At 70.9% G+C, this 213,046-nt stretch carries 194 protein-coding genes, 2 tRNA genes and 2 pseudogenes (1 of these 198 running past the window's edge); 85 read left to right on the plus strand and 113 right to left on the minus strand.

Annotation, left to right across the window (positions count from 1 at the left end; translation table 11 throughout):
* The 5 genes in view from EER30_RS24240 to EER30_RS24260 are tightly spaced (at most 3 nt apart) and all read left to right on the plus strand, a layout consistent with a single transcriptional unit that may run on beyond the window.
* Positions 1–279 carry the final stretch of a carbohydrate ABC transporter permease gene (locus EER30_RS24240; RefSeq protein WP_205650393.1) on the plus strand. It extends 597 nt beyond the left edge of the window, so only the last 279 of its 876 coding nucleotides appear in the window; its start codon lies off the left edge, out of view; the stop codon is at positions 277–279.
* Positions 276–1,088, plus strand: coding sequence for a carbohydrate ABC transporter permease (locus EER30_RS24245; RefSeq protein ID WP_205650394.1), 813 nt, complete (start codon positions 276–278; stop codon positions 1,086–1,088). Before EER30_RS24240 ends, EER30_RS24245 begins: the two co-directional genes overlap by 4 nt.
* Positions 1,085–2,887, plus strand: coding sequence for a DUF8034 domain-containing protein (locus tag EER30_RS24250; protein WP_127502828.1), 1,803 nt, complete (start codon positions 1,085–1,087; stop codon positions 2,885–2,887). Before EER30_RS24245 ends, EER30_RS24250 begins: the two co-directional genes overlap by 4 nt.
* A 3-nt stretch (positions 2,888–2,890) precedes the next feature.
* Complete coding sequence (locus EER30_RS24255; RefSeq protein ID WP_127502830.1) at positions 2,891–3,661, plus strand: RraA family protein; 771 nt, start codon at positions 2,891–2,893, stop codon at positions 3,659–3,661.
* Complete coding sequence (locus EER30_RS24260) at positions 3,654–4,517, plus strand: aldo/keto reductase (protein WP_127502831.1); 864 nt, start codon at positions 3,654–3,656, stop codon at positions 4,515–4,517. The genes EER30_RS24255 and EER30_RS24260 overlap by 8 nt, the downstream gene beginning before the upstream one ends.
* Here the strand turns inward: EER30_RS24260 and EER30_RS24265 are convergent.
* Genes EER30_RS24265 through EER30_RS24275 form a run of 3 tightly spaced genes read right to left on the minus strand, consistent with a single transcriptional unit; the run spans position 4,469 to position 10,702 of the window.
* The gene (locus EER30_RS24265; RefSeq protein ID WP_127502832.1) at positions 4,469–5,278 is read right to left on the minus strand and encodes an amidohydrolase family protein; all 810 of its coding nucleotides are present in this window, start codon (positions 5,276–5,278) and stop codon (positions 4,469–4,471) included. The genes EER30_RS24260 and EER30_RS24265 overlap by 49 nt on opposite strands.
* A gap of 4 nt (positions 5,279–5,282) precedes the next feature.
* Positions 5,283–7,961 (minus strand): helix-turn-helix transcriptional regulator, encoded by a 2,679-nt coding sequence (locus EER30_RS24270; RefSeq protein WP_127502833.1) that lies wholly within the window; start codon positions 7,959–7,961, stop codon positions 5,283–5,285.
* Entirely contained in the window at positions 7,958–10,702 is a 2,745-nt protein-coding gene (locus EER30_RS24275) for a helix-turn-helix transcriptional regulator (RefSeq protein ID WP_164842465.1), read from the minus strand. Before EER30_RS24275 ends, EER30_RS24270 begins: the two co-directional genes overlap by 4 nt.
* Before the next feature lie 250 nt (positions 10,703–10,952).
* On the opposite strand from EER30_RS24275, the gene EER30_RS24280 reads away from it, so the two are divergent.
* From EER30_RS24280 to EER30_RS24295, 4 genes are read left to right on the plus strand one after another with little or no spacing between them, the layout of a single operon-like run.
* Positions 10,953–11,660, plus strand: coding sequence for an SDR family NAD(P)-dependent oxidoreductase (locus EER30_RS24280; RefSeq protein WP_127502837.1), 708 nt, complete (start codon positions 10,953–10,955; stop codon positions 11,658–11,660).
* Positions 11,661–11,678: 18 nt separating this feature from the next.
* Positions 11,679–12,287, plus strand: coding sequence for a TetR/AcrR family transcriptional regulator (locus EER30_RS24285; protein WP_127502839.1), 609 nt, complete (start codon positions 11,679–11,681; stop codon positions 12,285–12,287).
* Between the two features lie 20 nt (positions 12,288–12,307).
* Positions 12,308–13,135: an NAD(P)-dependent oxidoreductase gene (locus EER30_RS24290; protein ID WP_127502841.1), complete on the plus strand. Its 828-nt coding sequence runs from the start codon at positions 12,308–12,310 to the stop codon at positions 13,133–13,135.
* Between the two features lie 4 nt (positions 13,136–13,139).
* Positions 13,140–13,928: an NAD(P)-dependent oxidoreductase gene (locus EER30_RS24295; RefSeq protein ID WP_127502843.1), complete on the plus strand. Its 789-nt coding sequence runs from the start codon at positions 13,140–13,142 to the stop codon at positions 13,926–13,928.
* Between the two features lie 203 nt (positions 13,929–14,131).
* On the opposite strand, the gene EER30_RS24300 is transcribed toward EER30_RS24295, so the two are convergent.
* Positions 14,132–14,734 carry a short chain dehydrogenase gene (locus EER30_RS24300; RefSeq protein WP_127502845.1) on the minus strand — a complete coding sequence of 201 codons (603 nt, stop codon included), beginning with the start codon at positions 14,732–14,734 and terminating at the stop codon, positions 14,132–14,134.
* 107 nt (positions 14,735–14,841) lie between these two features.
* Here EER30_RS24300 and EER30_RS24305 point away from each other — a divergent pair, with 107 nt between their 5' ends.
* The 8 genes from EER30_RS24305 (at position 14,842) to EER30_RS24340 (ending at position 23,214) form a co-directional block, all read left to right on the plus strand.
* Complete coding sequence (locus EER30_RS24305) at positions 14,842–16,827, plus strand: hypothetical protein (protein ID WP_127502846.1); 1,986 nt, start codon at positions 14,842–14,844, stop codon at positions 16,825–16,827.
* The gene (locus EER30_RS24310; protein WP_127502847.1) at positions 16,803–17,027 is read left to right on the plus strand and encodes a hypothetical protein; all 225 of its coding nucleotides are present in this window, start codon (positions 16,803–16,805) and stop codon (positions 17,025–17,027) included. The genes EER30_RS24305 and EER30_RS24310 overlap by 25 nt, the downstream gene beginning before the upstream one ends.
* Positions 17,024–18,631 (plus strand): CocE/NonD family hydrolase, encoded by a 1,608-nt coding sequence (locus tag EER30_RS24315; protein ID WP_127502849.1) that lies wholly within the window; start codon positions 17,024–17,026, stop codon positions 18,629–18,631. The genes EER30_RS24310 and EER30_RS24315 overlap by 4 nt, the downstream gene beginning before the upstream one ends.
* A gap of 36 nt (positions 18,632–18,667) precedes the next feature.
* A complete protein-coding gene (locus tag EER30_RS24320) occupies positions 18,668–19,618 on the plus strand; it encodes a helix-turn-helix domain-containing protein (RefSeq protein WP_127502851.1) in 951 nt (316 codons plus the stop codon).
* Positions 19,619–19,774: 156 nt separating this feature from the next.
* Positions 19,775–20,560, plus strand: a complete 786-nt coding sequence (locus EER30_RS24325) for an alpha/beta fold hydrolase (RefSeq protein WP_127502853.1) — start codon at positions 19,775–19,777, stop codon at positions 20,558–20,560.
* Complete coding sequence (locus tag EER30_RS24330; protein ID WP_127502854.1) at positions 20,557–21,351, plus strand: alpha/beta hydrolase; 795 nt, start codon at positions 20,557–20,559, stop codon at positions 21,349–21,351. The genes EER30_RS24325 and EER30_RS24330 overlap by 4 nt, the downstream gene beginning before the upstream one ends.
* 70 nt (positions 21,352–21,421) lie before the next feature.
* Entirely contained in the window at positions 21,422–22,291 is an 870-nt protein-coding gene (locus EER30_RS24335; RefSeq protein ID WP_127502855.1) for a PhzF family phenazine biosynthesis protein, read from the plus strand.
* Positions 22,292–22,326: 35 nt separating this feature from the next.
* Positions 22,327–23,214 carry a fructose bisphosphate aldolase gene (locus tag EER30_RS24340; protein ID WP_127502856.1) on the plus strand — a complete coding sequence of 296 codons (888 nt, stop codon included), beginning with the start codon at positions 22,327–22,329 and terminating at the stop codon, positions 23,212–23,214.
* A 146-nt stretch (positions 23,215–23,360) separates the two neighbouring features.
* Here EER30_RS24340 and EER30_RS24345 read toward each other — a convergent pair whose 3' ends face one another.
* A complete protein-coding gene (locus EER30_RS24345) occupies positions 23,361–24,320 on the minus strand; it encodes a phosphotransferase (RefSeq protein ID WP_127502858.1) in 960 nt (319 codons plus the stop codon).
* A 128-nt stretch (positions 24,321–24,448) separates the two neighbouring features.
* On the opposite strand from EER30_RS24345, the gene EER30_RS24350 reads away from it, so the two are divergent.
* Positions 24,449–24,706, plus strand: coding sequence for a hypothetical protein (locus EER30_RS24350; protein ID WP_127502860.1), 258 nt, complete (start codon positions 24,449–24,451; stop codon positions 24,704–24,706).
* Here the strand turns inward: EER30_RS24350 and EER30_RS24355 are convergent.
* The 8 genes from EER30_RS24355 to hpnC all read right to left on the minus strand — a co-directional run bounded on the left by EER30_RS24355 (position 24,703) and on the right by hpnC (position 34,756).
* Positions 24,703–26,424 carry a 1-deoxy-D-xylulose-5-phosphate synthase gene (locus tag EER30_RS24355; RefSeq protein WP_127502861.1) on the minus strand — a complete coding sequence of 574 codons (1,722 nt, stop codon included), beginning with the start codon at positions 26,422–26,424 and terminating at the stop codon, positions 24,703–24,705. The two genes, EER30_RS24350 and EER30_RS24355, sit on opposite strands and share 4 nt — an antisense overlap.
* 2 nt (positions 26,425–26,426) lie before the next feature.
* Positions 26,427–27,431 carry an adenosyl-hopene transferase HpnH gene (hpnH, locus tag EER30_RS24360; protein WP_127502863.1) on the minus strand — a complete coding sequence of 335 codons (1,005 nt, stop codon included), beginning with the start codon at positions 27,429–27,431 and terminating at the stop codon, positions 26,427–26,429.
* Positions 27,432–27,433: 2 nt separating this feature from the next.
* A complete protein-coding gene (gene ispH / locus EER30_RS24365; RefSeq protein ID WP_240670286.1) occupies positions 27,434–28,384 on the minus strand; it encodes a 4-hydroxy-3-methylbut-2-enyl diphosphate reductase in 951 nt (316 codons plus the stop codon).
* A 464-nt stretch (positions 28,385–28,848) separates the two neighbouring features.
* A complete protein-coding gene (gene shc, locus EER30_RS24370; RefSeq protein WP_127502864.1) occupies positions 28,849–30,735 on the minus strand; it encodes a squalene--hopene cyclase in 1,887 nt (628 codons plus the stop codon).
* Position 30,736: 1 nt separating this feature from the next.
* Positions 30,737–31,714, minus strand: a complete 978-nt coding sequence (locus EER30_RS24375) for a polyprenyl synthetase family protein (RefSeq protein ID WP_127502865.1) — start codon at positions 31,712–31,714, stop codon at positions 30,737–30,739.
* On the minus strand, positions 31,711–33,063 hold the full coding sequence (gene hpnE, locus EER30_RS24380) for a hydroxysqualene dehydroxylase HpnE (protein WP_127502867.1): 1,353 nt from the start codon (positions 33,061–33,063) through the stop codon (positions 31,711–31,713). The genes EER30_RS24375 and hpnE overlap by 4 nt, the downstream gene beginning before the upstream one ends.
* Positions 33,060–33,917: a presqualene diphosphate synthase HpnD gene (gene hpnD / locus EER30_RS24385; protein ID WP_127502869.1), complete on the minus strand. Its 858-nt coding sequence runs from the start codon at positions 33,915–33,917 to the stop codon at positions 33,060–33,062. Before hpnD ends, hpnE begins: the two co-directional genes overlap by 4 nt.
* Positions 33,914–34,756, minus strand: a complete 843-nt coding sequence (gene hpnC / locus EER30_RS24390; RefSeq protein ID WP_127502870.1) for a squalene synthase HpnC — start codon at positions 34,754–34,756, stop codon at positions 33,914–33,916. The genes hpnD and hpnC overlap by 4 nt, the downstream gene beginning before the upstream one ends.
* A gap of 105 nt (positions 34,757–34,861) precedes the next feature.
* On the opposite strand from hpnC, the gene EER30_RS24395 reads away from it, so the two are divergent.
* Positions 34,862–36,151 carry a PucR family transcriptional regulator gene (locus EER30_RS24395; protein WP_205650395.1) on the plus strand — a complete coding sequence of 430 codons (1,290 nt, stop codon included), beginning with the start codon at positions 34,862–34,864 and terminating at the stop codon, positions 36,149–36,151.
* A gap of 542 nt (positions 36,152–36,693) precedes the next feature.
* On the opposite strand, the gene EER30_RS24400 is transcribed toward EER30_RS24395, so the two are convergent.
* From EER30_RS24400 to EER30_RS50000, 6 genes and pseudogenes are all read right to left on the minus strand, one after another.
* The gene (locus EER30_RS24400) at positions 36,694–38,646 is read right to left on the minus strand and encodes a bifunctional phosphatase PAP2/O-acyltransferase family protein (RefSeq protein ID WP_127502871.1); all 1,953 of its coding nucleotides are present in this window, start codon (positions 38,644–38,646) and stop codon (positions 36,694–36,696) included.
* 231 nt (positions 38,647–38,877) lie between these two features.
* Positions 38,878–39,564, minus strand: a complete 687-nt coding sequence (locus EER30_RS24405; protein WP_127502872.1) for a DUF3159 domain-containing protein — start codon at positions 39,562–39,564, stop codon at positions 38,878–38,880.
* A gap of 72 nt (positions 39,565–39,636) precedes the next feature.
* Positions 39,637–40,548, minus strand: a complete 912-nt coding sequence (locus EER30_RS24410; protein ID WP_127502874.1) for a DMT family transporter — start codon at positions 40,546–40,548, stop codon at positions 39,637–39,639.
* A 19-nt stretch (positions 40,549–40,567) separates the two neighbouring features.
* A complete protein-coding gene (locus EER30_RS24415) occupies positions 40,568–41,317 on the minus strand; it encodes an SDR family NAD(P)-dependent oxidoreductase (RefSeq protein WP_127502876.1) in 750 nt (249 codons plus the stop codon).
* 46 nt (positions 41,318–41,363) lie between these two features.
* The gene (locus tag EER30_RS24420) at positions 41,364–42,614 is read right to left on the minus strand and encodes a carboxylesterase family protein (protein WP_127502878.1); all 1,251 of its coding nucleotides are present in this window, start codon (positions 42,612–42,614) and stop codon (positions 41,364–41,366) included.
* A 247-nt stretch (positions 42,615–42,861) separates the two neighbouring features.
* Positions 42,862–43,188: pseudogene (locus EER30_RS50000) on the minus strand (LysR substrate-binding domain-containing protein); the annotation flags it as partial.
* Between the two features lie 8 nt (positions 43,189–43,196).
* On the opposite strand from EER30_RS50000, the gene EER30_RS24430 reads away from it, so the two are divergent.
* The gene (locus EER30_RS24430) at positions 43,197–43,673 is read left to right on the plus strand and encodes a hypothetical protein (RefSeq protein WP_127502880.1); all 477 of its coding nucleotides are present in this window, start codon (positions 43,197–43,199) and stop codon (positions 43,671–43,673) included.
* On the opposite strand, the gene EER30_RS24435 is transcribed toward EER30_RS24430, so the two are convergent.
* The 5 genes from EER30_RS24435 to EER30_RS24455 form a co-directional block, all read right to left on the minus strand.
* A complete protein-coding gene (locus tag EER30_RS24435; protein WP_127502881.1) occupies positions 43,666–44,184 on the minus strand; it encodes a helix-turn-helix transcriptional regulator in 519 nt (172 codons plus the stop codon). The two genes, EER30_RS24430 and EER30_RS24435, sit on opposite strands and share 8 nt — an antisense overlap.
* Before the next feature lie 42 nt (positions 44,185–44,226).
* Positions 44,227–44,460 (minus strand): hypothetical protein, encoded by a 234-nt coding sequence (locus EER30_RS24440; protein WP_127502883.1) that lies wholly within the window; start codon positions 44,458–44,460, stop codon positions 44,227–44,229.
* A gap of 70 nt (positions 44,461–44,530) precedes the next feature.
* Positions 44,531–45,298: an SDR family NAD(P)-dependent oxidoreductase gene (locus EER30_RS24445; protein WP_127502885.1), complete on the minus strand. Its 768-nt coding sequence runs from the start codon at positions 45,296–45,298 to the stop codon at positions 44,531–44,533.
* Positions 45,299–45,415: 117 nt separating this feature from the next.
* The gene (locus EER30_RS24450) at positions 45,416–46,135 is read right to left on the minus strand and encodes an ABC transporter permease (protein WP_127502886.1); all 720 of its coding nucleotides are present in this window, start codon (positions 46,133–46,135) and stop codon (positions 45,416–45,418) included.
* A 5-nt stretch (positions 46,136–46,140) separates the two neighbouring features.
* The gene (locus EER30_RS24455; RefSeq protein ID WP_127502887.1) at positions 46,141–47,025 is read right to left on the minus strand and encodes an ABC transporter ATP-binding protein; all 885 of its coding nucleotides are present in this window, start codon (positions 47,023–47,025) and stop codon (positions 46,141–46,143) included.
* A gap of 107 nt (positions 47,026–47,132) precedes the next feature.
* Between EER30_RS24455 and EER30_RS24460 the strand changes: the two genes are divergently transcribed.
* Positions 47,133–48,245 carry a sensor histidine kinase gene (locus tag EER30_RS24460; RefSeq protein ID WP_205650396.1) on the plus strand — a complete coding sequence of 371 codons (1,113 nt, stop codon included), beginning with the start codon at positions 47,133–47,135 and terminating at the stop codon, positions 48,243–48,245.
* Positions 48,242–48,844, plus strand: coding sequence for a response regulator transcription factor (locus tag EER30_RS24465; protein ID WP_127502888.1), 603 nt, complete (start codon positions 48,242–48,244; stop codon positions 48,842–48,844). The genes EER30_RS24460 and EER30_RS24465 overlap by 4 nt, the downstream gene beginning before the upstream one ends.
* Before the next feature lie 16 nt (positions 48,845–48,860).
* On the opposite strand, the gene EER30_RS24470 is transcribed toward EER30_RS24465, so the two are convergent.
* From EER30_RS24470 to EER30_RS24495, 6 genes are read right to left on the minus strand one after another with little or no spacing between them, the layout of a single operon-like run.
* A complete protein-coding gene (locus EER30_RS24470) occupies positions 48,861–51,749 on the minus strand; it encodes an NACHT domain-containing protein (RefSeq protein ID WP_127502890.1) in 2,889 nt (962 codons plus the stop codon).
* A 9-nt stretch (positions 51,750–51,758) separates the two neighbouring features.
* A complete protein-coding gene (locus EER30_RS24475) occupies positions 51,759–52,778 on the minus strand; it encodes a DNA topoisomerase IB (protein WP_127502892.1) in 1,020 nt (339 codons plus the stop codon).
* Positions 52,771–53,709: a hypothetical protein gene (locus EER30_RS24480; protein ID WP_127502894.1), complete on the minus strand. Its 939-nt coding sequence runs from the start codon at positions 53,707–53,709 to the stop codon at positions 52,771–52,773. The genes EER30_RS24475 and EER30_RS24480 overlap by 8 nt, the downstream gene beginning before the upstream one ends.
* The gene (locus tag EER30_RS24485; protein ID WP_127502895.1) at positions 53,706–54,197 is read right to left on the minus strand and encodes a hypothetical protein; all 492 of its coding nucleotides are present in this window, start codon (positions 54,195–54,197) and stop codon (positions 53,706–53,708) included. The genes EER30_RS24480 and EER30_RS24485 overlap by 4 nt, the downstream gene beginning before the upstream one ends.
* Before the next feature lie 3 nt (positions 54,198–54,200).
* A complete protein-coding gene (locus EER30_RS24490) occupies positions 54,201–55,421 on the minus strand; it encodes a macrolide family glycosyltransferase (RefSeq protein WP_127502897.1) in 1,221 nt (406 codons plus the stop codon).
* Positions 55,418–56,290 carry a patatin-like phospholipase family protein gene (locus EER30_RS24495; RefSeq protein ID WP_127502899.1) on the minus strand — a complete coding sequence of 291 codons (873 nt, stop codon included), beginning with the start codon at positions 56,288–56,290 and terminating at the stop codon, positions 55,418–55,420. Before EER30_RS24495 ends, EER30_RS24490 begins: the two co-directional genes overlap by 4 nt.
* Before the next feature lie 165 nt (positions 56,291–56,455).
* Here EER30_RS24495 and EER30_RS24500 point away from each other — a divergent pair, with 165 nt between their 5' ends.
* Positions 56,456–57,274: an alpha/beta fold hydrolase gene (locus EER30_RS24500; protein WP_127502901.1), complete on the plus strand. Its 819-nt coding sequence runs from the start codon at positions 56,456–56,458 to the stop codon at positions 57,272–57,274.
* On the opposite strand, the gene EER30_RS24505 is transcribed toward EER30_RS24500, so the two are convergent.
* The 4 genes from EER30_RS24505 to EER30_RS24520 form a co-directional block, all read right to left on the minus strand.
* Positions 57,268–60,000: a helix-turn-helix transcriptional regulator gene (locus EER30_RS24505; protein ID WP_127502903.1), complete on the minus strand. Its 2,733-nt coding sequence runs from the start codon at positions 59,998–60,000 to the stop codon at positions 57,268–57,270. The two genes, EER30_RS24500 and EER30_RS24505, sit on opposite strands and share 7 nt — an antisense overlap.
* A gap of 86 nt (positions 60,001–60,086) precedes the next feature.
* Positions 60,087–60,917, minus strand: a complete 831-nt coding sequence (locus EER30_RS24510) for a bifunctional diaminohydroxyphosphoribosylaminopyrimidine deaminase/5-amino-6-(5-phosphoribosylamino)uracil reductase RibD (RefSeq protein WP_240670287.1) — start codon at positions 60,915–60,917, stop codon at positions 60,087–60,089.
* A 269-nt stretch (positions 60,918–61,186) separates the two neighbouring features.
* The gene (locus EER30_RS24515) at positions 61,187–62,686 is read right to left on the minus strand and encodes a flotillin family protein (protein WP_127502906.1); all 1,500 of its coding nucleotides are present in this window, start codon (positions 62,684–62,686) and stop codon (positions 61,187–61,189) included.
* Positions 62,687–63,190, minus strand: a complete 504-nt coding sequence (locus EER30_RS24520; RefSeq protein ID WP_127502908.1) for a hypothetical protein — start codon at positions 63,188–63,190, stop codon at positions 62,687–62,689.
* Positions 63,191–63,299: 109 nt separating this feature from the next.
* On the opposite strand from EER30_RS24520, the gene EER30_RS24525 reads away from it, so the two are divergent.
* A complete protein-coding gene (locus tag EER30_RS24525) occupies positions 63,300–64,154 on the plus strand; it encodes an aldo/keto reductase (RefSeq protein WP_127502909.1) in 855 nt (284 codons plus the stop codon).
* Here the strand turns inward: EER30_RS24525 and EER30_RS24530 are convergent.
* From EER30_RS24530 to EER30_RS24540, 3 genes are all read right to left on the minus strand, one after another.
* Positions 64,151–65,119: an ADP-ribosylglycohydrolase family protein gene (locus EER30_RS24530; RefSeq protein WP_127502911.1), complete on the minus strand. Its 969-nt coding sequence runs from the start codon at positions 65,117–65,119 to the stop codon at positions 64,151–64,153. The two genes, EER30_RS24525 and EER30_RS24530, sit on opposite strands and share 4 nt — an antisense overlap.
* A 234-nt stretch (positions 65,120–65,353) precedes the next feature.
* Positions 65,354–65,884 carry an SMI1/KNR4 family protein gene (locus EER30_RS24535; protein ID WP_127502913.1) on the minus strand — a complete coding sequence of 177 codons (531 nt, stop codon included), beginning with the start codon at positions 65,882–65,884 and terminating at the stop codon, positions 65,354–65,356.
* Positions 65,885–65,980: 96 nt separating this feature from the next.
* A complete protein-coding gene (locus EER30_RS24540; RefSeq protein WP_127502915.1) occupies positions 65,981–66,649 on the minus strand; it encodes a GntR family transcriptional regulator in 669 nt (222 codons plus the stop codon).
* Between the two features lie 119 nt (positions 66,650–66,768).
* Here EER30_RS24540 and EER30_RS24545 point away from each other — a divergent pair, with 119 nt between their 5' ends.
* Genes EER30_RS24545 through EER30_RS24585 form a run of 9 tightly spaced genes read left to right on the plus strand, consistent with a single transcriptional unit; the run spans position 66,769 to position 77,038 of the window.
* Complete coding sequence (locus tag EER30_RS24545) at positions 66,769–67,821, plus strand: sugar ABC transporter substrate-binding protein (protein ID WP_127502917.1); 1,053 nt, start codon at positions 66,769–66,771, stop codon at positions 67,819–67,821.
* Between the two features lie 8 nt (positions 67,822–67,829).
* A complete protein-coding gene (locus EER30_RS24550) occupies positions 67,830–68,915 on the plus strand; it encodes a mandelate racemase/muconate lactonizing enzyme family protein (protein ID WP_127502919.1) in 1,086 nt (361 codons plus the stop codon).
* Complete coding sequence (locus EER30_RS24555; protein ID WP_127502921.1) at positions 68,912–69,970, plus strand: ABC transporter permease; 1,059 nt, start codon at positions 68,912–68,914, stop codon at positions 69,968–69,970. Before EER30_RS24550 ends, EER30_RS24555 begins: the two co-directional genes overlap by 4 nt.
* Positions 69,967–70,938, plus strand: a complete 972-nt coding sequence (locus EER30_RS24560) for an ABC transporter permease (RefSeq protein ID WP_127502922.1) — start codon at positions 69,967–69,969, stop codon at positions 70,936–70,938. Before EER30_RS24555 ends, EER30_RS24560 begins: the two co-directional genes overlap by 4 nt.
* Positions 70,938–72,467: a sugar ABC transporter ATP-binding protein gene (locus tag EER30_RS24565; RefSeq protein WP_127502924.1), complete on the plus strand. Its 1,530-nt coding sequence runs from the start codon at positions 70,938–70,940 to the stop codon at positions 72,465–72,467. The genes EER30_RS24560 and EER30_RS24565 overlap by 1 nt, the downstream gene beginning before the upstream one ends.
* Before the next feature lie 8 nt (positions 72,468–72,475).
* On the plus strand, positions 72,476–73,426 hold the full coding sequence (locus tag EER30_RS24570) for an aldo/keto reductase (RefSeq protein ID WP_127502926.1): 951 nt from the start codon (positions 72,476–72,478) through the stop codon (positions 73,424–73,426).
* Positions 73,423–74,250 carry an amidohydrolase family protein gene (locus tag EER30_RS24575; RefSeq protein ID WP_240670272.1) on the plus strand — a complete coding sequence of 276 codons (828 nt, stop codon included), beginning with the start codon at positions 73,423–73,425 and terminating at the stop codon, positions 74,248–74,250. The genes EER30_RS24570 and EER30_RS24575 overlap by 4 nt, the downstream gene beginning before the upstream one ends.
* Entirely contained in the window at positions 74,247–75,545 is a 1,299-nt protein-coding gene (locus EER30_RS24580) for an enolase C-terminal domain-like protein (protein ID WP_240670273.1), read from the plus strand. Before EER30_RS24575 ends, EER30_RS24580 begins: the two co-directional genes overlap by 4 nt.
* Positions 75,536–77,038 (plus strand): aldehyde ferredoxin oxidoreductase N-terminal domain-containing protein, encoded by a 1,503-nt coding sequence (locus EER30_RS24585; RefSeq protein ID WP_127502928.1) that lies wholly within the window; start codon positions 75,536–75,538, stop codon positions 77,036–77,038. Before EER30_RS24580 ends, EER30_RS24585 begins: the two co-directional genes overlap by 10 nt.
* An 86-nt stretch (positions 77,039–77,124) precedes the next feature.
* On the opposite strand, the gene EER30_RS24590 is transcribed toward EER30_RS24585, so the two are convergent.
* A complete protein-coding gene (locus tag EER30_RS24590) occupies positions 77,125–77,535 on the minus strand; it encodes a hypothetical protein (protein WP_127502930.1) in 411 nt (136 codons plus the stop codon).
* Between EER30_RS24590 and EER30_RS24595 the strand changes: the two genes are divergently transcribed.
* Positions 77,534–77,782: a hypothetical protein gene (locus tag EER30_RS24595; RefSeq protein WP_127502932.1), complete on the plus strand. Its 249-nt coding sequence runs from the start codon at positions 77,534–77,536 to the stop codon at positions 77,780–77,782. The two genes, EER30_RS24590 and EER30_RS24595, sit on opposite strands and share 2 nt — an antisense overlap.
* Here EER30_RS24595 and EER30_RS24600 read toward each other — a convergent pair.
* Positions 77,704–78,519: a hypothetical protein gene (locus EER30_RS24600; protein ID WP_127502934.1), complete on the minus strand. Its 816-nt coding sequence runs from the start codon at positions 78,517–78,519 to the stop codon at positions 77,704–77,706. The genes EER30_RS24595 and EER30_RS24600 overlap by 79 nt on opposite strands.
* A gap of 56 nt (positions 78,520–78,575) precedes the next feature.
* On the opposite strand from EER30_RS24600, the gene EER30_RS24605 reads away from it, so the two are divergent.
* The 3 genes from EER30_RS24605 to EER30_RS24615 are packed head-to-tail and all read left to right on the plus strand — an operon-like array spanning position 78,576 to position 81,082.
* Positions 78,576–79,355, plus strand: a complete 780-nt coding sequence (locus EER30_RS24605; protein WP_127502936.1) for an inositol monophosphatase family protein — start codon at positions 78,576–78,578, stop codon at positions 79,353–79,355.
* A gap of 48 nt (positions 79,356–79,403) precedes the next feature.
* Positions 79,404–80,339, plus strand: coding sequence for an ATP-binding cassette domain-containing protein (locus tag EER30_RS24610; RefSeq protein ID WP_127502938.1), 936 nt, complete (start codon positions 79,404–79,406; stop codon positions 80,337–80,339).
* A complete protein-coding gene (locus tag EER30_RS24615; protein ID WP_127502940.1) occupies positions 80,339–81,082 on the plus strand; it encodes an ABC transporter permease in 744 nt (247 codons plus the stop codon). The genes EER30_RS24610 and EER30_RS24615 overlap by 1 nt, the downstream gene beginning before the upstream one ends.
* Here the strand turns inward: EER30_RS24615 and EER30_RS24620 are convergent.
* From EER30_RS24620 to EER30_RS24640, 5 genes are all read right to left on the minus strand, one after another.
* On the minus strand, positions 81,066–84,074 hold the full coding sequence (locus tag EER30_RS24620; protein WP_127502941.1) for an ATP-binding protein: 3,009 nt from the start codon (positions 84,072–84,074) through the stop codon (positions 81,066–81,068). The genes EER30_RS24615 and EER30_RS24620 overlap by 17 nt on opposite strands.
* 102 nt (positions 84,075–84,176) lie before the next feature.
* The gene (locus EER30_RS24625; RefSeq protein ID WP_127502943.1) at positions 84,177–84,533 is read right to left on the minus strand and encodes a nuclear transport factor 2 family protein; all 357 of its coding nucleotides are present in this window, start codon (positions 84,531–84,533) and stop codon (positions 84,177–84,179) included.
* Positions 84,534–84,554: 21 nt separating this feature from the next.
* Entirely contained in the window at positions 84,555–84,989 is a 435-nt protein-coding gene (locus tag EER30_RS24630) for an SRPBCC family protein (RefSeq protein ID WP_240670274.1), read from the minus strand.
* Positions 84,986–85,330 carry an ArsR/SmtB family transcription factor gene (locus EER30_RS24635; protein WP_127502945.1) on the minus strand — a complete coding sequence of 115 codons (345 nt, stop codon included), beginning with the start codon at positions 85,328–85,330 and terminating at the stop codon, positions 84,986–84,988. Before EER30_RS24635 ends, EER30_RS24630 begins: the two co-directional genes overlap by 4 nt.
* Positions 85,331–85,413: 83 nt before the next feature.
* Positions 85,414–88,626 (minus strand): ATP-binding protein, encoded by a 3,213-nt coding sequence (locus tag EER30_RS24640; RefSeq protein WP_127502946.1) that lies wholly within the window; start codon positions 88,624–88,626, stop codon positions 85,414–85,416.
* A 74-nt stretch (positions 88,627–88,700) separates the two neighbouring features.
* On the opposite strand from EER30_RS24640, the gene EER30_RS24645 reads away from it, so the two are divergent.
* Entirely contained in the window at positions 88,701–89,387 is a 687-nt protein-coding gene (locus EER30_RS24645; RefSeq protein ID WP_127502948.1) for a hemerythrin domain-containing protein, read from the plus strand.
* 262 nt (positions 89,388–89,649) lie between these two features.
* Here the strand turns inward: EER30_RS24645 and EER30_RS24650 are convergent, their stop codons facing one another.
* On the minus strand, positions 89,650–90,534 hold the full coding sequence (locus EER30_RS24650; RefSeq protein ID WP_127502950.1) for a YwqG family protein: 885 nt from the start codon (positions 90,532–90,534) through the stop codon (positions 89,650–89,652).
* Positions 90,535–90,779: 245 nt separating this feature from the next.
* Here EER30_RS24650 and EER30_RS24655 point away from each other — a divergent pair, with 245 nt between their 5' ends.
* Positions 90,780–91,007 carry a hypothetical protein gene (locus EER30_RS24655; RefSeq protein ID WP_127502951.1) on the plus strand — a complete coding sequence of 76 codons (228 nt, stop codon included), beginning with the start codon at positions 90,780–90,782 and terminating at the stop codon, positions 91,005–91,007.
* 341 nt (positions 91,008–91,348) lie between these two features.
* Here EER30_RS24655 and EER30_RS24660 read toward each other — a convergent pair whose 3' ends face one another.
* Positions 91,349–91,813 carry a DIP1984 family protein gene (locus tag EER30_RS24660; RefSeq protein ID WP_127502953.1) on the minus strand — a complete coding sequence of 155 codons (465 nt, stop codon included), beginning with the start codon at positions 91,811–91,813 and terminating at the stop codon, positions 91,349–91,351.
* A gap of 400 nt (positions 91,814–92,213) precedes the next feature.
* Positions 92,214–93,179, minus strand: coding sequence for a helix-turn-helix transcriptional regulator (locus tag EER30_RS24665; protein ID WP_127502954.1), 966 nt, complete (start codon positions 93,177–93,179; stop codon positions 92,214–92,216).
* Positions 93,180–93,272: 93 nt separating this feature from the next.
* Here EER30_RS24665 and EER30_RS24670 point away from each other — a divergent pair, with 93 nt between their 5' ends.
* On the plus strand, positions 93,273–93,641 hold the full coding sequence (locus tag EER30_RS24670; RefSeq protein WP_127502956.1) for a VOC family protein: 369 nt from the start codon (positions 93,273–93,275) through the stop codon (positions 93,639–93,641).
* A gap of 841 nt (positions 93,642–94,482) precedes the next feature.
* Here the strand turns inward: EER30_RS24670 and EER30_RS24675 are convergent.
* Together EER30_RS24675 and EER30_RS24680 are read right to left on the minus strand one after the other, a co-directional pair.
* A complete protein-coding gene (locus EER30_RS24675) occupies positions 94,483–95,778 on the minus strand; it encodes an FAD-binding oxidoreductase (protein WP_127502958.1) in 1,296 nt (431 codons plus the stop codon).
* Complete coding sequence (locus EER30_RS24680) at positions 95,775–96,605, minus strand: SDR family NAD(P)-dependent oxidoreductase (RefSeq protein ID WP_127502959.1); 831 nt, start codon at positions 96,603–96,605, stop codon at positions 95,775–95,777. Before EER30_RS24680 ends, EER30_RS24675 begins: the two co-directional genes overlap by 4 nt.
* A gap of 108 nt (positions 96,606–96,713) precedes the next feature.
* Between EER30_RS24680 and EER30_RS24685 the strand changes: the two genes are divergently transcribed.
* The gene (locus EER30_RS24685; protein ID WP_127502961.1) at positions 96,714–97,700 is read left to right on the plus strand and encodes a hypothetical protein; all 987 of its coding nucleotides are present in this window, start codon (positions 96,714–96,716) and stop codon (positions 97,698–97,700) included.
* On the opposite strand, the gene EER30_RS24690 is transcribed toward EER30_RS24685, so the two are convergent.
* Positions 97,681–98,025 (minus strand): winged helix-turn-helix transcriptional regulator, encoded by a 345-nt coding sequence (locus tag EER30_RS24690; protein ID WP_127502962.1) that lies wholly within the window; start codon positions 98,023–98,025, stop codon positions 97,681–97,683. The genes EER30_RS24685 and EER30_RS24690 overlap by 20 nt on opposite strands.
* 82 nt (positions 98,026–98,107) lie before the next feature.
* Here EER30_RS24690 and EER30_RS24695 point away from each other — a divergent pair, with 82 nt between their 5' ends.
* Positions 98,108–99,250, plus strand: a complete 1,143-nt coding sequence (locus EER30_RS24695) for an oxidoreductase (protein ID WP_127502963.1) — start codon at positions 98,108–98,110, stop codon at positions 99,248–99,250.
* 36 nt (positions 99,251–99,286) lie between these two features.
* Here the strand turns inward: EER30_RS24695 and EER30_RS24700 are convergent, their stop codons facing one another.
* The 4 genes from EER30_RS24700 to EER30_RS24715 all read right to left on the minus strand — a co-directional run bounded on the left by EER30_RS24700 (position 99,287) and on the right by EER30_RS24715 (position 103,218).
* Positions 99,287–99,961, minus strand: coding sequence for a hemerythrin domain-containing protein (locus EER30_RS24700; protein ID WP_127502965.1), 675 nt, complete (start codon positions 99,959–99,961; stop codon positions 99,287–99,289).
* Between the two features lie 44 nt (positions 99,962–100,005).
* Positions 100,006–100,617 (minus strand): TetR/AcrR family transcriptional regulator, encoded by a 612-nt coding sequence (locus EER30_RS24705; RefSeq protein WP_127502966.1) that lies wholly within the window; start codon positions 100,615–100,617, stop codon positions 100,006–100,008.
* A gap of 75 nt (positions 100,618–100,692) precedes the next feature.
* Positions 100,693–101,733, minus strand: coding sequence for a TerC/Alx family metal homeostasis membrane protein (locus tag EER30_RS24710; protein ID WP_127502967.1), 1,041 nt, complete (start codon positions 101,731–101,733; stop codon positions 100,693–100,695).
* A 318-nt stretch (positions 101,734–102,051) separates the two neighbouring features.
* A complete protein-coding gene (locus EER30_RS24715; RefSeq protein ID WP_127502969.1) occupies positions 102,052–103,218 on the minus strand; it encodes an ROK family transcriptional regulator in 1,167 nt (388 codons plus the stop codon).
* A 45-nt stretch (positions 103,219–103,263) separates the two neighbouring features.
* Between EER30_RS24715 and EER30_RS24720 the strand changes: the two genes are divergently transcribed.
* On the plus strand, positions 103,264–104,514 hold the full coding sequence (locus EER30_RS24720) for a Gfo/Idh/MocA family protein (RefSeq protein WP_127502971.1): 1,251 nt from the start codon (positions 103,264–103,266) through the stop codon (positions 104,512–104,514).
* Here EER30_RS24720 and EER30_RS24725 read toward each other — a convergent pair.
* A complete protein-coding gene (locus EER30_RS24725; RefSeq protein WP_164842467.1) occupies positions 104,457–105,911 on the minus strand; it encodes a GGDEF domain-containing protein in 1,455 nt (484 codons plus the stop codon). The genes EER30_RS24720 and EER30_RS24725 overlap by 58 nt on opposite strands.
* 152 nt (positions 105,912–106,063) lie before the next feature.
* Here EER30_RS24725 and EER30_RS24730 point away from each other — a divergent pair, with 152 nt between their 5' ends.
* Positions 106,064–106,699 carry a YoaK family protein gene (locus tag EER30_RS24730; RefSeq protein WP_127502975.1) on the plus strand — a complete coding sequence of 212 codons (636 nt, stop codon included), beginning with the start codon at positions 106,064–106,066 and terminating at the stop codon, positions 106,697–106,699.
* Here EER30_RS24730 and EER30_RS24735 read toward each other — a convergent pair.
* Entirely contained in the window at positions 106,678–107,427 is a 750-nt protein-coding gene (locus tag EER30_RS24735; protein ID WP_127502976.1) for a hypothetical protein, read from the minus strand. The two genes, EER30_RS24730 and EER30_RS24735, sit on opposite strands and share 22 nt — an antisense overlap.
* A gap of 409 nt (positions 107,428–107,836) precedes the next feature.
* Here EER30_RS24735 and EER30_RS47290 point away from each other — a divergent pair, with 409 nt between their 5' ends.
* Positions 107,837–108,004, plus strand: coding sequence for a hypothetical protein (locus EER30_RS47290; RefSeq protein ID WP_164842468.1), 168 nt, complete (start codon positions 107,837–107,839; stop codon positions 108,002–108,004).
* 518 nt (positions 108,005–108,522) lie between these two features.
* Here the strand turns inward: EER30_RS47290 and EER30_RS24740 are convergent.
* The 7 genes from EER30_RS24740 to EER30_RS24770 all read right to left on the minus strand — a co-directional run bounded on the left by EER30_RS24740 (position 108,523) and on the right by EER30_RS24770 (position 115,527).
* Positions 108,523–109,005 (minus strand): hypothetical protein, encoded by a 483-nt coding sequence (locus EER30_RS24740; protein WP_127502978.1) that lies wholly within the window; start codon positions 109,003–109,005, stop codon positions 108,523–108,525.
* 1,071 nt (positions 109,006–110,076) lie between these two features.
* Entirely contained in the window at positions 110,077–110,361 is a 285-nt protein-coding gene (locus EER30_RS24745; RefSeq protein WP_205650397.1) for a hypothetical protein, read from the minus strand.
* Positions 110,362–110,639: 278 nt separating this feature from the next.
* Positions 110,640–111,776 carry a hypothetical protein gene (locus EER30_RS48865; RefSeq protein ID WP_240670275.1) on the minus strand — a complete coding sequence of 379 codons (1,137 nt, stop codon included), beginning with the start codon at positions 111,774–111,776 and terminating at the stop codon, positions 110,640–110,642.
* A 112-nt stretch (positions 111,777–111,888) separates the two neighbouring features.
* Positions 111,889–113,124, minus strand: coding sequence for a CynX/NimT family MFS transporter (locus EER30_RS24755; RefSeq protein ID WP_240670276.1), 1,236 nt, complete (start codon positions 113,122–113,124; stop codon positions 111,889–111,891).
* On the minus strand, positions 113,111–113,830 hold the full coding sequence (locus EER30_RS24760) for a FadR/GntR family transcriptional regulator (protein WP_127502980.1): 720 nt from the start codon (positions 113,828–113,830) through the stop codon (positions 113,111–113,113). The genes EER30_RS24755 and EER30_RS24760 overlap by 14 nt, the downstream gene beginning before the upstream one ends.
* A gap of 55 nt (positions 113,831–113,885) precedes the next feature.
* Positions 113,886–115,127: a right-handed parallel beta-helix repeat-containing protein gene (locus EER30_RS24765; RefSeq protein WP_127502981.1), complete on the minus strand. Its 1,242-nt coding sequence runs from the start codon at positions 115,125–115,127 to the stop codon at positions 113,886–113,888.
* Between the two features lie 37 nt (positions 115,128–115,164).
* A complete protein-coding gene (locus EER30_RS24770; RefSeq protein ID WP_127502983.1) occupies positions 115,165–115,527 on the minus strand; it encodes an STAS domain-containing protein in 363 nt (120 codons plus the stop codon).
* 215 nt (positions 115,528–115,742) lie between these two features.
* Between EER30_RS24770 and EER30_RS24775 the strand changes: the two genes are divergently transcribed.
* Positions 115,743–116,318 (plus strand): dihydrofolate reductase family protein, encoded by a 576-nt coding sequence (locus EER30_RS24775; RefSeq protein WP_127502985.1) that lies wholly within the window; start codon positions 115,743–115,745, stop codon positions 116,316–116,318.
* Here EER30_RS24775 and EER30_RS24780 read toward each other — a convergent pair.
* Together EER30_RS24780 and EER30_RS24785 are read right to left on the minus strand one after the other, a co-directional pair.
* Positions 116,308–116,916, minus strand: coding sequence for a helix-turn-helix domain-containing protein (locus EER30_RS24780; protein ID WP_205650398.1), 609 nt, complete (start codon positions 116,914–116,916; stop codon positions 116,308–116,310). The genes EER30_RS24775 and EER30_RS24780 overlap by 11 nt on opposite strands.
* A gap of 93 nt (positions 116,917–117,009) precedes the next feature.
* Positions 117,010–117,276 (minus strand): helix-turn-helix domain-containing protein, encoded by a 267-nt coding sequence (locus EER30_RS24785; RefSeq protein ID WP_127502986.1) that lies wholly within the window; start codon positions 117,274–117,276, stop codon positions 117,010–117,012.
* A gap of 65 nt (positions 117,277–117,341) precedes the next feature.
* On the opposite strand from EER30_RS24785, the gene map reads away from it, so the two are divergent.
* Positions 117,342–118,160: a type I methionyl aminopeptidase gene (gene map, locus EER30_RS24790; RefSeq protein WP_127502987.1), complete on the plus strand. Its 819-nt coding sequence runs from the start codon at positions 117,342–117,344 to the stop codon at positions 118,158–118,160.
* A 73-nt stretch (positions 118,161–118,233) separates the two neighbouring features.
* On the opposite strand, the gene abc-f is transcribed toward map, so the two are convergent.
* From abc-f to EER30_RS24805, 4 genes are all read right to left on the minus strand, one after another.
* On the minus strand, positions 118,234–119,853 hold the full coding sequence (gene abc-f, locus EER30_RS24795; protein WP_127502988.1) for a ribosomal protection-like ABC-F family protein: 1,620 nt from the start codon (positions 119,851–119,853) through the stop codon (positions 118,234–118,236).
* Between the two features lie 167 nt (positions 119,854–120,020).
* A complete protein-coding gene (locus EER30_RS24800) occupies positions 120,021–121,046 on the minus strand; it encodes a class I SAM-dependent methyltransferase (protein ID WP_127502989.1) in 1,026 nt (341 codons plus the stop codon).
* Positions 121,047–121,093: 47 nt separating this feature from the next.
* The gene (locus EER30_RS48870; protein ID WP_164842469.1) at positions 121,094–121,324 is read right to left on the minus strand and encodes a helix-turn-helix domain-containing protein; all 231 of its coding nucleotides are present in this window, start codon (positions 121,322–121,324) and stop codon (positions 121,094–121,096) included.
* Positions 121,324–122,169, minus strand: coding sequence for a hypothetical protein (locus EER30_RS24805; protein WP_164842470.1), 846 nt, complete (start codon positions 122,167–122,169; stop codon positions 121,324–121,326). The genes EER30_RS48870 and EER30_RS24805 overlap by 1 nt, the downstream gene beginning before the upstream one ends.
* Positions 122,170–122,395: 226 nt before the next feature.
* On the opposite strand from EER30_RS24805, the gene EER30_RS24810 reads away from it, so the two are divergent.
* Entirely contained in the window at positions 122,396–123,121 is a 726-nt protein-coding gene (locus tag EER30_RS24810; protein ID WP_240670277.1) for a DUF427 domain-containing protein, read from the plus strand.
* An 84-nt stretch (positions 123,122–123,205) separates the two neighbouring features.
* Here the strand turns inward: EER30_RS24810 and EER30_RS24815 are convergent, their stop codons facing one another.
* Entirely contained in the window at positions 123,206–124,615 is a 1,410-nt protein-coding gene (locus EER30_RS24815; RefSeq protein WP_127502991.1) for a pyridoxal phosphate-dependent decarboxylase family protein, read from the minus strand.
* Positions 124,616–124,923: 308 nt separating this feature from the next.
* Between EER30_RS24815 and EER30_RS24820 the strand changes: the two genes are divergently transcribed.
* Both EER30_RS24820 and EER30_RS24825 read left to right on the plus strand, forming a co-directional pair.
* On the plus strand, positions 124,924–125,883 hold the full coding sequence (locus EER30_RS24820; protein WP_127502992.1) for an ROK family transcriptional regulator: 960 nt from the start codon (positions 124,924–124,926) through the stop codon (positions 125,881–125,883).
* 160 nt (positions 125,884–126,043) lie between these two features.
* Entirely contained in the window at positions 126,044–126,952 is a 909-nt protein-coding gene (locus tag EER30_RS24825) for a TIGR03619 family F420-dependent LLM class oxidoreductase (RefSeq protein WP_127502993.1), read from the plus strand.
* 3 nt (positions 126,953–126,955) lie between these two features.
* On the opposite strand, the gene EER30_RS24830 is transcribed toward EER30_RS24825, so the two are convergent.
* From EER30_RS24830 to EER30_RS24850, 5 genes are read right to left on the minus strand one after another with little or no spacing between them, the layout of a single operon-like run.
* Positions 126,956–128,392, minus strand: a complete 1,437-nt coding sequence (locus EER30_RS24830) for a sensor histidine kinase (protein ID WP_127502994.1) — start codon at positions 128,390–128,392, stop codon at positions 126,956–126,958.
* Positions 128,389–129,096 (minus strand): response regulator transcription factor, encoded by a 708-nt coding sequence (locus EER30_RS24835; RefSeq protein WP_127502995.1) that lies wholly within the window; start codon positions 129,094–129,096, stop codon positions 128,389–128,391. The genes EER30_RS24830 and EER30_RS24835 overlap by 4 nt, the downstream gene beginning before the upstream one ends.
* Positions 129,093–130,658, minus strand: coding sequence for a hypothetical protein (locus EER30_RS24840; RefSeq protein WP_127502996.1), 1,566 nt, complete (start codon positions 130,656–130,658; stop codon positions 129,093–129,095). The genes EER30_RS24835 and EER30_RS24840 overlap by 4 nt, the downstream gene beginning before the upstream one ends.
* Complete coding sequence (locus tag EER30_RS24845; RefSeq protein WP_127502997.1) at positions 130,658–131,416, minus strand: ABC transporter permease; 759 nt, start codon at positions 131,414–131,416, stop codon at positions 130,658–130,660. Before EER30_RS24845 ends, EER30_RS24840 begins: the two co-directional genes overlap by 1 nt.
* Positions 131,413–132,321 carry an ABC transporter ATP-binding protein gene (locus EER30_RS24850; RefSeq protein ID WP_127502998.1) on the minus strand — a complete coding sequence of 303 codons (909 nt, stop codon included), beginning with the start codon at positions 132,319–132,321 and terminating at the stop codon, positions 131,413–131,415. The genes EER30_RS24845 and EER30_RS24850 overlap by 4 nt, the downstream gene beginning before the upstream one ends.
* Before the next feature lie 314 nt (positions 132,322–132,635).
* Between EER30_RS24850 and EER30_RS47300 the strand changes: the two genes are divergently transcribed.
* Both EER30_RS47300 and EER30_RS24860 read left to right on the plus strand, forming a co-directional pair.
* Positions 132,636–132,860, plus strand: coding sequence for a hypothetical protein (locus EER30_RS47300; protein WP_164842471.1), 225 nt, complete (start codon positions 132,636–132,638; stop codon positions 132,858–132,860).
* Between the two features lie 86 nt (positions 132,861–132,946).
* On the plus strand, positions 132,947–133,393 hold the full coding sequence (locus EER30_RS24860; protein ID WP_205650399.1) for a MarR family winged helix-turn-helix transcriptional regulator: 447 nt from the start codon (positions 132,947–132,949) through the stop codon (positions 133,391–133,393).
* Here EER30_RS24860 and EER30_RS24865 read toward each other — a convergent pair.
* From EER30_RS24865 to EER30_RS24880, 4 genes are all read right to left on the minus strand, one after another.
* Positions 133,362–133,649: a hypothetical protein gene (locus EER30_RS24865; RefSeq protein WP_127503000.1), complete on the minus strand. Its 288-nt coding sequence runs from the start codon at positions 133,647–133,649 to the stop codon at positions 133,362–133,364. The two genes, EER30_RS24860 and EER30_RS24865, sit on opposite strands and share 32 nt — an antisense overlap.
* Before the next feature lie 60 nt (positions 133,650–133,709).
* A complete protein-coding gene (locus EER30_RS24870) occupies positions 133,710–134,894 on the minus strand; it encodes a hypothetical protein (RefSeq protein ID WP_432417564.1) in 1,185 nt (394 codons plus the stop codon).
* Positions 134,895–134,917: 23 nt separating this feature from the next.
* The gene (locus EER30_RS24875) at positions 134,918–136,528 is read right to left on the minus strand and encodes a methyl-accepting chemotaxis protein (RefSeq protein ID WP_127503001.1); all 1,611 of its coding nucleotides are present in this window, start codon (positions 136,526–136,528) and stop codon (positions 134,918–134,920) included.
* 99 nt (positions 136,529–136,627) lie between these two features.
* Positions 136,628–137,383, minus strand: a complete 756-nt coding sequence (locus EER30_RS24880; protein ID WP_127503002.1) for an SDR family NAD(P)-dependent oxidoreductase — start codon at positions 137,381–137,383, stop codon at positions 136,628–136,630.
* A 45-nt stretch (positions 137,384–137,428) separates the two neighbouring features.
* Here EER30_RS24880 and EER30_RS24885 point away from each other — a divergent pair, with 45 nt between their 5' ends.
* Entirely contained in the window at positions 137,429–137,773 is a 345-nt protein-coding gene (locus tag EER30_RS24885; RefSeq protein WP_127503003.1) for an ArsR/SmtB family transcription factor, read from the plus strand.
* On the opposite strand, the gene EER30_RS24890 is transcribed toward EER30_RS24885, so the two are convergent.
* Genes EER30_RS24890 through EER30_RS24900 form a run of 3 tightly spaced genes read right to left on the minus strand, consistent with a single transcriptional unit; the run spans position 137,770 to position 144,462 of the window.
* Positions 137,770–139,452: an SCO2524 family protein gene (locus EER30_RS24890; protein ID WP_127503004.1), complete on the minus strand. Its 1,683-nt coding sequence runs from the start codon at positions 139,450–139,452 to the stop codon at positions 137,770–137,772. The two genes, EER30_RS24885 and EER30_RS24890, sit on opposite strands and share 4 nt — an antisense overlap.
* A gap of 2 nt (positions 139,453–139,454) precedes the next feature.
* The gene (locus EER30_RS24895) at positions 139,455–142,541 is read right to left on the minus strand and encodes an nSTAND1 domain-containing NTPase (protein WP_127503005.1); all 3,087 of its coding nucleotides are present in this window, start codon (positions 142,539–142,541) and stop codon (positions 139,455–139,457) included.
* Positions 142,542–142,557: 16 nt separating this feature from the next.
* Complete coding sequence (locus EER30_RS24900; RefSeq protein WP_205650400.1) at positions 142,558–144,462, minus strand: potassium transporter Kup; 1,905 nt, start codon at positions 144,460–144,462, stop codon at positions 142,558–142,560.
* A 203-nt stretch (positions 144,463–144,665) separates the two neighbouring features.
* Between EER30_RS24900 and EER30_RS24905 the strand changes: the two genes are divergently transcribed.
* Positions 144,666–145,883 (plus strand): MFS transporter, encoded by a 1,218-nt coding sequence (locus tag EER30_RS24905; RefSeq protein ID WP_127503007.1) that lies wholly within the window; start codon positions 144,666–144,668, stop codon positions 145,881–145,883.
* 128 nt (positions 145,884–146,011) lie between these two features.
* Here EER30_RS24905 and EER30_RS24910 read toward each other — a convergent pair whose 3' ends face one another.
* Together EER30_RS24910 and EER30_RS24915 are read right to left on the minus strand one after the other, a co-directional pair.
* On the minus strand, positions 146,012–147,343 hold the full coding sequence (locus EER30_RS24910; protein WP_127503008.1) for a M1 family metallopeptidase: 1,332 nt from the start codon (positions 147,341–147,343) through the stop codon (positions 146,012–146,014).
* Positions 147,340–151,206, minus strand: a complete 3,867-nt coding sequence (locus tag EER30_RS24915; RefSeq protein WP_127503009.1) for a Pls/PosA family non-ribosomal peptide synthetase — start codon at positions 151,204–151,206, stop codon at positions 147,340–147,342. The genes EER30_RS24910 and EER30_RS24915 overlap by 4 nt, the downstream gene beginning before the upstream one ends.
* 218 nt (positions 151,207–151,424) lie before the next feature.
* On the opposite strand from EER30_RS24915, the gene EER30_RS24920 reads away from it, so the two are divergent.
* Positions 151,425–151,877 carry a hypothetical protein gene (locus tag EER30_RS24920; RefSeq protein ID WP_127503010.1) on the plus strand — a complete coding sequence of 151 codons (453 nt, stop codon included), beginning with the start codon at positions 151,425–151,427 and terminating at the stop codon, positions 151,875–151,877.
* 127 nt (positions 151,878–152,004) lie between these two features.
* On the opposite strand, the gene EER30_RS24925 is transcribed toward EER30_RS24920, so the two are convergent.
* On the minus strand, positions 152,005–154,746 hold the full coding sequence (locus tag EER30_RS24925; RefSeq protein ID WP_240670278.1) for an ATP-binding protein: 2,742 nt from the start codon (positions 154,744–154,746) through the stop codon (positions 152,005–152,007).
* Positions 154,713–154,916 (minus strand): hypothetical protein, encoded by a 204-nt coding sequence (locus EER30_RS24930; protein ID WP_127503011.1) that lies wholly within the window; start codon positions 154,914–154,916, stop codon positions 154,713–154,715. Before EER30_RS24930 ends, EER30_RS24925 begins: the two co-directional genes overlap by 34 nt.
* Before the next feature lie 176 nt (positions 154,917–155,092).
* Here EER30_RS24930 and EER30_RS24935 point away from each other — a divergent pair, with 176 nt between their 5' ends.
* On the plus strand, positions 155,093–155,719 hold the full coding sequence (locus tag EER30_RS24935; RefSeq protein WP_127503012.1) for a ribonuclease FAU-1 family protein: 627 nt from the start codon (positions 155,093–155,095) through the stop codon (positions 155,717–155,719).
* On the opposite strand, the gene EER30_RS24940 is transcribed toward EER30_RS24935, so the two are convergent.
* Genes EER30_RS24940 through EER30_RS24965 form a run of 6 tightly spaced genes read right to left on the minus strand, consistent with a single transcriptional unit; the run spans position 155,704 to position 160,969 of the window.
* A complete protein-coding gene (locus tag EER30_RS24940; RefSeq protein WP_127503013.1) occupies positions 155,704–156,666 on the minus strand; it encodes a class I mannose-6-phosphate isomerase in 963 nt (320 codons plus the stop codon). The two genes, EER30_RS24935 and EER30_RS24940, sit on opposite strands and share 16 nt — an antisense overlap.
* Positions 156,666–157,430 carry an SDR family NAD(P)-dependent oxidoreductase gene (locus tag EER30_RS24945; protein WP_127503014.1) on the minus strand — a complete coding sequence of 255 codons (765 nt, stop codon included), beginning with the start codon at positions 157,428–157,430 and terminating at the stop codon, positions 156,666–156,668. The genes EER30_RS24940 and EER30_RS24945 overlap by 1 nt, the downstream gene beginning before the upstream one ends.
* A complete protein-coding gene (locus EER30_RS24950) occupies positions 157,427–158,077 on the minus strand; it encodes a nucleoside/nucleotide kinase family protein (protein ID WP_127503015.1) in 651 nt (216 codons plus the stop codon). Before EER30_RS24950 ends, EER30_RS24945 begins: the two co-directional genes overlap by 4 nt.
* A 29-nt stretch (positions 158,078–158,106) precedes the next feature.
* Positions 158,107–158,892, minus strand: coding sequence for an ATP-binding cassette domain-containing protein (locus EER30_RS24955; protein WP_127503016.1), 786 nt, complete (start codon positions 158,890–158,892; stop codon positions 158,107–158,109).
* The gene (locus EER30_RS24960; protein WP_127503017.1) at positions 158,889–159,902 is read right to left on the minus strand and encodes an ABC transporter permease; all 1,014 of its coding nucleotides are present in this window, start codon (positions 159,900–159,902) and stop codon (positions 158,889–158,891) included. The genes EER30_RS24955 and EER30_RS24960 overlap by 4 nt, the downstream gene beginning before the upstream one ends.
* Complete coding sequence (locus tag EER30_RS24965) at positions 159,899–160,969, minus strand: substrate-binding domain-containing protein (RefSeq protein ID WP_205650401.1); 1,071 nt, start codon at positions 160,967–160,969, stop codon at positions 159,899–159,901. Before EER30_RS24965 ends, EER30_RS24960 begins: the two co-directional genes overlap by 4 nt.
* 176 nt (positions 160,970–161,145) lie before the next feature.
* Here EER30_RS24965 and EER30_RS24970 point away from each other — a divergent pair, with 176 nt between their 5' ends.
* From EER30_RS24970 to EER30_RS48015, 3 genes and pseudogenes are all read left to right on the plus strand, one after another.
* The gene (locus EER30_RS24970; protein ID WP_127503019.1) at positions 161,146–162,339 is read left to right on the plus strand and encodes an ROK family transcriptional regulator; all 1,194 of its coding nucleotides are present in this window, start codon (positions 161,146–161,148) and stop codon (positions 162,337–162,339) included.
* Between the two features lie 26 nt (positions 162,340–162,365).
* A pseudogene (locus tag EER30_RS50005) lies at positions 162,366–162,482 on the plus strand (glycosyltransferase); the annotation flags it as partial.
* 352 nt (positions 162,483–162,834) lie between these two features.
* On the plus strand, positions 162,835–163,173 hold the full coding sequence (locus EER30_RS48015; RefSeq protein ID WP_205650402.1) for a glycosyltransferase: 339 nt from the start codon (positions 162,835–162,837) through the stop codon (positions 163,171–163,173).
* Between the two features lie 207 nt (positions 163,174–163,380).
* Here the strand turns inward: EER30_RS48015 and EER30_RS24980 are convergent, their stop codons facing one another.
* The 3 genes from EER30_RS24980 to EER30_RS24990 all read right to left on the minus strand — a co-directional run bounded on the left by EER30_RS24980 (position 163,381) and on the right by EER30_RS24990 (position 165,572).
* Complete coding sequence (locus tag EER30_RS24980) at positions 163,381–163,821, minus strand: DUF4259 domain-containing protein (RefSeq protein ID WP_127503020.1); 441 nt, start codon at positions 163,819–163,821, stop codon at positions 163,381–163,383.
* Positions 163,822–164,126: 305 nt separating this feature from the next.
* Positions 164,127–164,426: a hypothetical protein gene (locus EER30_RS24985; RefSeq protein ID WP_127503021.1), complete on the minus strand. Its 300-nt coding sequence runs from the start codon at positions 164,424–164,426 to the stop codon at positions 164,127–164,129.
* Between the two features lie 93 nt (positions 164,427–164,519).
* The gene (locus tag EER30_RS24990; RefSeq protein ID WP_127503022.1) at positions 164,520–165,572 is read right to left on the minus strand and encodes an NAD-dependent epimerase/dehydratase family protein; all 1,053 of its coding nucleotides are present in this window, start codon (positions 165,570–165,572) and stop codon (positions 164,520–164,522) included.
* A gap of 31 nt (positions 165,573–165,603) precedes the next feature.
* On the opposite strand from EER30_RS24990, the gene EER30_RS24995 reads away from it, so the two are divergent.
* The gene (locus EER30_RS24995; RefSeq protein ID WP_127503023.1) at positions 165,604–166,038 is read left to right on the plus strand and encodes a MerR family transcriptional regulator; all 435 of its coding nucleotides are present in this window, start codon (positions 165,604–165,606) and stop codon (positions 166,036–166,038) included.
* 62 nt (positions 166,039–166,100) lie between these two features.
* Here EER30_RS24995 and EER30_RS25000 read toward each other — a convergent pair whose 3' ends face one another.
* A complete protein-coding gene (locus EER30_RS25000; protein WP_127503024.1) occupies positions 166,101–167,123 on the minus strand; it encodes an alpha/beta hydrolase in 1,023 nt (340 codons plus the stop codon).
* A 34-nt stretch (positions 167,124–167,157) separates the two neighbouring features.
* A complete protein-coding gene (locus EER30_RS25005; RefSeq protein ID WP_127503025.1) occupies positions 167,158–167,550 on the minus strand; it encodes a hypothetical protein in 393 nt (130 codons plus the stop codon).
* 254 nt (positions 167,551–167,804) lie between these two features.
* On the opposite strand from EER30_RS25005, the gene EER30_RS25010 reads away from it, so the two are divergent.
* Both EER30_RS25010 and EER30_RS25015 read left to right on the plus strand, forming a co-directional pair.
* Positions 167,805–169,229, plus strand: coding sequence for an MFS transporter (locus EER30_RS25010; RefSeq protein WP_205650403.1), 1,425 nt, complete (start codon positions 167,805–167,807; stop codon positions 169,227–169,229).
* Positions 169,230–169,239: 10 nt separating this feature from the next.
* Positions 169,240–170,682, plus strand: coding sequence for an aldehyde dehydrogenase (locus EER30_RS25015; RefSeq protein ID WP_127503026.1), 1,443 nt, complete (start codon positions 169,240–169,242; stop codon positions 170,680–170,682).
* 43 nt (positions 170,683–170,725) lie between these two features.
* Here EER30_RS25015 and EER30_RS25020 read toward each other — a convergent pair whose 3' ends face one another.
* The 3 genes from EER30_RS25020 to EER30_RS25025 all read right to left on the minus strand — a co-directional run bounded on the left by EER30_RS25020 (position 170,726) and on the right by EER30_RS25025 (position 173,864).
* Positions 170,726–172,756 (minus strand): glycosyl hydrolase, encoded by a 2,031-nt coding sequence (locus EER30_RS25020; protein WP_240670280.1) that lies wholly within the window; start codon positions 172,754–172,756, stop codon positions 170,726–170,728.
* Positions 172,757–172,951: 195 nt separating this feature from the next.
* Positions 172,952–173,500, minus strand: a complete 549-nt coding sequence (locus EER30_RS48880; RefSeq protein ID WP_240670281.1) for a hypothetical protein — start codon at positions 173,498–173,500, stop codon at positions 172,952–172,954.
* Between the two features lie 130 nt (positions 173,501–173,630).
* On the minus strand, positions 173,631–173,864 hold the full coding sequence (locus EER30_RS25025; protein ID WP_127503027.1) for a hypothetical protein: 234 nt from the start codon (positions 173,862–173,864) through the stop codon (positions 173,631–173,633).
* A gap of 100 nt (positions 173,865–173,964) precedes the next feature.
* On the opposite strand from EER30_RS25025, the gene EER30_RS25030 reads away from it, so the two are divergent.
* Positions 173,965–175,446: a purine-cytosine permease family protein gene (locus EER30_RS25030; RefSeq protein WP_127503028.1), complete on the plus strand. Its 1,482-nt coding sequence runs from the start codon at positions 173,965–173,967 to the stop codon at positions 175,444–175,446.
* A 30-nt stretch (positions 175,447–175,476) separates the two neighbouring features.
* Here EER30_RS25030 and EER30_RS25035 read toward each other — a convergent pair whose 3' ends face one another.
* Positions 175,477–176,178: an SDR family oxidoreductase gene (locus EER30_RS25035; protein WP_127503029.1), complete on the minus strand. Its 702-nt coding sequence runs from the start codon at positions 176,176–176,178 to the stop codon at positions 175,477–175,479.
* A 268-nt stretch (positions 176,179–176,446) separates the two neighbouring features.
* Between EER30_RS25035 and EER30_RS25040 the strand changes: the two genes are divergently transcribed.
* Positions 176,447–177,283: a LysR family transcriptional regulator gene (locus tag EER30_RS25040; protein WP_255436858.1), complete on the plus strand. Its 837-nt coding sequence runs from the start codon at positions 176,447–176,449 to the stop codon at positions 177,281–177,283.
* Here EER30_RS25040 and EER30_RS25045 read toward each other — a convergent pair whose 3' ends face one another.
* A complete protein-coding gene (locus EER30_RS25045) occupies positions 177,284–178,768 on the minus strand; it encodes a tetratricopeptide repeat protein (RefSeq protein WP_127503031.1) in 1,485 nt (494 codons plus the stop codon). It lies immediately after the preceding gene.
* Positions 178,769–179,140: 372 nt separating this feature from the next.
* On the opposite strand from EER30_RS25045, the gene EER30_RS25050 reads away from it, so the two are divergent.
* The 3 genes from EER30_RS25050 to EER30_RS25060 all read left to right on the plus strand — a co-directional run bounded on the left by EER30_RS25050 (position 179,141) and on the right by EER30_RS25060 (position 181,948).
* Positions 179,141–179,359: a hypothetical protein gene (locus EER30_RS25050; protein WP_240670283.1), complete on the plus strand. Its 219-nt coding sequence runs from the start codon at positions 179,141–179,143 to the stop codon at positions 179,357–179,359.
* A 169-nt stretch (positions 179,360–179,528) separates the two neighbouring features.
* Positions 179,529–180,944 (plus strand): APC family permease, encoded by a 1,416-nt coding sequence (locus EER30_RS25055; protein ID WP_127503033.1) that lies wholly within the window; start codon positions 179,529–179,531, stop codon positions 180,942–180,944.
* Entirely contained in the window at positions 180,941–181,948 is a 1,008-nt protein-coding gene (locus tag EER30_RS25060) for an acetamidase/formamidase family protein (protein ID WP_127503034.1), read from the plus strand. Before EER30_RS25055 ends, EER30_RS25060 begins: the two co-directional genes overlap by 4 nt.
* Here EER30_RS25060 and EER30_RS25065 read toward each other — a convergent pair.
* Positions 181,930–182,283: a VOC family protein gene (locus EER30_RS25065; protein WP_127503035.1), complete on the minus strand. Its 354-nt coding sequence runs from the start codon at positions 182,281–182,283 to the stop codon at positions 181,930–181,932. The genes EER30_RS25060 and EER30_RS25065 overlap by 19 nt on opposite strands.
* Before the next feature lie 65 nt (positions 182,284–182,348).
* Between EER30_RS25065 and EER30_RS25070 the strand changes: the two genes are divergently transcribed.
* Both EER30_RS25070 and EER30_RS25075 read left to right on the plus strand, forming a co-directional pair.
* Positions 182,349–182,423, plus strand: a tRNA-Glu gene (locus EER30_RS25070).
* A 21-nt stretch (positions 182,424–182,444) separates the two neighbouring features.
* A tRNA-Gln gene (locus EER30_RS25075) sits at positions 182,445–182,517 on the plus strand.
* Between the two features lie 139 nt (positions 182,518–182,656).
* Here the strand turns inward: EER30_RS25075 and EER30_RS25080 are convergent.
* On the minus strand, positions 182,657–182,881 hold the full coding sequence (locus EER30_RS25080; protein WP_127503036.1) for a hypothetical protein: 225 nt from the start codon (positions 182,879–182,881) through the stop codon (positions 182,657–182,659).
* Positions 182,882–182,998: 117 nt separating this feature from the next.
* On the opposite strand from EER30_RS25080, the gene EER30_RS25085 reads away from it, so the two are divergent.
* The 4 genes from EER30_RS25085 to EER30_RS25100 are packed head-to-tail and all read left to right on the plus strand — an operon-like array spanning position 182,999 to position 186,339.
* Entirely contained in the window at positions 182,999–183,676 is a 678-nt protein-coding gene (locus EER30_RS25085) for a response regulator transcription factor (RefSeq protein WP_127503037.1), read from the plus strand.
* Positions 183,669–184,943, plus strand: coding sequence for a sensor histidine kinase (locus tag EER30_RS25090; protein ID WP_127503038.1), 1,275 nt, complete (start codon positions 183,669–183,671; stop codon positions 184,941–184,943). The genes EER30_RS25085 and EER30_RS25090 overlap by 8 nt, the downstream gene beginning before the upstream one ends.
* A gap of 51 nt (positions 184,944–184,994) precedes the next feature.
* A complete protein-coding gene (locus tag EER30_RS25095) occupies positions 184,995–185,531 on the plus strand; it encodes a PepSY domain-containing protein (protein WP_127503039.1) in 537 nt (178 codons plus the stop codon).
* A gap of 43 nt (positions 185,532–185,574) precedes the next feature.
* Positions 185,575–186,339 carry an SAM-dependent methyltransferase gene (locus tag EER30_RS25100; RefSeq protein ID WP_240670284.1) on the plus strand — a complete coding sequence of 255 codons (765 nt, stop codon included), beginning with the start codon at positions 185,575–185,577 and terminating at the stop codon, positions 186,337–186,339.
* On the opposite strand, the gene zwf is transcribed toward EER30_RS25100, so the two are convergent.
* Positions 186,336–187,712: a glucose-6-phosphate dehydrogenase gene (gene zwf, locus EER30_RS25105; protein ID WP_127503041.1), complete on the minus strand. Its 1,377-nt coding sequence runs from the start codon at positions 187,710–187,712 to the stop codon at positions 186,336–186,338. The two genes, EER30_RS25100 and zwf, sit on opposite strands and share 4 nt — an antisense overlap.
* Before the next feature lie 136 nt (positions 187,713–187,848).
* Here zwf and EER30_RS25110 point away from each other — a divergent pair, with 136 nt between their 5' ends.
* The gene (locus EER30_RS25110) at positions 187,849–188,745 is read left to right on the plus strand and encodes a DMT family transporter (protein ID WP_127503042.1); all 897 of its coding nucleotides are present in this window, start codon (positions 187,849–187,851) and stop codon (positions 188,743–188,745) included.
* Between the two features lie 204 nt (positions 188,746–188,949).
* The gene (locus tag EER30_RS25115; RefSeq protein ID WP_164842472.1) at positions 188,950–189,585 is read left to right on the plus strand and encodes a DUF4145 domain-containing protein; all 636 of its coding nucleotides are present in this window, start codon (positions 188,950–188,952) and stop codon (positions 189,583–189,585) included.
* A 45-nt stretch (positions 189,586–189,630) separates the two neighbouring features.
* Here the strand turns inward: EER30_RS25115 and EER30_RS25120 are convergent, their stop codons facing one another.
* Positions 189,631–190,263 carry a DUF7002 family protein gene (locus tag EER30_RS25120; RefSeq protein ID WP_127503044.1) on the minus strand — a complete coding sequence of 211 codons (633 nt, stop codon included), beginning with the start codon at positions 190,261–190,263 and terminating at the stop codon, positions 189,631–189,633.
* 335 nt (positions 190,264–190,598) lie between these two features.
* Here EER30_RS25120 and EER30_RS25125 point away from each other — a divergent pair, with 335 nt between their 5' ends.
* Positions 190,599–191,273 (plus strand): hypothetical protein, encoded by a 675-nt coding sequence (locus EER30_RS25125; protein WP_127503045.1) that lies wholly within the window; start codon positions 190,599–190,601, stop codon positions 191,271–191,273.
* Positions 191,274–191,297: 24 nt separating this feature from the next.
* Here the strand turns inward: EER30_RS25125 and EER30_RS25130 are convergent, their stop codons facing one another.
* Both EER30_RS25130 and EER30_RS25135 read right to left on the minus strand, forming a co-directional pair.
* Entirely contained in the window at positions 191,298–192,491 is a 1,194-nt protein-coding gene (locus EER30_RS25130; RefSeq protein WP_127503046.1) for a serine hydrolase domain-containing protein, read from the minus strand.
* 21 nt (positions 192,492–192,512) lie between these two features.
* A complete protein-coding gene (locus EER30_RS25135; protein WP_127503047.1) occupies positions 192,513–193,175 on the minus strand; it encodes a DUF4097 family beta strand repeat-containing protein in 663 nt (220 codons plus the stop codon).
* A 179-nt stretch (positions 193,176–193,354) separates the two neighbouring features.
* Between EER30_RS25135 and EER30_RS25140 the strand changes: the two genes are divergently transcribed.
* The gene (locus EER30_RS25140) at positions 193,355–194,269 is read left to right on the plus strand and encodes a hypothetical protein (RefSeq protein WP_127503048.1); all 915 of its coding nucleotides are present in this window, start codon (positions 193,355–193,357) and stop codon (positions 194,267–194,269) included.
* A 49-nt stretch (positions 194,270–194,318) separates the two neighbouring features.
* Here the strand turns inward: EER30_RS25140 and EER30_RS25145 are convergent, their stop codons facing one another.
* The gene (locus EER30_RS25145) at positions 194,319–194,594 is read right to left on the minus strand and encodes a hypothetical protein (RefSeq protein ID WP_127503049.1); all 276 of its coding nucleotides are present in this window, start codon (positions 194,592–194,594) and stop codon (positions 194,319–194,321) included.
* A 185-nt stretch (positions 194,595–194,779) separates the two neighbouring features.
* Positions 194,780–197,461 (minus strand): PQQ-dependent sugar dehydrogenase, encoded by a 2,682-nt coding sequence (locus EER30_RS25150; protein ID WP_127503050.1) that lies wholly within the window; start codon positions 197,459–197,461, stop codon positions 194,780–194,782.
* 202 nt (positions 197,462–197,663) lie between these two features.
* Between EER30_RS25150 and EER30_RS25155 the strand changes: the two genes are divergently transcribed.
* The 4 genes from EER30_RS25155 (at position 197,664) to EER30_RS25170 (ending at position 203,080) form a co-directional block, all read left to right on the plus strand.
* On the plus strand, positions 197,664–200,231 hold the full coding sequence (locus EER30_RS25155) for a hypothetical protein (protein WP_127503051.1): 2,568 nt from the start codon (positions 197,664–197,666) through the stop codon (positions 200,229–200,231).
* An 80-nt stretch (positions 200,232–200,311) separates the two neighbouring features.
* On the plus strand, positions 200,312–201,130 hold the full coding sequence (locus EER30_RS25160) for a methionyl-tRNA formyltransferase (RefSeq protein ID WP_127503052.1): 819 nt from the start codon (positions 200,312–200,314) through the stop codon (positions 201,128–201,130).
* Positions 201,131–201,185: 55 nt separating this feature from the next.
* Entirely contained in the window at positions 201,186–201,998 is an 813-nt protein-coding gene (locus EER30_RS25165) for an MBL fold metallo-hydrolase (RefSeq protein ID WP_127503053.1), read from the plus strand.
* A gap of 788 nt (positions 201,999–202,786) precedes the next feature.
* Positions 202,787–203,080, plus strand: coding sequence for a helix-turn-helix domain-containing protein (locus EER30_RS25170; protein ID WP_127503054.1), 294 nt, complete (start codon positions 202,787–202,789; stop codon positions 203,078–203,080).
* Positions 203,081–203,153: 73 nt separating this feature from the next.
* Here EER30_RS25170 and EER30_RS25175 read toward each other — a convergent pair whose 3' ends face one another.
* On the minus strand, positions 203,154–204,632 hold the full coding sequence (locus tag EER30_RS25175) for an MFS transporter (RefSeq protein ID WP_127503055.1): 1,479 nt from the start codon (positions 204,630–204,632) through the stop codon (positions 203,154–203,156).
* A 98-nt stretch (positions 204,633–204,730) separates the two neighbouring features.
* On the opposite strand from EER30_RS25175, the gene EER30_RS25180 reads away from it, so the two are divergent.
* From EER30_RS25180 to EER30_RS25195, 4 genes are all read left to right on the plus strand, one after another.
* Positions 204,731–205,360 (plus strand): TetR/AcrR family transcriptional regulator, encoded by a 630-nt coding sequence (locus EER30_RS25180; RefSeq protein ID WP_127503056.1) that lies wholly within the window; start codon positions 204,731–204,733, stop codon positions 205,358–205,360.
* Positions 205,361–205,620: 260 nt separating this feature from the next.
* Complete coding sequence (locus tag EER30_RS25185) at positions 205,621–205,956, plus strand: hypothetical protein (protein ID WP_127503057.1); 336 nt, start codon at positions 205,621–205,623, stop codon at positions 205,954–205,956.
* Between the two features lie 2 nt (positions 205,957–205,958).
* Positions 205,959–208,541, plus strand: coding sequence for a class III lanthionine synthetase LanKC N-terminal domain-containing protein (locus EER30_RS25190; RefSeq protein ID WP_489884460.1), 2,583 nt, complete (start codon positions 205,959–205,961; stop codon positions 208,539–208,541).
* A gap of 9 nt (positions 208,542–208,550) precedes the next feature.
* Positions 208,551–210,230 (plus strand): M36 family metallopeptidase, encoded by a 1,680-nt coding sequence (locus tag EER30_RS25195; protein ID WP_127503059.1) that lies wholly within the window; start codon positions 208,551–208,553, stop codon positions 210,228–210,230.
* Here EER30_RS25195 and EER30_RS25200 read toward each other — a convergent pair.
* Together EER30_RS25200 and EER30_RS25205 are read right to left on the minus strand one after the other, a co-directional pair.
* Entirely contained in the window at positions 210,212–210,916 is a 705-nt protein-coding gene (locus EER30_RS25200) for a copper homeostasis protein CutC (RefSeq protein WP_127503060.1), read from the minus strand. The two genes, EER30_RS25195 and EER30_RS25200, sit on opposite strands and share 19 nt — an antisense overlap.
* A complete protein-coding gene (locus EER30_RS25205) occupies positions 210,913–212,919 on the minus strand; it encodes an ABC transporter ATP-binding protein (protein ID WP_127503061.1) in 2,007 nt (668 codons plus the stop codon). Before EER30_RS25205 ends, EER30_RS25200 begins: the two co-directional genes overlap by 4 nt.
* Between the last annotated feature and the right edge of the window lie 127 nt (positions 212,920–213,046).

Consider the following 213,046-nt stretch of genomic DNA (forward strand, 5'->3'; position numbering starts at 1 on the left):
TCGGTGACCTGGCCGATGCTCGCGCCCTCGGTCACCGTGAACCTGGTGCTGGTGCTCGTCGGCCTGCTGCGCGTCTACGAGATCGTGCTGGCGCTGACCGGCGGCGGCCCGGCGGGTCGCACCAACACGTTCGCCTTCCTCATTCTCAGCGAGTCGTTCCGCGCCAACCATCTCGGCTACGGCGCCGCCCAGGCGATCACGCTGATGGTCGTCATCGCCGCGCTGGCGCTGGGCCTGACCGCGCTGCGCCGCCGCGCCGAGGATGCGGTGACCGCGTGACGAAGCTGCTGAAAGCCCTCGCCGCTCTGGTCATGCTGGTGCCCGGCTACCTGCTGGTCGTCAACGCGTTCAAGAGCCAGGACGACATCACGCGCAGTCCGTTCGGCATCCCGTTCGACCGGCTGTCGCTCGACCACCTCGGCGCCGCGCTGTCCAATCCGGACTTTGCGATCACCAAGGCGTACGTGGTCACGGCGCTGTTCGCGGTGGCGGTGAACGTGCTCTCGCTGGCCGTCAGCGCCCCCGCCGCGTACGTCATCGCCCGTGGCACCCGCCTGCGACACCGTACGCTGCTGGGTCTTTTCCTGGTCGGTCTGTTCATCCCCAGTCAGGTGCTCGTGATCCCGGTGATCTACGTGCTCAAGTATCTGGGCCTGATGGGCACGGTGACCGGGTTCCTGCTGTATGAGACGACGCTGACCCTGCCCGTGTCGATGTTCCTCTACGTCGCCTACATCAAGACTCTCCCCCGCGAGCTCGACGAGGCCGCGCGGGTCGACGGGGCCGGCCCGATCGTGACGTTCTGGCGGGTCATCCTCCCGTTGATGCGCCCGGCCGTGGCGACCGCGGTCGTGCTGCACACCATCGGCGTCTGGACCGACTTCGTGAACCCGCAGATCATCCTCGGGCCCGGTTCGTCGCTCTACACGGTCACCACCAGCGTCTACGCGGCGATCGGCCGCTACTCGACAGACTTCACCGTCGTCTATCCCAACCTGCTGATGGCGGTCGCCCCGGTGCTGGTCTTCTTCGTCCTGCTGCAACGCAACATCGTCTCCGGGCTCACGGCGGGAGCGACCAAGGGATGACAGACACCGATATTCCGAGGTGGGCGGTGCTGCAACGCCGCCTGTTCGACCTGCTCGACACCGCGTGGCGGCGTTTCGAGGAGCTGTACTGCGCGCCCGACGGCTCGCTGGTCTACGAAGGACGGACCGTCGGCCGCGATGGTGTCGACGACTTCTACGAGCCGTTCTTCAACTGGCCCGCGCTCTACACGCTCGGCGGCGCCGACGACCTGCTCGACGCGAGCAAGCGCCACTTCGAGGGGGTGACCGCCCAGCTCGCCGAGCGGGGGCTGGTCACCGGCGAGTACGAGAACGGCTACGACTGGTTCCATCAGGGCGAGTCGCTGCTGTTCTTCTACAACCTGTGCGCCGCCGATCCCGTCTGGGGCCGGGAGCGGGCGCTGCGGTTCGCCGACCTCTACCTGCCCGATTCGCCGACCGGCAACTACGACGGCGTACGAAGAATGATGCGGGCGCCGCACGTCGGCGCGCTCGGCCCGCGCCCCGGGCTCGGCGAGGACCGGCCGTACGCGGCGAGCAACGAGGGCATGCGCAAGTACGGCCTGCCGCTGCGCGACCTCGACGGCATCAAGACCTGGGACGACCTGGCCGACCCGGGCAACGCGCAGCGGATGGCCGACGCGATGAACACCCGGCTCGGCGTCGGCGACATCCCGCTCAACCTCGCCGTCACGTCGTTGATGACCAACGCCTGGCTGTACGACCACGACGACCGCTACGCCGGTTTCGTGCGCGACTACGTCGGCGTCTGGCAGGACCGCACCCGGCACAACGGCGGCCTGATCCCGGACAACGTCGGGCCCGACGGCCTGGTCGGCGAGGCGCACGAGGGCCGCTGGTATGGCGGTCACTACGGCTGGACGTGGCCGCACGGCCTCTACAGCGTGGTCGCGCCGGCCCTGGTCGCGGCGGTCAACCACGCGCTGATCACCGGTGCGCCGGCCGGTCTGGCGATGCCGCGCGGCACGATCGAGAGAGCCCTGTCCCTGGCTCTGCTCGGCCCGATCGACCCGGAGGACTGCACGTTCTTCGACCACTGGCACGACCGGCTCGGCGCGGGCACCGGTGCGGCTCTCCTGCTCGTCCCCTACCGCCGCGACGAGGACGGCTGGTTCGACTTCCAGCCGCTGCCCCCGGCCTATCCGGCCTGGCTGTGGTGGATCGGCCGGGAGCGCGAGGACCGGCAACGGCTCGACGACCTGGCCGCCCTGTCGGGCTACGACTGGCGGCGGGTGCGCGCCTTCCGCGAGAAGGAGGAGGCCGGTCACGAGCCGCCCTGGCTGCGCTATCTGGCCGGCGACAACCCCGGCTATCCCGAGCGGGCGCTGGAGATGGCCATCGAGCAGGTGCGCGGCCGGCTCGCGGCGATGGAGAGCCGGCCGGGGCCGCCGCCGGGCGACGACATCCACTGGTGGCAGAACCTGAACCCGGTCGTCACCGAGATCCTCACGCAGCTCGTCGCGGGCGCGCCGCAGCAGCTCTACAACGGCGGACTGCCCCTGGCCCAGCTCCGCTGGACGGATGCCGCCCGCAACCGGCCCGGTCTGCCGCCGGACGTCGCCGCGCTCGTCGAGGAGCTGGCCGACGACCGGATCACCGTGCAGATCGTCAACCTGGGCGGCAACGCAGCCGACCTGGAACTGACCGGCGGCGGGTACGGCGAGCACCCGATCCGGACGGCCGACACCGGAGACGTCCACGACGGACGGCTGACGTTGAACGTGCCGCCTCGAACAACAATCCGGCTGCGGCTCACCGTCGAGCGCTTCGGAGCCCCCGCACGTCATCAAGGAGCATGAAAGATGTCCGAGATCAACACCGTCTGGCCCCTGCCGGTACGCGGCCCGTCCTACGAGCGCGCCGACAGCGCCCTGATCGAGGCGATGGCCCCGGTCAGCTCAGCGACGGCCTGCGCCTACCTGCACCAGATGGGCATCAGCCGCAGCTTCGTGGCCGGGCCGCGCCCGCTGACCGCCGGCAGCCGCATCGTCGGGCCGAGCGTGACGCTGCAGTTCATGCCGCAGCGCGAGGACGTGGCCAGCGGCGTCGACCAGGAGTACGTCGAGCGGACCACCGCGCTGTGGGCGGTGCTCGAGACCATCCAGCCCGGCGACGTGCTGGTCGTGCAGGCGTACGGCAGCCAGTTCACCGGGTGCCTCGGCGACATGCTGGTGCGCTACTTCAAGAAGCGCGGCGGGGCGGGCATCGTCGTGGACGGCCGGATCCGGGACGCGCCGCGGGTTCGCGAGCTGGGCGTGCCGATCTGGTGCACGGGCACGACCCCGCACTACGCCTCGCAGTCCGAGCTCTTCCCGTGGGCGTACGACGTGCCGGTGGCCGTGGGGGGAACCCTGTGCCTGCCCGGTGATCTCGTGGTGGCCGACGACGACGGCCCGGTGGTGGTGCCCCGGCGGCGCGCGGCCGAGGTCATCGAACGGTCCCGCGACCACGAGAGCTGGGAGGTGTTCAGCCGCATGCGCATCGACCAGGGCGCTGTGCTCTCCGACTACTACCCGCTGACCTCGAACAGCCGGGCCGAGTACGAGGCCTGGCTGTCAGCGCGACATGGCTGACCTGGTGCTGGGCACGGCCGCGCTCGGTGATCGGCCGGACGCCGGCGAGGGCGTCGCCACCGTGCTGGCCGCGGCCGAGGCGGGTATCACGAGGGTGGACACCAGCCCCTGGTACGGCCGGGGCGCCGCCGAACGCCGTCTCGGCCAGGCCCTCGGGCAGCTGCCGCCGGGGACGTTGACGATCTCGACGAAGGTCGGCTACGTCGTGTCGGACGACGACTGGTCGCGTCGCGAGCAGGACTTCAGTGCCGACGCCACGCTGCGTTCGCTGGAGAGCAGCCTGTCCCGGCTGGGCGTCGCCGAGGTCGACACGGTTCTCATCCACGACCCCGAGGACCACATGCGCGAAGCGCTCGTGGGCGCCTATCCCGCGCTGCACCGGCTGCGGGCCGAGGGGGTGGTGCGGGCGATCGGCGTCGGCATGAACCAGACGGCCGGGCCCGCGCGGTTCGTGCGCGAGACCGACCTCGACGTGGTTCTGGTGGCCGGGCGCTACACGCTGCTCGACCGCAGCGCCGGCGACGAGTTGCTGCCGCTGTGCCTCGAACGCGGCGTGGAGGTGCTCGCCGGGGGCGTGTTCAACACGGGTGTGCTGGCAAACCCCGAGCCGGGCGCGACCTACGACTACGCGCCCGCGCCGGCCGAGATCGTGGCTCGGGCACAGGCGTTGCAGTTCCTGTGTACGGCCTACGGCGTACCCCTGGCCGCAGCGGCCTTGCGGTTCCCGGCCCGGCATCCGGCGGTCGCGGCCGTGCTGCTCGGCCCGGCCGGGCGCGCGCAGCTCGCCGAGAACCTGCGCGACTGGGACTACCCGATCCCCGGCGAGCTCTGGGCCGAGCTGGACGCCAGCCGGTAGACGCGGCGGGCGGTGCCGGCCAGCACGTCGAGGTCGGCCACGCCCGCGACCGTCTCGGCCCACGACGCGTACGAGGGCGACACCGGCCAGTCGCCGCCGAACAGGCAGCGGTCGGCTCCGAAGACGGCGACCGCGTGGGTCAGCCGGTCGTGGATCAGGCCGGGGTCGGCGCCGGTCAGGCCCGAGAGCTTCACGACCACGTTGGGGCGCTCGGCGAGCCGGGCCAGCCGGTCGGCCCACGGCTGGCGTTCGGCCGGCCCGAAGCGAGGGTTGCCCACGTGGTCGAGCACAAAGGTGACCTCGGGAACGATCCGCGCCAGTTCGGTGACCTCGGGCAGCTGCGCCGCGTCGATGGTGAGGTCGGCGCTCAGTCCGAGGCCGGCCAGCAGCCGTACGCCGGTCAGATGCTCCTCGGTGAGCGGCGCCCCCACCCGCGCGCCCTGCAGGTTGTGCCGCACGCCCTTCACGAGCGGACGCGCGGCCAGTTCGCGCAGCACCGGCCCGGCCGCCTCGCCACGGTCGAGCGGGGCCTGCGCGACGATGCCGGCCAGCACCGGCCACTCGCGGGCCAGGGATTCGACCCACGCCACCTCGTCGAGGGCCCGATCGGCCCGTACGCCCGCCTCGATGAACACGGCCGCGGTCAGTTGCCGGCCGCCGGTGTCGAGGTCGGCCGGACGGAACGCGCGGTCGAGCCGGCCGGACAGCCACGGATAGGGCAGCACGGCCGGATCCCACAGGTGCAGGTGCGCGTCGATCACCCCCTCAGCCTAGGAGTGCGTCCCGCAGGGCGGCCCGCGAGGTGATCCCCAGCTTCGGGAAGGCGCGGTAGAGGTGGGCGCCGACCGTGCGGTGCGAGAGGTGCAGCCGTTCGCCGATCTGCTTGTTGGTCAGACCGCCCGCGGCCAGTTCGGCGATGCGGCGTTCCTGGGCCGACAGGGCTTCCGCGCCCTCGGGGTGCGTGTGACCGCGGCCCGCCGCGCGCAGGGCGGTCTCGGTGCGCTCGATCCACGGCCGGGCGCCGAGGCGCTGGAAGATCCGCAGGGCGGCGGCCAGCCGGGCCCGGGCGGCGGCGGTCTCACGGTTACGGCGCAGATGTTCCCCGTACGCGAGCAGGACGCGACCCTGTTCGAACGGCCACCGGTCAGCGCCGGGAACGGCGAGCGCCTTCTCGTACGCCGTGGTGCTCTCGGCGACCATCGCCGCGCAGCCGGCCACGCACAGGGCCAGGCGCGACGACAGGCGATCGACGCGAGCCTTGATCAGCGCCGTGACGTGGGCCCGCGCGGCGTCGTGGTGGCCCGACCCGATCGCGCCCTCGACCAGGTCGAGCAGCACCCACAACGCGTGCGGGACGTGCGGTGCGAGGTTCCCGGCCGGCGTGATCGCGCTCGCCTGCGCGTAGGCCTCGGCGAAGTCGCCGCGGGCGATCGCGGCCAGGGCGTGCACGTGGTGCGCGAACTGCTTGCCGATGCCCGCCCCGCGCCCCGCGAACTCGGCCGTCATGCGCCCGGTCGTCCGCAGGCCGCTTTCGAGGTCACCGCGGGCGACCGCGACCAGGGCCAGGTGGTAGCCGAGGATCGGGCGGTAGCGCGCGTAGCCGAACCGGTCGCAGCGGGCCCGCCCGTCGGCCGCCAGCAGGGTCAGCTCGGTCCACTGACCGGTGTGCCAGAGGTCGTTGCCGGTGCTGATCGTCGCGTGGATGGCCAGCGCCGCCGCGTCGCCGCGCCGGACCCGGGCCAGCGGGTCGAGGATCCGGCCCAGCCGGTCGGTGTAGACGCAGGCGAGCGACGTACGGGTGATCGTGATGGGGTTGTGCTCGTCGGCCAGACCGGTGACGGCGGCGTCGATCTCGTCCAGCAGCGCCGGTTCCAGCCGCACCGGGTCGCCGAACGCCCGCGCGCTCAGGTGCAGCAGCGGCGGAACCCGGGGGCGCAGCCGCGCGAGGGCCCGGTCGAGCGGCTCGTACAGCGCCGGGTCGGCGGCGAACCAGCAGGTCATCACGAGGCTGTGCAGGGCTTCGACGAGCAGTTCGTCGTTCGCGTCCCAGCGGCGCGGATGAGCCTCGACGGCCGCGACGAGCAGCCGGTACGCGACGTCGACGGCGATGCCACTGTTGAGCACGACCTGGGCGGCCGTGACCGCGAAGGGCAGCGAGTCGGCCAGCCCGGCGCTCTCGACGGCGGCCTGTTCGAGCAGGTGGGACGCGTCGGTGAGGTCACCGGCGACGTCGGCGCGGATCAGTGCGGCGGCCAGCAGGCGCCGGGAGCGGGTCACCGGGTCGGCGGTGAGTTCGGCGGCCCGGGTGAGCAGAGTTCCCGCGGCGGTCGCGTCGCCGTGCCGGATCGTCGTCTCGGCCAGGCGCCGCAGCCGGTCGGCCAGCTCGGCGTCGTGACCGACCGCGGCCGCCGCGAGGTGCACGGCCTGGCGATCCGGATCGCGGTCGAGGGCCCGGGCCAGAGCGCGGTGGGCGCGGCGGTGTTCGAGCTCGGTGGCGTTCTCGAGGCAGGCCGCGCGCAGCATCGGGTGGCGGAACAGCAGCCGCCGGGCGTCCGCGTCGACGGTGACGTACTGCCGCTGCTCGGCCGGGGCGGCGGCGTCGCGCACGTCGGTTCCCGGGGTCGCGGCCTGCAGGATCGTCAGGTCGCCGGTCGCTTCGAGGGCGGCCAGCAGTAGCAGGTCGCGGGTGGCGGCGGGCAGGCCGGCGAAGTGGGCGGCGGTCAGGGCCCGTACGCGATCGCCGAGGGGCAGCACGGCGGGCAGCGGGTCGGTGCCGGAGCGCTGGCGGCCGGTGAGGGCCGCCGCGTACTCGACCAGCGACAGCGGAATCCCCTCGCTCTCCGCGATCAGGCGGGCGCGGACGTGCGGGGCCAGCCCGGGGTGCCGCTCGTTCAGCAGCTCGACGGCGGCGAGTTCGTCGAGGCGGGCCAGGCGGTACTCACGCAGGCCCGCGTGCTGCAGCAGGCCGTGCGGCCACGGGCTGCGGCCGGCCAGAATCATCGCGCCCCCGTCGCCGGGCCGCAGCCGCCGGGCGACCACGGCGAAGATCCGGGCGCTGGCGTCGTCGAGGTCCTCGCCCTGGTCGACGACCACGACGGCCGGACGGGTCCGCAGCAGTCGCAGCAGGGCGTGCGCGACGGCGAGCTCGGCCAGGGGCGGCCCGCCGGCCAGGCCAAGGGTGACGTGCAGCGCGCTGCGGTCGGCCGGCGGCAACGCGTCGATCAGGCCGGGCACGGGAGCCAGGAGCCGGTCGAGGGCGGCGTACGGGGTGGCGGTGGCCTCGGATCCGGTGGCCCGCAGCACGTCCGGGCCGGCGAACCGGTCGAGCAGGGCGGACTTGCCCACGCCGGGTTCCCCGGTGACGAGCAGGGCGCCGCCGCCCTCGGCCAGGAAAGCGCTCAGGGCCGCGAGATCGGCGTCGCGGCCGTGCAGGGTGCCGCTCATGGCGCGCCGCCGGGCGTCAGGGCGTCGCGCAGCGTGCTGCGGGACGTGATGGCGAGCTTGCGGTAGACCTGGCGCAGGTGGGCGGCGACGGTCACCGGCGAGATCAGCAGCCGGTCGGCGATCTGGCGGTTGCTGCGGCCCGCCGCGGCGAGATCGGCAACCTCGCGTTCCTGGGCGGTCAGGTGCCGGCCGCGCCGGGAGGCCGCCGCCTCCAGTTCGCGGGCGGCCCGCTCGGCCCACGGAGTCGCACCCAGACGGCGGAAGATCGTCAACGCCGCGGCGAGCTCGTCGCGGGCCTGCGACCTGGAACGGGTGCGGCGCAACAGTTCGCCGTAGGAAAGGTGGAGCCGTGCGGCTTCGAACGGGTAGGCGACGGCGGCGGGCAGGGCGAGCGCGCGCGGGAACAGTTCCAGGGAGGCCGGTTGGGTCATCGCCGCGGCGCCCGCGGCCAGCAGGGCGAGCCGGTCGGAGAGGGGCGCGACCGCCTGCAACGCGGTGGCGTGCGCGAAGGCGTCCGCGGAACGTCCGACGCGGGTCGCCGACTCGATCAGGTCGAGCGCGCAGCGCAGCACGACCGGGTCGCTCGGCAGGGTCCCGGGCGTGGTGGCCGCCGTGGCGTGCTGGAAGGCGTCCTCGAAGTCCCCGGCGGCGAGAGCCGCGGCCGCCCGCACGTGGTGGCCCCACTGCGCCAGCGCGCCAAGTCCGCGCGGGGTCGCCCACGACACGATCCGCCCGGTCTCGGCCTCGATCCGCGCGCCGTCACCGCGTAGCGCCGACACGTGCAGCTGGATCATGCGCGCCAGCCGCGCGGTGAACTCGTCGCCGCGCACCTCGGAGCGCTGCCGCACCTCCTCGGCGGCGCCGACGGCCTGATCCCACCGCCCGGCCGCGAAACCGTCGAAGGCCAGCGCGAACCAGCCGGTCAGGGCGAGCCGGCCGGCCTCTCCCCCGGCGGCGGCGCGCCGCAGCGCCCGGTGGCAGCGCGGACCCCGGTCGGTGACCAGCGCCAGCACCGCGGTGCGATAGATCCGGGCCGGGTCGGTCTCCCGGTCGATCCCGCTGACAAGCTCGTCGAGGGAGGCCCGGTCGGCGGCGGCCGAACCGCGGTGCACGCGGCTCCAGAGCCGGGCCAGCGGCGACAGCTCGCCGAGCCGGGCCAGGACCTCGTCGCACGACTGCCACACCTCGTCGCGGGCGGCCAGCCGGGCCGTCTCGACCAGTTCGACCGCCGCATCGCTCAGCTCGGGATCGTCCGGGCCGAGGACGCGGACGGCGTCGGTGACAGCCGACCGGAGCAGTCGGTGCGCGGAATCGACGTCGCCGTGCCGGCCGATGAGCACGTGCGCTGCGGCCACGGCGGCGGCCAGGGAACGAGCGGCGTCGGGCTCGGCCGTGCGGGCGGCCTCGAGCAACTGGACGGTGAACCGCAGATCGCCGCCGAGCGTGGCTCCCACGTACGCGGCCCGGGCCAGCCGCCGGGAACGGCTCGACGCCTCCGGGCTCTGCTCGGCCGCCTGCATCAGTGCGGTGACGGCCTCGGTCGTCGCCCCGTCCCGCAACGACTGCCGGGCACCCTCCTCGAGCAGTCCGGCGACCGCCTCGTCCGGTTCGAGCGACGCCTCGGCCCGATGCCGCGCCCGCCGCAGCGGATCGCCGGCCAGCTCGGCCAGGGTTCGATGGGCGCGGGCCCGCTCCCCCGCCGTGGCGACCGCGATGACCGCCCCGCGCAGCAGCGCATGCCGGAACCGCGACCCCGTGCCGTCGAGGAGCGGCCGCGCCGGTTCCAGATGCGGCAGCCCGGGCGGCGGCTCCTCGGCCAGCGCCATGATCAGCAGCGAATGCCGGGTGCCGGGCGGCAGATCGACGAGCATTTCCGCGTACGCCCGTCGCAGCGGCCCGGGTGGCAACGGCGGCACCGGGCAGCGCCGGAACCCGGGCGGTGGGACGGCCCCGAAGTCGAGCACGGCCTGCGGATTGCCCGCGGCCGCCGCCACCACCCGCCGCCTCGCGACCGCCGGCAGGCTCAGACGGTCGGCCAGGCGCGAGGCGTCCGCGGCGTCCAGCGGGGGGATCTCGCGTGCGGGCCAGCTCAGCGCGGCCGGCGGGGAGGGGCCGCGCGCGGCGCCGAGCAGCCCGAATCCGCCGCCGTCGCGCGCGCGGCGCCCGAGCATGTCGAGCACCGCCAGGCTGGCCGCGTCGCCCCACTGCAGATCGTCGAACACGACGAGCACGGGGGCGCCGCACGGCATCCGGGTCAGCCGGGCCGCCAAGAACGCCGCATGCGGCTCGTCCGGCGGCGCGTGGTCCGGCTCGCGCCGCTCTTCCAGCAGCGCGATGTCCGGCTCGCGCGGGTCTTCCAGCAGCGCGTGGTCCGGCTCGCCGAGTTCCTCCAGCAGCGCGTGCAGCAGGGCGCGCTCGACGTCGACCTCCAGCGGCCCGGCGGCGACCCGGCGGACGTCGAGGCCGCTCGCTCCGGCGGTGGCGTCGTCGAGCAGCGCCGTCTTGCCGACGCCCGGATCGCCGTGGAGCAGCAGCGCGTCCCCGCCCGCGCGGACGCGATCGAGGAAAGCGTTCAGCTCGGCGCGCTCGGCCGCCCGGCCGATCAGCCGATCGCCGCGGGTGGTGCCGTCCCGGTCGATCAGCCGATCGCCGCTTGTGGCGCCGTCCCGGTCGATCAGCCGATCGCCGCTTGTGGCGCCGTCCCGGCCGATCAGGCCGGTGGCGCGGGTGCTGTCGCTCATGACGACCATCCGCGAGATGACTCAATGCCGGCGACGGACGCGCCCACGGCCCGGGGTCCCGGGGCGGCGACGAAGCCTCGCGGATCGGTGGTCAGCCGGACGATGTGGGCCGCCGCGAGCGGGGCGACTCTGGTGTTGACAGCGATGTCACGGTTGAGGGGGCGGCGAACGGAACGCATCTGTTGGTCGCCCCCTTCCGAAGGCCATCGCATCACTATCCAGTTAGTTACGCTAAACCCGGAGGCCAGAGGTGTCTACAGTCCTGATTACCGGCGCGAACAAGGGTCTCGGCCACGAGGCGGCCCGGCAGTTGATCGCGGCCGGGCACACCGTCTATGTCACCGCCCGGGACACCGGCCGTGGTCGTGCGGCGGCCGACCGGCTGGGCGCCCGTTTTGTCCAGCTCGACGTCACCGACGACGCGTCCGTGACCGCCGCGGCCAAGACGATCGAGACGGAGGGCGGGCTCGACGTGCTCGTCAACAACGCCGGGATCGAACCCCGCCGGCCCGACGGCGGGTTCATCCCGGCCCCCGAGGTGACCGCCGACCTGTTCCGCGAGGTGTTCGAGACCAACGTGTTCGGCCAGGTCCGCATGCTGCACGCGTTCCTGCCGCTGCTGCGGGACTCCCCCGCCCCGGTCGTGGTCAACGTGAGCAGTGGCGCGTCGCTGATGCGCGATCTGATCGACCCGGCGAACCCGGCCCACTTCTACCCGGACGTCGTCTACCCGTCGTCGAAGGCGGCCGTCAACATGCTCACGGTTCAATATTCGAAGGCGTACCCCGGCGTACGCATCAACGCGGTCGACCCGGGTTTCACCGCCACCGACCTCAACTTCCACGCCGGCACCCAGACGGTCGAGGAGGGCGCCGAGATCCTCGTGCGGATGGCCCAGATCGGCCCGGACGGCCCCACCGGCGGGCTGTTCGACGCCAAGGGGACGATCCCCTGGTAAGGACGTTAGGGTGGCGGGATGTCCGCTTCGACGGCTGAGCGGGAACCGCGCCCCCGCGGTTCCGGCAACTCGAAGGCGCTCCTGCTGAGTGCCGCGACCGTCGAGTTCGCCGAGTTCGGCCTGGCCGGCGCCCGCATCGACCGCATCGCCGAGCGCGCCGGGGTCAACAAGCGCCTGATCTACGTCTACTACGGCGACAAGGACAGGCTCTTCGACGCCGTCGTCGACGACCAGGCCCGCATGATGATCAGCGCGGTGCCGCTGACCGACGGCGACCTGGCGAAGTTCGCCGCCACCCGCTTCGACTACGTGCTGGCCAACCCGCAGGCCCGCCGCATCGCCGTCTGGGTCGCCTTCGAGCGGGCCGAGCCGTCCGACGCCGAGGTCGAGCGCTATCGCGACCGGCTGTCAACGGTCACGGCCGCACAGCGCGAGGGCCGCCTGCGCGACGACATCCCGGCGGCCGACCTGTTCGCGATCGTGCTGCGCATGACCGAGAGCTGGCTCAGCGCGCCGTCGGCCCTGCGGGTGGCCGCGGGCGAGGAGAAGACCTCCCCGGCCCGCCTGCGACAGCACCGGGCGGCGCTCATCGCCGCCGTGCGCAGCGTCGCCCAGCCCCAAGCCTGAACTTCTCAGAAGGATCTCTCATGCCCGTCATCGGATTCATCGGGCTCGGCGACCAGGGCGCACCGATCGCCCAGGCCATCGCCGACGCCGGCTACCCACTGCACGTCTGGGCCCGCCGCCCCGAGTCGCTCAAGGTGCTCGACACGTACCCGCACACCGTTCAGCCCACCGTCGCCGCGCTCGCCGCGGCCTGCGACGTCGTCGGGCTCTGCCTGCGCACGGACGCTGACAACGTCGCGATCGCGACCGACGGCGGCCTGCTGGCCGGCATGCGCCGCGGTGCTGTGCTGGTCAATCACGGCACCGGGCTGCCCCAGCAGGCGCGGCACCTGACCGAGCTGGCCGCCCCCTACGGCGTCGATGTGGTCGACGCGCCGGTCAGCGGCGGCCACGCGGTCGCGGTCGCCCGGCAGCTCACCACGATCGTCGGCGGTGACCCGCAGGTCGTCGAGCGGCTCACGCCGCTGTTCGCCACGTTCTCGAAGAAGGTCATCGCGGTCGGGCCGGCCGGTTCGGGCCAGTTCGGCAAGCTGTTCAACAACACCCTGATGATGATGAATCACCAGAACGCGCTCGACGTGTTCCGGCTGGCCGGGTCGCTCGGCCTGCCGATCCCGCCGCTGCTCGAGGTGTTGCTGAGCGGGTCGGCGTCGAGCTTCGCGCTGCAGGCGATCGGACCGTCGGTCACCTCGCAGAACGTGGCTCACCTGCAGACGCTCGAGCTGGTGGACATGAACCTGTTCGCCGGAGCGACCGCCTCGCTCGGCGACGCCGCCAAGCCGGTGGTCGACCGGGCGGTCGCCGGGGCGCGGGGGCTGAACGAGCTCACCGCCCTGCTGGGGGCCTGACCTCATGACGTACACGGTGGGCTTCATCGGTTCCCGCGACGAGGGCGCGCCGATCGCCCGCGCGATCGCCGACAACGGGTATCCGCTGCACGTGGTGGACGAGCCCGCGGGCGCTGACCTGCCCGGGCTCGCGCGGATCAGCGACGTAGTCGGGCTCTTCCTCGACGACGCCGGGAACTCGCGGACCCTCGTCGACGACGGGTTGCTCAAGGCGATGCGGCCCGGCAGCGCGGTCGTGAACTTCGCGAACGGCCTGCCGGAGGAGGCGCGACGGCTCGCGGGGATCAGCACACCGTACGGGGTGACGTTCCTCGATGTTCCGGTGAGCGGCGGGCCGGTCGCCGCGCAGAACAGGCAGCTCACCGCGATCGCCGGGGGCGACACCGCGACCGTGAGCCGGCTGGGCCCGCTCTTCGCGAGCTTTGCCACAACCGTTGTGCACGTCGGACCGTCCGGCTGCGGTCAGCAAGCGAAGCTGGTCAGCGACGCGCTCATGGCGATGAACCACCAGAACGCCCTCGAGGTGCTGCGGCTGGCCGTCGCGCTGGGCGTGCCGGTGCCGGGCCTGCTGGAGGTGTTGCGATCGGGCTCGGCGGGCAGCGTCGCGCTCGCCGCCGTCGGGCCGGTCATCACGACGGGCAACGCCGGGCACTTCCAGGAACTCGAACTGGACGACCTGCGGTTGTTCGGTGAGGCGGTCGAGCATCTGGGCGCGAGCGCGAGCCCGGTGGTCGACCGCGCGGTTGCCGGCGCCCAGAACCTGACCGAGTTGACCGCGCTCGTCACGGGTTGAGGCGCGACAGCTTGCCTCCGCCGTCGACCTCGGTCAGCGGGACCTCAAGGACAGTGGCGACGCGGTGCTGAGCGTGCGCGCGAACTGGATGAACGGCCGCACGGTGCCGTTCGCGTGGGCAGCATCCGAACCAGCGGGTCGGGCAGCACGCTCAGGAACTCGGGGACGCCCCGCGGGTCGGGCAGCCGGGCCGGCATCGCGGCTCACCCGACCCGGTGCAGGCGCACGATCTCGCCGTTGTACGGGTTGCTCATCAGGCGCAGGTAGGCCAATGCCACGTCGCGGGCGGGAACGGGGACGAAGCCGGGGAAGTACGGGTAGTACTGCGGCGACTCGACGAGGACGGTCGGGCTGACGCAGTTGATGCGCAGGCCCCGGGGCAGCTCGGTCGCGGCCGCGCGGACGAACGACTCGACCAGGCCGTTGACGGTCGCGCCGATGGTCATCGCACGGGTCACCTCGTCGCCCAGGATGCCGGAGACGAGGGTGAACGAGCCACCGTCGGCGATGTACGGCAGCGCGCTGCGCACGGCGTCGATCTGGCCCATTCCCTTCGAGCGCAACGAATCCCGCCACTGGTCGTCGGTCGAGTCGACCAGCGGGCCGGGGAAGACGTCGCCGGCCGCGCAGGCGACCGCGTCGAAGGTGCCGATCCGGGTGAACAGGTCGTCGAGGCTGGCCCGGTCGGTGACGTCGGCCTTCTCGTCCCCCGACCGGGAGACCCGGACGACCTCGTGTTCCGCCTCGTAGAGCGCTTCGGCCAGGGCAGAGCCGAGCGTTCCCGTACCGATCACGACAACTCGCATCCCTCCAGGCTCCCGCCCATTCCAGCGCGGCCGCATCGGGGGCCGTCACCACCGCCGGAAGCCGAAGAGGTGTGGACGCCTCACACCTCGGTGATCTAAGAAGAGGCATGCGGCGTCTTCTGGTCGTGGTTCTGCTGCTCGCCCTGGGCGCCGGCGTGGCGTACGGGTTGGACAGTGCGCTGCGCCTCTCGTGGACGCCGGCGACGGTGATGGCCGAGCCGTCGGGCGCGGCCCCGCCGCGCTCCCCCCCCGTCGCCGCGCCGATCGGGTCGGTGACGATGAACCGCCGCTCGCACCGGCTCGACGTCGCGGCAGAGGCGGTCACCGAGGCCGGCGACGGGCCGGGTGTGCTGCGGGTGGTCGTCGCGGGCGACAGCGATGAGGAGAGCTATCGGCTCGACGGCCTCACGCTGACCGCGCCGGGTGAGGCGGGGGCGGCCGCCGGCCTGTACGCGGTGGCCGACCAGCTCCGCTCGGGGCGAGCACTCACCACCGGGGCGGTGACGCCGAGGCTGGGGCTGCGCCTCACCGACGCGGGTTCCGTCGGGCGTGATGACGACCCGGCCGCGTGGCGTGGCGGCTCTGATTATTCGCTCAACACCGACATCGTGACGGGCGCGCTGCTGCCGGAGGCACCCTGGGCCGATCGGGCCGCCGTCGAGCGGATCGCCGTGCAGTTCCGGCAGTTCGTCGACCATGCCGCGGCGCAGGGCTACAACGCTGTGGTCGTGCCGGGGTTTCTTGAATACGTGACGTTCGACGGGCTGGGCGTTTATCGGTCCGGGGACCCGCATGTTGCTCGCGCGCGAGCACTGGTCGACGCGTTCGCGCCCGTGTTCTCGTACGCGGGAACCATGGGTTTCAAGGTTTTCTTTCTGATCGACATGCTGGCGCTCTCGGGGCCGCTCGACGCCTATCTGTCGGGGCGCGACGATCCGTGGCCGGTTTATCAGGCCGGGCTTCGGGAGCTGTTCGCGAGCATGCCGTTCGCGTCGGGGCTGATGGTGCGGATCGGTGAGGGCGGGTCGGCCTATCGCGCGCCGGGATGGGACTACTTCTCGCGGATCGCGGTGACCACGCCGGAACAGGTTCGCGCGATGCTGAAGGGTTTTCTGGCGGTGGCCGGTGAGAGCGGGCGCGACATCATCTTCCGGTCGTGGACGGTCGGGGTCGGGGCGGTCGGCGATCTGCATACGAACCCGGCGTCGTACGAGGAAGTGCTCGGGGGTCTTGATGATCCGCGCCTGATCGTGTCGACGAAGTTCACGCTCGGCGATTTCTACAGTCACCTGCCGCTCAATTCGACGCTCGGGGTGGGCTCGCAGCGGCGGATCGTCGAGTTTCAGGGGCGGCGCGAGTTCGAGGGGTTCGGGGCGCTGCCCAATGACCTGACGGCGCTGCACACCTCGGCACTGCGTGATCTGCTGGCTCGGAACAAGAACATCGAGGGTGTTTGGCTATGGACTCAGGACGGTGGGCCGTTGCGGGCGGGCCCCCGGACGCTGTATCTGCGTACGGGATTCTGGCAGCTCTACGACCTGAACGCGTACGCGATGGGTCGTCTCGCCCGGGCGCCGGACTCGGACCCGGCCGAGGTGACCGCCGACTGGGTACGGCAGACGTTCTCGGCCGATCCCGCGACCGTGGCCACGATGAGCCGGATGTTCGCGGTGTCGCGCGAGGCGGTGACGAAAGGGCTCTATCTGCGGCCCTACGCGGAGAATGCGGTGAAGGCGCTCGGGCTGGAACCGCCGCCGATGATGTGGATCTTCGAATGGGACATCGTCACCGGTGATTCCTCCGTGCTCGACACGATCTACGCCATCGGGCGCGACGAGGTTGAGGCGACCCTCGCGGACGGCGAGCGGGCGATCGCTCTCGCGCACGAGCAGCGAATCGCCGTGGCCGCGGTCGACCCGGCGAAATGGCGTGATCCGGCGCTGCGGCAACAGTTGCTGGACACACTCGAGTTTCAGAGCGATCTGTACGGCACGTTGGGCGCGTATCGCGCGATGGTGCTGCGGCGCGCGCAGTGGCTCGACACCGGCTCGGCGACGGCTCGTGAGCAGTGGCAGGCGGCGGGGGAAGCCTGATCTGGTCGGTCGGCCTGGAACGATCCCTGACCGCGTGGAACGACCAGCTCGCGCTGCTGCCGTGGGGCCTGCACCGCATCCTCGGCATCGTCACGTTCCTGGAGATCCCGCCGTCGCTGCCGATCTGGATCACCGCGACGGGGGTGGTCCTCACGCTGTTCCCGGCGCTTCCGGCTATGTTGCGAACATGGCGATTATGAGCCGATTGACCGGTCTGCTGGCTGACATCGCCCTCGGGCTGCCGAGATCGGCGGTGCCGTACGAGATGCGCGAGGACGTCGCCGTGCCGATGCCGGACGGCGTCACGCTGATGGCCAACCACTACCGGCCCGTCGGCGCGGACAGGCCGATGCCGGTCGTGCTCATCCGGGTGCCGTACGGCCGGGGCGGGGCGTACGGGAACCTGTTCGCGGCGCCCCTCGCGAGGCGCGGGCATCAGGTCTTCGTGCAGGCCACGCGGGGGACGTTCGGGTCGGGGGGCCAGTTCCGGCCGTTCACGACCGAGAAGGACGACGGGCTCGCGACGGTCGCGTGGCTGCGGGAACAACCCTGGTGCGACGGGCGCATCGCGATGGCCGGCGGCAGCTACTTCGGGCACACCCAGTGGGCCGTCGCGCCGTACGCGGATCCGCCCCTGACCTGCGTCGCGCCGCACATCACGTCGGCCAACGTGACCAACCGGCTGTTCTACGAGCAGGGCACGCCGTCGATCCACACGGCGCTGAGCTGGAGCGCGCAGATCGGCCGGCAGGAGCAGCCGGGCCTGCTCGCGGGGATGCCTGACCCGCGGGTGAGGACGCGGGTGCGGCGGGCGCTGGGGCGGTTGCCGTTGCAGGCGGTCGACGTGACGGTGGCGGGCGCGCCGGTGCCGTTCTGGCGCGACTTCGTGGAGCACGCACAGCCGGGTGACGAGTTCTGGTCGCAGGCCGACCACGACGGCGCCGACCTCACGCGCATGCCCCCGGTCAGCATGGTCACCGGCTGGTGGGACCTGTTCCTGCGCGGGAACCTGGCCGACTACACCGCTCTGCGGGCCGCGGGGGTGCCGGCGCGGCTGGTCGTCGGGCCGTGGCTGCACGGCGAACCCGGTGAGCTGCGCACCATCCTGCAGACCGACACGGTGTGGCTCGACCATCACCTGCGCGGCGGTCCGGCGCCGTCGGGGGCCCCGGTGCGCGTCCATCTGCAACGCGCCGATCGATGGCTCGAGTTTCAGGAATGGCCACCTTCGGGCGTACGGGATCAGGTCTGGCATCTCAACGACGAGGGGCGGCTCGGCCTGTCGCCGGACTCGTCGGCCGGCCGGTTCACCTACGACCCGGCGAATCCGACGCCGACCGTGGGCGGGCCGATGCTGCAACCGCCGGGCAAACAGGCCGACAACCGGATCGTCGAGGAGCGTCCCGACGTGCTGGTCTTCACCGGACCGGTGCTTGCCGCTCCGGTGGACGTCGTGGGACCGGTGCGCGCCTCGGTCAACGTGCGCACGTCGATCCCGTACGCCGATGTGTTCGTGCGCCTCTGCGACGTGGACGAGAAGGGCGTTTCGCGCAACGTGGTGGACGGGATCCGGCGGCTCACCGAGTTCGAGGGCGGGACGGTCGGCGTCGAACTGTTCCCGACCGCCTATCGATTCAGGACCGGGCATCGGCTGCGCGTGCAGGTCAGCGGCGGCGCTTTCCCCCGCTATGCCCGCAACATGGGGACCGCCGAGCCGTTCGGGGTGGCCACCGCCGGTCGCCCGTGCGACTTCGAAGTGCTGCACGACGGGTCACACATTGTGCTTCCGGTGCTTACCGACTGATGCGCTCGCCCTGATCACGGTGCGAGGCTGCCCCTCATGGGGTTTGTGCTCGACACCGCCGACCTGCCCGCCGCCGAGCGCGTGGAGGCCGTGCACGCGGCGATGATGTACGCCTCCGCGCCCTGCCACGTGCTGCACGAGGACCCGGACGGGCCGGTGCAAGCGCGCATGGAGGTGTGGGACTTCGGGGCGGCCACCATCTTCACGCAGCGCTCGACGGGGATCCGGCTGCTGCGCACGGCCAAGCTGGCCCGGCAGGACGGGATGCCGGTGGTGGCGCTGGCCGTGCAGCAGCGGGTCGAGGGGCGCATCGAGCAGGGCGGGCGGCAGCGGGTCGTGCCGCCGGGCGAACTGCTCGTCGTCGACCTGTCCGCGCCATACGACTACTCGTGGTCGGGTGACGGCGGGGCCGGGGCGCTGCAGATCCCGTACGACCAATTGGGTCTGCCTCTGGACCTGGTGCGGCGGGCCGCCTCCGAGGTGACCGCCAGCCCCCTCTACGGGCTGGTCGCGGCGCACATCGCTGAGCTGGCCCGCGACCCGGCGGCCATCACGGGCGACTCGGCCTCGGCGGCCGCGGCGGCGGCCAGCGTCGATCTGGCCCGGGCGCTGCTGGTCTCGGCGGCGCGCTCCGGACGGCCGGTCTACGTCGAGACACTGCTGACCCGGATCCGGGCGTTCACCCGGCAGCATCTCGCCGACGCCGCCCTCTCCCCCGGGCTCGTCGCGGCGGCCCACGGGATCTCCGAGCGGCAGCTCTACAAGCTCTGCGCCGAGGCCGGGTTCAGCCTCGAGCAGTGGATCATCAGCGAGCGGTTGCAGCGGGTCCGGCAGGAGCTGACCCTCCCCGACCGGCGACATCTGCCCATCGCCACCATCGCACTGGGCTGGGGTTTTCGCGATCCCACCCATTTCACCCGTCGATTCAAGGCGCGGTACGGGGTGACGCCTCGTCAATGGCGTCGGGATCAACTTCTTGCGGCGTGAGCCGACAACCGTGCGGACAGGGCCGTTTGCGCCGGTCACGATCTCGTTACGGTCAGGCAGTCGTGTCCAGCTGGATCAACCCCGCCCCCGCCCCGCCCCGTCTCGTCCCGCCTGCGCCGCGTCGCGGTGCACCGCCTCGTTGAACGGAGCCTGACCATGTCACCCACCCGCCGAACCGTGCTCGCCGGAGCCGCCGCCACCGGCGCGCTGGCCGCCGGACTGCCCGCCACCGCCGCCTCCGCCTCGCGCGGGCCCCGGCCGACGATCGTGCTGGTCCACGGCGCCTTCGCCGACGCTTCCGGATGGCACGACGTAGCCCGCTCGCTGCAGCGCGACGGCTACACCGTGATCGCCCCGGCCAATCCCTTGCGCAGCGTTCCCGGCGACTCGGCGTACCTGCGCAGCATTCTCGCCACGCTCAAGGGCCCGCTCGTGCTGGTCGGGCACTCGTACGGCGGTTTCGTCATCACCAACGCCTCGACCGGCAACGCCAATGTGAAAGCGCTCGTCTACATCGCGGCCTTCGCGCCGGATCAGGGCGACACGGTCGGTGGGCTGGCCGGCCGCTTCCCGGGCAGCCGGCTCGGCCCGCCCGTGCTCGACATCCGGCCCTACCCCGGCGGCGCCGACGGCTATATCAAGACCGGCGTCTTCCGCGAGATCTTCGCCGGTGACCTGCCCCGCGGCACCGCGGACTTCATGGCCGCCTCCCAGCGCCCCGGCGACCTGGCCACGTTCGACCAGAAATCCGGCGCGCCCGGCTGGAAGACCATCCCGTCGTGGTTCCAGGTCTCCCGCGACGACCAGGTCATCCCGGCCGCCGCCCAACGTTTCATGGCCAAGCGGGCGAAGTCGCACATCAGCGAGGTCGACGCCTCACACGTCGCGATGATCTCGCAGCCCCGCGCGACCACCCGGGTCATCATCCAGGCCGCGCGATGAGCACGATCGTCCTGGTCCACGGATTGTGGGTGACCCCGCGCAGCTGGGAGGCCTGGGTCCCGTACCTCGAGGGCAAAGGCCACACCGTGGTCACGTCGGCCTATCCGGGCTTCGAGGTCGAGGTCGAGGCCCTGCGCGCCGACACGACGCCGATCGCGACGGTCACCGTGCCCGAGACGATCGCCCACCTGGAGAAGGTCATCGCGGCGCTGCCCGAGAAGCCGATCATCATGGGGCACTCGTTCGGCGGCACCCTGACCCAGCTGCTGCTCGACCGCGGCCACGGCGTCGCCGGTGTGGTCATCGACTCGGCCCCGCCCGAGGGCATCCGGGTCAACCCGCCGTCGCAGATCAAGTCGCTGTTCCCGATCCTGAACAACCCGGCGAAACGTCACCAGGCGGCCGGGTTCACGCCCGAGCAGTGGCACTACGCCTTCACGAACACGCTGTCCGAAGAGGACTCGCTGGCGGCCTACAACCGTTACGCGATTCCGGCGCCGGGCAGCTGGGTGTGGTCGTACGGTCTGCTGGCGAACTTCACGCCGGGCAAGCAGGAGACGTGGGTCGACTTCCACAACGAGGAGAGGGCGCCGCTGCTGTTCATCGCCGGGGGCGCCGACCACATCATGCCGCCGTCGGTGAACAAGTCGAACGCCCACCACTACAAGGGCAGGACGACCGTCACCGAGTATTTCGAATTCGACGACCGCTCCCACTGGACCTGCGGCGAGCCCGGCTGGGAACAGGTCGCCGACAAGGCCCTCGACTGGGCGCTGGCCCGCGCCCGCTGATCGGGTCCCCGGGCTGGGGACCCGGTCGATCTGCGCGACCTCGGTTGATCTCGCCGGTTAAGGTCGGTCGATGAAGACCGTTTCGTTCGCGCTGGTGGATGTCTTCTCCGACCGGCCGCTGGCCGGGAACCCCCTGGCGGTGGTGCCGGACGCCGACGACCTCGACGAGGCGGTCCTGCCCCGCATCGCCAAGGAGTTCAACCAGTCCGAGACGACGTTCCTGGTCGCCGCGACCCGGCCCGGCGCCGATCATCAGCTTCGGTCGTTCACGCCGGCCGGGGTCGAGGTGTTCGGCGCCGGTCACAACGCGCTCGGCGCGTGGTGGTGGCTGGCCGCCAACGGCCGCCTCGACCGGTCGGGAGTCTGGCATCAGCAACTGGGCAGCGTGGTGCTGCCCGTCGAGGTCGAGTCGGACCGGATCGCGATGCGTCAGGAACCGGCCCGGTACGGCGACACGGTCGAGGCGGCTCCGCTCGCGAAGGCGCTGGGGGTGCCCGGCGCGGCGATGGGCGCTTCTGCGGCGTTGCCGGTAGCGCAGGTGGTGGACACCGGGGCGGGCCACCTGATGGTCGGCGTGCGTGACCGAGCGACGGTCGACGCGGCGTCACCCGACACGGCGGCCCTGCGCGAGCTGCTGCTGGCCGCCGGTGGTGAGGGCTGCTACGTCTATTCGCTCAACCCGATCGAGGCGGGCGACACCGCGTACGCCCGGTTCTTCAACCCGGTCGCCGGGATCACCGAGGACCCGGCCACCGGCACCGCCGCAGGCCCGCTGGCCAGCCTGCTGCACAAGCACGGCGTGGCCGGCGACACCGTCGCGATCATGCAGGGCCACCTCATCGGCCGCCCGTCCCGGCTCGAGGTGCGGCTCGACGGCACCACCCCGGTACTCTCGGGCGGCGCCACGATCAGTGCCACGGGAACGTTGCACCTGCCCTGAGCATGCGCTCCGGGGAAGCCGGGTACGGGGGAGACATGCGGAACGAGCAGCGGGCAAGGATCGCCGAAGGAGCCGGGTTCCTGGCGGCCCTCGATCAGAGTGGGGGCAGCACGCCGAAGGCGCTGGAGCTTTACGGAATACCGCCATCGTCATATGGCGATAAAACCGAAATGTTCGACCTCATGCAGACGTTCCGTGCGCGGATCATGACGTCGCCGGTGTTCGGCGGGGAGCGTGTCCTGGGGGCGATCCTGTTCGAGCAGACGATGGATCGCGACGTCGACGGCATCCCCTCCCCCGACTATCTGTGGGAACGCAAAGGCGTCGTGCCGTTCGTCAAGGTGGACGAGGGCCTCGCGGACCCGTCGGACGGCGTACGGCTGATGAAGCCCTTCACGAAGCTCGACAGCCTGCTCGCCCGGGCCGTCGAGCGCCGGATGTTCGGGACGAAAATGCGCTCGTTCGTCAGCCGGGCGTCGGCCGGCGGCATCAAGACCGTGCTCGACCAGCAGTTCTACTACGCGCAGGAGATCCTCGACGCCGGGCTGGTGCCGATCCTCGAACCCGAGATCGACATCCGCAGCACCGAGAAGGCGCACGCCGAGGAGTTGCTGAAAGCGGGAATCCTCGACCGTCTTCAGGTGATTCCCGACGGGAGCGCCGTGATGCTCAAGCTCTCGATCCCGACCGTCGACGACTTCTACGCCGAGCTCATCGGCCACCCGAAGGTGCTGCGTGTGGTCGCGCTGTCCGGCGGCTACAGCCAGGAGGAGGCCGACACGCGGCTGGCCCGCGACCACGGCCTGATCGCCAGCTTCTCGCGCGCGCTCGTCCAGGACCTGCGCGCGCAGCAGACCGACGACGAGTTCAACCGGACACTGGACGCCGCGATCACCGCCGTCTACCGCGCCTCGACGACCTGATCCCTGCGGCCGAAATTTCGCGGGCCAGGATCTGCGACGACCTTTTCTGCCCGGAGGACGATCACATATCGACCTACGCCGACGTCGCGTTCACCGCGTCGTTCCGGGCGTGATCAACCACAGCCGCCGCGGCTTGGCCCGTGGCGTCACCGCGGCCGCCGGTGCATAACACTGTCCGGAACGCCGTGGCGAACCCAGAGGCGGATCTGCTCGGCCGCCTGGTCAGCGACGACATGCCCGACCGGGCGAGTCACGAGGTCACTCAACGCGAACGTGTCGAGTACCCGCCCCGCATAGGCCCAACCGTCGATCAGCGGTAGGTCCGCGGGCTGGCGTTCTGCGAATCCCGCCCGGAAACCGTCCAGGAACCCGGCGGGATAATCGGCTCCGAAGCGGGCCATGTTCGCGGCATCACCGTACGAGCAACCCGAGTAGCTGAACTCCCAGTCGAGCAACGCCGCCACCCGCCAACCGCCACCGGCCCGGGAGACCATGATGTTCTTCGGGTTGACGTCGGCGTGCACCAGCCGGCTGTGGCCGTCGACGTCCTTCAGCACCGGTGGGTTGGCCTCGCAGAGCCGCACCCAAGCGCGCCGCACCTCGCCGTCGAGGCGGCTTCCGGGAACCGCGGCCATGCAACTCTCGGCGACCTCGACCAGTTGCTGCGACCACGGCCTCTCTTCCTTGACCGTGAGGTCACCGTCCGTGAAGAAACCCGGACGGTCGAAGGCGACGGCGGCGACACCCGCGACGGCCCGGCCCACCTCGGCCCCGAGCGCACCGGCCTCGGGCCGGGCCAGCCCACCTCGATCGAGCACCTCGCTCAGGACGACGCCGTCCACGTACTCGATGACCATGGCTGGTCGTCCGAGCTCAGTCTTGTCGGGCACGACCAGCAGGACGTCCGGGACCGGCACCTGCCGGCGAGCAGCGGCCATAACCCCGGCCTCGACAACCGGATCCGTCCCTCCGAACCGGACGACAACCGGCCCGTCGGCCAGCGTGAGCAGGCACGTCTCGTGCGAGAAGCCGCCCGCCAGCACGGAGGTCGTCACGATCCTGCTGCCCAGCGCCGCCGCGATGCCCTGAAGTTCCTCGGTCCGCATCGGGCCAGTCAATCAGGACAGCAGGACGTCCGCGCCGGCAGACACAGGCCGATACGGGGTGCGCGGGACACGGGGTTGCCCACCCCGGCGCGACCTAGCACGATGATCGCCGGCCGCGAAGAACGGGGATGACGATGGGCGTGCTGTGCGACTACTTCCGGGCGCCAGGGGTCGATGAGGTTCGTGCGTTCCTGGACAACAACGACGGCGCCTCGCCCGTGGAGGCTTTCGACGGCATCGATCTCAAGTGGATCGATCCGGGCGTGATACTGGGCCGGTTGGTCGGACTCGCGACCGATCAGGAGTGGAGCACCGGTCTTGTCAACGACCACCTGATCTGGCCCGCCGGCGCCGAGCAGGACATGGACTTGCCTCTGATTGCCTAGGCGAGCGCCCTCCTGATCGCGGCGGTGATGCCGGGCTCGTCCAGGCCGTGTTCGGAGAGCAGGGCGCCGCGCGAGCCGTGGTCGAGGAACTCCTGCCGCAGACCGAGCACCTCGACCCGACTGTCGGGGCAAGCGCGTACGACCGCCGCTCCGAACCCCCCGGCCACCCCGCCGTCCTCCGCCGTGACGACCAGACGAGCGCGCGAGGCGGCCTCGGCCAGATCCGGGTCGATCGGCAGGACCCAGCGCGGGTCCACCACCCGTACGTCGATCCCGTCCTGGGAGAGGCGCCGGGCCGCGTTGATGGCCGGGCAGGCCAACGGCCCGGTCGCCAGCAGCAGCACCGGAGCATCGGGCGAGCCGTAGAGGACGTCCGCTTCCCCGATGTGCCCGATGGCCGGCAGCGGCGCCCCGATGTCGGCCTTCGGGAACCGCAGCACCGCCGGCCCTGGCCAGTCGACTGCCTCGGCCAGCAGCCGCCGCAGCGTGTCCCCGTCACGCGGGGCCGCCACCCGCATCCCGGGCACCATCGACAGCAGCGACAGATCCCACATCCCGTTGTGCGAGGGCCCGTCGCTCCCTGTCACGCCCGCCCGGTCGAGCACGAACGTCACCGGCAGCTGATGCAGCGCGACATCCATCAGCACCTGGTCGAACGCGCGGTTGAGGAACGTCGCGTAGAGACACACGACCGGGTGCATGCCGCCCATCGCCAGTCCCGCCGCCGACGTCACCGCGTGCTGTTCGGCGATCCCCACATCAAAGACCCTTGATGGGTACGTCGAGGCGAACTCCCCCAGTCCCGTCGGGTGCAGCATCGCGGCCGTGATCGCCACCAGCTCGGGTCGTGCGGCGGCCAGCGCCGACAGCGCCGACCCGAACACGCTCGTCCACGACACCGAGGCGGGCGCTGACACCGACTTCGACGACGACGGTGGCGGGCTGATCGCGTGCATCCGGTCGTACTTCTCGGCCTCGGCCGCCGGGTACCCCTTGCCCTTGACCGTGCGGCAGTGCACGACAACCGGCCGGCCCAGCGCCCGCGCCGACACGAGCGCGGCCTCGACCGCCCCCACGTCGTGCCCGTCCACCGGCCCGACGTAGGCCAGCCCGAGCGACGACAGAATCGAGGGCAGCGCCGCGTGGGCCGACCCGACCGTCGGCGAGTACGAGCGGTCGTTGTCGTTCAGCACCACGACGACCGGCAGCGGGGACGCGCCGATGTTGTTCAGCGCCTCCCAGCACATCCCACCCGTCATCGCCCCGTCACCGACCACGGCGACCACCGCGCGGTCGAGGAAGCCCTGCAACGCGAACGCCTTGGCCAGCCCGTCGGCGTACGACAGCGCGGTCGAGGCGTGCGAGTTCTCGACCAGATCATGCGAGCTCTCCAGCCGACGTGGATAGCCCGACACCCCGCCGCCCTGCCGCAGCGAGTCGAGACTGCGCCCGGTGAGCAGCTTGTGGACGTACGCCTGATGGCCTGTGTCCCACAGGATCGCGTCGCGGGGCGAGTCGAAGACCCGGTGCAGCGCGATGGTCAGCTCGACCACGCCCAGGTTGGGGCCCAGGTGCCCGCCCGTACGGCTGACCGTGTCGATGAGCCGCCGGCGGATCTGCGCGGCCAGCGCGGGCATGGCGCGAGCGGGCATGGCGCGCAGGTCGGCGGGGCAGGTGACCGTGTCGAGGCGGAACGGGGTGTCGATCTGAAGTGTCATGGCTACACGCTCACGGCGGCACGCAGGGACTGTTTCAGCGAGCCGAGGGTGGCGATGACCGCGGTCGGCTCGTATCCGCAGTGGGCCATGCAGTTGTTGCAGCGCTCGTCCTTGCCCCGGCCGAACTTGTCCCAGTCGGTGGTCTCGATGAGCTCCTTGTACGTCTTGGCGTAGCCGTCGGCCAGCAGGTAGCACGGGCGTTGCCAGCCGAGCAGCGAGTACGACGGGATGCCCCACGGGGTGCAGTCCAGGTCGCGTTTGCCCTCGAGGAAGTCGAGGAAGACCGGCGAGTGGTTGAGCCGCCACTTCTTGCGCCGGCCGCCGGCGAAGGCCTTGGCGAACAGCTCGCGGGTCTCCTCGACGGCCAGGAAGTGTTCCTGGTCGGGTGCCTTCTCATAGGCGTACGCGGGGCTGATCTGCATGTTGTCGACGCCGAGCTCGTCGTTGAGGTAGTCGAGCACGTCGATGATGGTCTGCGGGCTGTCGGTGTTGAAGAACGTGCTGTTCGTCATCACCCGGAAGCCGGCCTCCTTCATCGCCTTGATGGCCTCGACGGCCTGGTCGAAGACACCGTCCTTGGAGACCGACAGGTCGTGGCGTTCGCGCAGGCCGTCGACGTGCACCATCCACGTGAAGTTCTTGTGCGGCTTGAACTTGTGCAGGTGTTTCGGGACCAGCACGGCGTTCGTGCACAGGAAGACGATCTTCTTCTTGTCCAGGAGCTGCTGCACGATCTCGTCGATCTGCGGGTGCATCAGCGGTTCGCCGCCCGCGATGGAGACCATCGGCGCGCCGCTCTCCTCGACCGCGCCGACCGCCTGCTCGACCGGCATGCGCTGCTTGAGCAGCTGGTGCGGCTGCTGGATCTTGCCGCAGCCGATGCACTTGAGGTTGCAGGCGAACAGCGGCTCGAGCTCGACGAGGAGCGGGTAGCGTTCGGTGCCCTTCAGCTTCTGCTGAACGACGTACTGGCCGAGCCGCACGGTCTGCCGGAAAGGCATTCCCATGTCTAGCTCACCTCCTTGGGCAGTGTGAACCGGATGTTCTCGTCGCCGACACTCGTTTCGCGGACCGTGACCGGCCCGAGCCCGGCGAGGCCGGCGACGACCTCGTCGACCAGGTTCGGCGGGGCGGACGCCCCGGCCGTGATGCCCACCGTGCGGGCGTTCTCCAGCCAGGCCAGATCGACCTCGCTCAAGTCTTCGACCAGGTGGGCCTCGGTCCCCTCGCGCTCGGCGACCTCGACGAGGCGCAGCGAGTTGGAGGAGTTGACCGAGCCCACGACCAGCACCAGGTCGCAACCGCGGGCGATGGCCCGTACGGCCTGCTGGCGGTTGGTGGTGGCATAGCAGATGTCCTCGCGGCGCGGCCCGTGCAGCGCCGGGAAACGCTCCCGCAGCACCGAGGCGATCTCTTCGGCCTCGTCCACGGCCAGCGTGGTCTGCATCGCGTACGCCACCCGGCGCGGATCGGGGGCGGTCACCCGGCCCGCCGCGGCGACGTCCTCGACCAGCACGACCTGCGAGGGAGCCTCCCCCAGGGTGCCGACGACCTCCTCGTGGTCGCCGTGCCCGATGAGGAACACCGTGTCGCCGCGTCCCGCGTACCGTTTCACCTCGGTGTGCACCTTGGTGACCAGCGGGCAGGTCGCGTCGATGACATCCAGGGAGCGATCGGAGGCATCGCTGCGCACGATGGGCGCCACACCGTGGGCCGCAAGCACGACGGTCGCGCCGGGCGGCACCTCGTCGACCTCTTCGACGAAGACGGCCCCGAGGTCGCTCAACCGCCGCACGACGTGGGCGTTGTGGACGATCTGCCGCCGCACGTAGACGGGCGCACCCCTGGTCTCCAGCGCCCGCTCGACGACCTCGATCGCCCTCTCGACGCCGGCACAGAACGAGCGCGGAGCGGCCAGCAGAACATCACGCGGTCCGGTCGCCGCCGCCCATTGCCGCAGTGCCGGCGCGGCGTCCTTCAGGACCCCCAGCCCTCGTGCGCCCCGTCGCAGCGTCCCGAACGACCAGAGCGGCGCGCCGACCGAGTCGGTGATGGCGCGAACCGTGGCGAAGGGCCGATCCCCGGCCTGCGCCCGCAGGAGGTCGCTTTCCATGTCGGCTGCAAGCGCGCCGGTGGCGGCCAGGCGAGCACGGCGGGCACCGGTCACAAGACGATCGCTCGTCGCGATTTGCCCGATGTGGACGTTCAGCCCCAGCCGCCGCAGCGCACCCGCCAGCATCGGCGCACTGGGGTCGGGCGCGACGACGAGATCCCCCGGCCGCACCTCAGCCGACAACCCGCCGGCCACCCCGAACACGAGGAAGGCGTCCCCCGCCGGAAGCCGGGCCGCGCGCCCCATGCCGAGCCGCACCGCGCCGAACACCGACCGGCGTTCGACCGCGAGCGGGGCGCCGATGACCGCGCTCACGAGCGGCTCGCCACGTATCGGCCGAGCGCGGTGATCGGGAAGACGATCCGGTACAGGTGGTAGTTGATGTAGAAGTCGCGCGGGAAGCCCGTACCCGTGAATTGCGGTTCGTCCCAACCGCCGTCGGAGCGCTGGGTGGCGAGCAGCCAGGCGACCCCGCGATCGACGGCCTCGTCGGCTCCCCCGGCCGCCAGCAACGCGAGCAGCGCCCACGCCGTCTGCGAGGCCGTCGAGTCACCACGCCCGATCCACGCCGGGTCGCGGTACGACCGCAGGTCCTCACCCCAGCCGCCGTCGGCGTTCTGGTGTTCGACAAGCCAGTCGACCGCCCGCCGGATCGGCCGCGAGCCCGGATGGACCCCCGCCGCGACCAGGGCCGGGACGACCGCGCCGGTGCCGTAGACGTGGTTGGCTCCCCAGCGCCCGAACCACGACCCGTCCGCCTCCTGGTGCTTGAGCAGCCACAGAATGCCGCGCCTGGCCGGTTTTTCATGAGAGAGCCCGACGGCGGCCAGCATCTCCACCACATGCGCGGTCACGTCGGCCGACGGCGGGTCGATGACCGCGCCGAAGTCGCAGAACGGCAGCTTGGTGGCGAGCGTCCGCATGTTGTCGGCGTCGAAGGCGGCCCACCCACCGTCCCGGCTCTGCATGCCGACCGTCCACGCGACCCCACGCGCGACGGCGGCCCGCAACCGAACGGGGTCGTCGTGGTCGATGCGGTGCAGGCCGAGCACGATCTCGGCCGTGTCGTCGGTGTCCGGGTAGTAGTCGTTGTCGAACTCGAACGCCCAGCCGCCGGGTTCGAGGGCGGGCCGGCGCACCGACCAGTCCCCCTTGACCGTGATCTCCTCGTCGAGCAGCCAGTCGGTGGCCCGCAGCAGGTCGGGGTCGTCGGCCGGCACACCCGCGTCGAGCATCGCGATAACGGCCAGCCCGGTGTCCCACACCGGCGACTGGCACGCCTCGAGGCGGCGTACGGGACCATCCGGGGTGGACTCGTGCACGAGGAACCCGTCGAGCCCGGCGAACCCCTTCACCATCGCCGGGTGGTCGGCCGGATAACCCAGCAGGTGCAGGGCGAGCAGCGAATAGACCCACGGGGGCTGGATGCCGCCCCAGCCGCCGTCGTCCTCCTGACGAGCCAGGATCCACTCGGCCGCGCGGTGCATGGCCCGGCGCCGCAGATCCCGGTTCGGCCTCTTCGCGTACGCGTGGAGGCCCTTGTCGAGACGCTGGAAGGCGCCCTTCCATGTCCAGGGGGCGGCCGGTTCCGGCGCGGGCAGCCCGGCCCGCAACTCGTCGGCGCCGAACGGCAACGGACGTACGGGGCGGATCGCGTTGACCACGGTCAGCGGCACCACGGTCTGCCGCGCCCAGCAACCCCAGTCATAGATGTTGAGCGGGAACCACTTCGGCAGGAAGATCAGCTCGGGCGGCATGTCGGGCAGCTCGTCCCACGACCACAGGCCGAACAGCGCCAGCCAGATGCGGGTGAAGACGCGCGTGCTCTCCAGACCGCCGTGCTCGAGCACCCACTGCTGAGCGCGCACCATGTGCGGCTCGTCGACGGCGTCCCCCGCGAGCCGCAACGCGACCCACGCCTCGACCGTCGTCGACAGGTCGGGCGGTCCACCATGGAACGTCGCCCACGTGCCGTCGGCCCGCTGCTGCGAGCGGATCCAGCGTGCCGCCCGCGCGGTCTCCTCGGCCCTCCGCACCCCGAGGAACTCGCGCAGCAGCAGATCCTCGGCGTCCATCGTGACGTTGGTCGCCAGTTCGCCCTTCCACCACCCGGCCTTGTCCTGCAGGCCGCGCAGATGCTCGACGGCCAGGTCGAGCGCCTCGGCCTCCGGGGAGCGCGTTCGCACTTGCGTGGTCACCTCAGACCTCCCGGTCCACGATGAAGTGGCCGAGCGCCACCAGCTCGGTCCGCACCTGTTCGGGCAGCTCGACCGAGGCCAGCGCCGCCTCCCCGAGGTTCATGCGCCGCGCCGCCTCGTCCAGCGCCCATTGCCGTCCGCCGGCCCGTTCGATGGCGTCGGCCCGCTTCTCCAGGTCGTCCGGGTCGATCAGCGCGATCGACGGGTCCTCCGCCAGCGCGAACGTGATCGGCAGCGACTTCTTGCCGGCCCGCAGATCGGAGAAGACCGGCTTGCCCGTGACGGCCGCGTCCCCCCAGATGCCGAGCACGTCGTCCACCAGCTGAAAGGCCAGACCCAATTGCGCCCCGTACGTCTCCAGGGCCGCGATCGTGGGCGCGGGCGCCCCGGCCAGCACCGCCCCGATGGCCGCACTCGCCGCCAGCAGCGAACCGGTCTTGCCGGCCGCCATGTCCAGGCACTCGTCGACGGTGACGCTCTCGCGCTCCTCGAACGCGAGGTCCTGCACCTGTCCCCGGATCAGCTCGCGGGTGGCCCGGGCCAGCAACAGCCCGGCCGGTGCGGCGGTCGGCAGCCCGCTGTCGAGCAGCACCTCCTGGGCCAGCCCGAGCAGCGCGTCCCCGGAGAGGATGGCGCTGGAGCTGCCCCACTGCGCCCACACGGTGACGCGGTGGCGGCGTTCGCGGTCGTGGTCCATCAGGTCGTCGTGCAGCAGCGAGAAGTTGTGCACCAGCTCGACGGCCACCGCCCCGGGCAGCCCGACCTCGCCGGTCCCGCCGGTGGCCCGGGCCGAGAGCAGCGCGAGCGCGGGCCGCACGGCCTTGCCGCCGCCCCGGTCCGGCCGGCCCTCGGCGTCTATCCAGCCGAAGTGGTACGCCGCCTGGAAGCGGGTCGTCGCGTCGAGCCGGTCGATCGCCGCCCGCATGGCCGGGGTGATCGCGTCCCGGCTGCGGTGCAGGCTCTCCAGCATGGTCGTCATGTCGACACACCGTCCAAGGTAGACATGGCGCTGCCGGTTGCAGCGCGCCCCGTTGCGGACAGGTCCAGAGCTCCGGCCGCGGCCGTGTCGCCGCTGCGCACCGCGCCCTCCATCGTCGCGGGCCAGCCGGTGGCGGTCCACGCGCCGGCCAGCCACAGGCCGCGCAGCGCGGTGGTGGCGGACGGGCGCAGCCGGTTGACGCCGGGCGAGGGCCGGAACGTCGCGTGGCGTTCGCGGGTGACGAAGAAGTCGCGGACGACCGCACCCCGCGTGCCGGGCAGCACGTCCTCCAGCGCGGGCAGCATCCACGTACGCAGGGTGGCCACGGGCACGTCGATGAAGGCCTCGGCGGCCGACAGCGACACGGCGAGGTACTGCCCCTCGGTGAGGCCCGACGCGGCGGTGCGGTCGAAGATCCATTGCGCGGGCGAGTCGATAGCGGCCACGAACGGCCGGTCGAGCACCTCGCGGTCGTAGACGACGTGCACGTTGACGATCGGGGACGTGCGTAGCCCGCCGTCGGCCGGCAGCACGCCGGGTGGCAGGATCCGCGCCGCCACGTCCGGCGGCACGGCGCTGATCACCTGGTCGAAGGGCCGCCTGTCGACCAGCCAGCCGGTGCCGGCCGGTCGCACCGCGCTCACCTTGGCCGAGGTCAGCACCTCGACGCCGGCCGCGGTCATCGCGAGTTCCCCGGCCGTGCCGTGCAGCCGGCCCAGCGGCACCCGCGACCAGCCGATGTCGGCCGCGGACGCCTCGGTGAGCAGCCCGGTCTGGAAAACCTTGGCCGCGAGCGCGAGCGAGGCGTCGTCGGCCCTCGCGTTGAGGGTCGCGACGCCGACCAGGTCCCACATCGCGTCGATCGCCCGGCGGCTCTGCCCGTGCGCGGCCAGCCAGGCGCCGAAGCTCTGCGCGTCGGTGGCCGCGGCGTCGACGTCGAGGCGCTTCATGGCCAGCGCGGCGCGGACGAACCGTACGCGTTCGGCCAGGCTCAGCGGCGTGTAGCCGAGCAGGGACCGGGCCAGGTGCAGGGGCGCGGGCAGCGGATCGCGGCCCAGGACGACCGGGGCGCGGCCCGGCGCGACGACCGGGATGGCCAGCCGGCGCTGCACGGTCACGTCGCCGGTGACGCCGAGCCGTTCGATCAGGTCGAGGTAGGCCGTGCAGCAGCGCAGAAACACGTGCTGGCCGTTGTCGACGTCGAGGTCGCCGCGCTTGAACGAGTGGGTCAGCCCGCCCAGCCGTGGGCGGCCCTCGAACAGGGTGACCCGGGTGCCGGCATCAGCGCAGCGCAGCGCCGCGGTGATGCCGGCCAGCCCGCCCCCGATCACGGCCACCGTTCCTGTCATGAGGACCGCCCCGCGAGCGAGCGCACCGCGATCGCGACCTTCTCCTGGCCCGACAGCGAGAGCCGCTGGTCGAACACCAGGCTCGGCCGCGCCTCGATGCGGTTGAGCAACTGCCGGTAGATGCCCGACATCGCCAGGCAGGAGGCCCGGCTGCGCCAATCGAGCAGCGGGGTGAGCCGCAGCCCGTCGCGATACCAGTCGCGGGCCCGCCGGGTGCTGAAGCGGATGAGCGCGGACAGCGCGCCGTCGTCGTCGGCCAGCGCGCCCTGGTCGTCGAGAACGAGCTTGACGCCGAACCGGTCTAGATCCTCCTGCGGCAGGTAGACCCGCCCGTTGATCAGATCCTCGCGGATGTCGCGCAGGATGTTCGTCTGCTGCAACGCGATGCCGAGCTGGTCGGCGTAGAGCGGCGCGTCGCGGTCCGGCCTGCTGCCGAAGACGCCGAGGCAGAGCCGGCCCACCGCCCCGGCCACACAGCGGCAGTACGAGACCAGGTCGTCGAACGTGTCGTAGCGGCGCCCGACGACGTCCATCTCAACGCCGTCGATCAGCTCGTCGAAGGCGCCCAGCGGGATGGGGTGGCGGCGGACCGCGTCGCCCACCGCGATCAGCACCGGGTCGGTGCTGGCGTCCAGCGCCTTGAGCTCGGCGCGCAGCCCGGCCAGCGCGGCCGCCTTGTCGCCGACGGGCAGGTCACCGTCGCCGATGTCGTCCATCCGCCGGGCGAGGGCGTAGACCGCGCAGAGGGTGGTGCGCTTGTCGGCGGGCAGCAGCCGGATGCCGTAGTAGAAGTTGCGCGCCTCGGTCCTGGTGATCTCTTCGCACCGCCGGTAGGCCTCTTCGAGGGTGGTCACCGGGCCACCTCCGCGACCAGGTGGCGCAGCACCCGGGTCTTGCGCGGGCGTGGGGTCGCGGCCAGCACGTCGTAGTCGGCGCGCCGCAACGCGTCCACCGTGGCCAGGCCGCCGGCGAGGAAGCCGCCGACGGCGAGCTTGGCCCAGCCTCTCAGGTCGGCGACGAGCGGCGCCCCGAGGCGGAAGAGTCGGGCCGCTCGGTCGGTCTCGAAGGCGAGCAATTCCCGTACGCGGGAAGGGGTTTCCGATTTGTCCAAATCAGCGGGGACGACGGAGAACCGGGCCATGTCCTCGGCGGGCAGATAAATTCGGCCGGCGCGGCGGTCCTCGGCCACGTCCTGCCAGTGTTCGACCAGCTGGAGGGCCGTGCATATGTCGTCAGAAAAGGCCACCCGTTCGTCGGTCGTGACCGCGAACACGTCGAGAACGATTCGTCCGACCGGGTCGGCCGAAAGGGTGCAGTATTCGCGCAGCTCGGCGTAGGTCGCATAGGTGTGGACGCGCTGATCCTGACGGTTCGCCTCGACCAGCCGGAAGAACGGCTCGGAGGGCAGATGGCACTCCCGGACCGTGATCGCCAGCCGCGACAGAACGGGCGTCCGGGGCGTTTGACCAGCCCAGATTCGCTTCAGGTCGGCAGCGAAGGCAGCAAGGTTCGCCAACCTGTCACCGGTGGACTCGTCGCCTAGATCGTCGACTGTGCGGGCAAATCCGTAAACCGCCTCCAGATGACCCCGCAACCGGCGCGGCAGGACACGCAGCGCGACCGGGAAATTCTCCGCACGCTGCTTTCCCCGCACGCTCAGTCGCCGAACAGTGACGTCCGTCCCCTCCGCCATCCCTTGATGGTGCTCCGCAAAGAGGGCCATGATCTGCGCAGATGGAGGTAGTTGTGGGACCCCCTGTTTGTCACGGACGTACAAAACCTCTTCGGTAGGTGCGGAATGCGTTCATCTGATTCGGTCGATGGTGGCAACGAGCCGGAGACCTGGCCGGGTGCTGGCCAGGAGCTCGACACATACCTGGACGGTTTCGGGCAGCAACCCAAGCTGCACGGCATGCTCACCGTGCTGTTCGGCCGGCTGCCCGAGATGCTCGACGAGGTACGGCAGACGCTGGCCGGCACGTGGCCCGACTACGCCGCCTTCATGGAGGCCGAGCAGGACGAGGTGACCGGCGCGGCCAAAGCGTTCGTCCTCTGGCTCATCGACATGGCCGAGGACGGCGCCGACAGCCGCGAACCGATCGGCAGCTACCTCGAGCTGTTCGAAGAGGTCGGGCGCATCCAGTGGCGCGAGGGCCGCGAGGTCTCCACGCTGCTGTCGGCCTACCAGCTCGGCGCCCGGGTCGCGTGGCGGCACGTGTCGAGCGCCGCCCTCGAGACCGGCGTCGAGCCCGACATGCTGGCCGGCCTGGCCGAGGCCGTGTTCGCCTTCGTCGACCAGCTCTCGTCGGCCTCGGCCCGCGGCTATGTGCAGGAACAGTCACACAGCGTTGCCGAGCGCGAGATCCTGCGTGACCAGTTGGTCGATCTGCTGCTCTCCGACCGCTCGGACAGCAGCGCCGTGCAGGCCGCGGCCACCCGGGTCGGCTGGACCGTCCCCCGGGTCGCGTCGGTGGTGCTGCTCTCGGACGACAACGCGATGGGCCGCGAGGTGCTCAACCGCCTCGACAGCGCCTGCCTGCCGATCCGCCGCCGCACGCTGGTCGGCGCGATCGTCCCCGACCCGGTGCGCCCCGGCCACCGCCAGCGGCTGACGACGGTGCTGGCCGGCACCGGAGCGGTCGTCGGCCACCCGGTGGCCACCGAGCAGTTGCCGGTCAGCATCCAGTTCGCCGAACTGACCGCCCGCCTGCGCGTCAACGGCATCCTCACCGACGACCCGGTCTTCGTCGAGGACCACCTGGACGCCCTGATCGTGCACCGCGACCCCCGCCTGCTGGAGGCGCTGCGCCAGCAGGCCCTGGCCCCCTTGGACCGCATGGCCCCGACGACACGCGATCGCCTGAGCGAGACGCTGGGCGCCTGGCTGAGGCACATGGGCGACCGGCAGGCGGTGGCGGCTGAGCTGCACATCCACCCGCAGACCGTGCGCTATCGCATGACCCAGCTGCAACGGGCGTTCGGGCCGTCACTGTTCGACTCGGCGACCCGAAGCCGGCTGACCCTGGCCCTGGCCTGGGGTCCGGCGGCCGGCTCGGAGACCCGGCCGCCGGGCGGCCCCTCGGCCTGAACCCAGCCCTATCCCGCGGACGACTGGTTCCGGGCGCCGTGGGGCCCACCTACGCGGCTCGTCACATCCCGAGTTCGGCCACGTCGTTTTTCGGCCCCGCGCCGTTCGTCACGGCGTACGCGATCCCCGCATCCTCGACCCGGGCACGTCGTGGCCCTGCGCCGCGCTGCCCGTCACCGCCCCGGCGGTCAGCCCTGGCGTCCCAAGCCCGCCCACGTCGTGGTTCCGCTCCCTGCCGCGCGCCACGGCCGGCTGAGGATCGCGCTGGGCGGAGCCCAATTTCCCGGATCCAGGGCGATCGGGCCAAGACCGATCAGGTTGCAAGGAAGTAGGGGCCTCAATGCCGATCGAGGCCCTGAATCCTTGAACTGAGGAAAGATCCATAAATCCCAGGGCTTTATTTCATGAAAAAGGGGACAGACAGAAGCGGGAAACGCCAGCTCCGCGCGAACCCACTCCCCGCAAAGCTGTCATATCGGGCACGACTTCACTGGCGCTGCGCGTTTTCGAGGGCCGCAGCAGCCGGCCAGCCTGGGCGTTGGTCAATCGCCGGTCTGTAGTTCGTCGTAGACGACCTTCATGGCGTCGGCCAATGACGCGATGTCGGCGACCAGTGCCGGATCGACCGCGATGCTGACTGACAACACGCCGTCCCAGCCGATGGCCCCCACGGCGATCGGCGCGCGCGGTGCCAGCGGCAAAATCGGGTACACCCCGGCCAGCGGTACCCCCGCCAGCGTGAGCGCGATGTCCGGCCCGGGCATGTTCGACACGATCGCCTGGAAGGTTCGCCCGCCGTAGACGGTGCGGGCGAACCACGCATGGCCCGGCATCGGCAGCACGACACCGGCCGCCCGCATCGCGAAGTTCGAGGCCAGCATGCGAGTGCCCGTGTAGAGCCGCCGGCTGCGCCGCGCGATCTCGGTCAGCCGCGCCGGTTCGCCGCCCGCCACCGGCCCGAGCGGTACTTCGGTCATCACCGCCGCGGTCAGGTTGCCCTCGGCCGCGGCGCCCGGCGGCCGCACCATCAGCGGCACCGAGACGCGCAGCAGCCCGTGCGGCACGGTCGGCACCGCTGCCGACAGCCCGCCGGCGACCAGGGTGAGCAGCAGGTCGCTGACCCGCACACCATGCGAGCGGGCCACATCGCGGGCCGCGTCGAGCGGCAGGTCGACGGTGACGAACGCGCGGGCCGAGTTGTCGCCGGTGGCCAACCGAACCTTCGGGAAGCCGTCGGTCGCGAGCTGGGCCAGCCCGACCGTGGTGGCGGCCGCGCGGCGAAGAACCCCGGGCATCCGCTGGGTCGGGAGTTTGGGCTGGTAGCGGGGCTCGAGCAGGATCAGCGACTGGGCGATCGTGCCGACCCCGTCGGCGATCACGTGGTGCACGAGGAAGAACGTGGCCGCCCGGTCCGATTCGACGCCCTGCACGCAGACCCAGCGCCACATCGGGCGGTCGCGCGGCATCGGCTCGCCGGCGATCTTCGCGAGCAGCGCGTGCAGTGCGTCGAAGCCGCCGGGCAGGCCGTCGGGGCGGGTCACGTCGTATTCCGGCACGTGCCAGTCCCAGTCGATCTCGCGATGTTCGACCCAGCGCGGCCGCAGCCACCGGCCCCGCGACTCGAGCCGCTGGTGGAACCGGGGCAGTTCGTGCAGGCAGGTCTTGACCCGGTCGACCATCGCCTCGCGGCGCAGCGGGATGTCCGAGGTGTCGACGACGGTCAGGCCGCCGACGTGCTGGGGTGCGGCCGGCGACTCGACGTGCAGGAAGAACGCGTCGGGGGCTCGTACTTCGTCGGGCACCGGCGTGAAGTGCCGGGCGAGCAGCACGCTCACCCACACGACGATCGCGCCGCCGACCGCGTCGAGCAGGAAGTGGTTGGCCGTGGCCATCACGACGAACAGCGTGACGGCGACGTGGATCAGAGAGACGACCTGCACCGTACGGGTGTGCCTGAGCTCGGCCAGCACGACGCTGACCCACAGCGCCCAGGCGACGTGCAGTGACGGCATGGCGGCGAGCTGGTTGGCGTGGCCGACCAGCGGCGAGCCCCATGATCCCCAGGTCGCGCCCTGCAGCACGGTGTCGACGAACTGCGTGTTCTCGAGGAAGCGCGGGGGTGCCACCGGGTAGGCCCAGAAGCAGGCGATCGCGATCACGTTCAGCAGCAGGAACGAGTTGCGCATCTCGCGATACCGGTCCGGCCGGCGCAGATACAGCCAGACCAGCATGATCCCGGCGGCCACGATGTACGTCGTCGCGTACTCGTAGTTCGACAGCGTGCGCAGCACCTCGCGAGGCGCCAGCCACTGGTTGAGGGCCAGCTCGACGTCGATGTGCAGGAAACGCTCGAGGTCGAAGATGTGCCAGGCGTTCCGGTACGCCGCCGCCTCGCGCGCCGGGCCGTGCAGGGCCTCGACGAAGGTGTAGAACGCGAAGACGATCAGGCCGTAGAGCAGCTCTCGCCACAGACGTGGCTTCCATGCGGCACGCATGTCCTCAGGCCCCGGGGTCACCCTCGACTTCTAGCACTTGATCACCGTGCACGGCGAGAGTTAGGAGCGTCACTGTGCGCTACCCGTTTGGCGCGGAGGGACATCCGTTCGGCGCTTTCGCGGCCGGTTGAGGCACGGCGACCGACGCCGGGACGCAGGCGCAACGTCAGGCAGCGACGCTCGGACGCAGGCGCAACGTCAGGCAGCCGCGCTCCGACGCGGGCACGTAGGTCAGGCCGCGGCGCTGGGGCGCAGGCGCAACGTCACCCCGGGCATCCGGCGCATGGCGCGAATTCCCCAGGCCACGCAGACCGCGATCGTCAGCACGGTCAGGCCGCCGCTGAACAGGCGCGACAGCAGGCCGAGGTCGAGACTGATGTGCAGCATGCCCAGGCTCATGCCGGCGTCGAGCACGCGCGAGACGCCCCAGACGATGGCCACCTGGGTGAAGAGGCGCCGCATGCCCTTGTGGTGGAACAGCTGGGCCGGCAGGGCCACGAAATCGCGGGCCAGCCTCATCGTGACCGGTTTACCGATCGCCGCGCTGCCCAGGAAGAGCAACGCCATCAGGATCGAGCCGAAGACGGGCTGCACGACGTAGACCAGGGCGCTGGAGAGCACGAGGGCCAGCCCGGCTCGTCCGCAGAGCATGCCCGCGCAGAGCAGCAGGGTGCCCGGCAGGGGGTAGCCGCGGATCCACCGGACGCCGATCGTCAGCGCGCACCAGCCGATCACCGAGATCAGGCCCCACATCAAGCCGGCGGTGTGCATCACCGCGAAAAGCAGCAGGGTGGGAACGGCGACGCTCTCGATGAACATCCGCGCGCCGCGCACGATCTGTGGCCGCAGGCGGCCCAGCTCGATCACGACGTTGTCGTGGAGGCGTTCGTGACGCTTGTCATGCACCAGTTCAGTCATCAGCAGTCCGGGGGGTCGGGGGTCAATGAGCTGTTCACGTGTACGAGCGCGCGATGCCCGCGGTTCAAATTTTCAAACCCTCAAGGGGACGATGTCCGGTTTTCTCACGGTTGGTGAGCGGGACAGGACGGCCACCCCGATGATGAGCAACGCACCCGAGCCGGCCAGCGCCGTGAGGGCACCGGGAGTGGTCGGTGGGGTGACGTGGAACACGAGCACCCCTAGAACATAGCTGGCCAGCGGGTTGGTGATGGTCATGGCAGCAACGGCCGCGGAAAGAGATCCCGTGGCGAAAGCGCCCTGTTCAAGCAACAAACCAGTCATAGTGGACAGCGCCAGGCAGTAGCCGGGCCAGTCGAGCGCGGTTGCCACGACGCCGCGGTTCAGCAGGTCGTCGGTGGTCAGTTTTATCAGCACGGCGCTCATCGCGAAGCACAGGCCGGCCGCGATCGAGACGAGCGTGGCGTGCACCAGCGGGGGACGCCCGGCCGCCGCCATCACCAGCAGCGTGACGAGGCCGGCGATGACGAGGCCGGCGATGATCACCCCGCCTCGGAACGGTTCGCCGCTGGTAGCCGGGGACGCCTCTCTTACCAGCACGAACGTCGCGACGGCGCCGCTGATCACGGTGACGCCGAGCCATTCGGTGGGCGTCGGCCAGCGCCGGGCCCACACGGTGGACAGCGGCATCGTGAAGACGAGCTGGGTGACCAGGATGGGCTGGATCAGCGCCACCGATCCGAGATGGAGCGCGATCGCCTGCACGCCGAAGCCGAGCAGGTTGGTGCACCAGCCGATCAACCAGATCGGGTGGCGTACGAGGCGGCGCACGAGGGCGAACAGAGGGCGCAGGACGGACCTACCGACCAGCGCGTTCTCAGTGTGGGTGGCCGTCACCGTGCCCCGCGCGGCGTGCTGTTGCAACGAGGCGGACGCGGCGAACATGAAAGCGGCAAGCAGCCCGAAGCCCACTGCGAGATACAAATCGGCCCCCCTCAGCCGCTCAGCCGCTCTCCGAACCGAAGCGTGCTGCCAACCGACGGTACATACCCGGAAGCGTGCCCCGCACGGCCACGGGAACCCGCAGCCACCTGGGCATGTACACTTCCGCGCCGCTCCGATCGATCATTTTCACTATGCGATCGGCGACGACTCCAGCGGGGATCGGGCGGGGACTGGCCCGGTCGTACGCCCGGCCGCGCCGCTCGAAGAAAGCGGTGTCGACGACGCCCGGCACGAGCACGCCGACGCCGACCGGGCGGTCGCGCAGTTCGAAGCGCAGGCTCTCGGCGAAGCTGTCCAGACCGGCCTTGGTGGCGGAGTAGACGGCCTCGCCCGCGACCCCCATGCGGCCGGCGATCGAGGTGACGTAGAGCAGGTATGCGGGCCGGTCGCCGAAGTGCGGGAGCAGGGCACGGGTCAGGTCGATGGGCGCGGCGAGGTTGACCGCGAGCAGCCGCGCGCAGGTCTGCGGGGGCATCTCGGAGAACGGCCCGGCCCACCCCAGACCCGCGTTGGCGACGACGATGTCGACGCGCCCGGCGACGCCCAGCGCGGTCTCGGCCAGGCGCGCCCCGGCGCCTGGCTCGGCCAGGTCGGCGACCAGCGGGGTGGCGTCGAGTGCGGACAACGCGGACAGGTCGCGGCCGTGCGCGAGCACCCGCGCCCCGGCCGCGGCGAGCCGCCGGGCGACCTCGCGCCCGATGCCCGACGACGCCCCGGTGACAAGGGCCACGCTCCCCGAGATCCGCACTCGCTCACTCTAGGGCCTGATCAAGTCACGCAGCGTGTCACCAACATCACGCCCGGCGGCGGGCCATCCACTGCCAGACGCGGGTGTCGCCGACGCGGGGGTCGTTGCGGGCGACGTAGATCCACGACCAGTGGCCCGGGAAGCGGTAGCCGTTCCAGGTGACCGTGTCGTAGAGCGACATCAGCGAACCTGGGATGAGGTCGTGCGCGTGCACGGTGTTGGGCTCGGGCGGAACAGTGGTGTCGTCGCGGGAGGCGACCAGCCAGGTCGGGGTGTCGATGCCGCGCAACTCGTCGTCGGTGATCATGCGGCCGCCACCGGGCGACAGTGAGGCCACGACGCCGCAGATCGGAACGGACGACGCGAACAGCTCGGGGTAGACGACGGTCATCTTCAGGCTCATGTAGCCGCCGTTGCTGCACCCGACGACGTGGACGCGCTCGCGGTCGATCGGGTGCCGCCGGGCGACCTCCCGGACGATCTCGCGGATCTGCGGGGCGAACCGGTCGCCGTCCTCGAGCCAGAACGACGTGCTCTGCGGGGCCACGACGTAGGCGCCGCCGAAGATGCGCTGCGCCTCCGGGGTGGCGAAGCCGAGCGCGCCGCGGTTGGCCCGCAGCGTGGTCTCGTTGTCGTAGTAGTTGTCGGGCAGCGACGCGCCCTCTCCCCCGCCGTGCAGCCAGACGACCAAGGGACGGCGGCCGTGGCCCGAGCGCCGGGGCTCGTACAGGCGGTATTTCATGCCCGAACCGGAGACCCGGTAGCCGAACGCGTCGACCTCGGGGTTGGCCAGCCGGCCCTGGTGGAAGTCGGTGACCGTGACCGGCCCGCGGCCGCGCACGACGAACGGGGTGAGCTGGGTGATCGTGTAGACGAGGTCGAGGCGTACGTTGCGGCCGCGGTTGACGATGTAGCCGAGCGTGCCGCCACCGGCCTGACCCTCCGCGTGGCTGAGCTCGAGCACGATGTCGCCGCGGTGGTCGAGCCGGGCCGCGGTCACCACGCGGTCCAGGTCGTACTCACTGAAGATCAGTTCGCCCGGCGCGAGCGGGATCGGGCTGGTGGCCTTGGCGTGCACGCGGAACGTGCCCGGGGTGAGACTGGCCGGGTCGACGCGGCCGAGCCGGCTCGTGCCGAGCGTGACGGAGACGACCTGCTCACCGCCGTCCAGGGTCGAGGCGTTGAGGGTGAAACCGACGCGGGAGCCGGCCTGGGCGGCCGACGCGGGCAATGCCGCCGCGACAGCGGCTCCGGCACCGGCGGCAAGAACGGAACGACGGCTGATCGACGCGGCCACAAGACCCCCTTATTTCGATCCTGTTAAATGTCTTACAACGACAACGGTCTATCACAGACCGTTCGGCGCGGGGAAGAGCCGCCGCATCATGGTCGCGAACGCGGCGGCCACCGGGCTGGTCTCGCCGGCCGCCGGCAGGATCAGGTGGAGGTGCCGGCGCAGGTCGACGCCCCCGACGGGCAGGCGACGCAGCGAGGCGCCGGCCGGGAACGAAAGACCGGCCGGGGTGAAGCCGATGCCGGGCCAGGCCGCGGCCGGCGAAGAGCGCGTCGGTCATCAGCCGCGAGGTCCAGCCGGGCGGGACCTCGACGAAGCGCTCACCGTCGAGGTCGGCCACGGTCACCGACGCGCGGGCGGCCAGGGGATGGTCGTCACGGCAGGTCAGGAACAGCGGCTCGGCGGCCAGCGGCGTCACGCGCACCCGGGGGCGTGATTCGAGCACCGGCGCGATCGCGCAGTCGAGGTCACCCGCGACGACCTTGTCGAGCATGGCCAGGGCCGAGGCCACCTCCAGGCGTACGTCGACCCCGGGGTGCTCCCGCAGGAAATCGCCGAGCAGGGCGGCGACCGGCACCAGTGATCGTGCGGGGCGAGCTGCACATCGCGCAGCCCGTCGTGTGGGGCGTCGCCGGGTTCTCCGTGCTGGGCGTCTCGGCGCTCGCGCAGACCCTGCCGGCCGCCCTGCCGCCAGTGCGGCTGCTCGTCGCCGGTCTGAGCGCGACGCCGGTCGGCATGGCGCTCGTCGTCGTCGCGCTCTACCACCCGTCGCTGACCTGGTATCTGCTCGGCTCGGCGCTGGCCGGGGCCGGGGCGGGGCTGCTGTTCAAGGCGGCGCTGGGCGGCGCGGTCGCCACCGCCGACCCGGCCGCGACCGCCGGGGTGCTCGCGGTGTTCTTCGCCGTCGCCTACGTCGGCATGGGCGTGCCGCCGATCCTGCTCGCCGCGGCCACCCACGCCGTCAGCGACCGGGTGGCCGTGCTCGTCTTCGGCGTCGCGGTCCTCGCGGTGTCGGCCGTGGCCGCTCGGTTCCAAGCGGGCGCGCGGGAACGGGTCAGCTGATCCGCATCAGGGCGGTGCGCAGGCCCGCCCGCGCCGGCACCTCGAGCTTGGTGAAGACGCGGGCCAGGTGGGTGCCGACCGTACGGTGCGAGAGGAACAGGCGCTCGCCGATCTGGCGATTGGTCAGGCCGGCCGCGGCCAGCTCGGCCACCGCGCGTTCCTGCGGGGTGAGATCTCGCGACTCGCGCTTGCGGACGCCGCCGGTCGCGGCCGACTCGGCCTCGGCCCGCTGCGCCCACGGCAGCGCGCCGAGCTGCTCGAAGGTCGTGCGGGCGGCCAGCAGCACCCGGCGGGCCTCGCGCGGGCTGCGCCGCCGACGCAGCCCGCGGCCGTAGGCGAGCTCGATGCGGGCGCGGTGGAACGTGCCGGCCTCGGCCTCGGGGTCGGCCAGCAGGGCAGCGAAAAGCGCGGAAGACTCCTCGCCGGGAGCGGCCATCGCGGCCACCCCGGCGTGGATGAACGCGGTGCGCCGCGAGAGCCGGGGCACACCGGCCGCGACGGCCGCCGCCACGTGGTCGCGCGCCTCGTCGGCACGCAGGGTGAGCAGGCACCTCTAGGGAAGCTGGCCGCCGTCGATCCAGCGCCGCAGCAGGATGCTGTTCCCCTCGGGCCACGTCCCGTCGCACGGCATGGTGCCGCGCTGGACGGCTCCGTAGATGCCCTCCGCGTTCGTGCGGACGTCGTCGACCGACCACAGGTCGAACTTCCACAGCATGGCGTTGCGGTCCTTGTCGCGGAACAGCGGTTTGATGTCGGCGGCGAATCCGGGCTGCTCGACGTCGGTCATGGGAACGACCCTCCCGATCGGTGGCACTGGCGTCACTTCGACCGACCACCACCAGGTGTTTGTGACACCCTCAGACCGTAGTGATCATTCCGCCGTCGATCGTGAACTCGGCGCCGGTCACGTTGCCGAGACGCTCGCACCCCAGCATGACGACCAGGTCGGCGACCTCCTCGGGGCGGGTGAAACGACCGGTGACCATGGCCGCCTTCGCGCCCGCCTCGACGTCGCGCGGGTCGGCGCCGGTGGCCGCCCCGACGGTCGCGGCGACCCCGCCCTCGCCCAGCCACAGATCGGTGGCGACCGGCCCCGGCGCGACCGTGTTGACCCGGATGCCGCGCGGCCCGAACTCCTTGGACAGCGACTTGGCCAGGTTGGTCAGCGCGGCCTTGGCCGCCGAATAGTCGATGACCAGCGGATCGGCCAGGCGCGCGTTGACCGAGCCGGTGTTCACGATCGCGCCGCCGTGGTCGAGCATCCGCGGCAGGGCGGCCCGGGTGGCCCGCACAGCCGACATCACGTCGAGGTTCCAGGTGGTCGCCCACATGTCGTCGGTGACCTCGAGGAAACCGCCGGTGCGCGGCGGGGCGACCCCGACGTTGTTGACCAGCACGTCGATCCGTTCCCCGGCCGCCGCGACCAGTGTCTCGGGCCCGTCGGGCTCGGCCAGGTCGACCTCCACCACCGTGACGCCCGGGATCTCCTTCAGCTCGGCACTCGTCCGCCGGCTGCCGGCCACGACGCTCGCCCCCTCGGCCGCGAAGGCCCGCACGACGGCCAGCCCGATCCCCCGCCCAGCGCCGGTCACGACGACGCGCTTGCCAGTCAGTCCCAGGTCCATGTGTCCTCCAACGGCGAGTTCCCGCTGTTCAACCTAGCCCGGCGGGCGCGGCCCGCCGCCCCACGACCTCGACAACGGGACCGACATCGTCTATCTGACCAGCGGCGGCCGCGACGGTCAGCGGCGGGGTTCCCAGCTGAACAGGCGGACGGCGAGCGCGACGGCCACGACGACCCAGGCCAGCGTCGGCGCCAGCAGCAGCAGCGACTCGCTGACGGCCACGCCGCCGTTCCAGGCGCCGACGACCAGTTCGGTGGCGGCGCCGCCGGGGAGCAGGCGCTTGAGCAGGGTCAGTTCCTCGGCGCCGCTGATGCCGACCCAGCTCGCGACGGCGATGACGCCGAGGCTGACCGGCAGCGTGGTCACCTGGGCGTGCTCGGGCGAATTGGTCAGGCCGGCCGTGGCCAGGCCCAGGCCGATCATCATGGCGATCGTGGCGAGCACGGCCACGCCCAGCAGCGCGACGCTGCCAGGGCGGCCGGTCACCGAGCCGAGCACGATCAAAATGGCGGTCACCTGCACCAGCGCGAGGACCGTGACAGGCAGCAGCAGGCCGGCCAAAATCCCGGCGTCGCCGGCTGCGGTCGAGCGCATCCGTTTGAGGAACAGGTTCTGCCGGCGGGAGGCGAGGGTGGTCACCGCGGACGTGTAGAGGCCGAACGCGCCGATGGTGAACAGGATGACGGCCGCGATGTAGCCGAGGCTGCTGAGGGAGGCGAATTCCTCGTGGCGATAGAGGAAGAAGGCGCTGACCGCGACCGGCATGATGAAGCTGGTGACCAGCACGAGCCGGTTGCGGAAGATCTGGATGAGCTCGCTGCGAGCGATCGCAAGCATGGTCGTCACTCCTGGTTGTCGAGGGCGCGGAAGACGTCGTCGAGCCGGGTCGGGCCGGCCGTGAGGTCGCGCAGCTCCACGGCGTGATCGTCGGCCCAGCTCAGCAGGGTGTGCAGGTCTTTCTGCAGGCTGAAGGTCTCGACGAGTACGGCGCCGTCGCCGATCTTTCCCGGCAGGGGCAGCGCATGGGCGGTCGCCGGCGCGGTGAATCGGATGACGGCGGGCAGGGTGCGGGTCAGTTCGGCGACGGTCCCCTCCCGATGCAGCGTGCCGCGGTGCATCAGGCCGATGCGGTCGGCGCGCTGCTGGGCCTCTTCGAGATAGTGGGTGGTCAGCACGATCGTGGCGCCGTTCTCGCGCAGCCGGTCGACCGATGCCCACAGGCCGTCGCGCGACTGGATGTCGAGGCCGGTGGTCGGTTCGTCGAGGAAGATCAGCTCGGGGCTGCCCCAGATCGCGGTGGCGAAGTCGAGCCGCCGTTTCTCGCCACCGGACAGCTGCGCGACCCGGGTGGTGGCCTTGCGCGTGAGCCCGGCGACGTCGAGGACGCGGCCGACGTCATCCGCGCGGCGGGTCAGGCTGCCGATCAGGCCTACGGACTCGCGGACCGTGAGGTCGGGACTGAAGCCGCTCTCCTGCAGCATGACGCCCATCCTGGGCCGCACGGCCTGCCGGTCGCGGGGGCTGCGCCCGAACACCCGTACGGTGCCTGATGTGGGGTTGCGGTGCCCTTCGACGGTTTCGAGGGTGGAGGTCTTGCCGGCCCCGTTCGTGCCGAGCAGCGCGTAGAGCTCGCCCCGGCGCACGTGCAGGGACACGTCGCGGACCGCGTGGAAGTCGTCGTATCTCAGGTTCAGCCGGTCGATCTCGATGACGGGTTCGGTGGACATGCATCGAGAATCCCGGTCGGGAACGACGGCCGTCAGTACCGTTTGTCATCGAAAGACATGACGTGGTGTCACTGGTCGCGAGCCCGGACCGGCCGAATACTGGATGGGTGACCTCAAGATCGCTTCGCATCACCTCGGCCACGCAGGGGAGGCTGCGGCGGCTCAACCTGGTGACGTCGCTGCCCCCGCTGATCGTGGTGGCCGTGGTGCTCGTGACGATCGACACGCACGCCTGGTGGCATGTGCTGATCCTCGTGCCCGGTGTGGTGGCGGCGCTGGTCAGCTTCGAGCGCTGGACGGCGAACGACCTCGCCCGCGTCGTGAAGCCCTGCCTGCTGGTCGCGGGCGCCGTCTGGCCGCTCGGCGCGCTCGTCTCCGGCAGCCCGAGTTCGTGGTGGGCCATGAGCTCCGTCGCGTCGCTGGCTCTGCCGCGGTTGCCGCGCTGGCGGGGCTTGGCCGTCGCGGGTGTCCTCGCCTACATCGCGGCGGTGGGCTCGCTGCGGCTCCTCATCGAGCCCGACGACACCCTGCTGCCCTACGTCATCCTGCCGACCGGGCTGTCCGCCGTAGTGTTCGCGCTGTCGTTCGCCGGCGAGCGGTTCTACGACGTCGTGCAGGAACTCGAGCAGTCCAAGGAGCGCGAGGCCGAGCTGGCCGTGATCCGCGAGCGGGTGCGTTTCGCGGGCGACCTGCACGACATCCAGGGCCACACGCTGCACGTGGTGAAGCTGAAGGCCGCACTCGCCGGCAAGCTGGTGCACGCCGACCCCGATCGGGCCGCCGCCGAGCTGCGCGAGATCCACGCCCTGGTCGGCGACACGATCGAGAAGACCAAAGAGCTGGCGTACGCCCAACGGCGGCTGAACCTCTCGGCCGAGCTCGAGAACGCGAAGAACCTGTTCGAGGCGGCCGGCATCAGGGCCCGCATCACCCGCGAGGCCGAGGTCGACTCGCGCGCGAGCGAGCTGCTGGGCCAGGTGCTGCGCGAGACGACGACCAACATCCTGCGGCACGCCCAGGCCACCGAGGTGCGGGTGACCCTCACCGCCGAGGGCATCACGATCGCGAACGACGGCGCCCGCGGCGACGTCCTGCCCGAGCTGCGGGGGCTGTCCGTGTTGCGGCGGCGGCTGGCCGATGAGGGCGGCGAACTGACCGTGGCGCAGAAAGACGGGCAGTTCGTGACGGCGGCGGCCTACAACCCGACGGCGCGGCCATGACGACTGTGGTGCTGGCCGACGACGAGGCCCTGCTGCGCAAGGCGCTGGCCGCGCTGCTGCCGCTGGAGGGCGACATCACCGTGCTCGCCGAGGCGGAGGACGGGGAGGAGGCCGTGGCCGAGACCCTGCGTCACCGGCCCGACGTGCTCGTCATCGACCTCGAGATGCCGAACGTCGACGGGCTCGGCGCGGTGGCGCAGATCCGGCGCGCGCGGCCCGAGCAGGTGATCCTCATGCTGACCCGGCATGCGCGGCCCGGCGTGCTGCGCAAGGCGCTCAAGCTCGGCGTGCAGGGCTTCGTCAGCAAGGCGGCCGAGCCGGCCCACATCACCGAGGTCATCGCCGCGCTGCACGAGGGCCGCCGCTGGATCGACCCCGACGTCTCCGCGCTGGCCGTCATCGACGACTGCCCGCTCACCGACCGCGAGCTCGACGTGCTGCGCGTGACCGGCGACGGCTACTCGGTCGCCGACATCGCCACGCGGCTCCACCTCGCGCCCGGCACGGTCCGCAACTACCTCTCCAACGCCATGCAGAAGACCCAGACCCAAACCCGCCACGAAGCCGCCCGCTACGCCCGCGAGCACGACTGGCTGTAAGGTGCCGCGCCCGCGTTCACAGTCGCGCCAGGGCCGCTTCGTGCCAGTCCGGCGGCAGGCGGTCGCGGTCGGCGGTCAGCAGGCGGCGCAGGGCGGCGCGGAATTGGGTCAGGGCGGTCGCGTCGGCCTCGCCGGAATCGAGGAAGCCGTGTGCGGCGATGGACAGGCATCGGTCGTACGCGGGAATCAGCTCCTCGTCGGGGCTGGTCAGCACTTCGATCAGCGCGCGGGCCGGGGAGACCACGGGGCCGCCGGGCAGGGCGTGCAGGGTGCCGACGGCCGGTTCGAGGCTGCCGCCGAACGCCTCGGCCACGTGCATCGCGGTGTCGTCGACCCGGTCGCACAGGAAGTAGCTGTGCCGGCGCATGTCCTCGAACCCGTAGTGCCGCCACTTCGCCAGCCCGCCGTCGCGGTCTGCCGTCGCCGCGACCCGGGGATAGGCCCAGTCCAGGTCGATCGGCGGCACCGGGCCGTCGTCGGCGAGTCCGATCCACAGCACGCGCCGGTCGCCGTCCCACTCGCGCGACACCTGCAGGCTGTGCACGAGCCCGTTCCAGCCCTCGGTGGCGAGCTGCCCCCGCCACAGCAGGCCGGTCTGCCGCCACCAGGCCACCCCGTCGGACGCGGCCGGGAAGAGCTCCTTCGCCGTCACCGGCCCGCCGACCAGCACGATGAGCAGCACCAGGTTCGCCGACCACGCGGCATGGCGGCCGGTCACCGTCACGTCGGAGGGGCGATATCCCGCGTACGCCGGGGAGGGCCGCTCGAACAGTGCGCGGTGGAAAATCGTCAGCAGCCGTTCCCTCAGCCTGCTCGCGTCAGCCGCGGGCAGGTCGGCCAGCCCGTCGCGCAGGAACCGCACGACCGTGGCCCGGCTGGTCAGCGCCGCGAACGACAGCAGCGCGAACAGCAGATCGTCGGAGACCAGGTTCGCGAGTTCGCGGCGGACGAGGCGGGCGACCAGGTATTCGCCGAACGTCGCGTGCAGGAACTCGTACGTGCGAAGACGCTTCCCGTCCCGGACGGCCTGGGACTGATGCACGAAGTAGAACCGGCTCACCACCGCGACGTCCTCGTCCCCGTCGAGCAGCGCCGGCAGGTCGGCGTCCAGCTCGGCCTGCGTGGTCCACTGCCGGTTCCGGTTGAAGATCGCGAAGGCCACCGTGGACAGCCGGGTCAGCTCCTCTTCCACGGCGGCCGCATCGCCGCCGCTCTTGCGCACCTCGCGCCGCGCGAAGCTGGTCAGCAGGCTCTCGTAGAGCTCCGACTCGCCGAAGGCCCCGGCCCGCCTCCGCAGCGCGCCGTCGTCGTCCGCGTCGTAGAGGGCTAGCATCAGCAGCAGCAACGGCTGCGCGGCGAGCGACCGGTGCCGCAGCACGGCGTCGGCTTCGAGCGGCGCCGGCGCGGGGTTCAGCCCGTTCCAGATCTCCAGCCACCGCCGGATGCGGCCGTCGTCGAACGGTTCCAGCCGCACCGCGACCATCCCGCCGACCGACCGGGCCCGCGCCGCTACCGTGACCCGGCTGGTGACGATCACGGCGGTGCGGCGGCGCAGCTCGGCCTCGCGGCGCTGGAAGGCGGCGACCTTCTCCAGGTAGTCGGAGTGGGTGAGCCCGCTGGCCTGCAGCAGCTCGTCGAACCCGTCGAGGATCACCACCGGCATCGCGTCGCCGGCGCCGCGCACCAGCTCGGGCCAGGTCACCGACTCGCCCGTGCTCGCGCGGATCGCGTCCTCGATCTGGGTCTGCAGGTCGGCGTCGGCCGGCACCTCGCGCAGGGGTACGACGACGGCGAGGAAGTCGGCGGCGGGGAGGCGCGCGGCCAGCACCCGGCTGAGCGCCGACTTGCCCGAACCGGGCTGGCCGAGCACGAGCAGCGGGGCTTCCGACGCGCCAAGTCCGGTCAGGTAGCCGGCCAGGAACGACGGGAGGTCGTCACGCGGCTGCTCACGGGCCCAGCACTGCTCGGTGGCCAGGTCCTCGGCGTCGGCGCTGTAGCTCACCCGGAAACGCGGGTCGACGTAGAGCTGCTCCAGCGACGGGATCAGCGCTCCGGCGGGTGCCTCGCCGGGATTCAGGACGGGCCGGTTGAGCACGGCCCGGTGGGCTCGCGCGATGGCCCGGCAGCGCTCCCCCGGCTCGGCGCCGATGGCGAGAGCGGCCAGGTCGCGGCCCAGCACGGCCAGGCTCTCCGAGACATGCCGCACCTCGGCCCGGGTGGCTCGGTGATCGGTCAGGTTGGCCCAGAAGCCCACTTCGGGAACCTCGACGGCCAGGCGGCGGAACAGCACCTCGTCGCGGCGGACAGCGGCGGCCGGCAACTCGGCCAGGGCCGCGACGGTGTGGCGACGCCCGGTCTCGTCCAGCCGATCCCAGACCGCGAGGCCTTCAAAATAACGGTTCAATTCGCCCGACAGCTCAATATAAAAGCCATCGACAGCCGCCAAGGTGATCTCGTACGGCCGTTCGGCGGCCGGGCACGGGACCGAACTGCGCAGCAGAGCACGGCCCAGGTCGGCAACGCGGGCGCCGGACGGGGAGGCGCCGGTGGCCAGCCGCACCTGATCCTCGCGGCGCAGTTCGAGATCGGCCACGTCGAACGGCAACGACGCCTCGGACAGCACCTCGAAGAACGCGGCCATCACGACCACTGAATGGGCGGCCGCCAGGCGTTCGGCGCGGTCGAAACGACGTACGCCATCGAGCCTCTCCCGGACGCCGGCGACCAGCTCGCCGCTGAAGCGCGCGAAGTATCCCGCCGCGTCGAACAGATTGAGGGCGAACCCGGCGCCGGTGGCCGAGGCGCTGAGCAGCAGCCCGCCGGAGAGTTTGTCGACGGCGGCCACGGCCCGGCCGGAGCCGCCCAGCAGTCGAACAGCGTCGGCATAGCTCACACCACGGCTCATCGCCGTCGATTACATCGACTTTCTCCGTTGCGGCGCAAGCCGCAGCAGTGACAGCGTCGCGTCCTGAACAGCGTCGTCGCGCCACAACTCAGCGAGGCGGTCGTCGCCGAGCCGGTCGGTCGCCTCCTCGACCGCGTCCTTGATCGTGCGACCTTCCTCGAACGAGGCGAGAACGTCGGGGTGGATGTAGGACGCACGGGCGACCGCGGGCGTGTTCCCGAGCAGCCGGCTCGTGGCCCGCACCGCCGCGTTCTGCGGAGAACGGGCCGTCTCGTCGTGCCGGGCACCCCCGAGCGCGGTCGCCGCGAGCACCGTGCCGGCCCAGGTGCGGAACCGCCGGGCGGTCGCGTCGATGCCCGTATAGGCGTGGATGAACGAGTTGACGTGCGCACTGTGCACCCGCTGCCAGCCGCCGTCGTCCCGCGCCCAGGCCAGGAACGCCGGGTCGTCGTCGGGCCGGTTGAGCAGCCGTTTCGCCCAGCGGGCCACGACCGGGTCGGTCACCTCGATCACCCGGTGCAGGTGCTCCTTGGCCGAGTAGTCGAACTCGATCTTCTCGCCGCGCACCCGCACGTGGTGCCGTTCGAGCGTCGTCAGCCCGTACGTGTGGTTGTCGCGGGCATACTTTTCCGACCCCACCCGGAAGAATCCCAGGTCCAGGAGGCGTACGGCGACACTGAGCACCGGGTCGCGGCCGAGAGCTCGCCGGGTCAGGCCGTGATCGACGTGCTCGCGCAGCGACGGCAGCGCCGCGGCGAAGTCGGGCACGTGGGCGAACTTCTCGTGTGCCTGGCCCTCGATCCACCACGACGCGTACCGGTATTGGGTGCGCCCGGCCTTGTCGACCCCGACCGCCTGCACCTTCGCCTCGGGGTCGGCCGCGATCCACACGTCGGTCCAGGCCGGCGGCACCGCGAGCCCGCGGATCCGCGTCAAGATCCGGTCGTCGGTGACGGGCTGCCCGGCGTCGTCGAGGTAGGCGCCGGCCACCCGTCGATAGCCCGGCGGCCGCACATGGTCGCTACTCACCGTTCCACGGTAATGACCGAGCGGTGCGGGCGCGGATGACCTCGATCACGGTGCCGGCGGTGCGGTCGAGGTGGCTGCGGCCGTCGGGCAGGCGGGCCTCGGGGCTGATGTAGCTGAGCGGCCCGACGTGGGTGGCCGGGTCGAGCAGATGCACGGTGACCTTGCCGTCGCGGACGGCCCGGTTCCAGCCGCTGCCCCGCCAGAACGGCCAGCGCTGCGGGAAGATCCGCGAGCCGAGCCGCTCGATCCAGTCGGCGCCGCTGGTGAGCTGGTCGAGGTGTTCGCAGTGGGTGAGGTCGTTGGCGCCGTTGTGGAAGCCGCCGAGCGTGATCACCCGTACCGGGCAGCGCAGCTCGGACCACAGCCCCTCGACCGCGCCGGTGGCGAGCTGCGCACCGCCGCTGTAGCTGAGCAGCACCACCGGGATGCCGCAGTCCGGCTCGTATCCGGCCAGGCGCAGCTGCGCGGCGATCTGGCTGCCGACGGCCCGGTTGTAGTGCGGGCGATAGCGATGGTCGGCCGCGATGAAGATCTGCATGACGTTGTGCAGGAACAGCAGCAGCCCGAAGCGGCGGCGGATCCAGTTCCAGACCGGCCGGTCGGCGAGCGGGTCGTTCAGTGGCGAGTAGGGCAGCACCTGACCGAGAACCCGCAGCTCCGGGGCCGACTCGATCAGCACCTTGACCAGCCGCCCGCCGTCGCGGGTGTCGCGGAACCGGCGTTTGCCGATGCCGTCGAGATAGACCAGGTAGGCGTCCGGCGGACGGTCCGGTTCGGCCCCCCGGGCGTACGGCATCCGGGCCGGCAGGTCCGAGGTCGGGCGTCGCCAGCCCGCGGTGTAGGCGAACAGCTCGTAGCGGGCCAGCAGCGCCTCGGCGAGCAGGACCGGACCGAGCCCGAAGAGCACCAGCGCGAGCGCGAACTCGATCATGGGGCGACGGCCTCCCGTACGCGGTGGGGATGCAACCGGATGACCAGGCGCCGAACCGCCTCGACGGCGACCGCGAGCCCCACCCCGGCCCCGGCGACGCATCCGGCGGCGGTCCACCACCCGATTCCGGCCGCTGGGGCGAGCACCCCGGCCAGCCCGGCCCCCACGCCGACCAGCAGCAACCCGTGCAGCAGCGGCCCGAGCAGCGGGAACGCCAGCACGGCGGCCAGCAGCAGCGGGGCGAGCAGGCCCGGCGTCCAGTCCGGGGCCCGGGTGCCGAGCCGGGTTCCGGGCAGCAGTTCGGCCAGTGTCCAGGCGAACAGCGGCCAGAGCGCGATCGTCGCGGCCTCGATCGCGGTGCCCGCCAGCACCAGCGAGATCGCGACCGTACGCGAGGCGCCGCGGCGGCCGGCCACGATCGGCAGAACCCGCCCGGCGGCCTCGGAGAAGCCGGCGAGCAAAAGCAGGACGAGTACGGCAGGTGACATCGTTCAGTCCCGCACCGGCTCGGCGACGTCCCGCGCCGGCTCGGCGACCGCGCCGGTCCGCAGCACGCGTTCGAGCTCCTCGGTGGCTCGCCGATAGCCGCCGGCCGAACGCTGGGCTGCCATCAACGTGCGCGCCGCGCTGCGGAACCGGGGCTCGAAGAGCAGCCGCCGGGCCAGGGACCGCACGACCTCGGCGTCGACGTCCTCGTTGTTGATCGTCAGCCCGGCGCCCAGCTCGACGACCCGCGCGGCGACCAGTGGCTGGTCGGCGCCCTGCGGGACGACCAGCATCGGGACCCCGGCGTAGAGGGCCTCGTTGGCGCCGTTCATGCCGCCGTGGGTGATGAACATGGCGGCCCGGTCGAGCACCTCGGGCTGCGGCACGTTACGGCGGGCGATCACGTTGTCCGGCAGGGCGCCGAGCTCGGCCGGTTCGGTGTTGCCGGTGGCGATGACGACCGAGCCGCCGAAGTCGGCCAGCGCGAGGGCGAAGGCGCGCAGCAGCCGCGAGTCGGAGTCGAAGACCGTGCCCAGCGAGGCGTAGAGCACCGGGTCGCGCAGTTGCTCGAACGGGAACGGCACGGCCGGGCGCAGGCCGATGCTGGGTCCGACGAACTTGTACGACTCGTCGAAGTCCTCGGCGCCGACCTGGAACTCGCGCGAGGTGAAGACCAGGTTGAGCGGCTGGCGGATGTTGCCCAGGTCGACCGGGGGCAGCCCGCGCGCGTGGTAGCGGCGTTCGAGCTCCCAGCGCGACTTCAGGTAGCCGCCGAGCAGGCCGGGCCGGCTGATCGCCGCGTTCACCAGTTCCCACGACGCGCGGGTCGGGCTGAGGGTCCGCTCATTGTACGCGAACGTCGTGAACGACGAGGCCGCGGGAACGCCCAGCGCGTGAGCGGCGGCCGCGCCCCACGGGCAGGCGGAGTCGTGCACGATCAGGTCGGGGCCGATGTCGCGCAGCTCGGCGAGCACCGGGGGCAGCAGTTCCACGGCGGTGCGGGCGAGCTGGGCGACCAGGCCGGCCGGGGTCGGCGGGTCGGGGATCGTGTGATCGTCGCCGGGGTAGAGGTGGACGGTCGCGCCGGCCGCCTCGATCTGCGGCCGGAACCCGTCCGAGGTGTGATAGCTGACCGTGTGTCCCCGCCGGACCAGTTCGTGCACGACCGGCAGGGTCGGGTTGATGCGTCCGTGCATGCCGATGTTGATGAAAGCGACAGTGCTCATCGTCCGGCCCCCACGAGCATCGCGGTGGAGCCTTGGCGGTAGAGGCCGGGCCCGTCGACCCGCAGCGAGTCGAGGAAGCGCCCGGCCGTGGCCGACGCGGTTCTGATCATCCGTTTGGCGTGACCGAAGTCCCAGGGGGACGGCCATTCGTTGATGCCGGTCGGCACGACGACGGTCGGCAGCTGCTGCGACACCTCGTGCAGGTCGCGCTCGATCTGGTGGTGGACCATCAGCACCCCGGCGCGGGTCGCGATCGCGCCGGCCCGCCGGCGCGGTCCTATCGGTGGTAGGGGTCCGCTCTCCGGCCCGATCGACAGCACGATCACGCTCGCCGCGCCGGCCAGCACGGCCGCGCGCACCGGCACATAGGCGATCACGCCACCGTCGACCAGCGTGCGGCCCTCCCGCACGACCGGCGGCAGAATCCCCGGAATGGCCGAGCTGGCCAGCAGGGCCGACTCTAGGTCGCCGTCGCGCAGCAGCATCTCCTCGCCGGTGGTCAGGTCCATCGCGACCGCGGTGAACGGGATCGGCAGCTGCTCGATGCGCGACGGCAGCCCGGCGCGGGCGATCAATCGGCGTACGCCACTGTCGGTGAACAGGCTCGCCCGGGAGGCCCCGAGCGGGAACACGTCGCGGCGCCGCAACCTGGTCCACACCCGATCGAGCCAGGGCGCGACGTTGCCCGGGTGGGCGGCCGCCGTGGCGCCGGTGAGAGCGCCGACCGAGGTGCCGACGATCAGGTCGGGCACGAATCCGCGCTGCTCCAGCGCGTATCCGACGCCGACATGGGCCGCGCCCAGCACACCACCGCCGCCCACGACGGCCGCCACCGGGCGGGGTAGAGCGCGCAGACCAGCCTCATTCATGATCCACTCCTGACTCCGATTTGGGCCGCACACCTACCCGACCGGACAGCCACCCGGTTTCGTGACGGGCGCCACGGTCGAATCAACGTCACAGCGCGTCACGACGTCCTGTCTGAGCAAGAGAACCGGCCGGTGCGTTGCCGGCCCTACCGAACAGGACAAATCATGATCAGAAAACGTGCCTCCCGGGTCGCCGCGGTGCTCCCCGTGGCCGCCGTCGCCCTCGCCGCGCTGACGATCGGGCCCGCGCAGAGTGCCTCGGCGCAGGAGAACCGGGCGGCGAAGCCCACCGTAGTGCTGGTGCACGGCGCCTGGGCCGACTCGTCGAGCTGGAACGAGGTCATCCCGCGGCTCGAAGCCGACGGCTACCCGGTCGTCGCGGTGGCCAACCCGCTGCGCTCGCTCGCCGGCGACGCCGCGTTCGTGAAGTCCTACCTCGCGACGGTGAAGGGCCCGATCGTCCTGGTCGGCCACTCCTACGGCGGCGCCGTCATCACCAACGCGGCGACGGGCAACAAGAACATCAAGTCCCTGGTGTACGTCAACGCCTTCGCCCCCGAACAGGGCGAGAGCGCGGTGCAGCTCGCGGGCCCGGACTCGGCGCTGTCGGCCGACCCGACCACCGTGTTCGACTTCGTGCCGGCCACCCTGCCGCCGACCCCGGCGACCGACCTCTACCTGAAGCGCTCGACGGTCTTCAAGTCGTTCGCGACCGGCCTGAACGACAAGCAGAAGTCGCTCGTGTGGGCCACCCAGCGGCCGGCCACGCTCGGGTCGCTCAACGAGAAGTCCGGCGTCCCCGCCTGGAAGACCATCAGGTCGTTCTACCTGATCGGCGACGACGACAAGATCATCCCGCCGTCGGCCGAGCGCGCGATGGCCAAGCGGGCCGGATCGACGGTCATCGAGTACGACGGCGGGCACCTCGGCCTGATCTCGGACGCGCGCGCCATCGTACGGGGAATTGAGAAGGCCGCTCAGTAGTCCTGAGCGCGCAATTGCCGGCGTGAGGTGATGCCGAGTTTGGCGAAGACCTTGCGCAGGTGCCACTCGACGGTGTGCGGACTGAGGAAGAGCTGGGTGCCGATCTCGGCGTTCGTCAGTCCGTCGCCGGCGAGCCGCGCGATGTGGGCCTCCTGCACGGTCAGCGCGTCGGTGGCCGCGGTGGCCCGTTCGGCGACCGATTCACCGGCGGCGGCCAGCTCGTGCCGGGCCCGCTCGGCGAACCCGTGGGCGCCCGACGCGGTCAGCAGCTCGTGAGCGCATCGCAGCTGTTCGCGTGCCTCCTTCCGGCGGTTCTCGCGGCGCAGCCACTCGCCGTACAGCAGGTGCGCGCGAGCCAGCTCCATCCGGATGCGGGTGCGGCCCAGCCGGTCGATCGCCTCCCGGTGGAGCGCGTCGGCCCTCGCGCCCGTGGCCAGCAGGGCGCCCGCGCGGGCGATGATGCCGAGCCCCCAGTCCGTCCCGCTGGCGCGCGTCGTCGGGGCGAGCCTCTCGTACGCCTCCCGGGCGAGGTCGGCGCGACCCGAGCGTACGGCCGCCTCGACCAGCTCGGACTTCGCCCAGTTGGCGACGCCCGTCTCGAAGAAGAACTCGGAGGCGTCCTGGGCCGCCGGGATCGCCTCGTCGTAGCGGGCGAGCCCGTTGAGCAGCACAGCCCGTGCCCACCGAGCGGCCATGACGCCGGTCTCCTCGCCACGAGCGAGCCCGTCGGCGATGCTGGCGTCGATCAGCGGGGTCGCCGTCGTCTCGTCCCCTCGCCATGCAGCCAGCGTCAGAGCACCGTACGGGGCCAGCTCGCCCCCGGTCGCCTCGGCGATCGCCTGGATCTCCTGCACCAGCGCGGCCGCCGCCGTGGTCTCGCCGGCCAGCAGCCGCACCACGACCAGCGAGTTCAGCGCGAGCGGCAGGGCACTCAGCTCGCCGAGGGCGCGGGCGTCGCGCACCTGCCGGGTGGTCAGCAGATCCCAGGTCTCGTCGTCCCATCGCTCGGACGCGGTGACCGAAGCCAGCCACAGCCAGGACTGGTCGTCCGTGCTCGACGTCCGGAACGCGCGCAACGCCTCCTTCACCAGCGGGGCGGCGGCGAAGTAGCCCTCGGTGCGGGCCGCCGCGAGGCCGTCCAGCAGCCGGTCACCGGGCCGCGGCGGCGTCGGGCCGGGCGCCTTGCGGATCGCCTCGGACACCTCGAGCACGGAACCGTCGGCCGACGCCCCGGCCAGCATGGCCGCGCCCATCGCGTCGCGGTAGGTGTCGCGGGCCAGCCCGGGGTCGAGCGGTTCGAGCCGCTGGGCCGCCTCGAGAAGCAGGCGCGGCGAGGCCATGTCGTGCCCGGAGGCGAACGCGATCTGGGCCCGCATCAGGCCCACCCGCGCCCGGTGCAGCTCGTCGGGGGCCGCCTCCTCGGCGGTGATCAGCAGCTTGAGCGCGGTCTCGAAAGCGCCGCACTGCAGCTCGGCGCCGGCCGCGGCCAGGGCCCGGACCGCGCGCGTGCCCGGGTCGGGGGTCAGCTCGGTCGCGCGCCGCAGGAACGCGGCCGCGGCCGCCACCCCGCCCCGGCGCTGGGCCCGCTCGGCCGAGCTGACCAGCTCGGCCGCGACGTCCTCGTCGGCCTCGTCGGTCGCCTGGGCCAGGTGCCAGGCGCGCCGGTCGGGATCGATCGAGCCGTCGGTCGCCTCGGCCAGCGCCCGGTGCACCTCGCGGCGCTCGAGCAGATCGGCCGCCCGGTAGACCGCCGTGCGCACCAGCGGATGACGGAACCGCACCCGCGACCCCACCGTGATCAGCCCCGCCGCCTCGGCCGGGGCGGCCGCGCTCATCGGGAGCTGCAGCAGGGTGGCCGCGCGGAAGAGCAGGGTCGCGTCGCCGAGCGGTTCGGCCGCCGCGGTGAGCAGCACCTTGCGGGCCGGCTCGGGCAGTGACCGCACGCGCAGGGCGAAGCTGCGCTCGATGCGGCTGGCCAGCGGCCGCGCGTCGGGTGGGCCGAAGCCGCCGGCCAGCTCGGCCGCTGTCAGCCCGCGCGTCAGCTCGAGCAGGGCGAGCGGGTTGCCCTGGGTCTCGGCGACGATCCGGTCGCGCACCTGCTCGTCGAGCCGGCCGGGAACGGCCGCCGCCAGCAGCAGGCGGGCGTCCTCGTCGTCCAGGCCGGTCAGCGCCAGGTCGGGCAGCCCCCGCCACTCGGACCCGGCCGCCGACTCGCGGATCGCGAACATCACGCCGACCCGCTCGGCCAGCAGGCGCCGCGAGACGAAGGTCAGCGTCTGGGCCGAGGTCTGGTCGAGCCACTGCGCGTCGTCGATCAGGCAGAGCAGCGGCCGCTCCTCCGACACCGCCGCGAGCAGGCCCAGCACGGCCACCCCGACCAGGAACCGGTCGGGGGCCGAGCCGGCGCTGAAACCGAACGCGACGGCCAGGGCCTCGCTCTGCGGCGCGGGCAGCCGGTCGCGACGATCGAGCATGGGCGCGCACAACTGGTGCAGACCGGCGAAGGGCAGCTCCATCTCCGACTCGGCGCCGGCGGCGCGCGCCACCCGGAAGCCGTCCGATCGGTGCCCGGCGTAGTGCAGCAAAGCCGACTTACCGACGCCGGGCTCGCCGCGGATGAGCAGAGCTCGTCCCCGGCCGGACCGCACCTCGGCGACCACGCGGTCGAGAACCGCGCACTCGGCACGCCGGCCACGGAACTCGCGTGCCGCGGCGCCGCTCGTCATGGACAACCCCCAGCACCGAGGCTAGAACCGAACTCCTGCTCGCGATAGGGACATCCGGCCGCCACGGGACGCTCGCACGGGCAAGATCACCAAGGGGTGGCCGCGAGGGCGCGGGTGAGCCGGTCGGTGTAGGACTCGCCCACCTCGCCGTCCCGGATCGTGTGGATCACGTCGACCTCGTCCCGCGCGGGCGGCCCGTCGAGCACGATCCAGTTCGGCGGTCCGGACCGCGACGGGATCGCGGTGGTGTCGTCGGTGATCACCAGATCGCTCAGTTCGTGCAGCCTTGCCCGGTACGCCGAGTCGCGCCCCTCGGCCACGATCAGCGAGACCAGCGCCCGGCCGGTGATCCGCTGCACGAGATAGGGCAGGTGCCACGCGATGAGTTCGTTGCGCAGGACACCCGAGCTCACCTCGGTGCCGGCCGAACGCACCCGGGCCAGACCGACCCCGGCGACCTCGGGGTTCGGGTCGCGGAGGCCGGCCACGCAGCGCGCGAAACCGCAGGTGGCGACCAGGTCGGCGCAGGGCGGCTGCCGGCCCCAGTGCGCGCAGGGTTCGAGCGTCGTATAGATGGTGGCGCCACGCAGCACCGACCGGTCGGCGACGTTGTCGATCGCGCAGCGTTCGGCGTGCCGGCCGCCGTACCGCTCGGTCGAACCCTCGGCGATCAGCTCGCCGTCCTTCACGATGACCGCGCCGACCGTGGGGTTGGGGCTGGCCCCGCCCTCGGCCGCCATCGCCCGCAACAGCGCCCGCCGCATCCAGTAGGCGTCGTCCCGCGCTTCCCCCGGCTTCTCGGCCTGTTCGAAAAGTCCGCCGAGGCCGTAGCCGGGGAGCGGCGCGAAGCCGTCGCGGATCTCGGCCTGCTCGGGTCGCCTCATGCCGAACCTTTCCTTCGTGTTCTGCTCGGGCATCGTATTCACGACCCGCTCCCCCGGCCGCCAGGCGGCGCCGCCCGTCGTGGTGTGAACTGCGTCAACCGGCGTTCGAATCGCAGATTTACGCCATGCCGGGGCCGTCCGCCGCGTGGCGTCCTGGGGACATGGACAACCTGATCTCCGAGATGGAAAAGCGGGGGCATCTCGTACGCCGTGGGTCGGCCGGCTACGACGAGGCGCGCACGGATCAGGACGGAGGTCGACCCCACCGCCCTGTTCCAGGCCGTCCACGGTATTCCGGTCCGCTAGCGCTCCGCTTCGAGCTCCGACGGCTTGCCGTTCGCGCCCGCCCCGAGCTTGCTCAGCAACGCGGGCAGGTCGATGCCGGTCAGGTCGGTGCCGAGCTGCAGACCCTGGGCGACGTTGTTCGCCACCGACTTGGTCAGCGACGACGCGCCGTCGGTCGAGATGACCGTCATCTTGTCGATCGCGCCCATCGGCGCGCTCGCCGCCTCGACGACCTGGGGCAGCACCCGCACCAGCAGGTCGAGGACGGCCGCCTCGCCGTACGCGGCGAACGCCTCGGCCTTGCGAGCCATCGCCTCGGCCTCGGCGCCCCCCTTGGCCAGGATGGCCGCCGCCTCCGCCGCACCCTCGCGCTCGATCGCCTCGGCGATCGCCGAGCGGCGGCGCTGCTCGGCCTCGCCCTCCTTGGCGCCCTCGATCGCGTTGGCCTCGGCCAGCGCGGCCCGGCGGGCCCGCTCGCCCTCACCGGTGAGGCGGGCCTGCTCGGCCGAGGCTTGCGCGGCCGCGATGACGGCCTGCCGTTGCGCGTCGGCGTTGAGCACGGCCGCGGCGCGGGACGCCTCGGCCTCCTGCTCCACCTTGTACCGCTGGGCGTCGGCCGGCTTGCGCACCTCGGTGTCGAGCTGGCGCTGCTTGAGCTCGGCGTTGCGCTCGGCTACCAACTGCTGCTCGGCGAGGATCGCCTGGTCGCGTTCGGCCTGCGCGAGCGGACCGGCGGCGGCCGACTTCGCCTTGGCCGCGTCGATCTCGGCCTGGATGCCGGCCTGCTTGAGTGCCAGGTTCCGCTGCTCCTCGGCGATCGCGCCCTCGGCGATCAGCCGCGCCTCCTCGGCCGCCTGCCGGGCGCGGGCCTCGGCGATGGCGGCGTCCTTGAGCACCCGGGCCGCTTCCGGACGGCCGAGGTCCTGCAGATAGGAGCCCTCGGCCAGGATGTCCTGCAGCTGGAACGTGTCGAGCACGAGACCCTGGTTGGTCATCGAGTGCTCGGCCTCCTCGGCGACCGCGTTCGCGAAGGCGGCCCGGTCCCGGATGATCTCCTCGATGGTGAGCCGTCCGACGATCGAGCGGAGCGCGCCGGCCAGCACCTCGCGGGTGAACTCCTCGATCTCGGCCTGCTGGTGCAGGAACCGCTGCGCCGCGGCCCGGATCGCCCCCTCGTTGCCGCCGACCTTGACGATCGCCACACCGTGCAGGTCGGCGCGAATGCCCTGTTTGGACACCGCGCCCTTGATGCTGACGTCGATGCGCCGGCTGGACAGGTCGAGCGACTGCAGTTTCTGCACGACCGGCAGCACGAACACCGAGGCGCCCATGACGACCTTCTGCCCCGACAGGTCGGTGACGCTGGTGCCGTCGGCGGAGTGGGTGACCCGGCCCTTTCGACCGGTGATGATGAACGCCTCGTTCGGGCCGGCCACCTTGATCCGCGAGAGCACGAACAGGATCACGAGGATCACAAGAAGGACGACACCGCCGACGGCGATGAGCAGAGGTGACATCTAAGCCTTTCCAGGGTTGAGGGTTTCCTCGACGATTACGCTGGTATCGGACGGCGCCTCGACCACGAAGACGTGGGCGCCCGAGGGAATCGCCTGCTGAGCGCGGGCATAGAGCTTGACCGGCTGGCCACCGAGCACGACGCGCACCTCGCCGAAGCCCGCGCCGGCCGGAACCGGGGTGACGATCACGCCGAGGGTGCCGACCAGGTCCTGCCGGGTCGGGGTGGCGTCGGTGCGCATGGTGCGGGCCGACCGCGAGAGCCGCAAAACCAACCAGGCGGCGGGAAAGGCGGCGACCAGCCCGATCGCCGCGGCCGCGCCGGGTGAGCCGATCAGCTCGGCGGCGATCGCGCCCGCGAACCCGAAAGCCCCCAGGAACCCGGCGGCAACCTCGAGCGAGACCGGCCCGTCGACGCCGAGGTGCAGCAGGTCTCCACCGAGCAGCGCGAGCGCCAGCACGACGACCCCGACGCCACCGATCACGAGAAAAGTCACTGTCGCCATCCGCCGCCTCCCCGCCCGAACGACCAGCTCAGCGTAGATCAATGACGCCAGTGACCACGTACCCGTCGGCTATTGTTACTTCGGCTTTAGCAGTTACTTGGAGGATCTCATGGGCATCGAAGCGAGCGGCACCCTCGAGCTGGGCGGCAAGCCCGTCCACCGGCTCGGGTACGGCGCCATGCGGATCACCGGCCCCGGCATCTGGGGCCCGCCGCGCGACCACGACGGGGCGGTACGGGTGCTGCGGCGCGCCGTCGAGCTCGGCATCACGTTCATCGACACCGCCGACTCGTACGGCCCGGATGTCTCGGAGGACCTGATCCGCGAGGCCCTGCACGACGTCACCGGCTACGGCAACGTCATGATCGCCACGAAGGGCGGCTTCACCCGCAGCGGCCCCGACCAGTGGGCCCCGCTGGGCCGCCGCGAATACCTGCGCCAATGTCTGCAGATGTCGCTGCGCCGCCTCGGCGTCGACCAGATCGACCTGTGGCAGCTGCACCGCATCGACCCGCGCACCTCACGCGACGAGCAGTTCGGCACCCTGCTCGAATTCCTCGACGAGGGCCTGGTGCGCCAGGTCGGGCTCTCCGAGGTCAGCGTCGACGACGTCAAGGAGGCCCAGGCGGCCGGCGTCCCCGTCGCGTCGGTCCAGAACCGCTACAACCTCGGCGACCGCCGCGCCGAGGACCTGGTCGACTACTGCACCGAACAGGGCATCGCCTTCATCCCGTGGGCCCCGGTCGACGCCGGGAAGCTGGCCCGACCGGGCGGCCCGCTCGAGAAGGTCGCGGCCCACCACCCCGGCGTCACCAGCGGTCAGCTCGCCCTGGCCTGGCTGCTGCGCCGCTCCCCCGTCATGATGCCGATCCCGGGCACGGCATCGGTCGCCCACCTCGAAGAGAACACGGCCGCGGCCGACGTCACCCTCACCGACGACGAGTACGAGCTGCTGACCGTCTAAACCGTCCGCGGGCCGCCCTCCGCCGCCGACCGCGCCAGGTCGATCAGGTCGGCGGCCCGTTTGCGCTCCCACCCGTGCACAATCAACTGCCATTCTCCCGGTACGGCTTCCGCACCCCAGCGCGCCCCGAGAAACGCGCCGGCGATGGCCGCCACGGTGTCGGTGTCGTTGCCGGCCCGAACGGCGGCGTACAACGCTTCCCGCAGATCGTGCCCCGGCGTACGGGAGATGGCTGACCACGCGGCCTGCAGGGCGGTCACGACGAACCCGTTGTCGGGAAAGTGCGATGGCGGGTGCTGTTCGGCGTCGTCGAGCCACCCGGCCCACTGCGCGCGGCGGTCGGCCGGAAGCAGCTCGAGGCCTTCCCGCAGGCCTTCGAACGTGCCGTCGAGCACCGCCCGCCGCACGGCCGCACACCACAACACACAGGCCTCCCCGGCCAGAGGGTCGAAGTGCGTCAGCTCGCTGACCGCGATCGCGGCCTCGGCCATCGCCACCGGATCGTCGAGATAGGCGAGTGCGACCACTCCCGTACGCATCAGGGAGCCGTTGCCCGCACTACGCCCTGTCCGCTGGTGGAGCACCCGCGCGGCCTCGCGGGTGGCGGCCCCGAGCCCGTCGGTGGCCCGCCCGCCCACCTCACCCAGCACCCGCTTCGTCTGGATGCCGACGTCGGTCGCGCCCTCGGACAGCCACCGCACGAAATTCTGCGCGATCCGGTCAAGCGCGGCCGGCTTCCGCAGGTCGATCCCGGTCGCCGCGACCTCGGCGATGCAGACTGACATCTGGGTGTCGTCGCTGTATTCGCCGGGCGCGTAATCGCCGAGCCCGCCACCGGTCATCCGCGGCGCCTCCCCGGCCGGCGGCGGCGCGGCGAACTCGTACGGAACCCCGAGCGCATCCCCACACGCCGCCCCGAGCAGTACGCCCGCCGCCCTGTCACGCTGCACCGCACTCAACCGCATCCGTGTCTCCGATCGTCGCCCTGAGCCGCCGCCCATCGAACAGTCCACCGGCACGGTGGTCAACTCCGCCGGCGGCTTGCGATGACGCGCGGGGATGGCGATGGTTCCTGGTCTCTGCTCTCCTGACAGCATGCGTCCAGCCTCTACCTCCCGAGCCGCGACGACCCGGTGCCGCCAGTCTGAGCGGCGCCGCGGCATCGCAACGGCTGAGCGGTCAGTCCAGGTCAGTCCAGGTCAGTCCAGGTCGAAGTCGCTGTCCGGGCGCAGCGCGCGCACGAAGGTCGCGAAATCCGGCGCGAGGGTGGTGATCCGGTAACCGACCTCCTGATCGACGTGGACGACGCTCGGTTCGCCGTCCGGCCCGCAGGCGCGGTAGTCGAAGGCGATCATGTCGTGGCCCGCGGAGGGGCAGTCGGCGAAGTACACGCCGATCGCGGGATAGCCCCACTCCTCGACGAGGAAGCGGCTCCCGGTCCGGCCGGCCAGCGAGTAGGGCTTCTCCCGGCCGATCCCCATGATCCCGGTGAGGGCGACGTGGTCGTCGGCCCAGGTAGTTCTCGTCGGCGCCGGGCAGCACGTGTTGAGCGGCATCCCGCCGTTCCGCGTCCGCATGAGGGCGACATAGGAGCCGGGCAGCCGAAACCCCAGCTCCGCCTCGACCGACGCGATCAGTTCGTCGGTGGGATAGTCGCCGCGATAGGTGTCCGCGTACGTGTCGTCGTCCCAGAAGGCGTCCAGGTCCAGATCACCGAAGTGCTCAGTCACACTGCGACACGTTACTCAGCCCGCACCGCTCGGTAGCCGGGCTCATGGGAGACCGCATCGAGCCGGAACGATGGCCGGACGGCTTGGCCGGTGAGGTCACTCGTCGAAGGCGAGCAGGTGGCGTTCTCTCGCTCGGGTCAGGTGCAGGCGCATCGCTGACTCGGCGGCGTCGGGGTCGCCGTCGCGGATGGCCAGGGCCAGGGCTCGATGTTCGTCGTTGGTGACGGCCGTCTGCGAGTAGGGGAAGTAGCGCCGGTGCAGGTGGAGGTGGGCGTGCAGCCGGACGATCGACTCGCGCAGCAGGGGGCTGGCCGACGCCTGGGCGACCAGGTCGTGCACGTGGGCGTCCAGGGCCGTGAAGGCGGCGTGCCAGGCGCGGTCCTCGCCGCCCTCGACGGTGCGGGCGGCTTCGACCAGCAGTTCGGCGCGTTGGGCGTCGGTGGCGCGGGTGGCGGCCCAGCGGGCGGCGGCGCATTCGAGCAGCATTCTCATGTCGAACATGTCGTGGAACTCGGCCAGGGTCAGCAGGGGGCTGACCGTGTAGCCGGCCAGCGGTCGCTTCCGGACCAGCCCCTCGGACTCCAGGCGAGCCAAGGCTTCCCGTACGGGCGTGGGTGAGACTTCCAGTTCGCGTGCGAGCTGGTCGATGTTGACGCGGTCGCCCGGCGCGAGGGTGTGTTCGAGGACGGCGGAGCGCAGCGAGTCGTAGACGTCGTCGCCGAGGGTCGACCGCTTCAGGGGCGGCAGCGACGTAGGGCCGGTCATGGCCACCATCCTCGTGTTTCGCAGGAGTTTCGCAATCGTGTCTTGACTGCGGTCGATGTGAGCGGGTACACAATCGGAAAGATCCTATAGGATCTACGAAGAAGCCGAAAGGAACCCGCATGAAGCGGTCCCCGTTCCTCCGGCTCGGTCTGGGGGCGGCCGCCATCGGCCTGCTCGCCACGGCCGGGTGCACCAAGAAGAGCGACAACGAGACGGCCGCCGCCAGCAGTGGCAAGGCGGCCGACCAGGTGAAGGTTGCCCTCGTCCCCGGCGGCGCCCACCCCTATTTCCAGCCGTGGAAGACCGCGGCGACCGAGGCGAAGACCGAGCTCAAGCTGGGCGACGCCACCTTCAACGAGACGTCCGGCTGGGATCAGACCAAGCAGAACGACGTCATCAAGTCACTCGCCGCGCAGGGCTACAACGCGTTCGGCATCTTCGGCGTGGCCCCCGAGAACATCAACTCCACGTTCGAGGATCTCAAGCGACAGGGGTTCGCGGTCGGCTCGCTGGCGTCCTGCCCGGCCGGTGACGTCAACAAGGCCGACTTCTGCCTTTCCACCGACACGGGGGAGGCCGCCTACAAGGCCACCAAGGCGGCCATCGAGGCGATCGGCGGCAAGGGCAACCTGGTCCACCTGACCGGCAACAAGGTCGACTCGAACACCCAGCGGCGCATCGCCGGCGTCGACAAGGCGGTCGGCGAGACCGCCGGGCAGGTCAAGGTGATCCAGGTCGTCACCGACATCGACACCGACCTGCAGACCGCGCAGAAGGCGGTGGCCGACCTGCTCGCGGCCAAGGGCACCCAGGTCAACGGAATCGTCACCACCGCCTACAACCCGGCGGTCGCAGCCGCCGAGGGCATCCGGCAGTCGAAGCTGCCGATCAAGCTGATCGCCATCGACGACGACAAGACGATCCTCGACGGCATCAAGGACGGGTCGGTCTCCGGCACCGTGCTGCAGAACCCGGCCGGGCAGGCGCTCGTGGGGTCGTACGCGCTGTTGAAACTCTCGGAGGGCTGCACGATGGCCAAGCCGGGCGTGGTGGTCGACTCCGGCTCGTTCATCGTCACCAAGGCCAACGTGGACACCTACGAGACCGACCGTAAGGCCAAGACCGACGAGCTGCGTACGGCGTTCGACGGCCAGTACCTGACCTGCAAGTAGGGAGCGCCGTGCCCGTCATCACCCACGCCGAGGCGTACCTGATCGATCTCGAGGTCGAGACGGTCCGCACCGACGCCCTTCAGACCTTCGTCAAGCAGGAGACCATCTTCGTCGAGATCCGCACCGACGACGGCGGCGAGGGCGTCGGCTACAGCTACACGATCGGCACCGGCGGCACCGCGGTGCTGGCCCTGCTCCGCGATTCGCTGCTGGCGCGGCTGCCGGGGCGCGATCCGGCGCGGGTGGAGGCGATCTGGCGCGACCTGTTCCTGACGACGAAAGCGACCACGGTCGGCGCCATCAGCTCGCTGGCGCTGGCCGCGGTCGACACCGCGCTGTGGGACTGGCGTTGCCGTGCCGCCGGCCTGCCCCTGTGGGTGCTCGCCGGCGGTGCCAAGGACCGCATTCCCCTGTACGACACCGAGGGCGGCTGGCTGCACCTGAGCACCGAGGAGCTGGTCAAGGGCGCCGCGCAGAGCCAGGCCGCGGGGTGGCCGGGCATCAAGATGAAGGTGGGCCGCTCGCCGGCGCAGGACGCCGAACGGCTTGCCGCCGTGCGCGCCGCGGTCGGCCCCGACTTCGACGTGATGCTCGACGCCAACCAGTCGCTGACCGCGGCCGACGCGGTGCGCCGCGCCCGCCTGCTGGAGCCGTACGACCCGTTCTGGTTCGAGGAGCCGCTGCCCGCCGAGGACGTCGCCGGGCACGAGCAGCTGGCGGCGGCCACCTCGATTCCCGTGGCGGTCGGTGAATCGATGTACGCCCCGGGCCAGTTCGCCGAGTATCTGCGGCGTGGCGCGGCCGGTGTCGTGCAGGTCGACGTGGCCCGCATCGGTGGCATCACGCCGTGGCTCAAGGTGGCGCACCTGGCCGAGGCCGCGAACGTGCCGGTCTGCCCGCACTTCCTGATGGAGCTGCACGTAAGCCTGTGCTGCGCGGTGCCGAACAGCCGCTATCTCGAGCACATCCCGCAGTTGCGCGCGATCACCCACGGCGAGATCGAGATCGTCGAGGGCCACGCGCTGGCTCCGTCGGCCCCGGGCCTGGGCATCGTGTGGAACCGCGACGCGATCGACAACCGGAGAGTCCATTGACCGCTCAAGTGGAGTCACCGGCGCCCCCGGACGCGCCGCCGGCCAAACCTCGCCGATTGCCGCTCTGGGCCAATCCCCGCATCGGGCTCGTCGTGCTGTTGGTGCTGCTCGTGGCGTTGTTCACCACGCTGCGGCCGGCGTTCCTCGACACCCGCCTGACCCTGACGCCGCTGCAGTCCGACATCAGTGTCTACCTCGTGGTGGGCCTGGCCCAGCTGAGCGTGCTCTCGCTCGGGCACATGAACCTGGCGGTCGGCCGGATGGCGGCGACCAGTGCTTTCGCCATGGGGCTGGTCCACGACAAGCTCGGGGCAGGCCTGATCGTCAGCCTCGCGGCGGGGCTGCTCGTCGGCGCGCTGCTCGGCGCACTGGCCGGTCTGATCATCTCCCGTACGGGGGTCAACTCGTTCGTCGTCACGCTGGCGATGGACTTCGCCCTGGTCGGCCTGATCACAATTCTCTACGCCTCGGCGACCGACGGCGTGGCCTTCCCGACGATGCCTTCAGGGATGGAAGCGCTGCGTTTTGATACCTTCGCGGACTACTGCATGGGCGACGTCTGCGGCCCGCGCATCCCGCTCGTCGTGCCCATCGCGATCGCCGCGGCCCTGCTCGTGGGCCTGTTCTTCCGGTGGTCGCGGGTCGGCCGGGAGGTATTGATGACCGGGTCGAACATGCGAGCGGCGGAACTCTCCGGCATACCGACAAGGTATCGAATCGTGCAGGCCCATGCTCTCAGTGGACTGATCGCGGCGCTGGCCGGGTTCCTGCTGGCGGCCAACAACGGCGCGTTCTCGGCGAGCATCGGCGACTCGTTCCTGCTGCCCTCGTTCCTGGCGCCGGTGCTGGGCGGCACGTTGCTGGTCGGCGGCGCGGTAAGCGTACTCGGCACCGCCCTCGGCGCGGCGCTGACCCAGGTCATCTACAAGGGCCTCAACCTGCTGCAGTTCCAGCTCGACCAGCTGCAGCTCTACATCGGGCTCGTGCTGCTCGCGGCGCTGTCGCTCGACCGGTTCCGCCACGTCCTGGCCGAGCGGAGAGGCGCCAAACTATGACGCTCACGGCTACTTCCCTGAGCGCGACCTCCCGGAAACCCGAGCTCACGCTGGCGGTCATCGCGGTGGTCGGGTTCGTCGCGTTGGCCATCGCCACCGGCGGGAACCTGCTGTCGGCGGGTACGCTCGAGGCGTTCTTCCGGTTCCTGGCCGTGCCGATCGTCATCGGATTGTCGCAGATGGTCGTGCTCGCGGTCGGGCAGATGAATCTGTCGGTCGGGGCGCTCACCGGGTTCTGCGCCATGGCCGCCGCCTGGCTGATGCTCGAGGCCGGCCTGCCCGCTCCGATCGCGGTGCTCGCCGCCCTCGCGCTGGGCCTCGCGGTCGGCCTGGCCAACGGCATCCTGGTCGTGCTGACCCGCATCAACGGGTTCATCGTCACGCTGGCCACGATGACGATCATCCAGGGGCTGCGGTACGGCGTGAACGGCCCCGATACCTTCCAGGGCTACTCCGAGGGCCTTCGGGCGTTCGGCCGGGCATCGATCCTCGGCCTTCCCGCGGTATTCCTCGTGGCGATTGCTGTCGCCGTGCTCGTCGGGCTCTACTTCTCCCGTACGGTCTCCGGCCGCAAACTGCTCGCCAGCGGTGGCAGTCCCTTCGCCGCCCGGCTCTCCGGCATCTCGAACGACCGCTCGCTGATCACCGCGCACGGACTCTCCGGCCTGCTCGCCGGGGTCGCCGCCGTCATCACGGTGGCTGCCTCGGGCTCGGTCAACGCCACCATCGGCGACGACCTGCTGCTGCCCAGCTTCGCCGCGCCGATCATCGGCGGGGTCGCGCTCACCGGCGGCATGGTCAGCGTCACCGGCACGGTCCTCGCGGCCTTCCTCGTCCGCCTGGTCGACGTGATGCAGGCCCAGTTCGGCATCAACCCCCGCTGGGTCGACCTCATCATCGGCGCCGTCGTGCTGGGCGCGGTGCTGCTCGGCACCGTCCGCCAGAAGCTGCAGAAGGGGTCGACTTGATGCTCGTCGCGGAGAAACTGGTCAAGACGTTTCCGGGGGTCCGGGCTCTGGACGGGGCCAACCTCACGCTGCGGCCGGGGAGCGTGCACGCGCTGCTCGGGGAGAACGGGGCGGGTAAGAGCACGCTGGTCAAGCTGCTCACCGGCGTCTACCGGCCCGACGGTGGCCGCATCCTCTCCGACGGTGCGGAGCTGCAGTTCGGTGGGCCGCTGGACGCGCAGAAGGCCGGCATAGGCGTGGTGCACCAGGAGCGCAATCTCATTCCGGCGTTCTCGGTCGGCGAGAACATCGTGTTGCATCACCTGCCGGGACGCGCCGGGTGGCTCGACAAGCAGCGGATGCGGGCTGAGGCTCGGCGCTGCCTGGAGCTGCTGGAAGTCGACCTCGACCCGGACATGCCGGTCTCGCGGCTGTCGGTGGCTCAGGGTCAGCTCGTCGAGATCGCCAAGGCGCTCAGCCTGGACAGCAAGGTGCTGCTGCTCGACGAGCCGACCGCTTCGCTGACCGGGGACGAGGCCGACCGGCTCTACAGCGTCGTGCGGCGGCTGCGCGACTCCGGGCACGCGGTCGTGCTGGTCAGTCACAAGCTGGAGGAGGTCTTCGCGGTCGCCGATACCGTCACGGTATTGCGCGACGGACGCAGCGTCGCCGAGGCCGAGCCGCTCGAAGGCCACACGCAGAGCCAGATCGTCGACCTCATGGTGGGCCGCGCGTTCGCCTCGATCGAGCTGGCCCGCCACCCGGTCGACGCTTCACAAACGCCGGCGCTGCGACTGAGCGATGTCGCCACGGGCCTCGGTCACCAGGACATCAACCTTTCCGTACGCCCGGGCGAGATCCTCGGCCTCTACGGGCTCGTCGGCGCCGGGCGCAGCGAGCTCGCGAAGGCCGTACTCGGGCTGGAACGCATCACCGCGGGCACCGTCGAGATCCACGGAAAGCCGGCCCGCATCCGCAACGTCGGTGAGGCGCTGCGGCGCTATCGGCTCGGGTATGTCACCGAGGACCGCAAGGACGAAGGGTTGTTCCTGGAACAGCCGGTCACGCGCAACATCGCGGTGACCGTGTGGCGGCGGCTCGCCAAGGCGGGGTTCGTGCCCGACCGGCGGGAGCGTGCGCTCGCGGCGACGTACGTGGAAAGGCTCGGGATCAGGGTCTCGACGCCGCAGCAGCTCGCCGGGCAGCTCTCGGGCGGCAACCAGCAGAAGGTGAGCCTGGCGAAGTGGCTGGCCGCCGAGTGCGACGTGCTGATCGTGGACGAGCCGACCGTGGGCATCGACGTGCGGACGAAAGCGGCGTTCCACGAGCTGATCGCGGGGCTGGCGGCGGAGGGGCTGGCGTTGCTGCTGATCTCGTCGGACCTGCCCGAGACCGTCGTGCTGGCCGACCGGATCGCCGTCATGAGCGAGCTGCGCATCGTCGGCGAGCTGGACAACGACCACGACTACCAGCGGATGAGTCAGCAGATCATCCGCCTGATCCACGCAGAGCCGTCGAATCCCGGCACTCTCCGCCCGACCGAAAGCTGAACCTCCGCATGAACCCCCTGGAACGCGTTCGCCTGGGTCGCACCGATGTCACCGTGACCCGGCTCGGCATCGGGCTCGCTCCCCTCGGCGGACTGTTCGAAGCATCCAGCGACGAAAACGCCCGCCAAACCGTCGAGCATGCCTATGAACTGGGCATTCGCTACTTCGACGTGGCACCGCTCTATGGCAACGGCCTGGCCGAACGGCGCACCGGACCGCCGTTGCGCGGCAAAAAAGCCACGCTTTCGACAAAAGTCGGGCGGCTGCTGCGGCCCGGTGGCGGAGATACGCAGGACATCTGGGCGGAACCGACGGGGGTTACGCCGAAATTCGACTTCAGTGCCGAGGGCGTGCGGACCTCGTACGCGGAAAGCCTCTCTCGCCTGGGGCTCGAGCGCGCCGACATCCTGCACCTGCACGACCCGGACGACCACTTCGAACAGGCCGTGAACGAGGCGCTGCCGGCGCTGGTCGAGCTGCGCGAACAGGGGCGGATCGGCGCGGTTTCGGCCGGGATGAACCAGGCGAAGATGCTGGCCGAGTTCGTACGGACCGGTCAGCTCGACGCGGTGCTGCTGGCCGGGCGCTACACGCTGCTCGACCAGTCCGGCGGCGACGAGCTGCTGCCGCTGTGTGCCTCGCGCGGCGTCGGGGTGATCGTGGGCGGGGTGTTCAACTCGGGGCTGCTCGCCGATCCCCGGCCGGGCGCCACGTTCGACTACGCACCGGCCGATCCGGCGTTGCTGGAACGGGCCCTCGCCATCCGGGCGGTGTGTGAACGGCACGGCGTTCCGTTGCGCGCCGCCGCGATCCAGTTCCCCGCCACCCACCCCGCGGTGACCAGCGTCCTGGTCGGCACCCGCTCGGCCGCCGAGGTCGAGGACGCTGTACGCATGGCGTCCGTGCCGATCCCCGCCGTGCTCTGGAACTCACTCCGCGCCGAAGGGCTACTCGCGTGATCATCGACGCTCACCACCACCTGTGGACAGCCGACTACGAGTGGCTGGCCGATCCCTCGCTGGCAAAGATCCGCCGCGACTACACGGTCGACGATCTGCGCGCCGCCATCGCCGGAACAGGCGTCGAGCGTACGGTCCTGGTCGAGGCCGGCCGTTGCGAAGATGCCGAGACCACCGAGTTCCTGCGGATCGCCGACGAGACTGCCGAGATCGCAGGCGTGGTCGGCTGGGCCTCGTTGACCGATTCCGACCTGGCCTCGACACTCGCCGGCCATCGCGCCGAGCCCGGCGGCCACCTGCTGGTCGGCGTGCGCGACCAGGTGCAGGGTTTTCCCGACGACCATCTCGACCGTCCCGAGGTGCGCGTCGGGCTCGCCACCATCGCCGCCGCCGGCCTGGTCAACGAGCTCGTGGTCCGTACGCCTCAGTTGCCCTCGGTCGTCCGGGCCGCGGCCGAGCTGCCCGGCTCGACCTTCGTGCTCGACCACCTCGGCAAGCCCTCTATCGCCGCCAGGGACTTCGCGTCCTGGCGGGCTTTGATCGAACCGGTCGCCGAGTGCCCCAACGTCGTGGCGAAGCTGTCCGGCCTGGTCGCCGAGGCGGACTGGGCCGCGTGGACGCCCGCGGAGCTTCGTCCCTACGTCGAGACCGCTGTCGAACTGTTCGGTACCAACCGGCTCATGTTCGGGTCGGACTGGCCGGTCTGCGAGGTCGCGGCCTCGTACGCCGAAGTCAAGAACGCCATGGTCGAGCTGCTCGGCGGCGAACCCGGCGATGTCTTCGGCAGCACCGCAATCAGCACCTATCACCTGGAGCACCTGTGAAACACCCGCTGTCCCTGCGCATCACCTCGGTCGACACGTACGACGTCCGGTTCCCCACCTCGCGGGAGCTCGACGGGTCCGACGCGATGAACCCGGACCCGGACTACTCGGCCGCCTACGTGGTGCTGCGCACCGACACCGGCCTCGAGGGCCACGGCTTCACCTTCACGATCGGGCGGGGCAACGAGATCTGCAAGGCGGCCATCGACGCGCTCACCCCGTTCGTGCTCGAAGCGCCGCTCGACGACCTGGGCGAGTTCGCCCGCCGGCTCACCCACGACTCGCAGATCCGCTGGCTCGGCCCCGAGAAGGGCGTCGTCCACCTGGCCGCCGCGGCCCTGATCAACGCCGCCTGGGACCTCGCCGCGAAGGCGGCCGGCAAGCCGGTGTGGCAGTTGCTGGCCGACATGAGCCCGCAGGAGATCGTCGAACTGGTCGACTGGCGATACCTCAGCGACGCGCTCACCCCCGACGAAGCGCTCGCGATCCTGGAGGCGGCCCAGACCGGCAAACAGGAGCGGATCGCCCTGCTGAAGGAGAAGGGCTACCCGGCCTACACGACGTCGCCCGGCTGGCTCGGCTACTCCGACGAGAAGCTGACCCGCCTCGCGCGTGAGGCTGTGGCTGACGGCTACACCCAGATCAAGCTCAAGGTCGGTCAAGACCTTCAAGACGACGTACGGCGGATGCGCCTGGCCCGCGAGGTCGTCGGCGACGACATTCGCGTGGCCGTCGACGCGAACCAGCGGTGGGACGTGGACGCGGCCGTGGAGTGGATGACCGCCCTCGCGCCGTACGACCCGTGGTGGATCGAGGAGCCGACCAGCCCCGACGACGTGCTGGGCCACGCGGAGATCCGCCGCCGGTTGCAGCCCGCCGGCATCAAGGTGGCCACCGGCGAACACGTGCAGAACCGGGTCATCTTCAAGCAACTGCTGCAGGCCGACGCGGTCGACTTCGTGCAGATCGACTCGGCCCGCGTCGCCGGGGTCAACGAGAACGTCGCGATCCTGCTGCTGGCAGCCAAGTTCGGCAAGCCGGTCTGCCCGCACGCCGGCGGGGTGGGCCTCTGCGAACTGGTCCAGCATCTGTCCATGTTCGACTTCGTGGCGGTGTCGGGGTCGTTGCAGGACCGGGTCATCGAGTACGTCGACCACCTGCACGAGCACTTCGTCGACCCGGTCGTCATCCGCGACGGGGCCTACGTCGTGCCGACGGCACCGGGGTTCTCGGCCACGATGCTGCCCTCGACGCTCTCGCGGTTCTCCTACCCCGACGGGCCGGAATGGGCCTGATCCCGGTCAGCCTCGACGGGTCCCCGACCCCGGCGGTCCCCGACGACCCCGACGATTTCGACGGCCCGGTCGCGGCGCTGCGGCACCTGCTCGCGGCGCTGACCGGGCCGGTCGATCCCGTGGACGCACCGATCGCCCTCGTCGCCGGCGTTGTTGCCGGGGCGGGGGCGCCCGGGACGGCACGATGCGCGGCGGTCGGATTGTCCCCGTTGAACGGCGGGGTCGCGGAGACCAGGGCCGAGGGGCCGTACGCGGCGGGGATGCGGGCCGCCGGGGTTACCGGGGTGGTGCTGCACGGCCGGGCGCCCATGCCGGTGTGCGTTGTCGTGTCGGACGGCGGCGCTCGTCTCGAACCGGCCGGGGATCTGTGGGGGCTGTCCACCGGGGTGGCGACCGATCGGCTCCTCGAACGCTACGGCGCTGACGCCGCGGTGGCGGTGATCGGGCCGGCCGGCGAGCGCGGGGTGCTGTACGCCTCGATTGTCACCTGCCGCCATCACCCGCTGCCTCGGCTGGGACTCGGCGCGGTCCTCGGCGGGAAGAACGTCAAGGCGGTCGTCTGCGTGGGCTCTTCGCGGCCGCCTGTGGCCGACCCTGTCTCGGTGCGGGACATCGCCGCTGAATACTCGTCGCTCGCCGCTGTCGACGGGCTCTCCACCTGGCAGCGGGAATGGCCCGGCTTCGGGGTGTGGACGGGGGCGCCGGGCTACGCGCCGGTCGCGCAGTTCACCGACACGACGCGCGGTGGCGGGGTCGGTTCGGTGCCGCCGGAGATCTCGCGCTCGGTCGCGCCCTGTCCCGGCTGTCCGACCAACTGCATCAAGGTGTACGCCGGGGCAGGCCTGCATCAGGAGGCGCTCGCGGCCCTCGACGTCGCCGACCCGTGGCCGCTGCTGTCGGTGCACGAACAGGAGGGCACCGACCCGGTCTCGGCGAGCGGCACGCTGACCGTGCGCGGGGTGGCGATCCCGCCGTTCGACCCGCGCGTGCAGCCCAACCTGGGGCTGGCGTACGTGGTCGCGCCGATCGGACCCCGCTACGACATCGTGGAGCACGACCTCGACTTCGACCCGATCGCCGGCATCCCGTCGGCCTACCCGGAGCTGGCGAAGCTCGGCGTCTCGGTGCCCCGGCCGCGAGGCGAGTTCGATGTCTGGCGTACGGCTCAATTGATGCGGTTGTGGAGCGGCCTGGACGCGCTGGGCGTGTGCCTTTTCGCATCGACCCCGACCCGCCCGCTGACGTTGGAGCGCGTGGGCGACCTGGTCACGGCAATCAGCGGATTACGGCCTGACGTTCTGGAACTGGGCGCCACCAGGATGCGGCTGCAGCACGAGGTCAACGTCCGGGTCGGCCGAGCCACCGTCGAAACCCTGCCGGAGCTGTTCTTCACCTCGCCGGTGCAGGCCGGGGAGTACGCGGGTGCGGTGCTCGACCGTTCGTCGTTCGAGGCGGCCGCCGCGGCACTACGCGACGAGCTCGGCCTGATCTAAGGCCCGCGCATGCGGGTTCTGACCGGCCCGTCGACGGGGTGTGCGAGAGTCGCGTTCGGCAGCCGAAAGACCCTGACGCCTTTCCATCACGTGACAGCCGAGGTTCCCGAGAACCACCCGATGGCGTCGGCCTCCTGATATTCGTCCTCCCGCTCAGAGGGCCATCGCTCCCACAGAGTCGCCAAGGCCTCGCGGTCGTCCGGGCTGTCGCTGGGGCACGGTGGGGAGTGCATGCAGCCCGGAATACGGGCGGCCGCGAAGTCACGGTGTGCATCCCATTCCTGAGCCAGTTGGTCGGGCGTCAATCGGTGCAGGATGTAGACGCGAGGTTCGAAGTCCCACGTCTCGCCGCCTTCGTTGACCACCATCACGAACCAGTACTCGTGGCCGTCGTACTCGGCCAGCCCGGTGACCGGGCCGTCGTACCAGTCGCTGAACCAGATCACGCGGACGCCGTTGAGCTCGGGCAACCCCACAAGCCGAGACGGCGTGTGCATGGACGCGACTCTAAGGTACCGCGTCTTCGTGGAGCTGACCGACGTCGTCGACGGCTTCCCGTACGACCACGGCCCCGCCGCCGCCGCCGAGATGATCGCCCAACGCGAGATCCGCGACGCGGCGTGGGACTGGCTTTCGGGTCCTCGCACCGGCGAGAACATGTGGTCCTACCTGTCCCGGTGGGAGAACAGGATCGCTGCTCTGAGCGACCCGCCCGGCCCTATGACAAACGGCTCGATGGGTTGAGGCCGCTCGCACCGGGCCTCGATGAGTTCGGCAACTCCGAAATCCCTGTCGCAATGGGGGCAGGTCGCAAAGCCGAACAGGTAGGTGAGGCCGTCGGCCATCGTCGTCTGGCCGTGTACCTCGGCGGTGTCGTACATCCACCGCCCGACGCCGGTCAGCGACGCGGGATCGGCCGGTCGCAGCGGGAGGCGCTGAACGTCCCCGTCGTTGTAATGCCTGATGGCCGAATAATGCCCCCAGCCGCCGATGACGACGAAGACCTCGTTCTCGCAGCCGGCGCATTCGAGCCGGTAATGCTCGTCGGAATAGTCCAGGCCGGCACGGGCCCAGAGCGTGAACCCGGCGAAAGCGAGCGCGTCCTGGAAGCGATGCCGGAACGCGTCGGCCGCAAGCCCGGTCAACGATTCCACCGCCATCCGGTGCAGGGCCTCGTACGATTCCAACGCGCCTGACACGAGATCGTCGGCCTCGCGATAGACGTGCAGCGTCTGGGCGATCAGCGCGGCGAGTTCGAGTGCCTCCTCACGGTTGCCCTCCTGCTCGGCCAGCGCCGCGATGTCCGGGATCGCGGCGAAACCCGGCCGGCACCACGACTCCCCCTCGATGACGTCGAGCCGCGCGCCGAACTCTTGCCACAGCTCGGGACTCGGCTGCCGCTGCAACTGCCGCAGGAGTTCCGGGATCCCGACCGGAGGTCTGCCCGTAACACCGACAAGCTTCGACCAGTCGACCGCCACCTCTGCCTCCCCGTCCGTGCCGAGGCCGGGAACGTTATCCGATAGCGTTCCCGGTTATGGATCGAGACCTTGTTGTGGCCCGTGACCTCGCCGCTGACCTGGCGGTGCAGGTCGGCCGGCTGCAGATCGAGCGGCGCGACACCCTGCGCATGGGTGCCCCCAAGGCGCACGCCAACGATGTCGTCTCCGACGTCGATGTCGCCAGCGAGGAACTCATCGTGGCCGCCATCCACGAGGCTTGGCCCGACGACGCCGTGCAGGCCGAGGAGGGCCACGGCCGCGACGGCGCGAGCGGCTGGACCTGGGTCGTCGACCCGCTCGACGGCACCCGCAACTACGTCAGCCGCACCGGCCCCTGGTCGGTGTGCATCGCGCTCTATCAGGGCGAACAGGCCCGGGTCGCCGTCGTTCACGACCCCGCCGCTGGTGAGACGTTCACCGCGGTCGACGGCGGCGGTGCTTTCCTCAACGGTGTGCCGCTCCCGGTGCCGAGCGGTCCGCCCCTGGGTGAAGCCCTCGTCGGCGTCAGCTTCCAGCCCAACACGCGTACGAAGACCCGCGCGGGCCGGCTGATCGAGGCGCTGCTCCCGGTGGTCGGCGACATCCGACGGCTCCCGGCCGCACTGAACCTGGTCTACCAGGCTGCCGGCCGCCTCGACGGCGGCGTGGCGCTCGACACGAACCTGTGGGACATCGCCGCCGGCGCCCTCATCGCCCGCGAGGCCGGCGTGACCCTCGGCGGCCGCGGCCCCGATTTCACCACCGAGCTCACCATCGGCGCCGCCCCCTCGCTCTGGGCGGTCTTGTCCGAGAGGGTGCGCGCGGCGGAGGCGTGACAGCGCCGTGTAAGGGCCGTGTCAGGGCTGCCCTCGAAGGTAGTCCGCATGACAGCAACAGCGATTGAGGTTTCCGGACTTCGGAAGGCCTTCGGGGACAGGGTGGTCCTCGACGGCATCGACCTGACCGTGGCCGCCGGCTCTGTTTTCTCGCTGCTCGGGCCGAACGGCGCGGGCAAGACCACCACCGTGAACGTGTTGACCACCCTGATGAGGGCCGACCAGGGCACCGTACGGGTCGACGGGCACGACATCGACGCCGAGGCGAAAGCGGTCCGCAAGGCGATCGGCGTCACCGGGCAGTTCGCCGCCGTCGACGACCTGCTCACCGGGCACGAGAACCTGCAGCTCATGGCCGACCTGCGCCGCCTGGGAAACCCCGAGGACGTCATCGGTGGCCTGCTGGACAAGTTCGAGCTGACCGACGCCGCCGCCAAGCCGGTCTCGACGTACTCGGGTGGGATGCGCCGCAAGCTCGACCTCGCCATGACCCTGGTCGGGCGGCCGCGCATCATCTTTCTCGACGAGCCGACGACCGGGCTCGACCCGCGCAGCCGCCGCACCATGTGGCAGATCGTTCGAGGGCTGGTCGCCGACGGGGTCACCATCTTCCTCACCACGCAATACCTGGAGGAGGCCGACCAGCTGGCCGACCGGGTCGCCGTGCTCGACCAGGGCCGCCTGGTCGCCCAGGGCACCCCGGCCGACCTCAAGCGGCAGGTCCCCGGCAGCCACGTGCTGCTGCGCTTCGCCGACCTGGCCACGCTCGACGCGGCCGCCCGCGTCTTCCCCGGCTCGACCCGCGACGACGAGGCCCTGTCGTTGAAGGTTCCCGACGACGGCGGCACGAAATCGTTGCGGGGCCTGCTCAACCGGCTCGACGAGCACTCGCTCGACGCCGACGAGTTCTCCGTTCACACGCCCGACCTGGACGACGTTTTCCTGGCCCTGACCGGCCACAAGAGTGCTGAGGAGACCGCCTGATGACCACCGATGCCACCATCATGCTGCGCCGCAACTTCAAGCACATGGTCCGCAACCCCACGTCGCTGTTCAACGCCGTCATCTTCCCGGTCGTCCTGCTGTTCATGTTCGTCTACGTGTTCGGCGACGCGTTCAATGTGGGCGTCGACTATGTCGACTACGCCACCCCGGGCCTGATCCTGCTGGCCATCTGTTACGGGCTCGGCTCGACCGCGACGGCCGTGAACTCCGACATGACCAAGGGCATCATCAACCGGTTCAAGGTGATGGACGTGTCCCGCGGCGCGGTGCTGACCGGTCACGTCGTCACCAGCGTGCTCACGAACCTGATCGCGATCGCGGCGATCGTCGGCACCGCGTTCGCGCTCGGTTTCCGCCCGCACGCGTCGTTCCTCGACTGGCTCGGCGTGCTCGGCATCGTCGCCCTCACCGGCTTCGCGGCCGGCTGGATCACGATCGCCCTGGGGCTGGCCGCGAAGAGCCCCGAGACCGCCGGCATCGCCGCTGTTCCGCTGGTCATGCTGCCGTTCTTCAGCAGCGCGATCGTGCCGGCCGACAAGATGGGCCCGGGCTTCAAGCAGTTCGCCGAGTACCAGCCGTTCACCCCGATCATCGAGACCGTACGCGGGCTGCTCGCCGGTGCACCGCAGGCCGGGGACGTGATCCTGGCCGTGGCCTGGTGCGCCGGCCTCGCGATCGTCGGCTACCTGTGGGCGGTCAGCACGTTCAAGAAGCGAGCGTGACCTCGGCGAGCTGACGCCAGTCGGCCCGCGCGCCCTCCTTCGCCGCCTCGGTGAACTTCGGTTCGCCGAGGCGGCCGCGCGTGGCCTGCTCGATCCGGGCCGCGTCGGGCAGAGACCGATCAACCAGCCCGCGTACGGCGTTGCTCGCGCCCAGCAGCCGAGCGGCGTCCTCGAATCGGTCGTTGCGCAGTGCCAGGTCGGCGATCCCCAGCAGCACCTGAGCGATCGCCGGGGCGTACCCGGCCTCGCTCGCCGCCGTCAGGGCCACGGCCCGGTGCTTGCGTGATTCGTCGAGGTCGACGGCGAGATAGCCGAGCAGGTCTTCGGTGACCACGTCGAAACCCGACCGGTTGCCGTGGTCCCGCAGATCGCGCAGATGCCCGTACGCCTCCTCGCGCTCCCCGCTCCAGCCGGCGAGCACAGCCCGCGCGAGGGACAGTTCGCCCAGCGCGTCGGGCCAGGTCACCCCCTGCGCGAGCCGTCGCGCGTCGTCGATCGCGGCCGCGCTCGCGGTCTTGTCGCCGAGCAGCCAGAAGAGCTGGGCCTGGCGGGCTCGGGTGCGGATGACGTCCTCGGCCGCGCCGATCTCGACGACGACGGCGATCGCCTGCTCGAGGTATTCGCAGGCGTTCGCGAACTCGCCGCGGGTGGCGACGCGCTCGGCCAGCTCGGTCAGCGCGAACGAGATGCCGAACCGCTCGCCGATCGCCTGGAACTCCGCGAGCGCCTGCTCGAGGAAGGCGTCGACGTCGCGTCCGCCCTCGCCGAGGACGATGCGCATCTTGCCGAGTTGCAGCCGGGCCAGGGCCCGTACCCAGGGATCCTCGTCCTGCAGCAGGCTCTCGAACGCGGGCACGGCCGCCCCGGGCGCCAGCAGCATGCGTTCCAGCGCGTTGACGAAGCCGAGGGCCGGGTGACTGCGCCGGCTGCGACGACTCATCTCGTACGCCTTGTGGATCCACTCGGCGGACTGCTGCGCATCGCCGCGGCCCGACGACGAATAGTGCACCGCCAGGGCGTACACCAGAGCTTGGATGTCCTCGGGCACCTCGCCGGGCACCGCGGTCGCCGCCAGGATCAGCTCCATGCCCTCGACCTTGCGGCCGACGAGCCACCAGTACCAGCCGGCCGCCGCCGCGAGCCGCATCGCCGCCGCGGCCTCGCCCGCGGCCAGCGCGCCGCGCATCGCGGCCCCGAGGTTGTCGTGCTCGGCCTCGAGAACGACGATCCAGTCGACCTGCTCGGCGCGGCGCAGGTGCGGCTCGGCGGACTCGGCGAGCTCGGTGAAGAACGCCTGGTGCGCGTGGCGGGCCGAGTCGGACTCCCCCGCCTCGGCGAGGCGCTGAGCGGCGTACTCCTTGATGGTGCCGAGCATGCGGTAGCGGCCGCCGTCGTTGACCACCAGTGACTTCTCGACCAGCGCGGTGAGCAGGTCGAGCGTGTCGCCGCCGCACACGCGCTCGGCCGCGTCGAGGCTGGCGCCGTCGGCGAAGACGGACAGCCGGCGCAGCACCGCGCGCTCCTCGTCGGTGAGCAGCTCCCAGCTCCAGTCGACCATCGCGCGCAGCGTCTTGTGGTGCGGCAGCCCGGTGCGGCTTCCGCCGGTGAGCAGCCGGAACCGGTCGTCGAGGCGGGCGGCGAGCTGGTCGAGGGACATGCCGCGCAGCCGGGCGGCGGCCAGCTCGATGGCCAGCGGCATACCGTCGAGCGAGCGGCAGATGTGCTCGACGACGTGCGGATCGGCGGTGAAGTCGGGCCGGATCGCGCGGGCCCGGTCGAGCAGCAGTTCGACGGCCGGATCGATGGCCAGCGGCTCGACCGGCCAGAGCGCCTCGCCGGTGATGCCGAGCGGTTCGCGGCTGGTCGCCAGGATCCGCAGCCGGCGGCACTCCCCCAGCAGGCGGTGCGCGAACGTCGCCGCCGACTCGATCAGGTGCTCGCAGTTGTCGAGAACAAGCAGCACTTCCCGTTCGCGTACGGCGGCGATCAGCCGGTCGACCAGCTCGGTGTTGGGCGACGCGCCCAGCAGCGCGTCGCGCAGGCCGAGCCCGGTCAGCGTCGCCTGGGCCACGTCACCCTCGGCGCCGATCGCGGCCAGCTCGATCAGCCAGGCGCCGTCGGGCAGGGCGTCGACCAGCGTGCGCGCGGTCTCGGTGGCCAGCCGGGTCTTGCCCGACCCGCCCGGACCGATCAGGGTGACGAGCCGGTGTTCACCGACGAGCTCACGAACCGCGGCCACGTCGGCGTCCTTGCCGATGAAGCTGGTCAGCTCGGCCCGCAGGTTGGTCTTACGATCCTTGCGGGGCCTGCCCTCGCCCCGCAGCAGCGCGACGTGCAGCGCGGCCAGCTCGGGCGACGGGTCGACGCCGAGCGAGTCGGCCAGGGTCTCGCGCGTGCGCTGGAAGACCTGCATCGCCTCGGCGTCGCGGCCGGCCGCGACCAGCGAGCGCATGAGGGCGCCGACGAACCTTTCGCGCAGCGGGTGAGCGGCCACGAGATCGGTCAGCTCGGTGACCGACCCGGCGTCCGCCTCGGCCTCGAACCGGTTCTCCAGCGCGGACAGCCGCAGCCCTTCGAGCCGGGCGACCGCCGCGTCGAAGGCGGCACTCTCCGGCAGTCCGACGTCCTGCATGGCCGCCCCGCGCCAGAGAGCAAGAGCTTCGCGTACGGTTCCCCGCCCGGCCAGCCGCTCGAACCGCACGGCGTCGACCGCGTCGGGGTCGATCGCGAGCCGGTAGCCGTCGGTGTGCCCCTCGACGAGCCCGTCGGGCAGCACTTTCCGCAGCCGGGAGACGAGCCGGTGCAGCGCGTTGGTCGCGTCGGCGGGCGGCTGCTCCCCCCAGATCCAGTCGACCAGCGTCGCCTTCGGAACGACCCGCCCGGCGTCGAGCGCGAGCGCGATGAGCAGCCCCCGGAGCCGAGCCCCCGGCACGTCGACAACCGAGCCGTCCCCGCTACGAACCTCGAACGACCCCAGCATGGCGACCTGCACCGGACAAGTCTGCCATGCGCGTTTTCAGCGGGGGCGCCCGGCCGAGCTGAGTCACGGCAGTCTGCGATCTTGAAGCGCATCCGCACGCCCGAGGGTGTGAACTCAGGTCAGCGGGACGAGGTAGGAGCCGACGCGGGTGATGAGCCCGTCTCGGAAGGTGAACAGGTCGTTGAAGGCGAAGCGGAAGGGGCCGTGTTCGACGCTGACGCCGCGGCCTTCGCCGGTTGTGACGACTACCGGACCGTCTTCGAGGACTCGCTGCACATCGAGTTCGGGGCTACCGGTGAAGGCCGGATTCTCGATCTCGCCGTCGAATTCGGCTTTGCCGCGGGTGCTCCGGTGGCCGTGGATCATCCATTCCACGTCCTCCGTGAGGGTCGCGAGGATGCGCGGGTGGTCGCTGTCGCGGAATCCGGCGAAGTACTCCCCGACCAGTTCGCGCTGGGTGGTTGCTGCCATTGCGTTCTCCGTTCCAGGGTGTCAGTGCCGCAGGTGCGCGGCGAGAGCGTCGAGGATCGATGTGAGCCCGTCGGCTGCTTGGGTCGTCCGCAGTTCAGCGGGAAGCCGGCGCTGGTGGACCGTCAGGTTGGTACCTCCGTCGGCGGGAGTGATGGTCACGGTCGTGCGGAGTCCGGTGACAGGTTCGTCGAATACCAGTTCACGCGGAACGATGATGCGCACGTACACGAATCGAAGTCGTCGGGTGGAGCCGGTGGGCGCACGGGTGTCGAGGACGAACTCGCCTCCGGGTCGCAGATCGACGATTACGGATTCGGGCGGTACCCAGGCGTGCGCTCCGCCCCAGAAGGCCGCGATGCTCGCCGGTGTCGTGAAAGCGGTCCAGACCCGTTCGGGTTCGGCGGCGAGATGGCGTCGGGCGATGAGTTCGTCGCCGTTCAGTTCCGCCCGCATCATCGTGCTGCTCCGTCGGACAGATGTTGTTCCAGGGCGTTGAGCCGGTCGTCCCAGGCCCGGCGTTGCTCGTCGATCCAGGTGCTCAATAGTGCGAGTTGGGTCGTTCTCAGCCGGCAGGGCCGCCTGGTGCCCTCTCGTCGTTGCTCCACCAGGCCGCATCGCCGGAGTACGCCGATGTGGTGTGAGATCGCCTGCTGGGTCAGGTCAAACGGTTCAGCGAGCTCTCCGACGGTCGCGTCACCACGAGCGAGCTGGGTCACCAGAGCGCGGCGGACCGGGTCGCCGAGCGCAGCGAACGCGGCGTCGAGGTCCACGCTTGGAGTCGTGGGGGTGGCAGGCACGATGCTGACACTAACACAAACGAGTCTTTTAACAAGCGCTTGTTTGTAGATTGGCGACCTGGTCGTGCATCAGGGTCGCGAGGTCACCGCCCCCGCCAGTGCGGGGAGCCCCACAGCTCGGCGACCTCGGCGGCCTTGGCGTAGAAGCGGGCCGCGTCGTCGTGCCGGTCGAGCAGCTCGCTCAGCTCGGCCAGGCACAGCGCGACCGGCCGCAGCGCCACCAGGACGCTGGCGAACCCGCCGATCTGGTCCTGGAACGGCAGCAGCGCCTCGATCACCGGGGCGGCCAGGTCGGCTCGCCCCAGGGCGACCACCGCCATCGCCCGGATCGTCAGCACCCCCGACTCGAGATAGTCGGGGCGCACCGGGCAGGCCCCGAGTGGCACGGCGCGCGCCTCCTCCCACCGCCCCGCGGCCGCCAGGTTCAGGGCCAGCAGGTCGTCGAGGACCGGCCCGGTCCTCGCGCGGAAGTCCCGGGTCGCTTCGAGGTGCCCGGCGAGTTCACCGCGGCTGATCAGCACGCTCGCGGTCGTGATGAAATGCTGCAGGTCGGCGTGCAGGTTGCCGTGGGCCCGCATCAGCGCGGCCGACTCGTCGTAGAACCGTTGCGCCGCAACGAGATCGCCGGCGACGTGGGCCAGCCCACCGAGCGAGCCGAGGTTGATGGCCTGCGCCTCCCGCAGGTGATAGTCGCGCGCCATGTCGGACTGCCGCGCGATCACGGCCCGCACCTCGTCCGGGCGCCCCATCAGCGCGGCGGTGTAAGAGAGCATCGCCTCGGCGAACCAGCGGTACGACACCAGCCCGTGCGCGACAGCCAGTCCGTGCAGGGTCAGCGCCAGGTCGCGACGGTCCTCGGCGGCGCTGTTCCAGGGCATCGTGCGCAGACGGGCGGTCAGACCCAGGGCGTACGTCTCGACGTCGTCGAACGTGCGGGCCAGCTCCAGCGCTTCGAGCCCGGCCGCGGTGGCGCGCGGGTCCGGTTCGCCGTCGACCTCGGCGGTGAGGGCGGCCAGCAGGCGGCAACGGTCGAGCGGGGCGAGGTCGTCGCGGTGCAGAAGGCGGGTGAGCAGGTCGACGACGCGGCGATCGACAGTGCCGTACGCCCGGATCTGCCACGGGGTGGGGACGTTCCAGGCGGTGAACGCCGCGATCAGCAGGTCGTCGCGGTCGGCGGCCACGGCCACGTCGATCGCGCGCGCCCGGGTTTCACGGCTCGCGATCGAGGCCCCGGCGCGAGCCTGAGCGCGCAACAACCGGCCCAGAGCATCCACCCGTACGTCGTCGGTCGCGGCCAGCTCCACAGCGGTGTTCAGCAGCGTGATCGCGGTGTCGTACGCGTACCGGCGCTCGGCGGTCCCGGCGGCCCGGATGGCGTGGTCGACGGCGAGCCGCGCGGTCGGCGACGACGCCGCCCGCGCGTAGTGGTGGGCCAGCGCGGCGTGATCGCCCGGGTGCAGGGCGGCGATGCTCGTGGCCAGCTCGGCGTGCAGCCGGGCCCGGCGCAGACTCGGCACGTCGGAGTAGACGGTGTCCCGTACGAGGTCGTGCACGAACCGGACGCGGCCGGCGGCGGGCTCGGTGAGCAGGCCCGCGTCCAACCCGGCTTCCAGAGCGTTCAGCAGGTCGCCGTCGAAAGCCCCGGCGAGCACCTCGACCTCGGCCTCGGGCCCGGCGACGGCCGCCAGGCGCAGGGCGGCGAGCGCGGAATCGGGCAGGTGAGCCAGGCGTCGGCGGAGCACATCCCGTACGCCCGCAGGCACCTCGGAAAGCGCGACGAGCGCACCTTCGGCGGCCAGAAGACGAGCCGATTCCCGTACGTAGAAAGGGTTGCCCCCGGTGCGCAAGGCGAGCGCGGCCACCGTCTCGGAAGAGACCGGGTCGCGGGTGACAGTGCCGATCAGCCGCCCGACGTCGTCAGCGGACAGACCGCCGAGCTGCACGCGCAGGGGCGTCCGCCGGGCCAGCGCGGCCAGGGTCTCGGACAGCGCCGCGGCGGGCCGGAACGCGGCCACGAGCAGCACCGGCGCCTCGGTCAGCTCGGCCACGCCGGCCAGCAGCCGCAGCGTCTCGTCGTCGGCCTCGTGCAGGTCGTCGAGCACCACGGCGACCGGCCGCACCCGCGCCGCCTCGCGCAGCCAGGCCACAACGGCCCGATGTAGCCGGAATCTTCCCGCCGCGGCGCCGTCGCCTGTCTCGGCCAACGCGCCGGCGCCGTCGTCGAGCAGGGGACCCAGGGCGGAGGTCTCCGTCGGCGGGACGGCCTCGGCCAGCTCCCGCAGCGCCTCGACCCACGCCCACGCCGGCGGCGCCCCCTCCGTGGAAGGGCAGCGGCCCATGACGACCAGCCAGCCTTCCTCGGTCAGCGAGGCCCGCGCGTGGGCGAGCAGGGTGGTCTTGCCCGCGCCGGCCTCGCCGGCGACCAGGGCGATCCGTGGACCGTCGGCCGTGGCCTCCGCGGCGACTCCGGCGAGGGCGGCCAGCTCGGCGCGCCGGCCGACGAACGGATCGGGGACCGCGGCCCGCTGATGGGGACCGGATCGGGCGGGTGGGATGACGTGCTGCCGGAGGATCGCCGTCTCGAGTTCGCGCAGCTCCGGGCCGGGGTCAAGGCCGAGCTGGTCGGCGAGCACGCCGCGGGCCCGGCGGATCGCCGCGAGGGCGTCACCCTGCCGTCCGCCGCGCCACAGCGCCAGGGCCAGCAGCCGCCACGCCTCCTCGCGCAAAGGCGCCTGCGCGATCAGTGCCTCACCCTCCGCAACCGCCGATGCGATGTCGCCGCTACTCAAGGTCACAGACACCAGTTGTTCACGGGCGGCCAGCCGCAACTCCTCGAGCCGGGCGGCCTCGGCCTGGGCCCACGGTTCGGCGGCGAACTCCGCGTACGCGTCGCCCCGCCACAGGTCGAGCGCCCCGCGCAGCAACCGGCGGGCGGCGGCCGGCTCGGCGCTGCGGGCCTCGGTCAGCGACCGCTCGAACCGCCACGCGTCGACCGCCTCGTCGGGCAGCCTCAGCGCGTAGCCGGGAACGGCCGTGACCAGCAGTTTCGCCGGGGTACGCGGCGCCCGGGCGGGTTCCAGGAGGCGGCGCAGGTTGGACACGTACGCCTGGAGCGAAGCGACCGCCTTGGGGGGTGCCTCGTCGCCCCAGAGCTGGTCGGTGAACCGGTCGACCGACACGACCTCGCCGCGCGCCAGCGCCAGCAGGGCCAGCACGGAACGTTGCCGCCGGCCCCCGAGGTCGATCGGACCGGCCGCACCCTCGAGCCCGACGGAGCCCAGCACCCGCAACAGCATGACGGGCCCGATGGTAGCTGACGGTTAGCGATTTCCAAGTCGCCCGCAAGTGCCGCCCCGCAGAGTGGATCACCGTGAGTCAGAATCTGAACGAACCGATGGCCGACGTCCGCGACATGTACATGGCCCACACCATGTTCCGCCGCGAGTTCGGCCTGCTCCCCCAGCTCATCCGCGACGTCCGCGAGGGCGACGTCGCCCGCGCCAAGATCGTCGGAGCCCACGCCGAGCTGCTCTGCCTGATCCTGCACCTGCACCACGAGGGCGAGGACATGTACGTCTGGCCGAAGCTGCACGCGCGCGCCGGCGCCGAGGCCGAGGCGATCGTCCCCACGATGGAGGCCCAGCACCACACCATCGAGGAGAGCGTCGCCCTCATCAACAAACTGCTGCCGCCATGGGTCGCGACCGCCCGCGACGGCGCCGAACTCGCCGACGCGTTCGACGCCCTGCGGGCCGCCCTGCTCGAGCACATGGCCCTGGAGGAGCGCGAGATCCTGCCGCTGGCCGAACGTTTCATGACCGCCAAGGAGTGGCACCAGCTCGGCGAGCACGGCATGAAGGACGCTCCGAAGTCGGCCCTGCCCCTGGGCTTCGGCATGGTCATGTACGAGGGCGACCCCGACACGATCAAGTCGGTGCTGGCCAACGCCCCGCTCCCGGCCCGCCTGCTCATGCCCCTGATCGGCCCCCGCATCTACGCCAAGCACGCCCGCAAGGTCCACGGCACCCCGACCCCACCCCGCATCGGCCGCGCCTGACCGACCCGGCCGCCCGCGTAAGCCTGCTCTTCGGCCTCACGGACCCGACGGACGGGCGCGGCGGCCCGCCCGTCCGAGTGATGCCCGGGTGTTCCGGCCGTCCGTATTGTCGCGCCCACGTCGCCCGCCCGCCGCGAGACCCCACCCAGGAGACGGACTTCGCGGCGGGTGATCAGCGCGCCGCCGCGCAACGCACGGATGCTCTGGACTGGATGATCATTTCGGCGCGCGGCACTGAGATCCGCCTGACGTGGCGGGCAGTTCAGGAGCACTGGAAGATGAAGGCGGCGGCCTCGAAGCGGGCTGCGGCGATGTCGTCGGGCCGCATCACCCAGTACAGGCTGCCGCAGTCGCCCCACATCATCTCGGCATCGTCGTCGGAGTCGATCTGCACCAGCGACGTCCACAGGCGGGCCTGGTCCCACAACTCCGGATCCGGGTAGGGCAGCCGGGAGCCCAGGTGCTGCCACGCGGCTTCGACCTCGACGGACCCCTGCACGGGGTCGGCGTACCCGCCGAGGTAATGGCGTGGCATTTCGGTCCGGTCGCTGACCTCGTCGAGGAACTCGTCGCTGTTGGACGCATCGGTCATGAACTCCCGATCGGCGTCGGGCAGCTGCGCGACAGCCCGGTGCAGTGCGGGATGCTCCCAGTCCGGGCCGGTCGCGATCAGCTCACCGGCGAGCGGGACCTCGGGGTAGACGGCCGCGCCGGGTTCGGTTCGCAGCGTCGTGGCCGTCCCCGCCGGCACGAACACGACGCGGCCCGCCGGTGGCTGCGCCACCGGCACCGGATCACTGATCCAGAACACCTCGTCCGGATCCTCCGACGGGTCGCGGTAGAACAGCAGCAGCGTGCCGTCGGCCGGTAGCGGCACATCCAGGCGGCCGACCGGCAGCCGGCTCAGGTCGATACCCGCGACGAAGCCCAGCGGCCTCCCGGCCGGTGACTGCGGCCACGGCATGCCGTCCGGCAACGCCGGCGATCCGCCCAACTGCCCGACAGTCTGCTCGCCTACCTCGGCCCGCCGTAACCTGATCGCGGGCCGCAGCAGCCTGATCCACGTGTCTGCCGCCGCCGGCGGAAGCGTCGCGCGCGCTACCTCGATCAGCCCCGCGGCGTTCGGCGTCAAGTCCAGGACCCCCACGCAGGCATCTTGTCACCCGCAGCGAACGACGACACTCGCGGCCAGGCGCACGCGGGATCGATGCCGGAGAATACGGGAAGGCACCACCCCTGACCAGCTACGGATCGCGTGTCGCCCGCAGCGCAGGCCCGAGACACTTCCGCATCCGCTCATCGGCCCGTGAACAAGCCGCCAGTGCGAGTCGTGACGCTGTGTAGCGACCAGCTCGCGGCAGAAGAGGACGGCGAGGGTGAGATGATCGACTCGTGCTGATCCGCGAGACAAAGGCGGTTTTGGCGTCGATGCTTGACGACGCCGGGGCGGGCTCGAGCGCGGTTGCCCCGACCGACGGCCTGGCATCCGGACACCTCTGGTCCTTCGGCAAGGCCCTCGACAAGTTCTTCGGCGAAGCTGTCGCCCTTCCCGGATGGGCATGGGCGCTGAGCGGTTCGCAAGCGTCCCAGGATGTCGCTATTGTGCTCGACCAGATCTGAGCGCCAGCTTTCCTCGAGTAGACCACGTCGCGCACCCTGAGTTGGCCGCCGTGCACGATCGGCGGCAGGTAAGTAACCACAGAAGTTGCCGAGCTTCAGATGTGGACCGTTCCGTTCATGAGCGACGCGGAGTTCCCCAATCCCGCCCTCGCCGTCGTGGATCTGCGCTCGGTGGTGTGCTGTGCCCTGTGCGCCGTCACCTGTGCCGTGTGCTGGGCATGCAATGTTTGTCGGGGAATCGAACCCCCGCGCCTGCCCCCGGCGCGCCAGGAGTGAGCCGGATTACCCGCCAGCTCTCGGGTTTGCGCACGCCTCCACGTCGGTTACCTGCTCCGCGTCGGTCAGTCGAGCAAATCGACCTCCCAGTTGACCCGCTGAATCAGCGTGTCCACCTCTCGGACCTGCCGGGCAAGATCGTCGGCCTGGCGACGCAGCTCAACGACCGGTAGCGCCGGGATCATCTTCAGCTCGGACCGCAGCTGCCGGTATCCGCGCTGGCCCTCACCGGCCGCCGCGTCAGCGGCGGACGTGACCATGCTGTGGCGCAGGCGCAGGACGTCTCGCCGGGCGAGCGCGTCGGTCAGTGTGCCGCCCTCGACCTGCGTCGCGGCATTGGTGAGGTTGATTCGCCTGATCAGCGACTCAAGCTCAGTGAGCACTTCGCCCGCCTCGGCGAGCAGGGACACTGCGTCCTCAGCCGGAGTCTCGCCTTCCTGGAAGCGGGCGCTGCTGGTGATGCGGGAGCGGAGCTGTTCAGCACGGCGCGACGCATCTGCGCGCAGCGCGAGAGCTTCGGCAAGTTTCATGGGAGCAGTATGGCCATCCAAGATCGGCGACGCCTCCGAATTTGATCTGCAGGAGCCTTCGAGGCCGACAAACGCCGCAGCAGACCGCGCGGTCCGCGGCTAAATCAGGGTGAAGCCAAGGATGTCGGTTCGCTCGCTGTGTGGCGGTAACGGACCTCGAACAGCGGAAAGCCGCATTCACGGTTGCGTCCCGGACAATCACAGAGAGAGCATTATGCTTAGCTGCCATTTCGCGCGCATCCGCATTTCCATGACGCACTGTTATCGGCACGAGCGGGCGTCGGGCCGCCCACGTCGCGTGACGACTCGCCGCGGGCCGCCGCGCGCGACCAGCGGCCATGAGAGTGAGTTGATCTTGACGCCAGGGTGTGCGTCCTCTCGAACAACCAGGTATTGCTGGTCAGGACGTTCGTGACGGCGCATAGTGGCGGGCAAGGTCGGTGGCGAGGGCGCGGAGGTGAGCCCTGGCTTCGGCGGGGCCGTGCACAGTGATGGCGCTCCCGAACGGCAGCAATGCTCGCACGTCCTCCAGATGCTGGAAGTGGATTGTCACCTTGTGGCCGGCGGCGGATTCTTCATCGTCGTCCCGGACGAGTCGTAGGCCGAAGATCCGTTGCGCTCGCTCGATCTGGGTCTGATCGATGGTGGCGCTGACCTCTATCGCGTGGTTGTGTGCCCACTGACCAATGAGCGCTGCTGCGACGGTGGCCAGGGTCTGGTTCTCGCGGATGCGTCGTGGCTGGTCGAGTTCGTTCCACGTCATGATCCGTTCGAGTCGGTACATCCGTGGCACTCGGGCACAGTCGGCGACGAGATACCAGGCGCCGGCCTTGGCGAACAACCCGTAGGGGTCCACGACCAGGTCGCGTGGACATGACTCGCGTGGGCTGTGGTACACGATCCGTAGCCGGCGACCTCGCCGCACCGGTCCGATCAGCGAAGCCGGAGTCGTGCCGGAAACTCGCGACTGGAGCCAGGGACGACTGTCCACGTGCACGACATCGGTGAGCGGCAGCAGCTCATGAGCTCGACGTGACTGCGTAGCGGCGATCTTGGCGAGCGCGCGCCGGCTTTCGGCCGATGCGTTGAGCTCCGCGCGTTGCTTTTCATCCAGCCCGATGAGCGAGAGATGATCACGCTCGCCAGGCGTGAGCCGCGTGAGGTCGAGCCCGGACCCGGGCAGCATGGCCACGCCACCGAGACGGCCCCGATGCGCGGTCACCGGCAGACCGGCGTCGCGGAGCCAGTTCAGGTCCCGGGTGATGGTTCGCAGGGAAACCCCGAGCGCCGAGGCAAGTTCCTGTGTGGTCGCACCATCCCTCGACTCGAGAAGCAACATCAGGGCGAAGAAACGGTCCGGCGTCACCCACCAAGTTTTCCAGGAAATTGCGACACGATGCGGCGCATATTCCGGCCAGGCTGGTGGATGCGTACCTACCACCTGTGAGAAGGAACAACCATGACCACGTCCGTCGTGTCCATCGTCTATGTGAACGACGCGCCCGCCGCAGCTCGTTTCTACGGCGACCTCCTCGGCATGAGCCCTTCGCTCGAGACTTCGGGATACATCACCTTCGACCTCGGGCCAGGCGCTGACCTCGCTCTGTGGTCCGGTCAGTTCGAGGATCTGTCGCCGGGCGTCCCGCGTACCAGTGAGGTTTGCCTGGCCATCGAAGGTGGACGACCCGACGAGATCACCGCGATCTTCAAGCAATGGCAGTCCAAGGGCGTAACGATCCTGCAAGAGCCGCACGATGCGGGGTTCGGCCTGACCTTCCTCGCAGCCGACCCTGACGGGAACCGTATCCGGGTCGCACCGAAAGACTGAAGTGCACAAGGCGGCAGGCGCGCACGCCAGGTGTCGCGCCTGCCGTTGTCTGCCTTCGAGAGGACGACGAGTGCCCCACGTCGACGGGGCACTTCTCGCAGGTGTACACCATCGGGCCACCGCGATCTACTCGGAAGTCATCTTGCTGCGCAGCCACCTCGGCGCGTAACTGACATCCGGTGAGTGACATCCGCGCTGCCAGTCAGGCGAGAAGTCTCAGCTCAACCTGCTCCAGTAGCACTCATAGGGGAACAGCAGCGAACGCGCACTGTCATCGGCAGATCAAGGCGTCGATGTTGGTGAATGTTGATGCGTCAAGCCTCGCTGCTGGTGTCAGGTCTATGGCCGCTGATGGCCGCAGTCGAGTTCGTTGTCGGCAAGGTCGGTGACCCATCGTGGGTACCGTTGGCATGGACTCGGATGAGGCCGGGATGGCAGTCCACCTCGAAGGGCTCGTTACCCCCGGTCGTGCCTGGCCACATTGCTCCCTGGTCATTACAAGCAGCGGTGTGAACCAGCAATGACTCGCCGGGCCGAAGCCAGTAGTCCCGGCCGTAGGGTTCCAACACCACTTCGAGTAACTCTTCACCGCCGTTGTGAACAGGCATTCGAATCGTGATCGTATCCATCATCGCAATTCTCGCAGCGGCCAGATTCGCCGTCGCCGGCACCCTCTCATCGGCCAGATCCGCATGCGATCGCGGACCTGGCTTTCTGCAGTTGGTGACAAGAGCCCGGCGGTGGCCGCGAAAACCACGGCACATCCGGAGGCCGCCTGCTCCGGCGTACGGCCGTGGTCGATCGGTGAAGGCGGCCGACCACCCCGGCCGCGGCCCGCGGGTCAAAGGCCCGGCGGGCGGAAGATTTCGTCGGGGTCGTAGCGGCGCCACAGCTCCAGCACACGGTCGCCGGTTGCGCCGGGGAAGCAGCGGCGGAAGGCGGCCGCGTCGGGGCGGGACTCGAAACCGAAGTAGGACCCGTCCATGTGCGGGGCGATCTCGTCCCACAGGGTGTCCAACGCGCCGCTGTCCTGCGGTGGGAAGACCGAGCCGATGACCAGCACCTCGTGGTTGCGGTGGGCGAAGGCCGTCGCGTCGGGTGGCACGTCGTTGATCGCGCCGCCGGCCGAGCGCAACTGGATCAGGGTCGGCGTCGGGGCGAAGACCGCGGCCGAGATCGCCTCGGCGGCGGGTGGAGTCATCGCGTGCAGCAGGCCGTTCGTGGTCGTGCCGGGGCGCTGGCCGGTGTTGGGTTCGAGTTGTTCGCACGGCAGCAGGGCCGAGTAGGGCACGCGCTGGATGTGCTGCTTGATCAGGCCGCTGCTGAGGTGCCGCAGCGGCGCGACCGCCTTGCGCATCAGCCGCACGTCGTCACCGGCGTAGACCGCGGTCGTCGAGAGGATCGCCTCCCCTCCGTACGGCATGAGCATGCCGGCCGCGCTCAGTTCGCGCGGCGCGCCCGTCATGTAGGTCACCAGCCGCCGGATCGCCTCGCCCTCCCGGTCGGCCAGCAGCGTCATCCGGATCACGCCGACGTCGCGCAGCTCGGCCGCCTCGATCTCCAGCGCGGTCACGATCCCGACCCCCACCCCGGCGCCTCGGATCGCCCAGAACAGGTCCGGCTCGGTGGATGCGTCGGCCCGTACGATCCGGCCGTCGGCCAGCACGACTTCGGCCGCCCGCACGTGGTCGACGGTCATGCCCCAGTGGCGGGCCAGCCAGCCGATGCCGCCCGAGATCGACGAGCCGCCGACGCCGACGTTGCCGTGATCGCCTGAGCTGATCGCCAGTCCCTGCGGCGAGAGCTCGCGCGCGACCGTCGCCCAGCGTGCCCCGGGGCCGACCCGCACCAGCCGCCGCGAGCGGTCGAGGACGCGTACGTCATCGAGTCTGCTCAGGTCGATGACGACGCCGCCGTCGTTGGAGGCGCGTCCGGCCGGCCCGTGCCCGCCGCTGCGCACCGCAACCGGCAGGTCTTGGTCGCGGGCGAAGCGCAGGGCGGCGACCACCTCAGCGGTGTTCGCGGGCAGCATCACCATCGCCGGTCGGCACGTCCTCGTGAACGTCGACCGCAGCATCGGGTAGCGGCGGTCGGCGGGCAGCACGATCATGCTCTCCAGTTCGCGGGGAAGGGTCACGGATCCAGCTTGGAAGCGACACCGGGGCGGGCCACGTGACGGGCGTCTCCTCGGGTGAGAACGGTGGTCAGTTCGTGCAACCGGTCCTGCACGAGCGGGTCGGTTGCCTGTGTGTTCGGGGCCTGCGGATCGCGCTCGTCGTAGTAGGTTCCGTTGTCGTCGCGCAGCGAGGCGACGTACCGGATGTTGCCCGCCGCGTGCTCCGGGCTGTCGCCGGTGATCGAGAACATCGCGTGCAGCAGACCGGTTGCGATCACCCCCGGGTGCATGCTGACGACGTCGATCGAGGGGCTCGGCCGATGTGCCGCGAGCCAGCAGGTGTACGTCACCAGGGCCAGCTTCGAGTAGGCGTAGGCGGCGGACGGCGAGTACCGGTGCGGCCCGTGCTCGACGTCGTCGAGGTCGAGCGACGCCGAGAAGTGCGTGGCCGACGCGACGTTGACGACGCGTCCGGCGACCAGGTCGAGCAGCCGGGTCGTGAGCAGCGCCGGGGCCAGGTAGTTGACCTGGAAGGTGACCTCGTTGCCGGCCGCGGTGATCGTGCGCGCGGGCGCTCCGGGCCGGGCCGCGTTGTTGATCAGCAGGTCGATCGAGCCGGTCACCGCCCGGATCTCGGCAGCCAGCCGGTCCACCTCGCTCAGGTCTTCGTAGTCGGCCCGCAGATAGGTGAGCGTCGTGCCGGGGCGCATCGCCGCGCGCACCGCGCCGACCGAGCTCTCCGGCCCCAGCCCGTGCAGCACGAGATGGTCCGCCTGTCCGGCAAGGATCAGCGCCGTGGCACGGCCGATGCCGCTGCTCGCTCCGGTCAGCACGATGGTCTCGGGCATGGTTCTCTCCGTTCCGCTTACGTCGTCCGACGTACGCTGCGAGCCGCGCGACGCCCGTACGATCGCAGTTCACGCTCTCGGAGCGGGATGAGCAACACGGAGGGCGAGATGAGGCACTCGCTTGTGGAGGGCACCCTGCGGGTGCTGGGCACCGGCTTCCTCGGCGTGTGGCACATGCGGCCGAAGGCGTTGCGCCGCCGGGCCGCCAACCGTGATCGCTGCCACGGGTGCCGTCACCGCCATCACCGGCTGATGCGCGTGCTGGCGATCCTTCTGGGGTTTCAGGTTCTCGGCGTGGTGGCGCTGGCCGCCTTCGCGGTGCGGGCGCCGCTCTGCCGGCCGCCGTCGTGGATGTCGCCGCTCGACGCGCAGCGTTACGTCACCCCCGGCGGCGGGCCGATCGTCGCACTGCGGCAGTTCCTCACCGCGGGGCAGACCGGTCTCGCCCTCGCCTACGCCGAGACCCGTGGCGCCGACGTCTGCCGGTTCGCGCCCAACGGCAACCTCACCGCGCGCATGGAGACCGGCTTCGCCCGCGGCGGCACGATGTTCGGCCACATCTTCCTGACCCATCCGCAGGCTCATACGGACAGTTACGAGGAGCTGCTGGGGCTCAAGCGCCACGAGGCCCGGCACACCGAGCAGTGGGCTCTGTTCACCGTGCTCGGCGGCCCCGCCGCGTTCCCGGTCGCCTACAGCGTCGACGAACTCTTCGCCCCCGGCGCGTTCAACCACTTCGAGCGGCACGCCGGGCTGCGCGAGGGCAACTATGCCCCGCCCGACGGCCCGTCACCGACGGCCACCCGCTTGCTGCTGGTCGGCGCGATCGTGCTCATCCTTCTTTTCGAACGTCACCGCGTACGCCGTCAGGCCGCGCTTCTGCTCCTGCTGGCCCGCCGATTCCGTCAGCGCGCCGCGAACCCCTGGTGGCACGAGAAGACCGAGCCCGTGCCCGAGAACCGTCTCGTACGCCGCGTCTCGCCCACGGCCGCCGGCGTGCTGGCCGAGCACAGACGTCTGCGGCAGCTCGGCTGTTCAGCCTGCGGCGACCTGCCGAAGACCTCGCCGCAACCGGCTAAGGCGTCGCAGCACTGACCTCGTCGAGGTGTTTCTCACCCCAGCGGAACAGCGGCTGGAGCACGTGCAGCAGTTCGCGGCCGAGCGCGGTGGGCTCGTAGAGGATCTGCACCGGCGTGCTGGGGATCACCTCACGCCGCAGCAGGCCGAGCGTTTCGAGCTCTTTGAGGCGCACCGACAGCATGCGGTCGGAGATGCCGGGGACGGTGCGCCGGAAGTCGACGAACCGGCGGGCGCCCCGGCTCGCGGCCACCAGGATGGCGCCCGACCAGCGGCGCCCCACGGTGTCGAGCACCGACTGCACTTGGCGGCACTCGGTGGGCGCGTTGTCGGGGGTTTTCATGCACCGATCGTATCCACTAACCAAAAGTTAGCGACTAACCGGCTGTTTGCGTGGGCAGGCAAGCGCCGAGACCGTTGAGCACATGAACAGTTCCACCAACGAGAAGTACGCACCGCTGTTCCGTCCCCTCACGCTGCCGAACGGCACGGTGCTTGGCGACCGGCTCGGCATGACCCCGATGACGACCTTCGCCGGCAGCCCGGACGGCGTGCTCACCGACGAGGAGATCGCGCACTACCGGCGCCGCAACAACATCGGGCAGCTCGCCATCACCGGCGCGGTCGCCGTGTCGCCGCACGGGCGGCTGGGCGACGTGCAGTTCGTGGCCTACGAGGAGCAGGACGGCCCGGTGCTGGCCGGCCTCACCCGCCTGGCCGAGGCACTGCGGGCGCGCGGCAACAAGGCGATCCTCCAGCTCCAGCACGGCGGGCGCGAGGCCCACCTCGCGGAGGTGCCGTTCGGCCCGAGCGACAAGCACTTCCCGTGGCACGAGCGACCCACGACCGGCCTCTCCGAGGAGGGCATCGCCGACGTAGTCCGCGAATTCGGCGACGCCACCCGGACGGCGATCAAGGCCGGGTTCGACGGTGTCGAGATTCACGGCGCGAACCACTACCTGCTGCAGCAGTTCTTCTCGACGTACTCGAATGAACGTGACGACGAGTGGGGCGGTGACCTGGCCGGCCGCATGCGCTTCGCGCTCGAGGTGGTGCGCGAGGTGCGCCGCGTCGTGGCCGAGTCGGGCCGCGCGGATTTCCTCGTCGGCTATCGCATCTCGCCCGAGGAGGTGCACGGCGAGACGGTCGGCTACACCGTCGACGAGAGCCTGGAGCTGATCGACGCGATCGTGGAGGCCGGTGTCGACTACGTGCACACGTCGCTGGGCGGCGGCTTCCGGGCGACCGCGCAGGGCGATGACCACCCCGACCCGGTGAACCAGCGGGTCCGGGACCGCATCGCCGGCCGGGTGGCCTTCGTGGTCAGCGGCGAGGTCTGGACCCCGGACGACGCTGTCGAGGCCCTGACGTACGGGGACGTGGTCACGCTCGGCCGCGCCGCGCTGATCGAGCCGGACTGGTCGCACAAGGTGCTCGACGGCCGCGAGGCGGAGATCCGCCGCAGCACGGGCCGCGAGCAGGACCCCGACATCCAGGTCCCGGTGCGCATGTGGGACAAGTTCCTGGAGCCGAACTCGTACCTGCCTCCGCTGCCCCTGAGCGAATAGCCGCGACGCCGCGGGGCTCTCGGGTCTCGCGGCGCCTCAGGCCCGGACGAGGCGCTGATGCTCGGCGTATTGGCGCGCGCCCATCAAACGCCACAGCACCCGCGCCGGGGCCGGCATGCCGCCGAGGAACCAGGCCCGCTCCCGAGGGGTGGCGCCCTCGAGCACGATGCCGGCCAGCACGAGCTTGTCGCTCAGGCGGCTCGGCCCGTGCTTCATCGCGTGCTTCTGCGGCGCCTCCCACTCGGCCACCGTGAGGTGATCGTGGATCAGCGGCAGCACCTTCTGCTCCTCGAGGGCGAGGTGCTCGGCCAGGCCGTCCGCGAGCTGCTGAAGCGCCACCGCGAGCTCTTCGCCCGCCGCCGCTCCGGCCGTACGGGTCCACGACAGTTGCAGGCTCTTCACCGTCCCGATCGCGGCGTCGAGGGCCTCGTGCTGGCCCTCCATCGCCTCGATCAGCGCGTTCTCCATCGGGACGCGCTGATGCAGCAGCGGCCACAGCAGTTCGTCCTCGGCCTCGTGGTGCTCGTGCAGCATGCCGAGCAGCAGGGTCAGATGGTCGCTGACCACGCTCGCGCGCACCGAGTCGCCCTCGCCGACCCGCCGCACCTGGGCGGGCAGCAGGGTGAACTCGCGGGTCATCGCGCGGTGGATGACCTTCATCTGCTCGGTCTCGGGCCGGTCGGCCGGAGCTTGGGGGTCGATCGTCTTCACCAATTCAGAGTAGCGCTCGTACTATGAATTGACTGTGATTCACGTCAATCGTCGAGCAGGGCCGTCACGGCCTGGGCGTAGAGCCAGTCGGCCGCGTCGTCCCAGGTCCAGCCCATCTGCCGGGCGGTCGACCAGGCCGCGGCGCCGAAATAGAACCAGAGGATCTGGGCGGCCCGCTCGGCGTCGATCCACGGCCGCAGCGCGTCGAGCCCGGCCAGCCTGGTCGCGGCCCGGGTCAGCCGTTCGCGGTAGCGGTCGAACGCCTGCTCGGCCGCCTCGGCGACGGCGGGTTCGGAGGACCGGTTCTCCAGCAGGAAGCGCAGGGTCTCCGACTGGCGGCGGGTCACCTCGGCCGTGCCGTCGGCGAGGACCCGCAGGATCCGGCGACCGTCGGCCGTGTCCGCCGTCTCGGCCAGCGCAGCCTCGATCGCCGCGTCGTCGGTGGCATCCTGCGCGACCGCCGCGATCAGCGCCGGTTTACCGCCGACGCTGGTGTAGACGGTGTTGAGCGCGACCCCGGCCCGGTCGGCGATCGCCGCCACGCTCGTGCGGGCATAGCCGCGCTGCGCGAACAGGGCGCGCGCGGCCTCGACGATCGCCGCCCGGGTGACCTGGGCGGCCACGGCCCGGACCGGGGAGCGGTAGGAGCGAGTCATCAATTGACCGTAGCAAGCGACCAATCAATGGAGGCCGTTCCCGACCCCGGGCCCGGCCGTGGGGCACTCCTCAGATCACCGTTGATCGGAGGAGTGCCCCACGGAGACCGGCTCGCCGGTTTCCTGCGCGGCGGCCGCATCCCGGCGGTTGGCCAGCACGCTGGTGATCGTGACGGTGACCAGGGTGAGGGCGATGACGCCCAGCGACGCCAGCGTCGGCACCTCGGGCAGCGCCGGCCAGACGCCGTGCGCCCAGTGCAGCACCAGCTTCACCCCGATGAAGGCCAGGATGACGGCGAGCCCGTAGTTGAGGTGACGCAGCTTGTCGAGCACGTTGCGCAACACGAAGTAGAGCGCCCGCAACCCCATCAGAGCGAACGCGTTGGTGGCGAACACCAGGTACGGGTCTTCGGTCACGCCGTAGACCGCGGGCACCGAGTCGACCGCGAAGACGATGTCGGTCATGAACACCGCGAACACGACCACGGCGAGAGGAGTCAGAGCCCGGCGCCCGGCCTGCCGCACGGTCATCTTGCTGCCGTGGTATTCCTTGGTGACCGGGAAGAAGCGGCGCAGAAGCTTGACGCTGCGCATCCCGTCGATGTCGACCTCGTGGTCCTGACCCTTTGTCGCGTCCCGCATGACCTTGACCGCGGTCAGCAGCAGGACGCCGCCGAAGAGCAGGAACGCCCAGGTGCCGGCCTGCAGGACGGCCGCACCGGCCGCGATGAAGATGCCCCGCAGCACCAGCGCGCCGGCGATGCCGTAGAGCAGCACCCGCTGGGCCAGCGCCGACGGCACCGCGAACGCGCCGAGCAGCAGCATGAAGACGAACAGGTTGTCGACCGACAGCGATTTCTCGACGACGAATCCGGTGTAGAACTCGATTGCCGGGCGGCTGCCGTAGGCCCACCACAGCACCAGGCCGAACACGGCCGGCAGCGTCAGGTAGAAAATGGACCACCCGACCGCCTCGCGCATCGGCACGTCGTGCGGCCGCCGGGTGACCACGAAGTCGGCCACAAGCAGGCCGATGAGGACAGCGATGCTGATCGCCCACAGTTGCGGGGATGCGACGGTCTCGAGCGGGGCAGCAAGAATCACGGATTGCGCCATGCGCGGGGTTCCTCCTCGGAGATGTGCGCCATCGTCCGAGGTCTCCCTCACCCGCCGCCTGACGGGCGAGCGCACGGGGGCATGCAGAGATGCCCGTGATGACCGCAACGCTCTTTGTGAGGTACTCCCCTCGCCGCGCAGCCTAACCTACGTTCCTGAACGCTCCCTGGCGGATCGCGCGAAGGCGCTTGACGGCCCTCGAAGGCGGGCCCATGGTGGATAAATGCTGGTAGACATCCTGCTCGGGACTCTGCTGGTCACGAGCATGCTGATCTCCGTCGCCGCATTGAGCACCGGCTCGCACCACCACCACCGCCACTAACGGCGGGGAGCCACCGGAGCGCTCAGGCCGACCGAGAAGAGGCGCTGGTCGACCTCGATCAGCGCCAGCCGCAGCGCGCCCAGCGCCACACTGTCGGCCCCCAGCGTCGACGCGCGCACCTCAGGCACCCGCAGGCACAGCTTGGCCAGTTCGCGGCTCAGCGGTTCGAGAACCAGGTCGGCCGAGCGCGAGAAACCCCCACCGAAGACCACGACCTGCGGGTCGAGCGCGAGCACCAGCGCGGCGGCGCCGAGCGCCACGTCCTTCACATACCGGTTGAGCGCCGTACGGGCGTCGCGGTTGCCGTCCCGGGCGGCGTTGAACACCCAGGCGGCCGCGTCGTCCGGGCTGACACTGGCCGGCACGCCGGGGCAGTTCTGCAGATGTCCCGGGGCGGCCAGCCAGCGCAGGGCCTTCAGCGCGCCGATCTCGCCGGCCGCGCCCCCGTAGCCCCGGCGCAGCGTGCCGTCGATGATCAGGCCCGCCCCCATCCGCATGCCCGCGAGCAGGAAGACGATGTCGTCGGCGTCGCGCGCGACGCCCAGCCAGCGCTCGGCCAGCGCGGCCAGCTTGCAGTCGTTCTCGACCACGATCGGGCAGGCGAACCGGTCCTTCAGATGGGCCGCGAGGTCGACGGTCTGCCAGCCCGGCAGCGGCGTGAACAGGGTCGTACGGCCGGTGGCGTCGACCGGGCCGGTGACGCCGACGGTGACCGCCCATATGTCGTGGGCCGTCTTGCCCGCCTCGCGCAGGGCGGTCGCGATGATCTCGTCGAGGGCGGCGAGGCGTTCGCCCGGGTCGGCGTCGGCCCCGATCGAGCGCCGGGCGGTGTGCACCACGTTGCCGTCGAGGTCGGCGATCAGCGCCAGTATCTTGTGGCCGCCGACGTCGACGCCGAGCACGTGACCGGCGGTCGCGTTGAACCGGTAGCGGCGCGCGGGCCGCCCGACCGTGCTGCTGGCGCCCGGCTCGACCACCTTGGCCCAGCCGCTGCCGACCAGCCCCTGCGCGATCACGTCGACGGCGGGCCGCGACAGCCCGGTCAGGGCGGCCAGCTCGGTCACGGTCGTGGGCGGCTGGTCGCGCAGCGCGCGCACCACGGTCAGCGAGTTGAGCTCGCGCAGCCGCGACAGGTCGACCCCGGCGATGACCTGGTCCGTCACGCTTCGCCCCTTGACCCGTGGGGCTGTTCGCCCGCCAATATTGCTATGGAGTTTACGAAGTACGCGGGAGATCGCAAAGTGGTCGCCCTCGCGGTGATCGGCGCCGGTCTTCGCGGACGCACCTACGCCGAGCTGGCCGTGGCGAGCGGGCGAGCCCGGGTGGTGGCGGTGGCCGAGCCCGACCCGGACAGACGCGAGTCGTTCGTGAACACGTACGGCGTGAAGTCGGTCTTCACGGACTGGACGGAGCTCGCCGCCGCCGGGCGCACAGCCGACGCGGTGGTGATCACGACGCAGGACCGGCTGCACGCCGACCCGGCCGTGGCGATGGCCGGCCTGGGCTACCACCTGCTGCTGGAGAAGCCGATGGCCCCCACCGAGCCCGAAGCGCGCCGCATCGCCGCCGCCGTCGAGAAAGCCGGCGTGATCGGTGCCGTCTGCCACGTGCTGCGCTACACGCGCTACTCCCGGGCCCTCAAGCAGCTGCTCGACGAGGGCCGGCTCGGCCAGGTGGTCAGCGTTCAGCATTTGGAACCCGTCGGGTGGTGGCATCAGGCCCATTCCTTCGTACGGGGGAACTGGCGCGCCACGGCCGAGTCGGGGCCGATGCTGCTGACCAAGTCGTGCCACGACCTCGACTGGCTGGCCTACATCATCGGGGCGGCGCCGTCGGCCGTGGCGTCGTTCGGCGGCCTCCAGCATTTCCACCCCGGCAACCGGCCGCCCGGCGCGTCGGATCGGTGCCTCGACTGCGCCGTCGAGCCCTCATGCCCGTACTCGGCCCCTCGCCTTTATCTCGGCCGTCTCGACGAGGGACGGAGCGGCTGGCCGCTGACCGCGCTGACCCTGGAGCCGACGCGCGAGTCGGTGCTGGCCGCCCTGCGCGACGGCCCATACGGTCGCTGTGTCTATGACTGCGACAACGACGTGGTCGATCATCAGGTCGTCACGATGCAGTACGCCACGGGCCTGACCGCGACGTTCACGATGACCGCCTTCACCCCCATGCAGGGCCGTCAGACCCGCGTCTTCGGCAGCCACGGCTACGTCGAGGGCGACGGCAACCTTCTCAAGATCACCGATTTCCGTACGGGGGTCACGTCGACGATCGACACGGGCTCGACGGGCTCGGGGCACGACGGCGGCGACCAAGGACTGGTCGAGGCGTTCCTGGCCGCCGTGGCCGCGGACGATCCGGGCCTGCTCAGCTCGGACATGGCGACCAGCCTGGCCTCGCATCAGGTCGTGTGGGCGGCCGAACGGGCCAGGCTGTCGCGCTCGATCGTGACGCTGTAGGCCACCCGGTCGCGCCCGGCGTCCTTGGCCCGGTAGAGCGCCCGGTCCGCGGCCAGCACCAGGTCCTCGCCGGGAACGCACACCGAAACGCCGACCGACACGGTGACCCGATGCGTACGGTCCTCGCCGACCCCGATCGGGACGTCCGCGATGCCCTGCCGCACCCGTTCGGCCACCTCACGCGCGATGTCGAGACCCGCGCCGGGCAGCAGCACGGCGAACTCCTCACCGCCGTACCGCGCGACCAGGTCGTGCGGGCGCACCACGCCGGTCAGCCGACGCGCGACCTCGACCAGCACGCGATCCCCGCCCTGGTGCCCGTACGTGTCGTTGACGCTCTTGAAGTGGTCGATGTCGAGCAGCAGCAGGCTCAGCTCGTCGCCGGACCGCGCGGAGCGAGCCGACTCGGCCAGCATCGTCTGCTCGAAGAAGCGCCGGCTGCGCAGCCCGGTGAGCCCGTCGGTGATCGCGGCGTGCCGCTGCGCCCGCACGAGCCCGGCCATGCGCCCGATGACCAGCAGGAACAGCACGTTGCAGACGAGGCCGGCGATCAGCACGTGCGGATTGACGCCGCGCAGGTATTGAACGGTCATGACGGTCGGCGCGACCACGGCGGCGATGGCCAGCACGGTCAACCGGCCCGCCGACGCGTCCGGGGTCACCGCCGCGGCCGGCTCGACCAGGCGGCGCAGGTCGGGGTGCAGCACCGTGGCCGCCATCAGGAACCCGGCGCTCATCCAGAACGCGTCGAGCAGGTTGCCGTTGTGATAAGTGCCGTCCAGAACGGTGACGCTGTAGACCGTGTCGGCGGTCAGCTTCAGCACGAGACAGATGCCGATCATGCGCAGCGGCGTCGTGCGGGGACCGGCGCCGAGCAGCAGCCGCGCGCCGACCACGATGAGCATGAGATCGCCGACCGGGTACGAGACCGACACCAGACGTACGAGATTGGTCGCGTCGATCGCCATCGTCGGCGCGATGACCAGCGCGAAGATCACGTACCCGGAGCCCACCGCGACGATCGCCGCGTCGATGGCGCTGGCCGCGTCCCAGCCCGGGGTACGCCGCCGCACGACGATCAGCAGGCCCGCGGCGGTCAGCGGATACGACAGGAAATAGCCGACGTCGCCGAGGCTCGGATAGGGCGCCTCGACGAGGTAGTAGAAGACGTCACCGAAAACGATCGAACCGCCCGCCGCGGCGAGCAGGAACAGGATCGGCCGCAGCGTCGGGTTGCGCCGCACCGCGATCAGGGAGCCGGCCGCGGTCGCCAGGTTCGCGGTCATGAACAACGCGAGCGCCCACCCGGCGTGGGCCCCGAGCAGCAGGTAGTACGACGCGATGATCAAGGGGGCGGCGGCCAGCACCAGTTGCCACCCCGCCACAGCTCTCTTCACGCTGCCAGAATCCGCTGCCCCGGTTGCCGCATTGCCTCTTTCCCGGTTGCGGCCCCGTTGTCTCCCGCGCTTGCCCCGCGCGGCCCTTCCCGGGCGTGCGCATCGCAGAAATGCGCGATGTCCCCGGCCGCCCCGCACGGTAGACATGGGTCATGGCCCGATGGAACTCGCGGCAGGCCGGGACGCTGGCCCTGGCCGGATGCGCAGGCGCGGTGGATCTCCTGGCCATCACCGCGCTCAGCGGCACCTTCGTCAGCGTGATCACCGGCAACCTGGTCATTTTCGGGTACGGCCTGGGGCAGCCCGAGCCGTCCCGCCTGATCGCGGTGGGCATCGCCGTGCCCACGTTCGCGCTGGGCGTCCTGCTCTGGACCCGATTGTCAAAGCCCGGCGCCGTACGGGTTCCGCTGCTGGCCGAGTGGCTCCTGATGGCGGTGTTCGCGGTGGTGCTGCTGGTCGTCGACGTCCACCCGCACGACACGGTGGCGCGCGTGCTGCTCGGCCTGGCCGGCGTGGCGATGGGCGGCCAGAGCGTGATCGCGATCCGTCTGAAGGTCTCGACCACCTATATGACCGGCAACCTGACGACGGCGCTGGCCCAGACGGTGACCGGGCACGCGCGGCAGGCTTGGCCGGCCTACATGCACCTGTTGGCTCTGCTGGCCGGGGCCGCGGCGGCGGCCGCCCTCTACGTCCACCTGAACTGGGCCGCGCCGGTGCTGCCGCCGTTGCTGCTGGCGGTGGCGATCGCGCTGCTTCCGGCGCGTCAGGCCTCGCCGGTTGACTGAGCCGCTTTGACGCACTCGGCGAGGGTGTTCTTTCCGCAGGGGCACGCGCTGTTCGGGTCCGCCGGCGCGTCCGGGTCTTGCACCTCGGCGCCCAGGACCGTGGCCAGCTCCCCCATCCGGCGTTCGATCAGCTCGTCGGCGTGCGTCACCTCGACCACGTCGTCGTAGTCGTCGTGAAAGAACGGAATAGACCGGCCGGACGGATGCCCGGTCCAGCATGCGACCGGCGGGCATTCGATCTGCCTGGTCCCGGAGGGCAGGTTCGCCTCGACCGTGGTCATCGTCGCGAAGTCGGGCTGGTTAGCGGCAAGCGCCATCCACTCGCTCGCCGGGATCTTCGCCGCCCTGCTGATCAGGCGCCGCCGCGTCGCATACTCCTCCCGGCTGCGCCACCGAACCTCAACTTGGCCGCCGTCCCACTCGTAGAGCTCCCCGTCCTGCCCGACCACCCAGGCGTCAAGCCGGGCGGCCAGCTCGGTCATCCGCCGCCGAAATGCCTCGGTCGGGTTCTTGGTGGACAGCATCCCGTCCTGAAACAGCAGATACTCGTCGTTGCTTGCCGACAGGCTCCAAACCACGTAACAGAACCCCGGACGGCGAGGCGCATCCCCCGGCGTGACCAGATCGTCCGCGGCCTCCACCGCAGCCACGACCTCAGCATCCAGAATGGGAAAGCGGCCACTCTCGCTGTACCAAACCGCCCGAGTGATGTGCAGGTCGTAACCCATGCCGGGCATTATCCGTTTCGCACGCCACCCAACTCTATCCTCGCCTTCATGCCCGACCGCGACTACATCACCGTCCTGGCGCTGGCAGACTCTGTGCGCAAGCGCCCCGGCATGTACTTCGGCGTTCCCCAGGGCAACCCGGCGCTGGCCACCCAAGTGCTGTGGACGGTCGTCTCCCACACCTTTCGCCGCCGCGGCCGCCGTCAGCTCCCACACCACTATCGAGATCTGGAAAGACGGCCGCGTTTACCGTCAGTCACTCACCGGCCTACGCCCGATCGAGCCGCCACAAGCGTTCTCCGCTCCCCAGGACTCCTTCTCGGCTCCAGGTCAACCTCTCCCCACTCCCGCGGGCTCCTCCTCGTCGTTCGCGCATCCCTCGTCCTCTCCCCCGAGCGCCGGAACACGCGTGGCTTACATCCTCGACCCAGACTTCTTCGGCTCAGCCGTCATCAGCACCGACCTGGCAAACCTCGACCTGCACGGACCACATTGCGCCAACTTCCCCGGCCCGGGCGAGGTCCTGGTCCGAGACCACCGTCCCCCATCCGGCCCGGTCGAATACCGCTACACCTGATCACGGAACAACCGAGCACCGCCCGAAACGAACCCTCTCACCGACATGCCCAGGGCCGGCACTCAGAGACACGCCGACCGACCTCGACAGGCACCAACGCCGGACCGAGCAGAGACCACGTCGCCGACGTTGCCGGCACCCCACTCGGGACACCCGCTCACACCACCAACACCCACGTTGCCAGCGCGTACGCCGGCCACCTGATCCCACCAACGAGTGCATTCCTCCGCGTCTTCGAGAAGGGTCTCCACGTCAGGCAGCTCAAGGCTTCGTCATGGACGGAGGTCCACGCATTCTCACCTTTGACATCAGCTCGGAACTGGGCTGCACCATCCCCCGTTTCACCCTGCGAACATAACTACATCTCGAATCACACGGGTGCCTCCCACTCAAGGGCCGCGGCCCAGCACGAACGGCACCGTAACTAGAGGGCCTTCCGCGATGCAACAAATGCTGCGGCAATTTCGGCTTTGGCCAGTTCCGCCTCGCAGACGAAATTCCCTCGCCGCATGAGCCACTCAACCCAGAGCCCAACCCCGGATCAGCAGCAGCCGAACCCGGCGCACATAACGGATATACACCCCGGACGAAATGCTCCCGCTCAACGAATCCCTTGCGGCGACCAGGACCGAACGAATCACCCGACTCCGACCGAACCGGAACCGCCGGCCGAGCCGGAACCACGGACCAAGCCGGAACCGCCGGCCGAGCCCAGACCACGGGCCAAGCCGAGACCACGGGCCGCGCGGGCCGAGCCACAACCACGGGCCGCGCAGGCCGAGCCACAACCACACGCCGCGCAGGCCGAGCCACCACCACGCCCCGCGCGGGCCGAGCCACAACCACATGCCGCACAGGCCGAGCCACAACCACGCCCCGCGCGGGCCGAGCCACAACCACACGCCGCGCCACAACCACACGCCGCACAGGCCGAGCCACCACCACGCCCCGCGCAGGCCGAGCCACAACCACACGCCGCGCAGGCCGAGCCACAACCACACGCCGCACAGGCCGAGCCACAACCACGGACCGAGCCGGGACCGCGGACTCGGGCTGAGTTGCCGCAGCAGGCTCGATCGCCGGCTCCGACTCCGGCCCGCACGCAGGCCCGGCCGAAGCTGATCCGGAAACGCGCTCCGACGCCGCACTCGCTACGCGCTTGACCGATTCCGTTGATCGATTGCCGTCCGGCGATCCACCCGCGGCAACGGACCTATGACTTCCCGCGTCTCGACGAGGCGGTCGGGCAACCGTGAACTCGGGGTCCCAGAGCAGCGGCGGGACGGCCTCGCAGGGATCATGTATTCCGACTTCGAAACATAGGCGAGTGCACCCGCGCAACCGGCACAGTTTCCATGCATGACGATACTTCAGCCCGACCTTGCGACAAGCTTCATGATAAAGACGAAATGCCTCATTGCCCGGCGAATAATTGTGCTTCTCGGTAGGGTCGCGCATGGCCGCCGTCTCAGACCTGCTGAATAACGAAAGCTGCATGTGCGCCATGCATAGATTATTCCGCACCACAAGATCGTCTGCTAAGACATGATCATGCCATTCTCGGCGCAGAAATCGAAAACAACAATGCGGTTTTGCAAAACCGACAGCCTCCCGACTCCCGGCAAGGCGCGCCGTCATCGAGCGTCGATGGCGCCCGGCAATTGACATTCCACACCGGCCTGGCGGCCATCACCGCCCTGCCTCGGAACCACCTGCATGGCTCCATCGTGTCAGCTATGTGGCCGACGGCGCTGTCGCCGCTGCTCTGCCTATGGGCTCGCTGCCCACACCGCCCCGACCCCCTCGCCGCCGCAACCTGAAGAAGCAAGATCGATGGCCGACAGGAAAGCAAGGTCGGTAGCCGACGAACGAACGCCCGTTGGTTCGTCAGCGAGAGGGCCACCGGGGAGAAACGCCCAATACAGGACGCAGCATAAGTAAACCTATAGAAATACCATCCGGGCAAAGTCGTCAAGAGCAAGGCCGTCAGGGACGAGGCCGTCAGGGACGAGGCCGTCAGGAACAAGGCCGTCATGTCAGGGACGAGGCCGTCATGTCTCTTGCCTGTGGTCTCATCCCCGGGCCTGTAGTTCGGCGGCGATGCGGTCGACCGCCTGTTTCGCTTCCAGCAAGCTGGTGCCGGTCTGCTTGCGGTAGGCGCGAACGGCCTCGATCGTCCGGCCGTTCTTCAAGTGCCGGACCACGTCCGGCGCCACGGGCTCCACGATGCCGAGATGATCCATCACCAGGTCCAGCTTTCGATGGATGGCCGCGAGTTGGGCCTTCGAGGTGCGCTTCTCCTGGAGGAAGGCGCCCATCGCGGCCACGATCGAGCCGATCGCGGCGATGACCAGCAAGGCTGCTTCCCACGATTGCATTCGTACATCTAAACAGCGCTACGCAATCGAGACGGCCGTTGAGCAGGAGGTCAACCGTAGTGGCGGTTTGCGAGGCGGGAACCTTGACGCTCTCGACGACTGTCTGGGCGGATGGTTCGGCGCGCAGGCACCGTTTCGGTTGGTGTGGCACGACTCGGCCGTCGCGCGCGGCCATCTCGTTCCCGGCTACATTCGGCGTCGGCTGGGCCCGGCGGTCACCCTGGACTTTCTGCTGGACATGTTCGCCCGGCGTCGACTTACGGTGAGCGGCGGCGTGTCAGGCCGCGGAATCCGGCGCTCATCACCGCGGCGACGCCTTCGATGTACGGCACGTAGGTCTTCGACGGCAGTAGCTGGGGCACCGGTATCTCGTACCTCGTCCTGTATTCGGACAGGTCGTGGCATGTCAGTTTGGCGTCGAGCTCCCAGCGGGTGTACTCGTCCGGGCCGGTCTCGTACCAGCGGCGCCGGTGACGCAGATAGTCGTTCCCCGGGTACGCCGTGCGCTGCTTGGCGAGTTTGCCGTTGACGGTCAGCAGCGCGTCGCTGGGAAGGTGCCCGAACGGCGCGCCGACGTACCGGCCGTACACCTCTTTGGTGGCTGCCGGTGGGCCTGGAACGGACGGCTGTTTCATCCCGGCCCAGTTGAAGGTGACTGTCCAGCCGGTGACGGTGGGTTCGAGGGTGGTGTCTCCGGGCCGGAACACGGCGTTCGGGTGACCGGCGTCCGCGAGCGCCCGCGAGGTCTCGGTGATCGCCGTCCGCACGGTTCGGAGGGCGGCTTCGAGCGCCCGCCGGTTCTCCACGGTGTCGCACAGCCACGTCCACCAGCGCGCCGGGTCGGCCCCGGTCTCCTTCGCGATCGCCGCGTGTGCCTCTGGTGTCAGCATGATGTCGCGCGCCGCAACGGCGTAGGCGTCGGACTTCCCGCCCACCGCCACCCGCCGTACGTTGTCGGTGGTGACGATCCGCCAGCGTCGTTTGCCGGCGAGCCGGCTGTCCGTGCGGCGGGCCTCGCACCACTTCTCGAACCGCGCCACCAGTTCACTTCTGCGCTTCAGGAAGACTTCGAGCTCATCCTGCTCATAGGCGCGGCAGCGGTCCGCGACCTTCTCGGCGTACGGCTCGTAGGTCACGCGCGCCGCCCGGACCCGTTCCTCGTATCGCGCGAGTTCCGCCGTCCACCGCCGGCGAGCGCGACGGCGACGCCAGAAGAGCCGTGACGGCTCAGGTTGCGCCGCGGTCAGATCGGCGTCCGCTTCGGCCAGCGCGTCGCAGCATGCCTCGGCCGCTTCCTGCCAGCGCCGGATCTCGGCGTCGGCGGCGTCGAGCGATCGTTCCTGCAGGCGTTCCATTCCGGTCCGCGGCTCTCCGGTGGTCCACCAAAGACTCACTCCGAAGTCGTTCCGGACCTTCCACCGGCACAGAGTCACTTTCCGCGTCTGCCTCACGCACCCAAGGTAGCGAACTTCGTCGATCCCTTGGCTGAGAAACGACCGAGAACCGTCAGCCGATGACGCGGTTGCGACCCGCGAGGTAGCCGAAGCCGGCCAGGACCAGTTGGATGGCGAGCAGGGACAGCAGGGCCGGCGTCCAGGAGTTGGTGGCGTCGTGCAGGGCGCCGACCGCGATCGGGCCGGCCGCGGCGACCAGGTAGCCGATGGACTGGGCCATGCCGGACAGCGCCGCCGCCTGCGTGTGGTGGGCCGTGCGCAGGCCGAAGAACGACAGGGCCAGCACGATCGATCCACCACCGGCGATGCCCGCGATGACGGCCCAGGCGGCGCTGAGCTGCGGGGCGGCCAGGAAGCCGACCGTGGACGCGGCGAACAGCAGCGGGGCCACGACGCCGAGGACGCGCTGGTCACGCAGGCGCGGGATCAGGGCCGAGGCGGTGATGCTGCCCGCGATGCCGAGTCCGTTGAGCAGCAGCTGGTGTACGCCGGCCGTCGCGGGACTGATTCCGGCCGACTCCTCGATCGACGGCAGCCACGTGATGAGCACGAAGTAGCCGGTCGACTGAAGCGCCATGAAGATCGTCACCTGCCAGCCCAACCTCGTACGCCAGGGGCTGCGCAGCGGTTTCGCGGGCTCAAGCCGTACGTCGTCCTGGGCGGGAGAGTTCACGGTGCGCCGGCGCAACTGGGGCGCGAGCACGGCGATCCCGATCAGGGCCAGCCCGGCCCACATGCCCAGGGGCAGCCGCCACCCGGCCGACGTGGCCGCGGCGACCGGCACGGCCAGGCCCGCGGCGACGGCGGCGAAGACCGCCTGCAGCGACGAGTACGTGCCGGTGATCTGCCCGATGCGGGTCGGGAAGTCGCGTTTGACCAGCGCGGGCAGGATGACGTTGAGGACGGCGACCGCGACGCCGAGCAAAGCCGTGCCGGCCCACAGCAGCGGGCGGCCGGGCACCGAGCGGATGACGAGCCCGGCGGCGAGACCGGCCAGGCCGAGGGCCAGGGTGCGTTCGAGGCCGAGGCGGCGGGCCAGTGCGGGCGCGAAGGGGGAGACGACGGCGAACGCGAGCAGCGGCAGGCTGATCAGCGCGGAGGCGGTCAGCGAGGACAGCCCGAGGTCGTGGCGCAGTTCCTCGAGCACCGGCCCGACGGTGGTGATGCCGGCCCGCAGGTTCGCCGCGACCAGCAGCAGACCCGCCAGTACGAGAGCGGGCTTGAGGGCGCGGACGGCAGGACTCGGGGCGGAGGCGGAGCGGTCGAGCAGGACGTCAGTTGGTGCCACGGGGTGGTTCTCCGGTCGTTTCGAGGGCGTTCTGCTCGTTGATGAGCCGCACCATGTGTTCCGCCGCCGCGCAGGCCGCAGCGGGGTCGCGGGCCGCGATCGCGTCGGCGAGCGCCTCGTGCGCGGCGTCGACGGCGGGCAGGCCCGGCACGACCGTGGCCGGGTGGGTCTCGGTCATGACCACCCCCAGCAGGCCCTGCTCGACGCCGCCGGCTCCGCGGTGGAGTTCGGCGAGCAGCCGGTTGCCGGAGGCTTCGAGCAGCAGTTGGTGGAAAGCGATGTCGGCCGCGGCGTATTCCCGGCCGTCGGTGGCGGTGCGGCGGGCCGCGAGGGCGTCGCGCAGGGCCTGGACCTGCGGCGGGGTCGCGCGGAGGGCGGCCAGCCGGGCGGCCTCGCGCTCGAGCACGAGCCGTACTTCGGCGACGTCGTCGGCGCGGTCGCGGGCCAGGCGGCGGGCCAGCGCGGGGGCGAGATCGCTGGTCGCGACCACGAACGTTCCGTAACCGGCGCGGGCGCCGAGCAGGCCGGCGTGCACGAGTGAGCGCAGCCCTTCGCGCACGCTGTTGCGGCTCACGCCGAGCTCACGGCTCAGTTCGTGCTCGGTGGGCAGCAGCGCGCCGATCGGGAACTCACCGTCGGCGATGCGGCGGCGGAGCTGGTCGGCGACCTGTTCGGCCAGGGAGACGGGCCTGTCGAGGCGGGGCATCCGCCAAAACTACGGCTTGAGCCAAATGTAGGACAAAGTGTTCTCAGACACCCGGCTACTGCGTCTGCAGAGGACTGTGGCCCGCCCGTGGGAGCACCCCGGCGTACGAGAAGGTGCCGTTGACGTTGTTGGCGAAGACGGCGACGTCGCTGAGCGTGAAGGTGGTGGGGTCGGATCGGACGGCGATCGCGGCGCGGGTCGTGCCGGTGACCACGTTGTCGACGACGTCGACGCGGCTGACGTTGTTGAGGGTCGTCTTGACGTAGACGCCGCCGACGCAGTTGGTGATCGTGTTGCCACGGACGCTCACCGCGCGCGTGTCGAGGGGGCCGATGGCGTCGTACTTGGTGCTGGTGATGATGTTGAACTCGACGGTGACGTCGGAGTGGATCGCATCGGCCTGGCTGGTGTGCGAGCCCATGAACCGGCCCCAGCCCGGCCTGGTCGTCGAGGTGCCGCACCGGTTGCCGGCGATGCGGATGTTCGAGCACGGCGTCCCGTCGGCGTCGCCCGCCCAGGTGGTGTTGCTCGCGGCCAGATCGAGCTGCACCGCCTCGCCGTGCCAGAGGCCGACGGTGGGGTCCTCGACCCAGCCCTCGAAGGCGCAGCCCGAGATCGTGGCCGTGCGCACCGCGTTGAGCTCGACGGCATGCCACCACTTCACGTCACGTACGGTGACGCCCTCGATCTCGATGTTGCTCGTGTGCTGCATCGTGATGACGTTCAGCGGCGGCGCCTGGGTGGCCTTGGCCCGGTCGTCGGCGCTCACGTTCTCCAGATAGGACGCGGTGGGATCCCAGAACCCGCCCTGGATGCGGATGTTGCCGGGCGCCTGGTGGAAGCCGCGCGCGTCGGCCGGCACGTGGTTGAGCACCATCGTGGCGTGCGAGACGCCGGCGGCCTTGACGCTGGTGAAGGTCGTCGGGTAGACCGGCGTCGGCGAGTGGCCGCTGGCCTGGGCGGTGTAGGTCTGCGGGGCCGTCGGGAACGCGGCCAGGATCGTCGCCTCAGTCGCGTCGAGACAGGTGTTCGGCCCGATGATCAGCGTGTTCCGCAGCCTGATGGTGGCATCGGGATCGATCTTCACCACGATGCGGCCGCAGTCGTCGCGCTCGTCCCCGATGTTGTTGGCGGCGTTGTCGAGCGCGGTCCGCAGTTCCCGGGTGGGCTCGTCCTCCCCGGGCGGGAACGGGTTGATGCCCGCCGCCCGCGCCGCCCCGGCGCCGAACTGGCTCAGCAGGGCCGCCCCGCCGCCGACCACGCCCGCCCGCAGAAAGTTGCGCCGCCCAGCACCCATCGCGACCCCCGCTCATCTGAGATAGATGACGGACAATCTATCGGGTCGAGGCCGCCGTGATCGCCTGGGGCACGGTGTCGAAGGTGCGGAAGGCGTCGTGCAGGCGCTGAGCCTTGAGCACGGTCATCAGGAAGTCGCCGGCGATCACGAGCAGGACGTCGCCGCCGTTACGGCGGGCCGCGTTGCGCGCCCGCACCAGGATGCCCAGGCACAGCGAGTCGATCGTGCCGGCGGCGGTCAGGTCGACGATAACGACCGGGCGCAGGGCCACAGCCTCGTCGAGTCTCTGACGCAGCTCTGAGACGATGTCGACGTCAACATCGCCGGACACGCGCACCAGCGCGGCCGGCGTGGTCAGGGCGATCGAGACACTCGCGGGCCGGACATCGGCACTCTGCATCACGTGTCACCTCTTATCTGGTTGTCTCTCCAGCATCCCCGCACGATGTGGCAACGGTCCCGCAGCGCTATGACGATCCCGTGAACTTTGACCACAACGGCCTCAGCAGTACCCCGCGGCTCCCGGCCGAAACCCGCTGTCGTTTCTGTCCAAGACCGCGGACGGGATGAGGACATAACGTGAACGCGCAGCCCCGACCCAGAGGAGAAAGCACCATGCGCAACCTGGTCTACACCGGTTTCATGTCGCTCGACGGCGTTGTCGACTCGCCCGGCGGACCGTCGGAGGGACACCGCAGCGGCGGGTGGGTGTTCAAGGACCTCGAGTTCGTCCCGGAGGCCTGGTCGCTCAAGGGCGAGGAGCTCGCCGACACGACCGCGCTGATGTTCGGCCGCCGAAGCTACGAGGCTTTCGCCCCGGTCTGGCCGGGTTCCGAGGACCATGCCGGCTACAAGGAACTGCCCAAGTACGTGGTGTCGGGCTCGATCTCCGAGGACGCCCTCGTCGATGACTGGGGGCCGACGACGATCCTGCGCTCGACCGACGACGTGGCCGCGCTCAAACGGGGCGAGGGCGGTGCGATCTTCATCCACGGCAGCGCCGAGCTGGCCCGGCGGCTGTCCGACGCGGGCCTGATCGACCAGTACAACCTGCTCGTCTTCCCCGTGCTGCTCGGCGCCGGCAAGAGCCTGTTCGGCCGGGCCGACCGCGACAAGCACATGCTGACGCTGCGCGAGTCGCAGAGCTACCCGAACGGGATCTTGAAGCTGGTCTACGACGTCAAGCGCTGAGGGCGATCGCGCCCCCGGTTCCCTCGCGCAGCTGCTTCGCGGTGCGTCCGACGTACGAACGCAGGGCGCGGGCCAGGTGAGGCTCGTCGAAGTAGTCGAGCTTGGCCACGACGTCAGCGGCCGTGTCGCCGGCCACCAGCAGCTCGGCCGCCGCACGGGCGCGCTCGATCTGCCGTACGGCACCCCGGGTGAGCCCGGTCGCCGCGCGAAACCGCCGTTCCACCGTACGCCCGGAAACGCCCGGACACCCGCCCCGGAGAACCTCGGCGACCAGCGGGTCACGCACCACGACGCCGGCGCGGACGAGCCGGTCGACCAGCGCCTCGGCGTCGTCGGGGCCGGGCGTCGCCCAGCTCGCGCCGTCCAGCCGGAAGGCGCGACGAGTGGCCTCCGGAAGCACCAGCCCGCCGTCGACCAGGGCCGGTGTGGGCATGACTCGCAACGAGGTGCCCAGGGCGAACTCGATGCCGGTGAAGCTCGCACCCTCGGGCACGGGCGCCGCGCCGGTGCGGGTCTCGGGGCCGGTCACGCTCGCGTACGCCCGGCCCTGCTGCTCGTGGAAGACCAGCCCCCACCGTACGCCCGCAACCGACGTCATCCGGGTGACCTGCTCGCTCGTGCAGGTCCACACGGAGTCGACCCACGGCGAGTCGGACCGGCGCGTCGCGAAACGCAGCGCCGCCGGCACGGGTCAGGACGCCTGACGGACGGGCGTGTCGGCCAGCCAGACGTCGGCCAGGTCGCTGAGGGGGATGTCGAGGGCCTGGCTGAGGCAGACCACGGAGCCGAACGCGGGCGCGGGCAGGCGACCCGCCTCGATCTTGCGCAGCGTCTCGGGGGAGATGCCGGCCGCCAGGGCCACCTCGACGAGGCTGCGATCGCCCCGCGCGGCGCGCAACGCGGCCCCGAGGCGCTGGCCCGCGGCGATCTGTTCGGGGGTGAGCGGTTGGCGAACCATGCCCAGCAGGATAGCCCTCATCCGTCGTGGTATAAAAATACCGCACAGGGAGAGGGAGGCTTGTCGTGATCGAGTTGAAGTCCGCCGAGGAGATCGACCGGATGGCGGTGACCGGCCAGTTCGTCGGTGAGCTGCTGGCCGAGCTGAGCGGCGTCGCGGCGGTCGGGGTCGACCTCATGGACATCGAGCACCACGCCCGCCGCCGCATCAAGGAGCGCGGCGCCGAGTCGTGCTACTGGGACTACTCCCCCTCGTTCGGCCGCGGCCCGTTCCGCAACGTACTGTGCCTGTCGGTCAACGACGCGGTCCTGCACGGTCTTCCGCACTCCTACGTGCTGCGCGACGGCGACCTGCTCAGCATCGACATGGCCCTGGCGATCGACGGCTGGGCGGCCGACTCGGCCCTGTCGTTCGTCGTCGGCCCGCCCGACCCGGCCGACCTTCACCTGATCGAGGCCACCCAGGTCGCGCTCGAGGCGGCCGTCGCCGCGGCCCAGCCCGGCGGGCGCATCGGCGACATCTCCGCCGCGATCGGCCAGGTCGCCCACTCGTACGGCTACAGCGTCAACCACGAGTTCGGCGGCCACGGCATCGGCCGCACCATGCACGAGGCCCCGCACATCTCCAACGACGGCCGGGCCCGGCGCGGCATGCGGCTCGACCCCGGCCTCACGGTCGCCATCGAGCCGTGGCTGTGCCAGTCAACCGACAAAATCAAGTACGACGAGGACGGCTGGACGATCCGCTCAGCCGACGGCTCCCGCACGGCCCACTCGGAACACACGGTCGCCATCACCGCGGCAGGCCCCCGAGTCCTGACCCGCCGGCCCACCGAGAGCCCGGCCGCGCCCGACCCGGCCCGCAAGCCCGCCGCGGCCGCCTAGGGTTGCCTTCCGGCCTCTCGCGGTGGGGAAAGCCGCCTCGCACCCGGCCGGTGTGAGGCGGCATCCCCGAAGATCAGGCCGGCGCCCGTGTCTCGGTGAGGCGGCCGTCGGCCAGTTCGAGCCAGCGGTCCACCTTGATCTCGGCCAGGAAGCGGTCGTCGTGGCTGACGACCACGAAAGCTCCCTGGTACGCCGTCAGCGCGCTCTCCAGTTGGCCCACGCTGACCAGGTCGAGGTTGTTGGTGGGCTCGTCGAGCAGCAGCAGTTGCGGGGCCGGCTCGGCGAACAGGATGCAGGCCAGGGTGGCCCGCAGCAGTTCGCCGCCGGAGAGGACGCTGACCGGCAGGTGGGCGCGGGCGCCGCGGAACAGGAAGCGGGCCAGCTTGTTCATCCGGTCGGCCTCAGTCAGCGCGGGAGCGAACGACGCGAAGTTCTCGGCCACCGTCCGGTCGGCGTCGAGTAGGTCGAGGCGTTGGGACAGGTAGGCCACCCGGCCCTCGGCCCGCGACGCAACGCCGGAATCGGGTTGCTGGTAGCCGCCGATCAGTCGCAGCAGAGTGGATTTGCCCGCGCCGTTGGGTCCGATGAGGGCGATCCGCTCCGGCCCCCGGATGTCGAGCCCGACGCCGCCGAAGACCAGCCTGTCACCGTACGTGGCCTGCAGGTCGTTGCCGTGGAAGACCGTGCGGCCGGCGGGGACCGTCGTGCCGGGCAGGTCGAGGGTGATGGTGTCGTCCTGGCGGGCGGCGCGGCTGGCCTGGTCGAGTTTGGCCTGGGCGTCGCCGAGCCGGTTGGCGTGCACCTCGTTGGACTTGGCCGCCGACACCTGCGCGTCGCGTTTGAGGTTGCCCGCGACGATGCGGGCCAGCCCGGCGTCGGCCAGGTTGCGCGACGCGGTCGAGGCTCGCCGGGCGGCTCGTTCCCGGGCCTGCTGCAGTTCGCGTTTCTGGCGTTTCACGTCCTGTTCGGCCTGGCGCACCTGGCGTTCGAAAACCTCCTGCTCGGCCTGGACCGCCTGCTCGTACTCGGTGAACGTGCCGCCGTACCAGCGGATCTCGCCGTGGTCGAGGGCGGCGATGCGGTCCATCTCGTCGAGCAGGCCGCGGTCGTGGCTGACCACCAGCAGGCAGCCGGTCCACGCGCGCAGCACGGCGATCAGACGCTCGCGCGCGAAACGGTCGAGGTTGTTGGTGGGCTCGTCGAGCAGCAGCACGTCGGGCCGTTTGAGCAGCTGAGCGGCCAGACCGAGGGAGACGACCTGGCCGCCGCTGAGCGTGCCGAGTGTGCGGTCGAGGGTGACGTCGGCCAGGCCGAGGCGGTCGAGTTCGGCGCGGGTGCGTTCCTCGATGTCCCAGTCGTTGCCGATGGTGGTGAAGTGGTCCTCGGAGGCGTCCCCGGCCTCGATGGCGTGCAGGGCGGCGATGGCCCGGTCGACCTCGAGCACCTGCGCGACCGTCTGTTGCTGGGCGAAGGGCAGGTGCTGCGGCAGGTAGCCGAGCACGCCTTGCACGGTGACGCTGCCCGCGGTGGGCGTGAGCTCGCCCGCGATCAGCTTGAGCAGGGTGGACTTGCCGGAGCCGTTGGGCGCGACCAGACCGGTGCGCCCGCCCGGGATCGAGAAGGACAGGTCTGCGAAGACCGGGGTGTCATCCGGCCAGGAAAAGGACACGGCGGAGCCGACGACGAAAGACATGGAGAACCTCAAAAAGGAAGGCGTGAGCAAGGCATGACGACATGCGCCACGCGACGGTTGTCAAACCCGTCGATGGCCGCTCCGGGGAACTCACCCGGAGATGTCGTCGTCACCTGCCACGTTCTGCTCCTGTCTCAGAGGACCCGGCCAGCATAGCTCGCCCGGGGTCAGCGCTTCACGTCATATATCCGGTTCGTGACCGTCTCCACGGCCACCCGCCACGAGCCCAGCCCGGCGTCGGCGGCGATCGCGCGCATCACGTCCTCACCCGCGTGGTTGCCCAGGGCCACCGGTCCGCGCTGGGCGATCGCGGCGGGCAGGCAGAGCACGACCGAGACCGCCGCGAACGACCGGCCGATCGGGTTGATGCTCCGGGCCGGGTCGCCCGACGTGTTCGGCTCGACGATCATCACGCTTCCGTCCGCGGCCAACACCTTTTCCGTACGCCGCAGGGCCGCACCCGGATCACCGAGGTCGTGCAGGCAGTCGAAGTAGGTGACCAGGTCGTACCCCTCGCCCGGGAAGTCGGCCGCCGACGCGACCTCGAAGCTGACCCGGCCGGACAGTCCACGCTCCCGCGCCGTACGCCGGGCCGCCTCGACGGACGGGGCGTGAAAGTCGAACCCGCGGAACCGGGCCTGCGGGAAGGCCTCGGCCATCAGCATCGTCGAGTAGCCGTACCCGCAGCCGACGTCGGCGACCAGCCCGCCGCCCGCGAGCTTCTCGGTCACGCCCTGCAGAGCGGGCAGCCACTCCTGCACGAGGAAGGCGTCGTAGCCGGGCCGGAAGAAGTCGGCCACCCCGGAGAACAGGTCGGCCGAGTGCTGCTCCCAGCCGTGCCCGTCGCCGGTGCGGAACGCCTCGACGAGCGCGTCCTCGGTCTGGTAGAGCGACTGCAGCATCGTGAACCCGCCGGTGAGGTCGGCCAGCACGGCCGCGTGCTCGTCGGGCAGCTCGTAGGTCGCGGTGGCCGCGTCGTAGAGCACGTATTCGCCGGCGACCTGCGCGGCCAGCCACTCGGCGGCGTACCGCTCGACGGTGCCCGCCTCGGCGGCGAGCTGCGCCGGGGTCATCGGCCCGCGCCCGGTCATGGCCCGGTAGAGCCCGAGCCGCGCCCCGAGCGACACCGACAGCCCGGCGAAGGCGGCCGCGTTGTCGGTGACCACGCGGCCCAGAAAAGCATCTTGATCCATAGCCACTTTCGACGCGCCGGAAGCGCCCGGCGTTCAGGTGGGCAGTGTCATAGCGGCGTGCGCAGGCGTTCGGCGAGTTCGCGGCGGGAGACGACGCCGAGTTTGGCGAAGACCTTGCGCAGGTGCCATTCGACCGTACGGTGGCTCAGGAACAGGGCCGCGCCGATCTCGGCGTTCGCGCGGCCTGCCACGGCCAGCCGGGCGATCTGCGTCTCCTGGGCGGTCAGCTTCTCGTGGTCGCCGACGGCTCGCCGGGTCACGGTCTCGCCCGTGGCCATCAGTTCGCGGCGGGCGCGACCAGGATGATGCCGGTCGCGTAGTAGGTGGTCAGGCGGCCCAGTTCGGCCTGGGCCTCGGCCTCGGCGAGCAGCAGGTCGGCGGCCTCGGCGAGGCGGCCTTCGAAGATGAGCGCCCCCGAGCGGTAGGACAGCGCGGCCGGCAGGATGTAGGCGTAGCCGGTGCGCCGGGCGAACCCGACGGCCTGGCTGCTGATCCGGTCCCATGACTCGTCGTCGAACAGTTCCATGTCCACCAGCGCGGCGAGCCAGATCAGTTCGAGGTCCTCGTCGTTGGTGAGCGCGTGCAGGGCGCGGGACAGCTTCGGGACGGCGGCCGCGTAGCCGTCGAGGATCCAGGCCGCCATACCGTCGAGGAAGAGGCTGCCCACCTCGTCGCCGACCGGGAGCCGCCGGGCCGCCTCGGCCGCCCGGCGCAGATGTTCCGGCGGGCCGAGCCGCCCGGCCAGCACCCCGGTGCCGATCGCCGCGAGATAGGCCGTGCGGGCCGCCCGCGGGTTCGGTTCGCGCAGGTCGCCCGCGGCCGTCAGCATGGCCGGGCTGATGCCGCGCACCGAGTTGACCACGAACGAGACCGCCGTCCGCAGCCGCATCACCTCGGCACGCTGCGCGTCGTCGAGCCGGCCGAGCTCGGCCGCCGCGAGCAGGCCGGGGACGAGGCTGGGCCGTCCCGAGAACATCCGCTCCTGGGCCGCGGCCAGCGCGCGTCGGGTGCGCCGGCTCGGGTCGGGGGTGAGCGCGACGGCCCGTTCGAGGAACGCCGCGGCGGCGGAACGGCCTCCGCGCGTACGGGCCCGGGTCGCCGACGCCTTCAGTTCGGCGGCCACGTCCTCGTCCGGACCGACCGCCGCGTGGGCGCGGTGCCAGGCTCAGCGGTCGGGGTCGAGCCGCTTTCTCGCGCGCGCGGCCGAGCAGGTCCCCCACCGCCATGACCCGATCATTTATTCTCTGAAGCGACCCGACCTGGGCCAACACGCGTGAACTCCGTCGCTGCACGCTGCGTCGATCAGAGGTATGACGAATTACCCACGGATGATCGCCACAGTCAATCTGATGGAACCGGCGCCGCGGCGGGTGCGCGCGACCCTCAACGGCAAGGTCGTGCTCGACACCACCCGCGCCGTCTACCTCTGGGAGATCGCGAGCTTCCCGCAGTACTACATCCCGCTCGACGACGTCGACCCTTCGGTGCTCGTCGACGAGGACCACGAGCAGCACCTCAGCCGGGGGACGGCACGCCGGACGGGGCTGAAGGTCGGCGACGTCGAGCACAAGGCAGCCGCACGGATCTACACCGAGAGCAAGCTGCCCGGGCTGGCGGGACTGGTCCGGTTCGAGTGGGACGCGCTGGACGCGTGGTTCGAGGAGGACGAGGAGATCTTCTTCCACCCGCGGAACCCGTACACCCGGGTCGATGCTCTTCGCTCCACCCGGCACGTGCGGGTCGAGCTCGACGGGGTGCTGCTCGGCGAGTCGAACTCGCCGGTGCTGCTGTTCGAGACCGGCCTGCCGACCCGCTACTACCTCGACCGGTCGGCGCTGAACCACTCGGCGCTCGAACACACCGACACGACGAGTTTCTGCCCGTACAAGGGCCGCACCAGCGACTACTGGACTGTTCGTACGCCCGTGGGGTCGTACCCGGATCTGGCCTGGTCCTATGCCTTCCCGACGGCCGCGGTGGGGCCCATCCACCAGCTTGTCGCGTTCTACAACGAGAAGGTCGACCTGTACGTGGACGGGACGCTGCTCGAACGGCCCAAGACCGTCTTCTCCTGATGAACCGGCCGCGGCGAGCTGCGTTCTACAGCGGTATGACAGCCTCACGAGAAGACCTCGTCGCCCGGGGGTGCTGGTGAGCCCCTACATCTCGAGCTGGCTCGCCGGCGCCGTCGCGCGTTCGGCCTGCAGGCAGCGCAGGATCGCCTGCACCGACGCGTCGACGTCGGAGGGGTCGGTCGACCAGTTCGAGACCGAGATGCGCATGACCGCGCGGCCCCGCCACACCGAGCCGCTCACCCAGCACGTGCCGTCGCCCTGCACCAGGTCGACGACCGCACGCGTACGGGCATCGTCGTCGTCGAACGAGACCAGCACCTGGTTGAGCGTGACGTCGTTGTGGATCCGTACGCCCGGGTGGGCGGCCAGCAGCTCGGCGAAGCGGGTCGCCGCCGCGCAACCGCCCTCCACCAGCGCGGCCACCCCCGTACGCCCGAGGTTGCGCAGCGCCGCGTAGACCGGGATGCCACGAGCCCGCCGGGACAGCTCAGGGGTGAGCTCGAACGGGTCGCCGCTGCCGTGCATCAGATAACCGGCCCGCACGCTCAGGGCGGCCCGATGCGCCTGCGGGTGCGCACAGAAGATCAGACCCGAGTCGTACGGGACGTTAAGCCATTTATGGGCGTCGGTGGCCCACGAGTCGGCCCTGTCCACGCCGTCGAGCAGGTGCCGCCGGCTCGGGCTGGCCGCCGCCCACAACCCGAACGCGCCGTCGACGTGCACCCACGCGCCGGCCGCGTGCGCGAGGTCGCAGATCTCCCCCACCGGATCGATCGCCCCCGAGTTCACCCCGCCGGCCTGAGCACACACGATGATCGGCCCGTCGGCGTCCTCGAGCGCACCGGCGAGCGCGAGGGGATCCATCCGGCCCTGCTCGTCGGCCGCCACGACCTCGATGGCCGCCGTACCGACGCCGAGGTAACGCAGCGCGAGGTCGATCGTGTCGTGCCGTTCCGCGCCGACCAGCACCCGCAGCCGGGGCGCGCCGAACAGCCCGTCCACCTCGACGTTCCAGCCCGCCCGGCGCAGCATCTCGTGCCGCGCGGCGGCCAGCCCGGTGAAGTTCGCCATCTGCCCGCCGGTCACGAACCCCGTCGTCGCATCGTCCGGCAGCCCGAGCAGTTCCCGCAGCCACCGGCCGGCCACCTGCTCGATCGTCGTGGCCGACGGGGCCAGCGCGAACAGGCCGGTGTTCTGGTCCCAGGCCGAGGTGAGCCAGTCGGCGGCGAGGGCGGCCGGGGTCGACCCGCCGACGACGAACCCGAAGAACCGCCCGCCGGTCGACCGCATGATCCCGGGGTCGGCCGCCGCGGCGAGCTGCTCGATCACCCCCGCGGCCGGGTGCGGCTGCTCGGGCAGCGGACCGTCTAGGGCGGCCAGCAGCGCCTCCCGGTCCTGCGAGGCGCCGACCGGGTGGCCGGGCAGATCGGTCAGAAAGGCCAGAGCGCCGCCGTACGCCGCGGCGAGCGGGCCGGACCAGTCGGGTTGCTGCATGACATCTCCCGCGAGAACGAACAGGTGGACGTCTCACTGTCCCGCGCTACCGTTTGCGGCGGCGTGTGCGCCAAGGAGGTTGCACGAAATGGCACTACGTTTACGCCTCGCCGGGCGGCCGTCCGCACACCTCGACGGCGACGAGGTCTCGGGGTCGCTGCCGCCCAAGGCCTGGGCCGTCCTGACTGTGCCGGCGCTCGCCGCGAGGGCAACCTGCCCGAGGCGCGTTCGGCCCTCGCCGGGTTCGCGTGACCTCCGGCACCCGTGGTCACGGTGAACCGGCTCCGGTCGGCTCCGTCTTACGTTCAGTGGAGCCAAGAAGGATCGCCTACAACGGCCGCAACCGGTGGAGCGAGGCGCAGCGGCAGCATCACGCCGAGCATCTCCGCGGCGCGCTCGTCACCCTGCTCGACCGGGGCCCGTGCACCGCGCGTGACGTGGCCGAGTCGACCGGGCTGTCGCGGGTCACCGCGAACACCCTCCTGCACGAACTGGCCGAACTCGGCGTAGCGCAGCTCGCCGGTCTGCGCCGCCGCTCGACCGGACCGCAGGCCCGCGTGTTCACCGTGCGGCCCGCCGCGCAACGCATCGCGGTGGCCGTGTTCCGGCCCGGCCGGCTCGTCACCGTCTCCGGCCTGTCCCCCGAGTACGTCGCCCCGGCGCGGACCAGCGACGCCGGCGCCCTCCCGGACCCGGACCTGATCGCCGCGGCCCTCATCCCCGGCGAACCCCGGCACGTCGTTGTCGGTGTCCCCTCCACCCGCGACGTGAACGAGAGGGACCTGGCCGATCCGCTCGGCTGCCCCGTCGTGGTGCGCTCGCACGCCGACCTGGCCGCTCTCGCCGAGGCCAAGGTCGGCACGGCGCGCGACTTCCTGTTCGTTACCGGCGCCGCCTTCAAGCACGTCGTCGACGGCACCGTCCGCCCAGGCACGGGTTCGCTGCGCCCCCTCACCGACTGGGCCAACCGCACCGGGGCGGCCGAGACACTGCTGCCCGCCGTCACCGCCGCCTGTCTCGTCACCGAGCCCGACCTCGTCGTGCTGAGCGACGACGTGCGAGACCTGCGCGGGCCCCTCACCGAAGCGCTCGGCGAGTTCCTGCCGTCGCCGCCCGCCGTCGCCCTCAGCAGAGTGGGCGGCGACCCGGTCCTGCACGGCGCCCTGCACCTGGCCGCCGACACCGTCCGGGCCGACCTGCTGCGCCTGGCCTGCGGCGAACCCACCCCGCTGAACCTGGCGACCGCGGGCACGTCGTACGCGCCATGACCGGTCCTGTCCCTCGGCATGATCCCGCCCCACCTGGGCGCGGCCTGGATCGCCGCCGTGAACGAGGCCGTCGCACGCGACGAGCTGCTGGTGGCCCTCACGATCTGGGCCGTCGCGGCCGCGAGTGAACCCCGGCCGTCGGGCGCGCGTCGAGCTTGGCATGGGTGTGAAGCTCGGCGTCAACCTGCCGCAGGCCGGCCACTACGACCTCGCCCGCGACGTGGCCGAGGCCGCCCGCCGCCTGGAGGAGATCGGTTACGACAGCCTCTGGGCGTACGAGCGGCTGCTCGTGCCCGGCCCACGCGGACGGCCGCGGGACCCGGCCGCCTACGGCAGCACCGCCGACCCGCTGATCGTGCTGGCCATGGCGGCGGCCGTGACCTCGCGGGCCGAGCTGGGCACCGGCGTACTGGTGGCGCCCCTGCAGGTGCCGCTGCGGCTGGCGAAGACCCTGGCCACCCTCGACTCGGCAGCCGGTGGGCGGCTCCTCGCGGGTCTCGGCTCCGGGTGGCTGCGCGACGAGTTCGACGCCGTCGGGCTGCGGCCTTTCGCCGAGCGGGGCGCGGCCCTCGACGAGTTCCTCGCCGTCGCCCACGCGGTCTGGGGACCGGACAACGTCGAGTTCACCGGCGACCGCTACCGGATCGGGCCGGCGACGATCGGCCCGAAACCCGCCCGGCCCATCCCGGTCTATCTGGCCGGCACAACTCCGGCGACGTTCCGGCGCATCGCCCGGCGCGCCGACGGCTGGATCCCGTTCGGAATCTCGCCCGCCCTCGTCGCCGAAGGGCTCGACCAGATCCGGGAACTGGCCGTGGCAGCCGGTCGGCGGCCCGAGGACATCCAGGTGGTCCACCAGCTCGGTGTGACGAGTCTGGCCGAGGTGCCGGCGCACGGCCGGGAACCGTACCGGGGAAGCCCTTCACAGCTCGTCGAGGACATCGCCGAACTCGTCGCCGGCGGCGTCGGCCACGTCTACGTCACCGTCGCGACTGCCACCCGCGACGTGAAAGAGCTGCTGGACCGGGCGGCCGAGCTGCACGAGGCCGTCCGTGGCGCCGGGCTGTGAGGCTTACGACTTGATGGCGGGCAGCCGCAGCCGGAAGCAGGCCCCGGCGCCGACCGACGTGGTCAGCTCGACGTCGCCGCCGTGGGCCCGGGCCAGGGAGCGGGCGATGGCCAGGCCGAGCCCGGCGTTCGCGCCACCCGCACGGCTTCGTGAGCGGTCCGCGCGATAGAACCGGTCGAAGACCCGTTCCGCCTGTTCGGCCGGCATTCCCGGGCCCTGGTCGGCCAGTTCCAGCACCGCGTTCCCGCCGACCGAACCCACCCCGATCCGTACGCCCGTGCCCGCCGGGGTGTGCGCGACAGCGTTGCCCACCAGGTTGGCGACGACCTGCCGCAACCGGGCCTCGTCGGCGTCGACCGGGGCCGGGCCGGGCGGGCCGACGCCGCCGGGGCCGGTCAGCTCGATCGGCCGGGCAGGGTCGAGGGCGTGCAGGTCGTGCCGGGCGTCGGTCGCGAGGGTGCGCAGGTCCATCGGGGCCCGGTCGAGCTGGCCCTCGGGCGCGTCGTCGAGCTGAGCGAGCAGCAGCAGGTCCTCGGTGAGCGCGGTCAGCCGCGTCGCCTCACGCTCGATGCGGCGCATCGCCTCGTCGACGTCGGCCGGGCCGGCCAGCGCGCCCATCCGATGCAGGTCGGTCGAGCCTTTGATGACGAACAGGGGCGTACGCAACTCGTGGCTGACGTCCGAGACGAACGTACGCATCCGCGACTCGGAGGCGGCCCGCTCGGCGAAGGCCCGCTCGAGCTGGCCCAGCATCGTGTTCAGCGAGCTTGCCAGATGCCCGATCTCGGTATTCGGCGCGGCCAGGCCGGGCACCCGCCGGGTCAGGTCACCGGCGGCGATCGCGGCCGCCGTCTGCTCGATGCGGCGCAGCGGCCGCAGTCCCCGGCCCAGCGCCAGCCAGCCCAGCCCGGTCAGCAGCACGAGCAGCACCCCGCCGCTGATCAGGCTGGTCGTGCGGAGCTGGGCGACGGTGGCGTCGGCCTCGGCCATCGGCGCCGCCGCGACCACCGTGCCGTCCCATCCGCCGGTCCGCGCGGCGACGGCCCGCCAGCGCTGCGAGTCGTCGGCCGCGTCCAGGAACACGCCGTCGCGTCCGGGGGTGATCGCGTGCAGGGCAGCCGCGGTGGGCAGTGTCGCGCGGTCGAGCCGCGACGAGAGGACGCCCTCGACGACCGAGCCGTCAGGGTCGAGATAGACGACGTACGGCGCGCCGATGAGATCGAGGGCCGGGTCGAGCAGGCCCGAGCTGGTGGCCGCGTCGGCGGGGCGCGGCCCGTCGGGCGGCAGGCGCGAGATGATGCTGGTCAGCGATCGCAGCTGGGTGTCGAGGCGGTCGACCTGGTAGTGCTCGAGCCGATCGGAGACGACCGTGCCGACCAGACCCAACCCGGCCAGCAGCAGAGCGGCCGTGATCAGCAGCAGCCGTACGCGGAGACTCACCTTGGCTCCCGCAACACGTAGCCGACACCGTGGACGGTGTGCAGCAGCTTGGGCTCCTCGACGTCGACCTTGCGCCGCAGATAGGAGATGTAGGTGTCGACGATGCTCGCGTCCCCGCCGAAGTCGTAGTGCCAAACCCGGTCGAGGATCTGCGCCTTGGTCACCACCCGGCCGGCGTTCTCCATGAGATAGCGCAGCAGCCGGAACTCGGTCGGCGAGACCCGCACCGGCTTGCCTTCGCGGGTGAGCAGATGGCCCTCGACGTCGAGGGCGAGCGGGCCGACGGTGAGAACGTCAACCGGGTGCCCGGCGGTGCGGCGCAGAATCGCGCGGATGCGGGCGATCAACTCCTCGAGGTCGAACGGTTTGGTGACATAGTCGTCGGCGCCCAGCGACAACCCGGTCACCTTGTCTGCCTGCCGGTCGCGGGCGGTCAGGAACAGCACGGGAACCGGCCCGGCCCGGCCCGCGGTGCGCTGCTCCCGCAGGCGTCGCACGACCTCGAAGCCGTCCATGTCGGGCAGCATGACGTCGAGCAGCACCAGGTCGGGCGGCTCCGCGGTGGCCGACGAGATCGCGTCGGCGGCGTTCGCGGCCGAGCTGACCCGGAAACCGGCGAACCGGAGCGTCGCCGAGAGCAGCTCCCGGACGGTGGCCTCGTCGTCCACGACCAGGAGCCGCTCGGCGTCTGCGCGGGGCGTCATGCCCGCCAGCCTACGAACCGCCGCCGCGCGAACAGATCGGCGAGCACGCTCCCGGCGAAACCCGCGACCGCTCCGGCTCCGGCCCCGACGGCCAGCGCCAGCCACGGGTCGGCCGCCACCCGCACGTCGAGCAGCGGCAGCGCGAAGACGAACGCCCTTGCCCCCAACTCGGCCGACCCCGCCGACAGGACGGCGAGGCCACCCAGCGCAAGGCCCGCCACCACCGCGGCCCAGCCGGCGGTAACAACAGCCTGGCGGAGCGCATCGCGTTTGCATCCTAGGAAGCTAGGAACCGAGTTGGGGCCGGGTGCCGCGGCAGGCACTCGGTCGTCGGCAGTTCCGCCGACCACCGAACCATCGCTGATGCCGGCTGGACCGCCGATCGCGGCGTCATCCGCGTCGGCGGCGGTGGCGGCGGTCGCGGCGTCGGCGGCGGTGGCGGCGGTCGCGGCGTCGTCGGCGGCGGTGGCGTCGTCGTCGGCGGCGGCGGTCGCGGTCGCGGTGGCGGGGGCGGGGTCTTGCCGGTCGCCGGCAGAACTGATCCCCATCTCACGGCTGGCCGCCGATCGGGCGACGGCAACGACAAGCCCGCAGATCAGCAGGACGACCGCGGCCACCAATGCGAGCAGGCCACCGGTCGGCGCCGCCGGAGTGCCGTCGAGAACGCACGAGAGCACGCCGTCGGCCCGGACCGTCCAGGGCACGCCCAGGCCCAGCAACAGCGCCCCGGTCGCCACCAGCGGCAGCGCCAGCAGCAAACCACCGACCGCCATCGGCCCTCCGAGCGCCCACGCAGCCGCCAAGCCCGTGACGGCAATCGCCAGCGCCGGCCACCGGAGGGCGCGCAGCCCCGTCCCCGCAGCCGGGAACCGCCCGCAGAGCCAGCACACCGCGATGACGGCAAGCGCCAACCCCGCCGCCCCGGCCACCGCCGACCCGACAGGCACGGAGAACGCGGCATCAATCGATCCGAGACCCGGCAGGCCACCAGCCGGCGACCCGCCGCGCGGCGATCCACCGCCGAGCAACCCGCCACCCGACAAGACACCGCCCAGCAACCCGCCACCCGACGACCCGCCGCCCGGCGTCCCGCCACCCGACGACCCGCCGCCCGGCAGGACGCCGAGACCACCCGGGCAACCGCGCGCCTCCACGGCCGCCGAAGCTCCACCGGCGGGCAGCGCCAAACTCCCCCGCGCCACCCGAGCGATCGCTCCCACCCCGGCGGTGAAGACGAGCGCCGCTGTTGTTCCCCGCACGAGCAGGCTGGTGCGGGGGTGTGACAGAAGCAGCACGCCCAGCACCACCGCGCCCACCACCGAAACCCCCAGCGGCATCACGTCGATCCGCCCGTTCAGCGCGACCGGCAACCCGCCCGACGGCGACGCCCCGACCACGGCCGGAGCGCCCACCGACATCCCCACCACCGCCGCCGCGAGCTGGTCGAGACGCCCCACCCGCCCGGCGCCGAGCAGCAGCAGCCCGGCGACGGCCGTCCCGGCCATGGCGAGCACGGCCAGCCCACCGGCGACCACCCCGCCGTACACATCTCGGATTCTCATCAGACGTCGCGGCGCCGGAACACCGTGAACGCGACGCCCAGAACCACCGCGATCGCCAGACACATGCCGCCCAGATTCAGCCACGGGTGCGGATAGGACGAGACCGTGCCCAGCGCCGCGGGTCCGCCGAGCGTCGGCCAGTAGTCGAAGATGCCTCGCAGCCACGACGGGAAGAGCCCGGCCAGCGCGGGCACCAGCAGGATGATCCCGACCAGCGTAGCCAGTGCCCCGGCCGTCGCCCGCATGACCACCCCGAGCCCCACCGCCAGCAGCCCGATCGCCGCGAGATAGAGCCCGCCCGCGAGGACCGCCGAGAGCACCCCCGGATCACCGAGCGAGGCGGTGGGCACGCCTTGCCGGGCCAGCAGCGGCTGTCCGATGAGGAACGCTCCGAACATCAACACCGAACCGGCCACCACAGCGACCGCCGCCGCCACCGCGATCTTGGCCGCCAGCACCCGTCCCCGGCGCGGCACAGCGGTCAGCGTCGTGCCCATCAGCCCGGTGGCGAATTCCGAGGTCACCACGAGGATCCCGAGCACGCCGATGATGAGCTGCGCCACGATGTACGACTTGAGACTGAGCGCGGTCGGATCCCAGGACTGCCGTTCCGCCGGGGTGGCCGCCGCCCATTCGCTGCCGGCCGCGTTCGAGGTCAGCGCCGTGATGCCGAGCCCGACCACAAGAAGGCATCCCAGGGTGTACCAGGTGGACCGCAGGCTACGCAGTTTGATCCATTCGGAGAGCAGCAGATTCACGCCGCCACCCCCGAGAACTCGACGCTGTCGCGCGTCAGTTCCATGAACGCGTCCTCCAGCGAGACCCGCTGCGGCGTCAGCTCCCCCAGAGCCACCCCGTGATACGCCGCGAGCCGGCCGATTTCCGCCGCGCTCATCCCCGACACCACAAGGGAAGATTCCAGCCCTTCCCGTACGGTGGCTCCGGCCGCCGACAGCCGCGAGGCGAAGTCGGCCGGCTCCGCCACGCGCACCAGCACGGTTCCCGAACCGCTCGCCCGGGTCAGCTCGCTGACCGCCGTGTCGGCGATGAGCCGCCCCCGCCCGATGACGACGAGGTGGTCCGCGGTCTGCGCCATCTCGCTCATCAGATGGCTGGAGACGAGCACGGCCCGCCCCTCCGCCGCCAGCGTGCGCATCAGATCCCGCACCCAGCGGATGCCCTCCGGGTCGAGCCCGTTCACCGGCTCGTCGAAGATCAGCACCCGGGGTTCGCCGAGCAGCGTCGCCGCGATCCCGAGCCGCTGGCGCATGCCGAGCGAGAATCCTCCGGCGCGCTTGCGGGCCACTCCGAGGAGCCCGGTGCGTTCCAGCACCTCCCCCACCCGCCGGCGGGGCAGGCCGTTGCTCACCGCGAGGGCGTGCAGATGGTCGTACGCCGTACGCCCGCCATGGACCGCGCCGGCGTCCAGCAATGCGCCGACGTCTTTCAACGGCACCGGCAGGTTCCGATAACTCCGGCCGCCGACCGTGACTGTCCCCCGGTCGGGCGCGGCCAGCCCGACGATCATGCGCATGGTGGTCGACTTTCCCGCGCCGTTCGGCCCCAGGAAGCCCGTGACGTGGCCCGCCTCGACGGTGAAGGAAAGATCGTCCACCACTGTCGACGGGCCGTACCGCTTGGTCAGTCCGCGTATTTCGATCATGCCGACGATGATGGCGGCCGCACCTGGCCGCTTCCGCAGAGCTTCTGGGAGAACTCTGAGAGCTTCCGGGCCCAATCCTTCAAGAACGCCCCGTGAGATCAGCCACGCCGCTGAAGTTCCGCGCCCGGCCCCCGTCTGCGAGGCGACGCACACCCGAGTGATGGGGGCCGATACATGACCAGCCTGTTCAACCCGATGCGGGCCCGCTCGGCCGACGGGCCGCACCGCGTGTCGACGCCGCTCGAGCTCTTCTTCGACCTCTGTTTCGTGGTCGCGGTCGGACTCGCCGTGACCCCGCGGCACCATCCTCCGACATGCGCGTGGGCTTCGCTCTCGCCGTACCCGTGGCGGTCTGTCTTGTCGCCGTCTGGGCGTTGCACCGGGTCAGCGTGGCTGTACCCGTCGCAGCGGTACTGGCCTTGCTGACCCCGCTGACCCCCGCGCCGGTCGAAAGCCTGGCCGTCGTGCTCGTAGCAACCACCGCCGTCGTCGTCAGCCTGCGCCGGTCCCCCGCAAGACGTACGACAGCGGACATATGACCAGCCGCTGTCAACGATCTTGAATGTTCTATGGTTCTCTGGTTGACGCGAAGGAACGGGTGGCGGCGCGAGGCAGGTTACGTCAGATGGTTCGGAGCACGCGTGCCGCCGATCTCGGCATGCTGTCCACCCGGCTGCTGTTCGGGCTGCAGACCGAGCTGTTCCGGCGCAGTGCCGACGAGGGTTTCGACGACATCCGCCCCCGGCACGGTGCCGTGACCGCCTATCTCGACGAGAACGGCGTACGCCAGACCGAGCTCACCCGGCTGGCCGGACGCAACAAGCAGACCATCGGGGCCATCGTCGACGAACTGGAGAAGCTCGGGTACGTCGAGCGGGTGCCCGACCCGGCCGACCGCCGCGCCAAGCTGATCATGCCGACCGAGCGCGGCCTGCGGCTGATGGCCCTGTCCGACGCGATCGTGGCCGACATCGAGCGCCGGTACGCGGCGAAGGTCGGCCCCGAGGCGTACGACCAGTTCGTCGACACCCTGTCGAGGATCACCGAGGACGTACGGCCCGGGGAAGACTGAGACGTTCCAGGACGGCCGGCACGACCTCCTCGCCGAAACGCGGGTGTGCGACGAGATCGTCCCGACCAGTTGGGCGACGCGCGTCACCGACGCGGGTTGCCGGCCGGCCGGCCTCCGAACCCGCGTGGTCGATCGTCGCGTTGGCCGCGGCCCACCGCTCGTACAGCAGGTAGGAGGGGATCGGGGCGGCCCACCCGTCGGTGAGCCGCCCGGTCAGTTCGCGCCCGGCCCGCACCGGGCCCAGCACTGAACGCACCCTCGGCCTCAGCGGAGCGTGAACCACGAATGGCGCACAAATGGTTTGTGCGAAAACTGTTTATTTCGTGAGCGTAGACCCGCTGGTTGACCTGGTGGAACCCAGGAAGAAGATGCCGGGCAGCCCGGCGGTCTCGAAGCCGGCGCTCGGGTTGCGGCGCAGCTTCGAGTTACGGATCTTCAGCGTGCCGGTGCGGTCGTTGCTGACGAAGAAGATGGCGCCGCCACCCTCCTTGGCCCTGTTGTCCTCGATGATCGAACCGTCGAGGGAGAGCGTGAACGTGTTGCCGTCGAGGTAGATCGCGCCGCCGCTGCCGCCGCCCGGTGTGCCGCCGCGGGCCGGGTTCGCGCCGCGCCCGACGGCCGAGTTCCCCTTGAAGACGCTGTTGAGCACCGTCCAGGAGACCCCGATGCTGCTCAGGGCGGCGCCGTTCGAGCACACCCCGCCGCTGAACGTGCTGCCGACGACGTACACGGGAAGATCTTGACTCTGATCGAGGGCCCGGATCGCCGCGCCACCGAGGTCGGGGCCGGTGCCGTCGCAACGGTTGCCGGTGAAGCGCGAGTTGACGACCTTGAGGCGCCCGCCGCGGGCGAAGATGGCGCCGCCGCCCCCACCCTCGGTCGTGATGCCGGTGCTGTTGCCCTTGGTGAAGGTCAGGTTCTGCACGGTCAGCTTGGGCGTTGCCTGGTCGTTGCAGTGTGACGTGGTCCAGGTCTGAGCCTCGTCACACGTGTTCATGTAGAGGATGCGGCGTGCGCCGCCGCCGCTCAGCGTGACCCGGCCGCCGCCGTCGAGCACCACGGTCGAGCTGGTGTTGCGTACCTTGGCGGTGGCTTTCATCGTGATCGTGACCGGATGGGGCCCGCAGTCGAAGGTGATGACCCCGCCCTGCCCGACCGCCTTGACCACAGCGGCCGAGGTGCAGCTCGCCGGCGTTCCGTTGCCGATCGTACGATCCGGCTTGCTGGTGTCGGTGGCCCGCGCGGCGGACGGGATCGCGGCGCGGCCGGACGGATTGCCCGGCTTCGGAAGCGTGACCGGCGGCTTCTTGGTGGGCTTGGGGGACGCCGACGGCGTCTTCGAGGGCGGCGCTGTCGAAGGGGGCGGCGCGGGCGCGCTCGACGCCGGAGGTGGGGCGACGGCCGCGGCCTTCGCCGGCTCGTTGCCACCGTCCCCACAGCCGCTGAGCAGCGTCGCGCCCAGCACGACCGTCATCACCATCGTCAGCCGCCGATTTTTCACCGGCAGACTGTAACGCCGCCCGTCTACACCCGGAAGCGGGCCACGACGGTCTGCAGGTCGGCCGACATGCGGGCCAGCTCCTGGGCCGAGCGCTGGGTCTCGCCGACCGTGGCCGTGGTGGTGCGGGCGGCGCCGGCCACCCCCGCGATGTTCTCGGCGATGCTGGTGGAGCCCATCGAGGCCTCGCCGATCGAGCGGCTCATCTCGTTGGTGGTGGCGGTCTGCTCCTCGACGGCCGAGGCGATCGTGGTCTGGTAGTCGTTGATCTGCGCGATGATCGCCGAGATCCGGCCGATGGCGGCCACCGCGCCGTCGGTGTCGGCCTGGATCGCCTCGACCCGCTGCGAGATGTCGCCGGTCGCCTTGGCCGTCTCCTGGGCCAGCTCCTTGACCTCGTTCGCGACCACGGCGAAGCCCTTGCCGGCCTCGCCCGCCCGGGCCGACTCGATGGTGGCGTTGAGGGCGAGCAGGTTGGTCTGCTCGGCGATCGCGGTGATCACCCGGACCACGTTGCCGATCTCGGCCGACGACTCGCCCAGCTTCGCGACCGTCGCGTTGGTGGCGGCCGCCTCCGTGACCGCCTGCGACGCGACCCCGGCCGCGTCGTTGGCCGACTGGGAGATCTCCCGGATCGCCGAGCCCATCTCCTCGGTGCCGGCGGCCACGGTCTGCACGCTGCGCGAGACGCCCTCGGAGGCGTCGGCCAGCAGGCTGGTCTGGGTGGACGTGGCATCGGCGTTGGCCGCGATGGCCTCGGCCGACGCCGACAACTGATGCGACGAGTCGGCGAGCAGGCGGGACGAGTCGGCGAGCGCGGTGACCGTCTGCCGGATCGAATCGGTGGCCCGGTTCACCGCCGCCCCCATCATCGCGACCTCGTCCCGGCCGCCCGCGGACGCGCGGCGGGTCAGGTCGCCGTCGGCCACGGCGTCGAGCACCTGGCCCACCCCGGCCAGCCGTCGCGAGATGCCCCGGCCGATCAGCAGCGCGAGCACGACGGAGAGGATCACGCCGGTCACCACGATGATCAGGATCGTGCTGCGCGCGGCGGACGCCTCCTCGTCGGCGGCGGTGCTGTCCTGCTCGGCCTGCGTGCGCTCGAGGGTCATGAGCTGGTCGACGGCGGTGTTCATGGTGTCTTCGGACTTGGTCCACAGGGCGTACCGGTCGGGCAGCGAGGGCGGCAGCTCGACCCCGGCCGGCGGGGCCTCCTGGAACAGCAGCAGGTTGACGAGCGCCTGGTACTGGGTCCAGGCGCCGCCGAACGCCTGGGTCTGGGTCTGCCAGACCGCCGACGAGTCGGGCGCGGCGACGTACCGGTCTCCCGCCGCGCCCACCTCCGCCTGCGCGTCCTTGGCGAGCTTCTCGTACTGCGCCTTCTCGGCCGCTGTCCGGGCCCCCTGGAAGAGGAAGAGGGCCCGGTACATGTCAGACATGCCGTTCTGCAGGCCGACCAGCGCGTCCAGCCGGGTGATGTTGTCGTGCTTCAGCCCCTGGATCCGGTCGTCGAGCGAACCGAGCCGGGCCCAGGCGACGCCGGCCGTGACAACGGCGACCACGGCCACGACGGCCACCGCCAGGACAATCTTGGTGCCGACCCGGAGGTCGTCGAGGCGGTTCGCTCGGGCATCCATCGCCGGTCTCCTGCCGTCAACGGCGCCCTCGAAGTGCGCCTCCAACCACCGTTCGGCCGAACCTGGGAACGCCTGAGTCGGTTGCCCCGTTCGTCCCCGTCAGGTGTGCTCGAGACCGCCGTCGACGGTCAGCACCTGACCGGTGACGAACGAGACGGTCGGGTCGGCGAAGCGCAGCACCCACGCGGCGACCTCGTCCGGGCTGGCGATGCGGCCCATCGGGATGCGCTCGGCGTTGGCCTTGTCGAGCTGGGCGATCTCGTCGGGCGACAGGCCGGCCGCGAGCATGACGTCGGTCGCCGTCGGACCGGGGGCCACGGCGTTGACCCGTACGCCGTCCGGGGCGACCTCGACCGCCCAGGTGCGGGTGAGCTGCTCGAGGGCCGCCTTCGACGCGGCGTAGTGGCCCGAGTGCGGCAGCGGGCGATGCCCGTACGTGCTCGAGATGTTGACGATGCTGCCGCGGGTGGCGCGCAGGCCGGGCAGGGCGGCGTGCGAGAGCAGGCTCGGCGCGATCACGTTCAGGTCGAACACGTTGCGGACCTGCTCGGGGTCGGTCTCGGCCAGGGTCATCACGGCCGTCGCGCCGGCGTTGTTGACCAGCACGTCCAGGCGGTCCCAGCGTTCGAGGGCGTCCTCGACGATCGCGCGCGGGGCGCCGTCGGCGCGCAGGTCGGCCGCGTGCACGCCGATGCCCGGGTGCAGGCTCGCGGTCTCCTCGAGGGCGTCGCGGCGGCGGCCCACGCCCAGGACGTGCGCGCCGGCCTTGGCGAAGGCGACGGCCGTGGCGCGGCCGATGCCCGATCCCGCTCCGGTGACGATGACCGCGAGGTCGGTGAAAAGGGGCGGGGTCATGCGGAATCCTTTGTTCGATGTTCGTAGAACGTCAAACAAGCTAACATGGTCGACGTGCGAGACACCTGGCATCCGGACCCCGATGAGATGAACCTGACAGAGGTGATGAGCGCGCTCAGCGACCCGATCCGCGTCGGGCTGATCCGCCTGCTCTCCGACGGTGAGGAGCGCGGCTGGGGCCTGCTGCGCGCCCCGGTGTCCAAGTCGACGCTGAGCCACCACCTGCGCGTGCTGCGCTCGGCCGGGCTGACCCGCACCCGCATGGAGGGCACCCGCTGCTTCGTGGTGCTGCGCCGCGACGACGTGCAGTCCCGCTTCCCCGGCCTGCTCGACGCGGTGCTGACCGCGGCCGACAACCAGAGCGTCGGCAGCGAGGTCAGCCTGGCCTAGCCGTCCGGCAGGGCGGCGTCGATCTCGGCCAGCGCGACGTAGAGCAGGGCGGCCGCCCTCGCCGGGTGGTCGTCGATGATGCGGCGGGCGCGGTCGAGGGTGGCCTCGATCTTCCGGCTCCCGGTGTGACCGTCGAGCCGTTCGAAGGCGTCGTCGGCGTCGGCCAGCAGCTGATGGACGAAGCCGAGCGGCTGAGCGCCCTGGCCGAGCCCGCCCTCGGCCAGGGACGCGGCGGCGGTCAGGCCGGTCACGACCCGCAGCACGTTGTGCCAGTCGGGTCCGGGCCGCTCGCCGAAACCGTGCAGGTCCGGGATCGGGCCGTCGATCTCCAGATGATCCCAGACGACGTCGGCGAGGTCGCCCAGCTGCTGCCGCAGGTGTTCGTGGTCGGTCATGACCGAGCTGCGGAGCACGGCGTCGAAGAGCAGCGCCGTGAAATCCGTGCCGTGATAGACGGCGTCGCCGGCCGGGACCGGCTCGCCGGGAAGACGGATCGCCGGGGCCGCACCGTCCGCGCGGGGCGGCTTGACGATCCCGTGGCGGGTGGCCAGCCGGGCGAGGATCCGCACCAGGTAGCCGAAGTAGAGGCTGGTGTCGCCGCGCGTGCCGCCGAGGGTGACGGCGGTGATCGTGGCGACGAGGAGGCTGTGATAGTCGGTGCCGCCGAGCCAGGGCAGGCGCTCCAGCGGCCAGCGATGGTCGCCGAACGTCGCCAGCTTGGACCAGTAGGCGCGGGTCAGCTCGAGGCGCAGTTGCAGCGCTCGGGCCAGGCGCTGCTGTTCCTCGCCGAGGATGGTGAGCACGCGCGTACGCTCGGCGAACAGATGGGCGATCGCCTCCGAGGCGATCCAGGTGAAATAGAGGTCCGGCACCGCGGCCGCGATTCCTGGCCGCTGCGCGACCAGACGGGCGTCGGTCTCCACCTCGGGGGCGTCGGTCAGGACACCCCACGACCAACCGCAGGCGAACTGGATCGTGGGGTCGGCGTACAGCTTCTCCGTACGACCGGTGCCGATGCTGATCTCGACCGAGCCGGCCCGGGTCTCGCTGAGCTCGTTGTTGAACTCACGCAGGACGGCTTCGGGGTCGCGTTCCTCCTGGCCCAGCCGGGCGAGCAGGTGGCGGCCGAGCGGCGAGCCGGCCGGGAACTCCTGCACGACGAAACTGCGCAACAGGCCGATCATGGCCGCGGACAGCCGGATCGATGCCAGGTCCTCCACGTGGCGGGTCTCGGCCTCCACCTCGGGTGGGCGCGGCGTCTCGCGGTACACCCGGCAGAAGCCGATGGCGGCGAGACAGAAGCGGATCGAGAGCGCGAACGACTCGACGACGTCGTCACCGCAGTCGAGGTACTGCCCGGCGGGAAAGACCGGGTGGCCGTCGACGTCCCGGTACATCTCCAAATAGGCGCGCTGAGCTCGGATCAGCCGCATCGGCACGACGTCGGGGTCGCCGATGAGTCGTAGCGCCTTGACGACATCGTCCCGAACCCATTCGGCGCGGTCGAGGACGAAATGACGTACGGTCGTGGCCGGTTCGAGAATGCACAGAAGTTGCTCGGCGTCGCTGATCGCATCGCCGGCCGCGGCCGCGCCCCGGACGAAGAGGCCGTCGCGAAACGAATGCCGGGCGACGGCGCGCCAGATGTCGAGGATTCGTTCGTGGGGTTGCAGGCGCATCGTCAGCCTCCGTGGTCCGGTGCCGTCGCCAGCATGGCCGCCCGCCTCTGCTGCGGCGTCAGGGGTTCCCGGTCATGCTTGGTGGCCAAGGCGACCAGGGTTGCCGGCTCCGTCCCGTGGGGACGGATGTTCAACGCCCTCGCGCACGCCGTCGCAAGTCGACCGTCGGGCGCGAAAGCGAGCGCGTGCACCATGCCGGCCCGGCCCGCGATCGTGTGCAGCAGGGCACCCTCGGCGTCCCAGATACGAATCTCGCCGTCGACAGAGCCGGTGGCGAGTCTTCCGTCAGGCGCGACGGCGCAGGCGACCACCGCCGCCGCGTGCGATGGCCGCAAAGTGAGGATTGCGCCGGCGGCCGTCCGGACCACCACGGTGCCGTCGTTGTGGCCGCCGACCAGGGTGCCACCGATGGCCCCGCCCGCCGCGATCGCGGAAGACGACAACTGGCGGACAGCCATGTAGACGCGTACTCGCGGGCTGATGTCGTCAAGCGGGTCCGCCGGCTGGGCGCCCGCCTCGTCGCCGATGAGAAGAGTGCCGTCCGGCGCGAAGTCGAGCTCCGTGCCGATCCGGCGGGTGTCGGTGGTGACGAGCCGCCCGCCCAGGTCAAGAACGCGGACGGTGCGGTCTCGCGAGCCGACGGCGAGACGACCGTCCGCCGCGAAAGCGACACCGCTGATCGGCTCGGCGTGCTCCGTCAGCACATGACACAGCTCTCCGTCCGCCTCCCAAACCCGCACCACACCGTCGTCGAAGCCGGCCGCCAACCGGCCCGTGCTGTCGTAGGCCAAGGCACCCAGTGGGGCGTACGTATCCCGGATCACCGTCGACGACACTTCCGTCTCGTCCCAGAAAATGATCCGCGCGCCGCGCCCGCCGACCGCGACGCGGCCGTCCGGCCTCAACGCGACGGCGAAGACGGCGCCCGGGTGACCCGTCAGGCGCTGGGCCGGCCGGCCGAGTTCGTCCCAGCGCAGCACGGTGCCGCTGCCGAAACCCGCGACGATCCGGCCGGCTGCGTCCGTGGCGAGGGAGTACAACGGGCCGTCCTTCGCGCCGTCGGCGAGCGTGGCCACGACGTGGAGGTCGGCGTCCCACATCCTGATCACCCCGTCGCCGGCCCCGATCAGCAGCCGGCCGTCCGGCGTGTAGGCGAGCCGGATGGGACTGAGAAAGCGATCGGCGTGCAGCGTCGCGTCGTCCTCCCAGACCCGTACCGTCCCGTCGCCCGCGGCCGTGGCCACGCGCCCGTCGGCGCCGACCGCGACGCAACCGGCGCCGTCCTCGTGGCCGGACAACTCCCTGAGCGCTGGACCGGTATCGGACCACAGGCGCACGATTCCGTCCTCGCAGGCGGTTGCGAGCAGCCCAGCGCCGTAGGAGACCGAGGCCACGCCTTTCGGATGCCGGATCACCCGCAGCAGGCCGTCGGCCAGGGCCGCTTCCAGGGCGTACGCGGCGAGCGGCGTCGGCGCCAGCTCGGTGTAGGCGGCCAGGGCCAGCGCGGTAGCGAACTCCGGTTCCCGCTGCAGCGCCGCGAGCGCCTCCCGCGCCGCCCGGTCGGCGCGGCGGTCCATCTCGCCGGTCTCGTTGCGCTGCGACTCGTCCAGGAACTCGCGGACGTCCGGGTCGAGTGCTCGCCCGTCGCGGGCCCAGGTCAGCGCGTCGGCCAGACGCGCGCCGGTGATCAGGTAGTCGGCCTGGCGACCGGACCGTCGCCACGCGCGGGCCATCGGAGCCAACTCGGTGAGCCGTCGCAGGCTCTCCTCGTGCAGCACGATGTGTTCGGCCAGCGGCTGCCACTGCCGCAGCAGGGCCTCGTGGGCGATGTCGAAGGTGTCGCGGTCGCTGACGAGCAGGCGGGCGTCGACGAAGGTCCGCACCACGCGCAGCCGGCTCTCGTCCAGACCCGACCGGCGAACCGGCTGCCGGGTCGCACCGCCCGGGCCGAGCGTGACGAAGAGCAGCAGCGTGTCGAGGCAGCGGCCGAGCGCGTCCGGCCCGAGCTCACGCACGGCGGCCTGGGCCTGCCGGGTGATCGCGCCGGAGACGCCGCCGCCGTTCTGATATTCGCGCCAGGTGATGCGGCGATCGCCGGCCGCGTGCCGGTAGAGGTCGCTGAGCAGGTAGCTGAGCAGCGGCAGGGCGTCACCGCCGCCCGCGTCGCGCACGATCTCGTCGACCAGTCCGTCGTCGAAGGTGGTGGCCGTGAGCCGGGCGGGCTCGGTGACCACCTGCCGGATCTCCCGGGCGCCGAGCACGTTGACCATCAGCGGGTCGTGGAACAGATCGCGGCCGGGCCCGTGCTGGAACGCCCCGATCGTGTCGGACCGGACCGTCGCGACCACCCGCAGCCGCGGTTCCTGCTCCAGCATCGCCTCGATCAGCGCGAGCAGGCCGTGCCGGTCCTCCTCGACGCACTGGGTGACCGCCTCCTCGAGCTGGTCGACGATCAGGAGCACGCCACGCGCGCCGGCCCGCAGAGTGGACAGAGCCGCCAACACGCCGGGCAGAGGCGGGGCGGGGTGTCCCTGGCGGGCCGCTTCGAGCGCGAGACCCGCCGCCGCCGCGAGGTCGACGCCGAGGACGCCGGCCAGCTCCCCGACGGCGCTCGCGCCGGGGCTGAACGGTGGCAGCACCTCGAACTCGCGGCCCGGCCGCAGCGCGGGCAGCAACCCGGCCTGCACCAGCGACGATTTACCGGATCCGGAGGGCCCGATCACCGGCACGAACCGGCCGGCGGCCGCCCGCGCGTGCCGCACCCGGTCGACGAGTTCCTCGACCTCGCGGCGACGTCCGAAGAAGACTCCGGCCCGCTCCTCGGTGTAGGCCGTCAACCCGGGATAGGGCTCGGAACCGGTCCACTGCGGCCGGGCGACGCCGTTGCGCCAGACGTCCCAGGTCGCCTTCGCACCGACCGCGGCCAGCAGCCCGGCGCCGATGGCCGGCGAATACGTCGCGATCGGCTGCAGTGCGCCCGGCCACCGCTCGGGATCACCGGTGACCAGATTGGTGATCATGCCCATGCCGGTGCCGAGGACGAAGACGCCGTACCCGGTGCGGTGCCCCCACCACCGAGATCGACGCATGTCCCCATGGTAGGGGTCAGACTTCGATGCGTGACCCCATGATCACCGTACGGTCCCGGGGCAGCCCGAGGAATTCGGCGGCGTCGGCGGTGATGTAGGACGTGGCCGTGAACAGCCGTTTGCGCCAGGGGGCCAGGGTCGGCTTCGGGCCGCGGACCAGCTCGATCTTCGACACGAAATAGGACGCCTGGTCGGGCAGGATCTTACCCTCGGTCTGGGCCGGTTCGAGCAGGCGCAGCGCGGCCGGCACGTCGGGGACGTCCATGTAGCCGAAGCGGGCGGTGACGTGCACGATCCCGTCGCCGGCGTAGCCGAGGTCGTCGACCCGCACCCGCTCGTCGTCGAGCACGTGCGGCACCGGCAGCGTCTCGATCGACAGGATCACGATCTGCTCGTGCAGCACGTGGTTGTGCTCGACGTTCGCGCGCAACGCCAGCGGCGCGGTCTGCTTGCCCCGGTTCAGGAAAATCGCGGTTCCCGGCGTACGCACATAGGATTCTTTGTCATCCCGGAGGCGTTCGACGAAGTCGCCCAGCGACCCCTCGGCCCGTTCACGCTCCTGGGTGACGACCTGCCGTCCGCGCTGCCAGGTGCTCATCACGGTGAACGCGGTCAGCCCGATCAGCAGCGGCAGCCAGGCGCCGTGGGCGAGCTTGGTGAGGTTGGCCGACAGGAACAGCAGGTCGATCGCGAGCAGCAGCCCCGCCCCCGACCAGACCAGCCAGAGCGGCGCCTGCCAGCGGACCCGCGCGAGATAGAAGTAGAGCGTCGTGGTGATGGTGATAGTCGCAATCACCGCCATGCCGTACGCATAGGCCAGCGCCGCCGAGCTGCGGAAGGCGAACACGAGCGTGAGCACCGAGACCATCAGGAGCCAGTTGATCCACGGTACGTAGATCTGCCCCATCTCGGACGCCGAGGTGTGCACGATCCGCAGCCGTGGCAGGTAGCCGAGCTGGGCAGCCTGCGACGCCACCGAGTACGCGCCGGTGATCACGGCCTGCGCGGCGATGACGGTCGCCGCGGTGGCCAGCACGACCAGCGGCAGCCGGGCCCAGCCGGGGGCGAGCAGGAAGAACGGCCCGCTGATCGCGCTCTGATCACGCAGCACCAGGGCGCCCTGGCCGAGAAAGCTGAGCACGCACGCGGGCAGCACCAGCAGAAACCAGCCGCGGGTGATCGCCCGCCGGCCGAAGTGGCCCATGTCGGCGTAGATGGCTTCGGCGCCGGTCACCGCGAGTACGACCGCGGCGAGCGCGAAGAATCCGATCTCGAAATGCCCGGCCAGGAACCCCACGGCGTACGTGGGTGAGAGGGCCTTGAGGATCTCGGGGTTGTGCGCCACCCCGGCGATGCCGCAGGCCCCGATGGCCGCGAACCAGGCGATCATCACCGGGCCGAAGAAACGCCCGATGGTCGCCGTGCCCTGCCGCTGGACCGCGAACAGGGCGGCGATGATGACCGCGGTCGCCGGAACCACCAGTTCGTCCAGGCCCGGCTGGACCACCTTGATGCCCTCGACCGCCGACAGGACCGAGATGGCCGGCGTGATCATGCTGTCGCCGAAGAACAGGGCGGCCCCGAAGACGCCGGCCAGGGCGAGGGCCCCGGCCGCCTTTCTGCTGCCGGAACCCCAGCGGCGCAGCATCGCGATCAGGGCCATGATGCCGCCCTCACCGTCGTTGTCGACCCGCAGGACGAGCGTGATGTAGGTGAGCGTCACGATGATCATCACGGCCCAGAAGATCAGCGAGACGACGCCGTAGACGTTGTCGGTGCTGACCGGAACGGGGTGTGGGTCGTCCGGGTTGAAGACCGTCTGGATCGTGTAGATCGGGCTGGTGCCGATGTCGCCGAAGACGACGCCGAGCGCGCCGACGACGACAGCCGCCTTCACCGTCCCCGATTTCGTCCCGCTCATCGAGGCCCTCCCCCGCTCCCTGCGGCCAGGCATTGGCCCTCAGGCTCGGCCCGCTCCCGACGCTAGCCTTGGGATGCCGACATAGGTGTTATTTCCACCGAATGTGACCTACCCGGACGGGACAAAATCGTTCGCGGGGCGCATCTGGGGATCGATATGGTCCGACCGCCGCGGCTTCGCGGCCTAGCGCGACTGGAGTTCTGGTGGAGACGCGGACCCGCGGGCCTTTGACCTACCCACAGTTCTGGTGGGTCTGGGCCGGCGAGTCGGTCGCGATCCTCGGCGACGTCAGCTTCCTGGTCGGCTTCTCCTGGCTGATCCTCGACCTCGCGAACGCCGCGACCTTGGGCGCGGTGCTGCTCACCGTCGGCATCCCGCGCGGCGTCCTCATGCTCGTCGGCGGCGCCCTCACCGACCGGTTCTCGCCGCGCACCGTCATGTTCGTCTCGCACATCGCCCGAGGTCTCGCGGTCGCGGCGCTCACCGCGCTCTTCCTCACCGGGACCCTCGCGATCTGGCATCTGTTCGCGATCGGGCTGGTCTTCGGAGTCGCCGACGCGTTCTTCTGGCCCGCCAGCGTGAGCATCATCCCGACCCTGGTGCCGCGCGAGCACCTGGCCCGGGCCAACGCCCTCGCCGGCTCGGGCGAGCAGTTCGCGCGGCTCGCCGGCCCGCTGATCGGCGGCGCATTGGTCTCGCTCGGCGGCCTCGGCTGGGTTTTCGGGCTCAACGTCTTCGCGATGTTCTTCGCCGCGGCGTCACTTCTGCGCGTACGCCGGGTCGTGCCGGAAGACCAGGAACAACTGTCGGTCCGCGGCGTGCTGCGACAGATCCGGTCCGGACTCGCCTACGCCGCGAGCAGTGCCGAGACCCGGATCGTGGTGGCGTTGATCGCCGCGGCAACCCTGTCCTACAGCGGGCTGTTCGCGGTCGGGCTGCCCGCGCTGGCGAAAAGCTTCGACTCGGGCCCGTTCGTACTCGGCCTGATGCTGTCGGCCTGGGGGCTGGGCCAGCTCGCGGGAACGCTGTCGGCGTCGTTCACCGGGCTGCCGCAGCGGTGGGGTCTGCTCATCATCGGGATGACCTTCCTCGAGGGCGTCTCCTTCGCCGTGCTCGGCGTCGTACCGCACTACCTGGTGGCGGTGGTGCTGCTCGCGCTGCTGGGCTTCGGGGTGGCCTACTCGACCGACGTCGCGCTCCCGACGTTCGTGCAGACGACCACGCCGCCCGAGATGCTGGGCCGGGTCAGCAGCGTCCTCGAACTGCCGCGGGTCGTGCTGGAGCCGGTGTCGATGGCGATGATGGGCCTGCTCGCGACGGGCGACGTCCGCTGGGCGTTCGTGGCCGCGGCGATCCCGATGCTGGCAGTGTCACTGACGCTGGCCTCGAGCCGCCGAGCCCGCAACCTGCGCACGGCCTGACCAGCCACCGCCCTCGGCAGTTCGCGTTCGGTTTCCCAGACCCGCCCGTCGTGGTGCCGCGACGAAGGGCCCGTTGCAGACCGCAACCGCCGGCGGAAGGCCTGCGCTTCGCGGGGGCAGCGGCGACGTCAGGGCGTACGGGAAAGGGGTGGCAAACCTGGGCGGTCGAGCCAGGCGGTGAAGAGCTCGTCCAAGGGCTCGGTCGTGAAGCGCTGGGCGTGGGCGCGGAACTGCTCGGTCGTCACCGTGCTGTGGCGGTGTTCGGCGACCCAGGAGCGCAGCAACGCGAAGAACGGCTCGTCGCCGATGCGGCCGCGCAGCGCGTGCAGGGTCAGGGCACCACGCTTGTAGACCAGCGGGTCGAAGAGGCGGGCCACGCCGGGGTTGGCGATCGTGATCGTCGCCGGGTGCCCGGCCACCCAGATGCGCCAGCGGGCCGCGAGCGTGTCGGCCGACGGGCCGCCCGAGGCCGCCGACCACAGCCACTCGGCGTACGTGGCGAAGCCTTCGTTGAGCCAGATGTGGCGCCAGTCCTTGACCGTCAGGCTGTTGCCGAACCACTGGTGGGCGAGCTCGTGCGCGACGAGGCGCTCGTGGGTGCGGCGGCCGTCGAGGTGGTTGCGGCCGAAGACGGCCATGCCCTGCGCCTCGACCGGGTCGTCCAGGTCGTCGTCGGTGACCACCACGACGTACTCGCTGAAGGGGTAGGGCCCGAACAGCCGCTCGAGGGTCGCCATGATCTGGTCGTGGCGACCGAAGTCGTGCTGGAAGACCGTGCGCAGCCGGGGCGGGATCGCGGCCCGCTGCGGCACCGCGGCGCCGGAGGCCAGCGGCACCAGCTCGTACCGTCCGATCTGGACGCTCATCAGGTAGGGCGAGGTCGGCTCGTTGCGCTCGTAGACCCAGGTCGTGGTGCCCGCCCCGCGCCGCCGCGAGACGAGGTCACCGGTGACCACCACGGTGTACGGCGTCGCGGTCGTGACCTTGACCAGGAAGGTGGCCTTGCCGTCGGGCCGGTCGTCGCACGGGAACCACGACGGCGCCCCGTTCGGCTGGCTCGCGACCAGTACGCCGTCGGTCAGCTCGTCCCACCCGATGTCGCCCCACCGGCCCGAGATCGGGACGGGCGTGCCGGCGTACCGGATCTCGATCTTGAAGGTGGCGCCGTAGCCGATCGACCGTTCCGGCTTGACGCGCAGTTTGCCCGTGCGGTGGTCGTACTTCGCCGGGCGGCCGTCGACCTTGACGTCGGCGACCCGGAAGCGGCCGAGGTCGAGACTGAAGCGGGACAGCGCCTGGCTCGCGCGCGCCGTGATGACCGCCTTGCCGCCGATCCGGTTCGACACGATGCGGTAGTCGAGGTCGAGATCGTAGTGCAGCACACGGTAGCCACCGTTGCCGTGGTCGGGCAGGTAGGGATCGGTGGAGTGGTCGGCGCCGGGGGTGGCGACCGGGGTCATGTCCAGTTCGCGATCGGGTTACCCCGCCACCGGCTGTCCTCGGGCACGGCGTCGCCGCGCGTCACCAACGAGCCGGGGCCGACAGTCGTGCGCGCGCCGATGCTCGCGCCGGGCAGCACGATGCCGTGGGGGCCGAGCGTCGCGCCCGCGCCCAGGGCAACCTCATCCATGGCCATAATTCGATCATGGAACAGGTGGGTCTGCACCACGCACCCCCGGTTGACCGTGGCGCCGGCCCCGAGGCGAACGAGGTCGTACTCGGGGAGCCAGAAGGTCTCCAGCCATGCACCGCGGCCGATTTTCGCACCCAGCGTCCGCAACCACACGTTGAGCAACGGCGTGCCGGTCGCGAATCGGAACAGCCACGGCGCGCCGAGCACCTCGACGAACGTGTCGGCGAGCTCGTTGCGCCACACGAACGACGTCCACAGGGCCTTCTCGGTGACCTTGAACCGGCCCACGAGCAGCCACTTCGCGGCGGTCGCGAGCAGCGCGCCGGAGATCATCGCGGCGAACAGCACCGGGCCGGCGGCGACCGCGGCCGCCCACGCACCGAAGCTCTGCCACACCGCGGTGAGCCCGGCCAGCACCAGCACCGCGAGGGCGCCGGCGACCATCACCGGGACGATGCGGCACAGCTCGATCGCGGCGCGGAACAGCTTGAGGCGTAGCGGCGGGTCGTAGGTGAGGCTCGAGTCGCCGGCCTCGACCGTGCGGCGCAGCGGCATCGGCGGGGCGCCCAGCCACGACGAGCCCTTCTTGGCCTTGCGCGGCGCCGACGAGAGCACACCGACCAGGCCACGCTTGGGCACCGAACGTCCGGGCGCGGCGATGCCGGAGTTGCCGAGGAACGCCTGCTTGCCGATACGGGCCGGGGCCACGCGTAGCCAGCCGTGGCTCAGCTCGTAGGTGGCGACCATGGTGTCGTCGGCGAGGAAAGCCCCGTCGTCGACCGTGGTCATCTTGGGCAGCGCGAGCACCGTCGACACCTCGGCGTTGCGGCCGATCTTGGCGCCGAGCAGCCGCAGCCACACCGGGGTGAACAGGCTCGCGTACATCGGGAACAGCGCGATGCGGGCCATCCCCATGAGCCGCTCGGTCGTCCACACCTGCCAGGCCACCCTTCCCCGTACGGGGTGGAAGCCCTCGCGCAGGCCCAGGCTGAGCGTCCGCACGGCGACGAGCACGATCAGGGCGTACGTGATGAAGTAGGCGACGGCCGCCGCGGGCACGACGAGAAGCGCGGCCCCGAGAGCCGGGTCGTCGGCGACCGCCCAGCCCACGAGTGCGAGCCCGGGCAGCGCGGCCACGACCGGCGCCAGCCCGAGAAGCTGAGCGGTGAGGCTGTAGACAGCTACCCAGATCCACGACTTGGGCTCGGGGCGCTGGGCGGGCCACGGTGTGTCGTTCTTGGCGGCGGCCGGCGCGGCCGGTGAGCCGGCCCATCGCTTGTTCGCGGGCACGGCGCCCGAGACAGTCGAGCCCGCGTCGATCTGCGCGCCCTTGCCGACGCGGGCACCGGGCATGAGGGTGCTGCGCGAGCCGACCCGGGCGCCGGCGCCGACCCGCACCCGGCCGACCCGCACGACGTCGCCGTCGACCCAGTGGCCGGACAGGTCGACCTCGGGCTCGATCGCCGCGCCGCGGCCCAGCTTGAGCAGGCCGGTGACCGGCGGGGCGGAGTGCAGGTCGGCGTCGCGGCTGATCTTCGCGCCGAGCAGCTTGGCGTAGGTGAGCATCAGGCCGGCCCCGGCCACGGCAGTGGCGCCGGACAGTTCAGCGAGCCGCTCGGCCGCCCAGAGCCGCAGGTGCACCCGGCCGCCGCGCGGGTAGTTGCCCGGGCCGACGCCGCGCAGCAACAGGCGGGCGCCGCCGGCCGCGATGGCGATGCGGCCGACCGGGCTGAACAGCACGACCCAGCTCGCGGCGATCCACCACCAGGAGACGTGCGGCGCCCACGGGGCGAGAAGGTTGCTCAGGGTCGCGAGGACGGTCAGCCAGCGCAGGCCGACGAGCGCGAGGATCGGCAGGATCAACAGCGCCTGGACGAGACCGGCGCGGCGGGGCGTGGGGCGCACGTCACGGCGTACGGTCTCGGTCGCCACCAGGGCGTCGAGCACCGCGGCCATCTGGGACAGGCGCGGGTGCTGGTAGACGTCGGCCACCGACACCTGCGGGTGCCGCCGCCGGATCCAGGCCACGAGCTGAGCACCGGTGAGGCTGCTGCCGCCGCTGCTGAAGAAGTCGGCGTCGGCGTCGGTCGGCCGTACGCCCAGGATCTCCTCCCAGCCCTCGGCGAGCCACGACTCGGTCGCGGTCAGCCGGGCGTCGCCGGTGCCGGTGGTGGCCAGGGGCCAGGGCAGGGCGGCCCGGTCGACCTTGCCCGACGTGCGGGTGGGCAGGTCGTCGATCACGGCCAGCAGCGGCACCAACGCGGCCGGGAGCTGCTCGCGGATGCGCTCGGTGGCGCCGGCCAGATCAAAGCCCTCGCGGGGCACCAGGTAGCCGACCAGGAGCTGGTTGCCCGAGGTCGTGCGCTTGATCGCGGCGGCCGCGCCGGCCACCCCGGGCAGCGCCTGCAGGGCCGCGTCGACCTCGCCCAGCTCGATGCGGCGGCCGCCGAGCTTGACCTGCTCGTCACCGCGGCCCAGAAAGAGCAGGCCCTCGGGTTCGGCGCGCACCATGTCGCCGCTGCGGTAGGCGCGGGCCCAGTCGACCGAGGGCAGCGGAGCGAACTTCGCGGCGTCCTTCTCGGCGTCGAGGTAGCGGGCCAGGCCGACCCCGCCGATGACCAGCTCACCGGTCTCACCCATGGCGACCGGGAAGCCGGCCGGGTCGACGACGGCGAGCTCCCACCCGGCCAGAGGCAAGCCGATGCGTACGGGTCCCTCGCCGGTCAGACGGGCGGCGCTGGCCACCACGGTCGCCTCGGTCGGGCCGTACGTGTTCCAGACCTCGCGGCCCTCGACGGCCAGGCGCTCGACCAGCTCGGGCGGGCACGCCTCGCCACCGAAGATCAGCAGACGGACGTCGTCGAGCGCCTCGACCGGCCAGAGGGCGGCCAGGGTCGGCACGGTGGAGACGACGGTGATGCGCTGCTCGGCCAGCCACGGCCCGAGGTCGACGCCGCTGCGTACGAGCGAGCGGGCGGCCGGCACGAGGGTCGCGCCGTGCCGCCAGGCCAGCCACATCTCCTCGCAGGACGCGTCGAAGGCGACCGACAGCCCGGCGAGCACGCGGTCGTGCGGGCCGATCGGCTCGGCGTCGTCGTCGGCCAGGAAGAGCTGGGCCTCGGCGTCGACGAACGCGGCGGCGGCGCCGTGGGTGACGGCCACGCCCTTCGGGGTGCCGGTCGAGCCGGAGGTGAAGATGATCCAGGCGTCGTCGGCCGGTTCGGGACGTTCGGTGCGACCCTCGGGCGTACGCCGCATCGTCAGGCTGAGGTTGTCGCCGAGGACGGCGCTGACGTCGGCCTCTTTCCAGACCAGCTCGGCGCGCTCGTCGGGGTCGTCGGCGTCGACCGGCACGTAGGCCGCGCCGGCCGCGAGGACGCCGAGGATCGCCAGGTAGAGCTCGGCGGTGCCGGACGAGACGCGGATGCCGACCCGGTCACCGACGCCGATACCCTGCTCGTGCAGCATGGCCTTCAGCGTGACGAGGGCGTCGGCGAGCTCGCGGTAGGTGAGTTTGGTGCCACCGGCGTCGATCGCGGCCGCGCCCGGATAGGCCTGCACGGTGGCGTCGATGATGTCGACGAGGGTGCGGCGCAGCGGGGCGGAACGGGAGTGGAACAGGGCCGGAGCTTCCGGCGCGGCGGTGAATTCGGGAAGGTCGATCAGGTTCAGATCAGTCGTCACGGTCACCGCGCGAGCTCCACCTTTACAACTCGGGTCAACATCGGCCGGGCGCACGGCGTTCAGCCGCGCGGGGCCAACGTTCAAGGTTACGGGCGAAAAACGGCGGCGACTGCTATACGTGGCGACAGACACACTTTCAGCGATGCTTGACCGGATGGCCGAGGATGGGACTACTGCCGGGCCCGTTCAGCGGGTCCAGCGCCTTGGGGAAGGGACGACGACGCATGATCGGGAGGCGGATCGCCACCCTGGTGGCCACGCTGCTCGCCATTCCCGCCGTGGGCGCCTGCGGCAGCCCGGCCACCGACGCGCGGCGCAGCGAGCGGGCCGCGATCGCCCCGGCCCCCGCCGCCGCGACCTCGGCTGTTCGCGGCTCCACCCGCGCGGTCGCCGCCGCTTCCGTCCGGAATGTCCCGGCCGCCTTCCCGTTGCCGCCCGGCAGCCGGGTGACTGATCTGTCCGACCGGGCATCCGGTGCCTCGTTCACGCTGACCGCGCCCGACCCGCAGACGGTGGTGGACTTCTACCGCCGTCAGCTTCCGCTCGGGGCCTTCACCGTCGTCGCCGACCGGGTCGACCAGGGCGCGACCAGCCTGTCGTTCCGCGACGCCGAGGGCTGGGCCGGCGCGATCTTCGCCACCGCCCGCCGGGTGACCGTCGCCGTCAAGCGCGCCTGACGGCGGGCTGGCCCCGGTTCTCCGAGGGCCTCGCGCTTCCCATACCGCCTGCGCGCCCTGACCGCCGCGCCGCCATACCGCCCGCGCGCCCTGACCCCCGCCGCCATACCGCCTGCACCGCCCGCGGTCAGCGCCTCCCGCCGACCAGCTCGCCCACTTCCGTACGCGAAGAAACGCCCAATTTGCGGAGAATGTTCGACACGTGGACGGCGGCCGTCTTCGGCGAGATGTAGAGGCGGCGGGCAAGCTCGGCGTTGGTCAGCCCTTCGCTGATCAGGAGGGCCACCTCGCGCTCCCGCGGTGTCAGCGCGGCCGAGCCCGTGACGGCTGGCGGCGCGTCGACGGGGGCCAATCCCAACAACGCCCTGACCTGCGCGAGCTGAGCCACCCGCCAGCCGCTCCACTTCTCGAGCAAAGGCGTGGCCGCTTCGACCTGGGCGGCCGCCTCAGCCCGCCGGTCGGCCGCGAGCAGGCAGCGGGCCGCGCCGAGCCGCACGGTGGCCCGGGTCGCCGGCCCCAGAATGCCGGCCTCGGTGATCGACAGATAGCCGGCCAGCGCCTCGGCGTGACGCCCGCGCGCCTCGGCGAGCTGGGCGTCGACCAGGGTGCGATAGGCGTCCCAGACGTCGTGGTCGAGCAGCTTGACGGCCATCTCGTCGAGCCGCGCGACCGGCAGCCCGCCCTCGATCGCGGCCGAGATGAGGTCGTGGGCCTGCTCCCCGCTGCGCCACGGCTGACTCATCAGAGCTTCGAGGAACTCGTCCAGAGCCGCCTCGGCCCGGGGCCGGTCACCGCGGCGGCAGGCCAGGTGGAACACCAGGCCCGGAATTGTCATCGGCGGGAGGTCGGCGACGGCGGCCAGATCCGCGATCACTTCCTCGACCCGGTCGAGCTCGCCGGCTTCCAGCAGGAGCCCGGCCAGGAACGTACCGTGGAAGTCGTTCCAACGACCCCGCCGCAGGAAGCCGCGGTCGCGTTCCCGCCCGGTCTCGAGCGCCGCGATCGCGCCCCGCAGATCACCGGCCAGCGTCGCGACCCGGGCCCGGCCGTTGTAGTAGCTCGCCACCGCGAGCGACTCGAAACCGGCCCGCTCGGCGTCGACCCGCATGCGTTCCAGGGTCTCGGTGTGCTCGGCCGGCGAGGCCGGCGGCTCGCCCTGCACCAGCATGTTGAGGGCACGGGCGGCCAGCACCCACTCCCCCGCCTTCTCGGCGTCGTCGACCAGGGCGGACAGGATCTCCCGCCCCTCGGCGGCGGTCTGCGGGCGTTCGGCGTACGTGGATCCCTTCTCGAGCAGGGCGTGCAGGCGGATCGACGGCAGGTCGAACTCGTCGGCCAGGGCCAGCGCCCGATCGCACCAGAGCAGGGCGGTGTCGAACTCGTCGCGCAGGTAGCACGACTGCGCGATCGCGGTCATCGCCCGCGCCTGGTCGGCGCCGGGTGGCAGCTGCGCGATCAGGGTCTCGATGTGCCGGGTCAGGTTCCGCATCTCGTCGGTCTCGCGCGACTCCCACGCGATGCGGACCAGCAGGTAGAGCGAAGCGGCCCGGTCGGTCGGGTTGGCGGCCAGGTCACGCCAGCGGCGGCCGTAGCGCAGGGCGTCGTCGAGCAGCCCGGCCAGCCACGCGGCTCGGGCCGCCCCGGCGAGCAGGTCGGCGTCGTCGGGCACCTCGTCGAGCCCGGTCTCGGCGAGCTGCAGGGCCTGATAGGCCGAGCCGATGGACAGGTAGAGCGCGGTGCCACGGCGGGCCGCCTCGACCATGTCGTCGTAGCGGCCGGCGCCGCGCGCGTGGTGGGCCACCATCGCCGGGTCGGAGCCGCCGGCCCGCAGCAGCACCTCGAGCGCGGCCTCGTGCAGCCGGCGGCGCTGCCGGCCGAGCAACTGGTCACCGATCGCCTCGCGCACCAGCGCGTGCCGGAACGCGAACTCGTCCTCGCCCGACTCGACCAGCACACCCCGCGTGACCAGGTCGCGCAGCACGGTGATCAGCTCGTCCTCGCCCGCGCCGGTGACGTCGGCGAGCAGGTCGAACGGGATGCGGTGGCCGAGCACGGTGGCCGCCTCGACGATGCGGTGGCTGAGCGGGTCGAGGTCTTCGACCTGGCGGCGCAGCACGTCGGCCAGGCTCCACGGCAGCGGCTGCTCGACGAGTTCCTCGACGCCGTAGCCGGGCAAGGCCCGCAGCAGCTCCTCGAGGAAGAACGGATTACCGCCCGTACGGTGGTGCAGCGCGGTCGCCGCCCGAAGCGGGGCCGGGGCTCCGGTGGCCGCGGCCAGCATGGCCGCGGTCTGCGACGGGGTCAGGCGTTGCAGCCGTACGTGGGTGACAGCGTGCCGTCGTTCCGTGCGCGCGAGCAGGCCCGCGACCGGCTGGCGACGGGTCACCTCGTCGGGCCGGTAGGTGCCGACCAGAAGCCGCGGGCCGTGCTGGTCGGCGATCCGCTCGAACAGGGCCGCGCTCTCGGAGTCGGCCCAGTGCAGGTCTTCGAAGACGATGACCGCCGGGGCGTCGCCGATCAGGTCGGACAGCACGGCCAACCCCGTGTGCAGCCGCTCGACCGGACTGCGGGCCGGGTCGGCCAGCGCGGCCAGCTTTTCCTCGTCGACCCCGGGCCGGCCGTCGATGGCGTCGAGGAGCACCTCGTACGGGCGGGAAAGGGAATTGGGCTCGGCGTGACCGACCAGCACAACAGTGTCGGCCGAGACGGTGGCCAGTAGTTCCTGCACCAGCCGGGTCTTGCCGATGCCGGGTTCCCCCGCGACGATCGCGACCGCCGGTTCACGCGACGAAGCGAGCCGCGCCAGACGGCGCAGCTCGCTCTCCCGCCCGATCATCACCGGGCTGGCACCGCCACGGAGGGGTCGCACGACGCCAGGGTACCGGCGGGCTGTCCGCGCACCACCGAGGCTTTCCGTGCCTTACGTCCCCACCGCGCCTCGCGCGCCCGGGCCAGCAGCCGCGACTGCTCAGCCTCGGCGATCATCTCCCGCTGCCGCTCGTACGCGAGGTTCAGCATCAGATCCGAGTGCACCAACATTTTCTGCCTCCCAGGCCGTTTCTTCGATGACTCAATCTTCGGCCGTGGGAGACGCCGTCACATCGGGAGCGCTTACCTATCTTCGCAGGTCAGGGCGATCTAGGAGGTGCCTAGGGAGGGCCTAGGTATACCTACGAGGGCATCGTCCAGTGGTGATCGATTGCTATCGTCCGGGCATGTCGTTCGAGTCCGGTCAGATCGTGTTGCGCAGGTACGTCCGAGGCTCGCACTACACATTCGTCAAGCCGATGCGGGTGGTCCGCGACGACGAAGCCGGGCTGCTGCTGTGGATGCCGGTCGGCACCGAGTTCGCCGACCTGGTCGACACGGACGGCCGCACGCTGCACGACGTGCCGTTCGGCGAACTGCGCGACCCTCGTCTGACCCGGCACATCTGGCGGGAGCACGACATTCTGGTGCTGATGCCGCCCGGCGCGGCCCACTCGATCTGGTGGTTCTTCAAGCAGGGCGCGTTTGTCGGCTGGTACGTCAACCTCGAGACGCCGGCCGCCCCGCACGAGGAGGGCGCCGACACATCCGACCAGGTGCTGGACGTCTGGATCGAACCGGACGGCCGGTGGGAGTGGAAGGACGAGGACGAGCTCGAATCCCGCATCGGACAGCCGCTCTACTTCGACCGGGCCGGGGCCGCCGCGATCCGCGCCGAGGGGGAACGCCTGATCAAGCTGGCCGAGGCGGGCGCGTTCCCCTTCGACGGGACCCATGTCGACTTCCGGCCCGACCCGGCGTGGTCACCGCTGGGCCTGCCGGCCGGGTGGGACCGGCCCTACGCCCCGGGGTAGCAGCGCACGGCGGCCAGCTCGCCTCGCAGGGTAAGCGGGCCGGCGGCGTACGGGATCAGCCAGATCTGGCCGTCGGTGACGTCAACGGGGCCCAGGGTGCCGTGGCCGGAGACGATGATGACGATCGCGAAACGGGCGTCGAGGATGAGGCCTCCCGGGCCGGGGATCAGCTGTTCGGCACGGAAGAACGGGTCGGCGGCCGGGGGCAGCAGCGAAGTCACGCCGGGCGTGGTGTCGAGCGGGTGGCCGGTCACCGTCGGCGGCGAGAGCGCGGAGCGGTCCACCGTGCTGAGGGCCAGCGCCTGGTCGAGGCCGAGGAAGACGTCGCGGGCCACGATGGGGAAGCCGGTCCACTCGAGCATGATCGAGAAGTCGGTCATCTCCTGCAGCTCGACGACCAGAATGCCGGCGCCGATCGCGTGCGGCACGCCGGCCGGGCAGAGCAGCACGTCGCCCGCCGCGACCGGGACGAGGTTGCAGGCGCCGAGCATCGCCTCGACGTCCTGCGTGGACACCCAACCGGCCAGCTCGTCCTCGGCGACGTCCCGCGAGAAACCCAGGTGCACCGCGGCCCCCGGGTCGGCCCGCAGAACGAGCCAGGCCTCGGTTTTCCCGTACGGGCTGGCGAGGTGCTCCCTGGCGAAGGAGCGCGACGGGTGGACGTGCAACGGCAGGCGCTGGCCGGCGTCGAGCAGTTTGACCAGCAGCGACGGGTCGACGCCGCCGAGCCAGGCGGTCGGGTCGGCGGCGACGCGGTCCCGCAGCAGGGTTCCGTCGGGCAGGTGGGTCAGGCCGCGCGGGGCCATGCCCGTACGGGGTGTGGTCGAGGCGATCCAGTCCTCGGGGTCGGTCGGTGGCACGGCCGGATCGCCGCGGAAGGCCGCGATCCGGCCGTCGCCGGCGTAGAAGGAGGGAAGGGTGTTCGGGGCGAGCAGGATCGGTCCCATCACCACAGTGTGTAGCCACCATCGACGACGAGCACGGAACCGGTGACGAACGATGACGCGTCGGCGGCCAGATAGAGCGCCGACGGGGCGATCTCCGACGCCTGGGCGTACCGCTGCATCGGAACCTCGTCGATCCAGTAGTGCCGCCATTTCGGGTCGTCGATGTCGGAGATCTCGGTCTTCGTGTAGCCGGGCGCGATCGCGTTGACCCGTACGCCCTGGGGTGCCCACTCGGCGGCCAGCGACTTGGTCAGGTGGTGCACGCCCGCTTTCGAGACCGCGTACGGGGCGTGCCACTGCGGCCGGTTGATGATCATGCCGGACATCGAGCCGACGTTGACGATCGAACCGGTACGGCGACCCACCATCTGCTCACCGACGACCTGGCTGGCCTTCCACACCGCGTCGAGGTTGGTCGACATGACCCGGTCCCAGCCGTCGTCGTCGAGGGTCAGCGACTCGCCGTGGATGCCGACGCCGGCGTTGTTGACGAGCACGTCGATCGGTCCGAGCTCGGCCGTGACCGTCTCGCGCATGGCGACCAGCGCCGCCCGATCGGTCACGTCGGTGCTTACGGCGAGCGCCGGGCCGATCTTCGACAGCTCGGCGACGGCCTCGTCGTTGCGTTCGGCGTCGCGGGCCGCGACCACCACCGAGGCGCCGGCTTCGGCCAGGGCGATCGCGATCGCCTTCCCGATCCCCCGGTTCCCACCGGTGACCACGGCGACCTTGCCGTCGAGCCGGAACAGATCGAGGACAGTCACGCTGGCTCCTTCTCGGTGGTGAGTTGCAGTACGCGATGGGCGCGCGGCCTGGTCGAGGCGATGAGTTCGGCGTTGCGCTGGTCCGAGCCGTACGACCGTTCGTGGGCCTCCTGCGGGCTGCGGCCGAACCGCATGTGGCGGGCGATGAGGCGTTCCATGCGCACGTCCTCGCCGGGTTCGACGTACCAGATCTGGTCGATCAGGCCGATCGTGGCGCCCCAGCGTTCGTCGTCGACGAGCAGATAGTTGCCCTCGGTGACGATCAGCGGGACGTCGCGGTGCACCGGGACGACGCAGGTGATCGACTCCTCGATGGAGCGGTCGAATTCCGCGGCGTAGACGATCTCGTCCTCCTGGGGCCGCAGCCGGCGTAGTAACGCCTGATAGCCGGCCGCATCGAAGGTATCGGCGGCGCCTTTGCGGTCGTGGCGGCCGAGGCGGTGCAGTTCGGCGTTGGACAGGTGGAAGCTGTCCAGGCCGACCAGCACCGCCCGGCCGCCGAGCGCCTCGGTGATCTGCCGGGCCAGGGTCGACTTCCCCGCTCCCGGCGCCCCCGTGATCCCGAGGACCCGCCGACGTCCGTCAGCCACCAGCTCGCGGGCCGCCGCCACCAGCGCCGCGAGATCAACCCGCTCAGCGGAATCCACGCGGCTCCCCCGGCCGGCCGCTGCGGCGCTCACGCGGTTCCCCCGTCGGTCTGCAGGGACTCGGGTGACTTGGCTCCGGTCATGACGGCCACCGCCTCCTCCATCGTGGTGTGTGCCGGCTCGACCACGGCGATGCGCCGCCCGAGCCGGTGGATGTGGATGCGGTCGGCGACCTGGAACACGTTGGGCATGTTGTGGCTGATCAGCACGACCGGAAGGCCGTTCTCGCGGACCCGTTCGATCAGCTTGAGCACCTGGTTGGTCTCGCGGACGCCGAGCGCCGCCGTAGGCTCGTCCATGATGACGACGCTGGTCGCCCAGGCCGCGACCCGCGCGACCGCGACCGCCTGCCGCTGACCACCCGACAGGGTCTCGACCTTCTGCCTGATCGACTGCACTCTGATGCCGAGATCGGCCATCTGGCGGGCGGAACCATGCCTCATCGACGCCTTATCCAGCTTCCGGAAGACGCTCCCGAGGATGCCCTTACGTCGTTGTTCACGCCCAAGGTAGAGGTTCTGCGTGATATCAAGGGCGGGCGCTACGCCCAACTCCTGATAAACGGTCTCGATCCCGGCCCGCCTTGCGTCGAGCGGACTACGGAACTGCACCTCCTGCCCGTTCACCGAGATGCTGCCCGTGTCGGGAATGACCGCGCCGGTCAACGCCTTGATGAGCGTCGACTTGCCGGCCCCGTTGTCCCCGATGACCGCGAGGATCTCGCCCGGCCGCAGGTCGAAGTGGCAGTCGTCCATCGCCACCACGTGGCCGTACCGTTTCGTCAGCCCGCGGGCCTCGAGTACATGCTCGGTCATCGCGTTTGCCTCGTTCGGACGAAGTGGTCGACGGCTACGGCGATCACGACCAGGACGCCCGTCGCCACCTGCTGGTAGAGGGAGTCGATGCCGGCCTGGGTCAATCCGTTGGCCAACACGGTCACGATCAGGGCGCCGATGAAGGTGCCGACCACCCCGCCGCGGCCGCCGAACAGGCTGGTTCCGCCGATCACGACTGCGGTGATGCTGTCGAGGTTGGCGGTGGCGTAGCCGCTCGGGTCGGCCGTAGGGGTGCGGCCCAGCGCCTGCCAGGCCGCGAACGCGTAGACCACGGCCGCGGTCAGATAGACGCTGAGCAGCACCCGCTTCACCTTGATGCCGGTCAGCGCGGCGGCGACGCGGTTGTCGCCGACCGCGTAGACGTGCGAGCCCCACGCGGTCTGGGTGAGCGCGTAGCCGAGCACCGCGGTCAGTCCGATCCACAGCAGAACCCCGTACGTGATGGTCACCCCGCCGACCGTCAGCCCCCGATTGAGCACGGTCAGCAGGTCGGAGTTGATCGGATAGGACTGCGAGTCGGTGTAGAGGCGCGCCACGGCCGACAGCACCGAGAGCATGCCCAGCGTGACGATGAAGGGCGGCAGGGAGAAGCGCGCGATGAGTACGCCGTTCAGCCCGCCCATCACGACGCAGACGAGCACGCCCGCGGCCAGCGCGAGCAGCGCGTTGCCGTCGGTGGCCAGGTTCCCGATCACGACCGAGGCGAGCACCATGATCGCGCCGTTGGCCAGGTCGATGCCGGCGGTCAGGATGATCAGGGTCTGGCCCAGGGCGAGGGTGCCGACCACCACCGACTGGGTGGCGATCAGCGAAAGGTTGCCGGCGTTGAGGAAGGTGCTGGTGGTCAGCCCGAAGATGATGATCGCGAGGACCAGCGCGGCGAGCGGGCCGGCCACCTGATTGCCCAGCAGGGCGCGGACGCCGCCGCCGCGGTCCTCCTCCTGTTCGAGGAGGGCCGCGTCGATCTCGCGCGGAGGGGCACTCGTCACTTCTCGCCCCAGCAGTTCTGCAGGCCCCACTCCGACGTCTGCGACTCGAGCCCGGCGACCGGCTTGTCGGTGATGAGGACCGTGCCCGAGTCGGTCAGGCCGGACTGCGGTTTGGTGCCGCCGGAGATGAACGCTTCGGCCGCTGCGACCGCCATCTCGCCCATCTTGCTGGGGAACTGCATCGCGGTCGCGCCGATGATGCCGTCCTTGACGTCCTGAACGCCCGAGCATGCGCCGTCGACCGACACCGTGGTCGCCTTGCCGTCGAGGCCCTTGGCCTTCAGAGCCGTGTACGCCCCGGCGGCGACGGGCTCGTTGATCGTGTAGACGGTGTTGATGTCGGGATGCGCGGAAAGCAGGTTCTCCATCGCGGCCTGACCGGTCTCGATGGTGCCCTTGGTCAGCGCCGCCCCGGCGATCTGCGGGTCGCCGTCCTTGATGCCGAAGCCTTCGAGGAAGCCGTTGTGCCGTCCGCCGGCCGGGCCGTCGGAGAGGTCGAAGTCGAGCATCGCGATGCGCGGGTTCGCCGGGACCGACGCCTTGGCCCACTGGCCGATCAGCCGCCCGGCGGCCGTGTTGTCAGTCGCGAAAGTGGCGTCGGCGGCGTCGATCGGGGTCAGGGTCGCGTTCACCGTGACCACGAGGATGCCCTTGTCGCGGGCCTGCTTCACCACGGGGACCAGCGCGGTCGGGTTGGCCGGGTCGAGCACGATCGCCTTCACGCCCCGGTTGATCATGTTTTCGATCGCGGTCACCTGGGTGGCCGAGTCGCCGGGAACCTTCGCCTCGGCCTTCATGACCTTCCAGCCCTTGGCCGTCGCGGCCGCCTCGGTCGCTTTTTGCAGAGTGCCGAAGAACGGATTGGAGAGGTTCAGCTCGACGATCCCGATCGTCACGTCGTCGGCCCCGGCGACCGAGGCGGGGCTGTCGTCGTCGCTGCTGCACGCGGCGGCTGCGGCGACCAGGCTCAACGCCAGCCCGGAGGCGGCGATATGGCGAACCGTGCGACTGGCGTTCATATGTTCCTCCAGGGAATCCGTCGTGAGCTGGACGTAAGTCCGTCGCATTACGCCTCATCGTGAGTTTGGTTACGTCGACTGTCAAGCATCAAGTTAAGACTTATGCGTTGCTGTCGACATAAGTGCTGTGGTTGACTGGCGCCGTCGTCCGCCCCGCCGATCGCCTACCATCGCTTCGCCCCGCCGGGTTTCCGGCATCGCATCCGGCCTCGCTTTGGAGAACCATGACCGCACCCGCGCACGCCGAGGACGGCCCCGGTCGCGTCCTTGAGCTGATCCTCACCGGCTCGGCGCGCACCCGGACGGAAATAGCCCAGCTCACCGGCCTCTCCAGGTCGACCGTCGGGCAGCGGCTGGACTCCCTGTTCGACGCGATGCTCGTCCGCGAGGGCGCCGAGAACGTGGCCGGGCGCGGTCGGCCCTCCCGCGCGCTCGAGCTCAACCCGACCGCCGGGTTGCTCATCGCGATCGATGTGGGCGAGGAACGTACGCGGATCGCCGCTCTTGACCTGAGCATGGCGATCCTCGGCGACCGGGTCGCGAAACTGGCGGTCGGCGACGGTCCCGAGGTGCTGCTCGACCGGATCACCTCGATGCTGCGCGAGCTGATCGCCCAGCTCGACCTCGGCCACCGGCCGATCGCCGGTCTCGGACTGGGCCTGCCCGCCCCGGTCGACTACGAGGCGGGCCAGGTGCGGGGCTGGTCGGTCATGTCCGGCTGGGAGGGCTACGACATCCGCGGCCACCTGCGCCGCAGCTGGCCCGTCCCGATCCTCATCGACAACGACGTCAACCTGCTCACCCTGGCCGAGCACAGGCGACACTGGGCCGACCAACGACACCTGTTCTTCGTCAAAGCCGGGACGGGCGTCGGCAGCGGCATGGTCATCGACGGCTCGATCAACCGCGGCGCCCAAGGCGCGGCCGGCGACATCGGACACGCCCACGTGGCCGGCTTCGGCGACCCGCAGTGCCGGTGCGGCAACGTGGGCTGCCTGGAATCACTGGCCGGCGGCTGGGCGCTGGCCCGCGACCTGCACGAGGGCCACGACGCCCGAGACGTGGCCGAACGCATTCGCCGGGGCGACTCGGCCGCCGTGACCGCCCTGCGCAACGCGGGCCGTGTCATGGGCGAATCGGTCGCGTACGCCACCAGCCTGCTCAACCCCGACGTCATCGTCCTCGGTGGACTCCTGGCCACCACGGGCGACGACCTGCTGGCCGGCATCCGCCAGGTCGTCTACCAACGCTCCCTGCCCCTGGCCACGCGCCAGCTGCGCATCGTCCCGACGAAGTTCAAGGCCCGCGCGGGCATCGCCGGCGCGGGTTACCTGGTACGCGACCACGTGCTGCACCCGGCTGCCCTCGACGCCCGCCTGGCCGTCGGCGAGTCCCCCTTCGCCGACATCGTCGCCTGACCGGTCCGGCACTACTGTCGGGACACGTGCGGGTTCTGATCGTCACGGCCGGCTCGCGCGGTGATGTCGCGCCGTTCACGGGGCTGGGGCAACGGCTGCGGCAGGCGGGGCATGAGGTGGCGCTGGCGGCCCACGACCGTTTCGCCGGGCTCGTACGCGACGCCGGGCTGGAACACCGGGCTCTGCCGGGCGATCCGGTCGAGCTGGTGCGGGCCCGCACTGCCGCGCCCTCCCCGGAAGCTGCCCACGAGGTCTTCGCCCAGTTCCTCGACGAGCTCGGCGACGGCGTCGTGGCCGCAGCCGAGGCCGGCACCGATGTCCTGCTCACCGCGTTCGGCCCGGCGCCGCTGAGCCGGGCCGTCGCGACGGCGGCCGGCAGTCCGAGCGCCGGCGTCTACCTGGCGCCGGGCGTCCCGACCCGCGAGTTTCCGCTGCCGGGTCAACCGGCCGGGGCCGAGGGTCACGAGGTGCTCGCCCGCGCCGAGGCGCTCTACGTTGTTCCCGCGGACCGCGGCCGTGGTGCATCACGCCGGCGCCGGCACCACCGCGGCCGGCCTGCGCGCGGGCGTCCCCGCCGTCCCGGTGCCCGTCCCGGTCGACCAGCCCTTCTGGGCCGACCGCCTGCACCGCCTCGGCGTCTCCCCCGCCCCGCTGCCGATGTCCGAGCTGACCGCCGACACGCTCGCCGATGCCTTGCGCACGTGCCTGGACCAACCGTCCTATCACGACAATGCGGTGTTCCTGGCCCGCCGTGTCCGCGCCGAGGACGGATCCGCCGCCGTGCTCGAAATCCTCCGGCGATTCGAGCACCCATCCTGCGGGCGGCCTTCCTAGCGGTCAGACATCACCGATCATGGTGCGAAGCTCTTCCTGTAGCTCACGAGTCGACGGATACGGCCGATCCGTGGCTGGCGCTGGCCGTCGGGGCCGGAGCCGGAGCGGTCGCGGGTTTCGCCGGGAGCGTGCTCGCCGATCTGTTTCCTGGTATCCGGTCACGGCCCGTCAGCTCCGGTGATGGACGCTCCTACGACAGGCCACGCATCAGGACGCGTCACCGCCGGCGAGGAACTCCGTCAGGACCTGAGCGGCCGCCCGCGCCGACTGCGCGGCCAAGCCATCTGGCTCGTCGTCGACCCAGGTGTCGTACCAATGGTTGCCAGGCTCGAACATCTTCCGCAGGGCGGTCAGCGCCGCGGACGCCAAAGCGCGATCGACGTCGGCGAGGACCGAGCCGGCGGCATGCTCCCGGTCCTCTTCGTCGCCCAGACGGCTCAACCCGTGGGGGACGCTCATCGCCACCAACGTTGCCGCAGCGATGACGTCGTCGGGAAAGACGTCGACGTCCTCCATGCCGATGAGCGCTCCATCCACGAGTATCTGCTTCAGATAGGGCGCCCTCTCCCGCTCTGCCAACTCGGCGACCTCTTCGAGGAGCTCGTCTGCAGCATCGTTGTCAAAGGGACCAGGCCCCCACGTTCCCATAGCCGGACCTCGACTCGCGCTATTTGCGATCCTCTTACCGATGGTCGAGGTCGTCGTAGCTGCTGACCAGGGTCACCCCACCCGGCGGGCGCTACTCGATCGACCGCCCGCCCGCCCCGGTCATAGACCGTCGTGAAGGTGCGGTCGGAGAGGTCGGGGTTGGCTGCCGTGGCCGGCTGAACCTCGCCGATGACGTTGTCCAGGGCGGCGTAGCTGAAGGTGGTCGTCGTGGTCCGGCTGTCGGTGGACGCGATGACGTTGTCGTCGTACGTCGTCACCCCACCGCCGCCCGAGCACGTCTCGGTCTACGGCGCGGTCGCCCGCAAGCCCTGACCGGGCGCGACCCGGTTGAGCGGGGCGAGCCGCACACTCCAGGTGCGGGCCGTCCCGACGACCGAGATCGCCCGGTGCAGCAGGTCACAGCCCAGGTCGGGGCTGCCCTCGGCGAAGCCGCGGTTGACGATGGCCACAGCCTTCTCGTGGTCGCCGGAGTTGAGGGCGTCCTCGAGCGCGGCGGCCAGCACGGTGGCAAGCGCGCTGTTGAAGCTGTCGGCGCTTTTCTCCCGAAGGGTCTTGCCCACGCGTGGGGCAGACACGTACGTCATGGCGCGCTCCTGAGGTGTGATTGATGCTCGGGCACGTCACCAACGTCGACGAGCTGATACTCACAACCTTACGCGCACACGGCGGCAGGAGCCTCAAGCGACCGGGAGCAGCCCCAGTCCGACCAGGCTGTCGGCCGTCTCCGCGATCGTCTGCTCGACGCCACGTGGCCGCCATCCGAGCAGCTCACTGGCCTTCGCGTTGCTGATCTCGGGTATCTGGCCGCGCAGAGCGGCGGCCTCCCGCAACGCCGGATCGGTACGGGCCCCGGCCCGCACCTGCTCGTCGTCGAGCTCGGCGGCGGGAACTCGGTCGGCGAACCGGGGCAAATGCCGCGCCAGCATCCGCCCCATCTCGAAGAAGCTGATCGACGGGCCGCCGACGCCGATGAATCGCCCGCCGGCCGCGGCGGGGTTCAGCATCGCGCGAAAGTGCAGGTCGACGACGTCGCGCACGTCCACCACCCCGAAATACATGCGCGGCACCACGGGCGTCGAGCCGTCGAGGAAGGCCTTCACCAGACCGGTGGACGCGCTCAGCTTGGTGCCCAGCAGCGGCCCGAAAATGCCGACGGGATTGACTACCGCCAGTTCGAGGCCGCCGTGCTCGGCGACGTAGTCCCAGGCGGCCCGCTCCGCGACGACCTTCGACCTGATGTACGCCGGGAGATCGTCCGCTGGGTCGGTCCAGTCCGACTCGTCGTAGTGGCCGTCCGGCTTCACGCTGTAGCCGACCGCCGCGTACGAGGAGGTCAGCACCACGCGCTCGACTCCCGCGCCACGCGCCGCCGCCAGCACCCGCAGCGCCCCGTCGCGGGCCGGCACGATCAGCTCGTCGTCGGACGCGGGTGGCGTGAACGGGAACGGCGACGCGTGATGCCAGACGAACCGGGCACCGGCCGCCGCCTTGTCCCAGTTGTCGTCGGAGGTCAGCTCGGCGGCCACGAACTCGGCCCGCTCCCCCGCCTCGACGCCCGCGCGCCGGACCCGTTCGCGCACCTCCGGCTCCTGGCCCGGGTCGCGCACGGTGACCCGTACGCGATAGCCCTCTCGGAGAAGCCGGGCGATGGAGTGACCGCCCACGTGACCGGTGGCGCCGGTGACGAGAACGGGTGCCTCGTCGACAAGTTCGCTGGGTAGCTCGTTCATCGGGATCTTCCTTCTGACGTAGTTTCGGAATATGACGACCAGCGCCCCGCTCAGCATCCAGGAGATGGCTCAGCGCTCCGGCTTCAGCGAGCCGACGCTGCGCTACTACGAGAAGACGGGGCTGCTCGGGTCCGTCGACCGGGACGAGGCCACGGGGCATCGCCGGTACGACGACGCGACCGTGGCCCGGGTCGACGCGCTGGCGTGCCTGCGGTCGTCCGGGGTGTCCGTCGACGGTCTGCGCCGTTACGTGAGCCTGGTCGAACAGGGCGACGACGCGGCCGTGGAGCTGCGGCAGCTCTTCACCGAGCAGGCCGCCCACGTCGCCGCCGAGATCGAGCGGCTACGCGTACGCCACGAATATCTGACCCTGAAGGCGCGGATGTGGGACGCGCGGGCCGGCGGCGACACGGACTCCGAGGAGGAGACCGTCGAGCGGGTGAAAGACGTTCTTCAACGCTTCTGAGGTCGTCATGACACCCGAGTGTTCGCGCCCTCAAGCGCTTGAGGGCAAGGGTGACGGTCGTCTCACCTTTCCAGGCGGTTGGCCAGCCAGGTGAGCGACTGCGGGTAGCGGTAGTCGATGCCTCCGTGACCGGCCGGGAAGAGCTCGAAGTTGATGCGGCCGGCCGGGACGCCGATGCGGTCGAGACCGGCGCGGAACGCCTCGGCGCCCAGGTCGAGGAACCATTCGTCGCGGGTGCCGGCGTCGATCCAGATCGCGCGTTGCGAGCGCAGCGCGTCGGCGTAGCGGTCGATCATGCGTACGGGATCCCAGGCGAGCCATTTCTCCCAGAGTGAGGGAATCAACTCGCCCGACCTGGGGTCGAACGGCAGTTGTGGGGTGCCGTCGCCGGCCGGGGAGAACGCCGCGGTGCAGCCCAGCAGCAGGACGAGCGCCGAGTCGGCCTCGGCGGTGAAGGCGGTGCGGCCGCGGAAGTCGGCCCACCATTTCTGGATGTCGTGGTCGTAGTCGCGCAGCGCCCGGGTCGCCTTGGCGAATTCGTTCAGGTAGCAGTACTCGTACAGAGCGTCACCGGCATGGGTGGCCAGGGCGCCGAACAGGTCGGGCCGCAGCATCGGCGTGATCATCGCGCCGAACCCGCCGGAGGACTTGCCCATGATGGCCCGCGAGGCCGGCGTGGCCAGCGTGCGGTAATGCGCGTCGACCCACGGCACGACCTCGTCGCAGAGGTAGGAGTGGTAGGGGCCGGTGCCCACAGAATCGATGAACTGCGAACCGCCGTACGCCGTCCAGGCGTCGACGTAGACGACGATGCAACCCGGCGCCTCGCCGCGGGCGAACACCTGGTCGGCCGTCTCGATGAAGGGCTGCCGGAACGGCGTGCGGTTGGCCCACATGCCGACGTGACCGGTGTAGCCCTGAATGACGTAGACGGCCGGGTAACGCTCCGTCTCCGAGTATCCCGGCGGCGTGTAGACCCACAGCGGCCGCACGTGCGGGTCACCCAGCGGGTTGTCGCGCAGCAGCACCGAGTCGATCGTCTCGTGGTGCAGCCGTCCGGCCAGTTCAGATCCCCAAGGCAGCATTCCCCGAGTCAACCACGAGACGATCAAAGCCGCGTCAGATGACGGCCTCGGGGCGCACGTCGCCGGCGACGCCCGAACCCTCCTTCGGCTGCACGGGCGCGCTGGCCTGGGTGCGGACGAACATGGCGGTGGCGGCGGCCACGAAGGACAGCACCAAAGCCTGCTGGTCGGCGCCGACGTTCAGGCCGAAACCCAGCAGCAGGGCCAGGAACGCCTTGGTGAACCCGAGGATCGCGGCGGACAGTCCGTCCTGGGTCTGCCAGGCGACGACGATGCCGAGGACGGCGGCGGTGACGGCGATCAGCAGCGACTCCATCTCGGGCGAGAAGTTGAAGACCAGGGCGCCGAGCAGGTAGATGAACGCGTTGATCAGCGCGGACCACATCGCGGGCTCGCGTCCCCAGATCTTGCCGGCCGTCGATGTCACGAGAGTTCCCCGTCCGCCGCAGATATTGATTTCGGCGCACGTTAGCGCTTCCCCCTGTTGATCGGAACCGGTCACCAGGCGTGGGTGCGCCATGCGGCGGCAGTCAGCATCCCGGCCAATCGGGCGTCATCGCCCCCTGTGACCGGGGGCACCGGGGACCCGTCCCCAGTAGTACGGCACGTCGCAACCCCTGGGGCAGTCCGGTGGCGTGCGGCAGATGGTCGTAGAGGCCGCTGCCAACAAAGGGGAGAACGATGGAAGAGACATCGCCGCCGAGGAGGATCGCGCTGGCGTTGATCCTCGGGTCACAGCTCATGCTGACGCTGGACACGTCGATCATCACGACCGCGTTACCGCACGTGCAACGTCAGTTCGACTTCTCGCAGGCCGCGCTCTCCTGGGTGCAGAACGCCTACGTGCTCGCCTTCGGCGGGCTGCTGCTGCTCGGTGCGCGAGCCGGTGACCTGCTCGGCCGCCGCCGTGTGTTCGTCGCCGGCATCGCGTTGTTCACGCTGGCCTCGCTGGCCGCCGGGCTCGCGCCGACCGGTCCGCTGCTGATCATCGCGCGGGCGGTGCAGGGAGTCGCCGCGTCGCTCGCGGTGCCGTCGACGCTCGCGCTACTGGTCTCCGGTTCGCGGTCGGCGGCCGACCGGGCCCGGCTCATCGCGTTGTACAGCGCGGTCATCGGGGCCGGCGGCAGTGTCGGCATCGTGATCGGGGGCGTCTTCACCGACCTGCTCTCGTGGCGGTGGGGCCTGCTGGTCAACGTGCCGATCGGCATCGCCATCGTGTCGCTGGCGCCGCGCTTCCTGGCCGAGACCCCACGCAGCAGCGGCAACTTCGACCTCGGCGGCGCCCTGACCTCGGTGCTCGGCATGACCGGTCTGGTGTTCGGTTTCATCCAGGCGGCCGAGAAGGGCTGGGGCGACCCCACCACGTACGGATCACTGGCCGTCGGCGTGGTGCTGCTGGTGACCTTCGTGCTGATCGAACGGGTCGTCGCCGAGCCGATCACGCCGTTGCGCCTGTTCGCGAGCGTGGAGCGCTCCGGGGCGTACGCGGGAAGGTTCTTGATCGTCGGCGGCAACTTCGCGGTGTTCTATTTCCTCAGCCAGTACCTGCAGGAGGTGCTGCACCTGAGCGCGCTGGAGACCGGGTTCGCGTTCGTGCCGGTCACCGGGATGTTCTTCGCGATGGTCTACGTCGTCCGGCCGCTGCTCGAGCGGTTCGGCCGACCGGTGCTGCTGGTGGCGTCGATCGCGGTGGCGCTGGTCGGCACCTGGTGGCTGTCGCTGATCGGGACCGGGTCGTCGTACTTCCCGGACGTCGTGCTGCCGCTGCTGGTGATCGGCGTCGGGCAGGGCATCGCGATCATCCTGATGACCAACGGCGGCGTGGCCGGGGTCGAGCCACGCGACGCCGGCGCCGCGTCGGGCCTGGTCAACGTCGCCCATCAGGTCGGCGGGTCGCTCGGCATCGCGATCCTGACCATCGTTTTCACCCACGGCACCGGTGGCGGAACGAGCCTCGACGACCGGACCGCCGGCTTCCGGGACGCCTTCACCGGCGCGACCGTCTTCTTCGTCGTCGCCCTCGTGCTCGGCATCGTCGTCGCCATCGGCACCGCCCGCAGCAAAAGGTACCCGGCGAACGCCGCCGATCTGGTTCCCGCAGAGTAAGGAGAAAGAAATGATCACCAACGACAAGCTGTTCCTCGGTGGGGTCTGGACCGCACCGTCCGACCCGGAGCTGATGGACGTCGTCTCCCCGCACGACCAGTCGGTGCTGGGCCGGGTCGCCCAGGCGCGGCCGGCCGACATCGACCGGGCCGTCGCGATCGCCCGCGACGCCTTCGACAACGGCCCCTGGCCGAGGACGCCACCGGCCGAACGGATCGCGGTCCTGCGCCGCTACAACGAGCTGCGCGAGAAACGGGCCGAGGAGATCGCGCGGGTCACCGCCGAGGAGAACGGGTCGGCGCTCTGGTTCTGCCGTGCCGGGCAGCCCGGCCTGACCCGCCAGGCGAACTCGTTCCTCAAGGCCGCCGAGGAGTTCGGCTGGAAAGAGACGCTGACCCCGTCCGACCCGTCGGCGCCCTTCCGGTCGGTGGTCCGCCGTACGCCGGTCGGGGTCGTCGCCGCGATCATCCCGTGGAACTCGCCGTTCTCCGCGGCCAACGCGAAGATCATCCCGGCGCTGCTGGCCGGGAACACCGTGGTGCTCAAGGTTTCGCCGGAGAACACCCTCGCCATGAACATTCTCGCCGAACTGGTCACCGAGGCCGGCGTGCCCGCGGGCGTGCTCAGCGTCCTGCCGGCCGACCGCGAGACCAGCGAGCACCTGGTGCGGCACCCGGATATCGACAAGATCGCGTTCACCGGCTCGACGCGGGCCGGGCGCCGGATCGCCTCGCTCGCCGGCGAGCAGCTCAAGCGGGTCAGTCTCGAACTGGGCGGCAAGTCGGCGGTGATCCTGCTGCCCGACACCGACCTCGCCGCGGCCGTACGGGGCCTCAAGTTCGGGACGATGCTCAACAACGGCGAGTCGTGCATCGCGCAGACCCGCATTCTGGTGCCGCGCAGCCGTCACGGCGAGGTGGTCGACGCCCTTCGTGACATGGTCGCGACGGCGGTCGTCGGCGATCCGCTCGACCCGTCCACGTTCATCGGGCCGATGGTTCGCGCCGATCAGCAGCAGCGGGTACGCGACTACATCGATCTCGGCGTGGCCGAGGGCGCCACGCTGGTCACCGGCGGCGCTCAGATCCCGGCCGGTCTCGAGAAGGGCTACTACGTCACGCCGACGCTGTTCTCCGATGTGGACAACGACATGACGATCGCGCGGGAGGAGATCTTCGGGCCGGTTCTTTCGGCCATCGCCTACGACGACGAGGACGACGCTGTGCGCATCGCCAACGATTCCGAGTACGGGCTCTCGGGTGGGGTCTGGTCGGCCGACCCCGCGCACGCCCTGGACGTCGCCCGGCGGATCCGCACCGGCACCGTGACGATCAACGGCGCCCCGATCGGCTTCGACGGCCCGTTCGGCGGCTTCAAGACCAGCGGGATCGGGCGCGAGTACGGCGCGGTCGGCCTCGGTCAGTACACCGAATATCAAACCGTCACCCTCTGACGATTGCCGCCGCCCCTGGAGAAGGGGGCGGCGGCCTCTTCGTTCAGCAGGCGTAGACCCGGAACTCCCAGAGCGAATATCCGTACGGCGTCCCGCGCTCGGTTCCGTACATTCGCACATAACGAGCGTCGCCGCTGAGCGCGTGGCTGGCCGAGCCACCCGTTCCGGTGCCGCTGACCGTGACGGCCGGCGTCCACGTGCTGCCGTTCGCCGACGTCTCGATGCGGTAGGAGCGGCCGTACGCGGCCTCCCAGCTCAGCTCGGCCCGCGTCAGCGTGCGCGACGAGCCGAGGTCGACCTGGATCCACTGCGGATCGGCGAACGCGGACGACCAGCGGGTACCGGCGTCGCCGTCGACCGCGTTGGCGCCGGGGAAGCCGGCCTCGATCGACGACACGGTGACCGGGCGGCCCTGCGAGGCCAGGGTTCCGCTGCCGCAGCCGGTGGGCGGCGGGTCGGTCGGGGTCGTTCCACCGCCGTTCGCGTTGCCGCCCGACCAGTTCACGGCGCCGCTCGCCACCGTCTTGCCGGCTGGGACAGAAAGCGTACGACCGTCGGAGAACGTGACGGTCAGCGCGGCGTTCGTGATGTTCGAGGCCACGTACGTCTTGGCGCCGCTCTTGCTGAACACCTTCGCGAGCGGATGGTTGGCCGTGACCGTCGTGTCGACCTGGCCCAGCGCCGACAGGTTACGAATCCAGTGGAACGTGTGCGCCTTGCTCTCGCCCTCCTCCGGTGTGTACGAGGTGTTCGCGCGGAACCGCGACAACGCGCCGTCCGGGTCGCCGAGCGCCAGATACTGCCAGAGCATGTCGCGCCACAGCGTCGGTTCGCCGCCGTTGTTGCTGACCATTTCGGCGTACGTCGACCGGACCGCGGCCGGATAGTCGCCGAGGTAGAACTGTCCGCCCGTGATCGGGAGCATGTTGATGCCGACGATCATCTCGTGCTCGCCGGAGAACCACGTCGCGTACGCCCCGCCCGAGCCCCACACGATCGCCGAGTAGTTGTGCCCCCACGACGCCGGGAAGTTCTCGTTGCGGACGTCGAACCAGTATTCGTTGATGGCGGCGGCCTGTGTCGTGTAGATCCAGACCCCGGCATCCCGTACGGCGGTATTGCCTGTGGCTTGTCCCCATTGGATCAGGGCGTTGGCGAAGTTCTGCCCCTCGGACGACGACTCCTGGTTGTTGCCCGCGCCGAACGAACCGTGCCCGGACGCCCAGTCGTGACCCGCGTAGATGTCGAAGTCGCGCAGATACGGGAACCGCGTGTCGTTGCGGTCGTAGTTGTTGGCGTCACGGATCAGCAGGTCGACCATGCCGCCGTACCGTGAACCGGAGGCCCACGTCGGGTCGAATTTGGCCAGGGTCGCCGCGGCCGCGATGAAGTAGCCGTAGTGGAAGTGGTGGTCGTTCAGTTCCTGGTCCGAGCCGTACGACGCGGGGTAGCCGATCAGCGTGCCCCAGTTGCGGTCGTAGTAGAACACCCGCGACGTCTTGCCCGACGACGCCGTGAACCAGTCGGTCAGCCGCGTGCGAATCACGTTCAGGGCCGAATCCCGTACGGTCGTCAGGTTCAGCTGGTCGGCGATCTCCGCGATCCGCGCCGCCCGGCCCAGACCCTTCCCGGTCCAGTACGTGTCGTCGCCGCGGAAGTCGGCCGGGTTGTTGAGCTCGGCGTTCAGGTAGTTCGTGATCGTCGTCAGGTCGGCCCCGGACGAGTCACCCACGGCCGGGATCTCGGGCAGCACGCCTGTGTATTTGAGGGACGTGCTGAACTGCGTGCCGGTCACGATCCGCATGGCGCCGCGCGGTGAGACGTAGCTCTGCGCGAGCGGGGTCGAGCCGGTCAGATAGCGCCACTGGTGCGGGTAGAGCGCGATGACCGTCCCGGTTCCGCTGCCCTCGCGGGCCGTGGTGGTCAGCGTGTAGGTGGAGTTCACGGTGCCGCCGCCCTGGTTGTAGCTGTACGACAGGCGGCTGCCGGTGACGTGGTTATGGGCGTACGGCGTGAACCGGTCGGCCAGCGCGAGCTTGTCGGCCGTACTGGTGCCGCTGGTCGTGGGCAGCACCGCGACCGAGAGATACCCGCGACCGGCGAGGTTGGACCGGATCGTCGTGCCGCTCAGCGACCAGGTGGCGCCGCTCGGGGCCCAGGCGACGTAGTCGTGCCCGCCGATCGAGAACCCGATCCGGTTGCCGCTGTTCGACCAGGCGGTCGGCGGGCCGGTGATGGTCAGGACCGCGTCGCCGCCGGTGACCTGGTACTACGACAGCGGCAGGCCCTTGCCGATCGTGGCCCGCAGGGTGCGGCCGCCGCCGCTGAGCGAGGTGCTGACCGTCCAGTCGCTCCAGCCGTCGACCAGCGCCTGGGTGGCGTTGAGCCCGTCGACGCCGACGCGAACGTGTTCGGCGTACGGGTAGTGGTATTCGCCGGTGCCCGTCGCGGAACCGCTGATCGCGGCGTCGGTCTGGTAGGACAGGCCCAGCCCGCCCGCGCCCGGCTTGTAGGCGGCCGGCCCGGCGAACAACGGCGTCGAGAACTGGCAGTCGGTCCGCTTGAACAGCAGCGACGACCACCAGTCGTTGGTCGGCACCGCGCCGGCGGGGGCGTTGCCGGTCACGTACTGCCGGGGGTTGGTCGAGACGCTGCCGCAGCCGGTGGGAAGGCTGCGCCCGGCCGGAAGGGTCTCGGTGTAGCTGCCGGCGCCGACCGGCGCGGCCGTCGCGCTGGTGCCGCTGCTAAGCACGGCGGCCAGCCCACCAGCTAGGAGAGCCGCCGCGAGCAGGCCGGCCAGGGAACGGGGGTGTGCCATGGGGATGGGGCCTCCGTCGGGGAAAGGGAGAAGAGCGCTCGCGTAAGCGGGGAGAGAGCGCTCTCTGAGTCTCGGAAGACTATCCAGGACGGAGGATTTCGTCAATGTTACGTTCGTGAATAATGCCTGCTCAGAGCAGCCATTGATCCATTCCTCCGCCGCGGGGCGGGTCGGTGAGGATCGGTGGGGGCTTTCGGCGTCGCCTGATGAGGCTCGCGGCCACGACGCCCAGCGGGCCGGGCAGGCCGAGGCCGAGGCGGGCCAGGTCTCGGGACGCGGGGCCGGTCGGGATGTCGTGCGGGAGGGACGCCGTCTCGCCGGCCGGCCCGCCGGGACCGGGCGACGGCGGGTACGGGATGGCCATCACTGCATCGTGCCTCACTCCGCGCGCCGGATATCTATGATCGCGAGTTCGGTTGGGGCAGGATGACCTGGAGATGCCCTGCTGAGCGAGGCGGTGGACGATGGCTCGTACGGAAGAACTCTCCTCTGGCGGCGCCGGGATAGAACTGAACGGCATCGAGGTCATCGCCGAAAGCGAACGAAACGGCCGGCCGCGCTCGCTGTTCTGGCCGTGGTTCGCGTCGAACATCTCAGTGCTCGGCGTCAGCTACGGCGCGTTCACGCTGGCCTTCGGGGTGTCGTTCTGGCAGGCGGTGATCGCCGGGGTCGTGGGCATCGTGGTCTCGTTCGCGCTGTGCGGCGTGATCGCGCTGGCCGGCAAGCGCGGGTCGGCGCCGACGATGGTGCTGTCGCGGGCGGCCTTCGGGGTCAACGGCAACCGGCTCACCTCGGGGCTGTCCTGGCTGCTCACCGTGGGCTGGGAGACGGTGCTGGTCATCCTGGCCACGCTGGCCACGGCGACCGTGTTCACCCGGCTGGGCTGGGGCGGCGGCACGGGGACCAAGGTGGTCGCGCTGATCGTCGTCTCGCTCATCACCGTGGCCGCCGGGATAGCCGGGTTCGCCCTCGTGATGCGCGTGCAGACGGTGATCACGCTGGTCACGGCGGCATTGACAATTGTGTACGTGGTCCTGGCCGCCGATCACATCAACTGGTCGACGGTGTCCTCGCTGCCCAGCGGGTCAGCTCAGCAGGTGATCGGGGCGCTGGTCTTCCTGATGACCGGGTTCGGGCTGGGCTGGGTCAACGCGGCGGCCGACTACTCGCGCTACCTGCCACGCAGCGCGTCCAGCCGGGGCGTGTTCGGGTGGACGACCTTCGGCGCCGCGCTCGGACCGGTCGTACTGCTGATCTTCGGTCTGCTCCTGGCCGGCTCGTCGACCGATCTGTCCGACGCGATCGGCGCCGACCCGATCGGGGCGCTGACAACGCTGCTGCCGACCTGGTTCCTGGTGCCCTTCGCGATCACGGCGGTGCTCGGCCTGATCGGCGGGGCGGTGCTCGACATCTACTCGTCCGGGTTGTCGCTGCTCAGCGCGGGGGTGCCGATCCCCCGGTACGCGGCGGCGGCCGTCGACGGCGTCCTCATGATCGCCGGAACAGTCTACGTGGTCTTCTTCGGCGACACGTTCATCGGCGAGTTCCAGGGCTTCCTGATCACGCTGGGGGTGCCGATCGCGGCCTGGTGCGGCGTGATGGTGGCCGATGTGGCGTTGCGCCGCCGCGATTACGCGGAAGCCGAGCTGTTCGATCCCCGAGGCCGCTACGGCAACGTACGCCTGCTGCCGTTGTCCCTGGTCGTGGTGGGTACGGCGATCGGCTGGGGCCTGGTCACGAACTCGTTCGCGGGGTGGCTGAGCTGGCAGGGTTATCTGCTGGGGCCGCTCGGCCTCGGCGGAAAAGAAGGGGCGTGGGCCTTCGCGGGGCTGGGCATCCTGGTCGCCCTGGTGATCGGCTTCCTCGGCACCTACTTCGGCAGCGCCAAGGCGGTCCGCCACCAGGAAAGCATCGCGACGGACCCCGTCACCGCTCAGAGCACGTAGCCCACGATTGTCTGACCGGCGGCGCTGCTCCTAGGCCAGCAGGGTGCCGCCGTCGACCGTGAGGATCGTGCCGGTGGTGAAGCGCTGGCCGATCAGGTAGAGGTAGGCGTCGGCGACGTCGGTGACCTCGCCGACACGACCCAGCGGCAGGCTTCCAGCGGTCTCGTCGAGGAACGCGCCGGCGTCGGCACCCCACATCGGGGAACGAGTCACGCCCGGCTTGACCGCGTTGACCCGGATCGGGGCCAGCTCGACGGCCAGGGCGCGGGTCAGCGAGTCGACCGCGCCGCAGATGCTCGCGGCGACCGACCAGCCCGCCGTCGGCCGGTCCCCCGCCGTGCCGGTGGTCAACGTGATCGATCCGCCGGCCCGGATGCGGGGCGCGGCCGCCCGGACGGCGGTGAGCGCCCCGAAGTATCGAAGCCCGAAGAACCCGCGAGCGCGAACGAGGTCGAAGTCCGCAATCGGCATCAACGACAGCGACTCCCCCGCCGTATAAACCATATGATCAAGTTGCCCGAGACCGGCGAAGAACCCGTCCACCGCGTCGGAGTCCGTCAGATCGACAACCTCGCCGACCACATCGAGCGCCTGTGACGCCTCGTCCACGCGACTCCGCGAGCTGGACACGACGATCACCTCGGCCCCCTGCGCGGCTGCCGCTTCCGCCGTGGCATACCCGATGCCCGACGTGCCGCCGAGCACCACCACGCGTTCCTTGCTGATATCCATGCTCTCCACGTTGCGCCGGTTCCCGGCCGCCGTCCAAGACCCGTTCCGCCCCCTGTAATACCTCGAAGGCATCACCGGGGTCGCGCCGGCGGCGGGTGCGGCATCGAGGGCGTTGCTCCAGCGGCATCGCCGAGGCCGCGGTGGCGGCGGTGGCGGCGGGTACGGCATCGAGCACGATGCTCCAGCGGCATCGCCGAGGCTGCGCCGGCGGCGGGCGCGGTATCGGGCGTAATACTCTTGCGGCATCGCTGACCTGGATCTGCGCAAACTGCGCTACTTCGTCGCCGTGGCTCGGCACCTGCATTTTGGGCGGGCCGCGGCCGAGTTGCGCATCGCTCAGCCAGCGCTGTCGCGGCAGATCCGGGCGTTGGAGGACGATCTGCGTGTTCAGCTCTTCGTACGGGATCGGCGGGCCACCGAGCTGACCGACGCCGGGCGGCAATTGCTGGCCGAGGCCGAGCCGCTGCTCGCGAACGCCGCGGCCCTGCAACGCCGGGTGGCCCACGCCGCCCGCGGCCGCAGCCGTTTCGTGGTCGCGTTCATGCCGGGCCTGATCGTGACCGAGCCTGTCCGGGCGCTCGCCGCACGGCACCCCGGCCTCACCGTCGACGTGCTGCGCACCGGCTGGCACGACCAGACGGAGGTCCTGCACGACGGCCGGGCCGACGTGAGCTACCTGCGGCTGCCCGCCGACCAGAGCGGCCTGACCGTGCGCCCCCTGTTCACCGAGCCGCGCGTGGCCGTCGTACCGCAGAATCACCGGCTCGCCGGCAAGGAGACCATCGAGATCGCCGAGCTGGCCGACGAGCATCTCGTGCAGGACCCGGACGCCGTCCCCGAGTGGCGCGACCTGGCCACCGAGCTCCGCACCGGCCCGCCGCCCGAGCCGTTCCCCGCCCTGGCTGTCGAGGAGAAGCTCGAACTCGTCGCCGCCGGCCGCGGCGTCGTCGTTCTCCCCCTGTCCACGGCCCGCTTCTACACCCGGCCCGACATCGCGTATGCCCGGATCTCCGACATCCCCGACAACCGCGTCTGTCTGGCTTGGGCGGCCGAGCGCCGCGATCCGCGGCTGAGCGAGTTCGCCGATCTCGCCGCGGCCCTGTGATCATTCGGAACGCAGTCGCCTGGCCTCCCGCACCATCGCCTTCGCCGCGTTACCGTTCAGCCGCCGCGCCTGCGCCTCGAGGGCATCGGCCAGTTCCAACCGATTGGACTCCCGATGCTCGGCGACCGCCCGGCGCGCGGCTTCGATCGCCTTCTTCCCCACGACCCGGGCCTCCTTTGTGCGATCCGCGTCGTCCAACCGTTTCGCCTGCTGCTGCAGGAAGCTGGAATAGCGACAAAGGTGCGCCGCCGGATTGGCCTCGGCTGCTTCCCGGATCGTCGTCAACGAGTCCTCTCCGGTCGCCAGTGCCTCGTCGAGCCGTCCCAGCGCCGCCTGCAGACGGGCCAGGTTCGACAGCGACATCGCCAGACCGGGCAGCTCGACCGCCCGGTTGCCGGCGACCAGTTCCTGCCGCAACACCACAGCCTCCGTCGCGAACGGCAAGGCCTCAGCCGGATCGGCGACCACGACCGCGTAGTCGCTCACCGACTTGGCGAGGTTGCCTCGGAAGGCAGCCGGTTCGGCGGCGGAAAGCTCCCGATACAGTTGCAGCGCCTCCCCGCACACCTCGCGCGCCTCGGCCATCCGGTCCTGCGTGACCAGCCGTACGCCGTACTTCTGCAGTGCGAAGGCCAGGCGGGGCCGCTGCCAGGGCTGCACCTCGGCGAGTTTGCGGCTCGTGGTGACCGCCTCTTCCGCCGCCCGGTCCGCCTCGTCGTACCGCCCCACCTTGGCCAGGAAGATCGATTGGTTCGACAGCGCGCGAGCCAGTTTCTCCCAACGGATCGCGCGTTCCGCTCCGCCCGGCTCCCCGAGGACGTCGACGGCCTCCGCGCTGTGTTCGGCGGCCTCTTCCCAGCGCCCGACCGCGTACAACCGATTCGCGTGGCTGGCCAGGGCGTTGCCGTATTTGAAGCGCGATCCCGGCTGCTGCTCGGCCACGGCTGCACGCCGCGCGCTCAGGGACCGTTCGCTGACCGCGAGGGCTTCGACCGGCCATCCGCTTTCGGCCAGCGTCACCGCCAACGTGCCGAGATGCGCGGCGATCTCCGCTGCCGGCTTGTGCTCGGTCAGGGCGATCACCTCGCGGCTCATGGTCAGCGCCTCGTCCACGCGGCCCACTGCGAGGAACCGGTGCGCCGCGACGGCAAGCACGTCCGCGAGCGGTCCAACCTTCGGGTCCAGCTCGCGCGCGAGCGTCACGGCCTCCTCGGCGACCGTTGCCGAAGCGTCGTGCCGCCCGGCCTCGCCCAGCCCGAAAGCGTGCAGGGCCAACGCCTTCACCAGAAACTCGCGGCCTCGTCCCTCATCGAGCTGGGCGAGGCGGCGAGCCAGCCGGACCGCTTCGGCGCCGGTTCGGGCCGCCTCGGCCCCGCGTCCGGCTTGCAACAGCTGCGCGGTCTCGCGCGTCGCCGTCGTGGTCTGCTGCAAAAGACCGTCGTACCCTGCCCCTTGCCGCCAACGCTCGCCCCAGCTCTTCAGCATGCGGCGAATTTATCCTTTGAGGACGCTCCGCAGAATCCCGCAGAGGGTGCCCAATGTTCCTTCCCAGGCGCTGTCCGAGACGCCGAATAGTTGACGACGAGCGCGTCGCGGCCCGGCGGCAGTGACTCGTGCCCGAACTCGGCGAGGGTCAACTGTTCCAGCACGCTGACCACCTCGACGCGCCCTTGGCGGCGGCGATGTCCGCGGCCAGGTCGGCGCCCTCCTCGTCGACCGGCACGGGCGGAATCCCAGTCCCGTGTCGGTGAGCACGGCGCGATAGATGTCCAGCCCGTACGACTCGACGGCCACCGCCCGCACCTTCAACGTCGACGCGACCAGTTGCAGCGCGTGGTGGAACCCGGAGCGTCCGGCGTGATCGACCGGCGGCTCGTCCCGCTGCTCGTCGAGGCCGGCTACGTCGTCGGCGGCATGACCCGCTCGACGAACAAGACCGGGCTCATCAGCCGGCGTCCCGGCACCTACAACGAGACCGGGGTCCCGGCCGATCCGCGGGTCCAGATCGATCGCGCCGCCGAACGCACGGTCGAGCTGCTCGACGCTCCCTCGGGCATCATCGTGATCACCGACTGAAACCCGCTTTCCTGTACGACCTCAGCGCGCTGGGGTCGTACAGGAAAGCCCGCTCCCACTTGACCGAGAGCACGCCTGAAGTCGTACGGGAAATTGATCTGGCGCTTTCCCTGCCGGCGGGGTGAAGATGTGCCCATCGAGTTCTTTCGATCACTCGGAGGGCCGCGTCATGGATCGCGCCACGCAGGGTCCCGCCACCGCCGATCTCCAGGAATTCGGGTACAAGCAAGAGCTCAGCCGGTCGTTGAGCTTCACCGATCTGCTCATCTACGGGCTCATCTTCATGGTGCCGATCGCGCCGTTCGGGATCTTCGGCAGCGTCTACTCCGGCTCGGGCGGGATGGTCGCCCTGGCCTACGTGATCGGCATGATCGCCATGATGTTCACGGCGCTCTCGTACGCCTCGATGGTGCGCGCCTTCCCGATGTCCGGCTCGGTCTACAGCTACGCCGGGCGCGGCATCGCCCCGCCGGTCGGGTTCCTGGCCGGTTGGGTGATCATGCTCGACTACGTACTGGTGCCCGGTCTGCTCTATCTCGTGGCCAGTGTCGCGATGCATTCGCTGGTGCCGGGCGTGGCGGTCTGGATCTGGCTGGTCCTGTTCGTCGTGTTCAACACGGTCGTGAACTACCTCGGCATCAAGATGACCGCCCGGGTCAACCGGGTCATGCTGGTCGCCGAGCTGATCATCCTGGTGATCTTCCTCGTGGTCGGCGTCGCGGCGCTGATGAACGGCAAGGGCGCGGGCTTCTCGCTCAGCCCGCTGTTCAACGCCGACACGTTCTCATGGTCCGTCGTCTTCGGCGCGGTGTCGATCGCGGTCCTGTCGTTCCTCGGCTTCGACGGCATCTCGATGCTGGCCGAGGAGAGCCGCGAGGAGGCCCGCCAGATCGGCCGCGCGATGGTCGGCGCGCTGCTGCTGGCCGGCACGTTGTTCATCGTTCAGACCTGGGTGGCCGCGCTGCTGGTGCCGGACGCGCCCGGCCTGCTGGCCAACGGCGACTCCGACGGCACGGCCTTCTACGACGCGGCCCGGGCGGCGGGCGGCGCCTGGCTGGCCACCCTGACCGCACTGGCCACGGCGATCGCCTGGGGTTTCGCGAACTCGCTGGTCGCCCAGGCCGCGACGAGCCGCCTGCTCTACGCGATGGCCCGCGACCGCCAGATGCCGCGATTCCTGAGCCGCATCAATGAGAAGCACCGGGTGCCGGCCAACGCGACCCTGCTCGTCGCCGCGTTGTCGCTGGTTCTCGGGCTTTACATGGCGAGCCGGGACGACGGCATCTCGCTGCTGTCGACGCTCGTGAACTTCGGCGCGATGACGGCGTTCCTGGCCCTGCATGTCGCCGTGGTCGTTCACTACGTCGTGCGCAACGGCAGTCGCGACTGGTGGCGTCACCTGATCGTGCCGGTGGTCGGCTTCGCGATCCTGCTCTACGTGGTGATCAACGCGGACATCGCGGCGCAGCGGCTCGGCTTCGCCTGGCTCGGGGTGGGCGTCATCGTGCTTATCGTCTTCTACGTGACCGGGCGGCGACCGACGCTGGCCGGGTTCGATGCTGCCGCCGATCAGGAGCGTTCATGACCGAGGTCGTCCGCTACAGCCCCACCTCCTATTCCTACACGTTCGGCGGCCGGGAGCCGGGGCTGCGGGTCGCGCCCGGAACGATCGTCGAGCTCTGCACCGAGGACTGCTTCGGCGGCCAGGTCCGCACCGTCGACGACCTGCCCTCGAAGGCGTGCGAGTTCCCGTTCCTCAACCCTGTCACAGGCCCGGTGTACGTCGAGGGCGCGCTGCCCGGGGACACGCTCGCGGTCCACTTCGTCGAGATCGTGCCCGCCCGGGACTGGGCCGTGTCGTCGACGTTCCCGCACTTCGGGGCGCTGACCGGCACCCACACCACGGCGACGCTGCACCCGCCGCTCGACGAGCTCGTGTGGCTCTACGACGTGGACGTCGCCGCCGGGACGGTCCAGTACCACGCGCGGCGCAGCGACTTCAGTGTCACGCTGCCGCTCGACCCGATGCACGGCACGGCCGGTGTCGCCCCCGCCGCGTTCGAGAGCCGCATGACGATCGTGCCCGACGTTCACGGCGGGAACATGGACACGCCGGAGCTTCGGGCCGGGGTGACGGCGTACTTCGGCGTGAACGTGGAGGGTGCGCTGTTCGCCCTCGGCGACGGCCACTGCCGCCAGGGCGACGGCGAGGTCTGCGGCACGGGCATCGAGTCGGCCATGAACACGGTCGTGATCCTCGACGTGATCAAGGGTTCGTTCGCGCCGACGCCCCGCTTCGAGAGCGACGACGCGCTCATGTCGGCCGGCTCGGCGCGCCCGCTCGAGGACGCGTACCGCATGTCGCAGCACGACCTGGTCACCTGGACGGCCTCTCTGACCGGCCTCGACGTGCTCGACGCGTACCAGCTGGTCAGCCAGGCCGGCACAGCCCCGGTCGGCAACGTCTGCGACCCGAACTACACGATGCTGGCCAAGCTCGACCGCCGATACCTGGGCCCTTTTACCGCGTACGACGGCTTGCACGCCCGGCTGCGTGCGTCGGCGCGAGACTATCTGGCCGCCCGCTGACCGACCTCTCCGCCGATCCCCGTCTCGTTGCCGTCGGCGTCGTGGAACACGTACTTCCAGACCGAGTCGTGTTTCTCGACGTCGTCCGGCGTGATGCCACGCCCGGCGATCCTCGCGGCCTCGGCGACCGGGTCGTCGACCCAGATCATGCCGACGCCTCCGCCGGCCCGGCCGGGGTCCTGAATGATGTAGACGAACCTGTCCTCGGCCAGCTGCCACACGGCCTCGACATCGTTCGGATAGAAGGACGGTTCGACGCCGAGCAGCCGCTTGTACCACTCGAGCGCCGTCCCGTAATCCCGCACCGGAATGCCCGCGAAGATCCCGACCGCCATGTCCGCCCCCTCGCTAAATCCGTTGAGGCTGTGGGCCTCATCGTCCTACCGTAGGACCACGACACGGGCCATTGGAGCTGTCGGCAAAGCTCGCCTCGTTCTCAGCGAGGAGATCACCGGTTCGAGCCCGGTATGGCCTACGGGCGCCCCCGCGGCGCCGATCCGAGATGGTGCAACTGGCAGCACGCCCGGCTCTGGACCGGGAGGTTCGAGGTTCGAATCCTCGTCTCGGAGCGTCATCGGCGCCGCCCTTCAAGAGCACGCGACGTGAAGCCGGGTTGAGGTCAAGAGCTGACGGCTTCGGCATCTCTTGTGGAACCCTCACCGCACGCGGGAGGCATTGCCGATGACCGGCCCAGACCCGGCCTCCGCCTTACTTGGCGACCTGGCTCAGCGTGACGATGGCCTGGGCGGTGCGGACGAACTTGTGGTCGGCCAGGTCGGCGATGGTTTTGATGTTGAAGGCCGAGCGCAGGGCCTCGGCGTCGGCCTCGCTCACGCCGGCCAGGGCGGAGACCGGGGCGTTGGCGAGGTCGGCCAGCGAGCTCGACTCGTACGTCTTGTCCAGGGCGGCGTCGAGGTTGACCGAGATCGGCATGTCCGAGTCCTAACTTGTCGAGAATGTCAGTATTTGCACTTTAGGTGGTTGCGGGCGAGTTTGTCCGGCGTTTCTCTTTCAGGGGGCGTTCAGGAGGCGTACGGGAGGATGGCTCTCATGCGTTTTCTGGTCGTCGATGATGAGCAGCGGCTGGCCCGCACCCTCAAGCTCGGGCTGGAGGCCGAGGGCTTCGCCGTCGACATCGCCCACGACGGGGTCGACGGGCTGTGGCTGGCCCGCGAGAACGCCTATGACGCCATCGTGCTCGACCTCATGCTGCCCAAGCTCAACGGCTATCAGGTGTGCGCGGCCCTGCGCGCCGAGCAGAACTGGACGCCGATCCTCATGCTCACCGCCAAGAACGGCGAGTGGGACCAGGTCGAGGGCCTCGACACCGGCGCCGACGACTACCTGACCAAGCCCTGCTCCTTCCCCGTGCTCGTGGCCCGGCTGCGGGCGGTGAGCCGGCGCGGCGCGCGGGCCCGGCCCACCGAGCTCGTGCTGGGCGACCTGCGGCTCGACCCGGCCGCGCGGCGGGTCTGGCGCGGCGACGCCGAGGTCGATCTGACCGCTCGCGAGTTCTCGCTGCTCGCCTTCCTGGCCCGCCGTGCCGGCGACGTGCTCTCCAAGCGGCAGATCCTCGACGGCGTCTGGGACACCGACTTCGACGGCGACCCGAACATCGTCGAGGTCTACATCCGCCACCTGAGGAACAAGGTCGACCGGCCGTACGGTCGTGAGGCCATCCAGACGGTGCGCGGCGCCGGCTATCGGCTGGGGAGCGACGGTGGCTGACGTCCGGCTGCGCACGACCGCCGCGGCCGTCCTGGTCGTGGCGGTCGCGCTGCTCGCCGGAGCGTTCACGCTCGTGACCCTCGTGCGCGGCTCGCTGCGCGACGGCCTCGAAGCCACCGCCGAGCAGCGCGCCACCACGCTGCTCCAGCAGGCCCCCGATCTTCCCCGGCCCGACGGTGACGACGATGACCTGCTGTGGCAGGTGACCGCCGCCGACGGCACGGTCGTACGCTCCGGGCCGCCCCTGCCCGACCGGGCCACCGACTTCCGGCCCCCCGAGGGCGAGCACGACTATCTCGTGGTCACCGAGCGCGACGACGACGGTAACCGCGTGTCGGTCGCCGTCTCGCTCGAGGACGTCGACGAGTCCACCGAGGCGCTGACCACCCCGCTGCTGGTCGGCCTCCCCCTGCTCCTGCTGCTGGTGGGCGGCGTGACCTGGGTGGTGGCGACCCGGGCGCTGGCCCCGGTCGAACGCATCCGGCGCGAGGTCGAGGAGATCACCGCCACCCGGCTCGACCGGCGGGTGCCCGAGCCGCCGTCCCGCGACGAGATCGGCCGCCTGGCCCGCACCATGAACGAGATGCTGGCCCGCCTGCAATCCTCCAGCGACCGGCAGCGCGAATTCGTCGCCGACGCCTCCCACGAGCTGCGCTCCCCCGTGGCCAGCATCCGCCAGGCGGCCGAGGTCGCGCAGACGCACCCGGCCGCCCTGCCCGACGGCGAACTGGCCGACGTCGTACTGGAGGAATCGGCCCGGCTGCACGGTCTCGTCGACCAGCTGCTCGTGCTCACCCGGGCCGACGGCGGCGGGTTCCGGCACACCGTCGTCGACCTCGACGTCGACGACCTCGCCCTGGCCGAGGCACGGCGCCTGTCCCGCACGGGCCTGCGGGTCGAAACCGCCGCGGTCGGGGCCGGCCGCATCCGGGGCGACGCGTCCGCGCTCGCCCAGATGGTCCGCAACCTGGCCGACAACGCGGCCCGCCACGCCACCTCGAAAGTCGCCGTCGGCGTGCGCGTCAACGGCGACGCGGTCGAGCTCACGGTCGACGACGACGGCCCCGGCATCCCGGCCGACCAGCGCGAACGTGTCTTCGACCGGTTCGTGCGCCTCGACGAGGCCCGCGCCCGCGACGCCGGCGGCAGCGGACTGGGCCTCGCCATCGTCAAAGAGGTGGTCGCCGCCCACGGCGGAACCGTCGTCGTCTCGTCCTCAGAGCTGGGCGGCGCCCGATTCACCGTCCGGCTGCCCGCGTTCAGGTGAGCTTCAGCATCATTCCCGCAAGCTGTGGTCTCCAACGAAGAGAGGCCATTCATGAACACCGCCAAGCTCCGCAGCAAGCGCGTCATCGTCACCACCGCGGCCGTTGCCGCCCTCGCCGTCGGTGGGGGCGTCTGGGCCACCGCGGCGAACGCCGACCCGGATGTCAACGGCGCCGACCGTGACCGGGTGGGCAACGCCGCTGTGCAGGCCGTCGGCGGCGGCACCCTGCTCGACGTGGAGAGCAGCGACGACGCCGGTGAAGCGTACGAGGTCGAGGTCCGCAAGACCGACGGCAGCGAGGTCGACGTGACCCTCGACAAAGACCTGAAGGTGCTCGCCCAGCAGGCCGAGACCCCTGACGCCGCCGACACTCCCGACCGCCCGCTGAGCGACACCGACCGGGCCTCGGCCGAGAAGGCCGCGCTGGCCGAGTTCCCCGGCGGCACCGTGCTCGACGTCGAGACCAGCGACGGCCAGGGTGACGACCAGGGTGTCGCCTACGAGGTCGAGGTCCGCGCGGCCGACAACGCCGAGTGGGACGTCGAGCTCGACGCCGCGTTCAAGGTGCTGACGAAGAACGCCGACTGATGGCACCATAAGGCCACAGTGGACCGATCGTGAGGGGATCCCCGTGGACACGAGCACGCCACACTCGGCCAGGCTGTGGAACCACTGGCTCGGCGGCATCGACAACTTCGAGGTCGACCGGGTCGCCGGGGATGCGATCGCGGCGATCCTGCCGTCGATCGTCACCCTGGCCCAGGAGGACCGGAAGTTCCTGCGCCGCTCGGTGAGCCACATGGTCGGCGAGGGTGGCATCCGCCAGATCCTCGACATCGGCTCCGGCCTGCCCACCGCGAACAACACTCACGAGGTGGCGCGGGCCGTGGCCCCCGAGACCAGGGTCGTCTACGTCGACAACGACCCTCTGGTGCTCGTGCACGCCCGCGATCTGCTGCGGGGCGCGCCCGGGGTGGCGTACGCGGAAGCTGATCTCAACGACCCGGCCGAGATCTTGCGGGAGGCCGCGAAGACGCTGGACTTCAGCCGGCCGGTCGCGGTGACGCTGCTCGGCATCCTGCACTTCCTGCGCGACGACGACGGGGCGCTCGAGGCGGTCCGCACGCTGGTCGACGCGGTGCCGTCCGGCAGCTACCTGGTGATCGCGCACGGCTGCGACGACATCAACACCGCCGAGGCGAACCGCATCGTCGAGTTCTGGAACGAGCGCGGCGTCCCGAAGATCAAATATCGGAGCGCCGAGCGGATCACCCGCTTCTTCGCCGGGCTCCGGCTCCTGGAGCCCGGCGTGGTGCCCTGCAACCGCTGGCATCCCGACACCGACACCGGCGATGTCGACGTCAACCAGTTCTGCGGGGTCGCGGTGAAGGATTAACCGATCGGCGTGTGCCAGACCGGGGTCAGCCTGGCGGCCTCCGAGGGACCCCAGGTTCCTTCCTCGTACGAGGGGAGTTCGCCGGGCAGGTCCAGGATCGGTTCGACGACGCGCCACTCGTGCTCGATCGTCTCCTCGCGGGCGAAGCGCAGGTGGCGTCCGTCCATGGCGTCGTCGAGCAGGCGCTCGTAGGCCTCACGCCGGGGTTCGAGCGCCTTGTCGAAGTCGACCGACAGCTCGACCGGGCGGGACGTGACCTCGACGCCGGGGTTCTTGGCCTGGATGCTCATCGTGATGCCGTCGGCGCGGCCGAGCCGGAAACGCAGCAGGTTGGCGACCGGCTCGGCGTCGTTCTCGGCCGGGATCAGCCGCTGGTCGGGCTGGCGGAACTCGACGACGACCTCGGTCGCGGTCTTGGGCAGAGACTTGCCCGTACGCAGCAGGAACGGCACCCCGGCCCACCGCTCGTTCTCGATCGTGACCGTGGTCGCCACGAACGTCTCGGTCGTCGAACCGGCCGGCACACCCGGCTCGTCGCGGTAACCCTCGTACTGGCCGCGGACGGTCGTCTCGGGCGAGAGCGGCTTCATCTGCGCGAGCACGGCGGCCTCGGCGTTGCGGAAACTGTCCGCGTCCCCGGCGACCGGGGGCTCCATGGCCAGCAGCGCGACGACCTGCAGCACGTGGTTCTGCAGCACGTCCCGGGTGGCGCCGACCCGGTCGTAGAAGCCGGCCCGCCCCTGGGTGCCGAAGCTCTCGGCCAACGTGACCTGCACGTTCGCGATGTGCTCGCGGTTCCAGAGCGGCTCGAACAGCCGGTTGCCGAAGCGGAACACGGCGATGTCCTCGACGGCCTCCTTGCCGAGGTAGTGGTCGATGCGGAAGATCTGCTCCTCGGCGAAGACGCCGCGCAGGGTCGTGCTGAGCACCCGGGCGGACTTCAGGTCGTGCCCAAAAGGCTTCTCCACGACGACCCGGCCGCGCTGAGCCAGCCCGGCCCCGGCCAGCCCGGCGACCGCGGAGTCGAAGACCGCGGGCGGGATGGCCAGGTAGAAGAGCGGGTTCGCGGCGTCGGCCAGGGCCTCGGTCAGCCGCTGATAGGTGGCCGGGTCGGCGTAGTCGCCGGAGATCATGCGCAGCCGCCCGGCGAGATCGTCGAAGACGTCCTCGTCGATCTGGCGGCCGGCCTCGGTGATGGCCTTGCGGGCGGCGGTGACGAGCTGCTGGTCGTCCCACGGGGAACGGGCGACTCCGATCACCGGACCGCTCAGCCGGCCGCGCCGGACCAGCTCGTACAGCGCGGGGAAGAGCTTCTTCGAGACCAGATCGCCGGTGACGCCGAAAAGCACCACCGCATCGGAACGCGTACCCATGGAACTGACCCGTCTTCGTTCGCCGGAAAAACTTACCGCCCGCCTAACGATCACGACCGGTCCGCAATTCCTATGCGTGACGGGGGAGACAGGTGTCACCCTTCCCCGCGCCGACCAGGACCGTTAGACAAACAGCATGGTCTCGGTGATCCTCGGGCTGCTGTCGGCGCTGCTCTTCGCGGCGTCGGCCACGCTGCAGCAGCACGCTGCCCACGGGGCGGCCGTCGCCGCGCCGGCCCCGACCAAGCAGACCGGGGTCGCCGTGGCACTGCCCGTGGTGCGGACAGCGCGCAAACTGATCCGTGACCGGGTGTGGCTGCTCGGCACCGCGGCGAACGTCGCCGGCTCCCTGGTGCAGGCGGCCGCGCTGTACTTCGGTTCGGTCGCCGTCGTCCAGGTCGTGCTGGTCAGTCAGTTGATCTTCACGCTGTGGCTGTCGGCCCACTGGGACCGCCGCCGCCCCAGCGTCATGGAGCTGGGCTCGGCCATCGCGATCTGCGCCGGCATCGCGATCTTCCTCTCCGTGCCCGGCACCGCACCCCAGGCCGGCGACGCGAACCGGGGTCGTGTCCTGATCGCCACTTTCTGCGCGGCCGCGCTGGTCGGCGTGCTCGTGCTCGTCTCGGCCGGCCGCCACCACAAGGTACGAGCAGTCCCGATCGCGATCGCCGCCGGCGTCTTCTTCGCCATCAGCGCCGCCCTCCTGAAGATCACCACCGACGAGCTCTTCCACGAGGGCGTCGCCGCCACCGCGACCGACTGGCCCGGTTATGTGCTGATCGTCGCCAACGTGAGTGGCTTCATCCTGGAACAAGACGCTTTCGCCACCGGCACGCTCCCGCCGGCCGTGACCGCGATGACCATCACGAACCCGGTCGTCAGCTACATCGTCGGCGTGCTCGCCTTCCACGCCCACTTCCCCAGCAGCATCGGCGGCCTGGCCGCCCTGGCCGGAGCCAGCGTCCTGGTCATCCTCGGCGTGGCCGGCCTGGCCCACTCCCCCGCGGTGATGAGACACAAGGCCCCTACCTGACCGCGGCTCGGCAAGCCAGCCCAGGTTTCGCCGCGGACAGCCCCGCCGCCCCGCTATCGCCGCGCGACGCGCCACCGGCACTTTTCCTGTCCGGACGCCCGCGCCGCTGCCGCGTCGTCCGTGCCCGCTGACCATGTCCTAGAGCTCGGATGCCGCCGCCCCGGCCGAGAAAGGCCGGGAGACCGGGCAAGTAGGCTTCCGGCCGTGAGCGAAGGCCTGGAACCAGTCGGCGTGATATGCACGTCCTGCCGGAACGCAACCTCCTCGACTCCGGGCGGCTGGCTCTCTGAGATCGATGGTGACCCGACGTTGGTGTACGCACTGATTCGGTGTGCACATTGTCGCTCGCTGCTGGTAATCCGAGAGGAATCCGAGTGGGATGGACGAGACGTTGTTTCTACCGGCCCACCCACCGTGCTCTGGCCAAGCCTGGATACGCCTCTGAGTCCCGAGATCCCTGAAGCAGCGCGAAGATCGTTCGAAGAAGCGCGCGCATGCCACCGCGCTGGTTCCTACACCGCGGCCGCGCTGATGGTCCGGCGGACAGTCGAGGCGGTCTGCGCCGACAAAGGAGCCACTGGTGGGGGCTTGCAGGGAAAGCTCGAGAAGCTCGCGGAGATGAAGATTATCGAAGGCAAACTGACCGATTGGTCTCACGGTCTTCGAGCCCTGGGTAACGAGGCAGCCCATGACGTGAACGTGTTCGTGAACGCGGCCGACGTGCAGGACGCGCTTGAACTGGGTGAAGCTTTGCTGACGCATGTCTATGTTCTCGATGCAAGATACAGCGCGTTCAAAGCCCGTCGCGCGGCACCGCCGTCCAACGCGTCAGCGGCTTAGCCGCCTGGCCGGCCTCCACGACGAGGTCAGCGAGCAACGGCGGGCTCAGTCGACAGGACCCTCGATCTTGATGGTCAGGTCGAGGACGTCCGGGACCGCGTCGAGCACGGTGACCTCGACCAGAGCACCGTCGCGACCATGCCTGCGGCGGTACTCGTCATACGGGTAGTCGGCTATCGGCAGCCACGACCGGTGACCCCGTACGGGATGGTTCTTCTGGGTGACCGCCCCGGAGTTGAGCCGGCAGAGCTCGATGCGCGATCCGTGCCGCTCGACGAGGGAACGCGTGTCGACGTGCAGCACCACCTGGTCGTCGCCGCGATACTCCTTTGCCTGCCGCAGACGGTCGAGCCGCTCGGGGCTGGCCCAGAAGAAGACCCGCCCGTTGATGGCCGCCAAGTATTGCTCCAGCGAGGAATCGGGATCGATCTTCTCCGCGATGAACTTCATCGGCTTCTGATCGCGGATCACCGCCGGCGCCAGACCGGGCGCGCGCAGCACGGTCGATTCCCGGCGCGGCGTCTTCACGAGCCGGTCACGCTCGGCCGCGGCGAGGCCGTACAGATCCATCAGCCGCTCCGTCGACAACAGCCCGTGCCGTTGAACCGACGGCCAGGCGACCGCCGCCATCGTGTGAAAGACCCGGGGGTGACGCGCAACCAGCTCCTCGACATCCATGCCGGCCATCATGCCGCCCGCCGACGGCGAACCCACAAGAGCGGCCCGGTCAGATAGCTTTCGCGATCCCTCGGCGGCCCGGTGCGGCATCCGCTTCGTACGACTGATCGCGGTGACCGGACGGTCGTGCGGCTACCCGGGCCGGCCGCCGTCACCCGGAGCCCGGAACCGCCGCGCGAAGCGGAACCACGACGCCCGCCCGCCTGGGAAGCCCGCGTGACCACCCGGCCAACGCAACCAGCCGCGCGAAGCGTACGCCCGACACCACCGACTACAGACCCCAACAGAACCGCCTGACCGCCGTCGTTCTGGATGATCGACGTAGGGTCGGGCGCGTGACCGCGTACGAGATCGCCGCGAAGCTGCCCACGATCGACGTGCTTCGCCGGCGTTGCCAGGCTGTGGCTGTCCTCGATCGCATCATCGACGAGGGTGAGCCGTACTACGACTTCACCACCGCGTGGGGTGACGATGAAGCAGCGTCGATGCGGAACGGCAGCGGGGACGAGTGGAACATCGTCTTCACTCCAGAGGGTGCCTTCATCCGGGTCTTCGCTCACGAATCCGAGATGTCCCCGTACGGCGACGACGAGCTGGCGCTCTGGCCGGGCCTGCTCGACGGGTTGCCGGCAGTGTTCCGGACACAGGTCGAGGAGCCGGCGTTCAATGATCTGGGACAGTTCGTGGCCACCGCGGTGCTCTGGCGGCTCGCCGAGGACGACCGCTGGAACGCCGGCTCGGGCATCGACTTCCCGCCCTCGAGCGGACCGATCGACATCGATCCCGACGGAACCGGGATGCTGGAGATCCTGCTCGACGACATCGTCGACCGATACGTCGACTTCGCCGGCCATTACTACGAGACGGAAATCGACCGGGCTGCGGTCGAGCACGTCGTGGCGCATCGCCCGCTGACCGACGCCGTCGTGCGGACGGTGAACCCAGAGGTCTCCGTCGCCGAGCTGAGCGACGACCTGACCGCGATCGGATATCGTCCGCCGGCCGCGTGACGGGCGGCCGGCGGACTTACAAGGTCAGTCGTCGATGTCCTGGTAGAGGGCGGTCCAGAAGTCGTTGATCAGGTGGGTTGAGTCGGGGGTGGAGGCGCCGACCTGGGTGAGCAGGATGCCGACGAGCTGGTTCTTCTGGTCGGCGTAGGTCGCGCAGCCGCTTCCGCCGTCCCAGCCGAACTGGCCGACGGGCGCGTAGTCGCCGCGGTAGGTGCGCACCGCCATCCCGAAACCCCAGCCGCCGTGCTGGCCCTGCCCGTGCGAGATGTGGACGTTGTCGCGGGCGAGGATCGTACGGGCGCTGTTCTGTTCTGCTGTGAGGCGATTGGTCGTCATCAGCTCGACGGCCGGGCGCGACAGGATCGGCTTCCCGTGGTTCAACAGCATGCGGAAGTACGCGTGGTAGTCGTCGACGGTCGAGACGAGCCCTCCGCCGCCGCCCGGGAACGCCGGCGGCTCACTCCAGCGGCCGCCCTCGGCCTCGTCCCAGACGTGGAACTCGCCCGTCGCGGGGTCAGGGGCGTACAGCGCCGGAAGTCTCTTGATCTTGTCGGCCGGGACGTGGAAACCGGTGTCGGTCATGCCCAGCGGCTCGAAGACGCGCTCGTGCAGGAACGTCTCGAACGGGCGGCCGGTGACGCGGGCGACGAGCACGCCGGCCAGGTCGCTGCTGAGCTGATACTGCCAGCGTTCGCCGGGCTGGTGCATCAGCGGCAGCGTGCCGAGGCGGCGCATCCACTCGTCGGGTTCGGGCATCGGCTCGGGCAGGTTCGGCGTGAGCCGGCGCTCGAAGATCGCGCCCATGATCGGCGTGCCCAGAACGGTCATGTCCATCCCGAGCCCGAAGGTCGAGGTCAACACATCCCGTACGGTGATCGGCCGCCGGGCGGGCACGGTGTCGTCCAACGGTCCGTCGATGCGCCGCAGCACCCGGCGATCGGCGAGCTCGGGCAGCCACGCGTCGACCGGGTCGTCGAGCCGCAGCCGGCACTCGTCGAGCAGGATCATGGCCGCCGCGATCGTGACCGGCTTGGACGTGGACGCCATCCGGAAGATGGTGTCGCGGCTCATCGGTGGACCGCCGCCGTGCTGCATGGTTCCGATCGCCTCGACGTACGTCTCGTCGCCCCGGCCGACGAGGGCGACCAGCCCGGGGATCCTGCCGGAATCGACGTGGCGGTTGAGCACGTCGCGGACTCGGCGCAGTGGCAAGCTCATGTCGGATGCTCCTTCTGGTTGTCAGAGGCTGCGGGCGGTGATGTCGCCGTACGAGGTGGTGGCCTGGATCTTCAGCTCGGCCGAGCCGTCGTTCTTGAGGCTGTTGTCGATGCGGCCGCGGGCAGTACTCGCGTCCAAAGTGGCCGAGACACCGGCGGCGGCGACCACGGTGATCGATCCGGCCTGCGTACGGAGCACGAGCGTGCCGCCCGAGGCCGCGCCGACGCGGATGTCGCCCTGCTGGGTGCTGACCTCGGCCGAGCCGCCCAGCCGCCCGATCTCGACGTCGCCGACGTAAGCCGTCAGCCGCAGCCCGGCCACCTCGTCAAGCTTGATCACGCCGTGCGCGCCGGTGAATTCGACGTCGCCGAGCCGTCCGGCGGTGTGCAGCTCGGCGGCGGCCGCCTTGGCGTCGAGCCGGGATCCGACCGGCAGGTGAACGGTGACCTCGACCGAGCCGCTCGCGCCGAAGTACTGGTTCTGCTTCGGCACCTCGACCCGCAGGACGCCGCCGTCGTACGCAACGGTCGTCTGCTCGGCCACCTTGACGTCGCGGCTCTTGGCCGCGTTGGCCGGCAGGACCTCGACGGTGGTGTCGGCGCGGTCCTCGGCGAGGATCCGGATGCGGCCGGCCGGGATGTCGAGAACGGCGGAGATGGCGGCGGGGGTGTTGAACGTGTGCATCGTGTTCTCCTGGGTTTGTCGCTTCGTGACTTGCTGACGGAGATCACGATGGCCGGGCGCTCTGACACCGAGCAGTCACCGCCCTGACACGGCATTTCCGGAACTGTCACACCCTGCTTCTAGGGTGCTCCCGTGGCCCATTTCGAGAGGCGTCTGACGTCGGGTTGGATCGACACGCGATGAGCGGTCACCGCGACGAGGTGCTCGACCACGTGCTGGGGCTGGTCGCCGAGTCGTCCTGTGCCGACGCGCTGGTGTTGCGGGGCAGTCTGACCATGCCGGCCTGGGTGGGCTCGCTGGCCCGTCCGCCGGGCGACATCGACTGGGTCGTCCCGCCACCCGTCGTCGAGCCCTGTGATCGGCGTGCGCCCTATCCGTTCGTCGACGATCTGGGGCCCGTGCAGCATTGGCCCGAGGCGGTGCACGGCGGTGCGGCCAACGAGATGTGGGAGTTCGAAGAGTTCGACACCGGCGGCCAGCGTCCGCGCGTCCCACCCGAGGGCCTGCAGTGGATCTCCGAGCTCCCCGACGATCTCGGCGGCCCCCACAACGACCTGCTCGACCTGCTCAGGGAACACCCGGTCACCGACGGTGGCGTCGAGGTGGGCGAGCCCGACCACGACCCCGCGTGGGGCTACGCCGACTGCGCGGGCGTCCGCATGCTCCTCCCGTGGCACGCGCCCGACGGCTCGACCGGCACGGTCCAGGTCGATTTCGCGTACGACGAGGTCCTTCCCGAACCCGCGATGTTGACCGCCGTCCCCCGCCGCGGCGGCCGCTCGCCCGTCGGCCTGTGGACGGCCGGGCCCGAGCTCTCGCTGACCTGGAAACTGGGCTGGCTGAGCACCGACCAGTCCTCCGAGGGCGTCTCGGCCGCCAAAGACCTCTACGACGCGGTGCTGCTGGCCGAGCTACCCGACCTTCACCTGCCGCCGAAGCTGCACGCACTGCTGGCCGACGCCGACCTGAGCCCACCAGACATCGAGGCCTGGACCATCGACGGCCCGATGCCCGGCGGCACGCCCGTCCAGCCCTGGCTGCGCCGTCTGACCGAGGCGCTGCCCCCCGTCATGGCCGCAGCTTCACCAGGGTGATCCGTTGACGTCAATGCGATCGGTGGCCTGACGGTCCCGGAAGCCCAGCTCAGGAACGCAGCTGCGCCAGGGTCGCACCGGCGAGGATGCGCGCGATGTTCCCGTCGTTATCGTGCTCGGCCAGTCGACGGGCGAGATCGTCCAGGTCGTCGAGTTGGCCGTACTTCGCCAGCAGGATCGCCCGCATCGAGCCGACGTGTCCCTGCTCAAGGCCCTGCTCAAGGCCCTGCTCAAGGCCCTCTTCGCGGCCTTTTTCCAAGCCCTGCTTGAGGTTTCGGCGGGCGATCTCGCGGCCCAACTCTGACTGCTCAAGAACGTTGCCCATGCCTCATCTCCGCAGGACTCGAGAACCTGGATCGTGGTCACGGTTCACCTCCGCGCCTGGAGTCGGCGCGGAGTACAGCCTTGCAGGCGGCTCGAACCTAGTCAAGAGACAGGTTGTCGTGCGCCCGGCCACGGAGCAGTGAAGACCCAAACTGGGGCTGGCGCCGGGCGCAGATGTCGCCGTCGTCAGGGGCGCAGCTTGAGGAGGGTTATTCGGGAGGCACCCAGCTCGGTCACGTAGAGGTGGCCGGTCGCCGGGTCCTGGGTTACGTCCAAGGGCTGGCTGAATCCCGTGAAGCCCGTTATGCCTGTCGTTCGATTGGAGAGGGCGCCCGAGGCAGCCACGTCGAAAGTCTCGATGTCCTGGCCGGCTGAGTAGCGGACGACCAGCAGTTTGCCGTTGAGCGGACCGCCGCGATACTCGACCGCGCCGTTGGCCGAGGCGTGCAGGCCCGCGTCGTACGTGCCGGCCAGGTCGAAGTTCGGGTCGGGGGCGGTGCCGGCCGGGTAGGCGCCCACCTGGAACGGGTCGGCGCCGACGGTCGGGTTCGCACCGGCCAGGGCCCATTCGCAGCGCAGCGGGTTCGGATGGCCGTAATAGCGACCCGGCCGCACGTCGAAGACGTAGTCGGTCTCGGCCGTCGGCACGCCGGTCAACGCGGGCACAGCCGGTCCGGTGTAGCCGCGCCGCGCGCACGAAGCCGGTAGCGGTGACGGCGTGCCAGGGGTGTTGCCGCCCGCCGCCGAGCCGTTCGTCGGGGCGTACAAATGGCCGTTGCGATGCCACACCAGGTCGAACGCGTTCCGAACACCGGTGGCGTACAACGTCAAGGGCGCGTCGGGGGCGTACGGATCGTAGGCCCCGACGCCCTCGGTCGACGCGTTCAGCGGCGGGGCCGTCAGCCGTGCGGGGTCGAGCCGCAGCACCGCCGCGCTCAGCAGCCGCTCGGGGCGGTTGCCCCACGTCGAGTCGGGCGCGCCCATCGCGTTGTTGGCGCCCTGCGACACATAGAGCGCGCCGTCGGGCCCGAACGCCAGCGAGTTGGTCTCGTGATCTTTCACCGAACGGGGCAGGTTCACCACCATCGGTGTGTAATTACCGAGGTCGGGCCCGCTGAGCCGCCCGATCCGCCCGGACCAGTCCGGCACGTTGAGCGGCCCGACGTATTCGTAGTTGTCGGTGACCCACAGGGCGGTCCCGGAGGGGTCGAAGGCCATCCCGATGATCGTCCGGGCCGGCGCGCCCGGCAGGCCCCGAGCCGCGGCGTCGGTCCGTACGGTGTTGATGATCGTCGGGGTGCCCAGGGTGCCGCCCGCGTTGATCGGGAAGCGGAAGATCCGCCCGTCGAGTGTGCCCGCGTAGAGCCGCCCGTCCGGCCCGACGACCACCGTCGTGAAGGGCGCTCCGGTCGCCACGCCGACCGTCTTGTCGAAGGCGACGTCGATCGGGCCGCCGCCGCTGCCCGTGGTGAAGACCATCGAGTACGGGCTGAATGGCTTGCCGGTCACGTCGGTGACCCCGCTCGTGACGGTGAACCGGTACGCCGTCGACGGTGACAGGGGGTTGACCGGGGACAGGTTGATGACGTCGCCCCCGCCGCTGGTGATGGTGGTCGCCGGCACGGCCACGCCGTCGCCGAGGCGCGCCAGCGTGACCGTCGAACTTGTCAGCGACGACGCCCTGACCCCGCCGTTGGGCAGCACGAGATCGGTCACGACGCTGCCGGTGACGGGTACGCCGGTCGCACCGTTCGGCGGCGTGCTCAGGCGTACGGCGGGAATGTTCTCGAAGGCCGCGACAGCGACAACGTCCGCGTACGCGAGCTTGGTGTTGCTGCCCCCGGCCGGGCTGATCGTCAACCGGCCGTCGGTCACCCGGACCGTACGGGTGGCCGTCGCGAATTTCGTGCCCGAGGTGGGGACGAAGGCGGCGATCGCGTTCTGGTCCTCGACCGAGACCCAGTGCGTGCTGTCGACGGCGGTCCCGGCGTCCCCGACCGCGACGGTCACCGTGTAGAGGCCCGGCGGGACGGTCGCCTCCCAGGCCCCCGGCGTGCTCACCCCGGCCGACCCGGCGGGAAGTTGCGCGTGCAGGAACGTCGCCAGCCGCGCGTCGGTTTGACCCGCGGCCGGATTGCGGTTGCGGCCGTTGCCGGTCAGCTCGAGCGGAGCGCGAGTGGCGAGGTCGACCCAGCCGTAGCCGCGGGCCGCCGTGAAAGCGCCGCCCGAGTCGCGCACATAGCCGGCCGCCGGCGCGCTCGCCGCGTCCGAGAAGTCCACCAGCATGGAGGCCCCACTGATGTCGAGATAGTTGAGCTTGGTGTTGGCGCCGCCCACCGCGTCGACGGTGAGCCGCCCGTCGCTGACCGCCGCGACAACGGTCGCCTGACGGTATTCGGTTGTGGCGGTGGAAATGAACGCGTCGACCGCGGTGACACCTTCCACCCGTACGGTGTGCCGGCTGTCGTACGCGGGCTGATCGCCGACGGAAACGGTCACCCGATAGGTGCCGTTCGGAACCGCATATTCCCAGGCGCCCTCGGTCAGCACACCCCCGGTGCCGCCGACGTCGCCGTATTGCAGGTGTATCAGCGTGTTGAGCCGAGCGTCCACACCGGAGCGGGCGCGGTCGCGGGTGTTGCGGGTGAGGTCGAGCGGTTCGCTGGTCCCGCGCCGCACCCAGCCGTAGCCGCGCGCGGCGTCGAAGGCCGCGCCCGTGTCGGCGGTGTAACCGGCCGGAACGGTGGCGGCGGCGGGCTGGAAGTTGATCGACGTGACCGGGGTGACCGCGGCCGCGGCGGGCGTGGCCGGCACGACGAACCCGGCGACCACGAGTACGGCAAGAGCAGACCATGAACGACGGCGCATGACTGTCAACGTCACACATGAATCGCGGACCGGAAGAGTCGGAAATCCGCGAACGCGACCATTTCCAGGCACCCGGGAATTGCGACAGCCCTTGCAATAGAGGCAGGACTGATCGAAAGGGTCAACTATCCAAAATCATGGATGTTAGGCTCTCGCTCCCCGGCGGAGACACGGAGAACCGGGGCTCATGGGGGAGAAATACATGCATCGCACCATTCGGGCGCTGCTGTCCGCGGCGGCCGCCGCGCTGAGCGCATCCACCGTCCTCGTCGGACTGACCGCCGGTCCGGCCCAGGCCCAGAACTACGACAACCTGCCGCTGACATCGTGGGCCTACCCCGACAAGGCCCAGCCTTCGACGCCGAAGCCGAACCCGGAGGGCGACTTCCTCATCGGCAGCAGCAAGGACGCGGCGGGCCTGAAGCACACCGGCCGCGGCTATTTCACCTTCGACCTGACCCCGCTCAAGAAGCAGGTCCTGCACCGGGTCACGTTCTACACCCTCGAGGAATCGGTCGTCGACTGCTCGACGGTCGCGCCGATCGAGGTGTGGCGCACCAAGCCGGTCACCTCGACGACGACGTGGCAGCACCCGCCGAAGGAGCTCGAGCTGCTGGCCGAGCGCTCCTACGGCAGCGGCGCGCTCTGCCCGGGCGCCTACCTCGGCGTCGACCTGATCCCGGCCGTGCAGGCGGCGTTCGCCCGGGGCGAGAAGACCATCACCATCGGCGTACGCATCAAGGCCGACGCCGAGGGTGACGCCAAGGTCGGCCGCACGTTGCGTCAGGCCAAGGTGAGCTACGGCGCGAACCACGCGCCCACGGTCAGCGGGCTCAAGATGAAGTTCCCGGATGCGGGCTGCGGCACGCTCGACCGGCACCCCACCGCCGGCCCCGGGGCGCAGATGTTCGCGACCGCCAAGGACGCCGACCCGAACGACCACCCGCAGATCACGTACGCCTATTGGCCGGTCGACCACCCGGACCAGCGCAAGGAGTCGTGGTACCCGGACCTTGACCTGGACGGGCTCACCGACGGTACGGTCGTCGCCTGGTCGGCTCAGGCCGCGGACTACGACGACGCCGGCCCGTGGGGCCGGACCTGCTACCTCACCGTCGACAACACCGCGCCGAAGACCGCGCCGATCGTGCTGTCGAAGAAGTACCCCGCGGGCGGTTACCCGGGCACCGGCGGGCCGGGCGTGCCGGGCACCTTCGTGCTCGACGCCGCCGGTGACCGCGAGGTCGTCGGCTTCGACTGGATCTCGTCGGACACCGGCTACATCCAGCGCTCGAAGGCCAACCACCCGGGCGGCCGGGCCAAGGTCACCATCACCCCGCGTCATTCGGGGCGCGGCGATCTGCGGGTCACCGCGGTGGACGCGGCGGGCAACCGCACCGCATGGGTCGAATACGAGTACACGGTTCGCGACACCGCGCCGATGGCCGAGTTCGAGCTCAACGGGGTCGGTCTGACCAGCCGCATCACGCTCTACTCGCGCGCCGAGGAGGTCACCGCGTTCGGCTACACCCTCGACGGCGGGCCCGAGACGCGGTTGCCGGCTGTCGACCGTCAGGCCACGGGCGACCTGGTGTTCGAGAGCACCGGCCAGAAATCGGTGGCGGTACGGGCGTACGCGGGAAAGAAGTTGATCGGCTCGGACACCGAGCTGGTCACGGTGACCGACGCGCCCAGGATCACGTCGGAGGACTTCGCGTGGCCCGCCTCGCCGATCGCGGGCGTCGCCGGCACGTTCACGTTCAGCCCGCGCAGCCTCGGTGTCGTGGCATACCTCTACGACTTCGGTGACGGGAACGAGCAGCGGATCGACGCCGGGCCGGATGGCAACGCCGTGCTGACCTGGACGCCGACCCGCGGCCGCAACTACACCCTCACAGTGTCCTCGGTGGACGATCAGGGCAATCGCTCACAACCGTCCGAGGAGACGTTCTGGGTCATCGACGACCGTCCGACGATCACGGCGTACGACTACGACGCCCACGTCGGCGGTTCGATCCCGGTGAACGTCTGGTCGGATCGGCCGAACGCGGTCGCCATCGGCTGGACCTTCGACGGCGGCCCGGAGCAGACGTCCGACGGCTCCTACGCCTACTTCGACGTGGTGCCGACCCACTCCGGTGACAACGTGATCAAGGCGTGGGCCAAGCTGGCCGACGGGACGGTCTCCCCCACCTCGACGTACGCGATCCACGTCAGCTCGGCCCCCCAGGTCGTCTCCCGTGGGCCGTTCGGCGAGGACGCGGTCATCGGCCGGCCGATCGAGTTCACCCTGACCGCGGTGCAGGAGAACGCGACGGCCTTCCGCTACACCGTGGGTGACGACCCGGAGCGGACAGTCGCGGTCGGCCCCGACGGCACGGCGACCATCTCGTACGACGTCCCGAGCGACCGGGGCGAGGTCACGATCGCCGCTTCCAGCGTGACCGCCGACGGCACCGCCTCCGATCCGGTGACCCGTTCGGTGCCGGCGCGCAGCACCGCGATGGGTGTCTCCACGTACGTGAACGCTGTCGGCGAGCCCGGCCGGTTCGGCTTCAGCGCCTGGGACCTCGGCGAGGCGACCACGAAGTTCCTGTGGCACGTCAACGACGGCGAGGTTCAGGAGATCGCGTACGACCCGTGGGCGTGGGAGACGTCGGTCTCGTTCACCCCCGATCGGGCCGGGACCAACACCCTGTACGTGCAGCGCGAGTTCACCGACGGCTCACGTTCCCCGCTGCAGACCGTCCCGTTCGAGGTCGGCGGCTGAGTGCCGCGAAAGGGCCGCGCGCTGCGGGGGTAGCCCTCGTCACATTGTGGCGCGCGGCCCGGTCGACGCATTCTGACCGAATGCTTCGCGTAGTCCTGCTGACCATGTATGACGTCAACTACCGGGTGGCCTCGAACTGGGCCGCCCGCAACGGTCACGAGATCGTGCTGGTCGGCACGCTGCCCCGGTCGGCCTCCGCGCTGGCCGCGGCGCTGCCCCCGACCGCTCACCTGCTCTCGACCTCGCAGTTGACGACTGTGGCCCCGCCGATCATCGCGGCGACCGCGCCCGACCTGCTGATCTCGATGGGCTATTCGCGCCTGCTGCCGGCCGAGATCCTCAACCTGCCGAAGTACGGCGCGGTCAACGTGCACCCGTCAGCCCTGCCGGCCGGTCGTGGCCCCAACCCGACGCGCCTGCTCTACGACGGCGCGACCGAGCTCGGCGCGACGCTGCACCGCACCGACGCGCAGTTCGATACGGGCGCGATCCTGAGCCAGCGCACCCGTCCGCTGCCGCTCGACCTCACCGGCGAGGCCGTCTTCTACGCCTGGCTCGAGATGTTCGACGAGATCCTCGAGGAGGGCGTGCCGCGCGCCGTCGACGGCAGCCCCGGCCTCCCCCAGGACAACACCCTTTCCTCGTACGCCGCCCCGTTCGCCGACGAGGAGCGAACGCTCGACCTCAGCGAGCCCCTGGCCGTGATCAGGCGCAAGACGGTCGCCCTGAACGTGCTGGGCGCGACCGCTCGGGTGAACCTGCCCGAGCCGACCGTGATCAGCCGCGTCGACGTCGTCCCGACCACCGCGCTCGACGCCGCCCCGGGCACGATCCTGCTGACCCACCACGACGGCTGGACGGTCCGCGCCGGCGAGGGAGCCCTGCGCCTGACCCGCTGACCAGGGTGGGTGACGACACAGTGACAGGCGGGGGTCGGCCGGGAACAGAGGTCGCATGGAGTACGACGTCAAGTACATTCGCCGGCCCGGGCTGACGCGGGATCTCCCGCACGCGCCCGAGGATCTTCTCTGGGTGACGAACACGGCCACCCTCGTGCACGGCGAGCGGGATGCCGTGCTCATCGACACGTTCCCGACCGTCGAGCAGAACGCCGAGCTGATCGAGTGGGTCGCCGACTTCGGGCGGCGGCTCACCCACGTCTACATCACCCATGGCCACCCCGACCACTTCCTGGGGCTCGGTCAGCTGCAAAAAGCCTTCCCGGGCGTACGTGTCGTCGCGACCAAGGCAACCGTCGAGCATGCCGCGACCCAGAACATCGAGCGGTGGCGGAGTCTCTTCCCGGGCGGCATCACGGAGCAGGTCGTGCTGCCCGACGTGCTCGACGACGACGTCATCGAGGTCGAGGGCGAGCAGCTGAAGATCATCGAGACCGGCTTCACCGACACGACCGGCTCGACCGCGATCTGGGCGCCGTTGCAGCGGCTGCTGGTGGCCGGCGACGGCGTCTACAACGACACCCACGTCTTCCAGGGCGAGACGACCGCCGAGCGGCGGCGGGGCTGGATCGCCACCGTCGAGCGGCTGCACCGTCTGAAACCGGCCGCCGTCGTCGCCGGCCACAAGAACCCGGACCGCCCCGACGACCCCGCGATCCTCGACGAGACCGCCACCTACCTGCGCGACTTCGAGGCCCTGGCGACCGCCACGTCCAGCGCCGAGGAACTCTACGACGCCATGCTGCAACGCCACCCGCGACGGCTCAACCCGGGCTCGCTGTGGGGCGCGGCCCAGCGGTTCGGCTAGCGCCCGCGACTCGACCCCTTCCGGAACAGGCGTCGGCGCGCATCACCTCATATCCCACGCCGCCGCGATGCTCGCGACGGCGGTGGAGGCCATGAAGCACCGCCGGCGTGATCGCCGGTGCTGGTTGGGGGCGGGAGTAGAGCTCGAAGCCGGGGCGAGAAAATCTGGGCCCGGCTGACTAGACTTTCTTGGCAGGACCGGTTAACGTTTCTCTCGTTGACAGCAGAGATCGTTGAAGACGCCGAGAAAGCAGGCCGAGCATCAGCAGGGCCCGGAACGTTCGTGGCTCGCTCGGCACCGCATGGAGAGTGCGTCAACGCACTCAGCAAGGCAAGCACCACTCAGCAAGGCAAGATCGGTAAGACAAGACCTTGACGAAATTCCAGGTCAGGGCCAGATGCAGGTGGGGCCGACGCACGTTCGGGGCTCTGCTTGCCGCACGAAGATCCGCCCGATGTGGCGGGGCCATGAAGTTTCGCGTGAGGCTCCGGCACCAGCGGATGGCAAGACACGCACAGGGAAGCAGAGGAAAGGGAGGGTTCAAGCACCGTTGGATCGCCCGCCGTCAGGACGCTGTTCCGGTTCTGGGGCGGACACCGCAGTCTCCATCGAACGAGAGGTGGTCTTCGGTCACGCTTATGCGATCCTCGCACCGCAAGCCGTTGAAGGTCGCGGCCGGTGCGGATATGACAATCCGACGAACCAGTCGGTAGATGGTGTAGTCAAACCCGTAAACCCTGGGCCCCGGCGTTTCCGCGCCGGGGCCCTCGTCATGGAGAGGTTTCTGTATGGCCCAACCGGATGACATGCTCGACGATGAGGATTACCCCGCCTACACGATGGGTCGCGCCGCGGAGATCACCGGCGCCTCGCAGGATTTTCTGCGCCGGCTCGACGAGGCGAAACTGTTCACCCCGTTCCGGTCCGCGGGCGGGCACCGCAGGTACTCCCGCTATCAGTTGCGTCTCGCCATAAGGGCCCGGGAGATGGTCGCCCAAGGCACCGCCCTGGAAGCCGCCTGCCGGATCATCATCCTGGAAGACCAGCTCGAAGAAGCTCTCCGGCACAATCAGAACAAGTAGTGCCGACGACCCCCGAACGCTGTCCGACGGTCCTTCTCCACCAAGAGGGACCGTTCGTCATATGCCCGGCTGATCAGGCGCCGCGCTGCTTGGCGACGAGCTCCGCGGGGATGGAAGCGCCGGCTGCGCCCAGCACGCCCTCCTCCTCGGCCTCGAGGGTGGAGATGGCGGCCGGACGGCGGCGGGGCAGGCCGAAGGTGACCAGGGCGGCGGCGGCCAGAGCCAGGACGGCGCCGGTCACGAAGATGCCGACGAACTGCGACTCGTGCGGCAGCGGAGCCCCGGGCACCAGGTTGCGGGTCAGCATGGTGACCACGAACGCGGTGCCCAGCGACATGCCGACCGAGCGGGCGATCGAGTTCATGCTGTTGGCGATGCCGGTCTCGGCCGGAGACACGTTTTCGATCAGCAGCGCGGGCAGGGCCGCGTACCCGAAGGTGACCCCGGTGTTGACGGCGAACGCGCCGACGATGACCTGCCAGGTGGCGCCGTGCAGGAGGGCCAGCATCGCGAACCCGGCCGCCGAGAGCAGCGCGGCCACGGTCAGGGTGGCCTTGGCACCGAAGCGCGAGACCATCCGTCCGCCGATCGGGGCGGTGACGACGCCGCCCGCGTTGCCCGGCAGCAGATAGACGATGCTCGCCGCCAGCACGGTCGCGCCGAAGCCGTAGCCGACCGCCGGCGGGGCCTGCACCAGCGACGACACCGACAGGAACACCGCGAACATCGAGAAGCCGAGCCCGAGCCCGGCGAGGTTGGCCACGACGAGCGGGCGGTGGGTGAGCATGCGGATGCTGACCAGCGGCTGGGCGATGCGGCGCTCGGCCGCGACGAAGACGGCCAGCACGATGACCGCCGCCACGAGCAGGCCGATCACCCGCACGGAACCCCAGCCCCAGTTGTTGCCCTCCTCGAGCGGCAGCAGGAGCAGCACCAGCCCGAGGCCGAGCAGGCCCGCGCCGATCAGGTCGAGCCTGCCCGAGGCGGCGGCGGGGCGGCGGGGCAGCCCGGCCACGCCGGCCAGACCGATGGCGCTGAGCGCGGTGGCCAGCCAGAACAGCTGGTGGTAGTCGCCGCCGTCGCGCATGAGGAACCCGGTGACGGCCAGGCCCAGCCCGGCGCCGACGGCGAGCATGCCGCTGACCAGGGCCATCGCGTTGGTGAGCCGCTGAGGGGGCAGTTCCTCGCGCAGCACGCCGATGGCCAGCGGGAACAGGCCGAAGCTGGCCGCCTGGGCGACCCGGGCGAGCAGCAGCAGCGGCAGGTTGGAGGTGGTCGCGGCCAGGATCGAGCCGGCCAGGACGACGACCATGATGCCGATCATCACCGGGCGCCGTCCGTACAGGTCGCCGAGCCGGCCGAGCACCGGGGTGAGCACGGCCGCGGCGAGCAGGTTGGCGGTGACGACCCAGGCCACCGAGGTGGCGGTGGCGCCCAGGTCGGCCTGGATGTTCGCGACGACCGGGACGACCAGCGTCTGCAGCGCCGAGACGAGGAGCACGACGTAGCAGGCGACCGGCAGCGCGAGCCGGGACTGCGAGGTTGACGGCATAGGGCCGAAACTAGACTCGCGTACGACTGTTCTCAACACCGTGTCGAAAATAAGGGATGTGATGTCGATTCCATCCGACGCCGTCGTATGATCGCCGCGTGCCTGCCATCGGAAGCCGCCGCGGACCCACCAAGGGCGATCAGCGGGAGCGTGCCCTGCTCGACGCCGCCCGGCTCGCGTTCCGGGCGCGCCCGATCGGGCAGGTGACGATCGACGAGCTGGCCGGGGCGGCCGGCATCGCGCGCTCGGGTTTCTACTTCTACTTCGAGTCGAAGCAGGCACTGCTGGCCGCGCTGGTCGACGAGGTGATCGGCGAGAACGATCAGGAGATGGCCGAGTGGCTGGCCTCCGACGGCCTCGACCGCGAGGCGCTGAGGCTGGGCCTGGCCCGGGCGCTGACCCGCTGGAAGGTCGACGGCCGCTGGCTGCGCGAGGCGTTCCTCAACCCCGACCCGGGCCCCGAGGTGCTGCACGTGCGCGAGCGGCTGGTCACCGACGGCTGCACGGCGTTCAGCCGGCGCGTCGAGCGTGACCTGCGGGCCGGTCTGACCGTGAACGGCGACCCCGACCTGCTCGCGTCGATGGTCCTCAACCTGCGCAGCATGACCTTCGCGACCGCGTTCGACAACCCGGCGGCGCACCCGGATGAGGTCGTCGTCGAGACGCTGACCGACGCGATCCTGCGCCTGGTCTACGGCGCGACGCCGGGCGCGGGCCGACCGGCCTGAAAAACCGGCCCAAAAATCGCGGGCCCAGAACCGACATTTCCTGATGTTCGCTTGCTTCAGGTAGCGCCGAATTCGACGTGTATCTGAGTCACTTGCGCATCCTTTGCCGGAAATTCGCACTTCGGCCCCGGAGGCGATAGCCGACTGATGCCTTGACCGCCGTCCGGCCCCGGCTCAAACTCCGAACAAAGGCGTCCCGGCGCGATCCGGCCGGAACGCAAACCACGTTTCACGAGCCGGCCCATTCCGGAGGGTGCATCATGTCCAATACCGACCAGAAATTCACTCTGACCGTCGCCAAGGCCATTCTCATGCCGGAGGAGGCGGCCCTGCGCGAATTCGTCCGACAGCTCAATTCGGCCCTCAAGGACGACGCCGAGCTGCGGGCCAGGTTCGAGCACGACCCGCGGGTCGTGCTGGGCGAGCGCGGGGTCGCCCTCGACTTCCAGCGGGAGCTGCTGGCCGCCAGCGGCCTGTCCGGCGAGGAAGTGGGACCGTGCGCGGAGACCTGCGTCGTGTTCTCCATCTTCCACTGCGAGGCCACCGGCGGTTCCGCGACCATCATCATCCACGCGGACGAGGAACCGGTCGTCTGATGATGTCGCCCCCCGCGTCGACCACGACCGCTTTCCGCGAAGCCCTACGGGGTTTCGCGGAAGGGCTCCCCCCTTTCTACCGCGCGCATCTTCGCTCGGATCTCTCCGTCGAATGGCTGTCGTTCGGGACCGGGGAACCGGTGCCCCGGCAGGGCTGGAAATTGCATGTCTCAGCCACTGCGGTACACGCCTGCGATCTGGTCGAAAATGTGCTCCCGGTATTGGTCGACGCGGGCGCGACCTTCAAATTGCCGAGTGATCTGGAGGGGTTCAACCGGATCAATTCCGGGGCGGCCGGGGCGAGCCAGATCGGCAAGATCGTCACGGTCTATCCGGCGTCCGACTCCGCGCTGGCCGCTCTGGTCGCACGGCTGGCCGAACGCTGGTCGCCCGAGGGCGCGCCCGCGGTCCCCTCCGACCTCGAGGTGACGGCCGGCCGGGGTCTGTACGTCCGCTACGGCGTGTTCCGCTCGGAGCCCGGAACGCTGCTGGCCTCCGACGGCTCGACCCGGGCCGACCAGCGCGGCGTGCTCGGGGAACAGCCGCCCTGGGCACCCCGACCGCCGGTGCCGACGACAGCACGCGACGGGGCCGCGGTCATGGCGCCGATCACGATCGACGGCATCCGTTTCCTGCCGCTGAAGTTGCTGGCCGACCGGCCCAAGGGCCGCACCGTCCTGGCGTTGAACCTGAGCGACTGTGCCACGGCCGTGGTGCGCAGCGCCCGGCCGGGCGTCGAGAGCGACGAGTCGGGCCAGGACGCGGTCACCCGGCTCGGCCACGAACGCGAGGTCCTCGACCGGCTCGCGGGCAGCGGCATCGCCCCGGAGGTGCTCGGTCACGACCCGGTGGGAGGGTGTCTGGCGGTCAGCGACGTCGGCGGCCGGGCGCTGGACGGTGAGCCGGCCGACCGGTGGCTCGAACTGCTGCCCGGGCTGGCCGCCGTGCTGGCCCGTCTGCACGAGCGGGGCTTGGCCCATCGCGACGTCAAACTGGCGAACGCCCGGATCACCGATGCCGGCGAGGTGGTGCTCGTCGACCTGGAGGCCGCCGCCCCCGTCGGCACCCGCCATCCGGTTCCGCTCGGCACCGACGGATACGTCCCGCCCGAGGGTCCGCGGTCGGTCGTCGACCCGAGCTACGACGCGTACGCCCTGGGTTCGTGCCTGACCCACGCGGTCCTGCGGTACTGCCCGGGCCGGCTGCCGCGCGACGGCAACGCCGGGCGGCAGCTCGCCCTGCTCGCGTTGCACGGACAGCGGACCGCGGCGAAGATCGTGCGGCGGCTGCACGACCCGGACCCTCGACGACGCCCGTCGGCCACCGCCACCACGCGGCTGCTCACCGACAACCTGCCGAGCCTGCGTCAAGAGGCCGGCCGCGGAGCCGGGCTCGACCGCCGCTGGGCCGCGACCGCCGCGATCGACGCCGGCCGGACGACGCGCCGGTTCCGGCAGGTTGACGACGGCGGCTGGCGCACGACGACCGCGCTCCCCGGGCTCAATCCCGAGGGGATCAACGTCGGCGCGGCCGGCGTCATCCTCGGCCTGCTGACGATCGACACCGCTCTGCGCACGGCCCAGTTCGACGACGACGTGCTGACGGGGGCCGAGTGGCTGGCCCGCCGTGACCCCACGACGGACACTCACGGCCTGTTCACCGGCAACAGCGGCGTGGCGGTGGCGCTCGCGGTGACCGGGCACCGGTACGGACGCGACGACCTCGTGACAGCGGCCGCGCGACGGCTGAGCCGGGCGGCCGAGGCGGCGCCGCACGACGCTGATCTGTTCTCCGGAGCGGCCGGGCTGATCTGGGCCGCCTGCCTGATCGACGCCGTGGACCCGACCGGCTGGGCCCTCCCGCTCGTCGAGAACCACGTCGCCCGCCTGCGGGACAGCGCCGAGAACTTCGACGGCGTGACCGGGTGGCGGCCGGCCGCCGGCCTGGGCCCGGCCGGCGGCGCCTATGTCGGGGCGGCCCACGGCACGGCCGGCGCCGCGCTGGCCCTCGCGGCGTGGGGCCGGCGGGCGGGATGCGCCGCGACGCTGGCCGCGGCGGAGTCGGCGTTCCGGAGCGTTCTCGCCCACGGCCTGGCCCCGAAGGCGGACAACACTCTCGCGACGACGTCGGGCGAGGTACGGGCCGCCCACCACTGGTGCCACGGCGTGGCCGGCGTGCTGTGGTGCCTGCTGCAGGCGTACCCGGACGGTGTGCCGGAGGAGAAGGCAGAGGCGGGCCGGATGTTCGCGGCCGGCGAGCCCCGGCTGGACAACCCGACCCTGTGCCACGGGCTGAGCGGCGTGCTGGAGAACTGGCGCATGCTCGGAGCGGTTCCTGGGTTCCACGGCCGGGCGCCGGGCCGGATCGCCGAACTGGCCGGAGTGCTGCGCTGTCTGCACTCCTCGTTCGAGGGTTCGACGTCGTGGTCGGTCGGCGGTCGCGAGCAGGTCGCGCCCGACCTGTGGATCGGTCTCCTCGGTCCCGCGACCCAGCTGGCCCTGGCCGCGTGCGGCTCTCGCCACGCCCTGCTGTCGGAGGGCTGGCTGCGTTGCCTGGTCGCCCGCGACCCCGGCCATCGAGGGTGAGGAGCCACCATGTCCTTGGAGATCGACCTCCGCGATCCTCAGGAGTACGTCCGATTCCGGCTCTCGGCCGACGAGCTGCCGCTGGGCGCCGAGCGGCAGACCGGCAGCCTCCCGGCGCGGGCGCTGGAACTCGCGGCGCTGACCACGTCGGTGCTGGGGGTGCGCGACGCCGCGCCGATCACCTTCCTGGCCGGCCAACCGACCGGCGACGAGCAGGGCAGCCGTTCCGTGTTCCTGCGCCAGCACGTCGGTGGCGTCCGGGTGTTCGAGGCCGAGCAGGTGGTCGGCTTCGCGTCGACCGGTCTGGCCGACTTCACCCGGGCCCGTCTCTACAGCGGCGCGGGCGAGCCCGAGTATCGCCTCGTCGTGTCGTCCGAGGACGCCGTACGCGCGGCCGTGGCCCACGTCGAGGCCGGCGCGTTCGAACCGGTCGTCAGCGCCACGTTCCCCGAGATGGCCGAGCTGCCCACCGTGTTCGAGGCCGGGCCGTTCGAGGAGCCGATCCGGGCCGCGCTGCTCTGGGTGCCGATCGGCAAGCGGCTGCGGCTGGCGTGGAGCGTCCACCTGACCCTGCCGGCGGCGGCCGGGGCCTTCCAGGTGATCGTCGCGGCCGACACCGGCGACATCCTGTACGCCACTCAGCTGATGCTGTTCGCCACGACCGGCTCGGTCTTCCCCACCGACCCGGGCACTCCCCGCAAGACGGTGAGCTTCGCACCGCGGTGGAGCGACTACGACCTCGAACCCACACCGAAGCTGCCGGCCGCCCCACCCGCCTGGGTGACGTCCGACCTGACCGAGGGACCGACCTGCCGGGCCTACCTCGCCGACACCCGTCAGCCGGTGAGAGGCACGCTCGCCGGCGACGACGTGACCTTCGACCCGCCGGACCAGGCCGGGATCGACCAGCAGGTCGTCAACGCCTTCTACGGGGCCTGCTTCATGCACGACCTCATGTACCTCATCGGCTTCCGCGAGGGTGACGGCAGTTTCCAGTCCGGCGCGGTCACCGGCGGCCTGCCCGCCCGGGGAGTGCGCGTGGCCGTGCACACCCAGCCGGTCCTCAACCTGGCGAACTGGTTCAACGGCATCATCAGCCTCGGCCCGCGTAAGGGCACCGACCGGCACACCTCAGTTGACATGTCGGTGGTGTGCCACGAGTACGCGCACGCCGTCACGAGCCGCATCGTCGGCGGGCCGACCCCGAACCCCTTCACCGTCCCGCAGAGCCGCGGTCTCAGCGAAGGCTGGAGCGACTACTTCTCCTGCACCGCGCTGAACATCCGGGTCATCGGCGAGTGGACCCGGAATCCGGACGGCGCGGGTCCGCGGTTCTACGACGACCGGTTCCCGGCCGACCGCGCGGACTTCGGACTGCTGCCCGAACTGGCCGTCTACGAGATCGCGCAACTGTGGTGCCGTTTCCTGCTCGACGTCACCGACCGGATCGGCCGGCAGCCCGGCATGCAGCTCGCCCTCGACGGCGTCAAGGGGCTGTTGTCCAACCCCGATCTGCTCGACGCCCGCGACAATCTGCTGTTCAAGGCCGACCGTCAGCTCGCTGCCGGGCTGACGTCAGGCGCGGTCCGGGCGGTGTGGGCCGCGGCCGCCGCGCGCGGCATGGGAATCGGCGCCCACTACCTGCCCGACGGGCGCACGGTCCCGGACGATCAGGTCCCGCCGGCCTGAATCGCCGCCACGACGCGGCGTACCTCGTCGGGGTCGGTGGTCTCACGCCCCGACTCGCGCACCGGCGCGCGCAGGTGGATCTGCGTCGCCCCCGTCCGAGCCAGCACCTCGGCGACGTTGGGCGACCGGATCCCGCCGGCCGCGATGATGTGCACCCGTCCGTCCGCGCGCTCCAGCAACGCGGTCAGCCGATCCGCGCCTTCGAGGGCCGTGGCCGCGCCGCCCGACGTCAGAACCGCGTCGGCCCCGAGATCGATGACCTGCTCCAACGCGGCAAACTGGTCGCCAACTTCGTCGAAGGCCTTGTGTACGGTCACCGGCAGCGGCCCGGCCGCCTCGATGAGACTCCGCAGCACCGGCAGGTCGAGCTCGCGGTCCTCGGTCAGCGCGCCGACCACCAGCCCCAGGGAAAGGTCGTGCGGGTTGGGCAGCCCGCGCAGAAACGCGATGTCGGCCAGCATCACCCGCAGCTCGACCTCGCTGACCCGGAAGTCGCCGCCGCGCGGCCGCACCATCACCCGCATCGCGGTGGTGCGCAGCGACCGCAGGGCGACCTCGACCGCGCCGAGGCTGGGCGTGGTGCCGCCCTGGCCGAGGTCGGCGCAGAGCTCGACCCGGTCGGCGCCGCCCGCCTCGGCCGCCAGCGCCGAGGGCACGTCGCTCACGCAGATCTCCAGCAGTGTCACGCCGCGACCGCCTCTTCGACCCGCAGCGGGAAGTGACACGCCACCCGGTGATTCTCGCCGGCCAGCGGGGGCTCGGTCTCGCACTTCTCGGTGGCGAGGGGGCAACGGGTGCGGAACCGGCAGCCGCTCGGCGGGTTCACCGCGCTGGGCAGCTCCCCCTCGACGGCGAAGCGGTCGCCGGTCTTCTCGTCGGTCACCGAGGGTACGGCGTCGATCAGAGCCTGGGTGTACGGGTGCCGCGCGGCCCGCACTACCTGGGACGCCGGTCCGACCTCGACGAGCTTGCCCAGGTACATGACGCCGATGCGGTCGGCCATGTAGTCGACCACGGACAGGTCGTGGCTGATGAACACGTACGCCAGCCCGAGCTCTTTCTGCAGGTCGCGCATCAGGTTCAGCACCTGCGCCTGGATCGACACGTCGAGCGCGCTGACCGGCTCGTCGCCGACGATCAGGCGCGGCTGCAGGGCCAGCGCGCGGGCCAGGCCGATGCGCTGCAACTGGCCGCCGGAGAACTCGTGCGGGTAGCGCTCGAGCACCCGCCGCGACAGCCCGACCTGGTCGAGCAGCGTGCCGACCCGGGCCCGCCGGGACGCGCCGTCGCCGACCTTCTGGATGTCCAGCGGCTCGGCCAGGATCGAGTCGACGCGCATCCGCGGGTCCATGGCCGCGTAGCTGTCCTGGAACATGAGCTGCACGCGGCGGTGCATGCGGCGTCGCTCGCGGCCGCTGAGCGCGGCGAAGTCGGTGCCGTCCAGCAGGATCTGGCCCGAGCTGGGCTGTTCCAGGCCGACCGCGAGCCGGCCCAGCGTCGACTTGCCACAGCCCGACTCGCCGACCAGCCCGAACGTCTCGCCGGGAGCGACGTCGAACGACACGTCGGCAACCGCGCTGACCTGACCGGCGTCGCGGCGCAGCAGGCCACGGCCGGCGGCGGCGTAGTTCTTGACCAGGTGCCGCACGGACAGCACCGGGGCGACGTCGTTCTCGGCCTGGGCGGGTGCCGCGATGATGCGTACGGGAACCGGGTTTGACTTGGTCTGGGCCGGGACCACGGGGTGCAGGCAGGCGAACTGGTGCTCGTCGCCGGTCAGGGCCACGTCGGTGGTGCGGCAGCCGTCGGTCGCGTTGCGGCAGCGCGGGGCGAAACGGCAGCCGGTCAGCGGACGGGACAGGTCCGGCGGCAGACCCGGAATGCTGTAGAGACGCTCGGTGGCGCCCTCGGGCAGGGCTTCGAGCAGCGCCTCGGTGTACCGGTGGCGCGGCTGGGCGAACAGTTCGCGGGTGGCGCTGGTCTCGACGACCCGGCCGGCGTACATCACGGCGACCCGGTCGGCCCGCCCGGCGATCACCCCGAGGTCGTGGGTGACCAGGATGACGGCCATCTTGAACTCGTCGCGCAGGTCGTCGATGAGCTCGAGGATCTGCCGCTGGGTGGTGACGTCGAGCGCGGTGGTCGGCTCGTCGGCGATGAGCAGCCGCGGCTTGCAGATCAGGGCCATCGCGATCGCGACCCGCTGGCGCATGCCGCCGGACAGCTCGTGCGGATAGTTGTCGACGATCCGTTCGGGGCGGGGCATGCCGACCCGGCGCAGGATCTCGATGGCCCGCTCGCGCGCCTCGGCCTTGCCGGCCTTCTCGTGCACCCGCAACGGCTCGGCCACCTGCACGCCGATCCGCATCGTCGGATTGAGCGAGGTCAGCGGGTCCTGAAAGACCATGCCCATCCGTACGCCCCTGGTGCGCCGGACCTCGTCGGGGTTCAGCGTGCGCAGGTCGCGGCCCTCGAAGAGGATCTGCCCGCCGGAGACGCGGCCGCCCGCGGGCAGCAGCCCCATCACGGACAGCGCCGTCATGGTCTTGCCGCTGCCCGACTCGCCGACCACGCCGAGGGTCTCGCCCGGCATCACCCGCAGGCTGACGCCGTCGAGGGCGTGCACCGTGCCTTTGCGCAGCGCGATGTCGGTGTCGAGATCGCGCAGCTCGAGAAGTGGAGTGCTCACAGTGTGGTCCTAATGAGTTCTGGGAGCACGCCATCGGGCAAACTCCTGGTGGGTAGGTAGCCGCCGGCGGACGAGCACTCAGAGTTCCTGGACGTTGAGTCCTGCTGAAAGATCGTGCCGCTGCCGG

The organism is Actinoplanes solisilvae (assembly GCF_003999975.1).
GTDB classification, from domain to species: Bacteria; Actinomycetota; Actinomycetes; order Mycobacteriales; family Micromonosporaceae; genus Actinoplanes; species Actinoplanes solisilvae.

Bases quoted from the DNA above. Each gene is read 5' to 3' on its own strand.
- EER30_RS24670 (WP_127502956.1), top strand. From the start codon at position 93,273: ATGACCACGTCCGTCGTGTCCATCGTCTATGTGAACGACGCGCCCGCC.
- hpnC (WP_127502870.1), bottom strand. From the start codon at position 34,756: ATGGCGGAGGGGACGGACGTCACTGTTCGGCGACTGAGCGTGCGGGGA.
- EER30_RS24470 (WP_127502890.1), bottom strand. From the start codon at position 51,749: ATGAGCCGTGGTGTGAGCTATGCCGACGCTGTTCGACTGCTGGGCGGC.
- EER30_RS24485 (WP_127502895.1), bottom strand. From the start codon at position 54,197: ATGTCACCTGCCGTACTCGTCCTGCTTTTGCTCGCCGGCTTCTCCGAG.
- EER30_RS24770 (WP_127502983.1), bottom strand. From the start codon at position 115,527: ATGCAGAGTGCCGATGTCCGGCCCGCGAGTGTCTCGATCGCCCTGACC.
- EER30_RS25085 (WP_127503037.1), top strand. From the start codon at position 182,999: ATGCGTTTTCTGGTCGTCGATGATGAGCAGCGGCTGGCCCGCACCCTC.
- EER30_RS24510 (WP_240670287.1), bottom strand. From the start codon at position 60,917: ATGCCCGAGCAGAACACGAAGGAAAGGTTCGGCATGAGGCGACCCGAG.
- EER30_RS24375 (WP_127502865.1), bottom strand. From the start codon at position 31,714: ATGACGACCATGCTGGAGAGCCTGCACCGCAGCCGGGACGCGATCACC.
- EER30_RS24680 (WP_127502959.1), bottom strand. From the start codon at position 96,605: ATGCCCGAGACCATCGTGCTGACCGGAGCGAGCAGCGGCATCGGCCGT.
- EER30_RS24785 (WP_127502986.1), bottom strand. From the start codon at position 117,276: ATGGTTCGCCAACCGCTCACCCCCGAACAGATCGCCGCGGGCCAGCGC.
- EER30_RS24720 (WP_127502971.1), top strand. From the start codon at position 103,264: ATGGAGTTTACGAAGTACGCGGGAGATCGCAAAGTGGTCGCCCTCGCG.
- EER30_RS24450 (WP_127502886.1), bottom strand. From the start codon at position 46,135: ATGCTTGCGATCGCTCGCAGCGAGCTCATCCAGATCTTCCGCAACCGG.
- EER30_RS25135 (WP_127503047.1), bottom strand. From the start codon at position 193,175: ATGCACACGTTCAACACCCCCGCCGCCATCTCCGCCGTTCTCGACATC.
- EER30_RS24490 (WP_127502897.1), bottom strand. From the start codon at position 55,421: ATGAGCACTGTCGCTTTCATCAACATCGGCATGCACGGACGCATCAAC.
- EER30_RS24495 (WP_127502899.1), bottom strand. From the start codon at position 56,290: ATGAATGAGGCTGGTCTGCGCGCTCTACCCCGCCCGGTGGCGGCCGTC.
- EER30_RS24295 (WP_127502843.1), top strand. From the start codon at position 13,140: ATGACGTACACGGTGGGCTTCATCGGTTCCCGCGACGAGGGCGCGCCG.
- EER30_RS24330 (WP_127502854.1), top strand. From the start codon at position 20,557: ATGAGCACGATCGTCCTGGTCCACGGATTGTGGGTGACCCCGCGCAGC.
- EER30_RS24605 (WP_127502936.1), top strand. From the start codon at position 78,576: ATGGATCGAGACCTTGTTGTGGCCCGTGACCTCGCCGCTGACCTGGCG.
- EER30_RS24585 (WP_127502928.1), top strand. From the start codon at position 75,536: ATGGGCCTGATCCCGGTCAGCCTCGACGGGTCCCCGACCCCGGCGGTC.
- EER30_RS24885 (WP_127503003.1), top strand. From the start codon at position 137,429: ATGGTCGACGTGCGAGACACCTGGCATCCGGACCCCGATGAGATGAAC.
- EER30_RS24685 (WP_127502961.1), top strand. From the start codon at position 96,714: ATGAGGCACTCGCTTGTGGAGGGCACCCTGCGGGTGCTGGGCACCGGC.
- EER30_RS24815 (WP_127502991.1), bottom strand. From the start codon at position 124,615: ATGCAGCAACCCGACTGGTCCGGCCCGCTCGCCGCGGCGTACGGCGGC.
- EER30_RS24810 (WP_240670277.1), top strand. From the start codon at position 122,396: ATGGAACCGGCGCCGCGGCGGGTGCGCGCGACCCTCAACGGCAAGGTC.
- EER30_RS24630 (WP_240670274.1), bottom strand. From the start codon at position 84,989: ATGATGCGGGCGGAACTGAACGGCGACGAACTCATCGCCCGACGCCAT.
- EER30_RS24270 (WP_127502833.1), bottom strand. From the start codon at position 7,961: ATGAGCGGCACCCTGCACGGCCGCGACGCCGATCTCGCGGCCCTGAGC.
- EER30_RS25165 (WP_127503053.1), top strand. From the start codon at position 201,186: ATGGAGTACGACGTCAAGTACATTCGCCGGCCCGGGCTGACGCGGGAT.
- EER30_RS24850 (WP_127502998.1), bottom strand. From the start codon at position 132,321: ATGATCGAAATACGCGGACTGACCAAGCGGTACGGCCCGTCGACAGTG.
- zwf (WP_127503041.1), bottom strand. From the start codon at position 187,712: ATGGGTACGCGTTCCGATGCGGTGGTGCTTTTCGGCGTCACCGGCGAT.
- EER30_RS24480 (WP_127502894.1), bottom strand. From the start codon at position 53,709: ATGATCGAGTTCGCGCTCGCGCTGGTGCTCTTCGGGCTCGGTCCGGTC.
- EER30_RS24400 (WP_127502871.1), bottom strand. From the start codon at position 38,646: ATGCGTGCCGCATGGAAGCCACGTCTGTGGCGAGAGCTGCTCTACGGC.
- EER30_RS24640 (WP_127502946.1), bottom strand. From the start codon at position 88,626: ATGCTGTTGCGGGTGCTGGGCTCCGTCGGGCTCGAGGGTGCGGCCGGT.
- EER30_RS24695 (WP_127502963.1), top strand. From the start codon at position 98,108: ATGAACAGTTCCACCAACGAGAAGTACGCACCGCTGTTCCGTCCCCTC.
- EER30_RS25190 (WP_489884460.1), top strand. From the start codon at position 205,959: ATGTCGCCCCCCGCGTCGACCACGACCGCTTTCCGCGAAGCCCTACGG.
- EER30_RS24985 (WP_127503021.1), bottom strand. From the start codon at position 164,426: ATGACGTACGTGTCTGCCCCACGCGTGGGCAAGACCCTTCGGGAGAAA.
- EER30_RS25095 (WP_127503039.1), top strand. From the start codon at position 184,995: ATGAACACCGCCAAGCTCCGCAGCAAGCGCGTCATCGTCACCACCGCG.
- EER30_RS25015 (WP_127503026.1), top strand. From the start codon at position 169,240: ATGATCACCAACGACAAGCTGTTCCTCGGTGGGGTCTGGACCGCACCG.
- EER30_RS24920 (WP_127503010.1), top strand. From the start codon at position 151,425: ATGATCGGGAGGCGGATCGCCACCCTGGTGGCCACGCTGCTCGCCATT.
- EER30_RS24730 (WP_127502975.1), top strand. From the start codon at position 106,064: ATGGCCCGATGGAACTCGCGGCAGGCCGGGACGCTGGCCCTGGCCGGA.
- EER30_RS24780 (WP_205650398.1), bottom strand. From the start codon at position 116,916: ATGACGTCGGTTGCGGGCGTACGGTGGGGGCTGGTCTTCCACGAGCAG.
- EER30_RS24615 (WP_127502940.1), top strand. From the start codon at position 80,339: ATGACCACCGATGCCACCATCATGCTGCGCCGCAACTTCAAGCACATG.
- EER30_RS24255 (WP_127502830.1), top strand. From the start codon at position 2,891: ATGTCCGAGATCAACACCGTCTGGCCCCTGCCGGTACGCGGCCCGTCC.
- EER30_RS24545 (WP_127502917.1), top strand. From the start codon at position 66,769: ATGAAGCGGTCCCCGTTCCTCCGGCTCGGTCTGGGGGCGGCCGCCATC.
- EER30_RS25145 (WP_127503049.1), bottom strand. From the start codon at position 194,594: ATGGGCAACGTTCTTGAGCAGTCAGAGTTGGGCCGCGAGATCGCCCGC.
- EER30_RS25170 (WP_127503054.1), top strand. From the start codon at position 202,787: ATGGCCCAACCGGATGACATGCTCGACGATGAGGATTACCCCGCCTAC.
- EER30_RS24840 (WP_127502996.1), bottom strand. From the start codon at position 130,658: ATGAGAATCCGAGATGTGTACGGCGGGGTGGTCGCCGGTGGGCTGGCC.
- EER30_RS25010 (WP_205650403.1), top strand. From the start codon at position 167,805: ATGGAAGAGACATCGCCGCCGAGGAGGATCGCGCTGGCGTTGATCCTC.
- EER30_RS25000 (WP_127503024.1), bottom strand. From the start codon at position 167,123: ATGCTGCCTTGGGGATCTGAACTGGCCGGACGGCTGCACCACGAGACG.
- EER30_RS24285 (WP_127502839.1), top strand. From the start codon at position 11,679: ATGTCCGCTTCGACGGCTGAGCGGGAACCGCGCCCCCGCGGTTCCGGC.
- EER30_RS24355 (WP_127502861.1), bottom strand. From the start codon at position 26,424: ATGACACTTCAGATCGACACCCCGTTCCGCCTCGACACGGTCACCTGC.
- EER30_RS24525 (WP_127502909.1), top strand. From the start codon at position 63,300: ATGGGCATCGAAGCGAGCGGCACCCTCGAGCTGGGCGGCAAGCCCGTC.
- EER30_RS24540 (WP_127502915.1), bottom strand. From the start codon at position 66,649: ATGACCGGCCCTACGTCGCTGCCGCCCCTGAAGCGGTCGACCCTCGGC.
- EER30_RS24445 (WP_127502885.1), bottom strand. From the start codon at position 45,298: ATGGACCTGGGACTGACTGGCAAGCGCGTCGTCGTGACCGGCGCTGGG.
- EER30_RS24315 (WP_127502849.1), top strand. From the start codon at position 17,024: ATGAGCCGATTGACCGGTCTGCTGGCTGACATCGCCCTCGGGCTGCCG.
- EER30_RS24935 (WP_127503012.1), top strand. From the start codon at position 155,093: ATGTCGTTCGAGTCCGGTCAGATCGTGTTGCGCAGGTACGTCCGAGGC.
- EER30_RS24345 (WP_127502858.1), bottom strand. From the start codon at position 24,320: ATGCGGACCGAGGAACTTCAGGGCATCGCGGCGGCGCTGGGCAGCAGG.
- EER30_RS25060 (WP_127503034.1), top strand. From the start codon at position 180,941: ATGACCGAGGTCGTCCGCTACAGCCCCACCTCCTATTCCTACACGTTC.
- EER30_RS24565 (WP_127502924.1), top strand. From the start codon at position 70,938: ATGCTCGTCGCGGAGAAACTGGTCAAGACGTTTCCGGGGGTCCGGGCT.
- EER30_RS25045 (WP_127503031.1), bottom strand. From the start codon at position 178,768: ATGCTGAAGAGCTGGGGCGAGCGTTGGCGGCAAGGGGCAGGGTACGAC.
- EER30_RS24520 (WP_127502908.1), bottom strand. From the start codon at position 63,190: ATGGCGACAGTGACTTTTCTCGTGATCGGTGGCGTCGGGGTCGTCGTG.
- EER30_RS24325 (WP_127502853.1), top strand. From the start codon at position 19,775: ATGTCACCCACCCGCCGAACCGTGCTCGCCGGAGCCGCCGCCACCGGC.
- EER30_RS24465 (WP_127502888.1), top strand. From the start codon at position 48,242: ATGACGACTGTGGTGCTGGCCGACGACGAGGCCCTGCTGCGCAAGGCG.
- hpnE (WP_127502867.1), bottom strand. From the start codon at position 33,063: ATGACAGGAACGGTGGCCGTGATCGGGGGCGGGCTGGCCGGCATCACC.
- EER30_RS25080 (WP_127503036.1), bottom strand. From the start codon at position 182,881: ATGCCGATCTCGGTCAACCTCGACGCCGCCCTGGACAAGACGTACGAG.
- EER30_RS24995 (WP_127503023.1), top strand. From the start codon at position 165,604: ATGACGACCAGCGCCCCGCTCAGCATCCAGGAGATGGCTCAGCGCTCC.
- EER30_RS24710 (WP_127502967.1), bottom strand. From the start codon at position 101,733: ATGGCGCAATCCGTGATTCTTGCTGCCCCGCTCGAGACCGTCGCATCC.
- EER30_RS24530 (WP_127502911.1), bottom strand. From the start codon at position 65,119: ATGCGGTTGAGTGCGGTGCAGCGTGACAGGGCGGCGGGCGTACTGCTC.
- EER30_RS48870 (WP_164842469.1), bottom strand. From the start codon at position 121,324: ATGGCCACGGGCGAGACCGTGACCCGGCGAGCCGTCGGCGACCACGAG.
- EER30_RS24440 (WP_127502883.1), bottom strand. From the start codon at position 44,460: ATGACCGACGTCGAGCAGCCCGGATTCGCCGCCGACATCAAACCGCTG.
- EER30_RS25185 (WP_127503057.1), top strand. From the start codon at position 205,621: ATGTCCAATACCGACCAGAAATTCACTCTGACCGTCGCCAAGGCCATT.
- EER30_RS25035 (WP_127503029.1), bottom strand. From the start codon at position 176,178: ATGGATATCAGCAAGGAACGCGTGGTGGTGCTCGGCGGCACGTCGGGC.
- EER30_RS24340 (WP_127502856.1), top strand. From the start codon at position 22,327: ATGCGGAACGAGCAGCGGGCAAGGATCGCCGAAGGAGCCGGGTTCCTG.
- EER30_RS25160 (WP_127503052.1), top strand. From the start codon at position 200,312: ATGCTTCGCGTAGTCCTGCTGACCATGTATGACGTCAACTACCGGGTG.
- EER30_RS24970 (WP_127503019.1), top strand. From the start codon at position 161,146: ATGACCGCACCCGCGCACGCCGAGGACGGCCCCGGTCGCGTCCTTGAG.
- EER30_RS24990 (WP_127503022.1), bottom strand. From the start codon at position 165,572: ATGAACGAGCTACCCAGCGAACTTGTCGACGAGGCACCCGTTCTCGTC.
- EER30_RS25055 (WP_127503033.1), top strand. From the start codon at position 179,529: ATGGATCGCGCCACGCAGGGTCCCGCCACCGCCGATCTCCAGGAATTC.
- EER30_RS25130 (WP_127503046.1), bottom strand. From the start codon at position 192,491: ATGAGCTTGCCACTGCGCCGAGTCCGCGACGTGCTCAACCGCCACGTC.
- EER30_RS25155 (WP_127503051.1), top strand. From the start codon at position 197,664: ATGCATCGCACCATTCGGGCGCTGCTGTCCGCGGCGGCCGCCGCGCTG.
- EER30_RS24505 (WP_127502903.1), bottom strand. From the start codon at position 60,000: ATGACGAGCGGCGCCGCGGCACGCGAGTTCCGTGGCCGGCGTGCCGAG.
- EER30_RS24625 (WP_127502943.1), bottom strand. From the start codon at position 84,533: ATGGCAGCAACCACCCAGCGCGAACTGGTCGGGGAGTACTTCGCCGGA.
- EER30_RS24965 (WP_205650401.1), bottom strand. From the start codon at position 160,969: ATGCGACGGACTTACGTCCAGCTCACGACGGATTCCCTGGAGGAACAT.
- EER30_RS24835 (WP_127502995.1), bottom strand. From the start codon at position 129,096: ATGACGCCCCGCGCAGACGCCGAGCGGCTCCTGGTCGTGGACGACGAG.
- EER30_RS24895 (WP_127503005.1), bottom strand. From the start codon at position 142,541: ATGCGTCGATCTCGGTGGTGGGGGCACCGCACCGGGTACGGCGTCTTC.
- EER30_RS25175 (WP_127503055.1), bottom strand. From the start codon at position 204,632: ATGCCGTCAACCTCGCAGTCCCGGCTCGCGCTGCCGGTCGCCTGCTAC.
- EER30_RS24405 (WP_127502872.1), bottom strand. From the start codon at position 39,564: ATGACTGAACTGGTGCATGACAAGCGTCACGAACGCCTCCACGACAAC.
- EER30_RS47300 (WP_164842471.1), top strand. From the start codon at position 132,636: ATGCGCGTGGGCTTCGCTCTCGCCGTACCCGTGGCGGTCTGTCTTGTC.
- EER30_RS24735 (WP_127502976.1), bottom strand. From the start codon at position 107,427: ATGGGTTACGACCTGCACATCACTCGGGCGGTTTGGTACAGCGAGAGT.
- EER30_RS24930 (WP_127503011.1), bottom strand. From the start codon at position 154,916: ATGTTGGTGCACTCGGATCTGATGCTGAACCTCGCGTACGAGCGGCAG.
- EER30_RS24250 (WP_127502828.1), top strand. From the start codon at position 1,085: ATGACAGACACCGATATTCCGAGGTGGGCGGTGCTGCAACGCCGCCTG.
- EER30_RS24610 (WP_127502938.1), top strand. From the start codon at position 79,404: ATGACAGCAACAGCGATTGAGGTTTCCGGACTTCGGAAGGCCTTCGGG.
- EER30_RS24690 (WP_127502962.1), bottom strand. From the start codon at position 98,025: ATGAAAACCCCCGACAACGCGCCCACCGAGTGCCGCCAAGTGCAGTCG.
- EER30_RS24910 (WP_127503008.1), bottom strand. From the start codon at position 147,343: ATGACCCCGGTCGCCACCCCCGGCGCCGACCACTCCACCGATCCCTAC.
- EER30_RS24890 (WP_127503004.1), bottom strand. From the start codon at position 139,452: ATGCGCCTGCAACCCCACGAACGAATCCTCGACATCTGGCGCGCCGTC.
- EER30_RS24260 (WP_127502831.1), top strand. From the start codon at position 3,654: ATGGCTGACCTGGTGCTGGGCACGGCCGCGCTCGGTGATCGGCCGGAC.
- EER30_RS24955 (WP_127503016.1), bottom strand. From the start codon at position 158,892: ATGACCGAGCATGTACTCGAGGCCCGCGGGCTGACGAAACGGTACGGC.
- EER30_RS25065 (WP_127503035.1), bottom strand. From the start codon at position 182,283: ATGGCGGTCGGGATCTTCGCGGGCATTCCGGTGCGGGATTACGGGACG.
- EER30_RS24290 (WP_127502841.1), top strand. From the start codon at position 12,308: ATGCCCGTCATCGGATTCATCGGGCTCGGCGACCAGGGCGCACCGATC.
- EER30_RS24335 (WP_127502855.1), top strand. From the start codon at position 21,422: ATGAAGACCGTTTCGTTCGCGCTGGTGGATGTCTTCTCCGACCGGCCG.
- EER30_RS24705 (WP_127502966.1), bottom strand. From the start codon at position 100,617: ATGACTCGCTCCTACCGCTCCCCGGTCCGGGCCGTGGCCGCCCAGGTC.
- EER30_RS24590 (WP_127502930.1), bottom strand. From the start codon at position 77,535: ATGCACACGCCGTCTCGGCTTGTGGGGTTGCCCGAGCTCAACGGCGTC.
- EER30_RS24825 (WP_127502993.1), top strand. From the start codon at position 126,044: ATGGGTGTGAAGCTCGGCGTCAACCTGCCGCAGGCCGGCCACTACGAC.
- EER30_RS25110 (WP_127503042.1), top strand. From the start codon at position 187,849: ATGGTCTCGGTGATCCTCGGGCTGCTGTCGGCGCTGCTCTTCGCGGCG.
- EER30_RS25140 (WP_127503048.1), top strand. From the start codon at position 193,355: ATGAGCGGTCACCGCGACGAGGTGCTCGACCACGTGCTGGGGCTGGTC.
- EER30_RS24275 (WP_164842465.1), bottom strand. From the start codon at position 10,702: ATGAGCGACAGCACCCGCGCCACCGGCCTGATCGGCCGGGACGGCGCC.
- EER30_RS24760 (WP_127502980.1), bottom strand. From the start codon at position 113,830: ATGCCCCGCCTCGACAGGCCCGTCTCCCTGGCCGAACAGGTCGCCGAC.
- EER30_RS24875 (WP_127503001.1), bottom strand. From the start codon at position 136,528: ATGGATGCCCGAGCGAACCGCCTCGACGACCTCCGGGTCGGCACCAAG.
- EER30_RS24595 (WP_127502932.1), top strand. From the start codon at position 77,534: ATGGACGCGACTCTAAGGTACCGCGTCTTCGTGGAGCTGACCGACGTC.
- EER30_RS24305 (WP_127502846.1), top strand. From the start codon at position 14,842: ATGCGGCGTCTTCTGGTCGTGGTTCTGCTGCTCGCCCTGGGCGCCGGC.
- hpnH (WP_127502863.1), bottom strand. From the start codon at position 27,431: ATGGGAATGCCTTTCCGGCAGACCGTGCGGCTCGGCCAGTACGTCGTT.
- EER30_RS24300 (WP_127502845.1), bottom strand. From the start codon at position 14,734: ATGCGAGTTGTCGTGATCGGTACGGGAACGCTCGGCTCTGCCCTGGCC.
- EER30_RS24800 (WP_127502989.1), bottom strand. From the start codon at position 121,046: ATGGATCAAGATGCTTTTCTGGGCCGCGTGGTCACCGACAACGCGGCC.
- EER30_RS24940 (WP_127503013.1), bottom strand. From the start codon at position 156,666: ATGGGACCGATCCTGCTCGCCCCGAACACCCTTCCCTCCTTCTACGCC.
- EER30_RS24515 (WP_127502906.1), bottom strand. From the start codon at position 62,686: ATGTCACCTCTGCTCATCGCCGTCGGCGGTGTCGTCCTTCTTGTGATC.
- abc-f (WP_127502988.1), bottom strand. From the start codon at position 119,853: ATGTCTTTCGTCGTCGGCTCCGCCGTGTCCTTTTCCTGGCCGGATGAC.
- EER30_RS48880 (WP_240670281.1), bottom strand. From the start codon at position 173,500: ATGGCACACCCCCGTTCCCTGGCCGGCCTGCTCGCGGCGGCTCTCCTA.
- EER30_RS24880 (WP_127503002.1), bottom strand. From the start codon at position 137,383: ATGACCCCGCCCCTTTTCACCGACCTCGCGGTCATCGTCACCGGAGCG.
- EER30_RS24350 (WP_127502860.1), top strand. From the start codon at position 24,449: ATGACGATGGGCGTGCTGTGCGACTACTTCCGGGCGCCAGGGGTCGAT.
- EER30_RS24395 (WP_205650395.1), top strand. From the start codon at position 34,862: ATGCGTTCATCTGATTCGGTCGATGGTGGCAACGAGCCGGAGACCTGG.
- EER30_RS24455 (WP_127502887.1), bottom strand. From the start codon at position 47,025: ATGTCCACCGAACCCGTCATCGAGATCGACCGGCTGAACCTGAGATAC.
- EER30_RS25195 (WP_127503059.1), top strand. From the start codon at position 208,551: ATGTCCTTGGAGATCGACCTCCGCGATCCTCAGGAGTACGTCCGATTC.
- EER30_RS25025 (WP_127503027.1), bottom strand. From the start codon at position 173,864: ATGGCCATCCCGTACCCGCCGTCGCCCGGTCCCGGCGGGCCGGCCGGC.
- EER30_RS24900 (WP_205650400.1), bottom strand. From the start codon at position 144,462: ATGAGCGGGACGAAATCGGGGACGGTGAAGGCGGCTGTCGTCGTCGGC.
- EER30_RS24860 (WP_205650399.1), top strand. From the start codon at position 132,947: ATGGTTCGGAGCACGCGTGCCGCCGATCTCGGCATGCTGTCCACCCGG.
- EER30_RS24765 (WP_127502981.1), bottom strand. From the start codon at position 115,127: ATGGGTGCTGGGCGGCGCAACTTTCTGCGGGCGGGCGTGGTCGGCGGC.
- EER30_RS25150 (WP_127503050.1), bottom strand. From the start codon at position 197,461: ATGCGCCGTCGTTCATGGTCTGCTCTTGCCGTACTCGTGGTCGCCGGG.
- EER30_RS24660 (WP_127502953.1), bottom strand. From the start codon at position 91,813: ATGAAACTTGCCGAAGCTCTCGCGCTGCGCGCAGATGCGTCGCGCCGT.
- EER30_RS24560 (WP_127502922.1), top strand. From the start codon at position 69,967: ATGACGCTCACGGCTACTTCCCTGAGCGCGACCTCCCGGAAACCCGAG.
- EER30_RS25120 (WP_127503044.1), bottom strand. From the start codon at position 190,263: ATGGATGTCGAGGAGCTGGTTGCGCGTCACCCCCGGGTCTTTCACACG.
- EER30_RS24320 (WP_127502851.1), top strand. From the start codon at position 18,668: ATGGGGTTTGTGCTCGACACCGCCGACCTGCCCGCCGCCGAGCGCGTG.
- EER30_RS24570 (WP_127502926.1), top strand. From the start codon at position 72,476: ATGAACCCCCTGGAACGCGTTCGCCTGGGTCGCACCGATGTCACCGTG.
- EER30_RS24775 (WP_127502985.1), top strand. From the start codon at position 115,743: ATGCGCAACCTGGTCTACACCGGTTTCATGTCGCTCGACGGCGTTGTC.
- EER30_RS25030 (WP_127503028.1), top strand. From the start codon at position 173,965: ATGGCTCGTACGGAAGAACTCTCCTCTGGCGGCGCCGGGATAGAACTG.
- EER30_RS24500 (WP_127502901.1), top strand. From the start codon at position 56,456: ATGATCAGAAAACGTGCCTCCCGGGTCGCCGCGGTGCTCCCCGTGGCC.
- EER30_RS24980 (WP_127503020.1), bottom strand. From the start codon at position 163,821: ATGGGAACGTGGGGGCCTGGTCCCTTTGACAACGATGCTGCAGACGAG.